General features: G+C 61.3%; 207 protein-coding genes, 1 other RNA gene and 6 pseudogenes (2 of these 214 running past the window's edge). 128 read left to right on the top strand and 86 right to left on the bottom strand.

Annotation, left to right across the window (positions count from 1 at the left end; all coding sequences use genetic code 11):
• The 3 genes from ACE4QZ_RS23235 to ggt form a co-directional block, all read left to right on the top strand.
• Positions 1-540 carry the 3' portion of an NAD(P)H-dependent oxidoreductase gene (locus ACE4QZ_RS23235; RefSeq protein WP_020193400.1) on the top strand. 51 nt of this gene lie to the left of the window's left edge, so the window shows 540 of its 591 coding nt (coding positions 52-591); the start codon falls outside the window, past its left edge; the stop codon is at positions 538-540.
• Between the two features lie 183 nt (positions 541-723).
• On the top strand, positions 724-1,620 hold the full coding sequence (locus ACE4QZ_RS23230) for a LysR family transcriptional regulator (protein WP_021784306.1): 897 nt from the start codon (positions 724-726) through the stop codon (positions 1,618-1,620).
• Positions 1,621-1,737: 117 nt separating this feature from the next.
• On the top strand, positions 1,738-3,405 hold the full coding sequence (gene ggt, locus ACE4QZ_RS23225; RefSeq protein WP_021784305.1) for a gamma-glutamyltransferase: 1,668 nt from the start codon (positions 1,738-1,740) through the stop codon (positions 3,403-3,405).
• A gap of 87 nt (positions 3,406-3,492) precedes the next feature.
• Here ggt and ACE4QZ_RS23220 read toward each other — a convergent pair whose 3' ends face one another.
• From ACE4QZ_RS23220 to ACE4QZ_RS23210, 3 genes and pseudogenes are all read right to left on the bottom strand, one after another.
• Positions 3,493-4,197, bottom strand: coding sequence for a methyl-accepting chemotaxis protein (locus ACE4QZ_RS23220; RefSeq protein ID WP_410480465.1), 705 nt, complete (start codon positions 4,195-4,197; stop codon positions 3,493-3,495).
• Positions 4,198-4,395: 198 nt separating this feature from the next.
• A pseudogene (locus tag ACE4QZ_RS23215) lies at positions 4,396-5,277 on the bottom strand (methyl-accepting chemotaxis protein); the annotation flags it as partial.
• Between the two features lie 307 nt (positions 5,278-5,584).
• Positions 5,585-6,475, bottom strand: coding sequence for a neutral zinc metallopeptidase (locus tag ACE4QZ_RS23210; RefSeq protein WP_021784303.1), 891 nt, complete (start codon positions 6,473-6,475; stop codon positions 5,585-5,587).
• A 200-nt stretch (positions 6,476-6,675) separates the two neighbouring features.
• Here ACE4QZ_RS23210 and pcaH point away from each other — a divergent pair, with 200 nt between their 5' ends.
• Positions 6,676-7,395, top strand: a complete 720-nt coding sequence (gene pcaH / locus ACE4QZ_RS23205) for a protocatechuate 3,4-dioxygenase subunit beta (RefSeq protein ID WP_009682255.1) — start codon at positions 6,676-6,678, stop codon at positions 7,393-7,395.
• Positions 7,396-7,405: 10 nt separating this feature from the next.
• Complete coding sequence (pcaG, locus tag ACE4QZ_RS23200; RefSeq protein WP_103443768.1) at positions 7,406-8,011, top strand: protocatechuate 3,4-dioxygenase subunit alpha; 606 nt, start codon at positions 7,406-7,408, stop codon at positions 8,009-8,011.
• Between the two features lie 137 nt (positions 8,012-8,148).
• On the opposite strand, the gene trmA is transcribed toward pcaG, so the two are convergent.
• From trmA to ACE4QZ_RS23185, 3 genes are all read right to left on the bottom strand, one after another.
• Positions 8,149-9,234 carry a tRNA (uridine(54)-C5)-methyltransferase TrmA gene (gene trmA / locus ACE4QZ_RS23195; RefSeq protein WP_410480197.1) on the bottom strand — a complete coding sequence of 362 codons (1,086 nt, stop codon included), beginning with the start codon at positions 9,232-9,234 and terminating at the stop codon, positions 8,149-8,151.
• Positions 9,231-10,526, bottom strand: coding sequence for an NCS2 family permease (locus ACE4QZ_RS23190; RefSeq protein WP_003251606.1), 1,296 nt, complete (start codon positions 10,524-10,526; stop codon positions 9,231-9,233). The genes trmA and ACE4QZ_RS23190 overlap by 4 nt, the downstream gene beginning before the upstream one ends.
• 227 nt (positions 10,527-10,753) lie before the next feature.
• Complete coding sequence (locus tag ACE4QZ_RS23185) at positions 10,754-11,974, bottom strand: MFS transporter (RefSeq protein WP_275966985.1); 1,221 nt, start codon at positions 11,972-11,974, stop codon at positions 10,754-10,756.
• Positions 11,975-12,318: 344 nt separating this feature from the next.
• On the opposite strand from ACE4QZ_RS23185, the gene ACE4QZ_RS23180 reads away from it, so the two are divergent.
• The 3 genes from ACE4QZ_RS23180 to ACE4QZ_RS23170 are packed head-to-tail and all read left to right on the top strand — an operon-like array spanning position 12,319 to position 14,931.
• A complete protein-coding gene (locus ACE4QZ_RS23180; RefSeq protein WP_021784299.1) occupies positions 12,319-13,755 on the top strand; it encodes a cytochrome ubiquinol oxidase subunit I in 1,437 nt (478 codons plus the stop codon).
• A 3-nt stretch (positions 13,756-13,758) separates the two neighbouring features.
• Positions 13,759-14,766 carry a cytochrome d ubiquinol oxidase subunit II gene (cydB, locus tag ACE4QZ_RS23175; RefSeq protein ID WP_003251612.1) on the top strand — a complete coding sequence of 336 codons (1,008 nt, stop codon included), beginning with the start codon at positions 13,759-13,761 and terminating at the stop codon, positions 14,764-14,766.
• Positions 14,767-14,775: 9 nt separating this feature from the next.
• Positions 14,776-14,931: a DUF2474 domain-containing protein gene (locus ACE4QZ_RS23170; protein WP_016713451.1), complete on the top strand. Its 156-nt coding sequence runs from the start codon at positions 14,776-14,778 to the stop codon at positions 14,929-14,931.
• An 85-nt stretch (positions 14,932-15,016) separates the two neighbouring features.
• Here ACE4QZ_RS23170 and ACE4QZ_RS23165 read toward each other — a convergent pair whose 3' ends face one another.
• Positions 15,017-16,141, bottom strand: a complete 1,125-nt coding sequence (locus tag ACE4QZ_RS23165) for a methyltransferase (RefSeq protein WP_021784297.1) — start codon at positions 16,139-16,141, stop codon at positions 15,017-15,019.
• A gap of 96 nt (positions 16,142-16,237) precedes the next feature.
• Positions 16,238-16,945, bottom strand: coding sequence for an autoinducer binding domain-containing protein (locus tag ACE4QZ_RS23160; RefSeq protein WP_021784296.1), 708 nt, complete (start codon positions 16,943-16,945; stop codon positions 16,238-16,240).
• A 215-nt stretch (positions 16,946-17,160) separates the two neighbouring features.
• Here ACE4QZ_RS23160 and ACE4QZ_RS23155 point away from each other — a divergent pair, with 215 nt between their 5' ends.
• Positions 17,161-17,937 carry a ferredoxin--NADP reductase gene (locus tag ACE4QZ_RS23155; protein WP_028698125.1) on the top strand — a complete coding sequence of 259 codons (777 nt, stop codon included), beginning with the start codon at positions 17,161-17,163 and terminating at the stop codon, positions 17,935-17,937.
• Between the two features lie 58 nt (positions 17,938-17,995).
• Here ACE4QZ_RS23155 and mscL read toward each other — a convergent pair whose 3' ends face one another.
• Positions 17,996-18,415 carry a large-conductance mechanosensitive channel protein MscL gene (gene mscL / locus ACE4QZ_RS23150; RefSeq protein ID WP_021784294.1) on the bottom strand — a complete coding sequence of 140 codons (420 nt, stop codon included), beginning with the start codon at positions 18,413-18,415 and terminating at the stop codon, positions 17,996-17,998.
• A gap of 176 nt (positions 18,416-18,591) precedes the next feature.
• On the opposite strand from mscL, the gene radA reads away from it, so the two are divergent.
• Positions 18,592-19,962: a DNA repair protein RadA gene (gene radA / locus ACE4QZ_RS23145; RefSeq protein ID WP_003251626.1), complete on the top strand. Its 1,371-nt coding sequence runs from the start codon at positions 18,592-18,594 to the stop codon at positions 19,960-19,962.
• A 35-nt stretch (positions 19,963-19,997) separates the two neighbouring features.
• On the opposite strand, the gene ACE4QZ_RS23140 is transcribed toward radA, so the two are convergent.
• Both ACE4QZ_RS23140 and ACE4QZ_RS23135 read right to left on the bottom strand, forming a co-directional pair.
• Positions 19,998-21,515, bottom strand: coding sequence for a nucleobase:cation symporter-2 family protein (locus ACE4QZ_RS23140; RefSeq protein WP_021784293.1), 1,518 nt, complete (start codon positions 21,513-21,515; stop codon positions 19,998-20,000).
• 263 nt (positions 21,516-21,778) lie between these two features.
• Positions 21,779-22,141: a PilZ domain-containing protein gene (locus ACE4QZ_RS23135; RefSeq protein WP_021784292.1), complete on the bottom strand. Its 363-nt coding sequence runs from the start codon at positions 22,139-22,141 to the stop codon at positions 21,779-21,781.
• A 177-nt stretch (positions 22,142-22,318) separates the two neighbouring features.
• Here ACE4QZ_RS23135 and ACE4QZ_RS23130 point away from each other — a divergent pair, with 177 nt between their 5' ends.
• From ACE4QZ_RS23130 to yjiA, 3 genes are all read left to right on the top strand, one after another.
• Positions 22,319-24,385 carry a carbon starvation CstA family protein gene (locus ACE4QZ_RS23130; protein ID WP_021784291.1) on the top strand — a complete coding sequence of 689 codons (2,067 nt, stop codon included), beginning with the start codon at positions 22,319-22,321 and terminating at the stop codon, positions 24,383-24,385.
• A 17-nt stretch (positions 24,386-24,402) separates the two neighbouring features.
• Positions 24,403-24,600, top strand: coding sequence for a YbdD/YjiX family protein (locus tag ACE4QZ_RS23125; protein ID WP_003251633.1), 198 nt, complete (start codon positions 24,403-24,405; stop codon positions 24,598-24,600).
• A 77-nt stretch (positions 24,601-24,677) separates the two neighbouring features.
• Positions 24,678-25,655, top strand: a complete 978-nt coding sequence (gene yjiA, locus ACE4QZ_RS23120; protein WP_410480196.1) for a GTPase — start codon at positions 24,678-24,680, stop codon at positions 25,653-25,655.
• Here the strand turns inward: yjiA and ACE4QZ_RS23115 are convergent.
• Entirely contained in the window at positions 25,615-27,102 is a 1,488-nt protein-coding gene (locus ACE4QZ_RS23115; RefSeq protein WP_021784289.1) for a methylenetetrahydrofolate reductase C-terminal domain-containing protein, read from the bottom strand. The two genes, yjiA and ACE4QZ_RS23115, sit on opposite strands and share 41 nt — an antisense overlap.
• 230 nt (positions 27,103-27,332) lie before the next feature.
• Here ACE4QZ_RS23115 and ACE4QZ_RS23110 point away from each other — a divergent pair, with 230 nt between their 5' ends.
• Positions 27,333-28,157, top strand: a complete 825-nt coding sequence (locus ACE4QZ_RS23110) for a 5-methyltetrahydropteroyltriglutamate--homocysteine methyltransferase (protein WP_028698126.1) — start codon at positions 27,333-27,335, stop codon at positions 28,155-28,157.
• A 585-nt stretch (positions 28,158-28,742) separates the two neighbouring features.
• Here ACE4QZ_RS23110 and ACE4QZ_RS23105 read toward each other — a convergent pair.
• Positions 28,743-29,921: an acetyl-CoA C-acetyltransferase gene (locus ACE4QZ_RS23105; protein ID WP_021784287.1), complete on the bottom strand. Its 1,179-nt coding sequence runs from the start codon at positions 29,919-29,921 to the stop codon at positions 28,743-28,745.
• 301 nt (positions 29,922-30,222) lie between these two features.
• On the opposite strand from ACE4QZ_RS23105, the gene fabV reads away from it, so the two are divergent.
• Both fabV and ACE4QZ_RS23095 read left to right on the top strand, forming a co-directional pair.
• On the top strand, positions 30,223-31,434 hold the full coding sequence (fabV, locus tag ACE4QZ_RS23100; RefSeq protein WP_410480195.1) for an enoyl-ACP reductase FabV: 1,212 nt from the start codon (positions 30,223-30,225) through the stop codon (positions 31,432-31,434).
• A gap of 143 nt (positions 31,435-31,577) precedes the next feature.
• Positions 31,578-32,486 carry an alpha/beta fold hydrolase gene (locus tag ACE4QZ_RS23095; RefSeq protein ID WP_021784286.1) on the top strand — a complete coding sequence of 303 codons (909 nt, stop codon included), beginning with the start codon at positions 31,578-31,580 and terminating at the stop codon, positions 32,484-32,486.
• Between the two features lie 44 nt (positions 32,487-32,530).
• Here the strand turns inward: ACE4QZ_RS23095 and ACE4QZ_RS23090 are convergent, their stop codons facing one another.
• Genes ACE4QZ_RS23090 through ACE4QZ_RS23075 form a run of 4 tightly spaced genes read right to left on the bottom strand, consistent with a single transcriptional unit; the run spans position 32,531 to position 34,503 of the window.
• Entirely contained in the window at positions 32,531-32,872 is a 342-nt protein-coding gene (locus ACE4QZ_RS23090; protein WP_021784285.1) for a HopJ type III effector protein, read from the bottom strand.
• Entirely contained in the window at positions 32,869-33,162 is a 294-nt protein-coding gene (locus ACE4QZ_RS23085; RefSeq protein ID WP_003251648.1) for a DUF1244 domain-containing protein, read from the bottom strand. Before ACE4QZ_RS23085 ends, ACE4QZ_RS23090 begins: the two co-directional genes overlap by 4 nt.
• A 9-nt stretch (positions 33,163-33,171) precedes the next feature.
• A complete protein-coding gene (gene folM, locus ACE4QZ_RS23080) occupies positions 33,172-33,909 on the bottom strand; it encodes a dihydromonapterin reductase (protein ID WP_021784284.1) in 738 nt (245 codons plus the stop codon).
• A 33-nt stretch (positions 33,910-33,942) separates the two neighbouring features.
• Positions 33,943-34,503: an antibiotic biosynthesis monooxygenase gene (locus ACE4QZ_RS23075; RefSeq protein WP_410480194.1), complete on the bottom strand. Its 561-nt coding sequence runs from the start codon at positions 34,501-34,503 to the stop codon at positions 33,943-33,945.
• Between the two features lie 220 nt (positions 34,504-34,723).
• Between ACE4QZ_RS23075 and ACE4QZ_RS23070 the strand changes: the two genes are divergently transcribed.
• Entirely contained in the window at positions 34,724-35,659 is a 936-nt protein-coding gene (locus tag ACE4QZ_RS23070; RefSeq protein WP_021784282.1) for a MerR family transcriptional regulator, read from the top strand.
• Here ACE4QZ_RS23070 and ACE4QZ_RS23065 read toward each other — a convergent pair.
• Positions 35,644-36,261 (bottom strand): hypothetical protein, encoded by a 618-nt coding sequence (locus ACE4QZ_RS23065; protein ID WP_021784281.1) that lies wholly within the window; start codon positions 36,259-36,261, stop codon positions 35,644-35,646. The two genes, ACE4QZ_RS23070 and ACE4QZ_RS23065, sit on opposite strands and share 16 nt — an antisense overlap.
• A 59-nt stretch (positions 36,262-36,320) precedes the next feature.
• Positions 36,321-36,749 (bottom strand): PAS domain-containing protein, encoded by a 429-nt coding sequence (locus ACE4QZ_RS23060; RefSeq protein ID WP_021784280.1) that lies wholly within the window; start codon positions 36,747-36,749, stop codon positions 36,321-36,323.
• Positions 36,750-36,864: 115 nt separating this feature from the next.
• Here ACE4QZ_RS23060 and ACE4QZ_RS23055 point away from each other — a divergent pair, with 115 nt between their 5' ends.
• Positions 36,865-37,320, top strand: coding sequence for a flavodoxin (locus tag ACE4QZ_RS23055; RefSeq protein WP_021784279.1), 456 nt, complete (start codon positions 36,865-36,867; stop codon positions 37,318-37,320).
• A 21-nt stretch (positions 37,321-37,341) separates the two neighbouring features.
• Here the strand turns inward: ACE4QZ_RS23055 and ACE4QZ_RS23050 are convergent, their stop codons facing one another.
• Entirely contained in the window at positions 37,342-38,223 is an 882-nt protein-coding gene (locus ACE4QZ_RS23050; RefSeq protein ID WP_021784278.1) for a LysR family transcriptional regulator, read from the bottom strand.
• Positions 38,224-38,320: 97 nt separating this feature from the next.
• Here ACE4QZ_RS23050 and ACE4QZ_RS23045 point away from each other — a divergent pair, with 97 nt between their 5' ends.
• The 4 genes and pseudogenes from ACE4QZ_RS23045 to ACE4QZ_RS23030 all read left to right on the top strand — a co-directional run.
• A complete protein-coding gene (locus ACE4QZ_RS23045) occupies positions 38,321-38,707 on the top strand; it encodes a CidA/LrgA family protein (protein WP_021784277.1) in 387 nt (128 codons plus the stop codon).
• Positions 38,697-39,383 (top strand): LrgB family protein, encoded by a 687-nt coding sequence (locus ACE4QZ_RS23040; RefSeq protein WP_021784276.1) that lies wholly within the window; start codon positions 38,697-38,699, stop codon positions 39,381-39,383. The genes ACE4QZ_RS23045 and ACE4QZ_RS23040 overlap by 11 nt, the downstream gene beginning before the upstream one ends.
• A 176-nt stretch (positions 39,384-39,559) precedes the next feature.
• Entirely contained in the window at positions 39,560-40,465 is a 906-nt protein-coding gene (locus ACE4QZ_RS23035) for an alpha/beta fold hydrolase (protein WP_021784275.1), read from the top strand.
• 518 nt (positions 40,466-40,983) lie between these two features.
• Positions 40,984-41,400: pseudogene (locus tag ACE4QZ_RS23030) on the top strand (hypothetical protein); the annotation flags it as partial.
• On the opposite strand, the gene ACE4QZ_RS23025 reads toward ACE4QZ_RS23030, so the two are convergent.
• Complete coding sequence (locus ACE4QZ_RS23025) at positions 41,331-42,164, bottom strand: IclR family transcriptional regulator (RefSeq protein ID WP_021784273.1); 834 nt, start codon at positions 42,162-42,164, stop codon at positions 41,331-41,333. The pseudogene ACE4QZ_RS23030 and the gene ACE4QZ_RS23025 overlap by 70 nt on opposite strands.
• 112 nt (positions 42,165-42,276) lie before the next feature.
• On the opposite strand from ACE4QZ_RS23025, the gene hmgA reads away from it, so the two are divergent.
• From hmgA to maiA, 3 genes are read left to right on the top strand one after another with little or no spacing between them, the layout of a single operon-like run.
• The gene (gene hmgA, locus ACE4QZ_RS23020) at positions 42,277-43,578 is read left to right on the top strand and encodes a homogentisate 1,2-dioxygenase (RefSeq protein WP_021784272.1); all 1,302 of its coding nucleotides are present in this window, start codon (positions 42,277-42,279) and stop codon (positions 43,576-43,578) included.
• A 3-nt stretch (positions 43,579-43,581) separates the two neighbouring features.
• On the top strand, positions 43,582-44,874 hold the full coding sequence (fahA, locus tag ACE4QZ_RS23015; protein ID WP_021784271.1) for a fumarylacetoacetase: 1,293 nt from the start codon (positions 43,582-43,584) through the stop codon (positions 44,872-44,874).
• Between the two features lie 12 nt (positions 44,875-44,886).
• Positions 44,887-45,519, top strand: coding sequence for a maleylacetoacetate isomerase (gene maiA, locus ACE4QZ_RS23010; protein WP_103463059.1), 633 nt, complete (start codon positions 44,887-44,889; stop codon positions 45,517-45,519).
• On the opposite strand, the gene ACE4QZ_RS23005 is transcribed toward maiA, so the two are convergent.
• Positions 45,513-46,319, bottom strand: a complete 807-nt coding sequence (locus ACE4QZ_RS23005) for a SirB1 family protein (protein WP_021784269.1) — start codon at positions 46,317-46,319, stop codon at positions 45,513-45,515. The two genes, maiA and ACE4QZ_RS23005, sit on opposite strands and share 7 nt — an antisense overlap.
• A gap of 124 nt (positions 46,320-46,443) precedes the next feature.
• Here ACE4QZ_RS23005 and ACE4QZ_RS23000 point away from each other — a divergent pair, with 124 nt between their 5' ends.
• Complete coding sequence (locus tag ACE4QZ_RS23000) at positions 46,444-47,463, top strand: Leu/Phe/Val dehydrogenase (protein WP_021784268.1); 1,020 nt, start codon at positions 46,444-46,446, stop codon at positions 47,461-47,463.
• A 57-nt stretch (positions 47,464-47,520) separates the two neighbouring features.
• On the opposite strand, the gene ACE4QZ_RS22995 is transcribed toward ACE4QZ_RS23000, so the two are convergent.
• The 3 genes and pseudogenes from ACE4QZ_RS22995 to ACE4QZ_RS22985 all read right to left on the bottom strand — a co-directional run bounded on the left by ACE4QZ_RS22995 (position 47,521) and on the right by ACE4QZ_RS22985 (position 49,104).
• Positions 47,521-47,784: a YebG family protein gene (locus tag ACE4QZ_RS22995; protein WP_021784267.1), complete on the bottom strand. Its 264-nt coding sequence runs from the start codon at positions 47,782-47,784 to the stop codon at positions 47,521-47,523.
• Positions 47,785-48,441: 657 nt separating this feature from the next.
• Positions 48,442-48,705, bottom strand: a complete 264-nt coding sequence (locus tag ACE4QZ_RS22990) for a DUF3077 domain-containing protein (protein WP_021784266.1) — start codon at positions 48,703-48,705, stop codon at positions 48,442-48,444.
• Positions 48,706-48,862: 157 nt separating this feature from the next.
• Positions 48,863-49,104 (bottom strand): annotated as a pseudogene (locus tag ACE4QZ_RS22985) (hypothetical protein).
• A gap of 449 nt (positions 49,105-49,553) precedes the next feature.
• Between ACE4QZ_RS22985 and ACE4QZ_RS22980 the strand changes: the two are divergent.
• The 13 genes and pseudogenes from ACE4QZ_RS22980 (at position 49,554) to ACE4QZ_RS22920 (ending at position 57,790) form a co-directional block, all read left to right on the top strand.
• Complete coding sequence (locus tag ACE4QZ_RS22980; protein ID WP_003251685.1) at positions 49,554-50,024, top strand: phosphate-starvation-inducible protein PsiE; 471 nt, start codon at positions 49,554-49,556, stop codon at positions 50,022-50,024.
• 563 nt (positions 50,025-50,587) lie between these two features.
• Positions 50,588-50,847: pseudogene (locus tag ACE4QZ_RS22975) on the top strand (hypothetical protein); the annotation flags it as partial.
• 60 nt (positions 50,848-50,907) lie between these two features.
• Positions 50,908-51,543 (top strand): hypothetical protein, encoded by a 636-nt coding sequence (locus ACE4QZ_RS22970; protein ID WP_028697470.1) that lies wholly within the window; start codon positions 50,908-50,910, stop codon positions 51,541-51,543.
• A 268-nt stretch (positions 51,544-51,811) separates the two neighbouring features.
• Positions 51,812-52,015 carry a hypothetical protein gene (locus ACE4QZ_RS22965; protein WP_135192689.1) on the top strand — a complete coding sequence of 68 codons (204 nt, stop codon included), beginning with the start codon at positions 51,812-51,814 and terminating at the stop codon, positions 52,013-52,015.
• A complete protein-coding gene (locus tag ACE4QZ_RS22960) occupies positions 52,000-52,785 on the top strand; it encodes a hypothetical protein (RefSeq protein ID WP_101196266.1) in 786 nt (261 codons plus the stop codon). Before ACE4QZ_RS22965 ends, ACE4QZ_RS22960 begins: the two co-directional genes overlap by 16 nt.
• A 351-nt stretch (positions 52,786-53,136) precedes the next feature.
• Complete coding sequence (locus tag ACE4QZ_RS22955) at positions 53,137-53,505, top strand: hypothetical protein (protein ID WP_135192690.1); 369 nt, start codon at positions 53,137-53,139, stop codon at positions 53,503-53,505.
• Between the two features lie 60 nt (positions 53,506-53,565).
• Positions 53,566-54,180 (top strand): hypothetical protein, encoded by a 615-nt coding sequence (locus tag ACE4QZ_RS22950; RefSeq protein ID WP_410480193.1) that lies wholly within the window; start codon positions 53,566-53,568, stop codon positions 54,178-54,180.
• An 84-nt stretch (positions 54,181-54,264) separates the two neighbouring features.
• Positions 54,265-54,639 carry a hypothetical protein gene (locus ACE4QZ_RS22945; protein WP_021784081.1) on the top strand — a complete coding sequence of 125 codons (375 nt, stop codon included), beginning with the start codon at positions 54,265-54,267 and terminating at the stop codon, positions 54,637-54,639.
• Between the two features lie 136 nt (positions 54,640-54,775).
• A pseudogene (locus ACE4QZ_RS22940) lies at positions 54,776-54,886 on the top strand (RHS domain-containing protein); the annotation flags it as partial.
• Positions 54,850-55,449: a hypothetical protein gene (locus ACE4QZ_RS22935; RefSeq protein WP_021784082.1), complete on the top strand. Its 600-nt coding sequence runs from the start codon at positions 54,850-54,852 to the stop codon at positions 55,447-55,449. The pseudogene ACE4QZ_RS22940 and the gene ACE4QZ_RS22935, both read left to right, overlap by 37 nt.
• Positions 55,450-55,831: 382 nt before the next feature.
• Positions 55,832-56,350: an SMI1/KNR4 family protein gene (locus tag ACE4QZ_RS22930; protein WP_101196246.1), complete on the top strand. Its 519-nt coding sequence runs from the start codon at positions 55,832-55,834 to the stop codon at positions 56,348-56,350.
• A 252-nt stretch (positions 56,351-56,602) separates the two neighbouring features.
• Positions 56,603-56,818 (top strand): hypothetical protein, encoded by a 216-nt coding sequence (locus ACE4QZ_RS22925; protein ID WP_410480192.1) that lies wholly within the window; start codon positions 56,603-56,605, stop codon positions 56,816-56,818.
• A 522-nt stretch (positions 56,819-57,340) separates the two neighbouring features.
• The gene (locus ACE4QZ_RS22920; RefSeq protein ID WP_101196244.1) at positions 57,341-57,790 is read left to right on the top strand and encodes a DUF6386 family protein; all 450 of its coding nucleotides are present in this window, start codon (positions 57,341-57,343) and stop codon (positions 57,788-57,790) included.
• A 269-nt stretch (positions 57,791-58,059) separates the two neighbouring features.
• Here ACE4QZ_RS22920 and ACE4QZ_RS22915 read toward each other — a convergent pair whose 3' ends face one another.
• Complete coding sequence (locus tag ACE4QZ_RS22915; protein ID WP_101196243.1) at positions 58,060-58,350, bottom strand: DUF3509 domain-containing protein; 291 nt, start codon at positions 58,348-58,350, stop codon at positions 58,060-58,062.
• 121 nt (positions 58,351-58,471) lie between these two features.
• The gene (locus tag ACE4QZ_RS22910) at positions 58,472-58,819 is read right to left on the bottom strand and encodes an HPF/RaiA family ribosome-associated protein (RefSeq protein WP_014592331.1); all 348 of its coding nucleotides are present in this window, start codon (positions 58,817-58,819) and stop codon (positions 58,472-58,474) included.
• A 256-nt stretch (positions 58,820-59,075) separates the two neighbouring features.
• Between ACE4QZ_RS22910 and ACE4QZ_RS22905 the strand changes: the two genes are divergently transcribed.
• The 6 genes from ACE4QZ_RS22905 to ACE4QZ_RS22880 all read left to right on the top strand — a co-directional run bounded on the left by ACE4QZ_RS22905 (position 59,076) and on the right by ACE4QZ_RS22880 (position 65,426).
• The gene (locus ACE4QZ_RS22905; RefSeq protein ID WP_021784088.1) at positions 59,076-59,381 is read left to right on the top strand and encodes a DUF3649 domain-containing protein; all 306 of its coding nucleotides are present in this window, start codon (positions 59,076-59,078) and stop codon (positions 59,379-59,381) included.
• Entirely contained in the window at positions 59,378-60,955 is a 1,578-nt protein-coding gene (locus ACE4QZ_RS22900) for a PepSY-associated TM helix domain-containing protein (protein ID WP_135192745.1), read from the top strand. Before ACE4QZ_RS22905 ends, ACE4QZ_RS22900 begins: the two co-directional genes overlap by 4 nt.
• Positions 60,955-61,281, top strand: coding sequence for a DUF3325 domain-containing protein (locus ACE4QZ_RS22895; RefSeq protein ID WP_021784090.1), 327 nt, complete (start codon positions 60,955-60,957; stop codon positions 61,279-61,281). Before ACE4QZ_RS22900 ends, ACE4QZ_RS22895 begins: the two co-directional genes overlap by 1 nt.
• Before the next feature lie 5 nt (positions 61,282-61,286).
• Positions 61,287-61,862, top strand: a complete 576-nt coding sequence (locus ACE4QZ_RS22890; protein ID WP_031322503.1) for an RNA polymerase sigma factor — start codon at positions 61,287-61,289, stop codon at positions 61,860-61,862.
• Positions 61,859-62,839, top strand: coding sequence for a FecR family protein (locus tag ACE4QZ_RS22885; protein ID WP_101196241.1), 981 nt, complete (start codon positions 61,859-61,861; stop codon positions 62,837-62,839). Before ACE4QZ_RS22890 ends, ACE4QZ_RS22885 begins: the two co-directional genes overlap by 4 nt.
• Before the next feature lie 196 nt (positions 62,840-63,035).
• Positions 63,036-65,426, top strand: a complete 2,391-nt coding sequence (locus tag ACE4QZ_RS22880) for a TonB-dependent siderophore receptor (protein WP_103469451.1) — start codon at positions 63,036-63,038, stop codon at positions 65,424-65,426.
• Positions 65,427-65,456: 30 nt separating this feature from the next.
• On the opposite strand, the gene ACE4QZ_RS22875 is transcribed toward ACE4QZ_RS22880, so the two are convergent.
• Positions 65,457-66,332: a helix-turn-helix domain-containing protein gene (locus ACE4QZ_RS22875; protein WP_101196240.1), complete on the bottom strand. Its 876-nt coding sequence runs from the start codon at positions 66,330-66,332 to the stop codon at positions 65,457-65,459.
• 185 nt (positions 66,333-66,517) lie between these two features.
• Here ACE4QZ_RS22875 and ACE4QZ_RS22870 point away from each other — a divergent pair, with 185 nt between their 5' ends.
• Entirely contained in the window at positions 66,518-67,420 is a 903-nt protein-coding gene (locus ACE4QZ_RS22870) for a DMT family transporter (protein WP_021784095.1), read from the top strand.
• A 114-nt stretch (positions 67,421-67,534) separates the two neighbouring features.
• Here the strand turns inward: ACE4QZ_RS22870 and ACE4QZ_RS22865 are convergent, their stop codons facing one another.
• Both ACE4QZ_RS22865 and ACE4QZ_RS22860 read right to left on the bottom strand, forming a co-directional pair.
• Entirely contained in the window at positions 67,535-68,509 is a 975-nt protein-coding gene (locus ACE4QZ_RS22865) for a 2-hydroxyacid dehydrogenase (protein WP_103443776.1), read from the bottom strand.
• Positions 68,510-68,683: 174 nt separating this feature from the next.
• On the bottom strand, positions 68,684-69,631 hold the full coding sequence (locus ACE4QZ_RS22860; protein ID WP_003251712.1) for a LysR family transcriptional regulator: 948 nt from the start codon (positions 69,629-69,631) through the stop codon (positions 68,684-68,686).
• Between the two features lie 191 nt (positions 69,632-69,822).
• On the opposite strand from ACE4QZ_RS22860, the gene ACE4QZ_RS22855 reads away from it, so the two are divergent.
• From ACE4QZ_RS22855 to ACE4QZ_RS22840, 4 genes are read left to right on the top strand one after another with little or no spacing between them, the layout of a single operon-like run.
• Positions 69,823-71,352 carry an efflux transporter outer membrane subunit gene (locus ACE4QZ_RS22855; RefSeq protein WP_103469450.1) on the top strand — a complete coding sequence of 510 codons (1,530 nt, stop codon included), beginning with the start codon at positions 69,823-69,825 and terminating at the stop codon, positions 71,350-71,352.
• The gene (locus ACE4QZ_RS22850; protein ID WP_021784098.1) at positions 71,349-73,526 is read left to right on the top strand and encodes an FUSC family protein; all 2,178 of its coding nucleotides are present in this window, start codon (positions 71,349-71,351) and stop codon (positions 73,524-73,526) included. Before ACE4QZ_RS22855 ends, ACE4QZ_RS22850 begins: the two co-directional genes overlap by 4 nt.
• The gene (locus ACE4QZ_RS22845; protein WP_009685040.1) at positions 73,516-73,716 is read left to right on the top strand and encodes a DUF1656 domain-containing protein; all 201 of its coding nucleotides are present in this window, start codon (positions 73,516-73,518) and stop codon (positions 73,714-73,716) included. Before ACE4QZ_RS22850 ends, ACE4QZ_RS22845 begins: the two co-directional genes overlap by 11 nt.
• Before the next feature lie 10 nt (positions 73,717-73,726).
• On the top strand, positions 73,727-74,587 hold the full coding sequence (locus tag ACE4QZ_RS22840; RefSeq protein WP_021784099.1) for an HlyD family secretion protein: 861 nt from the start codon (positions 73,727-73,729) through the stop codon (positions 74,585-74,587).
• Positions 74,588-74,658: 71 nt separating this feature from the next.
• Here ACE4QZ_RS22840 and ACE4QZ_RS22835 read toward each other — a convergent pair whose 3' ends face one another.
• On the bottom strand, positions 74,659-75,111 hold the full coding sequence (locus tag ACE4QZ_RS22835) for a universal stress protein (RefSeq protein WP_101196239.1): 453 nt from the start codon (positions 75,109-75,111) through the stop codon (positions 74,659-74,661).
• 244 nt (positions 75,112-75,355) lie between these two features.
• Here ACE4QZ_RS22835 and ACE4QZ_RS22830 point away from each other — a divergent pair, with 244 nt between their 5' ends.
• The 4 genes from ACE4QZ_RS22830 (at position 75,356) to ACE4QZ_RS22815 (ending at position 80,479) form a co-directional block, all read left to right on the top strand.
• Positions 75,356-76,261 carry a LysR family transcriptional regulator gene (locus ACE4QZ_RS22830; protein WP_003251728.1) on the top strand — a complete coding sequence of 302 codons (906 nt, stop codon included), beginning with the start codon at positions 75,356-75,358 and terminating at the stop codon, positions 76,259-76,261.
• 135 nt (positions 76,262-76,396) lie between these two features.
• A complete protein-coding gene (locus ACE4QZ_RS22825; RefSeq protein WP_103463053.1) occupies positions 76,397-77,938 on the top strand; it encodes an MFS transporter in 1,542 nt (513 codons plus the stop codon).
• A 28-nt stretch (positions 77,939-77,966) separates the two neighbouring features.
• The gene (locus ACE4QZ_RS22820) at positions 77,967-79,028 is read left to right on the top strand and encodes an HlyD family secretion protein (protein ID WP_021784102.1); all 1,062 of its coding nucleotides are present in this window, start codon (positions 77,967-77,969) and stop codon (positions 79,026-79,028) included.
• Positions 79,025-80,479: an efflux transporter outer membrane subunit gene (locus ACE4QZ_RS22815; protein ID WP_103463052.1), complete on the top strand. Its 1,455-nt coding sequence runs from the start codon at positions 79,025-79,027 to the stop codon at positions 80,477-80,479. Before ACE4QZ_RS22820 ends, ACE4QZ_RS22815 begins: the two co-directional genes overlap by 4 nt.
• 41 nt (positions 80,480-80,520) lie before the next feature.
• Here ACE4QZ_RS22815 and ACE4QZ_RS22810 read toward each other — a convergent pair whose 3' ends face one another.
• On the bottom strand, positions 80,521-81,333 hold the full coding sequence (locus ACE4QZ_RS22810; RefSeq protein WP_084852073.1) for an SDR family oxidoreductase: 813 nt from the start codon (positions 81,331-81,333) through the stop codon (positions 80,521-80,523).
• A 31-nt stretch (positions 81,334-81,364) separates the two neighbouring features.
• Complete coding sequence (locus ACE4QZ_RS22805; protein WP_021784105.1) at positions 81,365-81,829, bottom strand: hypothetical protein; 465 nt, start codon at positions 81,827-81,829, stop codon at positions 81,365-81,367.
• Between the two features lie 169 nt (positions 81,830-81,998).
• Between ACE4QZ_RS22805 and ACE4QZ_RS22800 the strand changes: the two genes are divergently transcribed.
• Positions 81,999-82,451, top strand: coding sequence for a hypothetical protein (locus ACE4QZ_RS22800; protein WP_084852071.1), 453 nt, complete (start codon positions 81,999-82,001; stop codon positions 82,449-82,451).
• Positions 82,452-82,490: 39 nt separating this feature from the next.
• Here the strand turns inward: ACE4QZ_RS22800 and ACE4QZ_RS22795 are convergent, their stop codons facing one another.
• The 14 genes from ACE4QZ_RS22795 to yaaA form a co-directional block, all read right to left on the bottom strand.
• On the bottom strand, positions 82,491-83,945 hold the full coding sequence (locus ACE4QZ_RS22795) for a mannose-1-phosphate guanylyltransferase/mannose-6-phosphate isomerase (RefSeq protein WP_028697479.1): 1,455 nt from the start codon (positions 83,943-83,945) through the stop codon (positions 82,491-82,493).
• 35 nt (positions 83,946-83,980) lie between these two features.
• The gene (locus ACE4QZ_RS22790; RefSeq protein ID WP_021784108.1) at positions 83,981-84,628 is read right to left on the bottom strand and encodes an alginate O-acetyltransferase AlgF; all 648 of its coding nucleotides are present in this window, start codon (positions 84,626-84,628) and stop codon (positions 83,981-83,983) included.
• A gap of 20 nt (positions 84,629-84,648) precedes the next feature.
• Entirely contained in the window at positions 84,649-85,806 is a 1,158-nt protein-coding gene (locus ACE4QZ_RS22785) for an alginate O-acetyltransferase (RefSeq protein ID WP_021784109.1), read from the bottom strand.
• 11 nt (positions 85,807-85,817) lie between these two features.
• The gene (locus tag ACE4QZ_RS22780) at positions 85,818-87,275 is read right to left on the bottom strand and encodes an MBOAT family O-acyltransferase (RefSeq protein WP_084852069.1); all 1,458 of its coding nucleotides are present in this window, start codon (positions 87,273-87,275) and stop codon (positions 85,818-85,820) included.
• A 181-nt stretch (positions 87,276-87,456) separates the two neighbouring features.
• Complete coding sequence (locus ACE4QZ_RS22775; protein ID WP_021784111.1) at positions 87,457-88,560, bottom strand: mannuronate-specific alginate lyase; 1,104 nt, start codon at positions 88,558-88,560, stop codon at positions 87,457-87,459.
• Positions 88,561-88,568: 8 nt separating this feature from the next.
• Positions 88,569-90,008 (bottom strand): alginate O-acetyltransferase, encoded by a 1,440-nt coding sequence (locus tag ACE4QZ_RS22770; RefSeq protein WP_021784112.1) that lies wholly within the window; start codon positions 90,006-90,008, stop codon positions 88,569-88,571.
• 13 nt (positions 90,009-90,021) lie between these two features.
• On the bottom strand, positions 90,022-91,581 hold the full coding sequence (gene algG, locus ACE4QZ_RS22765) for a mannuronan 5-epimerase AlgG (RefSeq protein ID WP_021784113.1): 1,560 nt from the start codon (positions 91,579-91,581) through the stop codon (positions 90,022-90,024).
• 22 nt (positions 91,582-91,603) lie between these two features.
• On the bottom strand, positions 91,604-93,082 hold the full coding sequence (locus ACE4QZ_RS22760; protein ID WP_084852068.1) for an alginate export family protein: 1,479 nt from the start codon (positions 93,080-93,082) through the stop codon (positions 91,604-91,606).
• Positions 93,079-94,524: an alginate biosynthesis TPR repeat lipoprotein AlgK gene (algK, locus tag ACE4QZ_RS22755; RefSeq protein ID WP_103463051.1), complete on the bottom strand. Its 1,446-nt coding sequence runs from the start codon at positions 94,522-94,524 to the stop codon at positions 93,079-93,081. The genes ACE4QZ_RS22760 and algK overlap by 4 nt, the downstream gene beginning before the upstream one ends.
• 88 nt (positions 94,525-94,612) lie before the next feature.
• A complete protein-coding gene (locus ACE4QZ_RS22750) occupies positions 94,613-95,779 on the bottom strand; it encodes an alginate biosynthesis protein Alg44 (RefSeq protein WP_021784116.1) in 1,167 nt (388 codons plus the stop codon).
• Positions 95,780-95,816: 37 nt separating this feature from the next.
• Entirely contained in the window at positions 95,817-97,298 is a 1,482-nt protein-coding gene (locus tag ACE4QZ_RS22745) for a glycosyltransferase family 2 protein (RefSeq protein ID WP_033730431.1), read from the bottom strand.
• A gap of 84 nt (positions 97,299-97,382) precedes the next feature.
• Positions 97,383-98,699, bottom strand: coding sequence for a nucleotide sugar dehydrogenase (locus ACE4QZ_RS22740; RefSeq protein WP_021784118.1), 1,317 nt, complete (start codon positions 98,697-98,699; stop codon positions 97,383-97,385).
• A gap of 616 nt (positions 98,700-99,315) precedes the next feature.
• Complete coding sequence (locus ACE4QZ_RS22735; protein ID WP_258036540.1) at positions 99,316-99,450, bottom strand: hypothetical protein; 135 nt, start codon at positions 99,448-99,450, stop codon at positions 99,316-99,318.
• A gap of 48 nt (positions 99,451-99,498) precedes the next feature.
• The gene (yaaA, locus tag ACE4QZ_RS22730; RefSeq protein WP_103463050.1) at positions 99,499-100,278 is read right to left on the bottom strand and encodes a peroxide stress protein YaaA; all 780 of its coding nucleotides are present in this window, start codon (positions 100,276-100,278) and stop codon (positions 99,499-99,501) included.
• A gap of 137 nt (positions 100,279-100,415) precedes the next feature.
• Here yaaA and ACE4QZ_RS22725 point away from each other — a divergent pair, with 137 nt between their 5' ends.
• The 5 genes from ACE4QZ_RS22725 to moaE all read left to right on the top strand — a co-directional run bounded on the left by ACE4QZ_RS22725 (position 100,416) and on the right by moaE (position 104,579).
• Positions 100,416-101,543: a polysaccharide deacetylase family protein gene (locus ACE4QZ_RS22725; RefSeq protein WP_410480191.1), complete on the top strand. Its 1,128-nt coding sequence runs from the start codon at positions 100,416-100,418 to the stop codon at positions 101,541-101,543.
• 281 nt (positions 101,544-101,824) lie between these two features.
• The gene (locus ACE4QZ_RS22720; protein WP_021784121.1) at positions 101,825-103,219 is read left to right on the top strand and encodes a PhoH family protein; all 1,395 of its coding nucleotides are present in this window, start codon (positions 101,825-101,827) and stop codon (positions 103,217-103,219) included.
• A gap of 195 nt (positions 103,220-103,414) precedes the next feature.
• Entirely contained in the window at positions 103,415-103,885 is a 471-nt protein-coding gene (moaC, locus tag ACE4QZ_RS22715; protein ID WP_003251775.1) for a cyclic pyranopterin monophosphate synthase MoaC, read from the top strand.
• Positions 103,885-104,130, top strand: a complete 246-nt coding sequence (gene moaD / locus ACE4QZ_RS22710) for a molybdopterin converting factor subunit 1 (protein WP_084852058.1) — start codon at positions 103,885-103,887, stop codon at positions 104,128-104,130. Before moaC ends, moaD begins: the two co-directional genes overlap by 1 nt.
• A gap of 2 nt (positions 104,131-104,132) precedes the next feature.
• On the top strand, positions 104,133-104,579 hold the full coding sequence (gene moaE, locus ACE4QZ_RS22705) for a molybdopterin synthase catalytic subunit MoaE (protein WP_021784123.1): 447 nt from the start codon (positions 104,133-104,135) through the stop codon (positions 104,577-104,579).
• A gap of 261 nt (positions 104,580-104,840) precedes the next feature.
• Here moaE and rhlB read toward each other — a convergent pair whose 3' ends face one another.
• Both rhlB and ACE4QZ_RS22695 read right to left on the bottom strand, forming a co-directional pair.
• The gene (gene rhlB / locus ACE4QZ_RS22700; RefSeq protein ID WP_103463048.1) at positions 104,841-106,283 is read right to left on the bottom strand and encodes an ATP-dependent RNA helicase RhlB; all 1,443 of its coding nucleotides are present in this window, start codon (positions 106,281-106,283) and stop codon (positions 104,841-104,843) included.
• A 100-nt stretch (positions 106,284-106,383) separates the two neighbouring features.
• On the bottom strand, positions 106,384-107,040 hold the full coding sequence (locus ACE4QZ_RS22695) for an alpha/beta hydrolase (protein ID WP_021784125.1): 657 nt from the start codon (positions 107,038-107,040) through the stop codon (positions 106,384-106,386).
• Between the two features lie 332 nt (positions 107,041-107,372).
• On the opposite strand from ACE4QZ_RS22695, the gene ACE4QZ_RS22690 reads away from it, so the two are divergent.
• From ACE4QZ_RS22690 to ACE4QZ_RS22675, 4 genes are all read left to right on the top strand, one after another.
• Entirely contained in the window at positions 107,373-108,401 is a 1,029-nt protein-coding gene (locus ACE4QZ_RS22690) for an amino acid ABC transporter substrate-binding protein (RefSeq protein ID WP_021784126.1), read from the top strand.
• Between the two features lie 67 nt (positions 108,402-108,468).
• On the top strand, positions 108,469-109,647 hold the full coding sequence (locus ACE4QZ_RS22685) for an amino acid ABC transporter permease (RefSeq protein WP_103463046.1): 1,179 nt from the start codon (positions 108,469-108,471) through the stop codon (positions 109,645-109,647).
• A gap of 10 nt (positions 109,648-109,657) precedes the next feature.
• The gene (locus ACE4QZ_RS22680) at positions 109,658-110,755 is read left to right on the top strand and encodes an amino acid ABC transporter permease (RefSeq protein ID WP_021784128.1); all 1,098 of its coding nucleotides are present in this window, start codon (positions 109,658-109,660) and stop codon (positions 110,753-110,755) included.
• A gap of 10 nt (positions 110,756-110,765) precedes the next feature.
• Positions 110,766-111,530, top strand: coding sequence for an amino acid ABC transporter ATP-binding protein (locus tag ACE4QZ_RS22675; protein ID WP_003251792.1), 765 nt, complete (start codon positions 110,766-110,768; stop codon positions 111,528-111,530).
• 129 nt (positions 111,531-111,659) lie between these two features.
• Here ACE4QZ_RS22675 and algW read toward each other — a convergent pair whose 3' ends face one another.
• Complete coding sequence (gene algW / locus ACE4QZ_RS22670) at positions 111,660-112,820, bottom strand: Do family serine endopeptidase AlgW (protein WP_021784129.1); 1,161 nt, start codon at positions 112,818-112,820, stop codon at positions 111,660-111,662.
• 168 nt (positions 112,821-112,988) lie between these two features.
• Between algW and ACE4QZ_RS22665 the strand changes: the two genes are divergently transcribed.
• The 3 genes from ACE4QZ_RS22665 to cysN all read left to right on the top strand — a co-directional run bounded on the left by ACE4QZ_RS22665 (position 112,989) and on the right by cysN (position 116,801).
• Positions 112,989-113,747: a Nif3-like dinuclear metal center hexameric protein gene (locus ACE4QZ_RS22665; RefSeq protein WP_021784130.1), complete on the top strand. Its 759-nt coding sequence runs from the start codon at positions 112,989-112,991 to the stop codon at positions 113,745-113,747.
• Between the two features lie 219 nt (positions 113,748-113,966).
• Entirely contained in the window at positions 113,967-114,884 is a 918-nt protein-coding gene (gene cysD, locus ACE4QZ_RS22660; protein ID WP_003251799.1) for a sulfate adenylyltransferase subunit CysD, read from the top strand.
• A 15-nt stretch (positions 114,885-114,899) separates the two neighbouring features.
• Complete coding sequence (gene cysN, locus ACE4QZ_RS22655) at positions 114,900-116,801, top strand: sulfate adenylyltransferase subunit CysN (protein ID WP_084852049.1); 1,902 nt, start codon at positions 114,900-114,902, stop codon at positions 116,799-116,801.
• Between the two features lie 85 nt (positions 116,802-116,886).
• Here the strand turns inward: cysN and ACE4QZ_RS22650 are convergent, their stop codons facing one another.
• A complete protein-coding gene (locus ACE4QZ_RS22650; protein ID WP_003251803.1) occupies positions 116,887-117,366 on the bottom strand; it encodes an Lrp/AsnC family transcriptional regulator in 480 nt (159 codons plus the stop codon).
• Positions 117,367-117,493: 127 nt separating this feature from the next.
• Between ACE4QZ_RS22650 and ACE4QZ_RS22645 the strand changes: the two genes are divergently transcribed.
• Complete coding sequence (locus ACE4QZ_RS22645) at positions 117,494-118,690, top strand: methionine gamma-lyase (RefSeq protein WP_021784133.1); 1,197 nt, start codon at positions 117,494-117,496, stop codon at positions 118,688-118,690.
• A gap of 162 nt (positions 118,691-118,852) precedes the next feature.
• Here the strand turns inward: ACE4QZ_RS22645 and ACE4QZ_RS22640 are convergent, their stop codons facing one another.
• Positions 118,853-119,290, bottom strand: a complete 438-nt coding sequence (locus ACE4QZ_RS22640; protein ID WP_010952432.1) for a YhcB family protein — start codon at positions 119,288-119,290, stop codon at positions 118,853-118,855.
• A gap of 135 nt (positions 119,291-119,425) precedes the next feature.
• Between ACE4QZ_RS22640 and ACE4QZ_RS22635 the strand changes: the two genes are divergently transcribed.
• The 3 genes from ACE4QZ_RS22635 to zapE all read left to right on the top strand — a co-directional run bounded on the left by ACE4QZ_RS22635 (position 119,426) and on the right by zapE (position 122,696).
• Entirely contained in the window at positions 119,426-120,061 is a 636-nt protein-coding gene (locus tag ACE4QZ_RS22635) for an alpha/beta hydrolase (protein ID WP_021784135.1), read from the top strand.
• Positions 120,062-120,086: 25 nt separating this feature from the next.
• A complete protein-coding gene (locus ACE4QZ_RS22630; RefSeq protein ID WP_021784136.1) occupies positions 120,087-121,436 on the top strand; it encodes a tryptophan--tRNA ligase in 1,350 nt (449 codons plus the stop codon).
• 165 nt (positions 121,437-121,601) lie between these two features.
• On the top strand, positions 121,602-122,696 hold the full coding sequence (zapE, locus tag ACE4QZ_RS22625) for a cell division protein ZapE (RefSeq protein ID WP_014592295.1): 1,095 nt from the start codon (positions 121,602-121,604) through the stop codon (positions 122,694-122,696).
• A 104-nt stretch (positions 122,697-122,800) separates the two neighbouring features.
• Here the strand turns inward: zapE and ACE4QZ_RS22620 are convergent, their stop codons facing one another.
• Both ACE4QZ_RS22620 and ACE4QZ_RS22615 read right to left on the bottom strand, forming a co-directional pair.
• Entirely contained in the window at positions 122,801-123,721 is a 921-nt protein-coding gene (locus ACE4QZ_RS22620; protein ID WP_172402841.1) for a GlxA family transcriptional regulator, read from the bottom strand.
• A gap of 180 nt (positions 123,722-123,901) precedes the next feature.
• Complete coding sequence (locus tag ACE4QZ_RS22615) at positions 123,902-124,942, bottom strand: NADP(H)-dependent aldo-keto reductase (protein ID WP_021784138.1); 1,041 nt, start codon at positions 124,940-124,942, stop codon at positions 123,902-123,904.
• 258 nt (positions 124,943-125,200) lie between these two features.
• On the opposite strand from ACE4QZ_RS22615, the gene rplM reads away from it, so the two are divergent.
• The 7 genes from rplM (at position 125,201) to ACE4QZ_RS22580 (ending at position 130,064) form a co-directional block, all read left to right on the top strand.
• Complete coding sequence (gene rplM / locus ACE4QZ_RS22610; protein ID WP_003251819.1) at positions 125,201-125,629, top strand: 50S ribosomal protein L13; 429 nt, start codon at positions 125,201-125,203, stop codon at positions 125,627-125,629.
• A gap of 14 nt (positions 125,630-125,643) precedes the next feature.
• Positions 125,644-126,036 carry a 30S ribosomal protein S9 gene (gene rpsI / locus ACE4QZ_RS22605; protein ID WP_003251821.1) on the top strand — a complete coding sequence of 131 codons (393 nt, stop codon included), beginning with the start codon at positions 125,644-125,646 and terminating at the stop codon, positions 126,034-126,036.
• Between the two features lie 262 nt (positions 126,037-126,298).
• Complete coding sequence (petA, locus tag ACE4QZ_RS22600) at positions 126,299-126,892, top strand: ubiquinol-cytochrome c reductase iron-sulfur subunit (protein ID WP_028697484.1); 594 nt, start codon at positions 126,299-126,301, stop codon at positions 126,890-126,892.
• Positions 126,892-128,103: a cytochrome b gene (locus tag ACE4QZ_RS22595; RefSeq protein WP_028697485.1), complete on the top strand. Its 1,212-nt coding sequence runs from the start codon at positions 126,892-126,894 to the stop codon at positions 128,101-128,103. Before petA ends, ACE4QZ_RS22595 begins: the two co-directional genes overlap by 1 nt.
• Complete coding sequence (locus ACE4QZ_RS22590; RefSeq protein WP_021784141.1) at positions 128,103-128,882, top strand: cytochrome c1; 780 nt, start codon at positions 128,103-128,105, stop codon at positions 128,880-128,882. The genes ACE4QZ_RS22595 and ACE4QZ_RS22590 overlap by 1 nt, the downstream gene beginning before the upstream one ends.
• A gap of 116 nt (positions 128,883-128,998) precedes the next feature.
• Positions 128,999-129,622 carry a glutathione S-transferase N-terminal domain-containing protein gene (locus ACE4QZ_RS22585; protein ID WP_021784142.1) on the top strand — a complete coding sequence of 208 codons (624 nt, stop codon included), beginning with the start codon at positions 128,999-129,001 and terminating at the stop codon, positions 129,620-129,622.
• A gap of 10 nt (positions 129,623-129,632) precedes the next feature.
• Positions 129,633-130,064 carry a ClpXP protease specificity-enhancing factor gene (locus ACE4QZ_RS22580; protein WP_021784143.1) on the top strand — a complete coding sequence of 144 codons (432 nt, stop codon included), beginning with the start codon at positions 129,633-129,635 and terminating at the stop codon, positions 130,062-130,064.
• 263 nt (positions 130,065-130,327) lie between these two features.
• Here the strand turns inward: ACE4QZ_RS22580 and ACE4QZ_RS22575 are convergent, their stop codons facing one another.
• From ACE4QZ_RS22575 to ACE4QZ_RS22560, 4 genes are all read right to left on the bottom strand, one after another.
• Complete coding sequence (locus ACE4QZ_RS22575) at positions 130,328-130,906, bottom strand: BON domain-containing protein (protein WP_021784144.1); 579 nt, start codon at positions 130,904-130,906, stop codon at positions 130,328-130,330.
• A complete protein-coding gene (locus tag ACE4QZ_RS22570) occupies positions 130,903-131,496 on the bottom strand; it encodes a phosphoheptose isomerase (RefSeq protein WP_012053657.1) in 594 nt (197 codons plus the stop codon). The genes ACE4QZ_RS22575 and ACE4QZ_RS22570 overlap by 4 nt, the downstream gene beginning before the upstream one ends.
• Before the next feature lie 86 nt (positions 131,497-131,582).
• The gene (locus ACE4QZ_RS22565) at positions 131,583-131,954 is read right to left on the bottom strand and encodes a YraN family protein (protein WP_103443780.1); all 372 of its coding nucleotides are present in this window, start codon (positions 131,952-131,954) and stop codon (positions 131,583-131,585) included.
• Entirely contained in the window at positions 131,954-133,771 is a 1,818-nt protein-coding gene (locus ACE4QZ_RS22560) for a penicillin-binding protein activator (RefSeq protein WP_021784146.1), read from the bottom strand. Before ACE4QZ_RS22560 ends, ACE4QZ_RS22565 begins: the two co-directional genes overlap by 1 nt.
• Positions 133,772-134,038: 267 nt before the next feature.
• Here ACE4QZ_RS22560 and rsmI point away from each other — a divergent pair, with 267 nt between their 5' ends.
• The 19 genes from rsmI to ltrA (ACE4QZ_RS22465) all read left to right on the top strand — a co-directional run bounded on the left by rsmI (position 134,039) and on the right by ltrA (ACE4QZ_RS22465) (position 155,299).
• Positions 134,039-134,833, top strand: a complete 795-nt coding sequence (gene rsmI, locus ACE4QZ_RS22555; protein ID WP_230065380.1) for a 16S rRNA (cytidine(1402)-2'-O)-methyltransferase — start codon at positions 134,039-134,041, stop codon at positions 134,831-134,833.
• Positions 134,834-134,900: 67 nt separating this feature from the next.
• An RNA gene (gene rnpB, locus ACE4QZ_RS22550) (RNase P RNA component class A) lies at positions 134,901-135,276 on the top strand.
• Positions 135,277-135,584: 308 nt separating this feature from the next.
• Entirely contained in the window at positions 135,585-136,040 is a 456-nt protein-coding gene (gene mraZ, locus ACE4QZ_RS22545) for a division/cell wall cluster transcriptional repressor MraZ (protein WP_021784148.1), read from the top strand.
• Positions 136,037-136,984 carry a 16S rRNA (cytosine(1402)-N(4))-methyltransferase RsmH gene (gene rsmH / locus ACE4QZ_RS22540; RefSeq protein WP_021784149.1) on the top strand — a complete coding sequence of 316 codons (948 nt, stop codon included), beginning with the start codon at positions 136,037-136,039 and terminating at the stop codon, positions 136,982-136,984. Before mraZ ends, rsmH begins: the two co-directional genes overlap by 4 nt.
• Entirely contained in the window at positions 136,981-137,274 is a 294-nt protein-coding gene (gene ftsL, locus ACE4QZ_RS22535) for a cell division protein FtsL (RefSeq protein WP_021784150.1), read from the top strand. The genes rsmH and ftsL overlap by 4 nt, the downstream gene beginning before the upstream one ends.
• Positions 137,274-139,013, top strand: a complete 1,740-nt coding sequence (locus ACE4QZ_RS22530) for a peptidoglycan D,D-transpeptidase FtsI family protein (RefSeq protein ID WP_162149598.1) — start codon at positions 137,274-137,276, stop codon at positions 139,011-139,013. The genes ftsL and ACE4QZ_RS22530 overlap by 1 nt, the downstream gene beginning before the upstream one ends.
• The gene (locus tag ACE4QZ_RS22525; RefSeq protein ID WP_373939364.1) at positions 139,010-140,500 is read left to right on the top strand and encodes a UDP-N-acetylmuramoyl-L-alanyl-D-glutamate--2,6-diaminopimelate ligase; all 1,491 of its coding nucleotides are present in this window, start codon (positions 139,010-139,012) and stop codon (positions 140,498-140,500) included. Before ACE4QZ_RS22530 ends, ACE4QZ_RS22525 begins: the two co-directional genes overlap by 4 nt.
• Positions 140,493-141,860: a UDP-N-acetylmuramoyl-tripeptide--D-alanyl-D-alanine ligase gene (locus ACE4QZ_RS22520; RefSeq protein WP_021784153.1), complete on the top strand. Its 1,368-nt coding sequence runs from the start codon at positions 140,493-140,495 to the stop codon at positions 141,858-141,860. Before ACE4QZ_RS22525 ends, ACE4QZ_RS22520 begins: the two co-directional genes overlap by 8 nt.
• Positions 141,860-142,942: a phospho-N-acetylmuramoyl-pentapeptide-transferase gene (gene mraY / locus ACE4QZ_RS22515; protein WP_016498046.1), complete on the top strand. Its 1,083-nt coding sequence runs from the start codon at positions 141,860-141,862 to the stop codon at positions 142,940-142,942. Before ACE4QZ_RS22520 ends, mraY begins: the two co-directional genes overlap by 1 nt.
• A gap of 6 nt (positions 142,943-142,948) precedes the next feature.
• Positions 142,949-144,295, top strand: a complete 1,347-nt coding sequence (gene murD, locus ACE4QZ_RS22510) for a UDP-N-acetylmuramoyl-L-alanine--D-glutamate ligase (RefSeq protein ID WP_028697489.1) — start codon at positions 142,949-142,951, stop codon at positions 144,293-144,295.
• Positions 144,292-145,506: a putative lipid II flippase FtsW gene (gene ftsW / locus ACE4QZ_RS22505; RefSeq protein ID WP_021784155.1), complete on the top strand. Its 1,215-nt coding sequence runs from the start codon at positions 144,292-144,294 to the stop codon at positions 145,504-145,506. Before murD ends, ftsW begins: the two co-directional genes overlap by 4 nt.
• Positions 145,496-146,575: an undecaprenyldiphospho-muramoylpentapeptide beta-N-acetylglucosaminyltransferase gene (murG, locus tag ACE4QZ_RS22500; RefSeq protein ID WP_021784156.1), complete on the top strand. Its 1,080-nt coding sequence runs from the start codon at positions 145,496-145,498 to the stop codon at positions 146,573-146,575. The genes ftsW and murG overlap by 11 nt, the downstream gene beginning before the upstream one ends.
• A complete protein-coding gene (murC, locus tag ACE4QZ_RS22495) occupies positions 146,568-148,016 on the top strand; it encodes a UDP-N-acetylmuramate--L-alanine ligase (protein WP_016713564.1) in 1,449 nt (482 codons plus the stop codon). The genes murG and murC overlap by 8 nt, the downstream gene beginning before the upstream one ends.
• Positions 148,013-148,969 (top strand): D-alanine--D-alanine ligase, encoded by a 957-nt coding sequence (locus ACE4QZ_RS22490; protein ID WP_410480190.1) that lies wholly within the window; start codon positions 148,013-148,015, stop codon positions 148,967-148,969. The genes murC and ACE4QZ_RS22490 overlap by 4 nt, the downstream gene beginning before the upstream one ends.
• Before the next feature lie 5 nt (positions 148,970-148,974).
• A complete protein-coding gene (locus ACE4QZ_RS22485; protein WP_084850851.1) occupies positions 148,975-149,844 on the top strand; it encodes a cell division protein FtsQ/DivIB in 870 nt (289 codons plus the stop codon).
• A gap of 14 nt (positions 149,845-149,858) precedes the next feature.
• Positions 149,859-151,121 carry a cell division protein FtsA gene (gene ftsA, locus ACE4QZ_RS22480; protein ID WP_003251867.1) on the top strand — a complete coding sequence of 421 codons (1,263 nt, stop codon included), beginning with the start codon at positions 149,859-149,861 and terminating at the stop codon, positions 151,119-151,121.
• 55 nt (positions 151,122-151,176) lie between these two features.
• Entirely contained in the window at positions 151,177-152,373 is a 1,197-nt protein-coding gene (ftsZ, locus tag ACE4QZ_RS22475) for a cell division protein FtsZ (protein WP_003251871.1), read from the top strand.
• 112 nt (positions 152,374-152,485) lie between these two features.
• On the top strand, positions 152,486-153,397 hold the full coding sequence (gene lpxC, locus ACE4QZ_RS22470; protein ID WP_003251873.1) for a UDP-3-O-acyl-N-acetylglucosamine deacetylase: 912 nt from the start codon (positions 152,486-152,488) through the stop codon (positions 153,395-153,397).
• Between the two features lie 480 nt (positions 153,398-153,877).
• Complete coding sequence (ltrA, locus tag ACE4QZ_RS22465; protein ID WP_024718247.1) at positions 153,878-155,299, top strand: group II intron reverse transcriptase/maturase; 1,422 nt, start codon at positions 153,878-153,880, stop codon at positions 155,297-155,299.
• Positions 155,300-155,361: 62 nt separating this feature from the next.
• Here the strand turns inward: ltrA (ACE4QZ_RS22465) and ACE4QZ_RS22460 are convergent, their stop codons facing one another.
• A complete protein-coding gene (locus ACE4QZ_RS22460; protein ID WP_103463043.1) occupies positions 155,362-155,820 on the bottom strand; it encodes a DUF721 domain-containing protein in 459 nt (152 codons plus the stop codon).
• Between the two features lie 372 nt (positions 155,821-156,192).
• Between ACE4QZ_RS22460 and secA the strand changes: the two genes are divergently transcribed.
• The 4 genes from secA (at position 156,193) to ACE4QZ_RS22440 (ending at position 162,057) form a co-directional block, all read left to right on the top strand.
• On the top strand, positions 156,193-158,928 hold the full coding sequence (gene secA, locus ACE4QZ_RS22455; protein WP_021785813.1) for a preprotein translocase subunit SecA: 2,736 nt from the start codon (positions 156,193-156,195) through the stop codon (positions 158,926-158,928).
• Between the two features lie 182 nt (positions 158,929-159,110).
• Positions 159,111-160,328: a bifunctional glutamate N-acetyltransferase/amino-acid acetyltransferase ArgJ gene (gene argJ, locus ACE4QZ_RS22450; RefSeq protein ID WP_021785812.1), complete on the top strand. Its 1,218-nt coding sequence runs from the start codon at positions 159,111-159,113 to the stop codon at positions 160,326-160,328.
• Between the two features lie 155 nt (positions 160,329-160,483).
• Positions 160,484-161,116 carry a glutathione S-transferase family protein gene (locus tag ACE4QZ_RS22445; RefSeq protein WP_021785811.1) on the top strand — a complete coding sequence of 211 codons (633 nt, stop codon included), beginning with the start codon at positions 160,484-160,486 and terminating at the stop codon, positions 161,114-161,116.
• Complete coding sequence (locus ACE4QZ_RS22440; RefSeq protein ID WP_331245041.1) at positions 161,113-162,057, top strand: Nudix family hydrolase; 945 nt, start codon at positions 161,113-161,115, stop codon at positions 162,055-162,057. The genes ACE4QZ_RS22445 and ACE4QZ_RS22440 overlap by 4 nt, the downstream gene beginning before the upstream one ends.
• A 139-nt stretch (positions 162,058-162,196) precedes the next feature.
• On the opposite strand, the gene ACE4QZ_RS22435 is transcribed toward ACE4QZ_RS22440, so the two are convergent.
• The 3 genes from ACE4QZ_RS22435 to ACE4QZ_RS22425 are packed head-to-tail and all read right to left on the bottom strand — an operon-like array spanning position 162,197 to position 165,750.
• Entirely contained in the window at positions 162,197-162,763 is a 567-nt protein-coding gene (locus ACE4QZ_RS22435) for a cob(I)yrinic acid a,c-diamide adenosyltransferase (RefSeq protein WP_021785809.1), read from the bottom strand.
• A 1-nt stretch (position 162,764) separates the two neighbouring features.
• A complete protein-coding gene (locus tag ACE4QZ_RS22430) occupies positions 162,765-164,795 on the bottom strand; it encodes an ATP-binding protein (RefSeq protein WP_021785808.1) in 2,031 nt (676 codons plus the stop codon).
• A gap of 37 nt (positions 164,796-164,832) precedes the next feature.
• Positions 164,833-165,750 (bottom strand): putative 2-dehydropantoate 2-reductase, encoded by a 918-nt coding sequence (locus ACE4QZ_RS22425; RefSeq protein WP_021785807.1) that lies wholly within the window; start codon positions 165,748-165,750, stop codon positions 164,833-164,835.
• A gap of 100 nt (positions 165,751-165,850) precedes the next feature.
• On the opposite strand from ACE4QZ_RS22425, the gene ACE4QZ_RS22420 reads away from it, so the two are divergent.
• The 3 genes from ACE4QZ_RS22420 to ACE4QZ_RS22410 all read left to right on the top strand — a co-directional run bounded on the left by ACE4QZ_RS22420 (position 165,851) and on the right by ACE4QZ_RS22410 (position 168,668).
• Positions 165,851-166,336, top strand: coding sequence for a YajQ family cyclic di-GMP-binding protein (locus ACE4QZ_RS22420; RefSeq protein ID WP_003251890.1), 486 nt, complete (start codon positions 165,851-165,853; stop codon positions 166,334-166,336).
• Between the two features lie 115 nt (positions 166,337-166,451).
• On the top strand, positions 166,452-167,294 hold the full coding sequence (locus tag ACE4QZ_RS22415) for a mechanosensitive ion channel family protein (RefSeq protein ID WP_021785806.1): 843 nt from the start codon (positions 166,452-166,454) through the stop codon (positions 167,292-167,294).
• A 129-nt stretch (positions 167,295-167,423) separates the two neighbouring features.
• Positions 167,424-168,668, top strand: a complete 1,245-nt coding sequence (locus ACE4QZ_RS22410) for an MFS transporter (protein ID WP_410480189.1) — start codon at positions 167,424-167,426, stop codon at positions 168,666-168,668.
• 465 nt (positions 168,669-169,133) lie between these two features.
• Here the strand turns inward: ACE4QZ_RS22410 and ACE4QZ_RS22405 are convergent, their stop codons facing one another.
• Together ACE4QZ_RS22405 and ACE4QZ_RS22400 are read right to left on the bottom strand one after the other, a co-directional pair.
• Positions 169,134-170,681, bottom strand: a complete 1,548-nt coding sequence (locus tag ACE4QZ_RS22405) for an AmpG family muropeptide MFS transporter (RefSeq protein WP_021785804.1) — start codon at positions 170,679-170,681, stop codon at positions 169,134-169,136.
• Between the two features lie 43 nt (positions 170,682-170,724).
• Positions 170,725-171,078, bottom strand: a complete 354-nt coding sequence (locus ACE4QZ_RS22400; RefSeq protein WP_014592266.1) for an MGMT family protein — start codon at positions 171,076-171,078, stop codon at positions 170,725-170,727.
• Between the two features lie 162 nt (positions 171,079-171,240).
• Here ACE4QZ_RS22400 and ACE4QZ_RS22395 point away from each other — a divergent pair, with 162 nt between their 5' ends.
• The 7 genes from ACE4QZ_RS22395 (at position 171,241) to ltrA (ACE4QZ_RS22365) (ending at position 180,466) form a co-directional block, all read left to right on the top strand.
• Positions 171,241-172,251, top strand: coding sequence for a DUF481 domain-containing protein (locus tag ACE4QZ_RS22395; RefSeq protein WP_021785803.1), 1,011 nt, complete (start codon positions 171,241-171,243; stop codon positions 172,249-172,251).
• Positions 172,252-172,333: 82 nt separating this feature from the next.
• Positions 172,334-173,065: a HugZ family protein gene (locus tag ACE4QZ_RS22390; protein ID WP_028697492.1), complete on the top strand. Its 732-nt coding sequence runs from the start codon at positions 172,334-172,336 to the stop codon at positions 173,063-173,065.
• 65 nt (positions 173,066-173,130) lie between these two features.
• Positions 173,131-173,592, top strand: a complete 462-nt coding sequence (locus tag ACE4QZ_RS22385) for an FxsA family protein (protein WP_003251903.1) — start codon at positions 173,131-173,133, stop codon at positions 173,590-173,592.
• A gap of 467 nt (positions 173,593-174,059) precedes the next feature.
• Positions 174,060-175,481, top strand: a complete 1,422-nt coding sequence (ltrA, locus tag ACE4QZ_RS22380) for a group II intron reverse transcriptase/maturase (protein ID WP_024718247.1) — start codon at positions 174,060-174,062, stop codon at positions 175,479-175,481.
• A 274-nt stretch (positions 175,482-175,755) separates the two neighbouring features.
• Positions 175,756-176,049 (top strand): co-chaperone GroES, encoded by a 294-nt coding sequence (locus ACE4QZ_RS22375; RefSeq protein WP_003251905.1) that lies wholly within the window; start codon positions 175,756-175,758, stop codon positions 176,047-176,049.
• A 50-nt stretch (positions 176,050-176,099) separates the two neighbouring features.
• Positions 176,100-177,740, top strand: a complete 1,641-nt coding sequence (gene groL / locus ACE4QZ_RS22370) for a chaperonin GroEL (protein ID WP_021785801.1) — start codon at positions 176,100-176,102, stop codon at positions 177,738-177,740.
• A 1,034-nt stretch (positions 177,741-178,774) separates the two neighbouring features.
• Complete coding sequence (ltrA, locus tag ACE4QZ_RS22365; RefSeq protein ID WP_410480188.1) at positions 178,775-180,466, top strand: group II intron reverse transcriptase/maturase; 1,692 nt, start codon at positions 178,775-178,777, stop codon at positions 180,464-180,466.
• A 200-nt stretch (positions 180,467-180,666) separates the two neighbouring features.
• Here ltrA (ACE4QZ_RS22365) and pyk read toward each other — a convergent pair whose 3' ends face one another.
• Positions 180,667-182,121 (bottom strand): pyruvate kinase, encoded by a 1,455-nt coding sequence (gene pyk, locus ACE4QZ_RS22360; RefSeq protein ID WP_021785800.1) that lies wholly within the window; start codon positions 182,119-182,121, stop codon positions 180,667-180,669.
• Between the two features lie 180 nt (positions 182,122-182,301).
• Here pyk and ACE4QZ_RS22355 point away from each other — a divergent pair, with 180 nt between their 5' ends.
• The 3 genes from ACE4QZ_RS22355 (at position 182,302) to sbcB (ending at position 184,662) form a co-directional block, all read left to right on the top strand.
• Entirely contained in the window at positions 182,302-182,688 is a 387-nt protein-coding gene (locus tag ACE4QZ_RS22355; protein ID WP_410480187.1) for a tetratricopeptide repeat protein, read from the top strand.
• Positions 182,689-182,811: 123 nt separating this feature from the next.
• Entirely contained in the window at positions 182,812-183,171 is a 360-nt protein-coding gene (locus tag ACE4QZ_RS22350) for a PilZ domain-containing protein (protein WP_012053641.1), read from the top strand.
• Positions 183,172-183,228: 57 nt separating this feature from the next.
• Positions 183,229-184,662 carry an exodeoxyribonuclease I gene (gene sbcB, locus ACE4QZ_RS22345; RefSeq protein ID WP_028697493.1) on the top strand — a complete coding sequence of 478 codons (1,434 nt, stop codon included), beginning with the start codon at positions 183,229-183,231 and terminating at the stop codon, positions 184,660-184,662.
• A gap of 72 nt (positions 184,663-184,734) precedes the next feature.
• Here sbcB and mvaT read toward each other — a convergent pair whose 3' ends face one another.
• A complete protein-coding gene (mvaT, locus tag ACE4QZ_RS22340; protein WP_003251920.1) occupies positions 184,735-185,112 on the bottom strand; it encodes a histone-like nucleoid-structuring protein MvaT in 378 nt (125 codons plus the stop codon).
• A gap of 284 nt (positions 185,113-185,396) precedes the next feature.
• On the opposite strand from mvaT, the gene purU reads away from it, so the two are divergent.
• The gene (purU, locus tag ACE4QZ_RS22335; RefSeq protein ID WP_003251921.1) at positions 185,397-186,248 is read left to right on the top strand and encodes a formyltetrahydrofolate deformylase; all 852 of its coding nucleotides are present in this window, start codon (positions 185,397-185,399) and stop codon (positions 186,246-186,248) included.
• A 231-nt stretch (positions 186,249-186,479) separates the two neighbouring features.
• On the opposite strand, the gene ACE4QZ_RS22330 is transcribed toward purU, so the two are convergent.
• The 5 genes and pseudogenes from ACE4QZ_RS22330 to ACE4QZ_RS22310 form a co-directional block, all read right to left on the bottom strand.
• Positions 186,480-187,472, bottom strand: a complete 993-nt coding sequence (locus tag ACE4QZ_RS22330) for a lysylphosphatidylglycerol synthase transmembrane domain-containing protein (RefSeq protein WP_028697494.1) — start codon at positions 187,470-187,472, stop codon at positions 186,480-186,482.
• Complete coding sequence (locus ACE4QZ_RS22325) at positions 187,469-188,233, bottom strand: polysaccharide deacetylase family protein (protein ID WP_274101206.1); 765 nt, start codon at positions 188,231-188,233, stop codon at positions 187,469-187,471. The genes ACE4QZ_RS22330 and ACE4QZ_RS22325 overlap by 4 nt, the downstream gene beginning before the upstream one ends.
• Complete coding sequence (locus ACE4QZ_RS22320) at positions 188,226-189,347, bottom strand: glycosyltransferase family 4 protein (protein WP_021785795.1); 1,122 nt, start codon at positions 189,345-189,347, stop codon at positions 188,226-188,228. Before ACE4QZ_RS22320 ends, ACE4QZ_RS22325 begins: the two co-directional genes overlap by 8 nt.
• Before the next feature lie 162 nt (positions 189,348-189,509).
• A complete protein-coding gene (locus ACE4QZ_RS22315) occupies positions 189,510-190,274 on the bottom strand; it encodes a methyl-accepting chemotaxis protein (RefSeq protein WP_373604725.1) in 765 nt (254 codons plus the stop codon).
• Between the two features lie 141 nt (positions 190,275-190,415).
• Positions 190,416-191,240 (bottom strand): annotated as a pseudogene (locus ACE4QZ_RS22310) (cache domain-containing protein); the annotation flags it as partial.
• A 313-nt stretch (positions 191,241-191,553) separates the two neighbouring features.
• Here ACE4QZ_RS22310 and ACE4QZ_RS22305 point away from each other — a divergent pair.
• A complete protein-coding gene (locus ACE4QZ_RS22305) occupies positions 191,554-193,029 on the top strand; it encodes a helicase HerA-like domain-containing protein (protein WP_021785793.1) in 1,476 nt (491 codons plus the stop codon).
• A 121-nt stretch (positions 193,030-193,150) separates the two neighbouring features.
• Here ACE4QZ_RS22305 and ACE4QZ_RS22300 read toward each other — a convergent pair whose 3' ends face one another.
• Together ACE4QZ_RS22300 and ACE4QZ_RS22295 are read right to left on the bottom strand one after the other, a co-directional pair.
• Positions 193,151-194,623: an inorganic phosphate transporter gene (locus ACE4QZ_RS22300; RefSeq protein ID WP_028697497.1), complete on the bottom strand. Its 1,473-nt coding sequence runs from the start codon at positions 194,621-194,623 to the stop codon at positions 193,151-193,153.
• A gap of 313 nt (positions 194,624-194,936) precedes the next feature.
• Entirely contained in the window at positions 194,937-195,137 is a 201-nt protein-coding gene (locus tag ACE4QZ_RS22295; protein WP_021785791.1) for a hypothetical protein, read from the bottom strand.
• Positions 195,138-195,615: 478 nt separating this feature from the next.
• Between ACE4QZ_RS22295 and pcaR the strand changes: the two genes are divergently transcribed.
• The 7 genes from pcaR to pcaC all read left to right on the top strand — a co-directional run bounded on the left by pcaR (position 195,616) and on the right by pcaC (position 203,730).
• A complete protein-coding gene (gene pcaR, locus ACE4QZ_RS22290; protein WP_021785790.1) occupies positions 195,616-196,491 on the top strand; it encodes a pca regulon transcriptional regulator PcaR in 876 nt (291 codons plus the stop codon).
• A gap of 320 nt (positions 196,492-196,811) precedes the next feature.
• The gene (locus ACE4QZ_RS22285; protein ID WP_021785789.1) at positions 196,812-198,158 is read left to right on the top strand and encodes an MFS transporter; all 1,347 of its coding nucleotides are present in this window, start codon (positions 196,812-196,814) and stop codon (positions 198,156-198,158) included.
• Positions 198,159-198,479: 321 nt separating this feature from the next.
• On the top strand, positions 198,480-199,685 hold the full coding sequence (pcaF, locus tag ACE4QZ_RS22280; protein WP_173401673.1) for a 3-oxoadipyl-CoA thiolase: 1,206 nt from the start codon (positions 198,480-198,482) through the stop codon (positions 199,683-199,685).
• Positions 199,686-199,872: 187 nt separating this feature from the next.
• On the top strand, positions 199,873-201,162 hold the full coding sequence (locus tag ACE4QZ_RS22275; protein ID WP_084850837.1) for an MFS family transporter: 1,290 nt from the start codon (positions 199,873-199,875) through the stop codon (positions 201,160-201,162).
• A gap of 9 nt (positions 201,163-201,171) precedes the next feature.
• Positions 201,172-202,524 carry a 3-carboxy-cis,cis-muconate cycloisomerase gene (locus ACE4QZ_RS22270; RefSeq protein ID WP_135192505.1) on the top strand — a complete coding sequence of 451 codons (1,353 nt, stop codon included), beginning with the start codon at positions 201,172-201,174 and terminating at the stop codon, positions 202,522-202,524.
• Between the two features lie 11 nt (positions 202,525-202,535).
• Positions 202,536-203,327: a 3-oxoadipate enol-lactonase gene (gene pcaD, locus ACE4QZ_RS22265; RefSeq protein WP_021785785.1), complete on the top strand. Its 792-nt coding sequence runs from the start codon at positions 202,536-202,538 to the stop codon at positions 203,325-203,327.
• A gap of 10 nt (positions 203,328-203,337) precedes the next feature.
• A complete protein-coding gene (pcaC, locus tag ACE4QZ_RS22260) occupies positions 203,338-203,730 on the top strand; it encodes a 4-carboxymuconolactone decarboxylase (RefSeq protein WP_010952489.1) in 393 nt (130 codons plus the stop codon).
• Between the two features lie 82 nt (positions 203,731-203,812).
• Here the strand turns inward: pcaC and ACE4QZ_RS22255 are convergent, their stop codons facing one another.
• From ACE4QZ_RS22255 to ttgA, 5 genes are all read right to left on the bottom strand, one after another.
• Positions 203,813-204,337: a DUF962 domain-containing protein gene (locus tag ACE4QZ_RS22255; RefSeq protein WP_021785784.1), complete on the bottom strand. Its 525-nt coding sequence runs from the start codon at positions 204,335-204,337 to the stop codon at positions 203,813-203,815.
• A 242-nt stretch (positions 204,338-204,579) separates the two neighbouring features.
• Complete coding sequence (locus tag ACE4QZ_RS22250; protein WP_410480186.1) at positions 204,580-205,836, bottom strand: OprD family porin; 1,257 nt, start codon at positions 205,834-205,836, stop codon at positions 204,580-204,582.
• A gap of 405 nt (positions 205,837-206,241) precedes the next feature.
• Positions 206,242-207,696 (bottom strand): AdeC/AdeK/OprM family multidrug efflux complex outer membrane factor, encoded by a 1,455-nt coding sequence (locus ACE4QZ_RS22245; protein ID WP_021785782.1) that lies wholly within the window; start codon positions 207,694-207,696, stop codon positions 206,242-206,244.
• The gene (gene ttgB / locus ACE4QZ_RS22240) at positions 207,693-210,845 is read right to left on the bottom strand and encodes a multidrug efflux RND transporter permease subunit TtgB (RefSeq protein WP_021785781.1); all 3,153 of its coding nucleotides are present in this window, start codon (positions 210,843-210,845) and stop codon (positions 207,693-207,695) included. Before ttgB ends, ACE4QZ_RS22245 begins: the two co-directional genes overlap by 4 nt.
• Before the next feature lie 3 nt (positions 210,846-210,848).
• A complete protein-coding gene (ttgA, locus tag ACE4QZ_RS22235; protein WP_021785780.1) occupies positions 210,849-212,003 on the bottom strand; it encodes a toluene efflux RND transporter periplasmic adaptor subunit TtgA in 1,155 nt (384 codons plus the stop codon).
• 257 nt (positions 212,004-212,260) lie between these two features.
• On the opposite strand from ttgA, the gene ttgR reads away from it, so the two are divergent.
• A complete protein-coding gene (gene ttgR / locus ACE4QZ_RS22230; RefSeq protein ID WP_021785779.1) occupies positions 212,261-212,893 on the top strand; it encodes an efflux transport transcriptional regulator TtgR in 633 nt (210 codons plus the stop codon).
• Positions 212,894-213,010: 117 nt separating this feature from the next.
• Here the strand turns inward: ttgR and ACE4QZ_RS22225 are convergent, their stop codons facing one another.
• Positions 213,011-214,462, bottom strand: coding sequence for an MDR family MFS transporter (locus tag ACE4QZ_RS22225; protein WP_392526237.1), 1,452 nt, complete (start codon positions 214,460-214,462; stop codon positions 213,011-213,013).
• 383 nt (positions 214,463-214,845) lie between these two features.
• Between ACE4QZ_RS22225 and ACE4QZ_RS22220 the strand changes: the two genes are divergently transcribed.
• Positions 214,846-215,715 carry an oxaloacetate decarboxylase gene (locus ACE4QZ_RS22220; protein ID WP_021785777.1) on the top strand — a complete coding sequence of 290 codons (870 nt, stop codon included), beginning with the start codon at positions 214,846-214,848 and terminating at the stop codon, positions 215,713-215,715.
• 154 nt (positions 215,716-215,869) lie between these two features.
• Here ACE4QZ_RS22220 and ACE4QZ_RS22215 read toward each other — a convergent pair whose 3' ends face one another.
• Positions 215,870-216,745: a LysR substrate-binding domain-containing protein gene (locus ACE4QZ_RS22215; protein ID WP_021785776.1), complete on the bottom strand. Its 876-nt coding sequence runs from the start codon at positions 216,743-216,745 to the stop codon at positions 215,870-215,872.
• Positions 216,746-216,859: 114 nt separating this feature from the next.
• On the opposite strand from ACE4QZ_RS22215, the gene ACE4QZ_RS22210 reads away from it, so the two are divergent.
• Positions 216,860-218,497 carry a 5-guanidino-2-oxopentanoate decarboxylase gene (locus ACE4QZ_RS22210; protein WP_323600870.1) on the top strand — a complete coding sequence of 546 codons (1,638 nt, stop codon included), beginning with the start codon at positions 216,860-216,862 and terminating at the stop codon, positions 218,495-218,497.
• 123 nt (positions 218,498-218,620) lie between these two features.
• Here ACE4QZ_RS22210 and ACE4QZ_RS22205 read toward each other — a convergent pair whose 3' ends face one another.
• Positions 218,621-219,541, bottom strand: a complete 921-nt coding sequence (locus tag ACE4QZ_RS22205; protein WP_021785774.1) for an AraC family transcriptional regulator — start codon at positions 219,539-219,541, stop codon at positions 218,621-218,623.
• 202 nt (positions 219,542-219,743) lie between these two features.
• Between ACE4QZ_RS22205 and ACE4QZ_RS22200 the strand changes: the two genes are divergently transcribed.
• On the top strand, positions 219,744-220,037 hold the full coding sequence (locus tag ACE4QZ_RS22200; protein ID WP_021785773.1) for a putative quinol monooxygenase: 294 nt from the start codon (positions 219,744-219,746) through the stop codon (positions 220,035-220,037).
• A 16-nt stretch (positions 220,038-220,053) separates the two neighbouring features.
• Positions 220,054-220,320 carry a hypothetical protein gene (locus ACE4QZ_RS22195; protein ID WP_014859143.1) on the top strand — a complete coding sequence of 89 codons (267 nt, stop codon included), beginning with the start codon at positions 220,054-220,056 and terminating at the stop codon, positions 220,318-220,320.
• Here the strand turns inward: ACE4QZ_RS22195 and ACE4QZ_RS22190 are convergent, their stop codons facing one another.
• The 5 genes from ACE4QZ_RS22190 to ACE4QZ_RS22170 all read right to left on the bottom strand — a co-directional run.
• Entirely contained in the window at positions 220,321-220,926 is a 606-nt protein-coding gene (locus ACE4QZ_RS22190) for a flavin reductase family protein (protein ID WP_392526236.1), read from the bottom strand.
• A gap of 119 nt (positions 220,927-221,045) precedes the next feature.
• Positions 221,046-221,372, bottom strand: coding sequence for a hypothetical protein (locus ACE4QZ_RS22185; RefSeq protein ID WP_103469437.1), 327 nt, complete (start codon positions 221,370-221,372; stop codon positions 221,046-221,048).
• A gap of 300 nt (positions 221,373-221,672) precedes the next feature.
• Entirely contained in the window at positions 221,673-222,992 is a 1,320-nt protein-coding gene (locus ACE4QZ_RS22180; protein WP_028697504.1) for an MFS transporter, read from the bottom strand.
• A gap of 253 nt (positions 222,993-223,245) precedes the next feature.
• Positions 223,246-224,580, bottom strand: coding sequence for a sigma-54-dependent transcriptional regulator (locus ACE4QZ_RS22175; protein WP_103469436.1), 1,335 nt, complete (start codon positions 224,578-224,580; stop codon positions 223,246-223,248).
• Positions 224,574-224,610: the final stretch of an ATP-binding protein gene (locus ACE4QZ_RS22170; protein ID WP_021785769.1), read on the bottom strand. It continues 1,721 nt past the right edge of the window; the window shows 37 of its 1,758 coding nt (coding positions 1,722-1,758); the start codon falls outside the window, past its right edge; it ends in the stop codon at positions 224,574-224,576. Before ACE4QZ_RS22170 ends, ACE4QZ_RS22175 begins: the two co-directional genes overlap by 7 nt.

The raw sequence follows: 224,610 nt of genomic DNA, 5'->3' as shown, positions 1-224,610 counted from the left end.
GGCCGTCTCAACGCGACCTTGCACGAAGCGGCCATCGCTCATCTGGACCGCGCCGGTTTCGATGTGCGCCAGACGTTCATCGATGGCGGCTACGATGCCCAGGAAGAGGTGGAGAAATTCCTCTGGGCCGATGTGGTGATCTATCAGATGCCCGGCTGGTGGATGGGCGCGCCGTGGACCGTTAAGAAGTACATCGACGAGGTATTCACTGCCGGCCATGGCAGCCTGTATGCCAATGATGGCCGTACCCGTTCGGACCACTCGCAAAAATACGGCAGCGGTGGTTTGGTGCACGGCAAGCAATACATGTTGTCGCTGACCTGGAACGCGCCGCAGCAGGCGTTCGATGACCCGAGCGATTTCTTTGAAGGCAAAGGGGTGGATGCCGTGTACTTCCCGTTCCACAAGGCCAACCAGTTCTTGGGTATGACCGGCCTGCCGACCTTCCTGGCGGTGGATGTGATGAAGCGCCCGGATGTGCCGGCGGCGTTGGCAGCTTATGAGGCGCATCTGGACAAGGTGTTTGGCAAGGCACAGTAATTTTATGCCTGTACGGGCCTATTCGCGGGCTTGCCCGCTCTCACAGGTATTACACAGGTTTCAAGGACTTTGCAGTACTTGTGGGAGCGGGCAAGCCCGCGAATAGGCCCGTACAGGCGCCGCTGGACTTGGCCTCGACAAGCGGTTATCTAATCCTTGCACAGACCAACCACAGGCCTAGATGTGAAAACCCGATCCGAAGAACTCCAGGTATTCGTCGCCGTCATCGACTGCGGCTCGATTTCCGCTGCTGCCGAGCAGATGGGCCAGACCCCGTCTGCCGTCAGCCGCACCCTGTCGCGCCTGGAGGGCAAGCTGGGCACCACGCTGGTCAACCGCACCACCCGGCGCATGGACCTTACCGAAGAGGGTCGTTATTTTCTTGAGCGCTCGCGGCTGATCCTGCAGCAGATGGACGAGATGGAAGAGCGTCTGTCGATGAACCGCCAGACCCCGACCGGGCGATTGCGCATCAATGCTGCGGCGCCGTTCATGCTGCATGCCATCCTGCCGTGGATCGGCGAGTTCCGCCGCCAGTACCCGGGCATCGAACTGGAACTCAACACTGACGACCTGATCATCGACCTGCTGGAGCAGAGCACCGATGTGGCGATCCGCATCGGTGAACTGGCCGACTCCAGCCTGCATGCGCGCAGCCTGGGTTGCAGTCCGGTGCAGGTGCTGGCCAGTCCGGCCTACCTGGAGCAGCACGGCACGCCACGGGAGGTCGAGGAGCTGGCCGACCACTGTCTGCTCGGCTTCAGCCAACCTGAGTCGCTCAATCATTGGCCGCTACGCCACGCTCAGGGCGATCGTTGGAGCATCCGCCCGACGCTGGTCGCTTCCAGCGGCGAAACCCTGCGCCAGCTGGCGCTGGCCGGGGAGGGCATCGTCAGCCTGTCGCACTTCATGACCCACGAAGATATCCGTACAGGGCGCCTGCAGGTGCTGCTGAGCGAGGCCAATAATGGCTACCGTCAGCCGATCCACGCGGTGTATTACCGCAACACCCAGTTGGCGCTGCGCATCCAGTGCTTCCTGGATTTCATCCAGCGCAAGCTGGCCATGTACGCCTGCTGAGTTGCCTGAACGCGACAAATTCTGTCCACAGGCGGCGAAACTTCCGACGGTTGATTGCACAGTCGAAGCGCTTCGGCCTTACTGAGTGCTCGACAAAAACAACACCAAGGAAGTGTCATGCGCATTGTCCCTTTCCAGTACCTGGCTCTCGCAGCCGCGATCCTGAGCTGTTCCTCGGTTTACGCCGCCACGCTGGAGGGCGGCGCGGTGGCCGCCCCCGATCAATATGGTGCACAGGTGGCCGCCGATATTCTGAAAAAGGGCGGCAACGCAGTAGACGCGGCAGTGGCGACCGCCTTCACCCTGGCGGTGACTTACCCGGAGGCCGGTAACATCGGCGGTGGCGGCTTCATGACCCTGTTCGTCGATGGCAAGCCTTACTTCCTCGACTACCGCGAAGTCGCGCCCAAGGCCGCCACACGCAACATGTACCTGGACGACAAGGGCGAGGTCATCGAGAACCTCAGCCTGGTCGGGGCACGTGCCGCAGGTGTACCCGGTACGGTAATGGGCCTGTGGGAGGCGCACCAGAAGTTCGGCAAGCTGCCCTGGAGCGAGTTGCTGACCCCGGCCATCGGCTATGCGAAAAACGGCTTCAAGGTGGCAGAAAAGCAGTACCAGTACCGCAACGATGCCCAGGGTATGTTCAAGACCGCGACCAACTTCAACGATTACTTCGGCAACATGAAGGTCGGCGAGCTGTTCAAGCAGCCGGAAATGGCCCAGACCCTGGAGCGTATAGCCGACAAGGGCGTGAGCGAGTTCTATCAAGGCAAGACCGCCGATTTGCTGGTGGCGCAGATGCAGGCTGACAAAGGCCTGATTACCAAAGACGACCTTAAGGATTACAAGGCGGTATGGCGTGAACCGATGGCCGTGAGCTGGCGTGGCAATGTGGTGTATACCGCGCCGCCACCGAGCTCCGGCGGTGTGGCGCTGGCCCAGTTGCTGGGCATCAAGGAAGACCGCGCGGCCGACTTCAAAGGGGTGGCGCATAACTCGGCGCAGTACATCCACCTGTTGGCCGAGATCGAGAAGCGGGTGTTCGCCGACCGCGCCGACTACCTGGGCGACCCGGCCTTCACCAAGGTGCCGGTGGACCAGCTGGTGGCCAAGGATTACCTGGCCAAGCGCGCAGCCCAGGTCAACCCGAAGGCCATCTCCGAGACCGACAAGGTCAAGCCGGGCCTCGAACCGCACCAGACCACGCATTTCTCGATCATCGACAAGCAGGGCAACGCGGTCAGCAATACCTACACCCTCAACCTCGACTACGGCAGTGGTGTGGTGGTGAAGGGCGCCGGTTTCCTGCTCAACGACGAGATGGATGATTTCAGCGCCAAACCGGGGGCGGCGAACGCCTTTGGCGTGGTCGGCGGTGATGCCAACGCGATCGAACCGGGCAAGCGCATGCTGTCGTCGATGAGTCCCAGCCTGATGACCCGCGATGGCAAGGTCGAGCTGGTTATCGGTACCCCGGGTGGTTCACGGATCTTTACCTCGATCTTCCAGGTGATGAACAACCTGTACGACTACGGCATGCCGCTGGACAAGGCGGTGGCGGCGCAGCGCGTGCACCATCAGTTGCTGCCCAAGGACACCATCTACTTCGACAGCTATGCGCCGCTGACCGGTCCGGTAGCTGACGAGCTGAAGAAGATGGGCTATGTGCTGGAGGACCAGGGCTGGGAGATGGGTGACATCCAGGCGATTCGAGTCGATGGAGCGAAGCTTGAGACCGCTTCTGATCCACGTGGGCGTGGGGTGGGGATGATCGTCAAGTGATGCTGTGCAAGCCGTGCTGACGCATTCTCGGGTAAACCCCCTGCTACATCTGTAGGGGCGGGTTTACCCGCGAATCCAGGCGGTCGGTCAGACGCGGAACTGGCTGACCAATGTCTGCAACTGCCCACCCAACCGCGCCAGCTCCACACTCGACGCTGCCGTCTCGTCACTGGCTGCCGCGGTTTGCTCTGACACATCGCGCACATTCAGGATGCTTCGGCTGATCTCTTCAGCCACCGCACTCTGCTGCTCTGCCGCCGCAGCAATCTGCTGGTTCATCGACTGGATGCTCGATACCGTACTGGTAATGTTCTCCAGCGATGACCCGGCCTTGCGCGCCAGTTCGACGCTGCTGTCGGTCAGGGTACGGCTGCCCTCCATGGCACTCGCCACTTGCTGGGTACCGTGCTGCAGGCCGGCAATCAGCTCTTCGATCTCTTCGGTAGACTTTTGCGTGCGCTGGGCCAAGCCGCGCACTTCGTCGGCAACCACGGCAAAGCCACGGCCTGCCTCGCCGGCGCGTGCCGCCTCGATCGCCGCGTTGAGCGCCAGCAGGTTGGTCTGTTCGGCCACCGACTTGATCACGTCCATCACGCTACCAATCTTCTGGCTTTCCTGCTGCAGCAGGTTCATCGCCTCGGTAGAGCGGTGCATGTCTTCGGCCAGGCGTTCGATCTGGCCAATCGCTTCGCCTACCACGCGGTCGCCGGCCCGAGCTTCGTCATCTGCACCGGTGGCTGCATGTGAGGCCTGCTCGGCATTGCGCGCCACTTCCTGTACGGTGGCGGCCATTTCGTGCATGGCGGTGGCCACCTGGTCGGTCTCGACCTTCTGACTGTTGGCGCCCGCGCTGGTCTGTTCGGTGACTGCCGACAGCTCTTCGGCGGCGCTGGCGATCTGGGTGACGCCATCGCGGATGCCGCTGATCAGCTCGCGCAGGGTGGTGCCCATGCGCGCGATGCCTTGCTGCAGCACACCCAGTTCGTCGCGGCGGGTGACGCGCATGTGCTGGGTAAGGTCGCCGCTGGCGATCTTTTCCACGGCCGCCAGGGTGTCTTGCAAGGGGCGAGTGATCTGGCGGGTGATCAGTACCGCCGCCAGCACGCCGACCAGCAGCGCCAGCAGTGTGGCAATGGCCTGCAGGCTACGGGCCTGGGTACTCTCGATGTCACGGCGCTCTAGCTGGATCTGGTACAGCGCGTCGCTGCGCTTGACGATGTCGGCGCCCTGCACGGTCATTTCGGCGCGCGAGGTGGTGATGTTGGCAACCGCGTCGCGGAACTGGCGTACCGCGTCACGATAGGCCAGTACCGCGTTTTCGAACTGCTGCAGGCGCGCGTCTTCGCTGGGCAGCTGGCGCTTGAGGTTGTCGGTATCGGCCAGTGCTGCATCCAGCTGGCGCAGCGCGGCCTGTTCGTTGGCGCTGCTGTTTTCGGCGATGTAACCACGCACATCAATACGCACCTGCAGCAGTTGCTGGCGGGCCTTGCTGATCAGTTGGTACTGGGCCAGGCGCACGCTGTCAGCCTCGGGGCGAGCCATCACTTCCTGGCTGAGCGCATCCATGGCCTGGTCGGCGAGGATGGCCGATTTGTCCATGGAAACGCGCGCCGCGCGGGTGGCGTCGTAGCCCTGGCGCATCTTGTTCAGCGACAGCTTGTAGGCGCTGATGGTTTCGCCCAGCTCACCCAGCAGCTTGACATTCTCCGGGCTTTTGAAAGTGGTGGCCAGGTAGGCCTGCTGCTTGCTGAATGCGTCCAGCTTGGCCAGGGTGTTGGCGGCGGCGGTATCGTCGCCGTTGGCAATCATGTACTGCAGGCGCGCAATGCGCAGATTGGTGAGGTCCTTGTTCAACTGGCCGATGTCGCCCATCCAGTTGCTGCGGTCGATCAGGCTGCCCAGGCTGGTCCAGCCGGTGAGGGCCAGCAGGCCGGTGAGGACCAGCACCAGGCCAAAGCCCAGGCCGAGTTTAAGATTGACGCTGATGTTGGCGAACCAGCTGTTCATGCACGCTCTCCAGAAGTTGATTTCGCTCTCTTGATCTTCGATCGCCAGGCGTTATTGTTCTGGATGCCCGCTGATTCGTGCAGGTGTTATCGGCAATGATTGAGGAAGCTGAAACGCTTTTTCAGCAAAAACATCAGCACGCGCTTTCACTCGTTCGCTGTTGGACCGGGTATCAGAGGGTGCGCGCGCTGAAGGTATCGCAGCGGTTCACTTCACCTTCGGCAAACCCGGTCTTGAACCAGCGCACCCGCTGCGCCGAGGTGCCGTGGGTGAACGAGTCCGGCACCACGCGCCCGCGGCTTTGCTGCTGCAGGCGGTCGTCGCCAATGGCATTGGCCGCATTCAGCGCTTCCTCGACATCGCCTGGCTCCAGCCAGTTCAGGCGTTTCTGCGCCTGATAGGCCCATACGCCGGCCAGGCAGTCGGCCTGCAACTCCTGGCGCACCAACAGGCCGTTGTCGCCCTCCATGCGCTGGCCGGCGCGTCGTGCGGCATCGACCTTGGCCGAAACCCCCAGCAGTGTCTGCACATGGTGGCCGATTTCGTGGGCGATCACGTAGGCCTGGGCGAAGTCGCCAGCTGCAGCGAAGCGGGTTTCCATTTCGCGGAAGAACGACATGTCCAGATACACCCGCTGGTCCGCGGGGCAATAGAACGGCCCGACCGCTGCCGAGGCAAAACCACAGGCCGAGTTGACCTGGCCGCTGAACAGCACCAGTTTGGGGTCGCGGTATTGCTTGCCGGCTTCGGCAAAGAGCGCTTTCCAGGTGTCCTCAGTGTCGCCCAGCACAGAGGCAACGAACTCGGCTTGCTGGTCGTTTGCCGGTGGCGCCTTGCCGCCCGCACCACTGGGCGCCGACTGCTGTTGTTGCTGCTCCATCTGGCCGGCAAGCTGGCCAAGAATCTGCAACGGGTCCTGCCCGGTGAGCCAGCCGATACCGACGATCAGCAGGATCGCCCCGAGGCCCAGCCCCTTGCCGCCGCCGAAACGCATGCCGCCGCCACCACCTTCGCCTCGGGCATCGACCACGTTGTCGCTGCGTCGGCCTTTTCGCCATTCCATGAATGCTCTCCCGAGCGTGAAACAAGAAGACAAAGATTAGTTCACGAAGGCGGTACGTGTCAGGCTGAGGTGTTGATACATAACCATTTGGTTATGGATCAGGTGGTCGATTTCAGTATTCATCACGTACCGCCTGCCGGAAACTGCAAGTCCGCCTGCCACGCCCAGGCGTTCTCACAATTCCAAGAGAGGAAACCGGCATGCCCGCCCAGGACAACAGCCGCTTCGTGATCCGTGATCGCAACTGGCACCCTAAAGCCCTTACGCCTGACTACAAGACGTCCGTTGCCCGCTCGCCGCGCCAGGCACTGGTCAGCATTCCGCAGTCGATCAGCGAAACCACTGGTCCAGACTTTTCCCACCTGGGCTTCGGCGCCCACGACCATGATCTGCTGCTGAATTTCAATAACGGCGGCCTGCCAATCGGCGAGCGCATCATCGTCGCCGGCCGTGTCGTCGACCAGTACGGCAAGCCTGTGCCGAACACCTTGGTGGAGATGTGGCAAGCCAACGCCGGCGGCCGCTATCGCCACAAGAACGACCGCTACCTGGCGCCACTGGACCCGAACTTCGGTGGTGTTGGCCGATGCCTGACCGACCGCGACGGCTACTACAGCTTCCGCACCATCAAGCCGGGCCCGTACCCATGGCGCAACGGCCCGAACGATTGGCGCCCGGCGCATATCCACTTCGCCATCAGTGGCCCGTCGATCGCTACCAAGCTGATTACTCAGTTGTATTTCGAGGGTGACCCGCTGATCCCGATGTGCCCGATCGTCAAGTCGATCGCCAACCCGCAAGCCGTGCAGCAGTTGATCGCCAAGCTCGACATGAGCAACGCCAACCCGATGGACTGCCTGGCCTACCGCTTCGACATCGTGCTGCGCGGCCAGCGCAAGACCCACTTCGAAAACTGCTGAGGACCCCGCCATGCCAATCGAACTGCTGCCGGAAACCCCTTCGCAGACTGCCGGCCCTTACGTGCACATCGGCCTGGCCCTGGAAGCCGCCGGCAATCCGACCCGCGACCAGGAAATCTGGAACTGCCTGGCCAAGCCGGACGCCCCGGGCGAGCACATTCTGCTGATCGGCCACGTATATGACGGGAACGGCCACCTTGTGCGCGATTCGTTCCTGGAAGTGTGGCAGGCCGACGCCAACGGTGAGTACCAGGATGCCTACAACCTGGAAAACGCCTTCAACAGTTTTGGCCGCACGGCTACCACTTTCGATGCCGGTGAGTGGACGCTGTACACGGTCAAGCCGGGTGTGGTGAACAACGCTGCTGGCGTGCCGATGGCACCGCACATCAACATCAGCCTGTTTGCCCGTGGCATCAACATCCACCTGCACACGCGCCTGTATTTCGATGATGAGGCCCAGGCCAACGCCAAGTGCCCGGTGCTCAACCTGATCGAGCAGCCGCAGCGGCGAGAAACCTTGATTGCCAAGCGTTGTGAAGTGGATGGGAAGACGGCATATCGCTTCGATATCCGCATTCAGGGGGAAGGGGAGACAGTCTTCTTCGACTTCTGAGGTGAAGCTTGGGGCCGCTCTGCGGCCCATTCGCGGGCAAGCCCGCTCCTACAACGATCTGCGTACACCGACGCCGATCAATGTGGGAGCGGGCTTGCCCGCGAATGGGCTGCAAAGCAGCCCCGGCAATACAACGATCAGCGCCGAACCAGCAGAACCCCGCTTTCCATATGGTGGGTATACGGGAACTGGTCAAACAAAGCACAGCGCTCGATACGGTGGGTGTCCTGCAACTGGGCAATGTTCGCTGCCAGTGTTTCCGGGTTGCACGAGATGTACAGGATGCGTTCGAAACGACGGGTCAGCTCGCAGGTATCTGGGTCCATCCCCGCACGCGGAGGGTCGACGAACACTGTACCGAACTGATAACTCTTCAGGTCGATGCCTTCCAGGCGCCGGAACGGCCGCACCTCATTCAGTGCCTGGGTCAGTTCCTCTGCCGACAAACGTACCAGCCGCACGTTATCCACAGCGTTCTCGTCGAGGTTGCTCAGTGCGGCATTGACCGATGTCTTGCTGATTTCGGTGGCCAGCACCTGGCGTACACGCGTGGCCAGCGGCAGGGTGAAGTTGCCGTTGCCGCAATACAGCTCCAGCAAGTCATCCTCACGCTCGCCAATGGCCTCGAAGGCCCAGCTGAGCATCTTCTGGTTCACTGCGCCGTTGGGCTGGGTGAACGCACCCTCCGGCTGGCGGTAACTGAACACGCGGCCAGCCACATCGAGTTTTTCCACCGCGTAGTCACGGCCGATTACCAGGCGCTTGCCCTTGGAACGGCCAATGACGCTCACGCCCAGCGCGTCAGCCAGTTGCCGGGCTTCCACTTCCCAGGCCTCGTCCAGCGGGCGGTGATAGCACATCGTGATCATTGCATCGCCAGCCAGGGTGGTGAGGAACTCTACCTGGAACAGGCGATTGCCCAGTTCTTCGCTGGCCTGCCAGGCGGCTTTCAGGCGTGGCATCAATGCATTGATGCGCTGGCTGGCAATGGGGAAATCGTCGATCAGGATTGCCTTGTGCTTCTCGCCCGGGGCGAACATGGCGTAATGGCGCTGGCCATCCTCGCGCCACAGGCGGAACTCGGCGCGCAGGCGGTAATGCTCGCGCGGTGAGTCGAAAACAGTCGGCTCCGGCGCGCCGAACGGCGCCAGCAGCTCGCGCAGCCGGGCCACTTTGGCATCCAGCTGGGGCGCGTAGGAGGAGGGGTCGAAAGCAGCACTCATGCGTTGAACCAGCCTAGCTTGATGACGAACAGGATGGAAAGGATCACCAGGGCCGGGTTCAGGTCGCGACGGCGGCCGGAAATCAGTTTGACGGCGGTCCAGGCGATGAAGCCGAAGGCGATACCATTGGCGATCGAGTAGGTCAGCGGCATGGCCAGGGCGGTCACGACAACCGGCGCGGCTTCGGTCACGTCGTCCCAGTTTATTTCTGCCAGGCCCGAGGCCATCAGCACGGCGACGAACAGCAGCGCCGGGGCCGTGGCGAAGGCCGGTACGCTACCGGCCAGCGGGGCGAAGAACAGCGCCAGCAGGAACAGCACGGCAACCACGATGGCAGTCAGGCCGGTACGGCCACCGGCGCTCACACCCGCAGCAGATTCGATGTAGCTGGTGGTGGTCGAGGTGCCCAGCAGGGAGCCGGCCATGGCGGCGGTGCTGTCGGCGATCAGGGCGCGGCCCATCTTCGGCATGTGGCCGTCCTTGCCCATCAGGCCGGCGCGCTTGGCCACGGCGATCAGGGTGCCGGAGTTGTCGAACAGGTCGACGAACAGGAACGCGAAGATCACGCTGATCAGGCCCACATCGAGGGCACCGGCGATGTCCAGCTGCAGGAAGGTGGGTGCCAGCGAAGGTGGCATCGACACGATCCCGCCGAACGGCGTGACGCCCATGGCGATCGACGCGACGGTGACGGCCAGGATGCCGATCAATACCGCGCCGCGCACCTTCAGCGACTCAAGGCCGACGATCAGGAAGAAGCCCAGCGTGGCGAGAATCACCGAGGGCTGCTTGAGGTCGCCCATGCCCACCAAAGTGGCTGGGTTATCGACGACGATGCCAGCGTTATGCAGGGCGATCAGTGCCAGGAACAGGCCGATACCGGCGGCAATCGCCGAACGCAGCGGCAGCGGAATGCTGTTCACGATCCACTCGCGAATGCGGAAGATCGACAGCAGGAAGAACATCACCGCAGACAGGAACACGGCACCCAGCGCCACCTGCCAGGTGTGGCCCATGTGCAGCACCACGGTGTAGGTGAAGAACGCGTTCAGGCCCATGCCCGGTGCCAGGGCGATCGGGTAGTTGGCAATCAGGCCCATGGTGGCGGAGCCGATGGCCGCTGCCAGGCAGGTGGCGACGAAGATCGCGCCCTTGTCCATGCCGGTCTCGCCGAGGATGCTCGGGTTGACGAACAGGATGTAGGCCATGGCCAGGAAGGTGGTGACGCCCGCGAGAATCTCGGTGCGCACGTTGGTGTTGTGTGCTCTTAGTTGAAACAGCCTTTCCAGCATGCCCGCTCCCCAAGGCGCCCCCGGCGCCATGAATGTATCGACCCCATCAGCAAAGCACAGACCGTACCGGATGCCGTGGTTTTGTGTGGGGAGGAAAAAAGCCGCGCATCATACCAGCATGCATGGCGGGGGCCTATGGCCGTTGGGGAATGGGTTTTTCTTGCTCTTCGCGGGTAAGGTCCCCTGTAGGCGGGGCATGCCCGCGAAAAGGCTGGCACAGGTAACGATCACCCGCTATGCAACCGATCCCGCTTGGCCAGGGTAGGGAACAGTTTTATCCACACCCCGGTCACCACCAAGGTGCCCACCCCGCCCAGCACCACCGCCGGCACTGTACCAAACCAGTGCGCGGTCACCCCCGATTCGAACTCGCCGAGCTGGTTCGAGGCACCGATGAACAAGCCGTTCACTGCGCTCACCCGCCCACGCATTTCATCCGGTGTCTCCAGCTGTACGAACGAACTGCGAATGACCATGCTGATCATGTCTGCCGCACCCAGTACCACCAGTACTGCCAGCGAGAACCAGAAGGAGGTCGACAGGCCGAAGGCGATGGTCGCCACGCCGAACACGCCGACCGCAGTGAACATCGTCCGCCCGACGTTGCGCTGGAACGGGAAGCGCGCCAGCCAGAGTGACATCAGCAACGCACCCACCGCTGGCGCCGAGCGCAACAGGCCAAGGCCCATCGGGCCGGTCAGCAGGATGTCCTTGGCAAATACCGGCAGCAACGCGGTGGCCCCACCCAGCAATACTGCGAACAGGTCGAGCGAGATGGCGCCGAGGATGTCGGGCCGGCTGCGAATGAAGCGGATGCCAGCCAGCAGCGATTCGATGCTGGCGCGCCCGCGCTGGGCGACCTGGCCACGCGCCTGCAGGCTCAGGGTCAGCACGCAGGCAATGGCGTACAGGGCCACCGTCGGGCCATACACCCACATGCTGCCAAAGGCATACAGGAAACCGCCCACCGCCGGCGCCACGATGGTCGCCGACTGGGTGGCCGAGGCCGACGCCGCCACTGCCCGCGGGAACAGCCCGGCCGGTACCACATTGGGCAACAGCGCCTGGGTTGCCGGCATTTCGAATGAGCGGCTGGCGCCGAGCAGGAAGGCCAGGGCAAAGATCAGTTCGCGGGTGACGTTGTCGGTGGCACTGCCCAGCGCCAGCGCCAGGGCAATCAGGCCCTGAAGGCTCTGGCACACGGCGGCGACCTTGCGCCTGTCATAGCGGTCGGCGACATGGCCGGTGTGCAACATGAACAGCACCCGTGGGGCGAACTCGACCAGGCCGACAAGGCCCAGGTCCAGTACGTTGCCGGTCAATTGGTAGAGGTGCCAGCCGATGGCCACGGTGAGCATCTGGAAGCCGCTGGCGGTGAACACGCGGGCCAGCCAGAAGGCCAGAAAAGGACGATGGTGACGCAACAACTGCGGTGCGGAATCGGACATCGGAAACCAGGGGCCTCGGCGCAGTAGAGGGGGGGCGCAGCGTATCATCTGTTTGTAACAAACAGTTACTGTTTGCACGGCGCGGCACTTTTCTATTGTTAATCAAAGAGGGTGAGGCAACAGGTCACGCGGCAATCCACCACACGGCCCACCGGGCCATTCGGGACTATGCTTCCTAGCATTCATTGATCTGGGTCAATCGTTCCAGATCAATGAAATGGCCGTCTGGCCGGAATCCCTGCGATCGAACAGAACAATTCCAACACGCCGTACTCGACCCAGTGGGGGCAGTGGGCGACTGGGGCCACAAGCCCGGACGCCGGATTATCTGAAGAGGAAGCACCATGTTCGGAATAGAGGCCTTAGAGCTCGCCCGAATGCAGTTTGCCTTTACCGTATCGTTCCACATCCTGTTCCCGGCCATCACCATTGGCCTGGCGAGCTACCTGGCAGTCCTTGAAGGCCTCTGGCTGCGGACCCACAACCAGGTCTACCGTGACCTCTATCACTTCTGGTCGAAGATCTTCGCCGTCAACTTCGGCATGGGCGTCGTCTCCGGCCTGGTCATGGCTTACCAGTTCGGCACCAACTGGAGCCGCTTCTCCGACTTTGCCGGCGCCGTCACCGGCCCGCTGCTCACCTATGAAGTACTGACTGCGTTCTTCCTCGAGGCCGGCTTCCTGGGCGTCATGCTGTTTGGCTGGAATCGCGTCGGCCGTGGCCTGCACTTCTTCTCCACAGTCATGGTTGCGCTCGGTACATTGGTATCGACCTTCTGGATTCTTGCCTCGAACAGCTGGATGCAAACCCCGCAAGGTCACGAGATCATCGATGGTCGGGTGGTGCCGGTGGACTGGTTTGCGGTGGTGTTCAACCCCTCCTTCCCCTACCGCCTGATGCACATGGCCACTGCTGCGTTCGTTTCCACCGCGTTCTTCGTCGGTGCCTCGGCGGCCTGGCACCTGCTGCGCGGGCGTGACAACCCGGCCGTTCGCAAGATGCTGTCGATGGCCATGTGGATGGCACTGATCGTCGCCCCGATTCAGGCAGTGATCGGCGATTTCCACGGCCTCAATACACTCAAGCACCAGCCGGTAAAAATTGCCGCGATCGAAGGCCATTGGGAGAACGTGCCCGGTGAGCCGACTCCACTGATCCTGTTCGGCATTCCCGATATGAAGGCTGAGACTACCCGGTTCAAGATCGAGATCCCGGCGCTCGGCAGCCTGATCCTGACCCACAGCCTGGACAAGCAGGTGCCGGCGATGAAGGAGTTTCCGCCCGAGGACCGGCCTAACTCGACCATCGTATTCTGGTCGTTCCGGATCATGGTCGGGCTTGGTTTCCTGATGATCTTCGTCGGCCTGTGGAGCCTGTGGTTGCGCAAACGCGGCACGCTGTACAGTTCGCGACCGTTCTTGTATGTGGCGCTGTGGATGGGCCCATCCGGGCTGGTCGCGCTACTGGCCGGTTGGTTCACCACCGAAATTGGCCGCCAGCCCTGGGTGGTGTACGGCCTGATGCGCACGGCGGACGGTGTTTCCAACCACAGTTACGCCCAGCTCGGCTTCACCCTTGTGGCGTTCGTGGTGGTGTACTTCGCCCTGTTTGGCACCGGCCTTGGCTACATGATGCGCCTGGTGCGCAAAGGGCCGCAGACCGGCGAGGGTGACGAGCACACACCGGGAGGCCCAGGCCAGAAACGCACGCCGGCACGGCCTTTGTCCGCCGCCGATGATGGCCGCGAGGCCACCTCTGCCAGCCTGAACGAGGGGAACTGAACCATGGGTATCGACCTTCCACTGATCTGGGCCGTGATCATCATCTTCGGCGTCATGATGTACGTGGTGATGGACGGATTCGACCTGGGGATCGGCATGCTCTTCCCCTTCGTCAAGGGCGAGCAGGACCGTGATGTCATGATGAACACTGTCGCGCCGGTATGGGATGGCAACGAAACCTGGTTGATCCTGGGCGGTGCCGGACTGTTCGGGGCCTTCCCGATGGCCTATGCCGTGGTCCTTGAGGCCCTGTACCTGCCCCTGATCCTGATGCTGATCGGCCTGATTTTCCGAGGCGTGGCCTTCGAGTTCCGCTTCAAGGCCAAGGCCGACAAGCGGCACATCTGGGACAAGGCTTTCATCTGGGGTTCGCTGATCGCCACCTTCTTCCAGGGCGTGGCGCTTGGCGCGTTCCTGGAGGGCTTCAAGGTGGTCGACCGGCATTTTGCCGGTGGCACCCTGGACTGGCTGACACCGTTCAGCCTGTTCTGCGGGCTGGGGTTGATCGTGGCCTACACCCTGCTGGGTTGTACCTGGCTGATCATGAAGACCGAAGGGCCGCTGCAACAGAAGATGCACGATATGGCCCGGCCGCTGGCGCTGGTGCTGCTGGTGGTGATCGGTATCGTCAGTCTGTGGACGCCAATCGCCTACCCGCAGATTGCCGACCGCTGGTTCAGCATGCCCAATCTGATCTGGTTCATGCCGGTACCGCTGCTGGTGCTGGTGACGTTCTACGGGTTGCTCAAAGCGGTGGCGCGCAACGCGCACTACACGCCGTTCCTGCTCACTCTGGTATTGATCTTCCTTGGCTACAGCGGCTTGGGAATCAGCCTGTGGCCTAACATCATCCCGCCGTCGATCTCGATCTGGGATGCCGCAGCGCCACCGCAAAGCCAGGGCTTCATGCTGGTGGGTACCCTGTTCATCCTGCCGTTTATCCTCATGTATACCTTCTGGAGCTACTACGTGTTCCGCGGCAAGGTGACCCACGAAGACGGCTATCACTAGGAGGGCCGCATGATGACTGGCAAGCATGGCTTGGAAGAAAAGAAACCGCTGTGGCAGCGACTGGGTTGGCTGTTGCTGATCTGGGCGATGAGCGTGGCAGCGCTGGGTGTGGCGGCCTGGGTGATGCGGCTGTTCATGGGGGCGGCGGGATTGACCACACATTGATAAAGAGCGGCAGCGGGCTTGCCCGCGAAGCAGGCAACGCGCTAGATGGCACCGGCGTTGCCGGTGTTCGCGGGCAAGCCCGCTCCTACTTGCGGGCTTTCAGGATTACGAACTTGGGCGTAGCCGCCACCTGCTCAACGCCGCGGAACAACCGCGCCAGCTTGCTGTGATAGCCCAGGTGCCGGTTACCCACGATATACAGCGCCCCGCCTACCACCAGCGCTTCACGCGCCTGCTGGAACATGCGCCAGGCCAGGAAATCACCGACCACCTGCTGTTGGTGGAACGGCGGGTTGCACAGCACCACGTCCAGCGACTGTTTCTCCAGCCCGGCCAGGCCATCGGCCGCGACGAAGGTCGCCGGGCGCTCGCCCAACGCGGACTGCCAGTTCTCCTGTGCTGATTGCACCGCCATGTACGACTCGTCGACCAGGGTGTACTCGGCGTCCGGGTTGGCCAGGGCGCTGGCAATCGCGAGTACGCCATTGCCGCAGCCCAGGTCAGCCACCCGTGCACGGCCAAGGTCGCGTGGCAGATGAGGGAGGAATGCCCGGGTACCAATATCCAGGCCTTCACGGCAGAACACGTTGGCGTGGTTGACCAATTCCAGTGCCGGCACGTCGAGGCGGTAGCGGCTAGGGTAGGGGGACTTGGCGTGCGGCCGCTCGGCAACCGTTGCTGTCAGCAAGCGGGCCTTTTTCAGCGCCAGCGAAGCCTGTACGGGGCCGATGTACTTCTCCATCAGGTCGCCGGCCGCCCGTGGCAGGTGCTTGATCATCGCCCCGGCAATCACCTGCGCACCGGGGGCCAGCTGGCCTTGCAGGCGGATCAGTTGTTCTTCGAGCAGGGCCAGGGTCTTGGGTACACGCACCAGCACCCGGTCGAACGGGCCTTGCCAGTGTTGGCTGGCTGGTACGAACGGGACACTGTCGAATGGCAGGCCATTGCGCGCCAGGTTTTTTTCCAGGGCCAGGTGCCCCAGGTGCGAGTCACCGCTGCTGACCACCTGCAGCTGGCCCGCAAGGCTTGCGGCCAGGGCACCGAAGCTGTCATTGAGCACCAGTACCCGGCAATTGGCGTCAGGTGCCTGATCGTGTAACTGCGCAAGCAGGTACTCGTCGGCGGCATCGAAAGCCTGCAGCGGGTCGTTGGCCTGCTCCGGCTGGCGGATCAGGTCGAGTTCGGCGTAGGGGGTGGTCAACAGGGGCATGGCGTCTGGCTCGGGTACGAAACTGCCCGCTGCGGTTCGCGCCGGGCTTTGCCGGACGATTCTACAGGGCTTTGCCCAAGGTCGCAGGTTTGAAGGTCAGATCCAGCCACGCAAGGCGGCAATGGCGATGGCTCCGGCTTTGTTGGCTGCATTGGTCTTGGTGATCACGCTGCGGATATGGAAGTTGACCGTGCTTTGCGACAGCGAGAGGATGCAGGCAACATCGGCAGCGGTCTTGCCGGCGGCAGACCATTTCAGCACTTCCAGTTCACGCTCGCTCATTTTCGGTTGCGGTGGGCACAGCGCGTTCAGGTGGTGCTCGCCCAGTACCGCGTGAAGGGTGTGGCACAGCCACTGCACACTACCGGCTTTGTCGTACAGCTCGAACGCATCGATGTGGCCGTTTGGCCGAGCGACACTGATCTGGCTTTCGTTGTGCTGCTGATCGTGAAGCGACTGTGTCCAGCCGTGGCGCAGGCCATGCTGGCAGGCCATTTCGCGAAATTGCGGGGCTTCCTTGTACAGTTCATCGGTCCAGAGCACCGGTGTCGTGGAGCTGTGGCTCAGGTTCGCTGCCGGGTCCTGCTTGTAGAAGTCGTCGCGCTGGTAGCGCTCGATCCACTCACTTGGGTAGTTGCTGTAGAGGTACAGCTTTGGCGTTTGCGTAGCGATCTGAATGCGGATGTTCAGCCCAAGGTAATCCATGTCCAGGTCCCGAGCCAGATGGACTGCGATGTCGAATAGCTTTTGTGGGCTGCGTTCGCTGACGAATGCATGAAGATGTTCAGGTTTCCAGTGATACATCTGAAGCACTCCTTGATGCGCGCAGAATCCAATCCGTTTGAGTACCCGGAAGATTGTAGGAAAAGACCTACCATCCTGTTGGGAATTTTTTGTTATAGCGATCAGGAATTTCTGCGACTTTGGCCCGATTGCACTTCATGAGGCCCTACAAAGCGGTGGTTTTTATCCTGGCCACTTTAGGCGACACTGTGCACACGCCAACCCTGGAGCCCGATATGACCGCTAGCGCCGAAAAGTTCACCCGCCAGACACTGCTCGATGTTCAGCCACTGACGCCGAACCTCTTCAGCCTGCGGGTCACGCGCGATGCGGGGTTCCGCTTCCGTTCCGGCCAATTCGCCCGGCTAGGTGTGACCAAGGCCGATGGTAGCGTGGTGTGGCGCGCCTATTCCATGGTCAGCGCGCCTCATGATGAGTATCTGGATTTCTTTTCCATCGTGGTGCCAGGTGGTGAGTTCACCAGTGAGTTGAGCCGTTTGGGGGCAGGCGATACGTTGCTGATCGACCGCCAGGCGTTCGGTTTCCTCACCCTCGACCGCTTCGTCGGTGGTCGTGACCTGTGGTTGCTGGCTACCGGTACCGGCATCGCGCCCTTTATGTCGATCCTGCAGGACTTCGAAGCCTGGGAGCGCTTCGACAGCATCAAGCTGGTGTATTCAGTGCGCGAAGCCAAGGAACTGGCCTATGTGGATGAAATTGCCGGGCTGGAACAGCGCGATTATCTGGCTGAGTACGCGGGCAAGTTGCAGTTCATTCCCGTGGTGACCCGTGAACAGCACCCGGGTGCGTTGAATCAGCGCATTACCACGTTGATCGAGAATGGCGAGCTGGAGAAGGCGGCGGGGCTTGAACTGTCACCAGAGCATTCGCGGGTGATGCTCTGCGGTAACCCGGAAATGATCGACGAAACCCGCAAGGTCCTCAAGGCGCGAGACCTGCAACTGAGCCTGAGCAAGCGGCCCGGGCAGGTAGCAGTCGAGAACTACTGGTAAGACTACTGGGGCCGTTGTGGGGGCGGGCATGCCCGCCCCCACAACGGCCCCGGCAACTTCAAGGCAAGCGGTTCTGGTTCTGCGTCTTGAGCAAATCGCGGATCTCGGTCAGCAGCGTCTCTTCAGCCGAAGGCACAGGCGGCGTAGTCGGCGCCACGGCTTCTTCACGCTTGAGCTTGTTGATTGCTTTCACGCCCATGAAGATGGCAAAGGCCACGATCACGAAGTCGATCACGGTCTGGATGAACTTGCCATACGCCAGCATCACCGCTGGCACGTCACCTTCGGCAGCCTTCAGGGTAATGGCCAGGTCGCTGAAGTCCACGCCACCGATCAGCAGGCCCAGTGGCGGCATGATCACGTCGCCGACGAAGGACGAGACGATCTTGCCGAAGGCCGCGCCGATGATGATACCGACCGCCATGTCGACGACATTGCCTTTGACTGCGAAAGCCTTGAACTCGTTGAGCATGCCCATGTTTGGTTCCTTGTAACAAAAGGTAAGGTTAAGGCAGTGTAAGCCACTAAAACGCTTCATGCGTTGTGTTCAGGGCTACTGACTGCAGTTAGAACGAATAGTTTTGTCGCATCCCGAGGCGTTCGAGACACGTCCTGCTCGGCTATCATGGCGAATTTTTCCAGGAGACCCCACCCATGGCCAAGGCCAAGCGCTTGTATGGCTGCACTGAATGCGGCGCGACTTTCCCCAAATGGGCCGGCCAGTGCGGCGAATGCGGGGCCTGGAATACCCTGGTCGAAACCATGATCGAAAGCGGCGGCGCAGCTGCACCCAGCAGTGGCCGCGCTGGCTGGACGGGACAGCAGGCGCAGATCAAGACCCTGGCCGAAGTCAGTGTTGAGGAAATCCCGCGATTCACGACCAGCAGCACCGAACTGGACCGCGTGCTGGGCGGCGGCCTGGTGGATGGCTCGGTGGTGCTGATCGGCGGTGACCCCGGCATCGGCAAATCGACCATTTTGCTACAGACCTTGTGCAACATCGCCGTGGGCATGCCGGCACTGTATGTCACAGGGGAGGAGTCGCAGCAGCAGGTGGCCATGCGCTCCCGGCGGCTGGGGCTACCTCAGGACCAGCTCAAGGTGATGACCGAAACCTGCATCGAGACGATCATTGCCACGGCGCGGGTCGAGAAGCCGAGGGTAATGGTGATCGACTCGATCCAGACCATTTTCACCGAGCAGTTGCAATCGGCCCCGGGCGGCGTGGCTCAGGTGCGCGAAAGCACAGCGTTGCTGGTGCGCTACGCCAAGCAAAGCGGTACGGCAATCTTTCTGGTCGGCCACGTGACCAAGGAAGGCTCGCTGGCTGGCCCGAGGGTGCTGGAGCACATGGTCGACACTGTGCTGTATTTCGAAGGTGAGTCCGATGGCCGTCTGCGCTTGCTGCGGGCGGTCAAGAACCGCTTTGGCGCGGTCAACGAACTGGGCGTGTTCGGCATGACCGATCGTGGCCTCAAGGAGGTATCGAACCCGTCGGCGATCTTCCTCAACCGTACTCAGGAAGAGGTGCCGGGTAGCGTGGTGATGGCAACCTGGGAGGGGACCCGGCCAATGCTGGTCGAGGTGCAGGCGCTGGTCGACGATAGCCATCTGGCCAACCCGCGGCGGGTGACCTTGGGCCTGGATCAGAACCGCCTGGCCATGTTGTTGGCGGTACTCCACCGTCATGGCGGCATCCCGACCCATGACCAGGATGTGTTTCTCAACGTGGTCGGCGGGGTGAAGGTGCTGGAAACGGCTTCGGACCTGGCGCTGCTGGCGGCGGTGATGTCCAGCCTGCGTAACCGGCCACTGGCCCATGGTTTGCTGGTGTTTGGCGAGATTGGCTTGTCGGGCGAGGTACGGCCGGTGCCCAGTGGCCAGGAGCGCTTGAAGGAAGCGGCCAAGCACGGCTTCAAGCGTGCCATCGTACCCAAGGGCAATGCGCCGAAAGAAGCGCCGGCGGGGTTGCAGGTGATTGCCGTTACCCGCCTGGAACAGGCGCTGGATGCATTGTTCGAATAGTGTGCAGGAGCGAGCAAGCTCGCTCCTGCAATCAGTCAGTGCTCGGCAACGGCCGTGCGCCTGACCGTTTCATTGCCATGCTCGTCCAGTTCCAGCATCGGCACTTCGTTACCCTCGGCATCGAACAGCTTGCCATCCTTGAAGTAGTCCCCATCACGCAGCGCGGAAATGTCCGAATACTGGATGGTCCGCTCGTAGGCTGCAGCGAACACTGACTGGTTTTCCGAGTTGCCGGTGGTGAAGTGGTTGAAGATCAGGTTCAGCAGGATGGCCATGATCGCCGCCGAGCTGATGCCGGAGTGGAAGATGGTCTCGAACCAGTTCGGGAAGTGGTGGTAGAAGGTCGGCGCGGCAATCGGGATCATGCCGAAGCCCAGCGAGGCAGCAACAATGATCAGGTTGACGTTGTTCTTGTAGCTGACCTTGGACAGGGTGCGGATACCGCTGGCCGCCACGGTGCCGAACAGCACGATACCGGCGCCGCCCAATACCGGGGTAGGCACGGCAGCAATCACCCGGCCCATGACTGGCAGCAGGCCGAGTACCACCAGAATCACGCCGCCGGTAGCCACCACGTAGCGGCTCTTGACCCCGGTCACCGCCACAAGGCCAACGTTCTGGGCGAACGCGCTCTGGGTGAACGAACCGAAAATCGGCGCCAGGATGCTAGATGCCATGTCGGCGCGCAGGCCGTTGCCCAGGCGCTTGGAGTCCACCTTGGTGTCGATGATCTCACCCACGGCGAGGATATCGGCCGACGTTTCCACCAGGGTCACCATGATCACGATGCACATCGAAAGGATCGCGGCGATGTGGAACTCTGGCATGCCAAAGTGGAACGGCGAGGGGAAGGCGAACATCGGGCCTTCGCTGACCTTGCTGAAATCGGTCATGCCCAATGCCCAGGCGATCAGCGTGCCGACCACCATGGCCAGCAGGATAGACAGCCGTGAGATGGTTGCGTTGCCAAGCTTGCTGAGCAGCAGCACGATGGCGAAGGTCAGCCCGGCCAGGCCGATGTTGGCCATGCTACCGAACTCCGGCGAGGCGCTGTTGCCACCCATCACCCAGCGTGCGGCAACCGGCATCAGAGTCAGGCCGATGGTGGTGATGACGATGCCGGTCACCAGCGGCGGGAAGAACTTGGTGATGCGCGAGAACACCGGCGTGATCAGAAAGCCGATCAGCGACGCTGCCATGACCGCCCCGAGCACCCCAGGCAGGCCACCGCCACCCTCGCTGCTCAGAATCGCCCCCATGGTCGCCACACCGGCGAACGACACGCCTTGTACCAGTGGCAACTGGCAACCGAAGAACGGCAGGCCAAGGGTCTGCAGCAGGGTGGCCAGGCCACCGGCAAACAGCGAGGCGGCGATCAGCATGCCGATTTCGGCACCATTCAGGCCCGCGGCCTGCCCCAGGATCAGGGGTACTGCGACGATTCCACCATACATGGTCAGCACATGCTGCAGACCATAGGCCAGGTTGGCACCAAGGCCGAGGTTTTCATCCTCGGGTCGCTTGGCGGGAGACGTGCTAGGGGACGTAGTCATGGAGCAGGCTCTCTGTTTATTGTTGTGCCGCTACTGTAGACACTTCCTACAAATGATTGCTACAAGAATTGTATACAATATTTTGATCGGAGCGCGAACAGATCCGGCCGCAGGGCGTGCTAGAACCCAATGCAGAAGGCGTACCAACTTGGCAGAAGCTGTATTAGAGGGGTGTGTACAAAGCAACGCTACCCAGGCTTAAAGCTGTCTGGGTAGACAAGAAACACCAGGCGGGAAGGCTATTAGCTAGCTAAGAGATTCCATTATTCGATGAGTTCGCGCAGCTCACGCATCATTTCGGTGCTGTCAGCCACGTTCAATTCCACAAGACGGTGCAAATGGCTCATCGAGTCGAGGTCTATGTACAGGCAGATGAAGCCCAGACGGTCCGGTTCTTCATGGCGCAGTTCGACCTGCATCTGCACGCGGGCATCGTCGCCCAGGTGAATGATGGCGTCGAAGTCCTGCGTCAGGTCGGCATCCCAATCTGCCGGGCGTTCAATGAGCAAGCCTTTGAGTGAAAGGTCCAGCAGTTTTGCAGGCCAGCAGTTCAGCCCCTGGCGCAGCTCGGTGGGGGCATCGAAGTCGATGCGTTGAAAGCGGCGGCGTTCGTCGTGATCGCTCATGGCATGGATCCTCGAATAGATCATCAGGTGTCGTCCTGACTATAGTTAGAGTTGCACGTGCATCAGGTGCTGCAATGTGGCCGCAGAGGCTCTAGAACAAAGCAAGTGTGGCAATGCCGCTTGACTGGCCCTAGACTCGGTGGGCGGTCTTTCCAATCCACCAGCTGGAAGCTAACCATGAACAACAATAATAGCCTGCTACGCCATATTCCGTGGCTGGCGCTGGCAGTCATAGGTGCCTGCGCACTGGGTGTGGTTGCCCTGCGTCGCGGCGAGGCGATCAACGCCTTGTGGATCGTGGTCGCGGCAGTGGCCATCTACCTGGTCGCCTATCGTTACTACAGCCTGTTCATCGCCACCAAGGTGATGCAACTCGACCCGCGCCGTGCCACCCCGGCGGTGCTCAACAATGATGGCCTGGACTACGTCCCGACCAACAAACACATTCTTTTCGGTCACCACTTCGCTGCCATCGCCGGCGCAGGCCCCTTGGTCGGGCCGGTACTCGCCGCGCAAATGGGCTACCTGCCCGGCACGCTGTGGCTGATTGCCGGCGTGGTGCTGGCCGGTGCGGTGCAGGACTTCATGGTCCTGTTCATGTCTACCCGCCGCAATGGCCGCTCACTGGGCGACATGGTGCGCGAGGAGATGGGCAGAATCCCCGGTACCATCGCCCTGTTCGGCTGCTTCCTGATCATGATCATCATCCTTGCGGTGCTGGCGCTGATCGTGGTCAAGGCACTGGCCGAAAGCCCATGGGGCATGTTCACGGTGATGGCGACCATCCCGATCGCGATGTTCATGGGCATCTACATGCGCTACATCCGTCCGGGCCGTATTGGCGAAATCTCGGTCGTTGGCGTGGTACTGCTGCTGGCCTCCATCTGGCTGGGAGGCGTGATCGCTGCGGATCCGGTGTGGGGCCCGGCGTTCACGTTCACTGGCGTGCAGATCACCTGGATGCTGGTGGGCTACGGTTTTGTCGCCGCCGTGCTGCCGGTATGGCTGGTGCTGGCGCCGCGTGACTACCTGTCGACCTTCCTCAAGATCGGCACGATCCTTGGCCTGGCCATCGGTATCCTGATCATCGCGCCCGAGTTGAAAATGCCGGCGCTGACCCAGTTCACCGACGGCACGGGGCCGGTGTGGAAGGGGGCCCTGTTCCCGTTCCTGTTCATCACCATTGCCTGTGGTGCGGTGTCCGGCTTCCACGCGCTGATTTCCTCGGGGACCACGCCAAAGCTGCTGGATAACGAAACCAACGCCCGCTACATCGGCTACGGCGGCATGCTGATGGAATCGTTCGTCGCCATCATGGCCATGGTTGCGGCCTCGGTGATCGAGCCGGGCGTGTACTTTGCCATGAACAGCCCGGCTGCCGTGGTCGGTTCCGATGTTGTGTCGGTAGCGCAGACGGTCAGCAGTTGGGGCTTCCTGATTACACCTGAGCAGCTCGAAGCGGTCGCCCGTGACATTGGCGAGCACACCGTCTTGGCCCGTGCCGGCGGTGCGCCAACCCTGGCGGTCGGTATCGCGCAGATCCTTCACCAGGTGTTGCCAGGTGAAAACACCATGGCCTTCTGGTACCACTTCGCGATCCTGTTCGAGGCGCTGTTCATCCTTACCGCGGTGGACGCCGGCACCCGTGCCGGGCGCTTCATGTTGCAAGACCTGCTGGGCAGCTTCGTGCCGGCGCTCAAACGCACCGATTCGTGGGGGGCCAACCTGCTCGCCACCGCTGGCTGCGTGGCACTCTGGGGCTATCTGCTGTACCAAGGGGTAATCGACCCGCTGGGTGGCATCAACACCCTGTGGCCGCTGTTTGGTATCTCCAACCAGATGCTGGCCGGTATCGCCTTGATGCTCGGTACTGTGGTGTTGATCAAGATGAAGCGTCAGCAATACATCTGGGTCACCCTGCTGCCGGCTGTGTGGCTGTTGATCTGCACCACGGCTGCAGGCCTGATCAAGCTGTTTGACCCGAACCCGGCTGTGGGCTTCCTGGCCCTGGCCAAGAAGTACAGCACTGCGCTGGACGCCGGCCAGGTACTGGCCCCGGCCAAGGACATCGGGCAGATGCAGCACGTGATCTTCAACGCATACACCAACGCGGGCCTGACGATCTTGTTCCTGCTGGTGGTCTTCAGCATCCTGTTCTTCGCCATCAAGGTCGGCTACGTCGCCTTGGGCCGCAAGGAGCGCAGCGACAAGGAAACCCCGTTCCAGGCGCTGCCTGACGCGTAATCGAGAGGACTGCAATCATGTTCAACGACTTGGGTCGACTGGGAAAATACCTGGGGCAGGCAGCCCGCCTGATGGTCGGCATGCCCGACTACGACAACTATGTCGAACACATGCAGAAAACGCATCCGGACAAGCCGGTGATGAGCTACGAGGCGTTCTTCCGCGAACGCCAGGAAGCACGTTACGGTGGCAAATCCGGGCCCAAGTGCTGTTGAGCCTGCGGTACGTGTAAACCTGTGGGAGCCTGGGTAACCGGCTCCCACAGTCATTTCAGATTCAGGAGTATTTTTGCGTGCAGACGCCCATTCCCGTAACCGTCCTCACTGGCTTCCTCGGTGCCGGCAAGACCACCTTGCTCAGGCACATGCTAAAGGCCGAGCATGGCCTGAAGCTCGCTGTGATTGAAAACGAATTCAGCGAGGCGGGCATCGACAGCCAACTGCTGGGTGATCAGCCGGTACAGGTAATGACCTTGGCCAACGGTTGTGTATGCTGCAGCATCCATGGCGACCTGACCCGCGCTCTTTACCTGCTGCTTGAACGCCTGGATGCCGGGGAGATTGCCTTCGATCGCCTGGTGATCGAATGCACCGGCCTTGCCGACCCTGCGCCGGTAGCGCAAACGTTCTTCATCGACGAGGAGCTGCGTGAGCGCTACATCCTCGATGGCATCATCACCCTCGTCGATGCCGCGCATGCCGAACTGCACTTGACCCAGACCATTGCTCAGGCCCAGGTCGGCTTTGCCGATCGTCTGCTGCTGAGCAAGACCGACCTGGTCGAGCCAGCTGCGGTTGAAGCCCTGCGCGAACGCCTGGCCCGCATCAATAGCAGGGCTGCGATCCGAGTGGTCGAACACGGCTGCATCGACCTGGCTGAACTACTGGATGTACGCGGTTTCAACCTCAACCCTGACCTTGGGGTAATCCTGAAACCGATGTTGCGACCCGTGCTCAAGCCTGCCACCCCGGACCGCATTTCCACGATGGTGCTGCGTACCGAAGCCCCGCTGGATATCGACCGCCTTAGCAGCTTCATGAACGAGCTGCTGGAAACCCACGGCAAACAGCTGCTGCGCTACAAGGGCGTGCTGAACATTGCCGGCGAGGAGCGCAAGCTGGTGTTCCAGGGCGTGCTCAAGCTTTATGGCTTCGACTGGGACGCCGAGTGGGCCGCAGGCGAAGCGCGCGAGAGCGTGATGGTGTTCATTGCCGATGAACTGCCCGAGGCTACGATTCGGGCTGGCTTCGAGGCAATGGCTGCGGGCTGAGCCGCTGCGGTGCCTGCCCTGCGAACCACTGCGGCCATGAGCTGCGGTGGCGGGTTTCGACCTCGATGCACGGGATCAGGCGCTCGGTCAGCACAGCGGTTTGCCGCACGGCTTTGGCGGTGCGGTATTTGATGCTGTGGATGCACTCGCGGTCGCCGAACTCGCAGCGGTTCAGGGCGGTTCCGCCGCAAGGGCCATTGGCCAGGCCTTTAGGGCAGGTTTCCGGGCAGGTGTACAAGGTGTCTTCCAGGCGGCAACGGCCGCAGGTGTCGCAACCCACCAGCGGGCGCTTCACACTGCGCTCCAGCGTGTGCAGCACTTGTGCGCCAGCGCGTGTTGCCCACAGAGGCTGGCGCACTGCCCAACCGAAGGCTTTGCTCAGGCCGTTGCGCCGGCTGAACAGCAGTGAATGCATGCCATGCATCAGGTGATAGCGGGCTTTTTCCTTGAAAGAGGCATCGACCCGTGACTCGCCCAGGCGCCAGCCCGCCTGTGGCGGATGGAAGGTTACCGCTGGCAGGCCGGGCATCTGCCAGCTGGCGTGCCAGGCCGGTGTCCATTGCTCCAGGGACTGAAGCTGGGTTTGCCAGTGCTCGATACGGGCCTCCAGGGCCAGCAGCTGTTCGAGTGTGTGAACCCCTGACAGGTGCACTCCGGCGTAACCCATCAGCTTTGTACCGATAATCTGCAGGGCCAGGCGGTCAACACTGCGTGCCTGGGCAAAGGCCTTGGACTGCGCCGTCTCCGCTTCAAGCATGTCGCGCATGGAGGGCGTGACAGTGACGCCGGCCACGTGGTCGAGCATCGTCGCGCGCCCGTGGGTGAGGCTCATGAGGCAGGCCAGCATGGGCTTGGGTGAGGCCTGGCGGTACATCCAGTGTATGGCTTCCTGGTGCTTGGCGGCATCGAAGCCCAGCTGCAAGGTGAAGAAGTCAGCCCCCGCTGCCAGCTTTTTCTCGGCCTTGAAATACTGGGCGCCGCCTTCTTCCTCGTGGTACTTGAACGGGTTCAGCGCCGCGCCCAGCAGCCAGTGCGGGCAGGCCTGGCGGGCAATCTGCAGGGCGGCGACCGATTCCAGATAACGCACCGGGCGCTGGCCAGGTTCATGGCCGGGCAGGCGGTCGCCAGTCAGCAGTAACAGCTGGTCGAGGCCGGCGGCGTCCATGCGCTGCAGTTGGGCGAGCAGGTGGTGGCGTTCGCGATCCTTGCCTGAAAAATGCGGCAGGGCAGGCACCGGGTTGCTGAACGAGGCGAGGGCGTCCAGCGGTGACATGTCCAGCGGGCTGCCGACACGATCACCGATGGCCACGGTCATAGGCCAGCCGCACAGGTGCGCACGGGCCATGATCGCTTCCATGGCGGCAAAGCGTTCTGCGGAAGGTTTGGGGACGAACTCCATGACGCAGACGAAGTTCTTTTCGCGCAGGGCGGTTTTCAGCAGGCTCATGTTGGCCGGGCACCTGGTGTGGTCAGGGTGGCATTGTGCGACAGAAGGCGAGTCGGGTCATGTCCGGATGCGCAAGGTGGTGATCTGAATGAGACATGGGAGCGCGAAGTTCATGACAGCATGATCATGAAGATTTCTTGGGTTCATCTCAAATTTAATGAGTTTGTCTCAATACCCCCACCAGCTGGAGAATCCCCCTCATTCATTCAAGCATGCTGAAGGGACAAGACATGGCACTGGCACATAACCTGGGCTTTCCACACATCGGCCGTGACCGCGAGCTGCGTGCCCGCCATTGGCAGGTGCAGAAAGACGCCGGCATCGAGCTGTTGCCGGTCGGCGACTTCGCCTGGGACAGCCACGTGCTTAGTGCTGGCGATCAGCCGTTCGTGCTGAACTGGGAACCACTGTTCGAAGAAGTGGAGCACGCCAAGGCTCTGGGTCATGCAGTCAAGCCGGTAGTGATCGGCCCCTTGACCTACCTGTGGCAGGGTCAGTCCTTGGACGGTGACTTCGACAAACTGGAGCTGCTTGACCGCCTGCTGCCCGTGTATGACCAACTCCTCAACCGCCTGGCCGCCCTGGGCGTTGAATGGGTGCAGATCGATGAGCCAATCCTCGCCCAGGACCTGCCTCAGGACTGGAAGAATGCCTATGAACGCGTCTACAACATCCTTCAACGCGCACCGTTGAAGAAGCTGATCGCCACGTACTTCGGTGGCCTCGAAGGCAACCTCGGCCTGGCCGCCAACCTGCCGGTCGATGGCCTGCACGTCGACCTGGTTCAGGCGCCCGAGCAGTACCAGACCATTCTCGACCGCCTGCCTGCCTACAAGGTACTGTCGCTGGGCCTGGTCGACGGTCGCAACGCTTCGCCTTGCGATCTGGGCAAAACCTTGGGGCTGCTGCACGAGGCCCATGAGCGCCTGGGTGAGCGGCTGTGGTTGGCGCCGGCCTGTTCGTTGCTGGAAAGCCCAGTGGACCTGGCCGTGCAGAAGTGCCAGGAAGTGGCGGTGCTGGCCGCTTCGCTGGAGCAGGACCGAGTCGCGGCTTGATCAATTGCTGCCTGTGCCGTCCTCTTCGCGGGTAAACCCGCTCCTACAACGGCCTGCGCCCGATCACCGATGTGTGTCCACCACCGACCAGTGTAGGAGCGGGTTTACCCGCGAATACGGTGGCGGCTGCAACAGTGAACGGCTGGTGGAAATTGGCCAGCAGGTCCAGCCCTTTCGCGGGTAAACCCGCTCCTACAACGGCCTGCGTGCAATCACCGATGTGTGTCCACCACCGACCAGTGTAGGAGCGGGTTTACCCGCGAATACGGTGGCGGCTGCAACAGTGAACGGCTGGTGGAAATTGGCCAGCAGGTCCAGCCCTTTCGCGGGTAAACCCGCTCCTACAACGGCCTGCGTGCAATCACCGATGTGTGTCCGTCACCGATCAGTGTAGGAGCGGGTTTACCCGCGAATACGATGGCGGCTGCACCAGTGAACGGCTGGCGGAAATTGGCCAGCAGGCCCGGCCCTTTCGCGGGTAAACCCGCTCCTACAACGGCCTGCGCCCGATCGCCGATGTGTGTCCATCACCGATCAGTGTAGGAGCGGGTTTATCCGCGAAGAGGCCGGGCCTGCTTGAATCAATCAGCGCTCGATGGCCAACGCCACCCCTTGCCCACCGCCAATGCACAAGGTCGCCAGGCCTTTCCGGGCATCCCGTTTGATCATTTCGTGCAGCAGGGTCACCAGCACCCTGCACCCGGAAGCACCAATCGGGTGGCCCAGGGCAATCGCCCCTCCATTGACGTTAACCCGCTCGGCATCCCATGCCAGCGCATTGCCCACGGCCAGCGCCTGGGCGGCGAAGGCTTCGTTGGCTTCGATCAGGTCCAGTTCGGCCAGTTGCCAACCGGCCTTGTCCAGGCAACGTTGGGTCGCCGAAACCGGACCGATACCCATGATCGCGGGGTCTACCCCGGCACTGGCATAGGCGGCGATCTTCGCCAGCACCGGCAGGCCCAACGCCTCGGCCTTCGCTGCGCTCATCAAAAGCACGGCGGCGGCGCCGTCGTTCAGGCTGGAGGCATTGCCTGCGGTAACGCTGCCGTCCTTCTTGAAGGCCGGGCGCAGTTTGCCCAGAGACTCGGCGGTGGTGTCCGGGCGTGGTTGCTCGTCACGGGCAAAAACCTTGGGCTCTCCCTTTTTCTGCGGCAGCACGATAGGGGTGATTTCAGCGTCGAAACGGCCGGCCTCCATCGCCGCCACTGCCTTGCGCTGCGACTCGGCAGCAAAGGCATCCTGCTGCTCACGGCTGAGGCCGTACTTGTCCACAAGATTTTCGGCAGTGATGCCCATGTGGTAGTCATTGAAGGCATCCCACAGGCCGTCCGTGATCATGCTGTCGATCAGTTGGCCATGGCCCATGCGTTGGCCGGTGCGGGCGGAGGGCATCACGTAGGGGGCAAGGCTCATGTTCTCCTGACCACCTGCAATCACCACCTCGGCATCGCCGCAGCGGATCGCCTGGGCGGCCAGGTGCAGGGCCTTGAGGCCCGAGCCGCAGACCTTGTTCAGGGTCAGGGCCGGTACGCTGAAGGGCAGGCCAGCCTTGATCGCCGCCTGGCGTGCCGGGTTCTGACCGGCACCAGCAGTGAGCACTTGGCCGAGGATGACTTCATCGACCTGCGCCGGGTCCAGCCCGGTTTGTTTCAGCAGTTGCTTGATCACGGCGGCGCCGAGGTCGACCGCAGGCACTGTGGCCAGGGCGCCCTGGAAGCTGCCGATGGCGGTACGGGTTGCGGCGACGATCACCACGTCGTTCATGTTGTTGTTCTCCGTGCAATGGGCGTAGTGCCGCCAGCATCGGCGGGTTCGGCTTATTTGTTAAGTTTGTTTTTCTTTCGGATTGATGTGAAAAACAAATCAATGGGTGGCGAAGGTTCTAACCAGCCAATCTGGATTCCGTGCAGCTGTGAGCCTCCTGCACATAAGAACTCTGGTTTTGCATCCCTCTGATCACCCCGTAATATGTGTCGGATAACCTGCGGGGGTAGTCTCACCCTCTGATCAATCGGAATCGCCCCAAGCGGCGCTTCCCCGGCATAAACCTGACGAGGTACAGACATTGGCCATCATTCATCCTAAGGTTCGCGGTTTCATCTGCACCACGACTCACCCGAAGGGCTGCGAGCTCAACGTCCGTGACCAGATCGAAGCCACCCGCAAGCTGGGCGTACGCGAGGATGGCCCGAAGAAGGTCCTGGTCATCGGTGCTTCCAGCGGCTACGGCCTGGCAGCCCGCATCACGGCGGCGTTCGGCTTCAAGGCCGACACCCTGGGCGTGTTCTTCGAAAAGCCAGGCACCGAGACCAAGGCCGGCACTGCTGGCTGGTACAACGCTGCTGCCTTCGACAAGTTCGCCAAGGCCGAGGGCCTGTACAGCAAGTCGATCAACGGTGACGCCTTCTCCGACGAAGCTCGCGCCAAGGTTATCGAGCTGATCAAGAACGAAATGGGTGGCAAGGTCGACCTGGTCATCTACTCGCTGGCGTCGCCCGTGCGCAAGCTGCCGCAGACCGGTGAAGTCATCCGCTCGGCACTCAAGCCGATCGGCCAGCCATACAAGTCGACCGCCATCGACACCAATAAGGACACCATCATCGAGGCCAGCATCGAGCCGGCCACCGAGCAGGAAATTGCCGACACCGTCACCGTCATGGGTGGCCAGGACTGGCAGCTGTGGATCGATGCGCTGGCTGGCGCCAATGTACTTGCCGAAGGCGCTCGCACCGTGGCCTTCAGCTATATCGGCAGCGATATCACCTGGCCGATCTACTGGCACGGTGCACTGGGCCAGGCCAAGCAGGACCTGGATGAAACCGCCCTGCGTCTGAACCAGAAGCTGGCCGGTGAAGTGAAAGGCGGCGCCAATGTGGCGGTGCTCAAGTCGGTGGTTACCCAGGCCAGCTCGGCCATCCCGGTGATGCCACTGTACCTGTCGATGGTCTTCAGGATCATGCAGGAGAAAGGTGTTCACGAAGGCACCCAGGACCAGCTCGACCGCATGTACCGCGACCGTATGTACCGCACCGACGGTGCGCCGGCAGAAGTCGACGAGAAGGGTCGCCTGCGTCTGGATGACTGGGAGCTGCGTGACGACGTGCAGAACGCCTGCAAGGCCCTGTGGCCACAGGTGACCACCGAGAACCTGTTCGAGCTGACCGACTACGCCGGTTACAAGAAGCAGTTCCTCAACCTGTTCGGCTTCGAGCGCGCTGACGTCAACTACGACGAAGACGTGGCCACCGATGTGAAGTTCGACTGCGTCGAGCTGTAATCGGGTAAGCCTGTACCGGCCTCTTCGCGGGCAAGCGCGCTCCCACAGGTTCTCCCCCTGCAGGAGCGGGTTCACCCGCAAAGAGGCCGGTACAGGCTACAAAATCTTTGCTAGTTTTGGCGCACAACGACAGGAAATGCGCCATGAGTAGCCTCATCCAACCCGCTACCCCATTTCGCCACCCTGCGGCCGACGGATACAGCCTCGGCGGCTTCTGCTGGCGTCACGCCCAACCTGACCCCAAGCGCCCGCTGGTGATCATCAACGCTGCCACTTCGGTACGCTGCCGCTATTACGCCCGCTTTGCCGACTACCTGTTCGCCCACGGCTGCGATGTGCTGACCTATGACTACCGTGGCATCGGCGAATCCCGGCCTGCGTCGCTGCGCGGGTTCCAGGCCTCCTGGAGCGACTGGGGCCGGCTGGATTTCGAAGCCATGCTGGCGCATGCGGCAGAGCATTTCCCAGGTCAGCCGGTGGACGTGGTAGGGCACAGTTTCGGCGGTTGTGCAGTAGGCCTGGCACCGTCGGCTGGCCAGATACGTCGGGTCGTGATGGTCGGCGCGCAGTTCGCTTACTGGCGCGACTACGCGGCCAGCCAACGCTGGCAACTGTTCGGTAAGTGGCATGTGGTCATGCCGCTGCTGACCCGGGTATTCGGCTACTTTCCCGGCAAGCGCCTGGGTTGGCTGGAGGACACGCCATCCGGCGTGGTGCTTGACTGGACCACACGTACCCCGCGTTATGAGCACCGCCCCAGCGGGCGGGCGTTGGCGGCGCTACCGTTCGCCCAGGTACGTGCGGCGACGCTGGCCATCAGTCTGACTGACGACCCTTTCGGGACCGTAGCGGCAACCGAGCGTTTATTGGGTTATCTGCAAAGTGCCGAGCGCCAGCACTTGCGCATTGCACCTGTGGATATCTCGGTCGAGGAAATTGGCCATTTCGCGTTCTTCCATGACCGGTTTCGCGAAAACCTGTGGCCGGTGGCCTTGCAGTGGTTGCGGCAGGGGAGGCTGGAAGGTGGGGGGCCTGGCACCATTATCGATTGATGGTGGGCGCTGGATCGTGGGGCCGCAAAGCGGCCCCGGTAATCTCAAGCCTTGCGCGCAAGCGGCTGCGCAGCAAACTTCACACCCGCCAGACCGTGTTTGATCAGCGCACGGATGTTGCCATGGTCGCTACCCTCAGGCGTGGCCACCACATCACGGTAGTGCTCGCCGAAGGCCAGCAGCGCTTCCTGGTCGCTCAGCCCTTCAAGCAAGGCCAGGCCCAGGGTTTTGCACGAACCTTCGTTCTGCCCTGCCGCATTCTCCACGCCGCCGTTATTGAAGGCCTGCGGCTGGTAGCTGTAATTGTCGGCAATGAACGCCAAGGTATCGGCAAATGCATGTTGGCCGCTGGCCAGGCTTGCGCGCAGGGTATTCAGATCAGTCACGAGGTTTTTCCTTTTTCGAACGCCGCTTGTTGTTCGGCGCTGGCTTCTTTCTGGTATTGGGCTTTCCACTCGGCGTAGGGCATGCCGTACACCGCTTCGCGGGCATCATCCAGGCTCAGGTCCAGCTGACGCTCGTCAGCGGCGGCCTTGTACCACTTGGACAGGCAGTTGCGGCAGAAACCGGACAGGTTCATCAGGTCGATGTTCTGTACATCGGTGCGCTTTTGCAGGTGTTCGACCAGGCGCCGGAATGCGGCGGCCTCGAGCTCAAGCTGTTGTTGTGGGGTCATGGTCTTCTCTCAAGTCATGCGGTTCTTCAGGTGGCGGCCACCGTTGATGACCACCTGGCTGCCGGTGCTGTACTGGCTGGCGAGCAGGTACTTGACGGTCTCGATCAGCGGGCCGGCGCCGGGTTCGAATTCCAGCAGGGCCTTTTTCAGGGTTTGCTGGCGGTAGGCTTCGTCCCCCCCTTCCTTGAGGATCAGCAGCCCGGGCAGGATACCGTTCACATGCACCTTGGGCGCATATTTTTCGGCGAATGACAGCACCATGTTCTGCAGTGCGGCTTTGGTGGCGGCATAGCCGATGTGGCTTTTACTGCCGCGCGAAGAGGTTTCGTCGCAGATGTGGATGATGTCGGCCTTTTCCACCTTGGCCAGCAGGTCACCCAAGGCCAGGTTGAGGTGGTAGGGCGCTTCGACGTGCAGGCGGAACATGGTCTCGAGGTTGTCGAGGCCGTCGTCGAGCCACAGCGAGGCGTTGTGGATGATGGCGCGCAGTCCGTCGTAACGGTCGTGCAGGTGATCGATCAGCGCCTGGCGGTCGCCCGCGTGGCACAGGTCGGCCTGAAACTGCACGATGTTGGGGTGGGCTGCCTGTGGCTGGATGCTGCGGCTGGCACTGACCACCGTATGGCCGGCCTGTGCCAGTTCGAGGGCCAGGGCCAGCCCGACACGCTGGCTGGCTCCGGTAACGAGAATGGGGCTGTTCATGTTCGGGGTGGTCAACTTGTCTGTCCGTTGGTTGCCACCCAGCATACCCGAACTGTTTCCCTGTTGTATGGCCTAGCCTCAGCGGCTGCGCAAGGCGCCGGCAGTGGCCGGGGAGGCCTGCAGCCAACTGGATAGCAGGCGGGTGGACAGCGGGATGAACAGGTACACCATCACCGGCGTCAGGGCCAGGGTGCTGAGCAGTACCCGGGGCACGAGGTCGAGTGCCGTCAACCAATGGCCGAACAACAGGTTGAAGGCCAGCGAGACTGGGAAAAACGCCAGCCAGATAGCCACGGCCTGCTTCCAGCGTGGCGGTTTTTGCACCTTGTTGGTGCCAAACCAGTCGTCGATACCGCTGACACGCGCCTCTTTGGGGCGTTCGAACAGGCCGTTGCTGCGTTGTAACCATGCGCGGCGAGAGGCGGAGTGCTCCCAGGCATGCAGGGTCGGCTCGTCGCTGAAGCGGAAGATGATCTGAAATTCGTCGCCATCCCTGGGCGGGGCAAGGATGCCCGAGCCGAGGTAGCCAGGGAAGTCGGTGGCCAGCTGTTCGCCTTCGTGCAGCCAGGCCAGCAGGTCCTGGTAGCGGCCATGGGCGGCGCGGCGCGACACCATGAGGGTAACGGGTGGGGTAGACATCGTGTATCTCCTGGCAACGGGGCTGGCGGGTAGCTGGCCCTTTGGCTGTGTGGCCCGGGGTGGTGGGCGACGCAGTCGTGCATGCAAGAATCGGGCGCACATTATCGCGCAGTTGCGATCTTCGGCAAACTATCTGCTGGCAAACGGTGGCATCAACAGAACAGCACAGTCGTAGTAAGCTATACGTTCGGTTTTTTCGCACTCAGGGTATTTTGTGCAGATGAGCGAACAGGGACGTAAACCGTTGATCGATGCAAGCTTCGAGCAGCAGGAGTTATTTCCGATTCGTGAAGTGTCACGCTTGACCGGTGTCAACGCCGTGACCCTTCGTGCCTGGGAACGCCGTTATGGACTGATTCAGCCCATCCGCACCGACAGTGGTCACCGCCTGTATTCCCAGGCTGATATCAATGAAATCCGCCGTATCCTTGGGTGGCTGGAGCGCGGCGTGGCGATCAGCAAGGTCGGCAGTATTCTGGCTCGCGGCGATGCCCTCTCCGGGCAGGCTGGCGGCGCGGTGGACGCCTGCCTGCGCTGGCAAAACCAGATTCGCCTGGCGGTACAGCACTTCGACGTGGCGGGCCTGAATCGCCTTTATGACGAGGTGTTCGCGGCCAGCACCCTGGACCAGGTGTTCGCCGATGTGTTCATGCCAGTGTGGCATGACATGGTAGTCCGGCAAGGCGGCTACGGGCAGGCCAGCGAATGGCTGTTCTATGACCAGTTCCTGCGCGGTCGGGTTTTCGCCCGCTTGCAGCTGGCCCGTGTACCGTGTAACCGCACCGTGCTATTGGCGCCATTGCCGGGGCAGTGCCATGAGCTTGAGTTGCTGGTAACCAGCCTGATCCTGGGTAACGATGAAACACGCGTGATCCCGTTGGCGAACGGGCAGCCGCTGCAAGAGCTTGCGCTGGTCTGCGAACGGCTGAAGCCGGACGCCCTGGTGCTGTTTTCCCATCAATCGCCCACAGCAGAACTCGCCCGGCACTTCAAGCGCCTGGCATCGATGCTGGAATGCCCATTGTTACTGGCCGGTGAAGCGGCGGAAGCGGTACAGGACAACCTGGCTGGCAGCCCTGTAGCCTGCCTGGGCGCGCAGGGCAGTGTGATGCGCCAGCGCTTGCGGCAGTTTCTGGCCCGTCAGCTCGATACCTGAGTGTGCAGCTCGGGGTGGGCGCGGCGGTGGGCCTGGAGGATGTAGTCGCGCAGGCGTTCGATTTCTTCGGCTGGGCTTTGGCCGAGGTCGTAGGCAGCCAGGTCCGTGCCGATGCGCCGGCCCAACACACCATGCAGTTCGATCGGGGTGATGCCGCCCGGGGCGAAGCGCAGCTCGAAGCGGGCGGGTGCTGTTGGCAAATCACGGACTTCCAGCAGTACACCTTTGAAGGAAATTTCGCGTACCCACAGGCCGCTTGCCTCGTCATGGGCATCAAGCAGTGCGCTCGGCTGGTCCATCGACAGACGCCATGGGCGCAGCATGGGGCCGTCTTCGTAGATTTCCGGTGAGCCCAGCTGAAGGTGCAGGGCGTGGAACTCGTCCTCTACCAGTTGCAGCGGGAAACTGATCTGCTGGTTGTTGAACTGGGCCTGTAAGGTCACCTGCTCATTAGCCACCAACCGGGTGAGCAAGCTTTGTATGCGGCGGTCGCCATTGACCAGCAGGCTCGACATGGTGTCAGCCAGGTTCAGTTGCGGCGAGTGCTGCATATTCTGTATGAAATCCAGCTCGTCCTGGGTCAGGAGCGCGTCTGCTTGCATGATCGAACTCGGTGGTGGCGATTTCTTCAACGGAATTGACCGTGCGTGGCGAACTTGGTTCAGGCGCGTTCGTCGGGTTTCGGACGAGCGCGCAGTGCTGCCAGCTCCCGTTCCAGTTCGACCTGGCGGCTGACGTCTTTCTGGATGCCGATGAAGTAAGTGCGCTGGTCGAAGTCGCTCCTCACCGGCGTGATCGACAGCTCGTTCCAGAAGGCGCTGCCATCCTTGCGATAGTTACGCAGCACTTCGCGGCATGGGCGGCCCTCGGCCATGGCCTTGCGGATACGTGCGCGGCCAAGCTGGTCACGGTCGTCAGCCTGCAGAAACCGGCAATCCTGATAGAGAATCTCGTCACGGCTGTAGCCAGTGAGGCATTCGAAAGCGGCGTTCACGTAGATTAGGATGGTGTCGTCGCCTTCCTGTTCGGCAACCACGATGCCGTCATTGGACGCATCGACCATCGATTGCAGCAATTGCGCGTTGATCATGTCCGGGCCATAGGTGAAGGAAAACGGAAGATGGCGACTTTGGTAAGGGCGGCCTTTTGCCAGCGTTGAATGCTAGTATCCTACTTTTTCACTCAGTTTCGGAATCCTCTACTCGATGAAAGTCGCCATTATTTCCGGCTCGGTCTATGGCACCGCCGAAGAAGTCGCCCGTCACGCTGAATCGCTGCTCAAGGCGGCGGGTTTCGAGGCTTGGCATGCTGCGCGTGCCACCCTTCAGGATCTTCAGGGTTTCGCCCCCGACGCCTTGCTGGCCGTGACCTCGACCACCGGTATGGGTGAGCTGCCGGACAACCTCATGCCGCTGTACAGCACCATTCGTGACACACTGCCCGCAGCCTGGCGTGGCTTGCCTGGCGCGGTGATCGCGCTGGGCGACTCCAGTTATGGCGATACCTATTGCGGTGGTGGCGAGCAGATGCGTGAGCTGTTCGCCGAACTGGGCGTGCGCGAAGTGCAGCCAATGCTGCGCCTGGATGCGAGCGAGACGGTGACCCCGGAAGCGGATGCCGAGCCTTGGCTGGCTGAGTTGGCGAGCGCACTGAAAGCCTGAACCGGCACCTGTGCAGGCGTGTTAGCTGTGCGGCTCGCGCAACAAGGCCAGCCACGCCTGCGCTGCCCGTGACAGGTAGGCGCCGCGTCGCCAGATAAACGCGATGTCCCAGCGCAAATCTTCCTGCGTATTCAACGGCACACGCACCACCCCGGGGCGCTCCAGCGCTTTTGCCACTACCCGGGGCAGCATCACCACGCCCTGGCCCGCTGCAACCAGCGCTGCCAAAAAATCCGCCTGCCCGCTGCGTCCGCCTTCCTTGGGGGTGAAACCCTGCTGCTGGCACGCCTTCAGCAGCCGGTCGTTGAGCACAAAACTGCGCTGGTACAGCAGAAAAGGTGTATCGGCCAGTTGCTCCAGGGCCACAGCGTCCAGGCCCGCCAAGGCATGGCCAGCCGGCAGCAACGCATCCAGCCGTTCGTTGCAGAAAGGCTGGTAGTCGAATGCCTCGTCGGTAGGCGTCAAACAGCCGCCCAGTTCCAGTTCGCCACTTCTGACCGCCTGTTCGATGCTGCGGCTGCCGCCTTCCAGCAGCTGGATGGCGATGTTCGGATGACGCCGCCGGTACTCGGCGAACAAGCCGGCGAACAACGTGTCGCTGCCAAGCATCGGCAAGCCCAGGCGTAGTTCGCCACGCTCCATCTGGCTGAGATCGTCCAGCTCGTTGAGCAGCGCCTGGCGCTGACGCAGCAAGGCTTCGCCACGCTCCAGCACGATGCGGCCGGCAGCGGTCAAGTGCAGTTGCGAAGCCTGGCGCTCCAGCAGCGGCTGGCCCACATCTTGCTCAAGCTGGGCCACTTGCTTGCTCACGGCCGACTGGCTGATGTGCAGGGTCTGTGCCGCCTGGGTAAAACCGCCACGGTGGACCACTTCGATGAAGCTGCGCAGTTGTTTGAATTCCATGCTTAGGATTCCATTTTGGAATGGTGAGCAGTCTAACAATTCGCTTCTGGCCTAGGCAGCCAAATCTTAAAATGAGGGCCTGTCGAGGAACCCCGCCATGAAATCTGCATTATTGAAAAAAGCCCTGCGCCTGCTTGTCGAGCTGGCGGTTCTCTGTGCGCTGTTCCTGTTAGGTGGCCAGATTGCCAGTTGGCTGGGCTGGCCGATCCCCGGTGGTGTGATGGGCCTGGCACTGCTGTTGATACTGTTCGCTTCGGGTGTGCTCAAACCGGCCATGCTGCAATTGGGTGCTGGCTGGCTGATGGCTGAGATGCTGTTGTTCTTCATCCCAGCGCTGATGAGCCTGCTCGACTATGGCTCACTGATCCGTGATGAGGGCTGGCGCATCTTGCTGGTGATCGCCGTGAGCACGCTGATGGTGATGATAGTGACCGCCATGACCGTTGAGCTGGTGTGCCGCTGGAGGTTGCGCCATGAGCCTTGAACCCATGCCGCTGTTCTGGTTGGCCTTGACCTTGCTGGCTTACCTGGGCAGCCGCTGGTTGTACCGGCGTAGCAAACGCTACCTGCTGTCACCGTTGATCCTGGTGCCGGTGTTGCTGTTGGCTGTGGCCGTGCCACTGCATACAGCCTATGCCGAGTATGCGCGCAACACCCACTGGTTGATGAGCGTGCTCGGCCCGGTGACCGTAGCCTTCGCGGTGCCGATCTGGCAGCAGCGGGCCATGCTGGCGCGCCACTGGCCGGCCTTGATGGTGGGCATGGTCGCTGGCAGCAGTGCCTCGATCGCCAGCTCCTGGGGGCTGGCGCACCTGTTGGCGCTGGACAGCGCAACCAGCCTGTCGCTGGTGCCGCGCTCGATCACCACGCCATTTGCCATGCCCTTGGCCCACGACCTGGGTGGGGTGCCAGAACTGACCGCGGTGTTCGTGATGTTCACCGGCGTGCTCGGTGCCATGTTCGGCGGTGTGCTGTTGCGTTGGTTGCCGCTGCGTACGCCGCTGGCACGAGGTGCGCTGTTCGGTGTTGGCGCGCATGGTGCCGGGGTTAGCCGGGCGCAGGAAGTGGGCCGTGAGGAAGGCTCGGTGGCCGGTCTGGTGATGGTCCTGACCGGGCTACTCAACCTGTTCGCGGCCCCCTTGTTGGCCTTGCTCCTCTGACCGTTCGTGCCACTGACTCGCTCAGTCATCAAGCTGGCTGGCAACGCAAGTTCCAGCCAATGGGCTGCTGGCTAGACTTTGCCTCGACATAGAGAGCACATGTAAGTGCCGAGGTGACATGCAATGAACGCAGCCTTGCCCTATTCCGCCAACACCACAACACCGGGACCCTTCTGATGCCTATGGCCGAGATTCCATTGTGCGTCTGGCGTACCCGGGCACAGAGTTTCATCTTCCGGGGCCAGAGCATCCGCTACTGGACCGCAGGGCAAGGAGAGCCTCTGCTTCTGTTACACGGTTTCCCCACCGCCAGTTGGGACTGGCACTACCTGTGGGGCCCTCTGAGCCAACGTTTCCGGGTGATCGCTTGCGACATGCTTGGCTTTGGTGATTCGGACAAGCCCGTCGATCACACTTACAGCCTGATGGAGCAGGCAGACCTGCAGCAGGCATTGCTTGCCCATCTGCAGGTCGCGCAGCCAGTGCATCTGTTGGCCCACGACTACGGCGGCAGCGTGGCTCAGGAACTGCTGGCGCGACACCATGAGCAGCGTGCCGACATTGGCAGCTGTGTGTTCCTCAACAGCGGGCTGTTCCCCGAAAGCTGCCGCATGCTACTGATCCAGAAGTTGCTGCTCAGCCGGTTTGGCTGGCTGGTCGGGCGCTCGTTCGGGCGTGACGACCTGGTGCGCAATGTGATGCAGGTCTACGGCCCCTGCACCCATCCCAGTGAAAGCGCGCTGGATGACTTCTGGAGCCTGATCGCTGCCAACCGGGGCACGCGCATCCTGCACAAGCTGGTGGGCTACATGCCGGAGCGCAGGTTGCACCGCGAACGCTGGGTAGGGGCGATGCAACGTAAAGGCGTGCCGCTGCGCTTGATCAATGGCATTGTCGACCCGCTTTCCGGCGCGCACATGCTTGAGCGCTACCGGCAACTGGTGCCGGAGCCGGACACCGTGCAGTTACTGGGCATTGGCCATTACCCGCATACGGAAGCGCCAGTGCAGGTACTGCGCCACTACCTGGCCTTTCGTGAGCGGCCGCTGAGCTATTACCCGCCGAAAGTGGCGTGGTCATGACGAGGCCTTTGCGCTGATGAGAGTGACAGCCACCTGACGGGCAGGATGCATTTTCAGACATCAAAAAAAAGGCCGCTGCAAGCCGCAGCGGCCAATCGAGACGTCAGATCAAGGAGCTTCAAAATCTACGTCGGTGAACCTAGCAGGCTTGAAAGGCGGGGGGGAGAGCCCTTCAAGCCGGCCAGTGAGTTAAGAATAAGCGCTTGATCCGTCTGGAAAAATAGCTTCTGTCGACATTCACCTTTACGTTTCGGGCAACAGTGCCAAGTGCTGGGTAAGCTTCCCTGCGCTATTGCCTTTCTCATCCGTTCACTCGAACAGAACCCGGACGCACCTGCGGATTTTCTGATCTACAGCCTGGCCAGCGGTTGCTGGTTCGATACTGAACGCGCGCGCGCTGCCCGTGAACTCGTCCCTGCCTTTGCTGAAAGCAGACCATCATCAAAGGGCACCCCACGTATTACACCTTTTCCGGCTTTGCCCGCATTACTTCGGCTACCGGCCAGGATATCTCGCACCTGGTGGAGTGGGAGATCGTACTGGCCGGCATCCTCAGCGTGCCGTTTCCGCTGGCGGCCATGGCCGTCGGGCTGTTCTGTGCGGCCAGGTCCTGCGTTACCGGGGCCATCGCGTGGAGCGATGGCTACCGTTCGGCCGCCTTGCTGTCGTTCGCGGCGGGGGGGGCAGGAACGGTGGCTTCCACGGGGGGCTTGGTACGGCTCGGTGCCGCGCAGAAATACATCACCGTGCTTTCCCGGGCAGAGGTGTCGCAGCCCACGGCCTTCTCGCGTGTGATCGGGCGGCTATGCGATGACTACGGCGATTTGGTGAGCGAGGTGGCGCCCGCCCTTTATGACGGTTTCTCTCAGGAACTGCTCTGGCTGGTCGAGGAGGAAACGCTAGACGTCGAAGCGCAGTGTGGGTTGCCCGCGTAACCCATGCGCCAGCTCACGGTTCGTGCGGCCGTGAGCAGGCGCTGCGCCGCCGGCCCATGTTCATCGGCATGGAAGATCGACGTCGGCCCGACCACGGTCATCACCGCGGCGATCTGCCCCATGGCGTTGAATACCGGCGCCGACAGCGCATCCACCCCCGGCATCAGCAGGCCATGCACATGGTGCAGGCCCTGTTCGCGGATGCCGGCCAGCAGTGTGTGGTAGTCACTGGCGGTTTGTTGCAAAGCGGCCAGTTCCCTGTCGCGCAGTTCCTGGGTTTCTCGCTCGGGCAGGTAAGCGGCGAATACCAGCCCGGTGGACGAGCTGAGCAACGGCAGCACCGAACCGATCTGGGTCACCACGGTGACCGCGCGCACGGCAGGTTCAATGCTTACCACCGTGGCCCCCTGGTTGCCCCACACGGCGATGAAGCAACTTTCGTTGAGTTCATCTCGCAACTGCGACAACGGCATCCCCGCCACCTTGAGTACATCGATGCTGCCCAGCGCCGCCAGCCCCACCCGCAATGCTTCACGCCCCAGCCCGTAATGGTTGGTGGCCGCATCCTGTTCGGCAAAACCACTGGCAATCAGCGCCTGCAGGTAGCGATGCACTTTGCTCGCAGGCATCTGCACGTGTTCGGCCAGGCGCGATAGTGAAGTCGAGGGTGAGAGTTCGGCGAGGGCCTTGAGGATGTCGGTGCCGACTTCCGCCGAGCGGACCTTCTGCTTGCCGGTGTCGGTGGGGGAGTTGGCTTTGGCCATGGGAGGGGAGGTTCCGGATTTATCGTGTCGCCTTTATAGCTTGACGCCTTGAGCGGAGCAAATTACGTTATTCGTAATCTGATTACGATAAAAACAAAATCCGGAGGCATCGATGAACCGCGACACGTCGCCCGACCTTCACTACCTGAGCGGCTTCGGCAACGAATTCGCCAGCGAAGCATTGCCTGGGGCGCTGCCTGTCGGGCAGAACTCCCCGCAGAAGGCCCCGTATGGCCTGTATGCCGAGCTGCTGTCGGGCACGGCGTTCACCATGACCCGTAGCGAGCTGCGCCGTACCTGGCTATACCGCATTCGGCCTTCTGCCTTGCACCCACGCTTCGAGCGCCTGGCGCGCCAGCCGCTCGGCGGGCCCCTGGGTAGCATCAACCCCAACCGCCTGCGCTGGAGCCCGCAGCCGATTGCTGCTGAACCGACCGATTTCATCGAAGGTTGGCTGCCCATGGCTGCCAACGCCGCCGCGGAAAAACCGGCTGGCGTGAGCATCTACATCTACTGCGCCAACCGGTCCATGGAACGGGTGTTCTTCAACGCCGACGGTGAGCTGCTATTGGTGCCGGAACAGGGCCGCCTGCGCATCGCCACCGAACTGGGCCTGATGGAGGTCGAACCGCTGGAAATTGCGGTGATCCCACGTGGCATGAAGTTCCGCGTCGAACTGCTCGACGGCCAGGCACGTGGCTATATCGCGGAAAACCACGGTGCGCCGCTGCGCCTGCCGGACCTGGGCCCGATCGGCAGCAACGGCCTGGCCAACCCCCGCGACTTCCTCACGCCCGTGGCCCGCTACGAAGAAGCCGAAGGCCCGGTGCAACTGGTACAGAAGTTCCTGGGGGAACACTGGGCCTGCGAGCTGCAGCACTCGCCTCTGGACGTTGTGGCCTGGCATGGCAGCAACGTGCCGTACAAGTATGACCTGCGCCGCTTCAACACCATCGGCACGGTCAGCTTCGACCACCCGGATCCCTCGATCTTCACTGTGCTCACCTCGCCCACCAGCGTGCATGGCATGGCCAACATGGACTTCGTGATTTTCCCGCCACGCTGGATGGTGGCCGAGAACACCTTCCGTCCGCCATGGTTCCACCGCAACCTGATGAACGAGTTCATGGGCCTGATCAATGGCGCCTACGACGCCAAGGCCGAGGGCTTCCTGCCGGGTGGTGCCTCGTTGCACGGGGTGATGAGTGCCCATGGCCCCGACGCCGAAACCTGTGAAAAGGCCATTGCCGCCGATCTGGCGCCGCACAAGATCGACAACACCATGGCCTTCATGTTCGAGACCAGCCAGGTGTTGCGCCCGAGCCTGCAAGCCCTTGAGTGCCCGCAATTGCAGGCCGACTACGATAGTTGCTGGGCGACCTTGCCGAGCACCTTCAACCCGAACCGGAGATAACCCATGAACCACACTGCCAATGCCCGTAGTTGGGTCGAGCACGCCAACGGGCACAGCGACTTCCCGCTGCAGAACCTGCCATTGGGCATCTTCAGCCGGCCGGGTGAAGCCAGGCGCTGCGGCGTGGCGATCGGCGACGCGATCCTCGACCTGGAGGCGGTGCTGGCCGCTGGTCTGTTCGATGGGGCGGCCAAGGCCGCCGTTGAAGCCACCCGCGGCGGGTCTTTGAACGCATTCTTCGCTTTGGGCCGCAATGCCCGCGTAGCCCTGCGCGAGCGTTTGCAGGTGCTGCTTGGTGAGCACAGCGAACACCAGGCGGCCTTGAATCCGGCGTTGTTCCCGGCCAGCGACTGCCAGTTGCATGTGCCGGCGCAGATCGGTGACTACACCGATTTCTACGTTGGCATCGAGCATGCGAAGAACGTGGGTAAGCTGTTCCGCCCCGACAACCCACTGTTGCCCAACTACAAGTACGTGCCGATCGGTTATCACGGCCGCGCCTCCACCATCCGCCCGTCCGGCACCGACGTACGCCGGCCCAAGGGCCAGACCCTGCCGGCCGGGCACACCGAGCCGAGCTTCGGCCCTTGCGCTCGCCTGGACTACGAGCTGGAGCTGGGTATCTGGATTGGCCAGGGCAATGACATGGGCCAGGCAATTCCGATAGGCGATGCCGCCGAGCACGTAGCCGGCCTGTGCCTGCTCAACGACTGGTCGGCGCGCGATATCCAGGCTTGGGAATACCAGCCACTGGGGCCGTTCCTGTCCAAGAGCTTCATCACCACCATTTCGCCCTGGGTCGTCACCGCCGAAGCGTTGGAGCCGTTCCGCTGCGCCCAGCCGGCCCGCCCGGAAGGCGACCCCCAGCCACTGTCGTACCTGCTGGATAAGCGCGACCAGGCCAGCGGTGCATTCGATATCGAACTCGAAGTGCTGCTGCTGACCGAGCGCATGCGCGAGCAGGGCATTGCCCCGCACCGCCTGACCCTGAGCAATACCCGCAGCATGTACTGGACCGTGGCGCAGCTGGTGGCGCACCATAGCGTCAACGGCTGCCAGTTGCAGCCGGGTGACCTGTTCGGTTCGGGCACGCTGTCGGGCGCCACGCCGGGTTCGTTCGGTAGCCTGCTGGAGATCACCGAAGGCGGCAAACTGCCGGTCGAGCTGGCCAGCGGCGAGGTGCGTAAATTCCTCGAAGACGGCGACGAAATCATCCTGCGTGCCCGCTGCACACGTGACGGCGTGGCCAGCATCGGTTTCGGTGAATGCCGCGGCACGGTCATCGCAGCCAACTGAGGAGGCAGGGGTATGGAGCTGTACACCTATTACCGTTCCACCTCGTCCTACCGGGTGCGCATTGCCCTGGCACTGAAGGGGCTGGCTTACCAGTCCCTGCCGGTCAACCTGCTGCAGGGTGAGCAGCGCGGCGAGGGCTATGTAGCCGTCAACCCGCAGGGCCGCGTACCGGCCTTGCGCACCGACGGTGGTGAGGTGCTGGTGCAGTCGCCGGCGATCATCGAGTACCTGGAAGAGGTTTATCCACAGCCTGCGTTGCTGCCAGCCACAGCCGAGGCACGGGCCAAGGTACGGGGTGTGGCGGCCATCATTGGCTGCGACATTCATCCGCTGCACAACGTCAGCGTACTCAACCGGCTGCGCCAGGCCGGTCAGGACGAGGGGCAGGTCAACCAGTGGATCGGCCACTGGATCAGCCAAGGGCTCGCGGCAGTGGAGCAACTGATTGGCGATCACGGTTTCTGCTTTGGTGAAACACCTGGGTTGGCGGATGTGTATCTGATCCCGCAGTTGTACGCGGCCGAACGCTTCAACATCGACCTCGGCAGCTTTCCACGCATCCTGCGGGTTGCCGCACTGGCGGCCGCGCACCCGGCGTTCGCCAAGGCCCACCCCGCCCAGCAGCCGGACAGCCCGGCTCAGTGAAGTGAGCGGTTCGCCGCCGGAAGCTTGCCGATTCGCTCGGACAGCTTCAGGCGCTGGACCGGGTCTTCCGTCAGTAGCAACGCATGCTCCAGGTCGAAGCGTTCGGCCTGCGGGCAATCCAGATGATGGTAGAGCGAGGCGCGGGTCATGTAGTCGCTCACCTGCACCGGGCCCAACAGCATGATCCGCTCTGCATCGATCAACGCCGCCAAGTGGTTGTCGTTACTGATGTGCAGCTGGCGCAGGTTGCGTGACAGGCGTTGCAGCATTTGCAGCGGGCTGGCGCTGCGCAGGTGCTCTGCTGTCAGCGCCTGGTGCGGGCCGAACTGGCGCGCCAGCAACTCTCGGCAGTCGCTGGGGTATAGGCGCCGGCCGCCGCAGGGGTCGAGCAGGTGGTCTGCACCCGGCACGCGCAGCAGGAAATGGCCAGGGAAGCCCACACCCTCCAGCGGTATGGACAGGCGCCTGGCCAGTTCCAGAGCGAGGATGGCCAGTGTCAGGGGTTGGCCCCGGCGGCGCTGCAGTACCTTGTCCATCATTGCTGCATGCGGGCGCAAGGGGTGGTATTCATCTTGCTGAAAGCCCAGCGCATTGAGCTGGCGCAGCAGTGGCTGGGCCAGTTCGCATAGTGGAAGCATCGGCAGGTTGGCGCTTATCTCGCGCTGCAGGTCGTGCAGCGCAGCAAGGCTGGCCGCGGGCTCGACACCAGGGTCGTGCTCGGCGGCAATCCACAATGCGGCTTCCAGCAGGTCGACAGGCTCGCGTTCCAGGCAGGCCAGGCAGGCTTGACGTGGCTTCATGGGGCATCTCCACACACGCTTGAGTATTAGCCGTGGCGCGCGGTTTCGTCCAGTGGTCCGGCGGCGGCGTCAACGCCGAGGCCGTGCCTATACTGGAAGGAGCACCTCGTAGGGGAGCCGGTCGATGTTCGCGCTGATGCAAAGCACCCGTACCCAGTCACTGCACTTGTTCAATGACCCGCCTACGGGCCTGAAAGCCGTTGTGGCAATCCACAGTGAGCAGTTGGGCCCGGCCATGGGTGGGTGCCGTTACCTGCCTTACGCCGATGACGAAAGCGCCATGACCGACGCTATTCGCCTGGCTCAGGGCATGAGCTACAAGGCAGCACTGGCCGGCTTGCCGATGGGGGGTGGCAAAGCGGTGATCATGCGCAACCCCCATGTGGAAAACCGCGCCGCGCTGTTCGAAGCCTTTGGCCGCTTCATCGATACCTTGAATGGGCGCTTCATCATTGCCGTGGACAGTGGCACCTCCACCTTGGACATGGACTGCATTGCCCACAGCACTCCCTATGTGACCAGCACCACTGCCTCGGGCGACCCATCGCCGCATGCGGCGATGGGGGTATTCGCAGGCATACGTGCCACTACCTCGTTCCGGCTGGGCAGCGATGACCTAAGAGGCTTGCGGGTAGCGGTGCAGGGGTTGGGCAATGTCGGTTATGCACTGGCGGAGCAATTGCATGCGGTGGGCGCGGAACTGCTGGTCAGCGACCTGGACCCGGGGCGGGTGCGGCTGGCGATGGAGCAGTTCGATGCCAAACCGGTGACCAACGATGCGTTGATCAGTACCCCTTGCGATATTTTTGCACCCTGCGGCGTGGGCCCGGTACTGAACGGGCAGAGTGTGATGCAACTGCGTTGTGCGGCAGTGGCGGGGGCAGCCAACAACCAGCTGACTACCTTGCAGGTGGCAGACCAACTGGAGTCGCGCGGCATATTGTATGCACCTGACTACGTGATCAATGCCGGTGGGCTGATCTATGTGGCACTCACCCACCGTGGCGAAGACCAGCGCACAATTACTGCGCACCTGGCGCGGATCCCTTCACGGCTGACTGAAGTGTTTGGCCATGCGCAGGCGGAAAAGCGTTCGCCGGCAAGGGTGGCGCAGATGTTGGCGGAGCGGTTGTTATATGGCTGAAGTTGATGATGGTGTTGCTGACCACTTCGCGGGCAAACCCGCTCCCGCACCTTCAGATCACTCGGCAGCAGCATCCTCAAGCAACTCGGCCAACGCATCCGGCTGGCTTTTGAACGCCCGGGCGAACACGTCACGGTTCTTTGCCATGTAGATACCGGCTTCCTCGACCTGCTGCTCAGTCAGCGACGGCACCGCCTTGTGCAGTACTTCTGCCAGGCGCTCGGCCAGTTCGAGCATTTTGTCGTGACGGTCTGCTTCGGCCTTATCCATGAACAAGCGCTCCGGGTCGCGGCTGCTGCGGTACACCACTTCGACGGCCATTCATCACCTCTATGCCTTTTTGCTGGTTGTGTTGCGATTTACTGTATCTATATACAGTAATGGCAATGCTGGTTGGTGCGCAAGCAGAAATTGTAGCGTGGTATAGACCGGGCGAATGCGGTGGCGGCTGCGACGGTGAATGGCGGGGGGATATTGGCCGGCAGGTCCGGCCTATTCGCGGGTGAACCCGCTCCTACGGGGGCGTTAACGGCTGGATTTTGCGTCAGGCACGTGATCGCAAGGAAAGCAGTCTGGCTCAAGGCATGCGCTGTAGATGTAGATGCTTTGTTGGCGGTCAAGCTTTTCTGTGGGGGGCTACGGCCGATTGTGTCAGGGCGGCAAGGCGCCTGCCTTGGTTTTTGCGGTGTTGCGTAGATCGAGCGCCGCCCGCGCGGCGCATCGCGAGCAAGCTCGCTCCTACATTTGTTTCGGGCCAATTATTCCTGGCGCAGACGCGCACGTCCCCTTGGCGCTCACCTCGATATCGTGGGGGACAAACAGGGCGGTCGCGCGCGTAGGCACAGGCGATACTGGCCCGAAACAAATGTAGGAGCGAGCTTGCTCGCGATGCGCCGCGCGGGCGGCGCTCGATCTCACAGGCGCTGAAACTGCTGCGGCAAACACATAGAGGCCTTCACCAAACCTGAAGCGAAATCCTCACGGCTTCATACCCAACTCGGCATCATCCATCAGCGCCTTGGCCATGGCACTCAGATAATGGGCCGCCCAGATCATCATGGGCCTCTCCTCCATCAGGCCTGTGATGGTCAACTCCCGCACATAGCCCATCAATTCCGACGACTGCTCGCGGGCGTCCCTGCAGGGGATGCCGGGCTCGATGCGGAACAGTGGATGGGTGCTGTTTTCGCCTTGATAGAAAGTGGTCTTGCCGACGGTGAATTGGGTGTCTTCTGTTGTCATTGTTCAATCCCCTGAAGTTTCTCTAGTGCCTGGGCCGACCCTTTCGCGGGCATGCCCGCTCCCACAGGCTCCCACAGGTACTGTGCAAGTCTTCAAGACTGTGGTGATCCTGTGGGAGCCCGCGAAGAGGCCGGCCCTCCCGGCGCATTAACCAGCCTTAGTGCGAAGTCCTGTGCTCAGCGGGCATCTGCACCTGAACCAGTGCCGACTCAAGCAGAGCCCGCAGCGCCTCCAGTTCATGCATCGAGGTCATCATCAGGATCGAAACCGGTGACTTGGGCTGAAGCAGCAACGCCTGATGCACCACGGTAGCTGCGCACAACGCGTAGTCGGTGGCCTGGATCAGGGTGTCTTCGAGGGAATGGGGGTATGGGGTGGATCGGGAACTATTTTCAGCATGGTGAAGGCCTGTTCAAAGTTGGGGCCACCACCTCCTGCTGTCAAACAATGAGGCGGCAGCTGTACATGGGTTGACAGACCGGTGAACAGAACCAAAAGCCGGCGCACACGAGGTGCCCCATGACAGCTGCCATAAAGGCAAAGCCATGTGGTTAGTTCAGGGCGGCCTGTCAAAGCCGATCGCTGACTGGCAGCGACGACCCCAGACTAGTGCGCATGCCCGAACGCCACAATGGCAGGGAGTATCTTTGGGAAATGCCCTACAAGGAAGGGGCTAAATCTGATTTTTCCCCAAGCACGGCCGTGCATTTCTGCAATGCGCCATGCCTCAAGGTGCCTTGCGGCAATCGGTCGCCTTCCAAGACAGGGGCTTGGCCCTTTAACTGCATGGCACAAGCGTCACATCAGCGACGCATCATCCTTAAAGACGTATCGGGGAATGGAACATCGTGAACATCAAATGGGCAGAAAAACTGCGCAAGGGCCTGCACGGCTCGGCCGACTCGCTGGGCAACCTGTGCGTTGAGGCGTTCCATTACCTGGCGCTGTTCGGCATTGGCGCCATCACCGCCTACGCGGCAGTCGTGACGTTCCTGGACATGCTGGGCAAGGGCGGGATCAGTGTCGATGACATCCTGCTGTTGTTCATCTACCTGGAGCTGGGGGCGATGGTGGGGATCTACTTCAAGACCAACCACATGCCGATCCGCTTCCTGCTGTACGTGGCAATCACCGCGCTCACTCGCCTGCTGATCGGCGATGTTTCGCACCACAAGGCACCGGACGAAGGGCTGCTGTACCTGTGCGGCGGCATCCTGCTGCTGGCGTTCTCGATCCTGGTGGTGCGCTACGCTTCGTACCGCTACCCCTCGACCAAGGTGCTGGACGCCAATGGCAAGGCAGTGGAGGAGGGCAAGTAGCCCTCAGTTGGCCAGGTCCAGGGGCATGGAAATGCCACCAGGACGTGGGTAGCTTCGATTTCTATTACCGAGGCTTCTGAAAATCGACAGAGCGCGCGTCACCCCAAAGTGCCGCGCCCCGTTCCCAAAGCCCGGAGATTCTCTGGCTTGTGGCTTTTTAATATCGCGCCAGGTGGCGTGTAACCCACAAGGTCCAAGGCCTGCACACGGTTGACACCGTGACCCACAAGCCTATTTACTCGGCAGCTCTCAAGGATGGCAACCTAGCACGTGGATTGAAACCTGACGTGCGTTTTCAGGGAGATGCTGATGATCAGGGCAGGTCATGACGCTGTCGCGAGCCTGTCCGAACTTGGCGAACAGGGGTTATCCTTCATGTTCGAAGCGGCCAGGTTCGGCGACGAGATATCGCACACCAGCGCGCTGGGGGGGCGTCCTGATCGGGGCCGCCCTGGGGATTACGCTGGTGGCCACGGTGGCGATCGCCACGTTAAAGCCACTGACCAGGGCCGCGAAGTCCCGTTCGTGACCCTGCAACCGGGGTATCGCATCTACCAACCCTGTTCTTCTTCGGCGAAGTGTCAGACACCGACACCGAATTGCGCCGTAACGTATCGAGAACGTCCTCGGCCACTTTCTGCTCTTCAGCCGCATGCCCGACGGCACGCTGACCGACATCAGCGCTACCGGTGGCACCCGTGTGCACCTGCACTGCGACAACCCGCTGGGTCGCCTGACCAACCTCAAGCACGTGGTGAACAACGAAGCGGTGGAAACGCTCACCCAATACCGCTACGACGAACACGGCCAGCTATTCAGCGTTCCGCGAGAGAAAGCCTGAAAATAATACGTTTGTAGTGGATGCGATCACTGGGAGGCCTTTGTGAGTGGTTCCAATTATTACGTTTTGCGCTACAACCCACAGGAAAGTGGCTGTCCAATCGTGTTGTCAGGTTTTTTTAATTGTAATGAATTTGAATGGGATCCGTTTGAGTCAAATCCGCTGGAATTAAATATAGCGAAACAATATGTTTTGCAATTGTCCGGGCTAGAAATGGAGTTGTCGGATCTGGAGTTTGATTACTACAGCATCGGTGATACTTTTGTTTCCAGGGAATTTTTAGCGGTTTGCGATAAGGTTGGAGGGAAGTATAAGGCTATTCCCTTGCAAATAACCTATAAGGAGCAGTGTAGGCAAGGGGACTTTTTCATTTTTCTTCCTGGTGAAAGTTTAGCGGCTATGGATAAGGTTGAGTCGGTGTTCGAAACATCCAAGGATCTGGAAACCGGTCTCGAAATTGAAAGTAACATTTATACGGGGGGTATGAATATTGATGCTATAAGTAGGTTTGTGGTTTCCCCGGAGCTGCAGTCGGATATTTTTAGATGCCAAGAAACCTTGGAATTGTTTTGTAGTGAGAGGTTCAAGTCAGCGGCAACTGGCTTGAAGGGTGTTTCGTTTGAAAAAGTTGATGATAATTATTCGTATGATACATGGGCTGAATTGAGCGATATTTGAAGGTTGTAAGGGTCTTATGCAAGGGGCTAGGGGGACTCCGAACAATTACTCAGTAATCCGCAATAAACCACGTGCTGACCTGCTCGAATGACTTCCATAGGAGCTGACCTAGGGTAGTGCACTGGACTGTGAATACGACCCGCTCAACTACCTGACAGATCATGTGCGCCTACCGGATGGGCGCCTGAACTAACTGAACTTGGATGGCCGACGAGGTGTTTTAACTCAACGTCCAGATGTTATGGCTGCTGATGTTAACGGGAAGTTCATGATCGGACTTGTATCCAATGCAGGTATGGGCAAAGAGCTTCCTGCGCTTACATCGCGTAATGAAACGGCAATGAGTAACTTGCCTCTTGGTAAGCAAAACGAGATCTTGGTGTCAGAGCATCCATATAGTGCCTCTGATATGAAGGATATGTTTGATGATTTTATTACTGGAATATGGGTCATTTTATGTCCATTTCGTTAGCTTTGTACGGTATTGAGGGCGTCACCCCTAGACTGGCTCTGAAATTTGCCAAACACTATTTTGCTTGTCTGCATTTGTCGATAACGGGTGCGGCTTATCTTAAATACTTGAACGATGGGGATCATGTCGGTGACCATGATTTAGTAATGGTAGAAATAGCCGAGCTCGAAGAGAAAATAAACAACGGTATTGCTACGGCTTTTAGGGTATACAACGAGGCAGCAGGTGCTATCCCATGGTCTGCATCCTTCGGTTACACTACGAATGATTTTGGCGGCTTTTATCATTTTGATGGTCAGTGCTCTGGTGATCTTATTGAATTAAAGGGCATGATAAGTTTTATTAAAGACGTGTGTGCTGATATTGCTGTGCCGTATGGGATGATCTATAAGTGCGAAAAAGTAAGTAAAGCATTTAGTTATGCGGCTGGCAATAATATGGTCACGATGTATTCGTATGAAAATTCGTCGGCGTTCAAGAAGGAAGTTCCCGGCAGATTTCAGGGGCGAGAGCGCTATAAAGAGCATCTATTGCGAATGGTCTATCCCGTTAACGTAATAAGTAATAAGCATTTAGAGATCGACGTTGGGGGCGTGGTGCTGAAAGACTGGATTGGTGAGAGTGTGGGGCGAGGAAAACTCGAAGCTTTAACTTCTTCTACGTGGTTGTGGTATGTAGAGGCTGATCAGCTTGAAGACGTAAATAAGTCTCTGGGTGAGGCAGGTATTCTAATTTCGTGGAAAAAAATGGAAGGCAGAAAGCGGTTTTGAGTTATGTAGAGTAAAGTTTGGTGGCTGCTATTTCGGCGTGATGTCGTAGGTGCAGTTGCTCCTGCTTTCTGTAAAGGTATGTTTCAATAATGTGTCATGAGCGGGTGATCGTTAAAAATGGAAGGAGCGATTGCGGGGCTGTAGTCGCCCCAATTTACCGATATACCACATCGATGATTATCGAAGTGAACTTCAAATCCAAGTACTTATAGTGCAATGACGACGCACAGATCGAGCGTTTTTGATCGTTGTGACAGACGCGCTTGACCAGCCCGCGTCGCTGGAACGCAAGCCGGACGGTGAATTAGAAGCGTATTGAATGGTTCATGCGGATAAATATTGGAGAGTGCAATGAGTGATATTGAAATTGCGCTGAAAGAGCTGAGCGCCGTACATGCCAAGTATAATCTTTCTGGGCGGTTTTTTGCGTCGAATGATGTATCTGTTCGCTGGCCTGCAGAACTTCCACACTCTACTGAACTTGATGTTTTTTATAATGGGTACGAGCCGGACGGGGTTAAAATCGAGACTGGCCTTACGCCTCTGAAACTATTTGACATGGTAGCGCTAAGACAGGCACAGATTGGGGTAGTTATGCGCCGTTGGCGCGGATTGATCAAGTTGAATACCACGCAGCATCTTGGAAGTGGGACCGTTGAATCATATAGTGGTACGGTAGCTAAGTTGAAGCTTGATAATGAAAATGCTCGCGGTAAATAACTTGGTGACAAAGGAGCCCTGCACGATGCAATATTTTACGTCCTTAGGTATCGGTGAGTTATGAGTTCAGAGGATCGGTTGTATTTTGAAAGTGTTTTGCAAGAAGAGCTAAGGGGCGTTGCCTCAAAGTTTGATGGTGTGGTGGCGTCAAAGAATAAGCTGAAATTTAAATATAATAAAAAGAATGTGGCTGAGCTGTTCTTGGATTATCTCGCGCGCGTAGATTCTTATGTGCTTGCTGGGATAGTTTTTGGAGGGGAGCTCTTTGAGTACGCGTCAAAATTCACGCCTCCTTACAAAAGTAATTTATTAAGTGATGGCTGTTTTTCTTTCATCTCGTCAGGTGAGCAGAGTAAACGGTTCAGTGGTGAGTTTGGAGGAGCGATAAGGACGCCGGCTCCTGTTTTGGCGGGTGAAGTTTGTACTCATATCCGGCTTGTTCTGGAGGAGTTCTATGTCCCCCAAATGTTAGCCGCTATCGTGCCGACAGATAGGACTATAAGTGACGTTGTCTTGTCAGCAGGTGACTACTCGTATCCCGCTGTATTGATACATTGTGCTGCTAAGTTGGGTGGGTTGGCTGGGAATGAGGTTAAAATAAAAGAGGCGATGTCCTCAAAGAAGATTGTAAAGTGCAAGGCCTACGATGTCCCGTTGCTCGGCGGGCTTTTGTAATGCTTTTGTAGCGGCTTTTTGAGGATGACTGGCTGCGCATTTAGGTATTAATGCAGGAAATTGACTTAGAGAGGGTGGGCTTGGATGAGAATTGGCTCTTTGGATGATCTGAAGTGCAAGATTCAGCAAGATAGTTTTTTTGAAGATGTTGTATCAAGTGTGAATGATTGGAATGAAGCATTAGATAGGCGTGATGACGATGTCTTCGACTCCGTATGGAACGATGCATTTGAGGAATTAAAAAACCTTGAGTACTCATCTGAAAGCGATGAAAAGGCTGTAAGTGAGATTCGAGAGTATGTCTTTAAGAAAATATATGAGTTGGTTCGTAGTCCGGATGTCGCAGGATATATTTCGGATGACATAGGGTTGGTGGCTGAGTCGATATCTAAGTCATGCAGTATTGAATGGGTGGGAAAGTTATTTGATATTTATTGCGCTGGAGAATTTCCTAATTAACGAGTTTTTGAGGCTTTGCGCGTTTTTTTCGTTGAACATCGGAGTGTGGAGGAGCAGGCTAGCGTGATTCTGGTTAGATGATATTTTCGTGCTTTCCGAGTTGTTGCCTGCCTTTTATGGTGGGGCGTCGCCTGGGCAGAAGGCCTGCTACTTTCATACGGATCAGATTGGTACACCGTTGGAGCTGACGGACAGTGATGGTAAGTTCGTTTGGCAAGCGACTTATTGGCCATGGGGGGCATGTTAATGAAGCTGATTGAGCCTGTTGATAATTATCCTGAAAAATATTGGCTTTCCTATGATCATGTATTCAGCATAGATCACCTGAGTTTTCAAGAGTGTAAATTAATTTCGGGCTCTGATTTGCCGGTTCAGCTTTCACTCAAGAAAAAAGTCAGCTTGAGCGCATTTAGGAAGTATGACTATCTTTTCAGTGATGGGCCGGACATTATAACGTCTGACCTTGTCAATATTTTTCTTGGCATGGGGCTTGAAGATGAGATTCAGTTTGTCCCTGCACGTGTTGTGATCAATGGCGATGTGCATAATGATTATTATGCAGTGAATTATTTGGCATCAGAAAGCGCTTTTGATATGGAAGAGTGCATTTATAAGCCGTTAATAAAGTCATTGCCTGGCGGGCCTAAAAAATTCAGTAGGATCGTTCTGCAGGATATCGAACCAACTCATTCGATTTTTCGCGCGCTGGAAAGCATGTCACGCATTGTCGTGTCGAATCGGGTAGCTGAGTCACTTCAGGGTAAGTCTGTGATTGGTATTTGTTTTGTTGAAGGTCGGGATGATATGTGAGTTTGTGTTTTCTAAGGGCATTTTCGGATGTATTAAGGGGCTTGACGTATGGTGACTGTAGAGGATGTACGCGTTTGGGTGAATGATAGAGCATGCGGTGACTTGTTGAGTTTTGTGGCTAAAAAATGCCGTTAAATTTTTAATATGATTCGGTTTCTGATGTTGTTTTGCAGTTTGATGCTAATAAGCTGAATTTGGCGAAGCTGGAGTGGGCCTGCTTGGCCACTGTCGCTCGAGAGGCCAAGGCAAACTATTAGAGAAAATGCTTGGCATCATCAGGAAAATATGAAGACGATACCGGAAGCGCCTAGAAAAACACAATAGGCTTACGTTGTCGGGTGGTGTTAAAAATATGAAATGAAGCTGTTAATAGGATAGAAAAATGCCTGTAGTTTACAAAGCTGGTTTGACTGATGCTGAGATAAACTCACTTGAGGCAGCAGTTAATGTTGCCTTGCCTGTTGCGTATAGAAATATATTGGCACGCATGAATGGTTTTTATTTGACTGAGCCTGACTTTGGGCAGTTGCCGTTGAAGTCTGTTCAAGACGGGCGCGTGAGTTTTGATCGTCTGTTTGGGGTTATACCTGGAGAGGAATGTAATGATCTTATTAGCTTTAATCATGAGTTCATTTCTGAGCTGGCATTTGTTGATGGCGTTTTGGCGATTGGGGAAGATGGGGGAGGGAATCCTTACGTGATTGTTACTGAGTCCGGGCGAGAAGGGGTTTATTATTGGGATAGGACCCACTTTCATGACTCTGACTCTATTAATAAATATGATATAGCGGAGCAAGGTGATAGCGGTCACCTTTATAAAGTGGCACAAGGTATTGATGAGTTTTATTCTTTGATTTTAGCGTCGCTGCCCGATGAGGTTGAAATGGTGGAAGAAAATTGAGGCGGGTGGTGATGGAGTGGCACGTTGACCCACAATGTGACATTGATATAAATGATAAGCGTAATGGGATTTGGCTACCGGATACAACCGCTGCGGCTCACAAAGGTACGGGCGTGCTCGGCAAAGGATATAAGTAATATATATTTGATAAGCTTTCCGTAACCAATGGCCGAAAGGGGTTCCTGAACGCATTTTTCGAGCGTAAGCAGTCGCTGTTTGAGGGTGTTTCATTTAAAACGATTAGGTAGATCTATGCTGATAGAAGATTTGAAGCGTTTTAAAGATGAGGTTGTCAAGAAAGCTGAGGACGCTTCCTTTGTTTTGGCTTCTGATACGAATTGTGCCAATGCTTCGAGTGTTAAGTGGTCGAAAGGGGGCGGTATTTCTTTTATTCCTTATGAGTTGGAAATGTCGGGTATAAAACCCAGCAGGCTGTCCGCAAAGGAGCCTGTAAGTAAAAAAATATAAACAAATATTATTATGTGGAGGGGCAGTTAAATAAGGTAGATGTCTACAATGCAAAGGGTGAGATCCATGGGTTCGAATATTTTTTCTATGATGATAGGCGAGCGTATTCACTTAAAATTAATCGGCACGGCGAACGTTTGTGGCTCAAGGTAATTGATATAGAGCAAGGGGAGGTACGTAAAGCTTGCAGGATTGATTTTGACTCGGAATTTTGGACGCTAGGTTACGAGTGGAGTGAAGGGCGTCTCCAGGAGATTCTGACGTTTTCGTCTAACAGTTTGCCTGGCATCAAGATATATCCAGTTTTTGAGGAAAATAATCTTGTTGGCTTATTTACTTTGCGTGGTGAAGAGAGAATATATGTTTATGATGAGCGGTAAGTTCTAGGTCGCTAAATCGTGACGGCTAATGTTCGGTAATCACGGGTTCGGGATAAGTGTCGGGGTGTTTTTGTAATAATGATGCAGCCCGTTATTTGATCAGTTATGAGGTTGGGGTGACCTGATAATATGGGGGTGATTCATGAGTATCGAGTTTTCTGTGGTTGCAGATACGGCGACTTTAGCGATATTTGATTTGAAGGCAATTCGCCATAGAGTGAGTGATTCATTTGATTGGTGGAGTATTCAAAGTGATGAAATTTCTGAGATGAATGAGGGTAATATCGCTTTTTTAAATTTAGGTGAGGATGGTAGGTATAAAGTGAAAGTTGAAGACAGTCTATTAGATCCGAGCGGGGGGATTTACTTGAAGGTTCCTTCCGGGCGAGTGTTCGTAGGTGCAGGGGAAGATACTTCCGGAGGGGGGCTGGAGCCTGATGGCTCGAGTACAATACAAGGCGAGTTTCTTAGTCTCGAAGCAGGTAGCTATTATATGAGTTACAAGGTCGAGAGTGGAGTGATCTGCTTGGCTTTCTCGTCCAGTAGCAAGTTTAGTAATGATCTTGCAGATTCGATAAGGCTTGCTATTTAGTTCCTGAAGTGGTTTGAGGTTTTTGGGTTTTAGGAAAGTGCTCTTTAACAGCTGGGATATGAGTAGTTGACGAAAGACGTCAGCCTGGCTCAAAGGTTGGCGGGAGTTGCATAATTATTTGTTGAATTGGTTCATAAAACAAATTAAATCCGCATGAGCAGGTTTACCTGGTGTGCACCGAAGCGGTGGAAACGCTCACCCAGTACCGCTACCCCTCAACCAAGGTGCTGGACGCCAACGGCAAGGCAGTGGAGAAGGGCAAATAGCCCTCATTTGGCAACCAAATGGCGCGGTTCGTGGCGGGCGTCACGGGTCAGCGCGGCCAGCACTTGCAGGGGGTTCTGGCTGAGTTCGATCGCAAGGCCCAGGCGGATGCTGTCGATCACCCGCTGCAGGCGCACCGGGTCGTTGCGTTGGGCCTGGGTGATGAGGCGCTTGGCGACCACGCCGGCGTCGTCGGACAGGGTCAGCATGATGCTGCCGTCAAGGTTGGTAATGCTCAGGTTCACCCGGTATTCGGGGGCGAATGCAGCACTGATTCGTTCGAATGGGTTATTCATGGTCTTGCTTCTGCGTTGAGTGAATGCAGAGGTTGACCGGGACGTTCGCACGTTGGTTCAGCGCCATTGATCGGCACAAACGAAAACGCCCGGCTCCAGGCCGGGCGTTTTGCTATGCCGATCAGGCGTCTGGGTCACTCAGTTCCAAGGCGCCGCGCTTGCTGCGCAGCTTGCCGTAGAAGTGCTCCAGCGCGTGATTGAGCTTGGTGGCGGCACCGTCGACTGCCTGGTCCAGAGAACTGGCGGTGTGGGTCACGGAAATCGGTTGGTGGCCTTTCGGGCGAGCCTCCATCTGGCAGCGTTTGTCATGCGGTCCGGGCTTGACGCCGTTCTCGTCGCGCAGGTGAACCTCGATGCGGGTGAGGTCTTCTTCGTAACGTTCCAGCGAGTTCTGCAGTGTGCTGCGGACCCACTGGTCGAGCCGGGCGTTACCGTCGAAATCGTTGCTGCTGTTGACCTGGATTTGCATGATTCAATCCTTATTCAGCTTGCTCGCATGGAGACGCGCCTAGGCCCTTGAGACCCTTGGAATTTCTGCGCCTCTTGACTCTAAGGTCAGGCAAGCGCGAGACGAATTCAAGCCCTTTTGGAAAATAAATTTCTTGTTGCAGATTGGCGGACTGCGACGCGCCGCTATCGCGGTCAAGCAGGTAGATAGTCCTGAGCTTTGATTATGAGAATTGAAATCATTATTATTGTAATCTCGAAAACGCCCGGACCCCGTCATGACGCGCAAAATCGCCGGCCTCCCGCTCAGCTATCGCCTGGCCGTGACATCCCGTAGCTTCGCCGCGCTGCTGGGCGGTTATCTGCTGGCGTCCCTCGCGAGCGTCTGTATTGCCTTGCTGGCCCCACTGCCAAAGGTCGATGCCACGCTCATCGGCCTGCTGCTGTCGTTCGTCTTCTACCTGCTGGCGTTCATCTGGTGTTTTGCCTGCCGCAGCGCCTTTCGCGCCTGGTTGGGCGTATTGGCGCCAAGCCTGCTGCTGAGCGTGATCAGCGGCGTTGCCTACTGGATGAAAAACGCATGAAAGAAGGCTTCCGCCAGGCCATGGCCTGGCTGCACACCTGGACTGGCCTGATCTTCGGCTGGCTGTTGTTCGCCATCTTCCTTACCGGCACGCTGTCGTACTTCAAGGAAGAAATCACTCATTGGTCACAGCCTGAAGTACGCAGCCATGCTTTGGACCCGATCAATAGCCTGGCAGTCGCTCAACGTTACCTGCAGGACAATGCAGGGCATTCGAGTACCTGGTTCATTCGCATGCCGAACGAACGGGAGGCCGCCTTGAGTGTGGGCTACCGCGACCCCAGTGGCGGCCCGCGTGGCTTCGTCAGAAAAACCCTCGATACCCAGACCGGCCAGCCGGTGGAAGCACGTGACAGCCGCGGTGGTGAGTTCTTCTACCGCTTCCACTTCCAGCTTCAGATGCCTTACCCGGTTGGCCGTTGGCTATCGACGTTCTGCGCGTTCATCATGCTGCTGGGGTTGGTCACCGGCATCATTACCCACAAGAAGATCTTCAAGGAGTTCTTCACCTTCCGCCCTGGCAAGGGGCAGCGCTCCTGGCTGGACGGGCACAACGCCATCGGCGTGCTGGTGCTGCCGTTCCACCTGATGATCAGCTACAGCAGCCTGGTGCTGTTCATGTACATGGTGATGCCGGCGGGCATCATGGCCAGCTACGGCAGTGACACCGGCAAATACTTCAATGACCTGTTTGGCCGCAATGATGCGCCCAAGGCGGCCCAGGTGGCCACGCCGCTGGTAGCGCTGCCGAGCCTTTACGGCAAGGTGCAGGAGCTGCAGCCGGGGGCGCGTATCGGCAACATCCAGGTGCAGAACCCGGGCGACAGCAATGCCCGCGTCACCTTCACGCAATCGGCAGCCGACCACGTGGCTTATCGGCGTAGCGCCAACTGGACATTCGATGGGGCCAGTGGTGCGCTGTTGAGCCAGGGCAAGCCAGAGAGCGGGCTAATGATGACCGCCTTCAGTTTCGCCGGCCTGCACATGGGTAACTTCGCCGGGCCTTGGCTGCGCTGGCTGTATTTCTTCTTTGGCGTGGCCGGTACTGCGGTGATTGGTACCGGGTTGGTCATGTGGTTGGGCAAGCGCCAGCTTAAGCACGCCAAGAGCGGAGCTGTGCCAGGTGAGCTGCGCCTGGTCGAAGTGCTCAATATGGCCAGCATGAGCGGCTTGTTGCTGGCGGTGGCGAGCTTCTTCTGGGCCAACCGCCTGGTGCCCATGGCTGTCGAAGGTCGGGCCGACTGGGAGGTGAATGCTTTCTTCATCGCCTGGGGCCTGTCGCTGGTGCACGCCGTGCTGCGTAGCGGGCGCAAGGCCTGGGGCGAGCAACTGGCGCTGGGTGCGCTGGCCTTCGCCCTGCTGCCGTTGCTCAATGGCCTGACGACGGACCGGGGCTTGAACCATTCGGTACTGGAGGGCGACTGGGCCATGGCCGGCTTCGACCTGACAGCCCTGGGGACCGGCCTGTTTCTGGCTTGGCTGGCCCGCAAGATGCTGGCCAGCCCCACGCCTGTAGCCAAGCGCGCGGCGCGTACGACAAAAAAGCCGAGCATTGAAACGGTGGGGGTGAGCTGATGCTGGGTAACGCACTGATCGCCTTTGCAGGCTTCGTTGCGCTGTGCCTGGCGATGGAAAAGCACTTCAGCGACTTGCTCGGGCGCAAGCCGCACCCCCGCCACTTGCACCTGTTGCGTGTTGCAGGTTGGCTGCTGTTGATGCTGTCGCTGGTGTTCAGCGTGCACCAGCGTGGCTGGGCCCTCGGCTTGGTGGAGTGGACCGCGGTGATGATGGCCGGGGTAACTCTGTGGGTGTTCGGCCTGCCGTACCAGCCTCGTCTGCTGCTGGGCCTGGCCGCCGTCAGCGTGGTGCTGGGCCCGATGCTCGCCGTGCTTGCCGTGTGACCCCCGTGAGCGAGCCAAGGGATATCATCGAGCCTGACGCTGACAGCGCAGGCGGGCGTGCACGTTTCGTCCAGGTGTTCCAGGCCCAGCGTGCGCGTATGGAGGCGTTGGTAAGTCGTCGGGTCGGCTGCCGCGCCACCGCTTCGGACTTGGTCCAGGAGTTGTTCCTGCGTTTCTGGCGTCGCCCCGAGGTCAAGGTCGAGTCGCTGGACACTTACCTGCTGCGTTGCGCTGGCAACCTGGCCATAGACCACCTGCGCAGCGAGAGTAGCCGCGAACGCGTGGCCGAAGCGGCTGTGCCGGTGAGCGAGGCGAGCCTGGCCCAGGCCCCTGAGCAGGCCGTGGAGGTCGACCACGACTTGCAGCGTATCGAGGCCACCTTGCGTGCCTTGCCCGAGCGCACCCGGCAGATCTTCCTGCTCAACCGCATTCACGGCTGCAAGTACAGCGAGATCGCCAAAGCCATGCAGCTGTCACAGAGCGCCGTGGAAAAGCATATGATGCGCGCCCTTGAAGCGTGCAAGGCGAGTGTTGCCGAGCCCGCGTCCACCCCACGCCGGCCAGGGAGCGCCCGTCGATGAGCCGTTTACCGCCGATCACTGAGGCGCAGTTTCAGGCCGCCCTGCAATGGCTCAGCCGGATCAACGAGCAACCCGGGCAAGCCGAAGGGGCGGCATTCAAGCGCTGGTTGCTGGCCGACCCCGCGCACCGCGCAGCTTATGAACAGGCCCAGGTGCTGTGGCAGAAAAGCGCCGCCCCGGCGGCGCGGCTGGCGGACGAAGAACAGGACGCCCTGCAGCGCTACCTCGATGCCATGGCCAGACCACCGGCGCGTGGCGGCTGGCGGCGGGTGGCACGGCTGGCGTTGGCAGCCTGCCTGGTGCTGGCAGTGGGCGTCGCAGGTGGTTGGCACCCGGGGTACTGGTTGCAGGACCTGCAGGCGGACTACAGCAGTGCCGGGCAGATCCGCCAGGTGACCTTGGCCGATCAGTCGCAGGTGACGCTTGATGCAGGTAGCGCCATTGCGGTCGATTTCGCCCAGGGTGAGCGCCGTGTGCGGTTGCTGCATGGTGCGGCGTTCTTCGAGGTTACCCATACCGGTGAGCCGTTCCTGGTGGAAGCTGCCGGCGGTGAAGTGCGGGTGCTCGGCACCCAGTTCGAGGTGCGTGCGCAGGGCGAGGGTGCCCAGGTGACGGTGCGCAGTGGGCGTGTGGGCGTCAGCCCCGCGCAGGGCACTTTGGTGCGAGAACTGACAGCCAACCAGCAGGTGACCTACCGCGCAGGCAGGGTAGGCGACACCTTGGCGGTGGACAGTGACAACCGCCTGGCCTGGCGCCAGGGGTGGCTGAACTATTACCAGGTACCGCTGGCGCAGGTGATCGAAGACCTTGGGCGTTATTACCCAGGGCGCATCCTGTTGCTCGATGGTGACCTGGGGCAGCGCAAGGTCAGCGGCAGCTTCCCGGTGGCCGAGCCGCTGCTGGCGCTGGATTCGCTGGGCAAGGTGATGGGTTTCTCACGGCAGACCGTGTTGGGGCGTTTGACCCTGGTTCGGTAGTTGCCTGTGCCAGCCTCTTCACGGGTAAACCCGCCCCTACAGCGTTGCGCGCCCCCTGTAGGAGCGGGTTTACCCGCGAAGAGGCCGGCACAGCAAAAATATTTCCAGGCACAGGTGAGGTAACAGCACGTGGTATCCGTGTAATGAGTGAAAGTGCGATTGATTCGCAATAATCACCCCTCACAGGTCAGCGTCCATGAAGTTCTCCCCGCGTTGCGTCCCTCTCTGGTTCGGCCTTGCTGCGCTCCCGGCCTTCGCTGTCGCCCCCTTGGCAAGCGCGGCCGAGCAGCTGCAGGCCTATACCTTCGCCCAGCCGGCCCAACCCTTGGCCCAGGCTCTGAACGCCTTCAGCCGTACCGCTGGCCAGAGCGTGGTCTACACCCTCGAGCTGCCGGGCGTGCAAGCGCCGGCGCTGAATGGTCGGTTCAGCGCCGAGCAGGCGCTGCAACAACTGCTGGGCAATGCTGGGCTGGCCTGGCGCCGCGTCGACGCACGTACCTTGACGCTCGAACCTGCAGACACCTCCGGAGCCCTCAACCTGCAGGCCACCACCGTGACCTCGCAACTGGACGACTACAGCTATCAGCCACCGGCCAGCGCTTCGATCATGCGCGGGCAGGGACCGAGCCAGGACATCCCTCAGGCAATCAACGTGGTACCGGCCCAGGTCATCCGCGACCAGGCCCCGCGCAACCTCGATGACGCCCTGGCCAACGTCAGCGGCATTACCCAGGGCAACAACTTCGGCGGCACATCCGACACGGTGATGAAACGTGGCTTCGGCGACAACCGCGACGGCTCGATCATGCGCGATGGCATGCCCGTGGTGCAGGGTCGCAACCTCAATGCCAGCACCGAGCGGGTCGAAGTGCTCAAGGGGCCTGCCTCGCTGCTGTACGGTATCCAGGACCCGGGTGGGGTCATCAACGTGGTCAGCAAGCGTCCGCAGTTGCAGCAGTACAACGCCCTGACCGTGCGCGGCTCGACCTATGGCAGCGGCAAGAACGGCAGTGGTGGCGGGCTCGACAGCACGGGCGCACTGGGCGACAGCAACTTCGCCTACCGCCTGATCGTCGACCACGAAGACGAAGACTACTGGCGCAACTACGGCGTGCACCGCGAATCGCTGGTGGCGCCGTCGCTGGCCTGGCTGGGCGAAGACACCCAGGTGGTGCTGGCCTACGAGCACCGTGAATTTCTCTACCCCTTCGACCGTGGCACCGCGTTCGGCAACAACGGCCACCCGCTGAATATCCCCGCCACACGCCGACTGGACGAGCCGTTCAACGACATGGAAGGGCGCTCCGACCTGTATCGCCTGGAAGTCGACCATCAACTGGCCGATGACTGGAAGCTGCACTTCGGCTACAGCTTCAATCGTGAGACCTACGATGCCAGCCAGGTTCGCGTGACCGGCGTCAACGAAACCCAAGGCACGCTGACACGCAGCATCGACGGCACCCACAATGCCATGAGCCGTGACCAGTTCGTGACCCTGAGCCTCAATGGCAATGTCGAGCTGGCGGGGATGCAGCATGACCTGCTGTTCGGCATCGACCATGAAGACCGCAAGATCTTTCGCGGTGACCTGATCCGCCAGACACCGCAGTCCACGTTCAGTTATCTGGACCCGGTCTACGGACAGGAAGTGGAGGGTTCCAACGTACGCGCCAGCGACAGCGACCAGACCGACAAGCTGCGCACCGATGCGCTGTTCGTGCAGGACGCGCTGCACCTCGATGACCACTGGATCCTTGTAGCAGGAACCCGCTTCCAGCAGTACGACCAGTACGCTGGCCGCGGTCGCCCGTTCAAGGCCAATACCGACAGCAGTGGCCAGGCCTGGGTACCTCACGCCGGTATCGTTTACAAAGTCGACGACCAGCTCTCGTTCTATGGCAGCTACAGCGAGTCGTTCAAGCCCAACTCGACCATCGCGCCGCTGACCGGCAATGTTGTGCTCGACGCCTCGGTGGCACCTGAGGAGGGCAAGGCGTGGGAGCTGGGCGCCAAGCTCGACATGCCGGGCCGTATCACGGGCACCCTGGCGTTGTTCGATATCACCAAACGCAATGTGCTGGTTTCGAATATTGACGCCATTACCCGCGAGACGGTCTACAGCAATGCGGGTGAGGTCAGTTCACGCGGTGTGGAGCTCGACGTGACCGGCCAGCTCAGCGAGCGCTGGAGCCTGATCGGCAGCTATGCATTGACCGATGCCAAGGTAACCAAGGACCCTGATCTTCAGGGCAACCGCCTGCAGAACGTGGCCCGGCACAGTGGCTCGCTGTCGGCGGTGTATGACTTTGGCAGCCTGTTCGGGGGGGACCGGCTGCGCTTCGGTGCCGGGGCACGTTATGTAGGCGAGCGTTCGGGTAACTCGACCAACACCTTCGACCTGCCAAGCTATACCGTTGCCGATGCGTTTGCCACCTACGAGACCCAACTCGACGAACACAACGTGCGCCTGCAATTGAACGTGAAGAACCTGTTCGACAAGGTGTATTACAGCTCGGCGGTGAACCAGTACTTTGTGGCGGTCGGCGATGCGCGGCAGGTAAGTTTGTCGAGCACCTTCGAGTTCTAGGTCATCGGGGGCCGCAGAGCGGACCCGGTTTCAGATGACAAAGGCGCTGCGGTATTCGCCAGGTGTGGCACCCAGGGCCTGCCGAAACCGGTTGCTGAAATGGCTGGCACTGGCAAACCCGCACAACAAGGCAATCTCCCCCAGGGGTAACACGCCCAGCCGCAACAGCTGGCATGCCCGGTGCAGCCGCCGGGCCAGCAGATACTGGTGCGGCGGGAGCCCAAAGCTGGCGCGGAACATGCGCGCGAAGTGGTATTCGGACAAGTTGCAGCGCAGCGCCAGCTCGCCCAGGGTGATGGGCTGGTCCAGGTGTGCCTCGATGTAGTCTGCCAGTTGCCGGCGCAGGTTTGGCGCCAGCCCGCCTTTCAGGCGCAGGCCGTGGCGCAACCCGACCTGGCTGAGCAGCGCATGGTCAACGATCTCGTGCGCCAGGCTGCTGGCCAGCAGGCGCTCGCCGGGTTCGCCCCAATCCAGCTGGATCAATTGACGAAAGCGTGCAGCCTGCTGCGGGTCGTCCAGAAAGGTTGCTTCCTGCAATTGCAGTTCGCGCGGTTCCCGGTCGAGCAGACGCACACAGCCCAAGGCGAACTGCGCCTCGCTGACATACAGGTGCGCCAGGCGGATCGCGCCATTGACGACCCAGTTCGATTCCTGCCCGGCCGGCATCACGCACAGCTTGTCGGGTGCACCTTTGTCGGCCGGGCGCTGGCGGCGGAAAGTGCCGGTGCCGTCGGCGATGTAGCACGACAGGGTGTGATGGCTGGGTGCCTGGTAGTCGCGGGCATCGTCACGGTTGCTCCACAACGCCGCCGCCAGGCCGTCGCCCAGGTGTGCGCTCAGCTCCAGCCTGGCGTGGGGCGAGGCATGCATGGCGTTGAACACTTGCAACTGGTTGAGTGGCGTCATTGGCGGGTCCTCTTGCCAGCCATCCTACTGTGCACTGGAGCGAGTGACATCTACCGGTGCAAGAAAAGCGCAAGTTTATGCAAGCAGCCAGAGGCCGATCGAAAGAACACTGGTGATCCCTGTAGGAGCGGGTTTACCCGCGAAGCGCCGGGCACCGATCTCCAAAGGCCCAAGGAACTGCCGCCATGAACCTGTCACTCTATCTGCTCACCGTCCTGATCTGGGGCACCACCTGGATCGCCCTGAAACTCCAGCTAGGCGTGGTCGCGATCCCGGTGTCGATCGTCTACCGCTTCGCCCTGGCTGGCCTGATCCTGTTTGCTTTCCTGTTGTTGACCCGTCGGCTGCAACCCATGAACCGCCGGGGCCACCAGATCTGCCTGGCCCAGGGCCTGTGCCTGTTCTGCGTCAACTTCATCTGCTTCCTCAGCGCCAGCCAGTGGATCGCCAGCGGCCTGATCGCGGTGGTGTTCTCAACCGCCACACTGTGGAACGCGCTTAACGCCCGAATTTTCTTCGGCCAGAAAATCGCCACCAATGTACTTGCCGGTGGTGCCTTGGGCCTGCTTGGCCTGGGCCTGCTGTTCTGGCCGGAGCTCTCGCATCACGCAGCCAGCCGCGAAACCCTGTACGGCCTTGGCTTGGCCCTGTTGGGCACGCTGTGCTTCTCGGCCGGCAACATGCTGTCGAGCATGCAGCAGAAGGCCGGGCTCAAGCCGATGACTACCAATGCCTGGGGCATGGTCTATGGGGCGGTGATGCTGGCGGTGTTCTGTGTGGTCAGCGGCGTGCCGTTCAGCATGGAGTGGAATGCGCGCTACATCGGTTCGCTGCTGTACCTGGTGGTGCCGGGGTCGGTGATTGCCTTCACTGCCTACCTGACCCTAGTCGGGCGTATGGGGCCGGAGCGGGCAGCTTACTGCACGGTACTGTTCCCCTTGGTGGCGTTGAATGTGTCGGCGGTGGCAGAGGGTTACCAGTGGACGGCGCCGGCCTTGCTCGGCTTGGTGGCGGTGATGGCGGGGAATGTGCTGGTGTTTCGCAAGCCCCGGGCCAGGGGGGCTGAGGGTGTTGTGGTCGCCAAATAGGTGATGGGTTGCCTGGGCCGGCCCTTTCGCGGGTAAACCCGCTCCTACAGGGCAGTGCGCACCGTTTGGAGCGGGTTTACCCGCGAAGAGGCCAGCACAGGCACTCCAAAACGGTCAGCCCTTCCACACCTGCGGGTTCACCAGGTCCCGCGGCCGCTCGCCCAGCAGCGCCGCACGCAGGTTGTCGATCGCCCGGTTGGCCATGGCCTCACGGGTCTCGGCAGTGGCCGAGCCAATGTGCGGCAAGGTCAGCGCGTTGGGCAGCTTGAACAGCGGCGAATCGCTCAGTGGTTCTTTCTCGTACACGTCCAGGCCTGCGCCGCGAATGGTGCCGTCCTGTAGCGCCTCGATCAGCGCTGCTTCATCCACCACCGGCCCACGGGCAATGTTGATCAGGAACGCACTCGGCTTCATCAGCTTCAGCTCTCGGCTGCTGATCAGTTTGCGGGTGGCTTCGGACAATGGCACCACGATGACCACGAAGTCGGCTTCGGCCAGCAACTGATCCAGGCTGCGGAACTGCGCGCCCAGCTCCTGCTCCAGCGCGGTCTTGCGGCTGTTGCCGCTGTACAGGATCGGCATGTTGAAGCCGAAGCGGCCACGGCGTGCCACTGCTGCACCAATGTTGCCCATGCCGACAATACCCAGGGTCTTGCCATGCACATCACTGCCGAAGTGGGCCGGGCCTACGGTGGCCTGCCAGTTGCCGGCCTTGGTCCAGGCATCCAGCTCGGCGGTGCGGCGGGCGCAGCCCATGATCAGCGAGAAGCCCAGGTCGGCGGTGCTTTCGGTCAGCACGTCAGGCGTGTTGGTCAGTGCGATGCCGCGCTCGTTGAAGTAGTCGAGGTCGTAGTTGTCATAGCCGACCGACACGCTGGACACCACCTCCAGCCTGGCCGCACCCTCAAGCTGGACGCGGCCGAGCTTGCGGCCAACGCCAATCAGGCCATGGGCTTCGGGCAGGGCTTCGTTGAACTGGGCGCTGATGTCGCCGAGCTTGGGGTTGGGCAGGATCACGTTGAAGTCTTGCTGCAGGCGTTCGGCCATGGCCGGGGTGATTCGGCTGAAGGCCAGGACGGTCTTTTTCATCGGGCAACTTCTCTGCAAGGCGGGGTTGGGCTGTGCTGGCCCCTTCGCGGGCAAGCCCGCACCTGCAGGGGGCGCGGTGCCTTGCAGGAGCGGGCTTGCCCGCGAAAGGGGCGGAACAGGCGAAATCAATGGTTAGCAACCTACCATTGTCCGCCCCCGCAATGCAGCAGCTTTTTAGTTGGCGATCAGCACCTGATGGGTTTTCAGGTCTGCCTCATGCGCGGCAAGAATCTCTGGCAGCGAGTTGCGCAGGTACTCTACCCAGGTCTTGATCTTGGCATCCAGATACTGCCGCGATGGATAGATGGCATACAGGTTCAGCTCCTGCAGGCGATATTCGGGCAGCACCCTTACCAGGCTACCGTCCCGCAGGCCCTCGATAGCCGAATAGATCGGCAGCACGCCTACGCCCATGCCACTGCGGATCGCAGTCTTCATGGCATCGGCGGTGTTCACCATGAACGGCGAACTGGTGATGTTGACCATCTCTTGGCCTTCCGGGCCATCGAACAGCCATTTCTCCAGCGGTATGACCGGGCTGACCATGCGCAGGCAGGCGTGCTTGAGTAGGTCGGCAGGCTTGTGCGCCACGCCATGCTGGGCGATGTAGGCGGGCGAGGCACAGACAATGCTGTAGGTGATGCCCAGGCGCTGCGAAACGAACCCTGAGTCGGGCAGTTCGGTGGCCAGCACGATGGAGACGTCGTAACCCTCGTCGAGCAGGTCGGGCACGCGGTTGGCCATGGTCAGGTCGAAGGTCACGTCCGGGTGCGTTTCGCGGTAGCGGGCGATGGCATCGACCACAAAGTGCTGGCCGACCCCGGTCATCGAATGCACCTTCAACTGCCCGGCCGGGCGCGCATGGGCGTCGCTGGCTTCGGCCTCGGCTTCTTCGACGTAGGTAAGAATCTGTTCGCAACGCATCAGGTAGCGCTTGCCGGCTTCGGTCAGCGCAATGCGGCGGGTGGTACGGTTGAGCAGCCTTGTTTGCAGATGGGCTTCCAGGTTGGAGACCGCCCGCGACACGTTCGCGGTGGTCGTATCCAGTTGCGCCGCAGCGGCAGTGAAGCTGCCTAATTGGGCTACGCAACTGAAAGCACGCATGTTTTGCAGGGTGTCCATGGGTCACTCTCGAGGTAGAGGACAAAATTGTGTCACGAAGTAACCTAGAAAAGAGAAAAAGTTGCCTTCGACCAAAGGCGGATTATCGCCGTTTTGGTAACAAAGATTCGCAGGAATCTGCGCTTATCGCCAGTGCTGCCGCCCCCTAGAATTGCTCGGCCTCTTCACTTCTTCCTCGGGAAATCGCAGCTGTGCCGCGTCGCATCATCAGAACGCTCAAGGCGTTCAGTGCCTGTGCCCTTGCCCTCACCTTGAGTGGCTGTATCGGAACCTGGGGCATCGCCCCGCAAAGCAAGACGCTGCAAGCCAATACCTTGACCACCGACGCGGCCATTCGCGAAGCCGCGACCGACGCTCACTGGCCCGACCAGCAGTGGTGGCGCGCTTATGGTGACCCACAGCTGGACCGCTGGATTACCCTGGCCGTTGCCGGTAGCCCAAGCCTGGCCATGGCCGCAGCGCGGGTGCGCGAAGCCAAGGCCATGGCTGGCGTGGTCGAGTCGGCTGAAAAGCTCCAGGCCAACGGCCAAGCTACGCTCAAGCGCCACAACTGGCCGGAAGATCAGTTCTATGGCCCTGGCGCGCTGTCCGGTGCCAACACCTGGGACAACAACGCTGCCATCGGCTTTAGCTACGCCCTCGACTTGTGGGGCCGTGAACGCAATGCCAGCGAGCAGGCCGTGGACCAGGCGCACATGAGCGTGGCCGAAGCCCGCCAGGCGCAACTGGAGTTGCAGAACAATGTGGTGCGTGCCTACATCCAGCTCAGCCTGCATTTTGCCCAGCGCGATATCGTCAAGGCCGAACTGGAACAGCAGGAGCAGATCCTGGCCCTGGCCAAGCGTCGCCTGGATGCCGGTATCGGCACGCATTTCGAAGTCAGCCAGGCCGAAGCGCCGCTGCCGGAAACCCACCGCCAGCTCGACAGCCTCGACGAAGAAATTGCCCTGACCCGCAACCAACTCGCGGCGCTGGCCGGCAAGGGGCCGGGGGAAGGTGCGCAGTTGCAGCGCCCGGCCCTGGTCTTGGCTGCGCCGCTGAAACTGCCTTCGAGCCTGCCCGCCGAACTGGTCGGCCAGCGGCCTGATGTGGTTGCCAGCCGCTGGCAGGTGGCTGCCCAGGCGCGTGGCATCGACGTCGCTCACGCCGGTTTCTTCCCCAACGTCGACCTGGTCGGCAGCCTGGGCTTCATGGCCACCGGCGGTGGCCCGCTGGAATTCCTCACCGGGCGCAAGTTCAACTACAACGTCGGCCCGGCCATCAGCTTGCCGATCTTTGACGGTGGGCGCCTGCGCTCGCAGTTGGGGGTGGCCTCGGCCGGTTACGACGTAGCCGTGGCGCGCTACAACCAGACGGTGGTCGGCGCACTGAAGAACATCTCCGACCAGTTGATCCGTCGCGAGTCGATGAAAGAGCAGTCGCACTTCGCGGCAGAATCGGTCGCCGCCGCGCAGAAAACCTATGACATTGCCATGGTCGCGTTCCAGCGTGGCCTCACCGACTATCTGAACGTGCTCAACGCCCAGACCTTGCTGTTCCGCCAGCAGCAGGTGCAGCAGCAGGTGCAGGCCGCCCGCCTGATTGCCCATGCCGAGCTGGTCACCGCCCTGGGTGGTGGCCTGCAGGCCGGTCAGGATGCGCCGAAAGAGGAACGCCAGGCCGCACCGAAAACCCCGGCCACCCTGGCCATTTTCGACAAGAAGCCGGATAACGCCGAATGAGCACTTCCAGTTTGCCCGTGCGCTGGCTGCAAAGCCTGGAATGGCGCCGGGGCTTCTTTGCCTGGGCACGCACCGACGGTGTGACCTGGGTGTACATCTTCAAGGTGCTGGCCGCTGCGTTCATCACCTTGTGGCTGGCCATGCGCCTTGAGCTGCCGCAACCGCGTACAGCGATGATCACTGTTTTCATCGTCATGCAGCCGCAAAGCGGGCATGTGTTCGCGAAAAGCTTCTACCGGGTGCTCGGTACCTTGGCGGGTTCGGCGATGATGGTGGCGCTGATCGCCATCTTCCCGCAGAACACCGAGCTGTTTCTGCCCAGCCTGGCCCTGTGGGTGGGCCTGTGCTCGGCCGGTGCCATGCGCTACCGCACCTTCCGCGCCTATGGTTTCGTGCTGGCTGGCTACACCGCAGCGATGATCGGCCTGCCGGTGCTGCAACACCCCGACCAGGCGTTCATGGCAGCGGTATGGCGGGCGCTGGAAATCGCCCTGGGTATTCTGGTGTCGACCTTCGTCAGTGCCGCGATCCTGCCGCAGTCGGCCAGTGCCGCAATGCGTAACGCCCTGTACCAGCGCTTTGGCGTGTTTGCCGGGGTGGTGGTGGAGGCCCTGCGTGGTGATAGCCAAAAGGACCGCTTCGAGAGCAGCAACGTGCGCTTCGTGGCAGAAGCAGTAGGCCTTGAGAGCCTGCGCAACGTCACCGCTTTCGAAGACCCGCACATGCGCCGTCGCAGTGGTCGGCTGGTGCGCATGAACAGCGAGTTCATGGCCATCACCACGCGCTTCAATGCCTTGCACCGCTTGCTGGAGCGCCTGCGTGCCCGTGGCCCGCTGCAGATCGTCAGTGCCATCGAACCGGGCCTGAACACCTTGGTGGAGTTGCTGCAGCCCTATGTGGGCCGGGCGTTGACTGACGCCGATGCGCTGCGCCTGACCCTGGAGCTGGCCGCCTACAAGGAAGGCCTGCAGGCCCAGGTGCGGGGGCTGCGGGCTGAGTACCTGGCAACGGACCCCAGCGAGTCCGACCTGCTTGATTTCCATACCGCGTTCGAACTGCTGTACCGCTTCGTAGACGAGATGTTGAGCTACGCCGAAACCCATGCCTCGCTGGCCGCGCACAAGCACGAACGCGAGCAGTGGGATGAGCCCTACGTGGCGCAGACCAGCTGGCTAGTATCGCTGGCGGCCGGTGTGCGGGCCTCGGCAGTGCTGTTGCTGCTGGGCAGTTACTGGCTGCTCAGCGATTGGCCCAGCGGTGCCATGATGACCCTGATCGCCACGGTCACCGTATGCCTTTCGGCAGCGTCACCCAACCCTAAGCGCATGTCGTTCCAGATGGCTTGCGGCACGGCCATCGGCGCTTTTGTCGGCTTCTTCGAAACCTTCTTCGTGTTCCCCTGGATCGACGGTTTTCCGCTGCTGTGCATGGTACTGGCGCCCGTGTTCATGCTGGGCGCGTTTCTTTCGTCGCGCCCTGCCTATGCCGGTTATGGCATCGGCCTACTGGTGTTCTTCGCGATTGGCTCGGTTCCGAACAACCTCACCGTTTATGACCCGTACACCTTCATAAACGACTACATCGGCATGGTGATTGGCATGTTCGTCTGTGCCGCCGCCGGGGCGATCATCCTGCCGCCCAACAGCCGCTGGCTGTGGAGCCGCCTTGAGCAGGCGTTGCGCGAGCAGGTGCTGTTCGCCATCAGCGGCCGCCTGCGCGGCCTGGGCTCGGCCTTCGAAAGCCGCACCCGCGACCTGCTGCACCAGGCCTATGGCCTGGCGGCCGGCAAGCCGCAGGTGCAGAGCCAGCTGATGGGCTGGATGTTCACCGTGCTGGAGATCGGCCACGCCGTCATCGAGCTGCGCAAGGAGCAAGCACGCGCCCCGGTGCACCCGGCCTATGCCGAGTCGCAGCCGTGGCGCCAGGCAATCCGTGTCATGGGCCGTGCACTGACCCGGCTGTTCCTGCAGCCCAGCGCCAGCAACCACGAACGCGCACTGGTGGCAGTGGACCACGCCATCTCCCGCGTGCAGGCCACCGACGAGCCATTCGCCCGGCACTTCGACACCTCGGTGCTGCGCCGCGTGCAAAGCTACCTGCACTTCATCCGTACTTCCCTGCTGGACCCACAGTCGCCACTGGCACCGGCGAAAGGACTGCACCATGCCCCGTGAAATCGCCTTCCATGGTGTGTACATGCCCACCATGACCTTGATGTTCCTGTTTGCCCTGGGCCTGGCCTGGGGCCTGGACCGGTTCATTGCCAGCCATGATGGCTACCGCTTCTTCTGGCACCCGGCGCTACTGCGCCTGAGCCTGTTCGTCTGCTTGTTCGGCGCCATGGCGCTGACTGTCTACTGGTGAGAATCCTTCGATGAAAAAGTTCTTCAGCCTGATCGCCACCCTCCTGGTGCTGGTCGCTGCCGTGGCCATCGGTCGCCAGTTGTGGCTGCACTACATGACCACGCCCTGGACCCGTGATGGCCGTGTGCGTGCCGACATCATCAACGTCGCTGCCGACGTGCCCGGCTATGTGGTGGATGTACCGGTCAAGGACAACCAGCGGGTGAAGAAGGGCGACCTGCTGATCCAGATCGACCCTGAGCACTATCAGTTGGCGGTCGACCAGGCCAAGGCGCTGGTCGCTTCGCGCAAGGCCACCTGGGAAATGCGCAAGGTCAATGCCAAGCGCCGTGCCGACATGGACAACCTGGTGATCTCCAAGGAGAACCGCGACGACGCCAGCAACATCGCCAACTCCGCCCAGGCTGACTACCAGCAGGCCCTGGCCGAACTGGCTGCTGCCGAACTGAACCTCAAGCGCACCCACATCGTGGCCACGGTGGACGGCTACGTGACCAACCTGAATATCCACAAGGGCGACTATGCGCGTACCGGCGAAGCAGTGATGGCGGTGGTCGACGAGAATTCGTTCTGGGTTTACGGGTTCTTCGAGGAGACCAAGCTGCCGCATGTGAAGGTGGGGGACCAGGCCGAATTGCAGATGATGAGCGGCGAGCGCCTCAATGGGCATGTGGAGAGCATTGCCCGCGGCATCTACGACCGTGACAACCCACAGAGCCGCGAGCTGATCGCCGACGTGAACCCGACCTTCAACTGGGTGCGGCTGGCACAGCGGGTGCCGGTGCGCATTCACATCGATGACGTGCCGGAAGGGTTTTTGCTGGCGGCGGGGACGACCTGTACTGTGGTGGTGAAGCCGAGTTCGCCTTGAGATGCAGGTCGCCAGGCTGATCGAGCGCCGCCCGCGCGGTGCTCGATCCTACCGGCGACACATCCCTCAGTTCATGCACTCGCCGGTCCCACCAACACCGGCACTTTGACCCGATCAATCACCTTCGCGCTGATCGAGGGGTCGAGCAACCGCCCCAGCCGCGACAGGTGTCGGTGGCCCATGATGATCAGCTCGCAGCGCAGTTCCTGCGCTTTGGCGATAATCGCTTCAACCGGCAGCCCGGCCACCATGCAGCCCTGGCTGGCGAAGCCGGCTTGCTGCAGTTCGCGCACGGCCTCGGCTACGGCGTGGTCGGCATGTTGCTGTTCCACGCAGGCGGCGGGGTATTCTTCCAGTTCCTCGGCGGTGTAGGGCGCGGGTTGCTCGTGCACCGCGAAGGTGGAATCGATGGCCAGCAGCACGTGCAGTTCGTGCTCGCCCGGGCGGCAGTAGCGGCGGGCGAGGGTAAGCAGGGCGGCGGATGCGGGGGAGGCGTCGATGGCGATCAGGACGGGGCTGGGCATGCGGGATCCTTGATGTATTTGGGGGCTTGGGCGGCCTTTTCGCGGGTAAACCCGCTCCTACAGGCCAACGCAACACCTGAACCAAGGAGCCGGTTTACCTGCGAAAGGACCGAACCTGCCATGCAGCATTTTTGACCTAATCCTTCCCTGAATAAATGGTGCACCACGCACAAGCGCATTGCGTCCGGTGCAATCCATCAACCTGATACCATCGCATTCCCCACAGCTGTAACGGAAAACGGCCATGCAACTTCCGGACATGAACCTGCTTGTCGCCCTCGATGCCTTGCTCGACGAGGGCAGCGTGGTTGGCGCGGCGCAACGCATGAACCTGAGCCCGGCAGCCATGAGTCGGACCTTGGGGCGTATCCGTGAAGCACTGGGTGACCCGATCCTGGTGCGGGCCGGCCGTGGCCTGGTGCCGACGCCGCGTGCACTGGCCCTGCGCGAGCAGGTGCATGGCCTGGTGGAGCAGGCCGGGCAGGTATTTCGCAGTCGCGACGATGTCGACCTGGTGAACCTGGACCGTGCCTTCAACATCCGCACCAATGACCTGTTCATCGCCCTTTATGGGGCTCAGTTGTTGCGCATGATGCTGGCCCAGGCACCGCATACGGTGCTGCGTTTTGTGCCGGAGGGCAGCGGCGACGATGATGCGGTGCTGCGCAATGGGCAAATCGACTTGATCATCAGCTCAGCCATTGAACTGGGCCCCGAAATCAAGGTTCAGAGCCTGTTCAACACCTACTTCGTGGGCTTGGCGCGGGAAGGGCACCCGGTTTTCGATGACGAGATAACCCCTGAGCGCTTCGCCGCCTACCCGCACATCAGCGTGTCACGCCGTGGCCGCGCCAATGGGCCTATCGACGTGGCGCTGGCCAATTACAAGGTGGAGCGCCGGGTGGCCCTGATCACGACGAGTTTTCACTCCGCGATGTTTTCGCTGCCGGACTCAGACCTGATCTTGCCGATACCCGCCAATATCCTGAACAGTGTGAACCGGCTGAAACTGCCATTGCGGTCTTTCGAGATCCCCGTGCCACTGGAAAAGGTCAACGTCATGCAGGCGTGGCACCCGCGGTTCGATAATGACCCGGCCCATCGCTGGCTGCGGCAGACGTTGAAAGCGTGCGGCAGGATGGACCCTTAAGGCGTGTGGCACGTGCGCATCCGCTACCCGATTGCGTTTGACGCAATATAAAACTGCCGACAAGTCAGTTTTCGTAAGCATTCGACCTTCTTAGACTTGCTCCAGTCGCAAATTTGTTGCCGGAGATGTCTGTCCATGAGTTCCCTGTCCGTCCCGTCTGCCGCCACTGCCGCCGCCCTCGCGCCGGCTGCCCCCGCGCAGGCTGCGTTCGGCCTGCAGGTCGTGGTCGGGTTGTTCGGTGTGTTGCTGGCTGTGCTTTGCGCCGGCCTCAACGAGTCGGTAACCAAGATTTCCCTGGCCGATATCCGCGGCGCCATGGGCATCGGAGCCGACGAAGGGGCCTGGCTGCTGGCGGCATACAGCGCCGCTTCGGTATCGGCCATGGCTTTCGCGCCGTGGCTGGCCACGACCTTCTCGCTGCGGCGCTTCACCATGAGCGCTGTCGGCCTGTTCGCCGTGCTTGGCTTGCTGCAACCTTTCGCCCCCAACCTGCACAGCTTGATGTTGCTGCGCATACTGCAGGGCTTTGCCGCTGGCGCGTTACCGCCGATGCTGATGAGCGTGGCCCTGCGCTTTTTGCCGCCAGGCATCAAGGTCTATGGCTTGGCCTGCTACGCCCTGACCGCCACCTTTGGCCCCAACCTCGGCACGCCACTGGCGGGGCTATGGACCGAATACGTCGGTTGGCAATGGGCGTTCTGGCAGATCATCCTGCCCTCGCTGCTGGCCATTTTCTGCGTAGGCTGGGGGCTGCCGCAGGACCCGCTGCGCCTGGAGCGTTTCAAACAGTTCGACTGGCGGGGCGTACTGCTGGGCCTGCCCGCCATCAGTTGCACTGTGCTGGGCCTGTCGCTGGGCGACCGCTGGGGTTGGTTCGATTCGCCGCTGATCTGCTGGCTGCTGGGCGGTGGCCTGCTGTTGCTGGTGTTGTTCATGTACAACGAGTGGTCCGAGCCGTTGCCATTCTTCCAGTTGCGCTTGTTGCCGCGGCGCAACTTGAGTTTCGCCCTGGTGACCCTGGCCGGTGTACTGGTCGTGCTCTCGGGTGTGGGCAGCATCCCGTCGGCCTACCTTGCGCAGATCCAGGGCTACCGCCCGGCGCAGACCAGCCCGTTGATGATGCTGGTGGCCATGCCGCAACTGATCGCCCTGCCGCTGACAGCGGCACTGTGCAACATCCGCGCAGTGGACTGCCGCTGGGTGCTGGGCATTGGCCTGGCGATGCTGGCGGCGTCCTGTGTTGGCAGCAGCCTGCTGACCAGCGAGTGGATCCGTGGCGACTTCTACCCGTTCTACCTGCTGCAGGTGTTCGGCCAGCCGATGGCAGTGCTGCCGTTGCTGATGCTGTCCACCAATGGCATGACCCCGCAGGAAGGCCCGTTCGCCTCCAGCTGGTTCAACACCGTCAAGGGCCTGGCCGCCGTGATCGCCGGTGGCCTGCTGGAGGTTCTTGGCACCCTGCGCCGGCATTTTCATTCCAATCACCTGGTAGACAGCTTGGGCAACGCCCCGTTGATCGACGGTAACGCTGCTGGCTTGGCCAAGCGTATTCACGACCAGGCGCAGGTATTGACCTCGGCCGACCTCTATCTGGTGCTGGCCTGTATCGCCGTGGCCCTGATCTGCCTGATTCCTTTCGTGCCTACCCGGGTCTATCCGCCGCGTGCGGTGGCTTGAACCCTGGATGATGTCGAGAACTATTGAAATGACCAACAACCGCAAAACCCTTTTTATCGGCTCGGTGCTGGCCGTTGCCGTCCTGGCCGGCATCGTCGGCCCCTGGATCTTTGGCAGCGACCACCGCCAGAGCACCAATGACGCCTATGTGACCGCTGACTACACCGTGGTCGCGCCCAAAGTCACCGGTTTCATCAAGCAAGTGCTGGTGGAAGACAATCAGCAGGTCACGGCTGGCCAGTTGCTGGCGACCATCGACGCCCGTGACTACCAGGCCGCGCTGGATGCTGCGCAGGCGCAGTTGCTGGTAGCCCAGGCACAAAGCGCCGATGCCCGCGCCACGCTTGAACGCCAGGATGCGCTGATTGCCCAGGCCGAAGCGGCAGTGAAGGCGGCCCAGGCTGAGGTGGCGTTCGCCGACCATGAAGTCAAGCGCTACAGCCGCCTTGCCGAGCAGGGCGCGGGTACCGTGCAGAACGCCCAGCAGGCGCGCAGCGCTGTCGATCAAGCCCGAGCTCGCCTGGCCAACGCTCAAGCTGCGCGGGTCGCGGCGCGCAAGCAGGTAGACATCCTCACGGCTCAAGTGGCCAGCGCCGATGGCCAGCTCAAGCGTGCCGAAGCAGGCCTGGAAAAGGCCCAGCTCGATCTGTCCTACACCCGCATCACAGCGCCGGTGGACGGTATGGTCGGCGAACGCGCCCTGCGCGTGGGGGCCTACGTCAACCCGGGTGCCCGCCTGCTGTCGGTGGTGCCGTTGCAGCAGGCCTATGTGGTCGGCAACTTCCAGGAAACCCAGCTGACCCACGTTCAGCCGGGTCAGCCGGTGAGCATCAGCGTCGACACCTTCTCCGGCGAAACGCTGCACGGCCATGTGCAGAGCATTGCCCCGGCTACCGGCGTAACCTTCGCCGCAGTCAAGCCAGACAACGCCACCGGCAACTTCACCAAGGTGGTGCAACGCATTCCGGTCAAGATCGTTCTCGATGATGGCCAGCCACTGCTCACCCGCTTGCGTGTGGGCATGTCGGTAGAAGCAACCATCGACACCCGTGGCGACAAGCTGGACGGCAAAGAGGTGAGCGCGCGATGAAGCCGGGATTACGCTTGAGCCCGTTGCTGCTGGCCGTGCTGCTGGCCGGCTGCACCATGGGCCCGGACTTCCTGCGCCCAGATAGCCAGGCCCCGCAGCAGTGGGCGCCATTGCAAGGCGAGGCGGCAGCCAGCCAGCCGCAGGCCGAACCGCTGGAGCTGCGCTGGTGGGAAACCTTCCACGATGCAAAGCTTAGTGCCTTGATCCAGCGCGTTGCCGAGCGCAACCTCGACTTGCAGATGGCCAGCGCGCGCCTGCTGCAAAGCCGTGCGCTGCGCAGTACCTTGGCTGCCGACGAAGTACCGTCGGTGGACGTGAACGCCGGTTACAGCCGCGCTCGTAACAGCGCCGATGGCTTGAGCGATCCGTCCGGCAGGGCCGGGAAAGAAGCCTTCAACCTCTGGCAGGGTGACCTGGTGGCCGGTTGGGAACTGGACCTGTGGGGCCGTGTGCGGCGTCAGGTCGAGGCTGCCGATGCCACGGTCGAAGTGGCCGAGAATGACCGCCGCGGTGTGCTGGTGGCACTGCTTTCGGAAACCGCCGGCAATTACATCCAGCTGCGTGCCGTGCAACACACCCTCGATGTGACGCAGGACAACCTCAGGGTCGCCCGGCACAGCCTGAAGCTGTCCCAGGACCGCCAGGCCGAAGGTGTTGCCACGCGCCTGGATGTGGCCCAGGCCAGCGCCCAGGTCGCGTCTATCGAGTCGCGCCTGCCAAGCCTGGAAGCGCGGCGTGATGACCTGATCAATGCCCTCAGCCTGCTTGCTGCCGAGCCGCCGCGCAACCTCCAGGCCGAATTGCTGCAAGGCGGCGAGCTGCCCGCGCCGCAGCAGAAGTTTGCCATCGGCTTGCCGTCCGAACTGGCCGAGCGCCGCCCGGACATCCGCCAGGCCGAGGCCCGCCTGCATGCCGCCACCGCCAGCATTGGCGTGGCCAAGGCGGATTTCTACCCGAGCATCCGCCTGTCGGGCAGTGTCGGCTTCCAGGCCATGCAGCTGTCGGATTTCGGTGGCTGGGATTCGCGCCGGTTTGCCTTCGGTCCGCAGTTGTCGCTGCCAGTCTTCGAAGGCGGCCGGCTCAAGGGCACCCTGCAACTGCGCGAGGCGCAACAGCAGGAAGCCGCGCTGAACTATCGAAAGGTAGTGCTGGGGGCCTGGCATGAAATTGACGATGTGCTGCGCCTGTACAACGCCAGTCAGTTGCGCCGTGATCACCTTGCCGAGGCCGTGCGGCAAAACCGTATCGCCCTGGAAACCGCCCAGCGCCAGTATGTGGAAGGGGCGGTGGACTTTCTCAATGTGCTGACGGTACAAGGCGCGCTGCTGGCCAGCGAGGAGCAATGGATCGACAGCTCGGCAGCGGTGTCGCAGGCGCTGGTGGGGCTGTACAAGGCGCTGGGTGGAGGCTGGCAGGCGTTTGATGGGCCGCCGCAGAATGCTCACGGTTAGAGAGGAGGCATGGATTCTGCGGGGGACAGGCAGCCGAACACTCAGAGCGGGCGCAGCAGGCCAAAGCGCTTGCGCAGTGCCCAGTCCAGCAACCGCCGCGGCAGCAACCGGGCCATCAGCGGCAAGGCGGTACTGCCATTCCCCAGCCGCACCCGTGCTGGCGCCGGCGACTTGCCGACGGCTGCCAGCACGCCTTGGGCAAATACCGCCGCTGAAGTTGGCTTGTCCTGCGATGCCCGCGCCCGCGCCTGCACATGCTCACGCAAAGGCCACCACGGCGAGTCCATCGCCAGCACTAGCTCGGCCTGGCGCTGGGCATTGCTGGCGAACTGCGAGGCTATTGCGCCCGGCTGTACTTCCATCACCTGCACACCGAACGGTGCCAGTTCCAGGCGCAAGGCATCGCTCAGGGCATGCACAGCCGCTTTCGAGGCGCAGTAAGCGCCGGCGAATGGCGTGACCAGCACGCCCGATACACTGCCGATATTCACCACCAGGCCGCGTGAGCGGCGTAGCAGCGGGAACAGTGCCCGGGTAACGCCGACCACGGCGAAAACGTTGGTTTCGAACTGCTGGCGCAGGGCGTCGACGCCACCATCGAGCAGTGGCCCCATGGCGCCGTAGCCGGCGTTGTTGATCAGGATATCGAGGGTTTCCAGTTCCTCTGCCAGGCGGGCCAGCGCCTCGCCGTCGTTTACATCCAGCTGCCGGGCCGTGTAGCCGGCGGCACTCAGTTGCTCGACATCCTCAGGCTTGCGGGCGGTGGCCCAGACATGGTGGCCGGCATCGCGGAAAGCGTCGGCCAGGGCGCGGCCGATGCCGCTGGAACAACCGGTGATCAGGACGGTGGGCATGGTTGGGGCCTGTTGTCATGGAGGAAACACATCAATTGGCAAACGTACCTTGCAGGTGCTCTGCCCGGAACTCCAGGGTCTGCGGCCGATAGCCGGAACGCAGCGGCGGCAATGGCAGGCAGTCTTGCCACTCGGCCCCCGGCTGCAATTCACCTGGCCCTCGGTATCGCGGTGCATTGTAGGTGTTCTCGGCCAGGTTCACGGTATCGCCCGGTGCGTACGCTGCCACGCGCCAGCGCAGTTCGGTCAGCGGCACGTCGTTGCCGTTCTTCATGCGTACCAGCAGGGCACGGTCGGCGGGACAGTGTTCGGGGGCGTAGGTCAGGCGCAGGGCCAGGTGTGCCAGTCGGCTGCTTTCGCGGCTGTCTTGCCAGACGACGAACGAAGCCACCAGGCCCAGGCCACACACGGCCGCCAGGGAGATGGGGAGAGCCTTGGCTGGGTAACGCAACAACAACACCAGCCAGGTGAGGACCAGCAGGGCACCGATCAGCATCGCGTAATCGCCTCATTCGCGCGCAGGGAGGGCTACAGCCTATCTAAAACCCAGCGGTCAGGTAACCGGTGAGCACCTATGCCAGAAGCCAGACCTGGCATTGCTGCGAGTAGTGGAAAGGGTACATCCATTCTAGATTCCGCCATGCCTATTCAGAAGGAGCAAGGCCATGAGTCAGACAGCGATTGAGCAAAAGCCTGTGCAAGAAATGAAAAAAGCGCCTGCCAAGGGCAAAGTGACGGCAGTCATCAGCCTGGCGGGTCAAAGGGAGGATTTCGTTTCAGAGGGCGTGGACTACGGGAACGCTGAACAATCAGCGTGGTTGTATGCGTACAAGGGGCAGGCCGACGATGCGGACGTCTACATCGACTTCGACCTGGCATTGCAAGAGGGCGTGCGGGATGTCGTTATCGATGATGAGGCGAACCGGGCTCTTGTCCACAAGCGCGGCACAACCTATGGCGGCTATGCGAAATCCGGGCATATCCGGAAACTTGAGATGACCGCCACAAGCATCAGGGCAGAATCCTTCGAATTTGAAGGGGAGGATGATTTGCAGCGACCTTTCAGGGTGGTGGGTGGCCCGTTCGACATCTACGTCATAGCTCCGACCCTTGAATGAGCAGGCTCGCCCCTGGTCAACCCAGGGGCGAGTCAGCATTTACTGCGCGATGGTCTTCACCGAAACGCCGCGCTCGATGGGGGTGGAGGTGCGCCCGTACACATCCTCGAAGCGTTCGATGTCATCTTCGCCCAGGTAGCTGCCGGACTGCACTTCGATGATCTCCAGCGGGATCTTGCCCGGGTTACGCAAACGGTGCACCGAAGCGATCGGGATATAGGTCGACTGGTTTTCGGTCAGCAGGAACACATTCTCGTCGCAGGTCACCTCGGCGGTACCGGACACCACGATCCAGTGCTCGGCGCGGTGATGGTGCATCTGCAGCGACAGGCTGGCGCCCGGCTTGACGGTGATGTGCTTGACCTGGAAGCGGCCGCCCATGTCCACCGAGTCGTACGAGCCCCACGGGCGATACACTTCCAGGTGGTTCTGGGTTTCCGTGCGGCCCTGTTCGTCGAGGGTCTTGACCATCTGCTTGACGCCTTGGACCTTGTCCTTGTGGGCAATCATCATGGCATCCTTGGTCTCGACCACCACGATGTTCTCCAGGCCGATCACCGACACCAGTTTGCCGTTGCCGTGGATCATGCAGTTGTGGCTGTCTTGCACCACCACGTCGCCTTTGGTGACGTTGCCGTTGTCGTCTTTCTCGTGCACTTCCCACAGCGACGACCAGCAGCCGACGTCGCTCCAGCCGGCCGACATCGGCACCACGCAGGCACGCTGGGTCTTTTCCATTACCGCGTAGTCGATGGAGTTGTCCGGGCAGCAGGCGAAGGTGGCTTCGTCGATGCTCAGCACATCGCCGTCTTCCTCGCTACGCTCCAGGGCCAGCACGCAAGTGTCGTAGATGTCGACATCGTGCTTTTTCAGTTCCTCAAGGAAGCGGCTGGCGCGGAACAGGAACATGCCGCTGTTCCAGAAATAGCCACCGGCCTGGACGAACTCGGCGGCGCGTTTTTCATCGGGCTTCTCGACGAACTGCGCAACCCGCGCCACGCCCTCGGGCAGCAGCGCGTCCTGGCTGGAGCGGATGTAGCCATAGCCGGTTTCCGGCTTGGTCGCCGGCACGCCGAACAGCACCATCTCGCCACGCTCGGCGGCCACGGTGGCCAAGGCCAGTGCACGTTGCAGGGCCTTCTGGTCATCGATCACATGATCGGCAGGCAGCACCAGCATCAGCTCGTCGCGGCCTTCGTTGACCAGCTTCATGGCAGCCATGGCCACGGCCGGCGCGGTGTTGCGGCCGAACGGTTCCATGAGGATGCCCTGGGTTTCCAGCTTCAGTGCGGCCAGCTGCTCCTGGACGATGAACTTGTGGTCCTTGTTACAGACCACGATCGGGGTGTCCATGCCCTCGAATACAAGGCGCTCGATGGTTTGCTGGAACAGCGTGTGTTCACCGGTCAGGGCCAGGAACTGTTTGGGGAACTGTTTGCGCGACAGAGGCCACAGACGGGAACCGCTACCACCAGAAAGAATTACCGGGATCATCATGTTTCTCCAATAGTCGTTGAGAGGCAGGGGAATCAGTTGCTAGCCACGGGGCGAGTTACCCACACCGGCGACAAGGCGTTGCCGGAACCCGTTACGTACAGCACTGCGGCTTCGCCGCGCTCCAGGGCGACGGGTTTTACGTCACCCACTTTCTTGTCTCCTTGGTACAGCGCCAGGTTGACTTTGACCGGGTTGATTTCACGTTCGCCACGGCCGTTGGCGGCCACTGGTTTGACCACTTCGGTCTTGCCGTCTGCGGTTTTCAGGGTCAGTTGCTGGTCGCTCAGGTTCTGTACGCGCACCAGAGCTTTCTGCTTGTTCTTGAACGGTGGTTCTTCGATCAGTTTCGGGTTGCCGTTGTTGCTGTTGACCAGCGTGTAGTACTTGTCCGAGGCCAGCTTGACCGGCACGCTCTTGCCGCCGACCTGGGCGGTGTAGTCGCCACCTGGCAGGAAGCTGAAGTCGCTGCTGGCCTGGGCACCAACCTGTTTGATCTGGGTGTTGCCGACCGATGCTGCGGCCGGTGCACTGGTGGCGTTGTACAGGCGTACGAAGGTCGAGCCTTTCGGCGCGCTAGGGCCATAAAGCGCGGCGTCGGCACCGGCAAAGGCCTGCATCGAGGCAAGGGAAAGGCCGGCCGCGAGGGTGAGGGCTTTGGCAATGGAAGTCTTGGTAGTCATGTGCGTTTCCTCTCTATCAGTCAGTGGTCTGTCCGGGTGGACGACAAGGCCAGGTTTTGTTCGGATTTACGGGAGTTTTTCAGCTGCGCGATCCACTGCGGATCGAAGCTGCTGAGGTCGTTTTTCATTGGCAGATAACGTTCGGGGAATTCCCACACCACCACTTGTGGTGCGGCGTTTTTGAAGGCATCGCTTTGCAGGTACTTGAGCATCGGCAGCAGTGGGCCATGGCCGTCTTCGGCGTAGTTGGCGACGTCACTGCGCAGGGCCTGCTGCAGCGCGCCGAGGAAGTTCCAGTGCGGGTTGGCGCTGTAGCTGGTGCCTACCAGTGCAACCGGGATCTGCTTGTCGGCGAACAACGCGTCGCCGGCGTCACCCTCGGTGTCGACTGGGCGAGTGGTGCGTTGCTGCAGGTTGTCCGGGGTCGGCAGCAGGTTGCTGAACAACGGGTCCAGTGGCAGGAAGTTGGTCAGGTCGCCTTTGTAGGGGGCGGTGTTGCCGGCTTCGGTGATGAAGGCTTGTGGGGCGCCGTTGAGCAGGCTCTGGCGGCTGACCGCTTCGGCCAGTGTTTGCGCCGCCACTTCGGCACCCATAGGCGTCCAGTGGGTATCGGTACGCAGGAACACCTGGCCACGGGCCTTGGCCTGCTCCATCGGTGCCATCAGGTCCGGTGCGAACACGTTGGCCTGGCGTGCCTGGGCATGGAACTGGTTATACAGGTCGTCATGCAGGCTGGCAGGCTGCTCTTTGCCCAGGTACTCGGCGTAGACCCGCGCCTTGGCCGGCACGATCGCCAGCACCAGCTGGCTACCGTGTTGCTGCAGGGTGTCGCGTACGCCACGGATCAGGGCCAGGTTTTCCTGCATCAATTGCTCGGCACCGGCGGTGGGCTTGAACTCTTCGTCGCTGAACAACCACTGGTCGCGGCCCAGTACCACACCCGGGCGGCCTTCGTTGAACAGCTTGAAGTCCATTGCCGCCCACAGGTTGGTGCCCAGGCGCTTGATCGGGAATTCGGCGTCGTAGTGGGTCTCGGCGGCTTTGGCCAGCTTGCCGTTGAGCAGGGTCATCTGCTCGGTGCGCTGGAAATTCTGCAGGCCACCGGTGGACCAGGCGCCCATGCCGACCAGCAGGCCGAGGAACGACAGGGAGTAGGTGATGCGTAATGTCCGGGTCATGGTCATCAACCTCAGAACTGGAAGTAAAGGAACGGCGAGTAGCTTTGTGCCGAAAGCTTGAGGATCGAGGCGACGAACAGCAGCAGGATCAGTGCGCGGGTCATCACCCGGGTCCAGTCCAGGCCTATCGAGCCGTCAGCGTTGACCTGCACCGGGGTCGCCGTGGGCGTCGGTCTGGCATTGCGGTAGAAGTCACGCAGGCCGAAGAACGCCAGGGTGAGGTAGGCGATGACCAGGGTGGCCACCTGCAGACCGGTGAGCTGGGCACGGTTGAGCTCCGACAGCTGCCAGTCGCCGAAGCTGAACATGGCGCCGTACATGCGGGCGGCCACATGCAGGTTTTCGGCGCGGAAGATCACCCAGCCGACCACCACCAACAGGAAGGTGAAGGCCCACTTCACTGGGTTGAAGCGCTGCGGGTTGGTGTCGATGCCCAGCGCGCGCTCGATGGCCAGCCACATGCCGTGCCACGCGCCCCAGATGATGTAGGTGAAGTTCGCACCGTGCCACAGGCCGCCCAGCAGCATGGTCAGGAACAGGTTTCGGTAGGTATTGAAGGTGCCTTTGCGGTTGCCGCCCAAGGTGATGTACAGGTAGTCGCGCAGCCAGGTCGACAGGCTGATATGCCAGCGCCGCCAGAACTCGGTGATCGACTGGCTGATATAGGGCTGCTTGAAGTTTTCCATGAAACGGAAGCCCATCATCAGGCCCAGGCCGATAGCCATGTCGCTGTAGCCGCTGAAGTCGAAGTACAGCTGCGCGGTGTAGGCCAGGGCGCCGAGCCAGGCATCACCGGTGGTGGGGTTTTGCAGGGCGAAGCAGTGATCGGCGACCACGGCCAGGGTGTCGGCGATGAACACTTTCTTGATGAAGCCCTGCATGAAACGGGTGCAGCCTTCGGAAAACTTGTCCAGGGTGTGGGTACGGTTGTTGAACTGGTCGACCAGGTCCTTGAAACGCAGCACGGGGCCTGCGATCAGGTGCGGGAAGATCGCCACGAAGGCTGCGAAGTCGATCAGGTTGCGGGTAGCTGGGGTGTCGCCGCGGTATACGTCGATGATGTAGCTGATCGACTCGAAGATGTAGAACGAGATACCGATCGGCAGCAGCACGTGGGTCAGAATGAATGGCTCCAGGCCAAACGAGGTCATGATCGCGTTCAGGCTGTCGACGCCGAAGTTGGCGTACTTGAAGTAGCCGAGGATCGCCAGGTCGACACCCACGCCGAGCAGCAGCCAGCGCTGTGCCGGCTTGGTGCGCACACCGGCGGCACCGACTTTCAGGCCGATCCAGTAGTTCCACAGGGTGACCCCGGCAAACAGTGCCAGGAAATCCACCCGCCACCAGGCATAGAAGATGTAGCTGGCGATCAGCAGCAGCAGGTTGCGATAACGTTGCCCGCTCAAGTAGTACAGGCCGAGGAAGATCGGCAAGAACAGGAACAGGAACACGTTGGACGAGAAGACCATCCCGGTTCTCCTAATTTGTTCACAGCATCCAGGGCAAAGCGCCCCCCAAACCCCCCACAAAAAGGTGGGAGATACCTAGTCCCCTGTAGGAGCGGGTTCACCCGCGAAAGGGCCGGGCCTGCCATCTGCGGTGCCCTGTGCCGGCCTCTTCGCGGGTAAACCCGCTCCTACAGGGATGGTGTTACTTTTTACGCTCTGCACTCGGGTCGTAGACCCGGGTCAGGTCGCCGCCCAGCCGGAAGCTGTTGAACGGCTGCATGTCGTGCTTGCGCTCAAGTGTGTCGCCAACGCAGTGGTACAGCGCACACCAGGGCTCGAGCCAGGAATACTTGCTGTCGACCTTGAGGTCGGTCATGTCCTGTTTCTTGCCCGCACGCGCCTTGAAGTGGCTGGGATCGCGGGCGCCGGCCAGCACGCCTTCACCCAGGCGCTGCAAGGCGAAGTTGTTCTCGGCGCGCAGGTCGACGCCATTGGCCTGGGCGAAGCTGGCAATCATCGCCAGCGGCGGCAAGGCGTAGTTGTGATAGGCCAGCGCGCGCTGCTTGCGCTTGATTTCGTTGGGCAGGAAGCCCTGGTCATCCACCTGGTTGGCGCCCACCTTGTATTCCTTCACGGCCCAGTCGAACAGGTCGCGCCGGTCGGTGGCGACGGCGGTAGCCATGACCGACCAGGCCGCCCAGTAGCTGTGGTTGTTGATCTTCTCCAGCGGCAGGTTGCTCCAGTCACGCACAGTCTGCTCGGCCAGGCGGGTAAGCCATTTTTCGATCAGGTCGGCCTCGGCCTGGTGTGCGGCCAGCGGCTGCGAGTTGGAGAATTTCAGGCGCAGCCACGAACCGCTCATGCTGCCCAGCGCCCATTTGCGCATCGACTTGCCGGTATGGTTGTAGTCGGTGGACAGCAATGCACCGGCGCGTGCCCAGGTGCCCAGCCACGTCAGGGTGCAGTCGAGTTGCGCCGGGCGGCCGTCGCGCATGTACTGGCCGACCATCTTGCTCACGCCTTTCTCAAGCGTGGTGATGTCTTCGGTCGACTTGCGGAAGGCTTTTTCCGAGGCCACGTTGAGCGTTGCCCGTGCCTTGTCCGAGCCTTCGTACTTGCTGCGAAACTGCAGCGCACCGGTGTATGGCTTGGGCGCCGCTTCGCAGCGGAAATTGCCATCGCCGGTCTTGAGTTTTTCGATCCCCTCGTAGTAACCCTGCGGCGGTACCAGCGCGGCGTGCGCGGCACCGCCAAACAAGGCCAACGCGAGCAGGGCGGGGCTGGAAATACGCTTGATGATGGTCATGGGTCGCCTCACTGGCCGGCCTGCGCGGTTTGCGCAGGCACGGCGAAGTTGTTGCGTTTGCAGAGCTTGGCCTCGACCTTCTGGGTGCCGCTTTCCGGCCCCTGTACCTCGAACGCCAGCAGGCGCTGACTGGCCCAGTCCTCGTCTTCGCGCATCTGGAAGACGAAGCGGCCGTCGGTGTCGGAGGTTTCAGGCTTTTCCAGCTTGATGTCCTCGTGACGGCCGTTGAGGTACCACAGGGTGGCCTGCAACACCTTCACCGAGGGGTCTTCGAACTTGACGTCCATCTGCAGGTCGCGGTTGATCAGGTCTTTGATCACGCCGCCCTTGCCGTTGACCATCAGCTCGTTCTTGCCCGGCTTGAGGGTGGTGCTGGCGCTCATCAGGGCTGGGCGGTCGTCGCAGCCGTCGTCGAGCAGGCCAAGGATTTGCCGCCAGATGGTTTCCTGGTTCAGGCGGTACAGCGGGGAGAATTCCCAGATGAGGATCTTCGGCGGGTTCTTCTGGAATTCCTCGCTGCCCAGGTACTCGATCATCGAGCCTTCCAGGCCACCGCCTGGGAAGGCGACGTTGAGCACGTCGGCGCCAATGTATTGCTCGAGGAAACCCGAGAAGTTGTAGTTCTTGCCACTGTGGCTGGTACCGACCAGGGTGATCTGCGCGTTGCCGCTGTCACCGAACAGGTCGTCGCCGCCGCTCGAGCCTTTCGGCTCGGTGGCGAACTGGTCCATGTACTGGACGGCGTAGCTGGTACCGCACAGTTGGCCGGCAACGTTGTGCAGGGTGCCGGTCTTGCCCATGCGCCCGGACTTCTTCGTCTCGAATTCCTTGCGCGGGATGCCTTCGAAGGCTGGCATCTTGTGCACGGTGTCGGCCACGATCTTCGCCGCGCGCTCGGCACCGTACGGCGTCCAGTGCTGGTCGCCACGGAAGTAGAAATCCTTGCCCTGGTCGGCGGCGGCCAGTTGCTCGTTGGTCAGTGGTGACAGGTCGGGCACGTTGTAGCCCATGCTGGCAAAGCGCTTGAGCATGGCCTGGTAGTTACCCAGGGCCTTCTGATAGTCGAAGGCAGCTTTTTCGGCCGGGTTGAGCATGTTGCGGTTCACCAGGCCACGGGTCGGCTGGTACACCACCACCAGTTCCACACCACGCTTCTTGAACGCGTCGTGCACTTGTTGCAGGCGTTTGTAGCCGGCCGGGGTGGTATTGAACTCGGTGCGCAGGTCTTCGCGAGTCCGGAACAGCCAGTCGCCCTGTGCCTGCACCAGCGTGGTGAAATTTTGCTGATAGCGGGTGGTGTAGCGGCTGGCATCGTGCGCTTCAGGGCACAACTGGCAGCAGGGCTCGGCTTTGAAGGTCGGGGCCTTGACGTCTTCGGCGCGTACGCCTTGGCTGATTGCCAGAAGGGCGGCGGACAGGCCCAGCAGTTTCATCAGGTGTGGAGTCATGGTCTGGGCTTCCTTAATCGATCATTTCGGTCTGGCGTTCGACCGGGTCGATCAGCACAGCCTTCTGCTGGCGTACCAGCAAGTCGAGGATTTCGTCCTGGCGCTCGCCCAGCACACCATTGAGGCTGATGCCGCTGGCCTTGCGCGGGGCGAGCATGGACACCTTGTACAGCTCGACCGACAGCGGCGAGTCGATCGACAGCGGGCCGGAGCCGTTGGCCGACAGCTCGCCACCCACCACGATCAGCGACACCTTGGTGTCGAACGGGTCGAGGGCGATGTCGCGGTCGGTGTCGGACAGGTCCTTGATGTGGCCGTATACGCCAACCAGGCCGTTGGCCATGGCGATGTTTTCGTACAGGCGGATGTTCACGCTGTTACGCACGCGGATGCCGTGGCGGCGGTTGTTGACCAGCTTGTTGCCCCAGATCAGATTGTCGCCGCTTTCGTACAGGGTGATGCCGTCGGTGTGGTTGCGGTAGATCTCGTTGTAGGCCACCAGGTTGTTGACGCTGTTACGGTCGATCACCACGCCCGAGAGCTTGTTGTCGTAGCTCTTGTTGTTGATGATCCAGCTGTCGTTGACCTCACGCGAGACGATGATGCCGTGCTTCTTCTTGGTGCCGTACACGGTGTTGCCGGCGATGATCAGGCGGTGCGAACGGTCGTGTGGGTCGATGCCATAGACGATGTTGTCGCGGTAGGTGCTGTCCTTGACCACGAAGTCCTGCGTTTCGTAGCAGTAGAAGCCGTACCACATGTCGCTGAACTCAGAACCGATGATCCAGCCGGTGGGTTCCGGGCGGCCCATGCGCTTGGCCATGTTCGGCGTGTACTGCGAGATGCTAACGCCATACGACTTGGACTTGGCGTAGCCGAAGCTGGCCATCTTCGTGTTGACGATGTAGGTCTCGGTACCGCCCCACGACAGCAGGAACGGGCGGAACTCCTTGGGCGAGCGGAAGGTCGCCGGGCCATTGTCCTTTTCCCGCCAGCCGGTCACCTGGGTGTCGGTTACGAACAGCTTGCCGTCATTGACCAGAAATGCGCCGCCCTCCTGGGACAGGCGCAGCTGTTTGACCTTGCCGTCGATCTCGAGGATGCCCTTTTGCCCGACCACGATCGGCAGGCGAGCCAGGTAAACCCCAGGCTCGACTTCGCTGAAGTACTGTTTGGGCACCTTCTTGCTCAACTCGGTCAGGTCGACATGGCCGTCATCGATGAAGATGGCCTGCGGGATGCCGTGCTGGCGCTGCACCCACTCGGCGGCCTTGTTGTCGCCGCCGACGAACTCCTTGAGGGTGTCCTCCTGGAACATACGGCGCAGGCTGACCCTGCCCTTGTGGCGGCGGTCGATTTTCTTCTGCACCGCCTCGGCCGTGAAACCGGTAAGGTCGGGCAGCTTTGGCGGGTCCATCTGCAGTGGCTCGATCGGTGCGCTGGCCACCGTGTAGGTCTTGGCCTGCTGCAGCTCCTTGGCGATCACCTGGGGCTCTGCGGCAGTGGCCAGGCCGCTTGCCAGCAGCAAGGCACTGGCCAACAGGCTGTGACGTAAGTGCGGGTGAAGGTTCATCACGGTCAGTCCCCTACCGGCCTCAGAAGCGCCAGATGACGTCGACGAAGGCGCGGTGCATGTAAGAGTCCGCTTCCTTGCCGTAGGCGTCGCCCGGCTTGAATACACCGGCACGCAGGCGCACCAGGGCTGACGGCTCGTCGATTGCCTGGCTCATCGAAGCCGGTAGCAGGCCTTGCTTGAAGTACTTGGTCACGACCACGTCCATTTCCTGGCCAAGGTCCTTCTCGCCGTCGACCAGCTGACGGTTCACGCCGTTGTCGTCGACCACCGCGTTGATGCCGCTGGAGCCGATGTTCTGGTTACCGTCGACCCGCCAGAACTTGTGGTAGATCAGGCTCGCGTCGTAGTCGTCGCGCAGCTGCCACGAAGCGAACAGGGTGGCTGCCTGCAGGTTGCCCAGTTCGCCGCGGAACGCTTCGCCGAAGCGGTGCACGCGCGAGCGGGTGCCGGTGAAATTGGAGCGGTTGCTCTCCAGGCCGGTCTGCTCGAAGTTGTTCGAGCCGTCATCGCCACCACCACCGCTACCACGGGCATAGGCCGCGCCGACCTGCCATTGCGGGTCCAGGCGCAGGCGGATACCGAGGTCGGTTGCCCAGGCGTTGACGTCACCGCTCTGCTTGCCGGTGGCGACCTGGTCGTCACCCACCTGCTGGGTGCTCAGCTTGTCGCGGTCACCGGTCAGCCAGGTGACGCTGCCCCAGTAATTCACGGTGTGGTCGTTGCGCCAGTTGTAGGCGTCGCTGTTTGCCTCAAGGCCCAGCCAGGTGAGGTCGCCGGTACGGGTCTTGTCCAGGGCGTCGACGGTTTCGCCGGGGTTCTTCAGGCTGCCGTTGTCGTGCGTATGGTGTGCCCGCACGCCGACCCAGTGGCCAGGCGTCCACTGAGTGGCGACGTTGCCGTAGAGGTGGGTGCGGTCCTTGTCTTCCGGGGCCAGCTCGGTGAGGTCGGTGCGGTATTCGCTGAAGCGCTGGGCCACGCCCAGGTCGGCCTTGAGCAGGGTGGTGTCGAAGGTCCAGTTCAGCGCTTCGATGTTGGTATCGCGCCACATGCCATCGTCGCTGCGCAGGCGCTGGCGACCGAAGCGCAGTTGCTCGCCGGGGTAGGCGGTGAGACCGCTGTAGCCGATCCAGAACTCGCGCATGGCCAGGTAGCTTTTGTCTGGTTGACGGCTGTCGTCGCCGGTTTCAGTGCTGGTGCCGTCGCCGTTCTGGCGCAAGGTGTCGGTTTCGATGGTGTCGGTCGCAGCGACCGCCTGGCCCATGGCGTAGGCGCTCCAGTTTCCGCGCTCACCGTACACCCACGGGCGCAGATCCAGGCCCAGGCCGTTGACATCGCCGCCAGAGCGGGTGCCCAGGTCTCGATCGTCTTCCGATTGCCCGGTGATTTTCACGTCCAGGCCGAAGTTTTTCTCGGCGGTCATTTCCGCCAGGGTCGGGCAGGACCACAGCAGGGCGAAGCTCAGGCCGATGCCGGCTTTCACGAAGGGATTGAGCGTCATAGCGAGTCCTCACCGTCTACTTCTTTTTCGTCGTCTTGCAGGGCTTCGAGGGCCAGGGTGCTATTCGCGCCCTGCGCCATGCTGCCGCGTGCACGCTTTTCCTGGTCCAGCAGTTGCTGGGCCTGGTTGCGCTCGTCAGGTGTCAGTTGCTGGTCAAGCTTCTGCAGCAGTTCCGCTGATTGCGGCGTCGGGTTGGCCTGCGACAGCTGGGCAAACACCCAGGCGTTGCCTGGTTGCGGGCGAATGCCATGGCCCTCGCTGAATAGCTGGGCCAGGGCATAATCGGCGCTGTTCTGCCCGCCACGGGCGGAGGCCAGCAGGTGGTCGACGGCCTTCTGCGGCTCGACGTTGCCCAGGTAGCCGCGGCGGTAAAGCTGGCCCAGGTAGTAATGGGCGCTGATCTCACCGGCTTCGGCAGCGGCTTGCAGGTGCTGCTCGGCTTTGTGAGCGTCGGCAGGCAGGGTTTTGCCTTCGTAGTACAGACGGCCCAGCAGCAGTTCGGCGCGTGGCTGTTCAGCTGCGCGGCCTTTGTCGATGTAGGCCATCAACTGGTCGGTGTCGCCCAGTTCGGGGAAGTCGTATACCAGCTGTGCCAGGCTGACCCAGGACACCGGGTTGGCCGGGGCTACTTGCTCGAGCAGGTCCTTGGCGGTTTTTTCGTCGGTCTGGCCGAGGCTGCGATCAGCCAACACCCGGGCCACGCTGTCGACCCGGGTGGCCGGTACGGCGCCACGGGCATAGGCGGATTTCAGCTGGCCGAGCAGGGCGGCTTGCTGGTCGGCCTGGCCACGCATCTGGTACACAGTGGCCAGTTCGACGTAGCAGATGTCGGTGGTGTTCAGCGCGGCCTTGCAGATTTTCTCCACCTCGCCCAGGTGCTGGTCGTAGGTGCCCTGGGTACGGTACAGCAACACCTGGGCCAGGCCTGCTTCCGGGTTGCCGGCGGCGCGCCACTGGTCGATCTGCTGCTGCGCGTTGACCTTGGGGAAACTCTGCGGGTAGCTGAGGTAGAGCATTGCCAGCGGAATCAGGGTATTGCTTTGGCCCTGTTTCGCGGCCTGCTTGAGCAGGGTTTCAGCTTCCTCACGTTCGGCCTGGGTGCTGTCAGGCTTGGCCACCAGCAAGCGGCCAAGGCGCGCCTGGGCGCGTGGCGACGTGGCGGCCGCAGCGCGATAGGTGGCCTCGGCTTCCTTGATTTGCGATGGGTCGCGGGTGGCCACCTTGATGTCCGCAAGGCCGACTTGCGCTTCGCTGTAGCCCAGGTCGGCCAGCGCCTTGTAGTTGCGCTCTGCCAATGCCGTGTCACCGCGCTTCAGGGCCTCGTTGGCCAGGCGCTGGTCGGGCAGGCCGGCACAGCCGGCCAAAGTGATGGCGGCGGCCAGTGCACACAATCCCAGGTTCACGCGGACCCTGTGGGAGCGGGCAAGCCCGCGAATTGGCATGGCCGACGATGCTGTCCCTGCTGGCCTCTTCGCGGGTATGCCCGCTCCCACAGGATAGGTGTTGGTATCAGAGATCATCGTCCGTCCCTCACAGGCCACGGGCCACGGCTTTGTCGATCAGCCAGTTCAGCGACGGGCCACGGTCGCTGTTGACCGACGCCGGGCGGCCTGCCAGTTCGGCGGGCAGGCTGCTGTCCGGCTTGATCTGCACGCGGATGTCGGAGGACAGGTCTTCGCTGTTGAGGCTGGTGCTGCTGACGATCTGACCGGTGCGCACTTCGTCTTCGCCGGCCACCTGGAAGTTGACCCGGGTGCCCGGCTTGACCTCGTCGAACTGGCGGTAGCTGAAGCGCGCCTCGATCATCGGGTTGGTGGTGCGTGGGATCAGCTGGAAGATCGGCTGGCCCTTGGCTGCGTACTGGCCGTCGTCTACCAACTGGCGCGCGACCACGCAGTCGCAGGGGCTGGTGAGGGTGCCGGACAGCTGCTTGCCGAACAGCTCCTCGATCTTTGCCGGCTCCAGCTGTGCGTCTTCAAGGTTGCCCTTGAGCATGTCCAGCATGCTGGTGGTGAAGCTGGCCAGTGGCGCGCCCTTGACGATCTGCCCACCGCTTTCGACCAGGCTGCTCACGGTACCGTCGCGCGGCATGGTGACGTTGGTGGTCGGCACTGCGACCACACCGGCTTCGGCGTGGCTGACGAAGTACATGCCGTACAACGATTTGGCGACGAAGCCGAAGGCCGCAACGCCGACCACGAACACGCCCAGTGTGACGGTGACTGCCTTGAGGCGGCCGAAGGCGCTCAGGCCTGACCCACCATCCTTCTGCTTGCGCGCCTTGGTGAAGTTGTCGCGCTGCAGGGTGCTGAGTACGTCGCCGATGCTGATCAGCTCACCCGACAGGTGGCTGGTGATGATGTGCCGCAACGTGGCGATGTCACGTGGCTCAAGGTTCTGGAACTGCGCACCGATACGGCCATTGTCCGGGTTGTACGAGCGCACCTGGAACTCGATGTCGATGGACAGGCCCAGGTTGTCGACCACGAACTGCAGGCGCCCGCGCAGCACATCGCCCACCGACTGCGGTTGCTTGGCGTGGAAGCTCAGGCCGCCGGCAGATAGGTCTTCGACCTTGACTTCGTGGACCTGGCGCTGGGCGTCCAGGAACCGCAGCTTGGCGGGAATGCGTACCCGGGCGTGTTGGCGCTGGGCTTCGGACTCATGCACGACATTGACGTTCACGGCGGTATTCATGGTGGTTTGTTCCTGTTAGATCCGATCCGGGTTGGGCTCACACGACCATGAACAGCACAGCAACGAAGATGCTGGCAGCCGAGAAGGTCATGGTCCGCGAGGACCAGGTGTTGAACCATTGTTGAAAGCTGGCGAGGTCACGCTTGAGGGCAGTGGGCTGACGCGTCCACGACTGCTTGTCGAGGCGGAAGAACACATAGATCTTCATCAGCGCGCCGATGATCTGGTTGTAATAGAGAATCAGCGGGTAGGCCGGGCCTACGCTGTGGCCGGAGCACAGCAGCATGATGGTGAGGATCAGGCGGGTAATGCCGATCCACAGCAGGTACACCAGCAGGAAGGCCATACCGAACTTGAGGCTGGCGATCACCGCCACGGTCAGGCCCAGCAGGCTGGTCCACATCGACACGCGCTGGTCGAACAGCACGATGCTGGTGAACAGGCCCAGGCGACGCAGGCCAAGGCCCAGTGCCCGTGAGTTCTGCCGCAGGTTGTTGCCGTACCAGCGGTACATCAGCTTGCGGCTGGCCTTGAGGAAACTTTTTTCCGGCGGGTGCTCGACCGTGTTGATGGCGGCGTCCGGCACGTAGAAGGTGTCGTAGCCCAGGCGCATCAGGCTGAACCAGCTGGATTTGTCGTCCCCGGTAAGGAACTTGAAGCGGCCCAGGCGCCAGTGCATCAGCGAATCGCTTTCGACGTCGGCGATGAACTCGGGGTTGGTCACCACGCTGGCGCGGAACATCGACATGCGCCCGGTCATGGTCAGTACGCGCTTGGACAGGGCCATCGAGCACATGTTGATGTGGCGCTGGGCGAAGCGCAGCTTGTGCCACTCGCTCATGATGTAGCCGCCGCGCACTTCGCAGAATTCATTGGTGGTCAGGCCGCCCACATTGGGGAACAACTTGAACCAGGGTACGGTCTTGCGCACCACACCGTCGGCCAGCACGGTGTCACCGTCGATCACCGCCACTACGGCGTTCTCGTCCGGCAGCATGCGCGAGATGGCGCGGAAACCGTAGGCCAGGCCATCGCGCTTGCCGGTGCCGGCGATTCGCACGATGTCCAGCTTCACATGGGCCGGCGGGTTGTACTTGGCCCACAGGCTCTTCACCAGCAGTTCATCGGACATTTCCACCAGCGAGCAGACCACGGTGGTGGGGAAGCCACAGTTGATCGCCTCGCGAATCACCGAGCTGTACACCTGGGCGGTGGTCAGCGCTTCGATACGGAAGCTGGTGACCATCAGGTAGACATGCGACGGGTCGGTGGCATTGCCCATTTTCTGCACCTTGCGGCGCAGGTACGGGTACACGCCGTAGAGGAAGATCATGCCGCGGATGAAATGGGTGGCGCCCATGGAGTAGCGCCAGATGCCGACTGCGCCGACCAGGAAGATGAAGTGCTTCGACTGCGAGTCGAAGATATCAGCTGGCAGGGCCAGGGCGATCAGCATGAGCAGGCTCATGTAGAGCAGCCACCCGGCGCACTGCAACAGCACTGTCTGGAGCCTTTGCATGTTCAGCATCCGTCGAGAATTCGGGAAAGGGGGCAGCGAGGGGGCGGCTCTTGTCGAGTGCCTCATCGCTGCCCGGCCGGGCACTTACCAGCAGATGCCTTCGGTACGGTTGGTGGTGCAGGTCGGTTTGTTCATGAACCCGACCAGGTCGATCACCTGCTTGCCGGCTGGCGCTTGCAGGGCCAGCGCACGGAACTGCTCGTCACGGTTGCCGAGGACGATGATGTCGGCGTTGTCGATCACCTGCTGCAAGTTGGCGTTGAGCAGCGACGACACATGGGGGATCTTCGACTCGATGTAGTCCTTGTTGGCGCCGTGGACGCGGGCGTACTGGACGTTCTCGTCGTAGATGTCCAGCTGGTAGCCCTTGCCGATCAAGCGTTCGGCCAGTTCCACCAGCGGGCTTTCGCGCAGGTCGTCGGTGCCGGCCTTGAAGCTCAGGCCCAGCAGGGCGACCTTGCGCTTGTCGTGGGCTTCGATCAGCTCGAAGGCGTTCTGCACCTGCGATTCGTTGCTGCGCATCAGCGAGTCGAGCAGCGGTGCTCGGACATCGAGGCTGGCGGCGCGATAGGTGAGGGCGCGTACGTCCTTGGGCAGGCACGAGCCACCGAAGGCGAAGCCTGGGCGCATGTAGTACTGGGACAGGTTGAGGACCTTGTCCTGGCAGACCACGTCCATCACTTCACGGCCATCGACGCCCACGGCCTTGGCGATGTTGCCGATTTCGTTGGCGAAGGTGACCTTGGTGGCGTGCCATACGTTGCAGGTGTACTTGATCATCTCGGCCACCTCGATCGGCTTGCGGATCACCGGGGCATCGAGTTCTTCGTACAGGGCCTGGAGGATGTCACCGCTGGCGCTGTCCAGTTCGCCGATGACCGTCATCGGTGGCTGGTCGTAGTCCTTGATCGCGGTGCTTTCACGCAGGAATTCCGGGTTGACCGCCACACCGAAGTCGACGCCAGCCTTCTTGCCCGAGCAATCTTCGAGGATCGGGATGACCACGTTCTTGACGGTGCCAGGCAGCACGGTGCTGCGCACCACGATGGTGTGACGGCGGGTGGTGTCACGCAGCACGTAGCCGATTTCGCGGCACACCGACTCGATGTACTCCAGGCCCAGGTCGCCGTTTTTCTTGCTGGGGGTACCCACGCAGATCATCGACACGTCGCTGGCGCGGATGGCTTCGGCGAAGTCGGTAGTGCCGCGCAGGCGGCCATTGGCGATGCCCTGTTGCAGCAGTGCTTCCAGGCCAGGTTCGACGATGGGCGACTTGCCCTGGTTGATCAGGTCGATCTTGGTGCTGGACACGTCCACACCGATCACTTCATGGCCACGCGCCGTCAGGCAGCCTGCACAGACTGCACCCACATAACCCAAACCAAAGATGCTGATACGCATCGCTATCACCTCATGTGTTTATCACGCCGACACCTCCGAAGAGAGCCGGGCTGGGTTGATTAACAACAGTTTTCGGGCGCACGGATCCATGGCGAATGCACACTTCGCCGAGCGCAGGCAAAATAAATCCGGAGCGCAAAAAGTTATGCACTCAAAGTTGGCACTCGATAGCCATTAATTAAAAAACGTGCCCTGAAATGCAGCCGTCTTTATTGCAATGCGCTACTTGGCGCGTTGCTGTGCTTGTTTTTTCAAGTGGATAAATCCTTTGAAATCAACCACTAGGACGATTTTTAAGGGGCGCGTCTCTCCTGCATGGACAAGGTCTTCGGGGGTTTCCGTAATACCTGTCGAATTTCTCATGGCGGGCAGTGGATACCCGCCGCTGTCATCTGTAAGTCATCTCTCACAGCCCGTAGGCAGGAAAATCGTTACGGCACTATGAGCGATTGGCTTCGGCAGAAGTTCCTGAGCCAGTTTCACTCGAATGAAAGATTTCTAAATATTTATTCAGTTGCGGACAATTTCAAATTGATAGCACGCGGGTGTTTCACCCCCGTGTATCAAGGACGTAACTGTTGCGAGATATTTTTATGCCAGCATCTGAAATTTTTTTTCAGAATTCGTCAAAAAAGGTATGAACGGTCTTATGGCGTTTGGCGATAAAGGGATGCGCGTCGAATTTTTGGCGTCGAATTCGTGGCGTGATGGCGGTTTGCAGCGTGCCCTGTTGCAGGGCAGAGGGGATCACGGCAACTGACCTCTTCGCAGCTTTAGCCGCGAAGAGGGCGTGGCAGGCTCACTCCGCGGGGTGATCGCGCAGGAACACCAAATGGTCCGGCTTGGACTGCTCGGCACTGTAGTAGTAACCCTGAGCATCGAACTGCTTGAGCTGTTCCGGGGTGCTGATGCGCTGCTGGATGACGAAGCGGCTCATCATGCCGCGGGCTTTCTTGGCGTAGAAGCTGATGATCTTGTACTGGCCGTTTTTCTGGTCCTTGAAGTCGACGTTGATCACCCGGGCCTTCAGTGCACTGCGTTTCACTGCACTGAAATACTCGTTACTGGCCAGGTTCAACAGCACGTCATCGCCTTGGTCGGCCAGGGCCTGGTTCAGCCATTCGCTGATGCGCGTGCCCCAGAAGGCGTACAGGTCCTTGCCGCGGGCGTTGGCCAGCTTGGTGCCCATCTCCAGGCGGTAGGGCTGCATCAGGTCGAGCGGGCGCAGCAGGCCATAAAGGCCCGAGAGCATGCGCAGGTGGCCCTGAGCGTAGCTGAAATCGTCTTCAGTCAGGCTCTCGGCATCGAGGCCGGTGTACACGTCACCCTTGAACGCCAGCAGCGCCTGCTTGGCGTTGGCCGGGGTGAAGTCTGGGGTCCAGCTGCCAAAGCGCGCAGCATTCAGGCCGGCGAGCTTGTCGGACAGGTGCATCAGCTCGCTGATCTGCGCCGGCGACAGTTCGCGCAACTGCTGGATCAGGGCCTGGGATTCATCCAGGTACTGGGGCAGGGTGAAACGCTCGGTCACTGGCGGGGTGTCGTAGTCGAGGGTCTTGGCGGGGGAAATCACCGTCAGCATCGGGTCGGCTCCTGGCATCGTTGGCCGAGGATTCTACGGGGTGGGCGGTACAAGTCCAAACTATGGCGACGATAGTCACAGACCATGGTCGGTGCAGGCGCTATAGTTCGCGTTTTGCCGTTGCGGAGCCTTCCACTGTGCGCATTGCTTCTGCTTTGCTGGCCTGCCTGCTGAGCCTGGCCGTGCAAGCCGCCCCTTCACCCCAGGTCAGCCTGGACCGCAGCCTGTGGCCCGAACAGCTGGACAGCCCGGCGCTGTTCGATGTGGCCTCTCGGGCAGAAATCCTTTCGTTCGCCCAAGTACTGCACGAAAGTGAGTTGCTGGATGACGCGACCCTGGCGGCCCGGCTGGGGCTGCGGCAGATCAACCTGCAGAAGGTGCGCCAGGTTCGGGCGCGCATGTGGCTGCGGTTGTGGGAGGGTTATCAACAGGCTCAGCGCAGTTGTGAGCAGGATGCCTCAATTTGCTACCCGGTTACGTCCATGGCGGAGTTACGCACACAAGCGGCAACGTTCGCCACCGATGTCGGTGCGTTCTATACCGGTTGGGTCGAGCCTAGCCACCAGTTCCATGTACGTTACCTGGACGAGCAACTGCGCAAGGCGGCGTTGCTGCCGCAGACCAGCAGTGAAATTGAGCGGTTGTCTTCGCGCGAGCGCAAGGGTGACGAACTGAACGACCGCATGTTCCTGCTGACCTTTGTCGGCGGGCCCGGCCCCGAGGGGGGCAGTACGGATCTACTCACCGACTACCTGCGCCGGCAAAAGCTCGAAGGCACGTTCTTCACGCTCGGTAACCGTTTGCAGCAACGTCGTGATGGCGCCTCGGTACACGCCTTGCGCCAGCTCTATGGCGGGCAGTGCGTGGGCATCCAGGGGTGGGAATACCGCTCCCATGCGCAGTGGATCGACTGGCAGGATTCGCTGCGGCGCAGCCAGGCGCGGGTGCAGGCTGATCTGCCCGAGCAGTATGTACCGCTGTTCAGCCCACCTTATGGCCAGCGCCGGGCTGACGGCGAGGCGTTCATGGCCCGCCAGCAGTTGCGGGTATCGTTGTGGGACATCGATGCCCAGGATGACGGTGTATTGAGCGCAGAGGCGTCCGCGCAGCGCGTATTGACCCTGATGCTGTTGTGGCGCAAGGGTGTGATCCAGTTTCATGACAGCCTTCCCAAGGCGCAGCCGGCGGTGGAATGGCTGCTGCGCAATACCGCGCAAAGCGGTATCGGCTGGGAGGATTGCCGCGAATACGGATACCGCGAATAGAGGGTATGACTTTTGAGCGTAGTCCCCTCTGACGCTGGCGCCAAGGCCTCTTCGTCAATCGGAAAAATAAACTTCAAAAATACGTAAAAGTGCTTTTTTCGGTCATGGTTTTTGCGGTATGAAGAAACCAGACAGCCGATTCCTGCAGCACAGGTGGCGTCATCCGGGCTCACCTGGCCAGGTTCGCTTCCCGCCCGTAACAACGCGGATACGGGGACAGCGGCAGTCACTCTGCGGCGTAACAGACCACGCCGTGTGGCTTCGACATAAGGTGACCGAGTATGGATGACCAAGGACGCAACCCTTCCTCCAGCAAGCCAATCCTGTATGTGCTCGATACCAACGTCCTGATTCACGACCCTAACGCGTTACTGAACTTCGAGGAGCACCATGTCGCCATCCCGATGACGGTGCTGGAGGAACTCGACAAGCTCAAGACCGGCAAACAGAGCATCGCCGCCGAATGCCGCCAGGCCATCCGCCTGATAGACCAGACCCTCGGTGACGCTTCGCCCAGCGATGTCGAGCAGGGCGTGCCGATCCAGCGCAACAAGAGTGGCCCCAAGGGGTTCCTGTCCATCCTGATGACCCCGCGCAACGAGCCGAACAAGCTGCTGCCGGAAAACCTCAACGACAACATCATCATCAACCAGTTGCTCGAAGTTCGGGCCCGGCGCACCGACCTGGATGTCGTGCTGGTCACCAAAGACATCAACATGCGCCTGAAGGCGCGCGCTTGCGGTATAGCGGCTGAGGACTACAGCACCGACCAACTGGTCGATGACGTGTCCCTTTTGTCCAAGGGCTACCATTCGGTCACCGGCTCGTTCTGGGACCGCGTGAGCAAGGTCGATACCCGTCAGGAGCGTGGCCGCACCTGGCATCGGGTGCAGATGATCGACAACCTGCCAGCCGTGCACGTCAACGAGTTCATCATCGATGAGCAGGGCTTCGTCGGATGGATCAAGGGCATCCGTGACGACGAACTGCTACTGCTCGACCTGCACCAGGAACCGTTGCTGCATCAGGAAGCCTGGGGCCTGAAACCACGCGACATTCACCAAAGCCTGGCACTGTTCGCCCTGCTGGACCCGGATATCCACCTGGTGAACCTGACCGGCGCCGCCGGCTCCGGTAAAACCATCCTGGCGCTGGCTGCGGCCATCGAGCAAACCATGGTCAGCAAGCGCTACCGGCGCATCATCGCCACCCGCAGCGTGCAGGGGCTGGACCAGGAGATTGGCTTCCTGCCGGGCACCGAAGCAGAGAAGATGGAGCCGTGGCTGGGCGCCATCACCGACAACCTCGAAGCTTTGCACATGGATGACGAAAGCACCCATGGCAGCGTCGAATACATCCTCGAGCGCGTGCCGCTGCAGTTCAAATCGCTGAACTACATCCGTGGCCGTAGCTTCCAGCAGAGCCTGATCCTGATTGACGAGTGCCAGAACCTGACGCCGCACCAGATGAAAACCATCATCACCCGTGCCGGCTCCGGGTCCAAGGTGGTCTGCCTGGGCAACCTCGCGCAGATCGACACCCCCTACCTGTCCGCGACCAGCTCGGGGCTGACCTACCTGACCGAGCGCTTCAAGGACTTCCCAAATGGCGTGCACATCACCCTGCAGGGCGTGCCTCGCTCGGTGCTGGCCGAGTACGCTGAGTCGCATTTGTAAACCATGTAGCCGGGCAGATTACTGCCCGGCCTCTTCACGGGCACGCCCGCTCACAGGATGTCCACTTGAATCGAGATCGTGGAGCGCCTGTAGGAGCGGGCGTGCCCGTGAAGAGGCCAAACCTGGCGACACATATCTCTGCTCAAACCTGACCCACAGGTTTACACTGCGAACTCCCTTCACAGGAGCAGAGCAGTGCTGACACATCTTGATTCCCAGGGGCGGGCCAACATGGTCGACGTCACTGAAAAGGCCGTGACCGAGCGCGAGGCTACCGCCGAGGCGCGGGTGCGCATGTTGCCGCAGACCTTGCAGATGATCGTCGACGGTGAACACCCCAAGGGTGACGTGTTCGCCGTGGCGCGCATTGCCGGGATACAGGCGGCGAAAAAAACCAGCGACCTGATTCCGCTGTGCCACCCGCTGATGCTCACCAGCGTCAAGGTCGAGCTCAGCGCCGAGGGACAGGATGCCGTGCGCATCGTCGCCCGCTGCAAGCTGGCCGGGCAGACCGGCGTGGAGATGGAGGCGCTGACCGCCGCCAGTGTGGCCGCGCTGACGATCTATGACATGTGCAAGGCTGTGGATAAAGGTATGGTCATCGAGCAGGTGCGCCTGCTGGAAAAACTCGGTGGCAAGAGTGGCCATTACAAGGTGGAGGCGTGATGAAGGTCAAGGTGATGTACTTCGCCCGTTACCGCGAACTGTTGGGCGTGGATGCCGAGCGGGTGGAGGGGGCGTTCAAGGTGCTTGATGATGTGCGCCAGGTCTTGGTAGCCAAGGGCGGGCAGTACGAAGTGCTGGCCGAGCAGAACCTGATGTGCGCGCGCAACGAAGAGCTGTGCAAGCTCGATGAACCGCTGGAAGAGGGCGATGAAGTGGCGTTCTTCCCGCCGGTGACCGGAGGCTGAATATGGCTGTGCGAGTACAGGAAGGCGCGTTCGACCCCGGGGCCGAGACCAATGCCATGCATGCGGCCAATGTGGGCGTGGGCGCGGTGGTCGGTTTTGTCGGCTATGTGCGGGATTTCAACGATGGCCGCGAAGTGGCGGGGATGTTCCTCGAGCACTATCCGGGCATGACCGAAAAGGCCCTGGCCAAGATCGTGGTCGAGGCCGAGCAGCGTTGGCCGCTGTTGAAGGTAGAGGTGCTGCACCGCATCGGTGCGCTGGAGCCGGGCGAACCGATTGTGTTCGTGGGGGTAGCCAGTGCCCATCGACAGGCGGCGTTCGATGCCTGCAACTTCATCATGGACTACCTGAAAACCCGGGCGCCGTTCTGGAAGAAGGAGAATACCCAGGAAGGGCCAAGGTGGGTGGAGGGGAAACAGAGTGACCAGGATGCGGCGCAGCGCTGGTAATCAAGGCGCCACCGATCGCCTGTAGGAGCGGGTTTACCCGCGAAGGGGCCGGGCCTGCTGGCCAATCTCCACCCGCCGTTCACCGTTGCCGCCACTACCGTATTCGCGGGTAAACCCGCTCCTACAGGGGGCCTTGTGTCGCGAAAGGGCCGCGTAGCGGCCCCCGACAATCTGCGCATCAAAGCCGAAATCCCGGGGCCGCTGTGCGGCCCAATCGCGACACAAGGCCGCTCCCACAGGGGGCGTGTAGCCCGCTGAAGGTCAGTGATGCTTGCGCGGCACCGGCTTGAGCAGTTCATCCGGCGGCATCTCGCACTTGATCTTGCGCCCCAGCAGCGCTTCGATCGCCGGCAGCTGATACGAGTCATCCTCACCGGCAAAGCTGATCGATACACCACTGGTGCCGGCACGGCCGGTACGGCCAATGCGGTGCACGTAGTCGTCAGGGTCTTCCGGCAGTGTGAAGTTGATCACGTGGCTGATGCCATCGATATGGATCCCGCGCCCGGCCACGTCGGTGGCCACCAGCACGGTGATGCGCCCTTCGCGGAAGCTCTCCAGCGTGCGGATGCGCTTGTGCTGCGGCACGTCGCCCGACAGCTGGGCGGCATTGATGCCGTCGCGTACCAGCTTCTCCTCGATGCGCCGCACTTCGTCCTTGCGGTTGGCGAACACCATCACCCGTTCCCACTTGTTCTGGGTCACCAGGTTGTACAGCAGTTTGTACTTGTCGCTGCCGGCCACCGCATACACGTGTTGCTCGACCGTTTCGCTGGCCACGTTCTCCGGCTCGATCTCGACGATGGCCGGGTTGGTGGTCCACTGCTTGGCCAGGTTCATCACATCGTCGGTGAAGGTGGCGGAGAACAGCAGGGTCTGGCGCTCGCTTTTCGGCGGTGTCTGACGAATGATTTGGCGGACCTGGGGGATGAAACCCATGTCGAGCATGCGGTCGGCTTCGTCAAGCACCATCACCTCGACCATGTCCAGGTGCACTTCGCCGCGCTGGTTGAAGTCCAGCAGGCGGCCCGGGGTAGCCACCAGGATATCGCAGTGGCGCGCTTCCAGGGCTTTGAGCTGCTTGTCGAAGTCCATGCCACCGACGAAGCTCATCACGTTCAGGCCGGTGTACTTGGTCAGGGCAGCGGCGTCCTTGGCGATCTGCACCACCAGCTCGCGGGTGGGCGCGATGATCAGCGCGCGCGGTTCGCCCATGTAGCGCTCTTTAGGCGGTGGCGTCTGCTGCAACTGGGAAATGATCGAGATCAGGAAGGCGGCCGTCTTGCCGGTACCCGTCTGGGCCCGGCCGATGGCGTCCTGGCCACGCAGGGTGTAACCCAGGACCTGCGCCTGGATCGGCGTGCAGTACGGGAAGCCCAGGTCGTGGATGGCGTGCATCAGCTCGTTGGACAGCTTGAAGTCGTGGAAGCGGGTTTTGCCTTCCTGTGGCTCGACCACAAAGTCTTCGGGCTTCCACAGGCTGGCCTGTGGCTTGGGCTTGCGTTCGCGGCGCGGTTTGTCCTTGGCCGGTTGTTCGGCAGGTAGCGTAGCGGCGGCAGGTGGCTCAGCCTTGGGGGCGGGGTTGGCATGTGTTGCGGCCGGTATTGCCGCGGGCCGGGCTTCCGGCGTCACGCTGGCAGCAGGAGCGGCGGCTTGCGGCGCGGCCTCTCCCTTGCCGAATATTTTTCTGAGTGCTTTGAGCACGGTCGTCTCATCAACTGATTAAGGAATGTACGCCGGGCAGTGTAATGCAAGATCCGGGCGCGGCGTAGCGGAATACGCCCACAACTACAAGCGAGGCAACCTATTGCAGCTGCTTGCTCAGCCAGTCGTGGATATCGTTCAGCTCTTCGACCACCACTTCGTGTTCCATCGGGTATTCGTACCAGCGGGCAGCGACGCCCCAGATGTTCAGGTACTCGAATGCGGTGCGGCCCATGGACGGGATTACCACTGGGTCATGCACGCCATGCAGGCACAGGGCCGGGGTTCGTTGCTGGCAGGCACTCAACTGGTGCTGGTCATTGAAAGTGGGGGCATAGGTGGACAGGGCGATCACTCCGCCCAGTGCCTCCTGCCACTTTATATAGGCAGTGTGCAGCACCACCGCGCCGCCCTGGGAGAAGCCGGCCAGGAAGATCCGCGACAGGTTGATGCCTTTGGCCTGCTCGGCCTTGATCAGTGCGACCACCTGCTCGGCAGACTCTTCCAGCTGCGCTTCGTCGATGGCGCGGGCCGGGGTCATGGCCTTTATGTCATACCAGCTGGGCATGGCATAGCCGCCGTTGATGGTCACGGGGCGGGTGGGTGCCTGGGGCATGATGAAGCGTGTGCTGAGCAAGCGCTCCTGCATGAATTCGGCCACAGGTAGGAAGTCGTAACGGTCGGCCCCCAGACCGTGCAACCAGATCACACAGGCGTCAGCGGTTTTCTGTGGTTCGAGAATCAGCGGGTTGGTCATGACTGCTCCGAAAGTGTGCGGGTCTTGTTATGGCGTGCGTGAAAAGTAGGCACCGGGAATGATTGTCGGAAAAAGAATGTCGCAACGATACAACTTTTCCTACTTGACGAGCGCTTAAACGCTACAGCGCGACAATCTGGTACGCGCTTTGCAGTTCAACCTGTGATGCAAAGGGCAGGCCGTGACGGTAACACCCTCTGCACGCGAAGGCTGTCACAGAACAGTCCATTGCGCCAATTGACCCAATAACAAGCCAATACGGGTCGGATACGCCTCAAAAGGGTGCGGTGCAATTCCGGCTCGATACAACAAGAGCGATTTGGAGGTTGTGAATGAAGATGTTGAAAACCACCCTGGCAGTCCTGACCGCTGCCGCCGCGCTGGGCGCCGTGAGCAATGCCCAGGCCGGCGCCACCTATGATGCGGTCAAGAAGAAGGGCTTCGTCCAGTGTGGCGTGAGCGACGGTCTTCCAGGCTTCTCGGTACCTGATGCGAAGGGCAAGATCGTCGGCATCGACGCCGATGTCTGCCGCGCCGTGGCCGCCGCCGTATTCGGCGATGCCACCAAGGTCAAGTTCAGCCAGCTCAACGCCAAGGAACGCTTCACTGCCCTGCAATCGGGCGAGGTCGATGTGCTGTCGCGTAACACCACCTGGACCAGCTCGCGCGATGCCGGCATGGGTCTGGTATTCACGGGTGTCACCTACTATGACGGCGTTGGCTTCCTGGTCAACAAGAAGCTCGGCGTTTCCAGCGCCAAAGAGCTCGATGGCGCGACCATCTGCATCCAGGCCGGTACCACCACCGAGCTGAACGTCTCGGACTTCTTCCGCGCCAATGGCCTGAAGTACACCCCGATTACCTTCGACACCTCTGACGAGAGCGCCAAATCGCTGGAGTCTGGCCGTTGCGACGTGCTGACTTCGGACAAATCGCAGCTGTTCGCCCAGCGCTCCAAACTGGCCGCGCCGACCGAATACGTGGTGTTGCCGGAAACCATCTCCAAGGAACCGCTGGGCCCGGTAGTGCGCAAAGGCGACGAGGATTGGTTCAGCATCGTCAAGTGGACCTTGTTCGCCATGCTCAACGCCGAAGAGGCGGGCATCACCTCCAAGAACGTCGAGGCCGAAGCCAAGTCCACCAAGAACCCGGATGTCGCCCGACTGCTGGGTGCGGATGGCGAGTACGGCAAGGACCTCAAGCTGCCCAAAGACTGGGTAGTGCAGATCGTCAAGCAAGTGGGTAACTATGGCGAAGTGTTCGAGAAGAACCTGGGCCAGAGCACTAACCTGAAGATCGACCGTGGCATGAACGCCCTGTGGAACAACGGCGGCATCCAGTACGCGCCTCCAGTGCGCTGATGGCTGCACCCTGCGGCGGCATTCGGCCGCCGCAGGTTGTTCGGAACCCTACTTTCCGGGGCATTTCATGCAAAATCGAATCGGCGCACAAAAGGGGCTATCCCTGAATGATCCGCGTGTGCGCGCGTGGCTGTTCCAGATTCTCACGATCGTCTTCGTGGTCGGTCTGGGCTGGTACCTGTTCCACAACACGCAGACCAACCTTCAACACCGGGGCATCACCTCGGGCTTCGAGTTCCTCGACCGCAGTGCCGGCTTCGGTATCGCCCAGCACCTGATCCCCTATGTGGAATCCGACAGTTATGCGCGGGTGTTCGTCATCGGCCTGCTCAATACGCTGTTGGTGACCTTCATCGGCATCATTCTGGCGACGATACTGGGCTTCATCATCGGTGTGGCTCGCCTGTCACCGAACTGGATGATCAACAAACTGGCGACCGTGTATGTGGAAACCTTCCGCAACATTCCGCCGTTGTTGCAGATCCTGTTCTGGTACTTCGCCGTGTTCCTGACTCTGCCGGGACCGCGGGGCAGCATCAACTTCGATGACAAGTTCTTCATCAGCAACCGTGGCTTGAACATGCCTGGCGCGACCATGGCTGATGGCTTCTGGCCATTTGTGGTGGCCTTGGCAATAGCCATTGCCGCTATAGCCGTGATGGTGCGCTACGCCAACAAGCGCTTCAACGAAACTGGTGTGCCGTTCCACAAGTTCTGGGCAGGGCTGTTGCTGTTCATCGCCATCCCGAGCCTGAGCGTGCTGTTGTTCGGCAGCCCGGTAACCTGGGATATGCCGCAGCTCAAGGGCTTCAACTTCGTCGGGGGCTGGGTGCTGATCCCAGAGCTGCTGGCGCTGACCTTGGCGCTGACTATCTATACGGCAGCCTTCATCGCCGAAATCGTGCGTTCCGGCATCCGTTCGGTCAGCCATGGCCAGACCGAAGCGGCTCGCTCGTTGGGCCTGCGCGAGGGCCCGACCCTGCGCAAGGTGATTATCCCCCAGGCACTGCGGGTGATCATTCCGCCGCTGACCAGCCAGTACCTGAACCTGGCGAAGAACTCGTCGCTGGCGGCCGGTATCGGCTATCCGGAGATGGTCTCGCTGTTCGCCGGTACCGTGCTCAACCAGACCGGACAAGCCATCGAGGTGATCGCCATCACCATGAGCGTCTATCTCGCCATCAGCATCAGCATTTCGCTGCTGATGAACTGGTACAACAAGCGCATTGCGCTGATCGAGCGATGAGGATACGCCCGTGAATGCCCATGTTTTCAAACCTGACATGCCGCCACCGGTGAAAACCGTCGGCGTGCTCGCATGGATGCGCACCAATCTGTTCTCCAACTGGCTCAACACGCTGCTGACCTTGTTCGCGATCTACCTGATATGGCTGATTGTGCCGCCATTGCTACAGTGGGCGTTGCTCGACGCCAACTGGGTCGGCACCACCCGTGCCGATTGCACCAAGGAGGGCGCCTGCTGGGTGTTCGTGCAGCAGCGCTTCGGCCAGTTCATGTACGGCTACTACCCCACCGAGCTGCGCTGGCGCGTGGACCTGACCGTGTGGCTTGCAGTCATCGGCGCCGCGCCATTGTTCATCAAGCGTTTCCCGCGCAAGGCCATCTACGGCCTGGCCTTCCTGGTGCTGTACCCGGTGTTGGCCTACACCCTGCTGCATGGGGGGTATCTGGGCCTGCAAAACGTACCCACCAGCCAGTGGGGCGGGCTGATGCTGACCCTGGTGATCGCTACCGTGGGCATTGTCGGCGCCTTGCCTTTGGGCATCCTGCTGGCCCTGGGCCGGCGTTCGAGGATGCCGGCCGTGAAGGTGGTGTGTGTGACCTTCATCGAGTTCTGGCGCGGCGTACCGCTGATCACCGTGTTGTTCATGTCGTCGGTGATGTTGCCGCTGTTCCTGCCCGAAGGCATGAGCTTCGACAAGCTGCTGCGGGCGATGATCGGTGTAATCCTGTTCCAGTCGGCGTACATCGCCGAGGTGGTGCGTGGCGGCCTGCAGGCCATCCCCAAGGGTCAGTACGAAGCCGCCGCGGCCATGGGCCTTGGCTACTGGCGCTCGATGGGGCTGGTGATCCTGCCGCAGGCGCTGAAGCTTGTGATTCCCGGCATCGTCAACACCTTCATTGCCCTGTTCAAGGACACCAGCCTGGTGATCATCATCGGCCTGTTCGACCTGCTGAACAGCGTCAAGCAAGCAGCCGCAGACCCGGCCTGGCTGGGCATGGCCACCGAGGGCTACGTGTTCGCCGCCCTGGTGTTCTGGATTTTCTGTTTCGGTATGTCCCGCTACTCCATGCATCTGGAGCGCAAGCTGGACACTGGCCACAAGCGTTAGGAGTTTCGAAATGAGTGAAGCGATCAAGCAGCCTGCTGGCCCCGAAGGCATCATCCAGATGCAGGGTGTGAACAAGTGGTATGGCCAGTTCCATGTGCTCAAGGACATCAACCTGAACGTGCGCCAGGGCGAACGCATCGTGCTGTGCGGGCCATCCGGCTCGGGCAAGTCCACCACCATCCGCTGCCTTAACCGTCTGGAAGAGCACCAGCAAGGGCGTATCGTGGTCGATGGCGTGGAGCTGACCAACGACCTCAAGCAGATCGAGGCCATCCGCCGCGAGGTGGGCATGGTGTTCCAGCACTTCAACCTGTTCCCGCACCTGAGCATTCTGGAGAACTGCACCCTGGCGCCAATGTGGGTGCGCAAGATGCCACGGCGCAAGGCCGAGGAAATTGCCATGCACTACCTGGAGCGTGTGCGGATTCCGGAGCAGGCACACAAGTACCCCGGGCAGTTGTCCGGCGGCCAGCAGCAGCGTGTGGCCATCGCCCGCGCGTTGTGCATGAAGCCCAAGATCATGCTGTTCGACGAGCCGACGTCGGCACTGGACCCGGAAATGGTCAAGGAAGTACTCGATACCATGGTGGGCCTGGCCGAGGATGGCATGACCATGCTCTGTGTGACCCACGAAATGGGCTTTGCCCGTACCGTGGCGAACCGGGTTATCTTCATGGACAAGGGCGAGATTGTGGAGCAGGCCGCGCCGGATGATTTCTTCGACCGGCCGCGCAGTGACCGGACCAAGTTGTTCCTCAGCCAGATCCTCCACTGATGCTGTTTGGGCTGCGCGGCAGCCCTTCGCGGGCGTGCCCGCTCCCACATGTTTAGCGTTGGCTTTGGAGCCTACTTAAATCCTGTGGGAGCGGGCGTGCCCGCGAAGGGCCGCAACGCAGCCCCGGCTTTATTTATTTTCCTGGCTGGCAGCCGGCGCCGGCGGCGGCCGCAGCCCCACCTCGGCGATCAGTTTCAACGGCTGCCCGTTGCGCATCACCTCAATGGTGATCTTCTCGTTGGGCTTGATCCGCGCTACCTGGTTCATCGACTTGCGCCCGTCTCCGGCCGGCTCGCCATTGATGCTCAGGATCACGTCACCCAGTTGCAGCCCGGCCTTGGCGGCTGGCCCTTCGCGGAAGATGCCCGCCACCACGATGCCTGGGCGGTCCTTCATGCCGAACGACTCTGCCAGCTCCTGGCTCAGTGGCTGTACTTCGATGCCCAGCCAGCCACGTATCACCTGGCCATGTTCGACGATCGACTTCATCACCTCCAGTGCCAGCTTTACCGGGATGGCGAAGCCGATGCCCTGCGAGCCGCCGGACTTGGAGAAGATCGCGGTATTGATGCCGATCAGGTTGCCATTGGCATCCACCAGCGCACCACCGGAGTTGCCTGGGTTGATCGCCGCGTCGGTCTGGATGAAGTCTTCGTAGTTGTTAAGCCCCAGCTGATTGCGGCCAGTGGCGCTGATGATGCCCATGGTCACAGTCTGGCCGACGCCGAACGGGTTGCCGATGGCCAGCGACACGTCGCCGATGCGAATGTTGTCGGAACGGCCGATGGTGATTGCCGGCAGGTTCTTCAAGTCGATCTTCAGCACCGCAAGGTCGGTTTCCGGGTCGCTGCCGATCACGCGGGCCAAAGTCTCGCGGCCATCCTTCAGGGCGACGACGATCTGGTCGGCGCCGCTGGTGACATGGTTGTTGGTCAGCAGGTAGCCCTCAGGGCTCATGATTACCGCCGAGCCCAGGCTTGATTCCCAGCGGCGCTGTTTGGGCAGGTTGTCACCGAAGAAGCGGCGGAACTGCGGGTCCTCGAACAGCGGGTGGGCGCTTTTGTTCACCACCTTGGTGGTGTACAGGTTGGCCACCGCCGGGGCGGCCAGGGTCACGGCGTCGGCGTACGACACCGGACCTTGCATGATCCGCGTGGTCTGTGGCGCTTGCTGCAGGTTGACGTCCTGGCTGGGCAGCCCGACCCATTGCGGAAAACGCTGGATGATCAGCATGGCGATCAGTATGCCGGTAAGCAGGGGCCAGCCGAAGTAACGCAAAGCCTTGAACATGAACGAATCCTGGAAAGAGCAGGGGCCAGCGGCCTGGCAGTGGGGCATGAGCGCGCGCGATCATACACCGGTTCCCCCAGTGACGGCGACGGCCCATAATGGCCGGCATTATACGGGCGTTCGTCAGGCGTTGCGCCCGAGAAAAGCGCAGTTTTCGAGGAGATTTTCATGGCCGTTGCTCTAAGTACCCTGGTCGAGGAAGCCGAGCGTTATCTGGGCAGTGCGAAGATCCAGGATTATTGCCCAAATGGCCTGCAGGTCGAAGGCCGGCCGCAGGTTAGCCGTATTGTCAGTGGTGTTACCGCCAGCCAGGCATTGCTGGATGCCGCGGTCGAGGCCGAGGCCGATCTGGTGCTGGTGCACCATGGTTATTTCTGGAAGGGCGAGAACCCGTGCATCACCGGCATTCGCCAGCGTCGCCTGAAGACCTTGCTGAATAACGATATCAGTCTGCTGGCGTTTCACCTGCCCTTGGACGTGCACCCGGAAGTCGGCAACAACGTGCAACTGGCGCGGCAACTGGAGATCACTGTCGAAGGGCCACTTGACCCGGAAAACCCCAAAGTGGTCGGGCTGATCGGTTCGCTGGCCGAATCCATGACCGCGCGCGATTTTGCCCGTCGGGTTCAAGGCGTGCTGGGGCGTGAGCCGTTGCTGGTCGAAGGCAACGACATGATCCGCCGGGTGGGCTGGTGCACCGGCGGCGGGCAGGGCTATATCGACACGGCGATTGCCGCCGGGGTGGACCTGTACCTGACCGGTGAGGCGTCCGAGCAGACCTACCACAGTGCGCGCGAGAATGGCGTCAGCTTCATTGCCGCCGGGCACCATGCCACCGAGCGCTATGGCGTGCAGGCGCTGGGCGATTACCTGGCACGACGGTTCGCGGTGGAGCACCTGTTCATCGATTGCCCTAATCCCATCTGATAGCGGTGTCGCCCTCTTCGCGGCAAACCCGTTCCTACACGGGCCTGTAGGAGCGGATTCACCCGCGAAGAGGCCGGCCCTGCCAGCCCAAACCCCCAGTCATATCGTTAGATTTTTTCGATCTAGCCAGCCTCCTAAATAGAAGCAGCCGCTGTGATAAAGTGGCTCGCTCGAACACGGCCCGCAGGCCGTCCATAAGATCGTTTTTCGTGAGTAGCCATGGTCGACAAACTGACGCACTTGAAACAGCTGGAGGCGGAGAGCATCCACATCATCCGCGAGGTGGCCGCCGAGTTCGACAACCCGGTGATGCTGTACTCGATCGGCAAGGACTCCGCCGTGATGCTGCACCTGGCGCGCAAGGCCTTCTTCCCGGGCAAGCTGCCGTTCCCGGTGATGCACGTCGACACCCAGTGGAAATTCCAGGAGATGTACAGCTTCCGCGACAAGATGGTCGAGGAAATGGGCCTGGAGCTGATCACCCACGTCAACCCCGAGGGTGTGGCGCAGGGTATCAACCCGTTCACCCATGGCAGCTCCAAGCATACCGACATCATGAAGACCCAGGGCCTGAAGCAGGCGTTGGACAAGCATGGTTTCGACGCTGCCTTCGGTGGCGCGCGCCGCGACGAAGAGAAGTCGCGGGCCAAGGAGCGTGTGTATTCGTTCCGTGACAGCAAGCACCGCTGGGACCCGAAGAACCAGCGCCCCGAGCTGTGGAACGTGTACAACGGCAAGGTCAACAAGGGTGAGTCGATCCGTGTCTTCCCGTTGTCGAACTGGACCGAACTGGACATCTGGCAGTACATCTACCTTGAAGGCATCCCGATCGTGCCGCTGTACTTCGCTGCCGAGCGTGAAGTCATCGAGAAGAACGGCACCCTGATCATGATCGACGACGAGCGCATCCTCGAGCACCTCTCCGAGGAAGAAAAAGCCCGCATCGTCAAGAAGAAGGTGCGTTTCCGTACCCTCGGCTGCTACCCGCTGACGGGCGCTGTCGAATCGGAAGCCGAGACCCTGACGGACATCATTCAGGAAATGCTCCTGACCCGTACGTCCGAACGCCAGGGCCGTGTCATCGATCACGATGGCGCCGGCTCCATGGAAGACAAGAAACGCCAAGGCTACTTCTAATTTCAGGGTTACTCCATGTCGCACCAATCTGATCTGATCAGCGAGGACATCCTCGCCTACCTGGCCCAGCATGAGCGCAAGGAACTGCTGCGCTTTCTGACTTGCGGCAACGTTGACGACGGCAAGAGCACCCTGATCGGGCGCCTGCTGCACGATTCGAAGATGATCTACGAGGACCACCTCGAGGCCATCACCCGTGATTCGAAGAAAGTCGGCACCACCGGCGAAGAAGTCGACCTGGCGCTGCTGGTAGATGGCCTGCAGGCCGAGCGCGAGCAGGGCATCACCATCGATGTCGCCTACCGCTACTTCTCCACCGCCAAGCGCAAGTTCATCATCGCCGACACCCCGGGCCACGAGCAGTACACCCGCAACATGGCTACCGGTGCGTCCACCTGCGACCTGGCGATCATCTTGGTCGATGCCCGCTACGGTGTGCAGACCCAGACCCGTCGCCACAGCTACATCGCGTCGTTGCTGGGCATCAAGCACATCGTGGTCGCGGTCAACAAGATGGACCTGAAGGGCTTCGATGAAGGCGTCTTCGAGTCGATCAAGGCCGACTACCTGAAGTTTGCCGAAGCCATCAACCTGACCCCGAGCAGCCTGCACTTCGTGCCGATGTCGGCGCTCAAGGGTGACAACGTGGTCAACCACAGCGAGCAATCGCCGTGGTACGCCGGCCCGACGCTGATGGAAATCCTCGAAACCGTCGAGGTTTCGGCCGACCGCAACTTCACCGACCTGCGTTTCCCGGTGCAGTACGTCAACCGTCCCAACCTGAACTTCCGCGGCTTCGCTGGCACCATTGCCAGCGGCGTGGTGCACAAAGGTGACGAGATTGTCGTGCTGCCGTCGGGCAAGAGCAGCCGGGTCAAGTCCATCGTCACCTACGAAGGTGAACTGGAAAACGCCGGCCCAGGCCAGGCCGTGACCCTGACCATGGAAGACGAGATCGACATCTCCCGTGGCGACCTGCTGGTACATGCCGACAACGTCCCGCCGGTAACTGACCACTTCGACGCCATGCTGGTGTGGATGGCCGAGGAGCCGATGCTCCCGGGCAAGAAATACGACATCAAGCGTGCCACCAGCTACGTACCAGGCTCGATTGCCAGCATCACCCACAAGGTCGATGTGAACACCCTGGAGCAGGGCGCTGCCAGCGCGCTGCAGCTGAACGAGATCGGCCGCGTCAAGGTTGCCCTGGACACCTCGATTGCCCTGGACGGTTACGACAGCAACCGCACCACCGGTGCGTTCATCGTCATCGACCGCCTGACCAATGGCACCGTTGGCGCCGGCATGATCATCGCCCCGCCCGTGTTGCCACACGGCAGCACCGGCCATCATGGCAAGCAGGCCCACGTGTCCACCGAAGAGCGCGCCCTGCGCTTCGGCCAGCAGCCAGCCACCGTGCTGTTCAGCGGCCTGTCGGGTGCTGGCAAGAGCACCTTGGCTTATGCCGTGGAGCGCAAGCTGTTCGACATGGGCCGCGCGGTGTACGTGCTCGACGGCCAGAACCTGCGTCACGACCTGAACAAGGGCCTGCCACAGGACCGCGCCGGCCGCACCGAGAACTGGCGCCGCGCCGCCCACGTGGCGCGCCAGTTCAACGAAGCCGGCATGCTGACCCTGGCTGCGTTCGTGGCCCCGGATGCCGAAGGCCGCGAACAGGCCAAGGCGCTGATCGGCAAGGAGCGCCTGGTGACCGTTTACGTCCAGGCCTCGCCGCTGGTCTGCCGCGAGCGTGACCCGCAAGGCCTGTACGCTGCCGGTGGCGACAACATCCCGGGCGAGAGCTTCCCGTTCGATGTGCCGCTGGATGCTGATCTTGTGATCGACACCCAGGCCACCAGCGTGGACGAAGGCGTGAAACAGGTGCTGGACGTGCTGCGTCAGCGTGGCGCGATCTAAGCGCTAGCCTGCAAGGAGAACCCCGCTTCGGCGGGGTTTTTTGTCTCGCGTTCAGGATCCTTCCCACTGTTCGGAAAGATCTGTCCTATATATGTTTCTCCGACACCGGTATCACCCGCCTTTCCTTGACTGCTTTGTACGAAAAACTCGAATAGATCTCCTTCACCCCCGGCAACCGCTGCAGCACCTCCCGGGTAAATTCCCCAAACGACTCCAGGTCCCGTGCCAGGATCTCCAGCAGAAAGTCATAGCGCCCGGAGATGTTGTGGCAGGCGACGATTTCGGGAATTTCCATCAGCCGCTGTTCGAACGCCAGCGCCATGTCCTTGGTGTGCGAGTCCATCATGATGCTGACGAATGCGGTCACGCCAAACCCCAGCGACTTGGGCGAGAGGATGGCCTGGTAGCCGGTGATGTAGCCGTTTTCTTCCAGCAGCTTGACCCGTCGCCAGCAGGGCGAGGTGGTCAGTGCCACCTGATCGGCGAGTTCGGCAACGGTGAGGCGGGCGTTGTCCTGCAAGGCGGCGAGCAGGGCACGGTCGGTGCGGTCGAGGCTTGAAGGCATATTTTGCCCTCCTGGTCCGGTGATTATTGTTTTTGTTCCAGAAAGCACGCCTATGTGTAGGCTATTTTGGAAAATATTGGGCGGCTCGGTGGCATAAGCTTACAACAAACCACAAGAGGCCGTTGCCATGCGCGACTCCCACGACAACACCGGTTTTTCCACGCGGGCCATTCACCATGGCTACGACCCGCTGTCCCACGGTGGCGCCTTGGTGCCGCCGGTGTACCAGACGGCCACCTATGCCTTCCCCACTGTTGAGTACGGCGCTGCCTGCTTCGCCGGAGAGGAGGCGGGGCACTTCTACAGCCGCATCTCCAACCCCACGCTGGCCTTGCTGGAGCAGCGCATGGCTTCGCTTGAGGGCGGTGAGGCGGGCTTGGCGTTGGCATCAGGGATGGGTGCGATTACCTCAACCATCTGGACCCTGCTACGGCCTGGCGATGAGCTGATTGTGGGGCGCACCTTGTATGGCTGCACCTTCGCTTTTCTGCACCACGGTATTGGTGAGTTCGGCGTCAAAGTACGCCATGTCGATCTCAACGATGCCAAGGCTCTGAAGGCGGCGATAAACAGCAAAACGCGGATGATCTACTTCGAAACACCGGCCAACCCCAATATGCAGCTTGTGGACATTGAGGCGGTTGTCGAGGCGGTGCGGGGGCATGATGTGCATGTTGTGGTCGATAACACCTACTGTACGCCGTACCTGCAGCGGCCACTGGAGCTGGGGGCGGACCTGGTGGTGCACTCGGCAACCAAGTACCTCAGTGGCCACGGTGATATCACTGCGGGTTTGGTGGTGGGGCGCAAGGCGTTGGTCGATCGCATTCGCCTGGAAGGGCTGAAGGATATGACCGGGGCGGTGCTGTCACCGCATGACGCGGCGTTGCTGATGCGCGGTATCAAGACCCTGGCCCTGCGAATGGACCGGCATTGCGCCAATGCTCAGAAGGTGGCCGAATTTCTGGCTCGGCAGCCGCAGGTGGAATTGATTCATTACCCGGGGCTACCGTCTTTTGCCCAGTACGCGTTGGCCCAGCGACAGATGCGTTTGCCTGGGGGGATGATTGCGTTTGAGCTCAAGGGTGGCATTGAGGCGGGGCGGCGCTTCATGAATGCGCTGCAGCTCTTTGCCCGGGCGGTGAGCCTGGGAGATGCCGAGTCGCTGGCGCAGCATCCGGCGAGTATGACGCATTCTAGCTACACGCCGCAGGAGCGGGCGCATCATGGGATATCGGAGGGGTTGGTGCGTCTGTCGGTGGGGCTGGAGGATGTGGAGGACCTGCTGGCAGATGTCGAACAGGCATTGCAGGCCTGCTGTTAGGTTGCCTGCACTGGCCCCTTCGCGGGCACGCCCGCTCCCACAGGTATTCCACAAGTTTCACATGCTGTGGTGTACCTGTGGGAGCGGGCGTGCCCGCGAAGGGGCCAGTGAATCCAGCCCACAAAAAAGGCCTCTTGCGAGGCCTTTTGCATGTTCAGCAGATCAACGCTTGAGCCCGTAGCTCTCATCCAGCATGCCCGGCGAGTTGGGCGCTTTCGGCGCATAGTCGCGCGGCACTTCGGCGGTGTCTTTAGGCGGGGTCAGGCGGTCACGTGGGCCTTGCGGCGCATCGGAGTGCAGTGCAGCCAGCAGGCGTTGGCGAGTGACGTCATCGAGGGCCAGGCTGTTGGCGCCTTCAGCCAGGTGATCCTGTACGTCCTGATAGCTCTGGGTCAGTTTCTTGACCAGCATGGCGGTGCTGTTGAAGTGGGTGACCACTTCGTTCTGGTAGCTGTCGAAGCGCTTCTGGATGTCATCCAGTTGACGCTGGGTGTTGCTCGGCGCCGCGTTGGGCAGCAGGCGGGCAACAATGAAACCGACTGCCACACCGATGACCAAGGCCAGGGTTGGCAACAACCAAACAAGGAGCGAGAGTTCCACGAGTCCTTCCTCTATAAACGGCTTTGCTTTACGTTAACGGCTCAGACCTGCGCTGTATACCGCGAGCGATCGCAAATCAGAACAGAATTTCACACCTAGACGAATCGACCCTTCCCGAGGTCACGGAGTAGTGCCTTGCTTGTCCGCGAAACCCCCTTGTTCATCGATGGCCCTTGCGGCCAGCTTGAAGCTTTGTACCTCGACGTGGCGCAAGCCCGTGGCGCGGTGCTGATCTGCCATCCTAACCCGGTCCAGGGCGGCACCATGCTCAACAAGGTTGTCTCGACCCTGCAGCGCACCGCACGTGATGCCGGTTATGTGACCCTGCGTTTCAACTACCGTGGCGTCGGCCAGAGTGCTGGCAGCCATGACATGGGCGCTGGCGAAGTGGCCGATGCCGAGGCCGCTGCAGCATGGCTGCGTGCCAGGCACCCCGGGCTACCGCTGGTGCTGATGGGCTTTTCGTTCGGTGGTTTCGTTGCCACCAGCCTGGCCGGGCGCCTTGAAACAGCAGGTGTCGAGTTGCAGCACCTGTTCATGATCGCCCCGGCGGTCATGCGCCTGACCGCCGAATTCCCGCTGCCGCAGCGCTGCCCGATCACCGTGGTGCAGCCGGACGCCGACGAAGTCGTCGCGCCGCAGCTGGTTTACGAATGGTCCGACAGCCTGTCGCGTCCCCATGGGCTGCTGAAAGTGGCAGAATGCGGACACTTCTTCCATGGCAAGCTGACCGATCTGAAGGATCTGCTGCTGCCGCGCCTTTCGAACTGAGCCAAGCCTGAATAAGCGAACACCCATGACCACGCGCATTCTTACCGGTATCACCACCACCGGCACTCCGCACCTGGGCAACTACGCCGGCGCCATCCGCCCGGCGATCCGTGCCAGCCAGCAGCCCGGTGTCGACTCGTTCTACTTCCTGGCCGACTACCATGCCCTGATCAAGTGCGACGACCCGCTGCGCATCCAGCGTTCGCGCCTGGAAATCGCCGCCACCTGGCTGGCCGGTGGCCTGGACCCGGACAAGGTGACCTTCTATCGCCAGTCCGATATCCCGGAAATTCCCGAACTGACCTGGCTGCTGACCTGCGTTGCTGCCAAAGGCCTGCTGAACCGTGCGCATGCCTACAAGGCCTCGGTGGACAAGAACGTCGAGAACGGCGAAGACCCGGACGCCGGCGTGACCATGGGCCTGTTCAGCTACCCGGTGCTGATGGCCGCCGATATCCTGATGTTCAACGCCAACAAGGTGCCGGTCGGTCGTGACCAGATCCAGCACGTGGAAATGGCCCGCGACATCGGCCAGCGCTTCAACCACCTGTTCGGCCAGGGCAAGGACTTCTTCGCCTTGCCGGAGGCGGTGATCGAGGAAAGCGTGGCGACCCTGCCGGGCCTGGACGGGCGCAAGATGTCCAAGAGCTATGACAACACCATCCCGTTGTTCACCAGCGCCAAGGACATGAAAGACGCCATCTCGCGCATCGTCACCGATTCGCGCGCGCCCGGTGAGGCGAAAGACCCGGACAACGCGCACCTGTTCACCCTCTACCAGGCCTTCTCGACGCCTGAGCAATGCGCCGGGTTCCGCGAAGAACTGCTGCAGGGCCTGGGCTGGGGCGATGCCAAGCAGCGCCTGTTCCAGCTGCTGGACGGCCAGCTGGCCGAGAAGCGCGAGTACTATCACCAACTGATCGCCCGGCCGGCGGACCTGGAAGACATCCTGCTGGCCGGCGCCGCCAAGGCCCGCAAGATCGCCACGCCGTTCCTCGAGCAGCTGCGCGAGGCCGTTGGCTTGCGTTCGTTCCGCAGCAGCGTGCAGGCCAGCACCGAGGTGAAGAAGAAGGCTGCCAAGAGCGCACGCTTCGTCAGCTTCCGTGACGAAGACGGCAGCTTCCGTTTCCGCCTGCTGGCCGCCGACGGTGAGCAACTGCTGCTGTCGCGCAGCTTCGCCGACGGCAAAAGTGCTGGCGCCGTGAGCAAGCAGTTGCAGCAGGGTGGCGAGGCCGATGTCCGCGTCGAAGGCCTGAGCTTCGGCCTGTGGCTCGATGGCGAGCAGGTCGCCGAAGGGCCGCAGTTCGAAAGCGCCGAAGCTCGTGATGCCGCCATTCAGAGCCTGAACGAAGCTTTGGCGCCACAGCAGGACTGAGGCTGGCAAACGGTGGGAGCGGGCGTGCCCGCGAAACAGGTGCCGCGTTGCATGGCACCGGCTTTGCCGGTGTTCGCGGGCACGCCCGCTCCCACAGACTGATTGCCATTAAGCGGGCCTGTCGCTACAGTGACGGCCCGTTTTTTGTTGCCTCGCTAACGAATCATGACTCCCTTAGAACGCTATCAAGCAGATCTGAAACGTCCCGACTTCTTCCATGACGCGGCGCAGGAAACTGCGGTGCGTCACCTCCAGCGCCTGTACGACGACCTGGTGCACGCGCAGAACAACAAGCCGGGCGTGTTCGGCAAGCTGTTCGGCAAGAAGGAGCAGACCCCGGTCAAGGGCCTGTACTTCTGGGGTGGGGTAGGGCGAGGCAAGACCTACCTGGTTGATACCTTCTACGAAGCGCTACCGTTCAAGCAGAAGATGCGTACGCACTTCCACCGCTTCATGAAGCGTGTGCACGAGGAAATGAAAACCCTCAAGGGCGAGAAGAACCCGCTGACCATCATCGCCAAGCGCTTCAGCGAAGAAGCCAAGGTGATCTGCTTCGACGAATTCTTCGTGTCGGACATTACCGACGCCATGATCCTCGGCACCTTGATGGAAGAGCTGTTCAAGAATGGCGTGTCGCTGGTGGCCACCTCCAACATCGTGCCGGACGGCCTGTACAAGGATGGCCTGCAGCGTGCGCGCTTCCTGCCGGCCATCGCCATGATCAAGCAGTACACCGACGTGGTGAACGTCGATAGCGGGGTCGACTACCGTCTGCGTCACCTGGAGCAGGCTGAACTGTTCCACTTCCCGCTCGATGACGCGGCGCACCAGAGCATGCGCGCCAGCTTCAAGGCGCTCACCCCTGAGTGCACCCAGGCGATCGAAAACGACGTGCTGATGATCGAGAACCGCCCGATCAATGCCCTGCGTACTTGCGACGACGTCGCCTGGTTCGATTTCCGCGCCCTGTGCGACGGGCCGCGTAGCCAGAACGACTACATTGAGCTGGGCAAGATCTTCCACGCCGTATTGCTGAGCAACGTAGAGCAGATGGGTGTCACCACCGACGACATCGCCCGTCGTTTCATCAACATGGTGGACGAGTTCTACGATCGCAACGTCAAGCTGATCATCTCGGCCGAGGTGGAGTTGAAGGACCTGTATACCGGTGGGCGTCTGAGCTTCGAGTTCCAGCGTACCCTGAGCCGGTTGCTGGAGATGCAGTCGCACGAATTCCTGGCGCGCGCGCACAAGCCTTAACGGCAGCGGCAAGCTTCAGGCGGCAAGGAACATTCAGGGCAACGCGCCTCCGCCCTGGTTTTCCTTGTCGCTTCAAGCGCGAAACCTGCCGCTCTGGAGGCCTCTCAGGCTTCCTGCATGAACTGCTGCCGATACTGGTTCGGCGACAACTCGGTGTGCTGGCGGAACAGTCGCGCAAAGAAACTGGCATCGTCATACCCCACCTCGTAACTGATGGTCTTGATGCTTTTGCGCGTACTCGACAACAACCCCTTGGCTGTTTCGATGCGTAGCCGTTGCAGGTAGTGCAGGGGCTTGTCACCTGTTGCGCCCTGGAAGCGGCGCATGAAGTTGCGGATGCTCATGCCGTGGTTGCGGGCCACATCCTCGAAGCGGAACTTGTCGGCGAAGTGTTCCTCCAGCCAGTGCTGGATCTGCAGGATGATCAGGTCCTGGTGCAGCTTCTGCCCGCCAAAGCCCATGCGCCCCGGGGTGTAGTTGCGTTGTACTTCGTAGAGGATATCGCGGGACACCGCACGGGCCACGTTGGCGCCGCAGAAGCGTTCGATCAGGTAGATGTACAGGTCGCAAGCTGAAGTTGCACCGCCGGCGCAATAGATATTGTCGGCATCGGTCAGGTGCTTGTCCTGGTTCAGGCGGATCTGCGGGAAGCGTTCGGCAAAGCTGTTGAAGAAGCGCCAGTAGGTGGTCGCCTCCTTGCCATCGAGCAGGCCGGATTCGGCCAGCCAGAACACACCACTGGCCTCGGCGCACAGCACCGCGCCACGCGCATGCTGTTCACGCAGCCACGGCAGCACCTGGGGATAACGTTGCAGCAGGTTGTCGAAGTCATCCCAGTAGGCCGGGAGGATGATCACATCGGCGTCGTCCAGGCCGCCGTCAACCGGTAACTGCACATTGCTGAAGCTGTCCACGGGCTGGCTGTCGGGGCTCACCAGGCGGATTTCGAACATGGGCTGCAAGCCCAGGCCCAGCTGCTTGCTGTAGCGCAGACTGGCGAGGTGGAAGAAGTCCTTGGCCTGCATCAAGGTCGAAGCGAACACCTTGTCAATGGCCAGGATGCTGACGCGCCGCAGCGACGCTGAGGGTTGGGTAAACATCATTGTCATTGTTCTTATAGGGTAGAGTGGTCAATCACCGGCTGGATCGTCTTATTTTTTGGCGATTGTGTCTACCCCATGGAACAGCGGCGCGCAGTGTTTGGCTCAAGGCGCCGGGTTGGGTTGTTCCTGATGAATGGCTTCGATCGCTGTCAGCAGATCGGCGCTCAGGTTCAGTTCAAGGCTGGCCAGGTTGCTGTCCAACTGCTCCAGGCTGGTGGCGCCAATGATGTTGCTGGTCACGAACGGCTGTCGGGTGACGAACGCCAGGGCCATTTGCGCCGGGTCCAGGCCGTGCTCGCGGGCCAGCTGCACGTAGCGGCTGCAGGCCGCCACGGTCTGTGGGTTGGAGTAACGGGCAAAGCGGCTGAACAGGGTCAGGCGTGCATTGTCCGGCCGTGCGCCGTTCTCGTACTTGCCAGAAAGCATGCCGAATGCCAGCGGCGAATAGGCCAGCAAGCCACATTGCTCGCGTATGGCCACTTCTGCCAGGCCCACCTCGAAGCTGCGGTTGAGCAGGTTGTACGGGTTCTGGATCGATACCGCCCGCGGCCAGCCATGGCTCTCGGCCAGTTGCAGGAATTTCATGGTGCCCCACGGCGTTTCGTTGGACAGGCCGATATGACGGATCTTGCCCGCACGTACCTGCTCGTCGAGCACCTGGAGGGTTTCTTCCAGTGGGGTGAAGTGATCCTGCGGCAGGTGCTGGTAGCCCAGCTTGCCGAAGAAGTTGGTGCTGCGCTCTGGCCAGTGCAACTGGTACAGGTCGATCCGGTCGGTCTGCAGGCGCTTCAGGCTTTCGTCCAGCGCCGCGACGATGTGCTGACGGTTGTGCTTGAGCTGCCCGTCGCGGATATGGCTGATGCCGTTGCCCGGGCCTGCAACCTTGCTGGCCAGGATCCACGCGTCGCGGTCGCCATGTTCACGGAACCAGTTGCCGATGATGCGCTCGGTGGCTGCGTAGGTTTCCGGGCGTGGAGGGACCGGGTACATCTCGGCGGTGTCGATGAAGTTGACCCCGGCGGCCTTGGCCCGGGCAATTTGTGCGAAGGCCTCGGCCTGGATGTTCTGCTCGCCCCAGGTCATGGTGCCCAGGCACAGGGCGCTGACGTTGAGATCGGTACGGCCGAGCTGGCGGTATTCCATCGGTTAGTCACTCCTTGGCAATAGATGCTCATCAAAGCAGGTTGAAATTTTTCGCGCAATCTGGATAATTCAGCCCCTCTCCGCGTGGCGGAAGTGATGCACCATCACGCAGGAAGAACCCCGTCGAACATTGGCGTGCCCGACCCGAGCCCCCAAAAGCGTCTGTGTTCGGCTGCGCGCTTGCCCTTGGCAAGCTGTGCACTATCCAGTAAGATTCGCCGTCTATTTTTCGCTGGGCGGCCTCTGAGGCTTTAGAGAATGAAAACTTTTACTGCTAAACCGGAAACAGTAAAGCGCGAGTGGTTCGTAGTCGACGCCGCTGGCCAGACCCTGGGTCGTCTGGCTACCGAAATCGCTACCCGTCTGCGTGGCAAACACAAACCAGAATACACCCCTCACGTTGACACCGGCGACTACATCGTCGTTATCAACGCCGAGCAGGTTCGTGTGACTGGTGCCAAGTCTTCCGACAAAATGTACTACTCCCACTCCGGTTTCCCAGGCGGTATCAAGGAAATCAACTTCGAGAAGTTGATCGCCAAGGCCCCTGAGCGTGTTATCGAAACTGCGGTCAAGGGCATGCTGCCTAAGAACCCGCTGGGTCGCGACATGTACCGCAAGCTGAAAGTGTACGCGGGTGCTGCTCACCCACACACTGCTCAGCAGCCTCAAGAACTGAAGATCTAACGGGATAGTTCATTATGTCGGCGACTCAAAATTACGGCACTGGCCGTCGCAAGACCGCAACCGCTCGCGTATTCCTGCGTCCGGGTACTGGTAACATTTCCATCAACAACCGTTCTCTGGACGTGTTCTTCGGTCGCGAAACCGCTCGCATGGTTGTTCGCCAGCCGCTCGAGCTGACTGAATCCGTTGAGAAATTCGACATCTACGTCACCGTTTCCGGTGGTGGTGTCAGCGGTCAAGCCGGTGCGATCCGTCACGGTATCACCCGCGCTCTGATGGAATACGACGAAACCCTGCGTGGCGCTCTGCGTCGTGCTGGCTACGTCACCCGCGACGCTCGTGAAGTTGAGCGTAAGAAAGTGGGTCTGCGTAAAGCGCGTAAGCGTCCTCAGTACTCCAAGCGTTAATACCGCTTCGGCAGTCGAAAAAAGCCCGGTTCCTTGGAACCGGGCTTTTTTTTTAGGCTTGAACTAACCTGTCAGCAGTCAGTGGCCGCTTGTCGCATAGACGCAGATCAAGCAAAGCGCGGGTTGTCGCCCTTGCCGGGGTAATCACCTTGTCAGTGTGTGGATTTGTTTCTTACCATGGCGGCCAATTTTTAGTGCCATTGACACAACCTAAGTACAGGCCAGGTCCAACTGGCCAAGCAAGCTGATGGGAGAGGACTGAATGAGCAATGACGGCGTCAACGCAGGCCGGCGCCGCTTCCTCGTAGCCGCGACATCCGTGGTCGGGGCAGCGGGGGCAGTGGGGGCTGCGGTACCGTTCGTGGGGTCATGGTTTCCCAGTGCCAAGGCGAAAGCCGCAGGTGCACCGGTGAAGGTCAACGTCGCCAAGGTCGAGGCAGGGCAGCAGATGGTGGCCGAGTGGCGTGGCCAGCCCGTATTCATCGTGCGGCGAACTGAGGAAATCCTTGGCAATCTGAAAAAAATCACGGCTGACCTGTCCGATCCCGAGTCCAAGGCCTCGGTACAGCCGGCGTACGTCGACCCTGAGGTTCGCTCGATCAAGCCGGAAATTCTCATTCTCGTCGGCCTGTGCACGCACCTGGGCTGTTCGCCCCTCTTTCGGCCGGAAGTGGCACCCGCTGACCTCGGGCCGAAATGGGTAGGTGGTTATTTCTGCCCGTGCCACGGCTCCCGCTATGACCTGGCTGGTCGTGTCTACAAGTCCCAGCCGGCGCCTCTCAACCTGCCCGTGCCACCGCACTCTTATGAGTCGGACGAGATCATCGTCATTGGCGTCGACCAGGAGAAAGCATGATGAGCAAGTTCATGGACTGGATTGATGCTCGCTTCCCCGCCACCAAGATGTGGGAAGACCACCTGAGCAAGTATTACGCACCCAAGAACTTCAACTTCCTGTACTTCTTTGGCTCGCTGGCATTGCTGGTGCTGGTCAACCAGATCGTGACCGGCGTGTGGCTGACCATGAGCTTCACGCCCTCGGCGGAAGAGGCGTTTGCCTCGGTCGAGTACATCATGCGTGACGTGGAATACGGCTGGATCCTGCGCTACCTGCACTCCACGGGTGCGTCAGCGTTCTTCATCGTGGTCTACCTGCACATGTTCCGCGGCCTGCTCTACGGCTCTTATCAGAAGCCGCGCGAGCTGGTCTGGCTGTTCGGTATGCTGATCTATCTGGCGCTGATGGCTGAAGCGTTCATGGGCTACCTGCTGCCATGGGGGCAAATGTCGTACTGGGGCGCCCAGGTGATCATTTCGCTGTTCGGTGCCATTCCGGTGATCGGTGGTGACCTTACTCAGTGGATCCGCGGTGACTACCTGATCTCGGGTATCACCCTGAACCGCTTCTTCGCCCTGCACGTGGTTGCCCTGCCAATCGTGATTCTTGGCCTGGTGGTGCTGCACATCCTCGCCCTGCACGAAGTGGGTTCGAACAACCCTGATGGTGTCGACATCAAGAAGAAAAAGGACGAAAACGGTATTCCGCTGGATGGCATTCCGTTCCACCCGTACTACACCGTCAAGGACATTGTCGGCGTGGTGGTTTTCCTCTTCGTGTTCTGCGCCGTGGTGTTCTTCTTCCCTGAAATGGGCGGTTACTTCCTGGAGAAACCGAACTTCGAGCAGGCCAACGCTTTCAAGACGCCAGCGCACATCGCGCCGGTGTGGTACTTCACACCGTTCTACGCAATCCTGCGCGCGGTGCCTGACAAGTTGATGGGCGTCATTGCCATGGGTGCGGCCATCGCCGTGCTGTTCGTGCTGCCCTGGCTCGACCGCAGCCCGGTACGTTCCATGCGTTACAAGGGTTGGATCAGCAAGGCCTTCCTGCTGGTGTTCTGCGTGGCCTTCGTCATCCTCGGTGTGCTGGGCGTACTGGCACCGACACCTGGGCGTACCTTGTTGTCGCAGGTGTGCACGGTGCTGTACTTCGCCTACTTCCTGCTGATGCCGTTCTACACAAGGCTCGAGAAGACCAAACCGGTTCCGGAAAGGGTGACTGGCTGATGAAAAAGTTGATTGCAGTATTGTTGCTGGCAGTGATGCCTGCCTTTTCCTTCGCTGCCGAAGAGGGCATGGAGCTGGACAAGGTCGATATCGACCTGACTGACAAAGCCGCCATGCAGGACGGTGCGCGCACCTTCGCCAACTATTGCATGGGTTGCCACAGTGCCAAGTTCCAGCGTTACGAGCGGGTGGCTGATGACCTGGGCATCCCGCATGAACTGATGCTCGAGAAGCTGGTGTTCACGGGTGCCAAGATTGGTGACCACATGCAGATCGGCATGAAGCCCAGCGATGCCAAGACCTGGTTCGGTGCCGCGCCGCCCGACCTGACCCTGGTGGCCCGCGTACGCGGTACCGACTGGCTTTACACCTACCTGCGCAGCTTCTATGAGGATCCATCGCGCCCTTACGGGGTGAACAACAAGGTGTTCCCGAACGTCGGCATGCCTAACGTGCTGGTTGGTCTGCAAGGCAATCAGGTGGTAGGTTGCAAGCAGGTGCAGACTGTGGTCGATGGCAAGAAGCAATTCGACCCGTTGACCGGCAGCCCGTTGACCCATGAAGCTTGCGATCAGCTGACCATTACGCCGAATTCCGGTACCCTGACGACCGAGCAGTTCGACGAGAAGGTCAAGAACCTTGTGACCTTCCTGGCCTATTCGGCCAACCCAGTCAAGCTGGAAAGCCAGCGCATCGGTACCTATGTGCTGCTGTACCTGGCTTTCTTCTTCGTATTCGCCTACTTGCTCAAGCGTGAATACTGGAAGGACGTGCACTGATCACGCAGTAGTTTCTGGTTGTTGAACGCGCCCGGGGTGGCCTAGCAGTATTGCCAGGCCACCCCGGGCGCGTTTTCATTTAAAGTTGCACAAGCATCCGTGCGAGGAGCCGCTACATGGGCGCAACCAACAGGTTAGCCTGCTATTCCGATCCCGCTGATCACTATTCTCATCGGGTGCGCCTGGTTCTGGCCGAGAAGGGCGTCAGCGTGCAGTTTATCGATGTCGATCCCGCCCGCCTGCCGCCGAAGCTGGCCGAGGTCAATCCTTACGGCAGCGTGCCGACCTTGGTCGACCGTGACCTGGCGTTGTATGAATCGACCGTGGTAATGGAATACCTTGAGGAACGTTACCCGCACCCGCCGCTGATGCCGGTATACCCGGTTGCGCGTGGCAACAGCCGTCTGCTGATGCACCGCATCCAGCGCGACTGGTGTGCCTTGGCTGATACCGTGCTTGACCCGCGTAGCAGTGAAGCTGCCCGAACCGAGGCGCGCAAGGCCTTGCGCGAAAGCCTGACCGGGGTCTCGCCGTTGTTCAGCGAGTTCGCCTGCTTCATGAGTGATGAGCAAAGCCTGGTCGATTGCTGTCTATTACCCATACTCTGGCGTTTGCCGGTGTTGGGTATCGAGTTGCCGCGGCAAGCCAAGCCGCTGCTGGATTACATGGAGCGCCAGTTCGCCCGCGAGCCTTTCCAGGCGAGCCTGTCCTCCGTAGAACGTGAAATGCGCAAGCTTTAAGGAGCCGTTGATGAACTCCAGTCGCCCCTATCTGGTTCGAGCACTGTACGAGTGGATCGTCGACAACGATTGCACGCCCCATATGCTGGTCAATGCCGAATTCCCGAGAGTTCAGGTGCCGGATGGTTTCGCCAGTGATGGCCAGATCGTCTTGAATATCTCGCCAAGTGCCGTGCGCAGCCTGCACATGGACAATGACGCGGTCAGCTTTGAGGGGCGCTTCAGTGGCGTGGCTCACTCGCTGTTCGTGCCGGTTGGTGCCATCCTGGGTATCTACGCCCGCGAAAATGGCCAGGGTATGGTCTTCGAGCTGGAGCCGTCTTTGATGGATGGCGACGAGCTGGAAGACGATGATGTGCAGCCGGATGACGATGGCCCGCCAGACGATGGAGGGCAGCCGCCGCGTCCGAGTGGTCGGCCAAGCCTGAAAGTGGTCAAGTAACAAAAAAGGCGATCCAGAAGGATCGCCTTTTTGCTGGCAGTGAGTTTTCTGGCGCCTGTGAGCCCGGGCGTCGCCCGCGTGGCGCATCGCGCGCAGCCGCCTTGGTAGCAGGACGCAATATCGAGTCATGCGCCAAGGCGTTCGCGTGCAGATCCCACAGGGTTAATTGGCCCGAAACAAACGTAGGAGCGAGCGCCAGCTCGCGATGCGCCGCGCGGGCGGCGCCCGCTCTCACAGGCGCTATAAATCTCAACGCAGACCAATCAGTCGATGTACTCAAACAGCTTGACGATCTTCTGCACCCCCGACACGCCCTGCACTACGGCAGTGGCCGAGTTGGCTTCTTGGCGGGTGACCAGGCCAAGCAGGTAGACGATGCCGTTTTCGGTAATCACCTTGATGCGCGAGCTGGGCACGGCACTGTCAGTCAGCATCTGGGTCTTGATCTTGGTAGTCAGCCAGGCGTCGTTGTTGCGCGCCAGAATGGAGGAAGGCTGCATCACTTGCAGCTCGTTGTGCACTCTCTTGACTCGCTGTACCTGGCTGGCGGTTTGCTCAGCGAGGCTCTTGAGGTCGGCGCGCGGGGTCTGGCCGGCCAGCAGGACGATGCCGTTGTAGCTGCTGACAACGATGTGCGAGCCCTTGTCCAGGTCTGGGCTGGCCTTGGAAATGTTCACGGCGGCCTTGGTTTCGATCAGCGAGTCGTCGATCTTGCTGCCAATGGTGCGCGTGCCGCGATCGTCCTCGATCGGCGAATTGCGGGTAGAGGTGAGTACCGAGCTGCAACCAGTGACGCTCAGGCACAGGGTCAGGGCCATCAGGCCGAGGCGCATAGGGGTCATTCTTCACTCCCGAACAGTTGGCTGTCGATCAGATCGCAAAGGCAGTGGATCGCCAGCAGGTGGACTTCCTGGATGCGCGCAGTAACTGTCGAAGGCACGCGGATTTCCACGTCCTCGGGCAGCAGCAGCGAAGCCATGCCGCCGCCGTCGCGACCAGTCAATGCTACGACAATCATTTCACGGTCATGCGCGGCCTGGATCGCCTGGATCACGTTGGCCGAATTGCCGCTGGTGGAGATCGCCAGCAGAACGTCACCGGGCTGGCCCAGGGCGCGGATCTGCTTGGAAAAGACTTCGTTGTAGCTGTAGTCGTTGGCGATCGAGGTCAGGGTCGAGCTGTCAGTGGTCAGCGCGATGGCTGGCAGGCTGGGACGCTCGCGCTCGAAGCGGTTGAGCAGCTCCGATGAAAAGTGCTGGGCATCGCCGGCCGAGCCGCCGTTGCCGCAGGCGAGCATCTTGCCCTCGTTGAGCAGCGCATTGACCATGACCAGGCTGGCCTGCTCGATGTGCGGTGCCAGGATGTCCATTGCCTGTTGCTTGGTTTCGATGCTGGCCTCGAACAGCCGGCGAATTCGGGATTGCATGTCCATCTGGTGACCTTAAATGGGGCGGTGGCCTTTGCTACGCGCAACTACGACCAGCCCGCGATACATAGAGCAAAAAAAACGAAGTGGGTTCAGCATTCGAAGGCGTTTTTCAGCCATTGAAGCGGTCTGCCTGCATGGTGGCTGCCCTGCAGGGCGACTACGTCGAAGCGGCAGGGGTGGTTGCCCCAGTGGGGCTCCTTCTGCAGGAACAGGCTGGCGGCGAGCACCAACCGTTTCTGCTTGCGCCAGTCGATACTGTCGAGGGCGCCTCCGAAGCCCGCGTGCAACCGGTAGCGGACTTCGACGAATACTACTGTATCGGCGTCGAGCATGACCAGATCAAGCTCGCCGCCTTTGCATCGCCAGTTACGCACCAGCAACTGCAACCCTTGCCCCTGAAGGTACTCAAGGGCTTGGGTTTCTGCCGCTTGCCCGGCACGGGTAGGCGATGCTGCGACCATCAACGCACGGTGTCAGGCAGGCGCTTGACCTGGCCGCCGGTAAACTCGGCCCATGGCAACTGGCGCTCGACGCGCTGGTTGGCATTGATGCTCAGGCTGCCCGAAAGCCCTAGGATGCGGTTGTCCGGAAGCGCTTTCAGTTGGCCCAGGCGCGGCGCCAGGCTGTAGGCATCGACGCCCATGGCGTACAGGCGGCCGAGGCTGCCAGCGGCTTGCGGCCACTGCTGTACAACCTGTTGACGCAGACTGTTGCTGGTGTCGAGCAGCCACGGTGTTTCGCAGAAGCGGATGCCGTTCATGTCATTGTACTGGTTGACGTCACCGCTGGCGCTGTACAGGTTCGAGGTGGCATAGACCGGCACGTCACCGGCGTACTGGAAGTTCAGGGTCGGCTTGATCTGCTGCGCCTGTTGCGGGGTCGAGGCGAGGAAGATGAAGTCGATGTCCTGGCGGCGCGACGGTTGTGCCGCGATGCTGCCGCCCACCGTGCTTTGCAGGCTCTTGGCGCGGCCTTCGCTTTGGCGCAACTGGAACAGGTCGGCAATCTGTTGGGCCAGGGCGACCGGCTGAGCGATACGCTCGGCGGCGAGCAGGGTTCCGCCATTGCCTTCCCAGTCCTGGCGGAAGGCGGCCAGGACACGGTCACCCCATTCGCCGCTCGGTACCAGGGCTACGGCGCGGACCATGCCGTCGGCGCGGGCGCGGCGGGAGACTTCACGGGCTTCGTCTTCGGCAGCCAGGCCGAACTGGAACAGTTGCGGCGGGGCCTTCTGGCCGGCGTCGGCGTAGTTCAGGGCCAGTGTGGTGATCGGCAGTTGCGGTTTGGCGGCCAGCTGCTTGACCAGCGGCTTTTCCAGCGGGCCAATGACCAGTTGCACGCCGGCGGCCTGCGCTTGGCGATAGAACTCGTCCAGCGAGCCGATGCGCGAGCTGTCGAATACCTGCACGGCAGGTGCCGGCTGGCCGGTCTGCTGAGCTTGGAAGTGGGCGGCCATGAAGCCATCGCGCAGGGCGCGGGCAACGCCGGCCAGTGGGCCTTCCTGAGGCAGCAGCAGGGCGATCTTGGTCAGCGGCTGGCTGGCCAGTTCCTTGAGCTTGATCAGGGCCTGCGGCAGTTGCTGAGCGGCAGGGTGGTCCGGATGCTGTTTGACCCAGGTCTCGATGGCCGCTTGCTGCTGCTCCAGGGTGCCGGCGCTTTTCACGGCGAACGCCAGGCTGGTCCAGCCTGCCAGGGCCTGATCGTTGGTCGGTTGCTGCAGTTGCTCTGCAGGCAGCGAGGCGATCAGGGCCCAGATGGCGTCATTGTTGGCGCTGGCGGCCTGGCCGCTGAGCAGTGGCGCCAGCAGTATGCGCTGTTGTGCGGCAGCCAGGGCCTGGCCATCGGCTTCGAGCGCGGCGGCGTGCACGGTGTAGGTACGCGCTTGCAGCTCTGGCGGCAGCTCGGCAAGGCGCTGCAGGCTGGGGTGGGCCAGGGCGGTCAGCGCTGCTTTGGGCTGGTTGCGGCTCATGGCCAGTTCAGCCGCTAGGGTGCTGGCGAACACTTGCTGGGCCGGCTTGAGCGTGTCCAGCGGGACCTGCTCGAGAATGCGTGCGGCGCGTGGGAAGTCCTTCTGCTTGAAGGCCAGGTCGGCCGCGCTCAGGCGCAGCAGGGCGGCGTCTTCTGCAGACTTGCTGGAGGCGGCCTTTTCAAGCAGTTGCTCGATGCTGGCGTCCGGGGTGCGTGGCAGTTCGCCCAGGCTGGATGAGGGCGAGCTGGCGCAGGCTGCCAGCAGGGCGGCGAGGCAGAGGGCTGTGAGCAGCCGCAGGCAAGCGATCATGTAAAGGTCCTGTTACTCGATCAAGTTGGCCGACAATTGTACCCAAGCACTGGCCGGGGCGCGATGTTGCTGTGTCGATCCTTCACTATAGGTGGCTTGTTCCTGATCGCCGGCGAAGTTCTTTACGCCCTGTTGCAGGCGCTCGGGCTACAATGGCGCCTTTGATCCGAATGACAGGTGTGCGCAGTGACTGATGTGGCAGGGGCTTCGAAATCCACGGTGGGGACGCTGTATGTGGTGGCAACCCCCATCGGCAACCTCGACGACATGAGCGCCCGGGCGCTGAAAGTGCTGGCGGACGTGGCCCTGATCGCCGCCGAAGACACCCGTCATTCGATCCGCCTGCTGCAACACTTTGGCATCGACACGCCGTTGGCCGCTTGTCATGAGCACAACGAGCGCGACGAAGGCGGGCGTTTTCTCTCCAAACTGCTGGCGGGTGAAAATGTGGCATTGGTCTCCGATGCCGGCACACCTCTGATTTCCGACCCAGGCTACCACCTGGTGCGTCAGGCGCGTGCCGCAGGGGTGAGCGTGGTGCCGGTGCCTGGCGCCTGTGCCTTGATCGCCGCACTATCGGCGGCAGGCCTGCCGTCGGACCGCTTCATCTTCGAAGGCTTCCTGCCGGCCAAGCAGGCAGGGCGCCGGGCGCGCCTGGAGCAAGTGAGGGAAGAGCCGCGCACGTTGATCTTCTATGAAGCCCCGCATCGAATCCTGGAGTGTCTTGAAGACATGGAGGCGGTATTTGGTGGCGATCGCCCGGCGTTGCTGGCGCGCGAACTGACCAAGACCTTCGAGACCCTCAAGGGCTTGCCGCTGGCTGAGTTGCGGGCTTTCGTAGCTGGCGACAGCAACCAGCAGCGCGGTGAATGCGTGGTGCTGGTCGGCGGTTGGAGCGCGCCGGAGGGCGAGCAGGCCATCAGTGCCGAAGCTCAGCGAGTGCTCGACCTGCTATTGGCGGAGTTGCCACTGAAGCGGGCCGCGGCGCTTGCAGCGGAAATTACCGGGGTGCGCAAGAACCTGTTGTATCAACTTGCCCTGGAAAAGCAGAAAGCTGAGTAGTGGCAGTTTGACATAGATGTCGGTATCGCTTGTTCTTGCGCGCGCGTGCCGGTAACCTTGGCGGCGGAGAGTCGATCGGACAGTCGCTGCCTGTTTTTGTTCCGCAACTTTTTGTTGTGTGAGCAGCAGGGGGAGGAAAGTCCGGGCTCCATAGGGCAGAGTGCCAGGTAACGCCTGGGAGGCGTGAGCCTACGGAAAGTGCCACAGAAAATAACCGCCTAAGCACTTCGGTGCCGGTAAGGGTGAAAAGGTGCGGTAAGAGCGCACCGCACGGCTGGCAACAGTTCGTGGCTAGGTAAACCCCACTCGGAGCAAGACCAAATAGGGTTCCATCAGGCGTGGCCCGCGTCGGAACCGGGTAGGTTGCTAGAGGCGTCCAGTGATGGCCGTCGTAGAGGAATGACTGTCCTCGACAAAACCCGGCTTACAGATCGACTCTCCACCTTTCTTCCCCTGCTTGAATCGATAGCAGAACCCCTCTGGTAATACCGAAAAAATCTTACTCTTAATAAATTACTTTAACTTCGAACTCCATTTGCTTGCGTGGGTTTGATTTTTCTCGTGTTTTTTTCTCTCTGGCAGTCCTTCCACATTCTGTTGTTGCGCTAAATCTCGGTCCTGTAAGGCTTTTCCTTATGAACGTGCCTTGACGGTGCTGCGGGCGGATTCCTATAGTGTGCGCAAGTGGCAGAAAGTGGGATGAAGTGGGTTTTCTGGCACAAAAAAGCTAACATTGTGGGGAATCACAGCCGTGTTCCGCGGAGCCAACGCCGTCAGCCTCGATGCCAAGGGCCGTCTCGCCATGCCGAGCCGGTACCGTGACGAGCTCGACTCACGTTGCAATGGCCAACTGATCGTGACCATTGACGCCGTAGACCCCTGCTTGTGTGTTTATCCCCTCGATGAGTGGGAACAGATAGAAGCCAAGTTGCGTGCCTTGCCATCGTTGCGTGAGGAAAACCGCCGCCTGCAGCGTTTGCTGATCGGTAATGCGGTTGACCTGGAGCTCGATGGCAGCGGGCGTTTCCTGGTGCCGCCCCGCCTGCGTGAGTACGCCAAGCTCGACAAGAAGGCGATGCTGGTGGGGCAACTGAACAAATTCCAGCTGTGGGATGAAGATGCCTGGAACGTGGTTTCGGCAGCCGACCTTGCAGCTATTCAACAACCGGGCGCCATGCCCGACGAATTGCGTGACCTGATCCTGTGACCATAGATAGCGGCTTCAACCACATTACCGTCCTGCTCGACGAAGCTGTCGAGGCATTGGCCCTGCGCCCCGACGGTTGCTATCTGGACGGCACTTTCGGCCGTGGCGGACACAGTCGTCTGATCCTCAGCAAGCTCGGGCCGCAAGGGCGGCTCTTGGGCTTCGACAAAGATCCACAGGCGATTGCCACGGGGCAAGCGCTGGCGGCCGAAGACGGCCGCTTTGTCATTGTGCAGCGCAGTTTTGCCGAACTGGGCACGGAAGTGGCAGCGCGCGGCCTGCACGGCAAGGTCAGTGGTGTATTGCTGGACCTGGGCGTGTCCTCCCCGCAGCTGGATGACCCAGAGCGTGGCTTCAGCTTCCTCAATGATGGCCCGCTGGACATGCGCATGAACCCGGACCAAGGCATCAGTGCCGCCGAGTTCATCGCCACTGCGCCTGTGGAAGAAATCGCCCGGGTCTTCAAGGAGTACGGTGAGGAACGCTTTGCCGGGCGCATGGCGCGTGCAGTGGTCGAGCGCCGCGAAAAACAGCCCTTCACCCGTACCGCCGACCTGGCGGAGGTGCTCAAAGTGGCCAACCCGGCCTGGGAAAAGGGCAAGAATCCGGCTACCCGTGCCTTCCAGGGCCTTCGTATTCACGTCAACAACGAGCTGGGTGATCTGGAGGCTGGCCTTGAGGCTGCGCTGGATGCGCTCGAAGTCGGTGGTCGCTTGGCGGTCATCAGTTTCCACTCGCTGGAAGATCGTATCGTCAAGCTGTTCATGCGCAAGCTGGTGAAGGGGGAGGCCGACAACCTGCCGCGGAACCTGCCGGTTCAGCACAAGGTCTTCGAGCCGAAAATCAAGCTCATCGGCAAGGCCCAGTTCGCTTCCGAGGCCGAGCTCAAGGCCAACCCACGCTCGCGTAGCGCCGTAATGCGCGTGGCGGAGAAGCTGCGGTGAGCAGGCTATTTGCCAAACCCTTGCCAGGCGGAAGCTTCCTGATGCTTCTGCTGTTCATCAGCGTACTGGTTTCGGCCATTGCCGTGTCCTACAGTGCGCACTGGAACCGTCAGCTGCTCAACACCCTGTACGGTGAATTGAACGAGCGCGACAAGGCTCAGGCCGAATGGGGCCGGTTGATTCTTGAGCAGAGTACCTGGACCGCTGCCAGTCGCATCGAGAGCCTGGCCTCCGAGCAATTGAACATGCGCGTGCCGTCAGCTGACGAAGTCCGGATGGTGGCGCCATGATGAAGCTCGAAGGCGCACTCTACCCGTGGCGCTTCCGTGTAGTGATCGGCTTGCTGGCGATCATGGTCGGTGCCATTTGCTGGCGCATCATCGACCTGCAGGTAGTTGACCGTGACTTCCTCAAGGGCCAGGGCGATGCGCGCAGCCTGCGTCACATCCCCATCCCGGCGCACCGCGGTTTGATTACTGACCGCAACGGTGAGCCATTGGCCGTGAGCACCCCGGTCACCACCTTGTGGGCCAACCCCAAAGAGATGCAGGCCTCCAAGGAGCGTTGGCCGCAATTGGCCGCAGCGCTGGGGCAAAACCCGCAGCAGTTGACCGAGCGCCTGACCCAGCAGGCCAACAAAGAGTTCATCTACCTGGTCCGGGGTCTGACCCCCGAGCAAGGCCAGCACGTGCTCGACCTCAAAGTGCCGGGTGTGTATGGCCTGGAAGAATTCCGCCGCTTCTATCCGGCCGGTGATGTGACTGCGCATATGGTCGGCTTTACCGACCTCGATGACCACGGTCGCGAAGGGGTGGAGCTGGCCTATGACGAGTGGCTGGCCGGTGTGCCCGGCAAGCGCCAGGTAATCAAGGACCGGCGCGGCCGGCTGATCAAGGACATTCAGGTAACCAAGAACGCCAAGGCCGGGAAGACCTTGGCGTTGTCCATAGACCTGCGCCTGCAGTACCTGGCTACCCGCGAGCTGCGCAACGCCATTGCCGAGCAGGACGCCAAGGCCGGCAGCCTGGTGATCATGGACGTCAAGACCGGTGAGGTCCTGGCCATGGTCAACCAGCCGACCTACAACCCCAACAACCGCCGTAGCATGTTCCCGTCGGCCATGCGTAACCGGGCGATCATCGACGTGTTCGAGCCGGGCTCCACGGTCAAGCCGATCTCCATGAGTGCAGCGCTGCAGAGCGGCCGCTGGAAGCCGAGCGACAAGGTCGAGGTTTACCCTGGCAGCCTTCAGATCGGTCGTTACACCATCAGGGATGTGTCGCGCAGCGAGGGTCCGATTCTTGATTTGACCGGCATCCTGATCAACTCCAGTAACGTTGGCATGAGCAAGATCGCCTTCGACATCGGCGGCGAGGCCATCTACCGGGTCATGTCCCAGGTCGGCCTGGGCCAGTACACCGGCCTTGGCTTCCCGGGCGAGCGTGTCGGCAACCTGCCCAACCACCGTGAGTGGCGCAAGGCCGAGACCGCGACCCTGTCCTATGGCTACGGCGTATCGGTCACCGCCCTGCAGCTGGTGCATGCCTACGCGGCGCTGGCCAACGACGGCAAGATGGTGCCGCTGTCGATCATCAAGCTAGACAAGACACCAGAAGCGGTGCAGGCCATCCCGAAAGAAGTCGCCGAAACCGTTCAGGGCATGCTGCAGCAGGTGATCGAAGCCCCGCGCGGCGTCTTCCGTGCCCAGGTGCCGTTCTATCACGTGGCCGGCAAGTCCGGCACCGCGCGTAAGGCCACCGTGGGTGCCAAGGGGTACACCGAAAACGCCTACCGCTCGCTGTTCGCCGGCTTCGGGCCAATGAGTGACCCGCGCTACGCCATCGTCGTGGTCATCGACGAGCCGAGAAAGGGGGGGTACTTCGGTGGCCTGGTTTCGGCACCTGTATTCAGCAAGGTCATGTCCGGCACCCTGCGCCTGATGAACGTGCCGCCAGACAACCTGCCGCCACCTGCACCCGCGGTGCAATCGCAAGTCAATGCAGCAGCCGCCAAGGGAGGGCGTGGATGATGACAATGCCATTAAGCAAACTTTTCGCCCACGCCAGCCGTGATCCGTTGATTCGTGAGCTGACCCTGGACAGCCGCAGTGTGCGCCCGGGTGACTTGTTCCTGGCCGTACCGGGCGCCAAGGTCGATGGTCGCGAGCATATTGCCGACGCCCTGGCCCGTGGCGCTGCCGCCGTGGCCTATGAAGAGCAGGGTGCCAACGTGCTGCCGCTGACCGATGTGCCGCTGATTCCGGTCAAAGGGCTGATCGCTCAGTTGTCAGATATCGCCGGGCGCTTCTATGGTGAACCGAGCCGCCAGTTGAATCTGGTCGGCGTGACCGGCACCAACGGCAAGACAAGCGTTACCCAGCTGGTAGCCCAGGCGCTCGACCTGCTTGGCCAGCGCTGCGGCCTGATTGGCACCCTGGGTACTGGCTTCTTCGGCGAGTTGCAGAGCGGTCGCCTGACCACGCCCGACCCGATTGCCGTGCAATCAACCCTCAACGACCTCAAGAAAGGCGGCGCCAAGGCCGTGGCCATGGAAGTGTCTTCCCATGCCCTGGAGCAAGGCCGTGTTGCCGCACTGGAATTCGACATCGCGGTAATGACCAACCTGTCCCGCGACCACCTCGACTATCACGGCAGCATGGAAGCCTATGAGGCCGCCAAGGCCAAGCTGTTCGCCTGGCCGAGCCTGCGTTGCCAGGTGGTCAACCTGGATGACGCCTTTGGTCGTCGTCTGGCCGCCGACTTTGCGCGCCGCCCGAGTGTCGACCATATCGAAACCCGACTGCTGAGCTACAGCCTGGAACGCCCTGAGGCCTCGCTGTTCTGTCGCGAAGCCGTGTTCAGTGACGATGGCGTGCGCGCCACAATCGTCACTGCCCAAGGTGAGCGTATCTTGCGCAGTCAACTACTGGGCCGCTTCAACCTGAGCAACATGCTTGCCGCTGTGGCGACCCTGCTGGCGCTGGACTATGCGCTGGACGAGATCCTCAAGGTCACGCCGCAACTGCAGGGCCCGGTAGGTCGTATGCAGCGCCTGGGTGGCGGCGACAAACCGCTGGTGGTGGTCGACTACGCGCACACACCGGATGCACTTGAAAAAGTACTCGAGGCGCTGCGCCCGCACGCTCGTGGCAAGCTGTTGTGCCTGTTCGGCTGCGGCGGTGACCGTGATCGCGGCAAGCGCCCGCTGATGGCCGAAGTGGCCGAGCGCCTGGCTGACCGCGTACTGGTCACCGACGACAACCCGCGTACTGAAGACCCGTTGCGCATCTTCGATGATATCCGCCCCGGTTTCGCCAGGCCTGACGACGTCGAGTTCGTCGCCGGCCGTGGCGAAGCCATTGCGCACCTGATCGCCACTGCCGCTGCCAACGATGTGATCGTGCTGGCTGGTAAGGGGCACGAGGATTATCAGGAGATCAATGGCGAGCGCCATGATTTCTCCGATTTGACCGAAGCCGAAAAGGCACTTGCAGCCTGGGAGGCTCCACATGCTTAAGCCGCTGTCACTCAGCCAGCTGACCACTGCCCTGAATGGTCAACACATCGGTGCCGACGCCACGTTTACCGGTGTCAGCATCGATAGCCGCAGTGTCAGCGCCGGGCAACTGTTCGTCGCCCTGGCCGGCCCGCGTTTCGATGGCCATGACTACTTGGCAGACGTGAAAGCCAAAGGCGCAGTAGCTGCCCTGGTCGAGCGTGAAGTGGCCGGTGTCGACCTGCCGCAGTTGCTGGTCAAGGATTGCCGGGCAGCACTGGGTCAGCTCGGCGCCCTGAACCGCGCCGCTTTCGACAAGCCTGTAGTGGCCATTACCGGTTCCAGCGGCAAGACCACGGTCAAGGAAATGCTCGCCAGTATCCTGCGCACCCGTGGCCTGGTTCACGCCACCCGCGGCAACTTGAACAATGACCTCGGGGCGCCGCTGACACTGCTGGAGATCGCCCCGGAGCACAGCGCGGCAGTGATCGAGCTGGGCGCCTCGCGCATTGGCGAAATCCGCTACACCGTAGGCCTGACACAACCGCAGGTGGTCATCATCAATAACGCCGGTACTGCCCACGTTGGCGAGTTCGGCGGCCCGGACAAGATCGTCGAAGCCAAGGGCGAAATTCTCGAAGGCCTGGGCGAGGGCGGTATTGCCATCCTCAACCTGGACGACAAAGCTTTTGACATCTGGAAGGCGCGTGCCGGTACGCACAAAGTCGTCAGTTTCGCACGCAGCAACCCGAAGGCCGATTTCCACGCTTCAGACATTGGTCGCGATGCCCGCGGCTGCCCGTCGTTCACCCTGCATGGCGCCACGGAAACGGTGGCCGTGCAACTCAATGTGCTGGGTGAACACAACGTCAGCAACGCCCTGGCCGCCGCCGCCGCTGCACATGCCGTTGGTCTGAGCCTGAGCGGCATTGCCGCAGGCCTGGCGGCCGTGCAACCGGTCAAGGGACGTACCGTGGCGCAGATCGCGCCGAACGGGGTACGGGTAATCGACGACAGTTACAACGCAAATCCCACCTCTATGTGCGCAGCCATTGATATACTCGCCGGCTTTTCCGGGCGCACCGTTCTGGTGCTTGGGGATATCGGCGAATTGGGGCAATGGGCGGAAGAAGGCCACCGTCAGGTGGGTGACTACGCGCGTGGCAAGGTCGACGCCCTGTACGCAGTGGGTTCCAACATGACACATGCGGTCAAGGCGTTCGGCGCCAATGGCCGCCATTTCGCTACTCAAGCTGAGCTGATCGATGCGGTTAGCGCCGAGAATGCCAGTGACACCACTATCTTGATCAAGGGCTCGCGCAGCGCTGCGATGGAAAACGTCGTGGCGGCATTGTGCGGTGCCAGCGGGGAGAAACATTAATGCTGCTGCTGTTGGCCGAGTATCTGCAACAGTTCCACAAAGGCTTCGCGGTCTTTCAGTACCTGTCCCTGCGCGGGATTCTTGGTGTACTGACCGCGTTGTCCCTGGCGCTGTGGCTGGGCCCCTGGATGATCCGTACCCTGCAAATTCGCCAGATCGGCCAGGCCGTGCGTAACGACGGCCCGCAATCGCACCTGTCCAAGTCCGGTACCCCGACCATGGGCGGTGCGCTGATTCTGTCGGCCATTGCCATCAGCACCTTGCTGTGGGCCGACCTGAGCAACCGCTATGTATGGGTTGTGCTGATCGTCACCCTGGCGTTCGGTGCCATTGGCTGGGTCGATGACTACCGCAAGGTGATCGAAAAGAACTCCCGTGGCCTTCCGAGCCGCTGGAAGTACTTCTGGCAGTCGGTGTTCGGCCTGGCGGCGGCGGTGTTCCTGTACAAGACCGCGCCAACCAGCGTCGAGACCACGCTGATCCTGCCGTTCATCAAGGATGTCACCATTCCGCTGGGCGTTGGCTTCGTCGTACTGACCTACTTCGTCATTGTCGGTTCGAGCAACGCGGTCAACCTCACTGATGGCCTCGACGGCCTGGCAATCATGCCGACGGTGATGGTCGGCGGCGCGCTGGGCATCTTCTGCTACCTGTCGGGTAACGTGAAGTTCGCCGAGTACCTGCTGATCCCCTACGTGCCGGGCTCGGGCGAGCTGATCGTGTTCTGCGGCGCGCTGATCGGTGCCGGCCTGGGCTTCCTGTGGTTCAACACTTACCCGGCGCAAGTGTTCATGGGTGACGTCGGCGCGCTGGCGCTGGGCGCCGCGCTGGGCACCATTGCCGTCATCGTGCGCCAAGAAATCGTGCTGTTCATCATGGGCGGCATCTTCGTGGTGGAAACCCTGTCGGTGGTGATACAGGTCGCCTCCTTCAAGCTGACCGGCAAGCGCGTGTTCCGCATGGCGCCGATCCACCACCACTTTGAACTCAAGGGCTGGCCAGAGCCTCGGGTGATCGTCCGATTCTGGATCATCACTGTAATCCTGGTGTTGATTGGCCTTGCAACCCTGAAATTGAGGTAGATGAGCGTGTCTTTGATCGCTTCCGACCAATTCCGCATCGTTGTCGGCCTCGGCAAGAGCGGCATGTCCCTGGTTCGCTTCCTGGCGAGCCGGGGCATTGCCTTTGCGGTCGCCGATACCCGCGAGCAACCGCCGGAACTGGAAACCCTGCGCCGTGATTACCCGCAGGTGGAAGTGCGCTGTGGTGAGCTGGACGTGGACTTCCTGTGCCGCGCCAACGAGTTGTATGTGAGCCCCGGTCTGGCCTTGGCCACGCCGGCCTTGCAGCAGGCGGCCGCGCGAGGGGTGAAGCTGTCTGGCGACATCGAGCTGTTTGCTCGCCATGCCAAGGCGCCGATCATTGCCATCAGCGGTTCCAACGCCAAGAGCACCGTCACAACGCTGGTCGGTGAAATGGCCGCCAAGGCCGGTAAACGTGTGGCCGTGGGCGGTAACCTCGGTACTCCGGCGCTCGACCTGCTGGCCGATGACATCGAGCTGTACGTGCTGGAGCTTTCCAGCTTCCAGCTGGAAACCACTGACCAGCTCAACGCCGAAGTGGCGACCGTTCTGAACATCAGCGAAGACCACATGGACCGCTATAGCGGCCTTCCGGCCTACCACCTGGCCAAGCACCGGATCTTCCGCGGGGCCAGGCAGGTGGTGGTGAACCGTCAGGATGCCCTCAGCCGGCCATTGCCTGTGGAAGGCCGCCCATGCTGGACCTTTGGCCTCAGCCAGCCGGACTTCAAGGCCTTCGGCCTGCGCGAAGTGGGCGGTGAAAAATACCTGGCGTTCGAGTTCCAGGCACTGATGCCGGCGCGTGAACTGAAGGTTCGTGGCGCCCACAACCAGAGCAACGCCCTGGCGGCACTGGCCTTGGGCCATGCTGCCGGTCTGCCGTTCGAGCCGATGCTCGAGGCCCTGCGCGAGTTTGGTGGCCTGGCCCACCGTTGCCAGTGGGTGCGCGAGCGTAACGGCGTCAACTGGTACGACGACTCCAAGGCCACCAACGTCGGTGCTGCCCTGGCCGCCATTGAAGGCTTGGGCGCCGATATCGAAGGCAAGCTGGTGCTAATCGCGGGTGGTGATGGCAAAGGTGCCGAGTTCACTGCGTTGCGCGAACCGGTCAAGCGTTACTGCCGCGCCGTGGTGTTGCTTGGCCGTGATGCCGAGCGCCTGGCCGAGGCCTTGGGCGATGCCGTGCCGCTGGTTCGGGTCAAGACCCTTGACGATGCCGTGCAGCGATGCGCCGAGCTGGCCCAGGACGGCGATGCCGTGCTGCTGTCGCCTGCATGCGCCAGCCTCGACATGTTCAAGAACTTCGAGGAGCGTGGACGCCTGTTCGCCCAGGCAGCGGGAGGTCTTGCATGATCTTCGGCATCTTCAAACCCTATCCGTCGCCGCTGATCAGCGGCCGTGGCGTCGACCTGGACTTCCCGATGCTCGCCGGTTGCCTGGCCTTGCTGGGCCTGGGCCTGGTGATGATCACTTCGGCATCCTCGGAAGTGGCTGCTGTACAGTCGGGCAACCCGCTGTATCACATGTTCCGCCACCTGGTGTACGTGTTCCTTGGCCTGGTGGCCTGTGGTGCGACCCTGCTGGTGCCGATCGCCACTTGGCAGCGCATGGGTTTCATGATGCTGATTGGTGCCTTCGGCCTGCTGGTACTGGTACTGGTGCCGGGCATCGGCCGTGAAGTCAACGGCTCCATGCGCTGGATCGGTTTCAGCTTCTTCAACGTGCAGCCTTCAGAAATCGCCAAGGTGTTCGTGGTCATCTACCTGGCCGGCTACCTGGTACGCCGACAGACTGAGGTGCGCGAAACCTGGATGGGCTTCTTCAAGCCGTTCATCGTGCTGCTGCCCATGGCCGCCTTGCTGCTGATGGAGCCGGACTTTGGCGCCACCGTGGTGATGATGGGCGCGGCGGCGGCCATGTTGTTTCTGGGTGGGGTGGGGCTGTTCCGCTTCAGCCTGATGGTGGCGCTGGCGGTGCTGGCGGTATTTGTCCTGGTACAGGCGCAGCCGTACCGGATGGCGCGCCTTATTACGTTCACCGACCCCTGGGCCGACCAGTTCGGTTCGGGCTACCAGCTGACCCAGGCACTGATTGCCTTCGGCCGTGGCGAGTGGCTGGGTGTTGGTCTGGGCAACAGCGTGCAGAAGCAGTTCTACCTGCCTGAAGCGCACACCGACTTCGTGTTCTCGGTACTGGCGGAAGAACTGGGCGTGGTCGGCTCGCTGGTGACCGTAGCACTGTTCGTGTTCGTTACCGTGCGCGCCCTGTACATCGGCCTGTGGGCCGAGAAAGCCAAACAGTTCTTTGCCGCCTACATGGCGTTCGGCCTGGCTTTCCTGTGGATTGGCCAGTTCCTGATCAACATCGGTGTGAACGTCGGCCTGCTGCCGACCAAGGGCCTGACCCTGCCGTTTCTCAGTTACGGGGGGAGTTCGCTGGTGATCTGTTGCGCCTGCGTAGGGCTGTTGCTGCGCATCGAGTGGGAGAGCCGCACGCACCTGGGCAGTGAGGAGCACGAATTTAGCGAAAGCGATTTTGCCGAGGAGACCAGTCATGGCCGCTGAAGGCAAAAATGTACTGATCATGGCCGGCGGTACCGGGGGGCACGTATTCCCGGCGCTGGCCTGCGCCCGTGAGTTCCAGAAGCGCGGTTACAGCGTGCACTGGCTGGGTACCCCGCGTGGCATTGAGAACGAGCTGGTGCCACAGGCGGGTTTGCCACTGCATCTGATCCAGGTCAGCGGTTTGCGCGGCAAAGGCAAGCTGTCGTTGCTCAAGGCACCGTTCACGTTGGTCAAGGCCGTGCTGCAGGCACGGCGCATCATTCGCCAGCTCAAGCCCGTATGTGTCCTGGGCTTTGGCGGCTATGTGACCGGCCCCGGCGGCGTGGCCGCGCGGCTGTGCGGCGTGCCACTGGTGATCCATGAGCAGAACGCCAGGGCCGGTACCGCCAATCGGTTGCTGGTGCCACTCTCGGCGCGGGTCTGCGAAGCTTTCCCGAACACCTTCGAGGCCAGCGACAAACGTCGCACCACCGGTAACCCGGTGCGCCCGGAGCTCTTCATGGAGGAGCAACGCGCGCCCTTGGGCGAGCGCCGTGCACGCCTGTTGGTACTGGGTGGCAGCCTGGGTGCGGAACCATTGAACAAATTGTTGCCTAAGGCCCTGTCCGAAGTGCCCGCCGCGCTGCGGCCAGAGGTATTCCACCAGGCCGGCAAGCAACACGCGCCGATCACCGCCGAGCGTTATCACGAGGCGGGCGTCGCGGCTCAGGTAGAGCCTTTCATCAAAGACATGGCCCAGGCTTATGGCTGGGCCGACCTGGTGGTGTGCCGGGCCGGTGCCCTGACTGTCAGCGAACTGGCGGCAGCAGGCCTGCCTTCGATGCTGGTGCCTTTGCCCCATGCGATCGACGATCACCAGACCCACAACGCCCAATATCTGGCCCGCGAAGGCGCTGCCTTCCTGATGCCACAAGCGACAACTGGCGCAGCGCAACTCGCTGAACGCCTGAACGAGGTGCTGATGCAACCCGAGAAACTCAACGTCATGGCAGGCACCGCACGGCGCCTGGCCAAACCTGCTGCAACCAGCACCGTGGTCGATATCTGCCTGGAGGTGGCCCATGGTTGAGAGCCAGAAAGCCATGCCCCAGCCGAAGATGGGCCGTATTCGCCGCATTCACTTCGTCGGCATCGGCGGCGTGGGTATGTGCGGTATTGCCGAAGTGTTGCTGAACCTGGGCTATGAAGTGTCCGGTTCGGACCTTAAAGCCTCGCCAGTTACCGAGCGCCTGGAGTCCTTCGGCGCTGAGATCTTCGTCGGCCACCGCGCCGAGAACGCCGCCACCGCCGATGTGCTGGTGGTATCCAGCGCCATCAACCCGGCCAACCCGGAAGTTGCCACCGCCCTCGAGCGACGCATTCCGGTGGTGCCGCGTGCCGAGATGCTCGCCGAGCTGATGCGTTACCGCCATGGCGTGGCCGTTGCCGGTACTCACGGCAAGACCACCACGACCAGCCTGCTGGCTTCGGTGTTCGCCGCCGGTGGCCTGGACCCGACCTTCGTCATCGGTGGCCGCCTTACCGCTGCCGGTACCAATGCGCAGCTGGGCACCAGCCGCTACCTGATCGCCGAAGCAGACGAAAGCGATGCCAGCTTCCTGCACCTGCAGCCGATGGTGGCGGTGGTCACCAACATCGATGCCGACCACATGGCGACCTACGAAGGTGACTTCAACAAGCTGAAGAAAACCTTCGTCGAGTTCCTGCACAACCTGCCGTTCTATGGCCTGGCGGTGATGTGCCTGGACGACCCGGTGGTTCGCGAGATCCTGCCGCAGGTGAAGCGCCCGACCGTGACCTATGGCTTCAGCGAAGAGGCCGACATCCGCGCCATCAATGTGCGTCAGCAGGGCATGCAGACCCACTTCACCGTGCTGCGCCGTGATCGCGAGCCGTTGGAGGTTTCGGTGAACATGCCCGGCAACCACAACGTGCTCAACGCCCTGGCCACCATTGCCATCGCCACTGACGAAGGCATTACTGACGAGGCCATCATCCAGGGCCTGTCCGGCTTCCAGGGTGTCGGCCGTCGCTTCCAGGTGTACGGCGAGCTGCCGGTCGAAGGCGGCAGTGTGATGCTGGTCGACGACTATGGCCATCACCCGACCGAAGTGGCGGCGGTAATCAAGGCTGTGCGCGGTGGCTGGCCAAGCCGCCGCCTGGTGATCGTCTACCAGCCGCACCGCTACAGCCGCACCCGCGACCTGTACGACGATTTCGTCCAGGTGCTGGGTGATGCCAACGTGCTGCTGCTGATGGAGGTCTACCCGGCCGGCGAAGAGCCGATCCCCGGTGCCGACAGCCGTCAGCTGTGCCACAGCATCCGCCAGCGCGGCAAGCTGGACCCGATCTACATCGAGCGCGGCGCCGAGCTGGCACCGCTGGTCAAGCCACTGCTGCGCGCTGGCGACATCCTGATCTGCCAGGGTGCCGGTGATGTCGGCGGCCTGGCCCCGCAGTTGATGAAAAGCCCGCTGTTCGCAGGCGCCAAGCAGGAGAAGTCGAAATGACCAGCGCCTACGACAAGCTGCACTCGACCCTGAACGTCAAGGCGTTCGGACGCGTCGCCGTGCTGTACGGTGGCAAGAGCGCCGAGCGTGAAGTGTCGCTGAAATCCGGCGCCGCAGTGATCGATGCGCTGAGCACTGCCGGCGTCGACGTGGTCGCCATCGACGTCGGTGATGACCTGCTCGCACGCCTGCAAAGCGAGAAGATCGACCGCGCCTTCATCATTCTTCACGGCCGTGGCGGTGAAGACGGGAGCATGCAAGGCTTGCTGGAGTGCCTGGGCATCCCTTACACCGGCAGCGGCATCCTGGCTTCGGCGCTGGCGATGGACAAGCTGCGCACCAAGCAGGTGTGGCAGAGCCTGGGCATTCCCACACCACGCCACGCGGTGCTGGCGAGCGAAAGCGATTGTTTGCAGGCCAGTACGGAACTGGGCTTCCCGCTTATCGTCAAACCCGCCCATGAAGGCTCTAGCATCGGCATGGCCAAGGTGAACAGCGCCCAGGAACTGGTCGCCGCCTGGCAGGACGCCGCCAAATACGATTCCCAGGTACTGGTGGAGCAGTGGATCCACGGCCCGGAGTTCACCATCGCGGTACTGCGCGGCCAGGTGCTGCCGCCGATCGCCTTGGGTACGCCGCATGTGTTCTACGACTACGACGCCAAGTACATCGCCAACGACACCCAGTACCGCATTCCCTGCGGGCTGGATAGCGTCAAGGAACAAGAGCTGATCGACCTGACCGCGCGCGCCTGCAATGCCATTGGCATTGAGGGCTGGGGGCGGCTGGACGTGATGCAGGACGAGCAGGGCCGGTTCTGGCTGCTCGAAGTCAACACTGCACCGGGCATGACAGATCACAGCCTGGTGCCCATGGCGGCCCGCGCGGCTGGCCTGGACTTCCAGCAACTGGTGCTGGCAATCCTGGCCGAAAGCGTGGCGACGCGAGGCTAATAATCATGCAAGGCGCGATGATACGTCAGCAGCAACCCGTTACCGGCCGTAGCAAGCCGGTGCCGCGTGGTGCCAGCCGGCTGGTGGCCGACGAGCCCGTATCGGCGCGCCTGCCCAGGCCAAGCCTGGGCGGCCTCAAGCGCTTGCTGTGGCCGGTGTTGCTGGTGGCGGCCGGCTTTGGTGCCTACGAGGGCGCCGTTCGCCTGATGCCTTACGCCGACCGCCCGATCACCAAGATCGATGTGCAGGGCGACCTCAGCTACATCAGTCAGCAGTCGGTGCAGCAGCGTATCGCGCCCTATGTGGCGGCGAGCTTCTTCAGCGTCGACCTTCCGGCGATGCGGGCCGAGCTGGAGCAGATGCCGTGGATCGCCCACGCCGAAGTGCGCCGGGTATGGCCCGACGAGGTGGTAATCCGCCTTGAAGAACAGCTGCCGGTGGCACGCTGGGGTGATGCAGCCCTGCTCAACAACCAGGGTCAGGCTTTCGCCCCGCGCGAGCTGGCCAACTATGAGCATTTGCCGCAGCTGGCCGGGCCGCAGCGTGCTCAGCAACAAGTCATGCAGCAGTATCAGGTATTGAGCCAGATGCTGCGCCCCCTGGGCTTTTCCATCGCTCGCCTGGAGCTGCGCGAGCGAGGCAGCTGGTTCCTGACCACCGGTGCGAGCAGTGCCGGGCCAGGCATCGAGTTGCTGCTGGGGCGCGATCATCTGGTGGAGAAGATGCGCCGTTTCATTGCCATTTACGACAAGACACTCAAAGACCAGATCACCACTATCGCCCGCATTGATCTGCGTTATTCCAACGGACTTGCCGTTGGTTGGCGGGAACCGATTGCACCGACGACGGCCCAACCCGCCGTTGCGAAGAATTAGAGAGAGACAGGACCATGGCAAACGCGCATAGCGGCAAAATGATCGTCGGGCTGGACATTGGCACCTCCAAGGTGGTGGCGCTGGTGGGCGAAGTGGGCGAAGACGGCACCCTGGAAATCGTCGGGATCGGCACTCATCCGTCCCGTGGCCTGAAAAAAGGCGTGGTGGTGAACATCGAGTCTACCGTGCAGTCGATCCAGCGCGCAGTGGAAGAGGCGCAACTGATGGCCGGCTGCCGTATCCACTCGGCGTTCGTCGGTGTGGCCGGTAATCACATCCGCAGCCTGAACTCCCACGGCATCGTCGCCATTCGTGACCGCGAGGTCAGCCTGGCCGACCTGGAGCGCGTACTCGACGCCGCCCAGGCCGTGGCGATTCCGGCCGACCAGCGCGTGCTGCACACCTTGCCGCAGGACTACGTGATCGACAACCAGGAAGGCGTGCGCGAGCCGCTGGGCATGTCTGGCGTGCGCCTGGAAGCCAAGGTTCACGTGGTCACTTGCGCAGTCAACGCCGCCCAGAACATCGAGAAGTGTGTGCGCCGCTGCGGCCTGGAAATCGACGACATCATCCTCGAACAGCTGGCTTCGGCCTACTCGGTACTGACCGATGATGAAAAAGAGCTGGGCGTGTGCCTGGTGGACATCGGTGGTGGCACCACCGACATCGCCATCTTCACCGAGGGCGCCATCCGCCACACGGCGGTCATCCCGATTGCTGGCGACCAGGTGACCAACGACATCGCCATGGCCCTGCGTACCCCGACCCAGTACGCCGAGGAGATCAAGATCCGCTACGCCTGTGCCCTGGCCAAACTGGCTGGCGCGGGCGAGACCATCAAGGTGCCGAGCGTGGGCGATCGCCCACCGCGCGAGCTGTCGCGCCAGGCCCTGGCCGAGGTGGTGGAGCCACGTTACGACGAGCTCTTCACCCTGATCCAGGCCGAACTGCGCCGCAGCGGCTACGAAGACCTGGTGCCCGCCGGCATCGTCCTCACCGGTGGCACCGCGAAGATGGAAGGTGCCGTGGAACTGGCCGAGGAAATCTTCCACATGCCGGTACGCCTGGGCGTGCCGCACAGCGTTCGGGGGCTGAGCGACGTGGTGCGCAACCCGATCTATTCCACTGGTGTGGGCTTGCTCACCTACGGCCTGCTCAAGCAGTCCGAGGACTTGGCCCTGACCGGTAACAGCAACAGCAGCAGCAACAGCTATGGCGATGAACCGAAGGCCCCAGTGCTTGAACGCTTCAAGAAGTGGGTCCAGGGCAACTTCTAAGTTTCAAAGCAGTAGTGGTAGGCGCAACAACTAGAGAACTGTAAGGAGAGGGAAAATGTTCGAGCTCGTAGACAACGTCCCGCAAAGCCCGGTCATCAAGGTGATCGGCGTTGGTGGTGGTGGCGGCAACGCCGTCAATCACATGGTCAAGAGCAGCATCGAAGGCGTGGAATTCATCTGCGCCAACACCGATGCCCAGGCGCTGAAAAACATTGGCGCGCGCACCATCCTGCAATTGGGCACTGGCGTGACCAAGGGCCTGGGTGCCGGTGCCAATCCGGAGGTCGGCCGTCAGGCCGCGCTGGAAGACCGTGAGCGCATCGCTGAAGTGCTGCAGGGCACCAACATGGTGTTCATCACCACCGGCATGGGTGGCGGTACCGGTACCGGTGCTGCGCCAATCATTGCCGAAGTGGCCAAGGAAATGGGTATCCTCACCGTTGCAGTGGTGACTCGTCCGTTCCCGTTCGAAGGCCGCAAGCGCATGCAGATCGCCGATGAAGGCATCCGCATGCTGGCTGAAAGCGTCGACTCGTTGATCACCATCCCCAACGAGAAGCTGCTGACCATCCTGGGCAAGGATGCCAGCCTGCTGTCCGCCTTCGCCAAGGCTGACGATGTACTGGCTGGTGCCGTACGCGGTATCTCCGACATCATCAAGCGCCCCGGCATGATCAACGTCGACTTCGCCGACGTGCGTACCGTGATGGGTGAAATGGGCATGGCCATGATGGGTACTGGCTGCGCCAGCGGCCCGAACCGTGCGCGCGAAGCCACCGAGGCAGCTATCCGTAACCCGCTGCTGGAAGACGTCAACCTGCAGGGCGCCCGCGGTATCCTGGTGAACATCACCGCAGGCCCGGACCTGTCGCTGGGTGAGTACTCCGACGTGGGTAGCATCATCGAAGCCTTCGCCTCCGACCACGCGATGGTCAAGGTCGGCACCGTGATCGACCCGGACATGCGCGACGAATTGCACGTGACCGTGGTGGCCACTGGTCTGGGCGCACGCATCGAGAAGCCTGTGAAGGTGGTCGACAATACCCTGCAGACTGCCCAGCAGGCATACGAGGCGTCCAATCCTGCGCCGGTGCGCCAGGAGCAGCCAGCGGTCAACTACCGTGACCTGGAGCGCCCGACCGTCATGCGCAACCAGGCGCATGCAGGTGCTGCCGCAGCCGCTAAACTGAACCCTCAGGATGACCTGGACTACCTCGATATCCCGGCATTCCTGCGTCGTCAGGCTGATTAATGGAATTTATCAGGGGTATAAAGGTGATTGGTATTCATCAAAGGTTGGGTCTGTTATCATCCCCAGCCTTTGTTGATACCTGTTCGCAATTTGCGCTGAAGCGGCCAATGCCATGATTAAACAACGCACCCTGAAGAATACCATCCGTGCCACAGGTGTCGGTCTGCACTCCGGGGAGAAGGTTTACCTGACCCTCAAGCCTGCACCTGTTGACACCGGCATCGTCTTCCGCCGCGCCGACCTCGACCCTGTGGTCGAAATCCCTGCGCGTGCGGCCAACGTCGGCGAGACAACCATGTCGACGACGTTGGTCAACGGTGACGTCAAGGTCGATACGGTCGAGCACCTGCTCTCCGCCATGGCGGGCCTGGGCATCGATAACGCCTACGTCGAGCTCTCCGCCTCGGAAGTGCCGATCATGGATGGCAGCGCCGGTCCTTTTGTATTCCTGATTCAGTCTGCCGGCCTGGAAGAACAGGACGCAGCCAAGAAGTTCATCCGCATCCTGCGTGAGGTAACCGTGGAAGAGGGCGACAAGCGCGCCACGTTCCTGCCTTTCGAAGGTTTCAAGGTGAGCTTCGAGATCGATTTCGATCACCCGGTGCTTCGCAACCGGACCCAGAGCGCCAGCGTCGACTTTTCCAGCACCTCGTTCGTGAAGGAAGTCAGCCGCGCGCGTACTTTTGGCTTCATGCGTGACATCGAGTACCTGCGCAAGCACAACCTTGCGTTGGGTGGCAGTGTCGAGAACGCCATCGTGGTCGATGAGGACGGCGTGCTCAACGAAGACGGCCTTCGTTACGAAGACGAATTCGTCAAGCACAAGATCCTCGACGCCATCGGCGATCTGTACCTGCTGGGCAACAGCTTGATCGGCGAGTTCAAGGGCTTCAAGTCCGGCCACGCGCTGAACAACCAGCTGTTGCGCAAGCTGATTGCTGAAACCGATGCCTGGGAAGTGGTCACTTTCGAAGATGCCAGTACGGCACCGATCTCGTACATGCGCCCTGTTGCGGCCGTGTAAGTTCGAACACTCTCTAGTTCATTAAGGCCACCTTCGGGTGGCCTTTTTTATGGGTGCGCCAGGCATGGCGCGTTGCGCGTAGCGCAACCCGCTTGGTTGTGGTGGCCAAAGCGGGTGACTTGGAGGTGAAAGTCCTCTACACACCCGGCAAGGGGAAGTGTTAGCCAGAGGCAAGGGTGTCGTGGGCGACCGCGAATCTGAAGGAAGCCCGAGGCAAACTGCTGGCCTGACGAACAGGAAGCGGATAGAGGCGGCACAGCGGGGTGAGGCGGCCCAAATCGTCAAAGCCCAGTACTTGCACGGGACGCTGTGACGTAAATCCGACAGGCATAAGCAGGAAGGTCACGCGAATTACCCTGGGAGATCTGCACGTTTGCCACTGTGCTACCGAGCGTCGAGAGGCGACGGGACGAGCGTGCAGAAGTCAGCCGAGGCCGTAGTAAGTGGCGGTTAACCGCGCCACCAAGGGCCGAACAGGTTATGCCGCCAGTAGGCGTCACTGTCTCGTTGGTAGCCGTAATGCAGAAATTTCCTACAACGGAATCTGTCACTCCGAATCCCGGCCAGAAGCCGAGGGTGATGCCTGACAGTGCAAAGGTGCCGGCGGCGTCAGCGACGTGGACGAACGCGGAGCCGGACACGCTGATGGAGCGGGTGCTTGCACCGGCCAACCTCAGGCGTGCGTATCAACGCGTGGTTAGCAACAAGGGGGCTCCGGGTGCCGATGGCATGACGGTCGCTGACTTGGCGGGCTACGTGAAACAGTATTGGCCAACCCTCAAGGCCAGGTTGCTGGCCGGTGAATACCATCCCCAAGCAGTGCGAGCGGTTGAAATTCCCAAGCCGCAGGGCGGCACACGGCAACTGGGAATCCCCACCGTCGTGGATCGCCTGATCCAGCAAGCATTACAGCAACAACTCACGCTACTCTTCGATCCGCTGTTTTCGGACTACAGCTACGGTTTTCGTCCGGGCAAAAGCGCTCACCAAGCCGTTGAACTGGCCCGCTCCCATGTGGCGGCGGGGCATCGCTGGTGCGTGGAGCTTGATCTGGAAAAGTTCTTTGATCGGGTCAACCACGACATCCTGATGGCCTGCTTGCAGCGTCGCGTCGAAGACAAGCGAGTGCTTAGGCTCATCCGCCGCTACCTTGAAGCTGGGGCCATGTCGGGCGGTATCGTCAGCCAACGGCAAGAGGGGACACCGCAAGGCGGCCCACTCTCGCCGTTGCTGTCGAATATCCTTCTGGATGAGCTCGACCGCGAATTGGAACGGCGGGGTCATCGCTTCGTGCGCTACGCCGATGATGCGAACATTTATGTGCGCAGTCCTCGGGCGGGCGAGCGGGTGTTGGCCAGTATCGAGCGCTTCCTGTGCCATCGTTTGAAACTGACGGTGAACCGGAAGAAGAGCCAAGTAGCAGGGGCTTGGAAGTGTGACTACTTGGGTTACGGGATGAGCAGGCACCAGCAACCAAGGCTGCGTGTGGCAACGATGAGCCTGGGGCGCTTACGCGACCGACTCAGAATATTGCTACGCAGTGTAAGGGCCCGCAAAGTGGCGACTGTCATTGAGCGAATCAACCCTGTCCTGCGAGGCTGGGCTGGCTACTTCAAGCTCAGCCAGAGCAAACGCCCACTTGAGAAATTGGATGGTTGGGTCAGGCATAAACTTCGCTGCGTCATCTGGCGTCAATGGAAACGGCCCTCAACGAGGGCGCGCAACCTGATGCGCCTGGGCCTGAGCGAAGAACGTGCCTGTAAATCGGCCTTTAATGGCCGAGGCCCGTGGTGGAACTCGGGAGCATCTCATGTGAATCAGGCGCTACCGAAGAGGCTATGGGATAGGTTCGGACTGGTCTCGATACTGGATACGATAAACCGGCTTAGCCGTATAACCTGAACCGCCGTGTACGGAACCGTACGCACGGTGGTGTGAGAGGACGGCGGCTGTGAAGCCGCCTCCTACTCGATCTTGTCCTGAGCGTGGGCGGCCAAGCGTTCCAGTGCTGCGCGCAGTTTGGGGTCGGTAATGCCCTCGGCGGTGTCGCGCAGGCTCTCGGCCGCGCTGTTCGAAAGCTCGGCAGCATGCCCACCACGCTTGGCCGGCACCAGCGGCGGCTGCACTTTGTACAGGATGCGCCTGAGGTTGCCGAATGCTTCCATGGCCTGCAGTGCCGCCAGCAAACGCTTCTGCTGGTAGCGCAGGCGGGTTGCCCAATGGCCGTCGGTTACCACCAGCAACAAAGTGCCATCGCGCCAGGACGCCACATGGCAGTGCTCGCGGGCGGCCGGTTGCAACTGGCTTTCCAGCAGGCGCTGCAAATGCTCCAGGCGCTCGGCCTGGTTCAGCAGCAGGCGCAGCGGGCGCACCTGGCGCAACAGGGCGGAGGGCGGCTGGGCGGGGGAAGGTTTATAGGCCATGGGGGTACGCGTGAGGTGACGTGGGCACAGTCTAACATCTCCGTTGCCTGTGCCGGCCTCTTCGCGGGTGAACCCGCTCCTACCAGGGTTATCGATATCTTGTAGGAGCGGGTTCACCCGCGAAGAGGCCGGCACAGGCAGCCAAAGACAAGACTGGTTCTCGATAGCTTTCATGTTGCCAAGCCTTGAACTCAGTGAAAATGCCCCTATCTAAAACAGGCCCCTGCCAAAACGCTGTATCAGCATCGTGGAAAACCACCACTTTCCTCACCATCGTTTCCGGGTAGAATGCTCGTTCGCATGCGGCCTATGGGCTGCACGGGCGACTCATGGGGCCGCCCTCCATCCCTACGTGTGGAAGATCCTGCCGATATGTTTGCGCCTTTGTTAAAAAAACTTTTTGGAAGCAAGAACGAGCGTGAAGTCAAACGCATGCTCAAGACGGTGAGTATCGTCAATGCCTTCGAAGAGAAGATGGTGGCCCTCTCCGACGAGCAACTGCGGGGCAAGACCGTAGAGTTCAAGGAGCGCCTGGCCAAAGGCGAGACACTGGACCAATTGCTGCCCGAAGCCTTCGCCGTGGCCCGAGAGGCCGGTAAGCGCGTAATGGGCATGCGCCATTTCGATGTGCAGTTGATCGGCGGCATGACCCTGCACGAGGGTATGATCGCAGAAATGCGCACCGGTGAAGGCAAGACCTTGGTCGGTACCCTGGCCGTTTACCTCAATGCATTGTCCGGCAAGGGCGTGCACGTGGTCACCGTCAACGACTATCTGGCGCGCCGTGACGCCAACTGGATGCGCCCGCTGTACGAATTCCTCGGTCTGTCGGTCGGTATCGTCTCGGCCTTCCAGCCGCCGGAAGAAAAGCGCGCTGCCTATGCCGCCGACATCACCTACGGCACCAACAACGAATTCGGTTTCGACTACCTGCGCGACAACATGGCGTTCAGCCAGGACGAGAAGTTCCAGCGTGAACTGAACTTCGCCGTGATCGACGAAGTCGACTCCATCCTCATCGACGAAGCGCGTACCCCGCTGATCATTTCCGGTCAGGCCGAGGACAGCTCCAAGCTGTACATCGAGATCAACCGCCTGATCCCGCGCCTCACCCAGCACATCGAAGAGGTCGAAGGCCAGGTCACCCAGGAAGGCCACTTCACCATCGACGAGAAGAGTCGCCAGGTGGAATTGAACGAAGCCGGCCACCAGTTCATCGAAGAGATGCTGGCCCAGGCGGGCCTGCTCGCCGAAGGCGAGAGCCTGTACTCCGCGCACAACCTGGGCTTGCTGACACATGTCTACGCCGGTCTTCGTGCACACAAGTTGTTCCACCGCAACGTCGAGTACATCGTTCAGGACGGCCAGGTCCTGCTGATTGACGAACACACCGGCCGTACCATGCCAGGTCGTCGTCTCTCCGAGGGCCTGCACCAGGCCATCGAAGCAAAAGAGAACCTGAACATCCAGGCCGAGAGCCAGACCCTGGCTTCGACCACGTTCCAGAACTATTTCCGCCTGTACACCAAGCTGTCCGGCATGACCGGTACCGCCGACACCGAAGCGTTCGAGTTCCAGTCGATCTACGGCCTGAACGTGATGGTCATTCCGCCGAACAAGCCACTGGCGCGTAAGGACTACAACGACCTGGTGTACCTGACCGCTGACGAGAAATACGCCGCGATCATCGCCGACATCAAGGAAAGCATGAAGCTGGGCCGCCCGGTGCTGGTGGGTACCGCGACCATTGAAACTTCCGAGCACATGTCCAACCTCCTGAAAAAGGAAGGTATCGACCACAAGGTGCTCAACGCCAAGTATCACGAGAAGGAAGCCGAGATTATTGCGCAGGCAGGCGCGCCCGGTGCACTGACCATCGCCACCAACATGGCTGGCCGTGGTACCGATATCCTGCTGGGCGGTAACTGGGAAGCCGAAGTGGCTGCCCTGGAAAACCCGACCGCCGAGCAGATCGCCCAGATCAAGGCCGACTGGCAGAAGCGTCACCAGCAAGTGATCGAAACGGGTGGCCTGCATGTAATCGCTTCCGAGCGCCACGAATCGCGCCGTATCGACAACCAGCTGCGTGGCCGCTCCGGTCGTCAGGGCGACCCGGGCTCCAGCCGCTTCTACCTGTCGCTGGAAGACAGCCTGATGCGCATCTTCGCCTCTGACCGGGTGAAGAACTTCATGAAGGCACTGGGCATGCAGTCGGGCGAGGCCATCGAGCACCGCATGGTCACCAACGCTATCGAGAAAGCCCAACGCAAGGTCGAAGGCCGCAACTTCGACATTCGTAAGCAATTGCTCGAATATGACGACGTCGCCAACGAACAGCGCAAGGTGATCTACCACATGCGCAACAGCTTGCTGGCCGCCGAGAACATTGGTGACACCATCGTCGAATTCCGCAAGGAAGTACTGGACGCTACCATCAGCCAGCACATTCCGCCGCAGTCGCTGCCAGAGCAGTGGGACGTTGCCGGCCTGGAGGCTTCGCTGGCCAGCGATTTCGCCATCAAGTTGCCAATCCAGCAATGGCTCGACGAGGACGATCACCTCTACGAAGAGACCTTGCGCGAGAAGCTGCTGAGCGAGATCACCGCTGCCTACACCGAGAAGGAAGACCAGGCTGGTCTCGAAGCCCTGCGAACCTTCGAGAAGCAGATTCTGCTGCGCGTGCTGGACGACCTGTGGAAAGACCACCTGTCGACCATGGACCACCTGCGTCACGGTATTCACCTGCGTGGTTATGCGCAGAAGAACCCGAAGCAGGAGTACAAGCGCGAGTCGTTCAGCCTGTTCCAGGAACTGCTGGAGTCGATCAAGCGCGACACCATCCGTGTGCTGTCGCACGTACAGGTTCGCCGCGAAGACCCAGCCGAAGAAGAAGCCCGCCTGCGCCGCGAGGCCGAAGAGCTGGCTAGCCGCATGCAATTCCAGCACGCCGCTGTATCGGGCCTGGAAAGTGAGCAACTGAGCGAGGAGGGGGCCGAAGTAGCGGTAGCCTCGGCGCCAGTACGCAATGACCAGAAGCTGGGCCGCAACGAGCCGTGCTGGTGCGGCTCGGGCAAGAAGTTCAAGCATTGCCATGGTCAGATCGAGTGATCTGAACCGTACGTTGTACAAGCCTGGGGCCGCTTTGCGGCCCTTTCGCGACACAAGGCCGCTCCCACAGGTACCGCGCTCGTCCATCAACGGGCGCGATCCTTGTGGGAGCGGCCTTGTGTCGCGATGGGGCGCGAAGCGGCCCCTTTTTCGAAATCATCGTTTTTTCTAGGAGCGCTCTAATGGCTGTTGGTCTTGGTCCTTTGCCCACCCTGCACCCGGTTCCGGGTTTTGAACTCGGTATCGCTTCTGCCGGTATCAAGCGCCCGGGGCGCAAGGATGTGGTGGTCATGCGCTGTGCCGAAGGCTCCAGCGTGGCGGGTGTGTTCACCCTCAACGCCTTCTGCGCCGCGCCGGTGATCCTGTCCAAGCAGCGTGTACAGGGCACCGTGCGCTACCTGCTGACCAACACAGGTAACGCCAACGCCGGCACCGGCGCGCCGGGCCTGGCCGCCGCCGAGCGTACCTGCGCCAAGCTGGCCGAACTGGCTGGCGTACCGGCCGAGTCGGTACTGCCGTTTTCCACCGGCGTGATCGGTGAGCCGCTGCCGGTCGAGAAGATCGAAGGCGCGCTGCAGGCGGCGCTCGACAACCTGTCGGAAAACAACTGGGCTGAGGCCGCTACCGGCATCATGACCACCGACACCCTGCCCAAGGGGGCCAGCCGCCAGTTCCAGCACGATGGCGTGACCGTTACCGTCACGGGCATCAGCAAGGGGGCAGGCATGATCCGCCCGAACATGGCGACCATGCTGGGTTACATCGCCACCGACGCCAAGGTGGCGCCAAAGGTACTCAAGGACCTGATGCTCGACGGCGCCAACAAGTCGTTCAATCGCATCACTATCGATGGTGACACCTCGACCAACGATTGCTGCATGCTGATCGCTACCGGCAAGGCCGACCTGCCGGAAGTGACCGAAGCCAGCGGCGCGCTCTTCGAAGCGCTGAAAAAGGCCGTGTTCGAGGTGTGCATGGAAGTGGCCCAGGCCATCGTCCGTGACGGCGAAGGCGCGACCAAGTTCGTGACCGTGCAGGTCAACGGTGGTGGCAACCACCAGGAGTGCCTGGACGTCGGTTACGCCGTGGCCCACTCGCCGCTGATCAAGACCGCGCTGTTCGCCTCCGACCCGAATTGGGGCCGCATCCTCGCCGCGGTTGGCCGTGCCGGTGTGCCGGAACTGGATGTGAGCCTGATCGACGTTTACCTGGACAACGTTTGCATTGCGAGCCAAGGCGGCCGCAGCCCGAGCTATACCGAGGCGCAGGGTTCGGCAGTGATGGCCCAGGAAGAGATCACCATCCGTATCGAGCTGGGCCGTGGCCAGTGCAGCGAAACCATCTGGACGACCGACCTGTCCCACGAGTACGTGAAGATCAACGCCGAGTACCGTACCTGATCTACTGATCCGAAAGCCTCTTCGCGGGCACGCCCGCTCCCACAGGTGTTGCAATGCCTGCAGGAGCGGTGCGGTCCCTGTAGGAGCGGGCTTGCCCGCGAAAGGCCGCGCAGCGGCCTGCGGGTTTTGCAATACAAACCTGATGGAGCCGAACCATGAGCTATCACCTGATCATCGGCGACAAGCTGTACTCCTCCTGGTCGCTGCGTGGCGCCTTGGCCCTCGAGCTGGCTGGCATGCCCTACGAAGAAACCCTGATCAAGCTGAACCAGCCTGATACCCGCCAGCGCATCCTCGCTTTCTCCTCCACCGGCAAGGTACCGCTGCTCAAGACCGAGCACGGTGTGATCGCGGACTCGCTGGCCATTGCCGAATACCTCAACGAACGCCACCCCGAAGCCCAGATGTGGCCTGCCGATGTGGCGGCGCGAGCCCAGGCCCGTTCGGCCTGTGCGCAGATGCATAGCGGCTTTTTTGCCCTGCGCGGCGCCATGCCGTTCGACTTGTCGCGCGACCAGGCGCTGGACAACGTGCCGCTGGACGTGCAAATCGACATCGACCGTATCGTTGCGCTGTGGTCCGAATGCCGTCTGGTGGCCAAGGACAGCGGCCCGTTCCTGTTCGGCAAGGCAAGCCTGGCCGATGCCTTCTTTGCCCCGGTGGCCGTGCGCCTGCGCACCTACCGCGTAGAAGTCCCCGCTGAGGCGGCAGCCTACATCGAGACCATTTATCAGTGGCCAGCCTTCCAGGCATGGCAACAGGCAGGCCTGGAGGAGCGTGAAGCGTGAAACGGATTCATGTAGTAGCGGCCGTCATTCGCGGTGCTGATGGCCGTATTCTGATCGCACGTCGTGCCGATACCCAGCACCAGGGCGGCTTGTGGGAGTTTCCCGGTGGCAAGGTGGAGGAAGGCGAGAGCGTCGAAGCGGCGCTTGCCCGCGAGTTGCGCGAGGAGCTGGGCATTGAGGTAACCCGGTCGCGTGCGCTGATCAAGGTCAGCCATGACTACCCGGACAAGCAGGTGCTGCTGGATGTGCGCGAGGTCGAAGCGTTCACTGGCGAACCCCATGGTGCCGAAGGCCAGCCGCTGGAGTGGGTTGCCCCGCGCGATTTGCCGCAGTACGAATTCCCCGAGGCCAACAAGCCGATCGTCGCCGCTGCGCGCCTGCCGGACCAGTACCTGATCACCCCGGATGGCCTGGAGGTGCCGCAGCTGCTCAAGGGCATCCAGAAGGCGGTGGCCAACGGCATTCGCCTTATCCAGTTGCGTGCTCCGGACATGTACGACCCCAAGTACCGCGACGTGGCGGTGGATGCGGTCGGGCTGTGTGCGGGCAAGGCGCAGTTGATGCTTAAAGGGCCACTGGAATGGCTGGGTGATTTCCCAGCGGCAGGTTGGCACCTGACGGCCGCGCAACTGCGCAAGTACGCTGCCAGGGGCCGGCCGTTCCCCAAGGAACGCTGGTTGGCCGCGTCCTGCCACAGTGCCGAGGAGCTGGCGCTGGCTGAGCAGATGGGCGTGGACTTTGTCACCCTGTCGCCAGTGCAGGCAACCCAGACTCATCCGGATGCGGCGCCGCTGGGCTGGGATGAGGCGCAGCGCGTGATTGCCGGGTTCAACAAACCGGTGTATCTGCTGGGTGGGGTAGGTCCGAGTGAGCGCGAGCAGGCTTGGGAAGCGGGTGCACAGGGTGTGGCAGGCATCCGGGCGTTCTGGCCCGAGGTTTGAGTCCCCTGTAACAGGGGCCGCTGCGGGGCCCATTCGCGGGCTTGCCCGCTCCCACAGGAAACTCACAAGCTCCAAGCCTGCTCGAAACCTGTGGGAGCGGGCAAGCCCGCGAATGGGCTGCAAAGCAGCCCCAGAAGTATCAGCCTTGGGGTTTCTCGGCGGGCTGCCACAAAACCTCAGCCACCCCTTGGCGCCGCCCGATGATCCGCGCCGCCACGAACAATAGATCGGAAAGCCGGTTGATATATGTCATCCCAACGCCTTCCAGCGGCTCCATGGCATTCAACTGCTGGCACCGGCGCTCTGCACTGCGCGCCAGGCTGCGGCACACATGCGCCTGCGCCACCAGCGCCGAACCACTGGGCAGAATGAAGTTCTTCAGCGGCCCCAGCTCTTCGTTCCACACATCGATGGCCGCCTCCAGGCGTTCCACTTCCGCCAGGTTCAACGCCTGGTAACTGGGCATCGCCAGCTCGCCACCCAGGTCGAACAAGCGGTGCTGACACGGCGCCAGCACCTCGGTCACTTCATTCAGCCCGTGCTCGGCAAGCCCCGCCAGCAGCAACCCCAACTGGCTGTTCAGGCTGTCCACCTCGCCAATCGCTTCGATCCGCGGGTGGTCCTTGGGCACCCGACGGCCGTCGCCGAGGCCGGTTTCGCCTTTGTCGCCGGTGCGGGTATAGATCTTCGAAAGGCGGTAGCCCATGTCATTGCTCCGTTCTGGCCGGCACCGCCGCTGCCGGCTGGCTGAGGGGCAGGCGCAGGGTAAAGCAGGTGCCTTGGCCTGGCGTGGATTGCACTTCCATCTGCCCCTTGTGGTTGTTGGTGATGATGAAGTACGAGACTGACAGGCCCAGCCCGGTGCCCTGGCCGATTTCCTTGGTGGTGAAGAACGGCTCGAAGGTGCGCTTGCGCACTGCCTCGGGCATGCCGACGCCATTGTCCTCGACCTGGATTTCCGCCCACGGCGGGTTCAGCCGGGTGCGCAGTGTGATGCGCCCGGGCTCGCTGGGTTGCGGGCGCTGGTGGATGGCTTGGGCCGCATTCTTCAGCAAGTTGAGCAGTACTTGTTCCAGCTCGTTGGCGGTGCAGGGCACCGGCCCCAGGTTGGGGTCGAACTGGCGCACGATGGCTTGACCCTTGAAGTCGAAGCCGATGGCCAGGTCGAAGTCATTGCCGGCAATTTCAAGGGCCTGATCGATCAGTGCCGGCAGCTCACATGGCACCAGTTGGCGGTCGCTGCGGCGGCTGAAGCTGAGCATGTGGGTGACGATCTTCGCCGCCCGGGCTCCGGCCTGCTGAATGCCGTCGAGCAGTTGCGGCACCTCGCGGCTGTCCAGATAGCGGTTGATCGTGGCCAGGTCGATGCCCAGCTCTTCGGCCTGTTCCTGGTTGCGCGGCAGGTCGGACGACAGGCGCCGGCGAATGTTCTGCACGTTGTGCAGGATAGCGCCCAGCGGGTTGTTGATTTCATGCGCCATGCCGGCAGCCAGGCCACCGACCGAGAGCATTTTTTCCGACTGCACCATCATCTCTTCCAATGACAGACGCTGGGTGATGTCGTCGATACGAATGACCACGCCGCGCCCACCGCCGCCGGTCAGTGGGTAGAAGGTCAGGGCGTAGTGGCGTAGGTCGTCGCCCTTGGGCCAGGTTACCCGCTCGATCTTCGCCACTCGATGTTTTTCCACGGTCTCCTTCAGCTGCGGGAGGAACGGCTTCAGCGGTTCGAAAGCAATGAACACGGGCTGGTTAAGTGCCTCGTCCAGTGGCGTGCCGGAAAGCACCGTGGCTTCGTGGTTCCATTGGGTCACGTAAAGCTGTTCGTCGAGGGCAATCAGCGCCGAGGGCATCGAGTCGATGATGCTGTTGAGGTAGTTCTGGAAACCGGTGAGTTTTTTCTCGATCTTGCTGCGTACCTGCACTTCCAGTTCCAGCTTGCGGTTGGTGTGGCGGGTTTCCTCAGCAAGGCCCTGAGCCTGGTCGTAGGCGCTCTGGAATTCATCGCGGGCGCTCTTGAGCTGCTGCTCGCGGGCCTCGATGCGCGACAGCATGGTGTTGAAGGCCTCGGCCAGGCTGCCGATTTCATCGTCGTTGCCGCGCTGGGCGCGCAAGGCGTAGCTCTCTTCACGGGTAACCTGGCGGCTGAGTTCCTCAAGCTGGTTGATCGGTTGTGTGATCAGGCGCTTGATCTGCCGGGCGATGACGATCCATAGCAGGACACTGAATACCAGGATACCCAGGCTGGCGCTGAGTGTGCCGGTGTAGAAGGCCATGGGCAGTTCGCTGCTGGCTACCAGCAGCAAGTGTGCCGGTGGGTTGGCATCGCGGGGGATGCGGATCAACTGAGTGCTGCGAAACTCCATCAGGCGCCAGCCGTCGATGTTTCGAAAACGCTTGGGCAGGGCCAGCGGCTCACCATGCTGCAACTGCGCCAGCATCTGCCCATCGCCACCGTAGACGGCGGCGGCACGCAGCGGTGTGTAATTGTCCAGTTCCTTGAGCAGGGCACGGGCGGTGTCCGGGGTGTCGCCGGCGCGGGCTGCAAGCTGTGGATTGGCCACCAGCCGGCCGATGGTCTGCAACGCCTGCGGCGCCATGCTTTCCTGGGTAATCCAGTAGGCGGCGCTGATGAAGGTGAGGTTGGCCACCAGCAAGATGGTCACCAGCAGTACCAGCAGGGCCGCCAGTAGCTTCTGCCCGACCGGGAGGTTTTCCAGGCGTTGGCGCAAGGTCATGGGCAAGGCAATGTCCGTATCCGGTTGAAGGGCCGCGTCAGTCGCAGGGCAAACCACGCACGCGCAGGTTTTCGACCAAGCGCTGCAGCAGGTGTTCCAGCTGCGGCAGCTGCAGGCCATGACGTGTGGCCGCGCGGCAAGCATGGCCGAGCAGGTAGTGCAACTCGGTGCGCCGTCCTGCATGCACGTCCTGGTACATGGAAGAATAGTTGCCTGCGGTGGCGAGGATTACCCGCTGCACTTCTTCGTCCAGCCCCTCGGCTGCTTGCGGCTGGCCGCAACGGTGCAGCAGCCGGGCCAGCTCGACGCACAGGGCCTGAACTTCACCCAGGTGCCCCAGCAGCCCGCCATTCTGGCAATCGTGAAGCACGGTCAGCGGGTTGATGGCGCAATTGAGCGCCAGCTTGCGCCACAGGCGGGTGAGTATGTCCACTGTCCATTCAGCAGGGATACCGGCTTCGTGCAGGTCATCGAACCAGGCGGGGATCATGGGGTTACGTGGGTCGCCCAGCCAGTTGAAGCCATGGCCGGCAAAACGCACCTGCCAGTCCCCCTCGCGGAAGGCGCCTTCGGTGCTGGAGACGAAGATGCAGCGAGCGTGCGGCACAACGTCGGCGACTTCATCCTGGCTGCCCAGGCCATTCTGCAACAGCAGCACTTCCGCGCTCTCGGCCAGCCGCGGCGCTACACCGGCAATCGCCGGGGCTGCGTCATAGGCTTTGCAGGCCACCAGCAGGCGGTGGATCGGGCCTTGCGCCTGGGCGGTTTCGGCAGGTATGGCGTAGTGCCGTGTTTGCTCTTGCTCGACCAAGGTCAGGCCGCCAGCCTGCTGATAAGCCTGCAACCGTTGCCCGTCACGCAGGATCAGGCGCACAGCCTTGCCTGCGCGTGCCAGGCGGCAGGCCCACAGACTGCCCAGGCTACCGGCGCCGAGAATATGCCAGGTGCTGCTCATATGCGTTTCGCAACCCGTTATAATGAGCCCGCATTTTAACCTTCAAACCCAGCGCGCTCCATCTTCAGCCTGAGCGCGCTTTTATTTTGGGAGAACAACCATGCCTTCGTTCGACGTGGTATCGGAACTGGACAAGCACGAAGTGCAGAACGCGGTCGACAACGCCATCAAGGAACTGGACCGCCGCTACGACCTCAAGGGCAAAGGCACCTTCGAGTTCAAGGACAAAGAGCAGACCGTGATGCTCACCGCCGAGGAAGAGTTCCAGCTCGAGGCGATGCTGGAGATCCTGCGCCTGGCGCTGGTCAAGCGCAAGATCGACGTGAAGTGCCTGGAAACCAAGGACCCGTACGCCTCCGGCAAGGAAAAGAAACAGGAAGCCAAGTTCCGCGAAGGCATCGACAAGGACCTGGCGAAAAAGATCGTTGCCACCATCAAGGATGGCAAGTTGAAAGTACAGGCCGCCATCCAGGGTGAGCAGGTACGGGTAACCGGCAAGAAGCGTGACGACCTGCAGGAAGCCATTGCCCTGCTGCGCACCAAGGAATTCGACATGCCGCTGCAGTTCAACAACTTCCGCGACTGATGTGGGGTCGCCCGGAACCCCGATGGCCAAATGATGTCCATGGGGGCCGGGGTTGCGTAATAACACGCGCGGCCTGTTCTACCGTGTACTTGCCGCTCGGCATCAGGAGATGAATATGGATTTGAACGCTGAGGTCGATCAGCTCGTCCGCCAATCCCAGACGTGGATCCCTTTGATCATGGAATACGGCAGCCGTGTGCTGCTGGCACTGCTGACCCTGGCGGTTGGCTGGTGGATCATCAACAAGGTCAGCGCCCGCCTCGGCAAGCTGGTTGGCCTGCGCAACGCCGACCTGGCGCTGCAGGGCTTCATCAGCTCTCTGGCGAACATCGTGCTGAAGGTGCTGCTATTGGTCAGCGTGGCCTCGATGATCGGCATCGAGACCACCTCGTTCGTCGCAGCCATCGGTGCCGCAGGCCTGGCCATCGGCCTGGCCTTGCAGGGCAGCCTGGCGAACTTCGCCGGTGGTGTGCTGATTCTGATGTTCCGCCCGTTCCGTATCGGTGACTGGATCGAGGCGCAGGGCGTTGCCGGCACCGTCGACAGTATCCAGATCTTCCACACCGTGCTCCGCACCGCTGACAACAAGACAGTCATCATGCCCAATGGCAGCCTGTCCAACGGCATCATTACCAACACCAACCGCCAGCCGACGCGCAAGGTGGTGTTCGATGTGGGCGTTGACTACGAGGCCGACCTGCAGACTGCCCGCAATGTGTTGCTGGAGCTGGCGAAGGACCCACGTGTTCTGCAAGACCCGGCACCGCAGGCGGTCGTGTCGACGCTGGGCGACAGCTCGATCACCGTATCGCTGCGCTTGTGGACCAAGACCTCCGATTACTGGGACGTGATGTTCATGCTCAACGAGTATGCGCGTGACCGGTTGAAGGCCGAAGGGATCGACATTCCGTTTCCGCAGCGGGTTATTCGCGTGGTGCAGGAGACTGCAACGCAGTAATACCGCGTCAAAGCCGGGGCCGCAAAGCGGCCCCGACTTTTTTCCTGCCCTGATTACACTTGTTCACAGCAATTTCCGACCATTTCTGGCATATAGCCTGACCCCGCCTGCCACACCCGATACGCCATCATGAAACCACTGCTGTATATCACCCCTCTGCGCGCCTTGCTGTTCGGCCTGACGCTGGCCCTGTTCGAGCTACTGACCTACCTGGCCAGCGACGCGGTCATGCCGGCCATGCCGATTGTGGTCGGCGACCTCGACGCCAGCCCTGAGTACATTCCCCATGCCCTCAACCTTTACCTGCTGGGGGGCGTGGTACTGCAATGGCTGATCGGCCCGCTGGCCGACCGCTATGGACGGCGCCCGCTGCTGCTGGTCGGCTGCGCGTTCTTTGGCTTGGCGTGCCTGGCGACTTTCTGGGGCCAGGACATCGGCCTGTTCAACCTGTTGCGCCTGTTGCAGGGCATTGGCCTGGGTTTTGTGGTCACTGTCAGCTACCCGGCCCTGAACGAGGCTTTCAGCGAGGCTGATGCCGTACGCATGATGGCCCTGCTGGCCAACATCGCCTTGCTGTCGCCCCTGCTCGGGCCGCTGGTGGGCACCTTGCTGCTGCAATGGCTGGACTGGCGCTGGCTGTTCGTGGCGTTCGCCATCGGCGCAGTGCTGGCCTGGCTGCTGTTGTATCGCCTGATGCCGGAAACCCTGGGTGTGGAACGCCGTGACGGCTCGCGGCTGGCGTTCACGCCGATTCACCTGCTGCCACTGTTGGCGGGCTATGGCCAGTTGCTGGCCAACCGCCGCTTCGTTGCAGGGAGCGCCGCCCTTGGGTTGGTCGGTTTACCGCTGATTGGCTGGATCGGTCTGTCGCCGGTGCTGCTGATTCATGATGAGGGGTTGAGTACCCTGGAGTATGCGTTGTGGCAGTTGCCTGTGTTTGGCGGGTTGATCCTCGGTAACCTGATCATCAACCGTATTGCTGATCGCTACCCGCTGCCAGCCTTGGTGCGTGGTGCGCTCTGGCCATACCTGGCCGGCCTGTGCCTGATGGTGCTGGCGACCTGGTACTGGCCCAGCGTGACCAGTGTGGTGGCCGGCATGTCGCTGTACGCGCTGGGGTTAGGCGTGGCCAATGCGGTGCTGTACCGCATGACGCTGTTCTCCAGTGAACAGAGCAAGGGGCTGGTTTCGGCCATGCTGGGGATGATCACCATTGCCTTGCTTGGGCTCGGCGGGGCGCTGCTGGCGATGATTGGCGCTGGTGCCAGCTTGCTGCATTTTGCCCTGGCGGCGGGCGTAGCAGGGGCGTTGGCGCTGTGGCCGCTGTGGTTTGTGGTGGGTGGGCGGCCCGGGGAAGGGGCTGTAGCTCGATAATCGGTATTGCCTGTGCCGGCCTCTTCGCGGGTAAACCCGCTCCTACAAGGCGACGCGGCCCGGCCTCTGCGCGGGTAAACCCGCTCCTACAAGGCGACACGGCCCGGCCTCTGCGCGGGTAAACCCGCTCCTACAAGACGACGCGGCCCGGCCTCTTTGCGGGTAAACCCGCTCCTACAAGGCGACGCGGCCCGGCCTCTGCGCGGGTAAACCCGCTCCTACAAGGCGACGCGGCCCGGCCTCTTCGCGGGTAAACCCGCTCCTACAAGGCGACGCGGCCCGGCCTCTTCGCGGGCGAACCCGTTCCTACAAGGCGACGCGGCCCGGCCTCTTCGCGGGTAAACCCGCTCTTACAAGGCAACGCGGCCCGGCCTCTTCGCGGGTAAACCCGTTCCTACAAGGCGACGCGGCCCGGTGTAGGAGCGGGTTCACCCGCGAAGAGGCCTGCACAGGCAACACAAACCTTCAGGGCCGCTCAGCTGCGGAGTGTTCCTCCGCCACCGGGGTTCCCCGCCCGGCTTCCTGATGCCACTGCAGGGCGATCAGGATCAGCGTAGGCACACCCAGCAAAGCAGTGATCAGGAAGAAGTCGTGGTAGCCGAACTTCTCCACAATAACGCCCGAATACCCGCCGATCAGCCGCGGCAACAGCAGCATGATCGAACTGAGCAGTGCGTACTGGGTCGCCGAGAACTTCAGATTGGTCAGGCTTGACAGGTAGGCCACAAAGGCCGAAGTAGCCATGCCGGAGCTGAAGTTGTCCAGTGAGATGGTCACCACCAGCATTTCCAGGTTCGGACCCATGTCAGCCAGCATCAGGAACAGGATGTTGGTGCCGGCAGAGGCTACGCCGCCGATGAACAGGATGGGCATGATGCCGAAACGTACGATCAGCAGGCCCCCAACTCCGGCGCCGACCAGGGTCATGATCAGACCGAAGATCTTGCTGACGCTGGCAATCTGGTCCTTGGTGAAGCCCATGTCGATATAGAACACGTTGGCCATCACCCCCATCACCGTGTCCGACATGCGATAGGTGGCGATCAGGCCTAGCAGCAGCAGAGCCTGCCAGCGGTAGCGGGTGATGAAGTCGTTGATCGGGGTCAGCACGGGGGCCAGGCCGCGACGACCGAGGCTCGACAGGCAGGCCCAGGACAGCAGCACGTACAGGATCAGGCGCAGGAAGGCGCGGTCTTCCAGCAGCAGGTCGAGCGGCGTGGCATCACCGGAGATCACGCTGGACCAGCCGGTGTTGAACATCTGGGTGAAGCTGGCCGGTACCGAGACCAGCAGGATGATCAGCACGAACACCGAGGCCATCTGGTGCACCAGCCCGTAGCGCGCTGCCGACAACTGGGTGCGCATGGGCACTGGCGGTTCGCGCATGACCAAAGTGGTGAACAGGGCGGGCAGCATCATCACCCCGAACATCACATACGTGCCGGCCCACGCCTTGTGCAGGTAGCTGAAGCCGGTAGAGCCGAACCACTCGGCGAAGAACAGGGCACCGGCCGTGGCAAGCAAGGCAGCCACCCGGTAGCCGGCCATGTAGCTGGCAGCGAGCGCGGCCTGGCGCTGGTCGTCAGCGATTTCCAGGCGGTAGGCGTCGACAGCGATGTCCTGGGTAGCCGAGGCGAAGGCCACCAGTACGGCCATGGCAATCAGCCAGGAGAGGTGTTGTTGCGGGTCGCACAGGCTCATGCCGACCAGCCCGATCACCACCAGCGCTTGCGACAACAGCAGCCACGAGCGCCGGCGCCCGAGGCCGCCAAGCAACGGCAGGCGCCATTGGTCGAGCAGCGGTGACCAGACCCACTTGAAGGCGTAGGCCAAGCCAATCAGGCTGGCATAACCGATGGTTTCACGGGCAACGCCGGCTTCGCGCAACCATACCGACAGGGTCGAGAACACCAGCATGTACGGCAGGCCGGCGGCGAAACCGAGTAGCAAAAGTACCAAGGTTGACGGGCTGGCATAGGCAGCAAGCGCAGCGCGCCAGGTTTTACGGGGCATGGGCCAACATCTGCCTCAAGTTTTCGAAAACAAAGCGCGCACTCTAACCGCTGTGCTCCATTGGGCGCCAGCCATGGCGCGTCATATCCACACGATTGTTGCTTACATTCACACCTTCCCCGCGTAACCGCGCCCTTTGCTCATCGCCTGACGGGGTACCCAGCGCCAGGCTCAGCCGGCCACCCGCGCCGAGCACCCGATGCCAAGGCAGACGAGTGTCTGCAGGCAACTGCCCCAGAGTGCGCCCAACCCAGCGCGCCGCACGGCCAAGCCCAGCCAGCTCGGCCAGTTGGCCATAGCTCACCACCTTGCCAGGTGGTACTTGGCCAAGTACGGAATACAGCGCCGTTCGTCGGCCCTCGGCCGAATCAAGGGCGTGCTCATATCCATCAGACATCTCGCCCGCCTTGGGCTGCAGATGAAACCGGACCGGTGGTCCGGCAAATGAGAGTTGAACTCAACGGCATGCTCCCGGTCTGTCCTTGCTCTGGTCGTGGGTATCTGGATAATGCCCGGCTTTTCGTCAAATCGAACCTTAGTCCGCAAACAAAGCCTGTTTATGAATTCTAGATCCTTGTTGTGCCTTCTTGCTGTTTCCCTGTGCGCCTCTCCGGTGTTCGCCGACACTGTGTGGATGAAGAACGGTGACCGGCTGAGTGGCAAGATCAAGGTCTTCGACGGCGGCAAGCTGCTGCTGGAAACCCCTTATGGCGGGTCAATCGCCCTGGACTGGAAACAGGTCCAGACGCTGGAAAGCGATCAGGAGATGCTGGTCAAGCAGGACGCCTACAGCGGAGAGAAAGCCAAGTCGCTCAAGGCCGCCGAGCCAGGCAAGGTGACCTTGGCCAATGGCGATTCACCGAAGACGGTGGAGCTGGCCAGCATCGAGCAGATCATGAAGCCCAAGCCGTTGGTCGAGGATTTCGTGTGGAAAGGCAATGTCGACGTGGCGCTGGACTACAAGCGCGCCGAGAACGACACCGACGATTACGACGTGGGCTTCAAGACCACTGCCCGCCATGGCCGCTGGCGTCACAACGCCGAGGGTGAGTACAACCGCGAGACCAAGGACGACGTTACCACCACCGACAACTGGAGCGCCGAGTACGCTCTGGACCGCTTCATGACCGAGAAGTGGTTCTGGCAGGGGCGTGCGGAATACAAGCGCGATCACATCGAAGACCTGGCCCGCCAGCGCACCGTGGGTACCGGCCCGGGTTACCAGTTCTGGGACGATGAACTGGGCGCGTTCTCGCTGGGCTCACTGATCAACCGTACTGACTTCGAGTATCAGGACGGCGGCAAGGATAATTTCTATTCTGCGGCCGTGAAGTGGGATTACACCCGATACCTGATCGGCAAGAACGTGCAGCTGTTCACCAACGGCGAGTTCGCCAAGCCGCTGGGTGGCGTGGCCGACTACTCGCTGGATGCCGAGGTTGGCCTGCGCTACAAGGTCACCGAGTGGGCCTCGCTCAACCTCAAGGCGGAGAAGGATATCATCACCGGCACGCGTGAAAGTGACCTGGACAAGACACGCTATACCGCGGGCTTTGGCGTTACCTGGTAAGGCATCAGGATGCAGGTCAGTGGCACAGGCAGCTGATAATGCTTATCTTGTCCCCAACCCGTCCGCCAGGAGCTGCCTTCAAGTGAGTACCAACGCCATCCGCCCCGCCCGGGAACTGCTGCTCAAGGAATATCGAGGCGTGCTTTCGACCCATTCCAGGTCGATGCCTGGCTACCCCTTTGGTTCGGTCGTGCCGTACTGCCTGGACGCCCAGGGCAACCCGCTGATCCTGATCAGCCGCATTGCCCAGCACACCCACAACCTGCTGAAGGACCCCAAGTGTTCGCTGTTGGTGGGTGAGCGCGAGGCTGAGGATGTGCAGGCGGTAGGGCGCCTGACGGTGATGGCCGAAGCGCACAAGCTGGTCGACGAGGCCGTCATCGAGGCCGCCGCCGAACGCTATTACCGCTATTTCCCGGACGCGGCCAACTACCACAAGGCCCACGACTTCGATTTCTGGGTGCTGCAACCGGTGCGCCACCGCTACATCGGCGGCTTCGGTGCGATCCACTGGCTGGACCATGTGACCTTGGCCAACCCGTTCGCCGGCAAGGCCGAGGGGAGCATGATCGAACACATGAACAGCGATCACGCCAGTGCCATTGCCCACTACGTCGAATTGACCGGGTTGCCACGGCACGTACCGGCGCAGTTGGTCGGGGTAGACAGCGAAGGCATGCACCTGCGCATCGGCCAGGCCGTGCACTGGTTGCCTTTCCCCACTACTTGCAACACGCCGACACAAGTCCGCGAGGCCTTGGTTTTGCTGGCTCGCGCTGACAAATGGCCGGTTGTGATGCAAACCGAGGGTTGAAATCCGGAGCGCAGGCATCCATCTGAGGTCTTATTGGAAGGTTATCTTCCGTCGAGGAACCCTTGATGCGTGCTTTTCTACTGCTGTTTCTGATTTTTCCTGTGCTGGAGCTGTTCGTCTTCGTGAAGGTCAGCGCGGCAATCGGTTTCTTTCCGGCGTTGCTGCTGATCATCGCCGGCTCCGCCTTGGGCGTACTGGTCATGCGGGTGGCCGGCCTGGCGACTGCATTGCGCGCCCGTGAAAGCCTGCAGCGCGGTGAATTGCCCGCCGAGGACATGTTCCAGGGCATGATGCTGGCCGTGGGTGGTGGCCTGTTGCTGCTGCCCGGCTTCATCAGCGACGTGTTGGGGGTGCTGTGCCTGCTGCCGTTCACCCGTCGCCTGGCTGCGCGCAAGATGCGCGAGCGTGCCGAGGCCCAGGCCATGCGCCAGCGTGCATTCCAGGACGACCCCTTCCAGGCGCAGCCGCGTGATGGCGGCCACCGCCCGAACGTGATCGAAGGCGAGTACGAGCGCCGCGACAAGTAAAAAGGACCGGGGCCGCGCAAGCGGCCCCGGTTTTTTTTGGGTGCGCCAGGCATGGCGCGTTGCGCGTAGCGCAACCCGCTTGGTTGTGGTGGCCAAAGCGGGTGACTTGGAGGTGAAAGTCCTCTACACACCCGGCAAGGGGAAGTGTTAGCCAGAGGCAAGGGTGTCGTGGGCGACCGCGAATCTGAAGGAAGCCCGAGGCAAACTGCTGGCCTGACGAACAGGAAGCGGATAGAGGCGGCACAGCGGGGTGAGGCGGCCCAAATCGTCAAAGCCCAGTACTTGCACGGGACGCTGTGACGTAAATCCGACAGGCATAAGCAGGAAGGTCACGCGAATTACCCTGGGAGATCTGCACGTTTGCCACTGTGCTACCGAGCGTCGAGAGGCGACGGGACGAGCGTGCAGAAGTCAGCCGAGGCCGTAGTAAGTGGCGGTTAACCGCGCCACCAAGGGCCGAACAGGTTATGCCGCCAGTAGGCGTCACTGTCTCGTTGGTAGCCGTAATGCAGAAATTTCCTACAACGGAATCTGTCACTCCGAATCCCGGCCAGAAGCCGAGGGTGATGCCTGACAGTGCAAAGGTGCCGGCGGCGTCAGCGACGTGGACGAACGCGGAGCCGGACACGCTGATGGAGCGGGTGCTTGCACCGGCCAACCTCAGGCGTGCGTATCAACGCGTGGTTAGCAACAAGGGGGCTCCGGGTGCCGATGGCATGACGGTCGCTGACTTGGCGGGCTACGTGAAACAGTATTGGCCAACCCTCAAGGCCAGGTTGCTGGCCGGTGAATACCATCCCCAAGCAGTGCGAGCGGTTGAAATTCCCAAGCCGCAGGGCGGCACACGGCAACTGGGAATCCCCACCGTCGTGGATCGCCTGATCCAGCAAGCATTACAGCAACAACTCACGCTACTCTTCGATCCGCTGTTTTCGGACTACAGCTACGGTTTTCGTCCGGGCAAAAGCGCTCACCAAGCCGTTGAACTGGCCCGCTCCCATGTGGCAGCGGGGCATCGCTGGTGCGTGGAGCTTGATCTGGAAAAGTTCTTTGATCGGGTCAACCACGACATCCTGATGGCCTGCTTGCAGCGTCGCGTCGAAGACAAGCGAGTGCTTAGGCTCATCCGCCGCTACCTTGAAGCTGGGGCCATGTCGGGCGGTATCGTCAGCCAACGGCAAGAGGGGACACCGCAAGGCGGCCCACTCTCGCCGTTGCTGTCGAATATCCTTCTGGATGAGCTCGACCGCGAATTGGAACGGCGGGGTCATCGCTTCGTGCGCTACGCCGATGATGCGAACATTTATGTGCGCAGTCCTCGGGCGGGCGAGCGGGTGTTGGCCAGTATCGAGCGCTTCCTGTGCCATCGTTTGAAACTGACGGTGAACCGGAAGAAGAGCCAAGTAGCAGGGGCTTGGAAGTGTGACTACTTGGGTTACGGGATGAGCAGGCACCAGCAACCAAGGCTGCGTGTGGCAACGATGAGCCTGGGGCGCTTACGCGACCGACTCAGAATATTGCTACGCAGTGTAAGGGCCCGCAAAGTGGCGACTGTCATTGAGCGAATCAACCCTGTCCTGCGAGGCTGGGCTGGCTACTTCAAGCTCAGCCAGAGCAAACGCCCACTTGAGAAATTGGATGGTTGGGTCAGGCATAAACTTCGCTGCGTCATCTGGCGTCAATGGAAACGGCCCTCAACGAGGGCGCGCAACCTGATGCGCCTGGGCCTGAGCGAAGAACGTGCCTGTAAATCGGCCTTTAATGGCCGAGGCCCGTGGTGGAACTCGGGAGCATCTCATGTGAATCAGGCGCTACCGAAGAGGCTATGGGATAGGTTCGGACTGGTCTCGATACTGGATACGATAAACCGGCTTAGCCGTATAACCTGAACCGCCGTGTACGGAACCGTACGCACGGTGGTGTGAGAGGACGGCGGCTGTGAAGCCGCCTCCTACTCGATCCTGATGAAAATTTTTCTATCTCGAGCCTTGTAATTGGATGTGGCGGCCTCATGTATGTGGTCACCGCAAGGTTTCTGGTGGCAACACCAGACATTACACAGGTGGTTCGCTCACAGCGGGCCACCCCCGGCAACGCCGGACAGCATCAAAACCGCCGGTGTCGAACCGGCCGATGAAAACCACAATTTGGGAGAGATCGACAATGAAACTTCGTCCTCTGCATGACCGCGTAGTCATCCGTCGCAGCGAAGAAGAATCGAAAACCGCTGGCGGTATCGTCCTGCCGGGTTCGGCCGCTGAAAAACCAAACCGCGGCGAAGTTGTAGCCGTCGGCACCGGTCGCGTTCTGGACAACGGCGAAGTTCGCGCGCTGGCCGTGAAAGTGGGTGACAAAGTGGTTTTCGGCCCGTACTCGGGCAGCAACACCGTGAAAGTCGATGGCGAAGACCTGCTGGTCATGGCCGAGAACGAAATCCTCGCCGTTGTCGAAGGCTGATTTCCCCCCGACTTCCCGTTACTCCAAAGTTTTTCAAGGATTAAACGATCATGGCTGCTAAAGACGTAAAATTTGGTGATTCCGCTCGTAAGAAAATGCTGGTTGGTGTCAACGTTCTGGCTGACGCGGTAAAAGCGACCCTCGGCCCGAAAGGCCGTAACGTGGTACTGGCCAAGAGCTTCGGCGCGCCGACCATCACCAAGGACGGCGTTTCCGTCGCCAAAGAAATCGAGCTGAAAGACGCTTTCGAAAACATGGGCGCCCAGCTGGTCAAGGAAGTTGCTTCCAAGGCCAACGACGCTGCCGGTGACGGCACCACCACCGCTACCGTTCTGGCTCAGGCCATCGTCAACGAAGGCCTGAAAGCCGTCGCTGCCGGCATGAACCCGATGGACCTGAAGCGCGGTATCGACAAGGCCACTGCTGCCGTTGTTGCCGAGCTGAAGAACCTGTCCAAGCCATGCGCCGACTCCAAGGCCATCGCCCAGGTTGGTACCATCTCTGCCAACTCCGACAACTCCATCGGTGAAATCATCGCCGAAGCCATGGAAAAAGTCGGTAAAGAAGGCGTGATCACCGTTGAAGAAGGCTCGGGCCTGGAAAACGAACTGTCCGTCGTAGAAGGCATGCAGTTCGACCGTGGCTACCTGTCGCCGTACTTCGTCAACAAGCCGGACACCATGGTTGCCGAGCTGGAAAGCCCGCTGCTGCTGCTGGTCGACAAGAAAATCTCCAACATCCGTGAGCTGCTGCCAGTTCTGGAAGCCGTTGCCAAGGCCGGCCGCCCACTGCTGATCGTTGCCGAGGACGTTGAAGGTGAAGCGCTGGCTACCCTGGTAGTCAACAACATGCGCGGCATCGTCAAGGTTGCTGCAGTCAAGGCTCCGGGCTTCGGCGATCGCCGCAAGGCCATGCTGCAGGACATCGCCGTCCTGACTGGCGGCCAGGTCATCTCCGAAGAAATCGGCCTGTCCCTGGAAACCGCTACCCTGGAGCACCTGGGTAACGCCAAGCGCGTCATCCTGTCCAAGGAAAACACCACCATCATCGACGGTGCTGGTGCTGACACCGAGATCGAAGCACGCGTCAAGCAGATCCGTGCCCAGATCGAAGAAACTTCCTCGGACTACGACCGTGAGAAGCTGCAAGAGCGTCTGGCCAAGCTGGCTGGCGGTGTTGCCGTAATCAAGGTGGGTGCCGGCACTGAAGTTGAAATGAAAGAGAAGAAAGCCCGCGTTGAAGACGCCCTGCACGCTACCCGTGCAGCCGTTGAAGAAGGCGTGGTGCCTGGCGGTGGTGTTGCCCTGGTTCGCGCCCTGGCAGCCATCGTCGACCTGAAAGGCGACAACGAAGACCAGAACGTCGGTATCGCGCTGCTGCGTCGCGCTGTTGAATCCCCGCTGCGCCAGATCACAGCCAACGCCGGTGATGAGCCAAGCGTGGTTGCTGACAAGGTCAAGCAAGGTTCGGGCAACTACGGCTACAACGCTGCTACCGGTGAATACGGCGACATGATCGAGATGGGCATCCTGGACCCAGCCAAGGTTACTCGCTCGGCGCTGCAAGCTGCTGCTTCGATCGGCGGTCTGATGATCACCACCGAAGCCATGGTTGCCGACCTGCCGGAAGACAAGCCAGCTGCTGGCATGCCTGATATGGGCGGTATGGGTGGCATGGGCGGCATGATGTAGTGCGACGAGAGTCGCTATAGGTAGAAGCACCTAGCGGGCTACATCTTAGGTGATCACCGGTTGAACCGGTGATCACTTTCCCGCAGAAACAGCTTAAAAAACCCGAAGTCCGGGCGTCAAAACCCGGATTTCCGGCACTCACAAGGTGCTTAGAATTCGGCGTAATGTCGCCTATATATCGTGATTTTCTCTCTGGAAATCATCAGAACGATATGCGTACTGAGCTTGCAGATTTTGAATCACTGCGAGGGAGGTATGGGAAATCGTGTCCAAAGAGCTGGCCTGCTCCTATCTATAGGGCGCAAGCCATAGCTGTCATTGTCTCACCCGGAAACCGCAAGGTAGAGGGGCGCGAGACCTTTTGTTCAGCCAAAAGTAGCCTAGGGATAGTGCGTCGCTGGTAACGGCGGGGTGCGAAGCTTCCTGACAATGTAGTCCCATGATTCTGTGGTGTGTGGTCGCCGCGAGGCACCATGCAGACCCTGCGAGCAACACGCGGGTGAGACGCTAGGCTGGTTGGTATGGCCAACGTAAGTGAACTGCTGATAAACACCGTCAACCGCATGGAGCCAAAGTTGCTGATAGGCTTTGACCAAAATGGTGCATGACTGGTTGTCCCTTTTACATCTGGGGGCACGCTGACATTGAGTCATCGGTGAATAGGCAGGGCCTAACCCATCCTTGTGACGGTTATGGAACTCGGTAAGCCCGTATTTTCGCCATTGGCCTGTATGGCAAGGCAGGTCGACCGTGAGGAAGACTGTTGAAAATGCGGGTAGAGGATGTCGGATAAAGCGAATGCCTCCCTGTAATGGGGTTGGATAAGGGCTCTGCCCTGACTGGAAACGGTGCTGACTTCCGACTGGTCTTTGATCGCGAGAAGGCCTGTAAAGCCATCAAGAACAGACGTTTGTCGGTTTGACCGGCTGCGTCTAACTCATAGAAATCCCTTGCGGGGCAGTGTACTCACTCCCCCACAAGGGCGACGTGCGTCTACTGCCCTCTGGGGAAATCTTCTCTGGAGGAAAAGCAAGATGAGTGCGTCTGAAATAGAAGTACCTGCGTCCTCCCATCTGGCCATCAGTTGGCATTCGATAGACTGGGAAACAGGTCATCGACAGGTGCGAGGGCTACAGGTACGGATCGCGAAGGCAGCCAAGAATCAGCAATGGCGGCAGGTGAAAACCTTGCAGCGTATGCTGGTTCGCTCGTTTGCCGCCAAGGTATTGGCGGTTAAACGGGTCACTGAAAACCGGGGTCGCAGGACTCCCGGCGTCGATGGGGAAACCTGGAGCACGCCTGAAAGCAAATGGAAGGCAGTTTTTCGGTTAGAGCGCAGGGGCTACAAGCCCCGGCCACTGCGGCGGATTTACATTCCCAAAGCAAATGGCCAGCGTAGACCGCTGGGGATTCCGACGATGCTGGATCGAGCGATGCAGGCGTTATACCTGCTGGCACTTGAACCGGTGTCTGAGACCACAGCCGACCGAAATTCCTATGGCTTTCGCCCTCACCGTTCCACGGCAGATGCAATCGAGCAATTGTTCGTCAATCTCGGTCGCAAGCATTCTGCGCAGTGGGTCATGGAGAGCGATATAAAGGGATGTTTCGACAACATCAGTCACGACTGGCTGATCACTAACGTCCCGATGGACAAAGTGGTTCTAAGGAAATGGCTGAAAGCGGGATATTTGGAATCCGGTCGATTGAATCCGACAGGGGCGGGAACTCCGCAAGGAGGGATCATCTCGCCCGTATTGGCCAACCTGGCCCTTGATGGACTGGAAAAGGAGCTCGAATCTCGGTTCGGGCAGCGTAATACCAAAGCCAGCTACAAGACCAAGGTCAACTATGTGCGATACGCAGATGATTTCGTCATCACCGGCATCTCGAAAGAGCTGCTGGAAAACGAGGTGAAGCCACTCGTCGAAGCCTTCATGGCCGAGCGGGGGTTGAGCCTTGCGGTGGAGAAAACGTTGTTCACGCATGTATCGGATGGGTTCGATTTCCTCGGTCAGAATATTCGCAAGTACGGTGACAAGCTGCTGATAAAGCCAGCCCACAAGAACGTGAAAGCATTTCTGGCCAAGGTTAAGGCGTTGGTTGAAGCGAACAAAGCGGCACCGGCCAGCCTGTTGATCAAGCAGCTCAATCCAGTTATTCGGGGTTGGGCCAATTATCATCGGCCGATTGTCGCCAAGCAGACCTTCAACTACGTGGATTACAGGATCTGGAAATTGCTATGGCGATGGTGCAGGCGGCGACATCTGAATCGCTGCAAACGTTGGATCAAGGAAAAATACTTCAAGCGCGTGGGAACACGTAGTTGGGTATTCTCCGGGCTACACCCCAGCGGCAAACTGCTCCACTTGTTGTACGCCAGCGATACGCCGATCAAGCGGCACACCAAGATCAAGGCGGAGGCTAACCCATACGCCCCAGAGGACGAGATGTACTTCGAGCAACGGCTGGAATATGCGTGGCGAAGCTCGGACGAGGGGAAGCGGAAGACGCTGACGCTGTGGCTTGGCCAGAGCAAGCGCTGCCCGATGTGCAAGCAGTTGATTACGTTCGAAAGCGGGTGGAACATTCACCATGTTATCGAGCGGCACAAGGGCGGATGCGACGAGCTGGGCAATCTGGTGTTGTTGCATCCCAACTGTCATCGACAGTTACACAGTGCGGCACCGGCTCTTTCAACTGAGAAAGGGCTTACAAAGGCTTGAGCTGTATGCGGGGAAACTCGCACGTACAGTTCTTAGGGGAGGGACGGTCAGTAATGGCCGTTTCTTACCCGACAGCCAGCCTTACCCCCTGCACCATCAAAAAGCCCCGGTTCGCGAGAACCGGGGCTTTTTGTTGTTCCTGTCGGGGCCTCTTCACAGCACAAGGCTGCTCTTGAGCCTTGTGCTGTGAAAAGAGTGGATCAACCGACCAGCGGATCACCGACGTGCAGGATCTTCATGCCGTTGGTGCCACCGATGGTGTGGTAGCTGTCACCCTTGGTCAGGATCACCCAGTCACCTTGCTCCACCAGGCCACGTTTGAGCAGCTCGTCGACCGCTGCCTGGCTCACCTTGTCGGCCGGCAGCGCGGCCGGGTCGAAGGCAATCGGGTACACACCACGGAACATCGAGGCGCGCGCCTGGGTAGCGCGACGCGGCGACAGGGCGAAGATCGGTACATGCGAACGCAGGCGCGACATGATCAGCGGGGTGTAGCCGCTTTCGGTCAGGGCGATGATCGCCTTTACGCCCGGGAAGTGATTGGCAGTGTACATGGCCGCCAAGGCGATGCTTTCGTCGCAGCGCTCGAAGGTGGTGTGCAGGCGATGGCTGGACTTCTGGCTGGTCGGGTGCTTTTCGGCACCCAGGCAGATGCGTGCCATGGCCTGGACCGCTTCGATCGGGTAGGAACCGGCGGCGCTTTCGGCCGACAGCATCACCGCATCGGTGTTGTCCAGCACGGCGTTGGCCACGTCGGACACCTCAGCGCGGGTCGGCATCGGGTTCTGGATCATCGACTCCATCATCTGGGTCGCCACGATCACTGCCTTGTTGTTGCGGCGGGCGTGCTGGATGATCTTCTTCTGGATGGCGATCAGCTCGGCGTCGCCGATTTCCACGCCGAGGTCACCACGGGCAACCATCACCGCGTCGGAGGCGGCGATCAGCTTGTCGAGGGTCTCGTCATCGGCAACTGCTTCGGCGCGTTCGATCTTGGCCACCAGCCAGGCGCTGCCGCCGGCTTCGTCACGCAGCTTGCGCGCGTATTCCATGTCGCTGGCGTCACGCGGGAAGGACACGGCCAGGTAGTCCAGGTCCATTTCCGCAGCCAGCTTGATGTCGGCCTTGTCCTTTTCGGTCAGGGCCGGTGCGGTCAGGCCACCCCCTTTACGGTTGATGCCTTTGTGGTCCGACAGCGGGCCGCCGATGATCACCACGCAGTGCAGGGCGTCTGCAGTGGCGGTTTCGACGCGCATGACCACGCGGCCATCGTCGAGCAGCAGTTCGTCACCAACGCCGCAGTCCTTGACCAGGTCGGGGTAGTCGATACCGACGATGTCCTGGTTGCCTTCGGTCAGCGGGTGGGCGGTGGAGAAGGTGAACTTGTCACCGATCTTCAGTTCGATGCGCTTGTTGGCGAACTTGGCGATGCGGATCTTCGGACCCTGCAGGTCGCCCAGCAGTGCAACATGGCGGCCGTTCTTGGCGGCGATGTCACGAATCAGGCGCGCGCGGGCCTTGTGCTCGTCCGGCGTGCCGTGGGAGAAGTTCAGACGTGCCACGTCCAGGCCGGCGAGGATCAGTTGTTCGATCACTTCCGGCGAGTTGCTGGCGGGGCCAAGGGTGGCGACGATTTTGGTGCGGCGGATGCTCATGCACAGACTCCTATAGTGAAGCGCAGCGAAAGGCTACTCCTGAATCTCGCTGTAGTCATTGTTCCGTTGCACTACCTACGCCCAGGGCAGGGTGGCATTTGAACGGGGCAGGGTATCCTTGCAAAAGGGTGTGAAGATTTGCAGGCAAACGCCGATACACTGGCATCAAAGGAGATCCCCATGCGAGCCCTGATCGTTTTAGCCCTGGCCGCCAGCACCGTCGGCTGCACCCGCTGGTCCATGGACCACCACCTGAACAATGCCTACCGCGCCTACGACCGCGGCGATTGCGCGCGGGTCATGCTCGAACTGTCGCAGGTTGATCGCACCAGCCGTGCCCGGCCGTTCATCCACCCCGAAGTGTCATTGCTGCGCGGCCAGTGCCTGGAGCGCCAGGCGTTGTACGTGGATGCGGCGCAGACCTATCAGTACCTGATCCAGCAGTACCCGGGCAACGAGTATGCCTATCGCGCCAAGGCGCGCCTGCAGACCCTGGAAAAACTCGGCCATTTGCGCGGTGCGGGAACAGCCGTGGCCAACCCGGTGACGAGCGTACCTTGGCGCTAACACAAAGGTGTGGTTAATTTCACGAGATTTGCTGCGCGTGCTGCGCTAATCTGTAACTCAGTTGTTACAACAACCGCCAGTACTTTGTATTCCTGGCATCAGGTACGGAATACACTCGCGATCATGTTCAACAAGCGCCACATCGAACGTCATCAGCTACCTTGTGTCCTCAAGGTATTCAACCGCTTTACCGGTCAGGAGATCGGTCAGCTAGGCAATGCCTCTGAAAATGGGCTGATGGTCATCAGCCAGCTACCTGTGTTGGTCGGGCCCGATTACGAGCTGCAACTGCGTATGCCCCTGCCTGGCGGCGGGCACCAGTTCGTCAACCTCACTGCCAGTTGCCTGTGGTGCCGTGAGGACCAGACACCTGGGCATTACGATTCGGGCTTCATGCTGCTGCAGTCTCCGCGCGAGTACGATGATTTCGTTCGTTCATTGCGCGACTATTTCAGTTTCCGCCCCGCCAACGCGCCCGTCTGAACGTTCATTTTTCAGAATCGCGCTAGAATCGGGTCGACCTCGATACAGGACGACCCCGTGACCTCCAGCATTTTCTGGCACGACTATGAAACCACCGGCATCAACCCGCGCTGCGATCGGCCGCTGCAGGTGGCCGGCGTGCGCACTGACTTCGACCTCAACGAGATCGACGAGCCGATCAGTCTCTATTGCCGGCCGTCGGACGATATCCTGCCGCACCCGGCGGCCTGCCTGGTGACTGGCATCACGCCGCAACTGCTGGCGGAGCAGGGCTTGTGCGAAGCCGAGTTCATGACCCGTGTGCATGCCCAACTGGCGCAACCGGGCACCTGTGGTGCCGGCTACAACACCCTGCGCTTCGACGATGAAGTGACCCGCTACAGCCTTTACCGCAACTTTTTCGATCCGTACGCCCGTGAATGGCAGGGAGGCAATAGCCGCTGGGACCTTATCGATATTGTGCGTACCGCCTATGCCCTGCGCCCGGAGGGTATTCAATGGCCACAACAGGACGGGCGCACCAGTCTGCGTCTTGAACTGCTGAGCAAGGCCAATGGCATTGACCATGGGCATGCCCACGAAGCGCTTTCCGACGTGCGGGCAACCATTGCCTTGGCCCGCCTGATTCGGCAGAAACAACCCAAGTTGTATGACTGGCTGTTTCAGCTGCGCAGCAAGCATAAAGTGATGGAGCAGATCCGTTTGTTGCAGCCACTGGTGCATATATCCGGACGTTTTTCGGCGGCGCGCAATTACCTGGGTGTCGTATTGCCACTGGCCTGGCACCCGCGTAATCGCAATGCACTGATTGTCTGCGACCTGCATCAGGAAACCCTACCGTTACTACGGGAAAGTGCTGAAGTTTTGCGTCAGCGTTTGTACACCCGGCATGATGAATTGGCTGAAGGTGAATTGCCGGTACCGCTCAAATTGGTGCAGATCAATCGTTGCCCGGTAGTGGCGCCGCTGTCGGTATTGCGCCCGGTCGATCAACAACGATTGGGCCTGGACTTGACGTTGTTACAATCGCGCGGCGAACAATTGGCCAATCAACAGGCGCAATGGCAAGAAAAGCTGGAGCACATCTATGGCAAGGACGAGTTCGCCCCGAGTGAGGACCCGGAACAGCAGTTGTATGAGGGTTTTATAGGTGACCGCGACCGGCGCTTATGCGAGCAAGTTCGTGCGCTGGAACCGGCGCAGTTGAGCCATGGCCACTGGATGTTCGATGATCCGCGTTTGCCGGAGCTGTTGTTCCGCTACCGGGCACGTAACTTCCCTGAAACCTTGACCGGCGAAGAGCGGCAACGTTGGTATGGCTTCTGCCAGCAACGCCTGAGCGACCCGCACTGGGGCGCGCCGAATACCTTGGGCGACTTCGAACAGGCTCGCCAGCAAGCCTGGGAGGGCGCCGACGAGGCGGGCAGGCGGGTGTTGGAGGCCTGGCAAATGCATGCTCGACAATTGCAGGAAAACTATTCAATCGGCTGATGGCAGGTAAACAAAAACGCCGGCAGTGTGCCGGCGTTTTTGTTGTGCGAAGCAAGAGGCGTATGCGGATAATCAGTCCAGCAGGGTTGCCCAGCTTTCAACCACATCGCCGCCCCAAGTGGCTTTCCACTCTTTCAGGGTCTTGTGGTTGCCGCCTTTGGTTTCGATCACTTCACCGTTGTGCGGGTTCTTGTATTGCTTGACCTTGCGTGCGCGCTTGGTGGCGGTAGTCTTGACCGAACCACGAGGTGCCTTGCTCAGTTTCGACTCTGGGTCGAGCAGGGCAATCACGTCGCGCAGCGACTTGGAGTATTCGCCCATCAGTGTGCGCAGTTTGCCTTCGAACTCCAGTTCTTTCTTCAGCTTGTCATCCTGCGACAGATTGGCCAGGCGGGCCTGAAGTTCCTTGATGGCTTCTTCGGTAGCGCGGTACTCGTTGATCAGGGACATGGAGTGTTCCTTAATGCGTGTTCAGAAATGTGTGGGCCAATAATAGACAGGCAATACTCGCAAGTAAACATAAGAATGGGCAATTAACTGTTAATTAAGCTGTGACAGCATTTCTCTACGTGAACAAAATTTTACATACGGCCCAGACGATTCGTCATGTCTGTCAGACAGAGCCCCTGCTGCGTTTTCGCGCCTGCATATGCCATCGTGGCAGCGATCAATACTGCGTTTTTTCTGGCGGGCCGCTAGAATAGGCGCCTTTGCGAAGTTCTGGAGTCTCATTCATGCGCACCTATCGTCTGGTGATCGCCTGCCCCGACCGTGTAGGCATCGTGGCGAAAGTCAGTAATTTCCTGGCCTTGTACAATGGCTGGATCAACGAAGCCAGCCACCACTCCGATGAGCAGAGCGGTTGGTTCTTCATGCGTCATGAAATCCGCGCTGAATCGCTGCCGTTCGGTATCGAAGCTTTCCGTGAAGCGTTTGCGCCGATCGCCGAAGAGTTCTCCATGACCTGGCGCATTACCGACTCGGCTCAGAAAAAACGCGTGGTATTGATGGCCAGCCGTGAGTCGCACTGCCTGGCAGACTTGCTGCACCGCTGGCACACCGATGAGCTGGACTGCGAGATCCCTTGCGTGATTTCCAACCACAACGACCTGCGCAGCATGGTCGAGTGGCACGGTATTCCGTTCTTCCATGTTCCGGTCGACCCCAAGGACAAGGCCCCGGCCTTTGCCGAAGTGTCGCGCCTGGTGCAGGAGCATGCCGCCGACGTCGTGGTACTGGCCCGCTACATGCAGATCCTGCCGCCACAACTGTGCCGGGACTATGCCGAGAAGGTGATCAACATCCATCACAGCTTCCTGCCGTCGTTCGTCGGCGCCAAGCCTTACCATCAGGCCGCCCTGCGGGGCGTGAAGCTGATTGGCGCGACTTGCCACTACGTCACCGAAGAGCTGGACGCCGGCCCGATCATCGAACAGGATGTGGTACGTGTCAGCCATGCTGACAGCATCGAGGACATGGTCCGCTTTGGCCGTGATGTGGAGAAGATGGTGCTGGCCCGTGGCCTGCGTTATCACCTGGAAGACCGCGTGCTGGTGCATGGTAACAAGACTGTGGTGTTCGACTGACACCACTTGGTTTGCTGTGAGATTCTGGGCTGCGGTGCAGCCCTGTCGCGACAGGGGTGCACAGCGCCCCGGCAATCTTGGGTGAAACGCCAATGGCCAGGCAACGCAACAACCCCGCCGCCTCACCTCCACCGACCCTTGGCGAAGGCTGCCTGGCCCGCTACGACCCTGAAGCCCTGGATGACACGGATGGCACCGAATTCCCCGGCGCCGCCGAGCTCTGGCAACAGCTCAACCCGCCTGACGCCGCCAGCGCTCCAGCAGCGGACGCCCAAGCAGGCACACAAACACCGGCCCCCCAGCCAGCAGATAAAAGTAGTAAGTAACCGCCCGCCATATCAGGATTGCCGCAGCCGCGGTCGAACTGCCCACCAATGGCGTCAACAGGCTGGCCGACGTCAGCTCGGCGGCCCCGGCTCCGCCAGGCAGCAGGCTGAATTGGCCGGCGCTGAGCGACAGCATCTGCACCAGGAAGCTGGGAATCCACTGCAGGTCCACCCCCAAGCCCCGCAGCACCAGGTACAACACGCTGTAGCGCAGCCCCCAGTGGGCGCAAGTCAGGGTGAATACCAGGCTCAACGTGCGCTTGGGCAGGCGCCAGGTCTGCGCCAGTGCTGCGACGAAGTGCAGCAGTTTGCGCGCCCAGCGGCGTTTGCGCGGCTGACCCATCCCCATGCGCTGCAGCAACCTGCCGTTCATGCGCATTATCGGACGCCGATAGCGCGACAGCCCGATCACCCCGGCCAACGCTGTGCACAGCAGTAACGCACTGCCCAGCAACATGCTTTCCTGGCTGTGGCCCAGGCTGTGGAACAGCGCGTAGCCGGCAATCGCCAGCATTGCGCAGAAGAAGAACACCAGGTCGTTCAACTGGTCCATGGCAAAAACGGCGCCGCTGCGTGCCGGGCTGATGCGGTCTCGCGCCAGCAGTGCCATCAGGGTCAGCGGCCCACCACTGCCGCCAGGGGTGGTGCAGATGGCAAATTCAGTGGCCATCACCACGCCCAGGCTGCGAGCATGGCTCAACTGTTTTGCCTGCTCACCCAGCAACAGGCGCAGGCGCAGCGCATTGATGACCCAGCACAACAGAATCATGCCTAGCAGCATGAGCAGCAAGTGCGGGTCGAACCGGCTCAGTCGCGGCAGCAGCTCGCTACCACCCAGCAACGCTGGCACCAGCGCTGCACCCAGCAATGCCAGCGCCAACCAGGCCCAACGCTTCATGCTGCCCCCTGGCGCTCCAGCCAGGCAGATTTGGTCAATGGTTCGCGACCATCCTTCAACAGTTTCTCCAGTGTTCGCAGCCAATAATCACGGGATGAGCGATGGCGCATGTCTACAGGGTGCAACCCCATGCGTATTGTGCTTGCGTCCCGCCAGCGCTGGCATTGCCAGTCGCACAGCGTGCGGGACAGTTTGCGACGCCATGCGCTTCGGGCGCTCCAGACCAGGCCTGGCGCATCAATGGCCGTAAAGTCCGGCAAACGGTACAAATGCTGCGGTGTGCTGGTGTATTTCAGTGGCAGGCTGCACAGCGCTTGCCGCGTGCCTTGGCTCATGAGCCAGGCAGGTGCGACAAACCCTGCCACAGGCCACCCTTGGCCCTCGAACAGTGCCAGGCCCTCCTGTAGGCGGGTAAGTGCTTCGCTCTCATCAAGGCTGTAGAACTCGCCTTCATGTGTATAGATGCGCCGCATGAAGTAGTCGACGGGGTTGCGCGGTGCGGGTCCTTCGTCTGCATGGGCATAGCCGTGAAGCGCCAGTTCGTCGCCTTTGGCCAGGCGTGCGTCCAGAAGGCGGCAGAACGTAGGTGCCCGGTGCAGCGGATTACGCCGATGGAAGTCCGGGACAACCAGCCATGTCATTGGCACGTTGCCCAGCGCGTCCACGGCCTCTACGAACGGTTCATAGTCCGGCCAGGTTTCCGGGGCAACATCATGCAGCACCAGCATGAGGCTGCGCTGGCTCGCGGAGGGCTCAAGCATGGGCGCGCACCTGTGGCTGGTGGCCGAGCACGGCCTGGTAGTGCTGCAGCAGGCCAGCCACCACGTTATCCCACGAATAATGATGCTCTACATGGTGACGGGCCTGCACACCGAGCTCGCGTATACCTGCCTCGAACGCCTCGCGCACGGCCGACGCCATCGCCCGACCATCGTTGGGCGCGCACAGGCGGCCACACTGTTCGTTGATGATTTCAGGGAAGGCACCGGCGCGCACGGCCACCACGGGCGTGGCGCTGGCCATCGCTTCGAGAATGACCAGGCCGAATGTTTCCTGGTCGCCAGCATGTACCAACAAGTCGGCGCTGGCCATCAGCCGGGCCACCTCTGCAGCCGGGCAGAAGTGATCGATGACGCTGACGTTGTGCGGCACGTTGGCCGGCATGCTCGAGCCTACCAGTAACAGGTGGTAGGGGTCGCCGAGTTGCCGCATGCAGTCAAGCAGTACCGGTAGGTTCTTTTCCCGCGAGCCTCGGCCGGCATAGATCAACAGGCGGCTGGTATCGGCAATGCCCAGTTCGGCACGTACATGTGGGTCGCGCCGGGCGGGGTGGAAAGTGGCAAGGTCAACGCCCAGCGGCTGCACATGGACATCGCGCACGCCCAAACGGCGTAATTTTTCGGCCATCACCTGGCTGGGGGCCAGTACCCGGTCAAAATTGCCGTATAACTTGCTGACGTAGGCCTCGACATTGGGGGCGAACCAGTTGCCCATGCGGTTGCTGACCAGTAACGGCAGGTCGGAATGGTAGAAGCCGATCACTGGCACGTCGAGCTGGCGCCGTGCTTCCAGCGCCGCCCAGGCGGTCAGGTAGGGGTCGCCAACTTCGATCAGGTCGGGCTTGAGCATGCGCAGTGTGTTGCACCAGGGGGCCAGGCGTACCGGAAAGCGGTAGCCTTTGCCAAACGGCAAGGGCGGCGCAGGTACCTGATAGATACCATCGGCGTGTTGGGCACTGGCCCCAGGAATCAACAGGCTATGGCGTACGCCGTGAATGGCGTCGAGACGGTGATGTTTGGCATCAAGATAGGTACGTACGCCACCGCTGGCCGGGGCGTAGAACATGGTGATGTCGGCGATGTGCACGATCAGCATCCCTCCGGGATCGTCTTCGGGTCTGTCATCCGGCGTTGAATTGCCGGCGATGACACGCCTAAAGGTGGACCTATCAGAAGGATAGTTTGTTCGATCAGTTTGAGAGGGGGCGCAATGCCTGGAGCAGCACAAAGGCTGCGCCAGGCGAAGGTGTAGCAGCTATCAGATACGGAAGCTGCCCACCAGATGCTTCAGGCGGCCAGCCTGTTGCTCGAGGTCGGAGCACGCGCGCAGGGTCGCTTGCAGGTTCTCCACGCCTTCCTGGTTGAGCATGTTGATCTCGCTGATGTCCATGTTGATCGCCTCGACCACGGCGGTCTGCTCTTCGGTGGCAGTGGCCACTGACTGGTTCATGCCGTCAATTTCGCCAATGCGCACGGTTACGCTGTCCAGTCGCTCGCCCGCCTGGTTGGCGATCTGCATGCTGTCCTGGCTGTGGCGCTGGCTCTGGTCCATGGTATCGACCGACTCGCGGGCCCCGACCTGCAGCTCTTCGATCATGGTCTGCACTTGCTGCGCCGATTCCTGGGTGCGGTGCGCCAGGTTGCGCACCTCGTCGGCGACCACGGCAAAGCCACGCCCGGCCTCACCGGCGCGGGCCGCTTCGATGGCGGCGTTTAGTGCCAGCAGGTTGGTCTGCTGGGAAATGCTGGTGATCACTTCCAGGATCTGGCCGATATTCACGGTCTTGCTGTTCAGTGTTTCGATGTGCGCGCTGGACGTGACGATCAGGTCGGACAGGCGGTTCATTGCGGCAATGTTGCGCTCGACCACTTGCTGGCCTTCTTCGGCCAGCAGGCGCGCGGAGCTTGCGTGCTGCGAAGCCTGGGCGGCGTTGCCGGCAATTTCCTGGGCAGCTGCTCCCAGTTCGTTGATGGCGGCTGCGACACTGTTGGTGCGGTTGGACTGCTCATCGGAGTTGGTCATCGACGAGTTCGAAGCACTGATCACCCGCAGGGCCACTTCGTTGACCTGCTCGGTGGCCGAGGACACTTCGCGAATGCTGCTGTGAATACGTTCGACGAAGCGGTTGAAGGCGTTGCCGAGGACACCGAATTCGTCGTGGTTGTGGATATGCAGGCGCTTGGTCAGGTCGCCTTCACCTTCGGCAATGTCTTCCATGGCGCGGGTCATGGTGTGCAGCGGCTGCATCAACACGCGGATCAGCAGGCCGAGCAGGCCGATGATGATCACCACCGCCACTAGCGTGGCGATCACCGCAGAGGTGCGGAAGGTGCTGAGCATCGAGAAGGCCTTGTCCTTGTCCACCGACAGGCCGATGTACCAGTTTGCCGACGGCAGGCCGGTAATCGGGCTGAAGGTCAGCAGGCGAGTCTGGCCATCGCTTTGCACTTCGGTCAGCTCACCGGTCAGTTTCGGCGTGTGCTGCGGGAACAGGTCCGACAGCGACTTCATGACCAGGTCTTTATCCGGGTGCACCAGGATCTTGCCCTGGTCGTTGACCAGGAAGGCGTATCCCATGCCGCCGAAGTTCAGCGAGTTGATGATCTGCACCAGGCCGTCCAGGGCCAGGTCGCCGCCGACCACGCCAACGCTGCTGGAGACCTTGTTGAGGATGCCTATGACCATCTTGTTGGTGGTCATGTCGATGTACGGTTCGGTCAGGGTCGCGCCGCTGGCGTTCATGCCGTCCTTGTACCAAGGGCGGGTGCGCGGGTCGTAGCCGTCGGGCATCTTCGCGTCCGGGCGCACGCTGAAACTGCCGTCGACCTTGCCCAGGTAGACCGTGAGGAAGCTGGAGGTCAGCGCATTCTGACCCATCAGGGTTTCGGCGCTGGCTGGGTTCTGGGCAATGTTCTGCGCCAGGTTTTCCACCAGTTTTATCCGGCCCTCGAACAGGTTGCGAATGTTGGTCGACGTGGAGGCGCCCATTTCAGCCAGGTAGTTTTCCAGGTCCTCGCGGATCGCATTACGCTGGAGGTAATCGTTGTAGAGGGTGAAAAGGCTGAAGGCGAGTATCACGATCAGTGATGCCGCCAAAAGAATCTTGTGGCTGAAACGAAGGCTTTTGTTCATGGGCGTAATCGGTTCCGCTAAGGTTCTATATCAGGCGTTCGCACGAGTGGAGCCGTAGGTTGTGCAACATCCCGAGAAGTCCCTTTTCGGTTGTTCCTCTCTATTAAGGCGAATATCACCCACAGGTATCGGCCGAATTAAGCTAAAGCTTGAGCAGAGGATTAAAAAGATGTCGGAATTTTCGACCATCGTTGTAGGTGCGGGCCCGGATGGCCAGCCAGTCGGTCAAGCAATGCGCCTGGCCAACCGGCACGGTCTGGTGGCTGGCGCAACGGGTACTGGCAAGACCGTCACTCTGCAGCATCTGGCGGAGGTGTTCAGCGACGCGGGGGTGGCGGTGTTCGCCGCCGATGTCAAAGGCGACCTTTGTGGTTTGGGCGCTGCCGGTGCGCCGCAAGGCAAGGTGGCTGAGCGCATCGCTGGCATGCCGTGGCTGGGGCATACGCCCCGGGCCTATCCGGTGAGCCTATGGGATATCGCCGGGCAGTCTGGCCACCCGCTGCGCACCACCCTCAGTGAAATGGGGCCGCTGCTGCTGGGCAATTTGCTGGAACTGACCGACAGTCAGCAGGCGGCGTTGTACGCAGCATTCAAGGTGGCCGACCGCGAAGGCCTGCTGCTGCTGGACCTCAAAGACCTCAAGGCCCTGCTGGCGCATCTGAAGGATAACCCGCAGCTGCTCGGCGAAGACAGCGCGCTAATGACCACGGCTTCTACCCAGGCCTTGCTGCGCCGGCTCGCTACCTTGGAGCAGCAGGGCGCCGAGGCACTGTTCGGCGAGCCGGCATTGCAGCTGGAGGACCTGCTGCGCCCTGATCCGGATGGCCGTGGGCGTATCCACCTGCTCGATGCCAGCCGATTGGTGCACGAGGCTCCCAAGGTGTACGCGACGTTCCTGTTGTGGCTGCTGGCCGAATTGTTCGAGCAGTTGCCCGAGCGCGGTGATGCTGACAAGCCGGTGCTGGCGCTGTTCTTCGATGAAGCACACTTGTTGTTCAACGGCACGCCCAAGGCGTTGCAGGAGCGGCTTGAGCAAGTGGTCCGGCTGATCCGCTCCAAGGGGGTGGGTGTCTATTTCGTTACCCAGTCGCCGGGGGACTTGCCCGACGCGGTGCTGGCCCAGTTGGGCTTGCGCATTCAGCACGGCTTGCGGGCGTTCACGGCCAAGGAGCAGAAGTCGCTGCGGGCGGTAGCCGATGGTTTCCGCCCCAACCCGGCGTTCGATACCCTGGCAGTGCTGACCGAACTGGGTATTGGCGAAGCGCTGGTGGGTACGTTGGAAGAAAAGGGCACGCCGGCCATCGTGCAGAGGGTGCTGGTTGCACCGCCGCAGTCGCGTATTGGGCCACTGAGTGCGGTTGAGCGCAGTGCGCTGATTGCCGCTTCGCCATTGGCTGGGCGCTATGACAAGCCGGTGGACCGTGAATCTGCCTATGAAATGCTGACCCAGCGCAAGGGCGAACCGGTAGAACCGGCGCCACAACCGAAGGCGGATGAAGAGAGCTTTGCCGACAAGGCTGGCGAGTTCTTGCAGAGTGCAGCGGGGCAGGCGATCAAGTCGGCAGTGCGCCAGGCAGCTAACCAGTTGGGGCGGCAGTTGGTGCGCGGGTTGATGGGGTCGTTGTTAGGGAGCAAGAAAAGGTAGTCTTCCTGCGCAGGCCCATACCCTCGGTAGCACAAGGCTGCCCCGGCAAAGAACAGGGCAGCACAGGAATGACGGCTATGAAAAAGGCGCCCGGGGGCGCCTTCATTCATTGCGGTGTCACTCAGCCAATGGCTTTGGACGCCAGCCAGAACAGGCCGGCCGCCAGGCCCATCGAGGCAGGCAGGGTCAGGACCCATGCCAGCAGGATGGTCTTCACAGTGCCGCCTTGCAGGCCACTTTTGTTGGCGACCATGGTGCCGGCCACGCCGGATGACAGCACATGGGTGGTCGACACCGGCAGGGCGAATACGTTGGCCATGCCGATGGCGCAGGCTGCAGTGATCTGTGCCGACATGCCTTGGGCATAGGTCATGCCTTGTTTGCCGATCTTCTCGCCTACGGTCAACACTACGCGCTTCCAGCCAACCATGGTGCCCAGGCCAAGGGCCAGGGCGACGGCCACGATCACCCAGAACGGGGCGTATTCGGTAGTGGCGGTGAGGTCTTTGCGCAGCTTTTCAAGGTCGGATTTTTCACGGGCATCCAGGCCTGGCAGCTTGCCAACCTTCTTCGCGGTGTCATCCAGGCACAACAGGTAGCGGCGTACTTCAACGCGCTTATCGGCGTCGAGGCTGTGGTAGTCCGTCACGCCTTTCAGCGAGGTCTGCAGCGCAGCAATGGTCGGTTCGGTCTGCTGAGGGTTGCAGCTGAACTGCTCCGGCAGGTCGCTGGCCTTGGCCTTGCCCAGTGCCAGGAACTCGCCCAGGGTGGCGGCGTTACGCTGGTAGAACTGGCTCATGTGCAGGGTAGCGTCGCGCGTACGCTCGATCTGGTAGGTGGTGCTGTTCAGGTCGAGTACGAATTTGGCCGGCACAATACCGATCAGCACCAGCATGATCAGGCCGATGCCTTTCTGGCCGTCGTTGGAGCCGTGCACGAAGCTCACACCCATGGCGGAAACCACCAGGACCAGACGGTTCCAGAAGGGCGGGTGCTTTTTGTCGTCGAGCTTGCGGCGTTGTTCCGGCGTTTTGTGCATCTTCGACAGCGGGCGCCACCATTTCAGGCCGATCAGCACCAGCGCAGCAACGGCGAAGCCGGCCATTGGCGAGACCACCAGTGACATGGCGATATCGATCGCTTTCTGCCAGTTGACACCGTCGCCCAGCGGAATGTCGTTGATCAGGGCGTTGGCCAGGCCGACACCGAGAATGGAGCCGATCAGCGTATGCGAACTGGAGGCGGGAATGCCAAAGTACCAAGTGCCCAGGTTCCAGGTGATGGCCGCGGCCAGCAACGAGAAGACCATGGCCAGGCCATGTCCGGTGTTCACATTGATCAGCAGCTCTACCGGCAACAGGTGCACGATGGCATAGGCCACCCCTACACCGCCGAGCAGAACGCCAAGGAAGTTGAACACGCCGGAGAAGAACACGGCGAGGTGCGGTGGCATGGCTTTGGTATAGATGACGGTAGCTACCGCGTTGGCGGTGTCATGAAAGCCATTGATGAACTCGAAGGCGAGTACGAAGGTCAAGGCGAGCAGTAGGCTCACCAATACCCAGGCATCCAGTCCGCTGAATAAATCGATCATGAAGGTTGTCTGGCGGGTCATAGGGGGGCGGGATTATGCCAGAAAACCTTGGCAATCGATGCACCTGCAACAGACAGATGACAGTCTTCATGGTGCAAGCGTGTCGTGCAGAGGGGGGCGTTCAGTGGGGTAAATTGCGGCTAAAAGTCGAAAATAATGGCGAAAAATGGCCTAAATGTTGAGAAGTGTCCATTTCGCAAAATTTCAAACGGCCGTATGAAATTTGTGTAATTCCATTTCATCATCGGCCAGACAGTAAAGATCGACCTCGCCCGGGTTGACCGGGCGACGACGCGCAGAGGACCCCCGAGGCTCAGGGATTGTCGCTGCGCAGTTCTTTTTCGATGCGTTCCAGTTCCTGGCTGAAGGCCTGGTCGCGAACGCTGGCACGCTTGCGCCAAGGTTTGCGTTCCGGATCCGGTTGTGCGGCGTAGGTGGTGACTTCGCCACCATAAACTTCCTTGTAACGTTCAGCCTGGCGCTCGAGTTCCGCGCGCAGTTCATCTTTCGTCACATGCAGTACCTGAAATAAGTGTAATGACTGTTGTCATGCATTGTGCCACATGCATATTGCCTTGCTGGCCGCAACGGCTTGTTAAAGCGGAAGGTTCCATCACCACGGTAAGCGGAGGGCCTGCGCAGTCGATTATAGCAACCGATAATTCGCCGAACATCGTTATTTACTCAGCACTGACATCAGCTGGCGCAAGTAGCAGGATCTGTTCACCAACAGTTTGGACCTTTCGTACAAGTTTGAAAGGAATGAAGGATAGAAGTTCGCTGCAATGTCAGGGCGGGCCGTAACGAAAAACGGCCTCGCCGAAAGGCGAGGCCGTTGCCTGGGGACTTCTTACGGTGGGTACCTGACCAGTCTCTCCAAAGAAGCCACAAGTGGCAGAGGAAAGGTATAAGCAAACGTGTCGGCGGTCAATTGCGATTATCGGCCGTTTGTTCGATAATCGCACGAACCGGTGTTTTTTTTGAGGTGTGCGATGAGTGACGAAACCCTGGACAACGATTCCGGCAATGCGGAGGTGGCGCGACCTGCTTCGGCTGCCATGGCGCCGCCGATCGTGGCTTCCCCGGCCAAGCGCATCCAGGCCTTTACCGGTGACCCTGACTTCATGACCTCTCTGGCACGTGGCCTGGCCGTGATCCAGGCCTTCCAGGAGCGCAAGCGGCACCTGACCATCGCCCAGATCAGCCACCGTACCGAAATCCCTCGCGCAGCGGTGCGCCGCTGCCTGCACACGCTGATCAAGCTGGGTTACGCCACCACTGACGGGCGTACCTATTCGCTGCTGCCCAAAGTGTTGACGCTGGGGCATGCTTACCTGTCGTCCACGCCACTGGCAATTTCTGCCCAGCCGTACCTGGATCGCATCAGCGACCAGTTACATGAGGCGGCCAACATGGCCACCCTTGAAGGTGACGACATTCTTTATATAGCCCGGTCGGCCACGGTCGAGCGGCTGATCTCGGTCGATCTGTCAGTGGGCGGGCGCCTGCCGGCCTATTGCACGTCGATGGGCCGCATTCTGCTGGCGGCCATGGACGACACCAGCCTGCGTGAGTACCTGGAACGTGCCGACCTCAAGGCGCGCACCAGCCGTACCCTGAATGACCCTGAATCGTTGTTCGCCTGCATCCAGCAGGTGCGCGCCCAGGGCTGGTGCGTGGTCGACCAGGAATTGGAACAGGGGCTGCGATCGATTGCGGTGCCGGTGTATGACGCTTCGGGGCAGGTATTGGCTGCGTTGAATGTAAGTACCCATGTCGGGCGGGTGACCCGCAGTGAGCTGGAGCAGCGGTTCTTGCCGATTTTGCTGGCGGCCAGCCGGGACCTTTGCCATCAGTTGTTCGGTTGAGTCCGCAGGGAGCACTTTGCGGCCCCGGATCGGAACAGGCAAAACCGTTTCTTGTGCGATAAACGCACAGTGTCGTGCCGAGTGAATTGCTTCACCTCGGCACGCTGATTAATGTCTCTCGCAACGGTCGGCTAGCCGACCGAACAAGAAAAACATAAGAGGCACTTACTCATGAATACTGTCACCTCGCTGCTGCGGCCGCACCCGCATGCAGTAACGTTATATCCAGGCTGACCCAGGCCATTTACCCCAATCATCGCCCTTGTACCGGTTACCCGTGTGCAACGGCCTGACTGTGCCCTACATTCTGGATAACAATAATGAACCAAGCGCAAACCAACGTCGGCAAAAGCCTCGACGTTCAATCTTTCATCAATCAGCAGCCGCTATCCCGGTATCAGTGGCGGGTTGTGCTGCTGTGCTTCCTGATCGTCTTCCTCGATGGCCTGGACACCGCTGCCATGGGTTTCATCGCCCCGGCACTGTCGCAAGAGTGGGGGATCGACCGCGCGAGCCTTGGGCCGGTCATGAGTGCTGCATTGATCGGCATGGTATTCGGCGCGCTGGGGTCCGGGCCGCTGGCTGACCGTTTCGGCCGCAAAGGCGTGCTGGTGGGGGCGGTGCTGGTGTTCGGTGGCTTCAGTCTGGCCTCGGCCTATGCCTCCAACGTCGACCAGTTGCTGGTGCTGCGCTTTCTGACTGGTCTGGGGCTGGGGGCTGGCATGCCCAACGCCACCACGCTGTTGTCCGAATACACCCCGGAGCGCCTCAAGTCGCTGCTGGTGACCAGCATGTTCTGTGGCTTCAACCTGGGCATGGCCGGTGGTGGCTTCATTTCCGCCAAGATGATCCCGGCCTACGGCTGGCACAGCCTGCTGGTCATCGGTGGCGTGCTGCCGTTGCTGCTGGCGCTGGTACTGATGGTCTGGCTGCCGGAGTCGGCGCGGTTCCTGGTGGTGCGCAACCGCGGCACCGACAAGGTGCGCAAGACCTTGTCGCCAATCGCGCCGCAAGTGGTGGCCGAGGCCGGTAGTTTCAGTGTGCCGGAGCAAAAGGCGGTGGCTGCACGCAACGTGTTTGCGGTGATCTTTTCTGGCACCTACGGCCTGGGCACCGTGCTGCTGTGGCTGACCTATTTCATGGGCCTGGTGATCGTCTACCTCCTGACCAGCTGGCTGCCAACCCTGATGCGTGACAGCGGCGCGAGCATGGAGCAGGCCGCGTTCATCGGCGCGCTGTTCCAGTTTGGTGGAGTGCTAAGCGCAGTCGGCGTGGGTTGGGCCATGGACCGTTTCAATCCGCACAAGGTGATCGGCATTTTCTATCTTCTGGCCGGGGTGTTCGCCTACGCAGTGGGGCAGAGCCTGGGTAACATCACTGTGCTAGCCACGCTGGTACTCGTCGCCGGTATGTGTGTGAACGGTGCGCAGTCGGCAATGCCATCGCTGGCGGCCCGCTTCTATCCCACCCAGGGCCGGGCCACAGGTGTATCGTGGATGCTGGGTATTGGCCGCTTTGGTGCGATTCTAGGGGCCTGGAGTGGCGCAACGCTGTTGGGCCTGGGCTGGAACTTCGAGCAGGTGCTGACGGCCTTGCTCGTACCGGCGGCGCTGGCGACCGTGGGTGTGGTCGTCAAGGGGCTGGTCAGCCACTCCGACGCAACCTGAGGGCGAGGGCCGCGTCGCGGCCCATTCGCAGCACAAGGCTGCTCCGGCAGGAGCGGTGTTGTGCTGCGATCAGGGCGCACAACTGCCTGGTGGTGGGGGAATAGTTGTAGAACAAATGGTTCGATAATCGCACGAATAGTCGATTATCGGATTGTAAGGTACCCACCAGTCTCCTTAATCTGGGTTTATCGAAGCACCCTGACCAGGAGCCTCCAAATGCCACGCGCAGACCATTTCCGAATCCACCCAAATCGAGCTGTCCACCATGTGTGACCTCGACGCCCGTACCGCCGCGGCCCATGGCCAGCTGGCAGGAGAAGCCTGATGCACGACGTATTCATCTGTGACGCCATCCGTACCCCCATCGGCCGCTTCGGCGGCGCCCTGGCCAGCGTGCGGGCCGACGACCTGGCAGCGGTGCCGCTGAAGGCGCTGGTAGAGCGCAACCCAGGCGTGCAGTGGGACCAGGTAGACGAAGTGTTCTTCGGCTGCGCCAACCAGGCCGGTGAAGACAACCGCAACGTGGCCCGCATGGCACTGCTGCTGGCCGGCCTGCCGGAAAGCATCCCGGGTGTCACCCTGAACCGCCTGTGTGCGTCGGGCATGGATGCCATCGGCACTGCTTTCCGCGCCATCGCCAGCGGCGAGATGGAACTGGTGATTGCCGGTGGCGTCGAGTCGATGTCGCGCGCCCCGTTCGTCATGGGCAAGGCTGAAAGCGCCTATTCGCGCAACATGAAGCTGGAAGACACCACCATTGGCTGGCGTTTCATCAACCCGCTGATGAAGAGCCAGTATGGTGTGGATTCCATGCCGGAAACCGCCGACAACGTGGCTGATGACTATCAGGTTTCGCGTGCTGACCAGGACGCGTTCGCCCTGCGCAGTCAGCAAAAGGCTGCTGCTGCGCAGGCTGCCGGCTTCTTCGCCGAAGAAATTGTGCCGGTGCGTATCGCTCACAAGAAGGGCGAAATCATCGTCGAACGTGACGAACACCTGCGCCCGGAAACCACTCTGGAGGCGCTGACCAAGCTCAAACCGGTCAACGGTCCGGACAAGACGGTCACCGCCGGCAACGCCTCGGGCGTGAACGACGGTGCCGCGGCGATGATCCTGGCCTCGGCCGCTGCGGTGAAGAAGCACGGCCTGACCCCGCGCGCCCGCGTTTTGGGCATGGCCAGCGGCGGCGTTGCTCCACGTGTCATGGGCATTGGCCCGGTGCCGGCGGTGCGCAAGCTGACTGAGCGTCTGGGGGTGGCGGTAAGTGATTTCGACGTGATCGAGCTTAACGAGGCGTTTGCCAGCCAAGGCCTGGCAGTGCTGCGTGAGCTGGGTGTCGCTGACGATGCGCCACAGGTAAACCCTAATGGCGGCGCCATTGCCCTGGGCCACCCGCTGGGCATGAGCGGTGCGCGCCTGGTGCTGACTGCGCTGCACCAGCTGGAGAAGAGTGGTGGGCGTAAAGGCCTGGCGACCATGTGTGTGGGCGTTGGCCAAGGTCTGGCACTGGCCATCGAGCGGGTTTGACCTGTACCGGCCTCTTCGCGGGCAAGCCAGCTCCCACAGGGATCCACGCAATCACCTGTGGGAGCGGGCTCGCCCGCGAAGAGGCCTGTCCTGTGAGACATAAGGCCAATTGCCAGCCAGATAGCGGAACGAGTGTGTTACCAGGTATGTCTAGATTTACCTAGTACCCTCCAGGAGTAAAACCGTCATGACTTCAACCTATTACACTGGCGAAGAACGCAGCAAGCGCATCTTCGCTATCGTCGGTGCCTCGTCAGGCAACCTGGTGGAATGGTTCGACTTCTACGTCTACGCCTTCTGTGCGATCTACTTCGCCCCGGCCTTCTTCCCCTCGGACGATCCCACCGTGCAGTTGTTGAACACGGCTGGTGTATTCGCCGCAGGTTTCCTGATGCGCCCAATCGGTGGCTGGATCTTCGGCCGCCTCGCCGACCGCCATGGTCGCAAGAATTCCCTGATGATCTCGGTGCTGATGATGTGCTTCGGCTCCCTGATGATCGCTTGCCTGCCCACCTATGCCAGCATCGGCACCTGGGCACCGGCGCTGCTATTGCTGGCTCGCCTGATCCAGGGCCTGTCGGTTGGGGGCGAATACGGCACCACGGCCACCTACATGAGTGAAGTGGCCCTGCGTGGGCAGCGCGGCTTCTTTGCTTCGTTCCAGTACGTCACCCTGATTGGCGGCCAGTTGCTGGCGGTACTGGTCGTGGTGATCCTGCAACAGCTGCTGACTGAAGATGAACTGCGGGCCTGGGGCTGGCGCATTCCTTTCGTGGTGGGGGCCATCGCCGCCCTGATCTCGTTGATGCTGCGCCGTTCGCTGCACGAGACCAGTAGCGCCGAAGCCCGCAATGACAAGGATGCAGGTTCGATCGGTGGCCTGTTCCGCAATCACGCAGCGGCGTTCATCACAGTATTGGGTTACACCGCTGGTGGCTCGCTGATTTTCTATACTTTCACCACTTATATGCAGAAATACCTGGTCAACACTGCGGGCATGACAGCCAAGAACGCCAGCTACGTGATGACCGGAGCATTGTTCCTGTTCATGGTGGTACAGCCGTTCTTCGGCATGCTGTCCGACCGTATCGGTCGGCGCAATTCGATGCTGCTGTTCGGCGCGCTCGGTACCTTGTTCACCGTGCCGCTGCTGATGGCACTGAAAACCGTGACCAGCCCGCTCATGGCCTTCGTGCTGATCAGCCTGGCCCTGTGTATCGTCAGTTTCTACACCTCGATCAGCGGCCTGGTGAAAGCCGAAATGTTCCCGCCACAGGTGCGTGCACTGGGGGTGGGCCTGGCCTATGCGGTGGCCAACGCAGCATTCGGCGGTTCGGCCGAATATGTGGCCCTGGGTCTGAAAACCCTGGGGATGGAAAACACTTTCTACTGGTACGTGACGGCGATGATGGCGATTGCTTTCCTGTTCAGCCTGCGCCTGCCGAAGCAGGCGGTGTATCTGCACCATGATGATTAAGGACGCTGCATGAGCAACCAACTGTTCGACGCCTATTTCACCGCGCCGGCCATGCGCGAGATTTTCTCCGACCGTGGCCGCCTGCAGGGCATGCTGGATTTCGAAGCAGCGCTTGCCCGTGCCGAAGCCTCTACCGGTTTGGTCCCGCACGCCGCGGTGGCGGCCATCGAGGCGGCATGCCAGGCCGAGCGCTATGACGTCGGCGCACTGGCCAATGCCATTGCGATCGCTGGCAACTCGGCAATTCCGTTGGTGAAAGCGTTGGGCAAAGTGATCGCCACTGGCGTACCTGAAGCTGAGCGCTATGTGCACCTTGGGGCGACCAGCCAGGATGCGATGGACACCGGTCTGGTTCTGCAGTTGCGCGATGCCCTGGACTTGATCGAGGCTGACCTTGGCAAGCTGGCTGATACCCTGTCGCAGCAGGCGTTGAAGCATGCCGATACGCCATTGGTGGGGCGTACCTGGTTGCAGCATGCTACCCCGGTGACCCTGGGCATGAAGCTGGCCGGTGTACTGGGTGCTTTGACCCGCCACCGTCAGCGCCTGCATGAACTGCGCCCGCGCCTGCTGGTCCTGCAGTTCGGCGGAGCCTCGGGCAGCCTGGCGGCCTTGGGCAGCAAGGCGATGCCGGTGGCCGAAGCGCTGGCCGAACAGCTCAAACTGTCCCTGCCCGAACAGCCCTGGCACACCCAGCGTGACCGCCTGGTGGAGTTTGCCTCGGTACTGGGCCTGGTTGCCGGCAGCCTGGGCAAGTTCGGCCGCGATATCAGCTTGCTGATGCAAACCGAGGCGGGGGAGGTGTTTGAGCCTTCTGCGCCGGGCAAGGGTGGGTCTTCGACCATGCCACACAAGCGCAACCCGGTGGGTGCTGCCGTGTTGATCGGTGCCGCAACCCGCGTGCCGGGCCTGCTGTCGACGCTGTTCGCGGCCATGCCCCAGGAGCACGAACGCAGCCTGGGCCTATGGCATGCCGAGTGGGAAACCTTGCCGGATATCTGCTGCCTGGTCTCTGGCGCCCTGCGCCAGGCTCAAATGATTGCCGAGGGTATGGAGGTGGATGCCGCGCGCATGCGCCATAACCTCGACCTGACACAAGGCCTGGTGCTGGCCGAAGCGGTGAGCATTGTCCTTGCCCAGCGCCTGGGGCGCGACCGTGCCCACCACCTGCTGGAACAATGCTGCCAGCGCGCGGTAGCCGAACAACGGCACCTGCGTGCCGTGCTGGGTGACGAACCGCAGGTCAGCGCCGAGCTGTCTGGCGAAGAACTCGATCGCCTGCTCGACCCTGCCCATTACCTGGGCCAGGCCCGCGTCTGGGTGGCGCGCGCCGTGTCCGAACATCAACGTTTCACTGCCTGAAGGAGACCGCTGTGGCGCACTTGCAACTGGCCGATGGCGTTTTGAATTATCAGATCGATGGCCCGGAAGACGCCCCGGTGCTGGTCCTGTCCAACTCGCTGGGTACCGACCTGGGCATGTGGGACACCCAGATTCCGTTGTGGAGCCAGCACTTCAGGGTGCTGCGTTACGACACCCGCGGTCACGGTGCATCGCTGGTCACTGAAGGCCCTTACAGCATCGAACAGCTGGGCCGCGACGTGCTGGCCCTGCTCGACGGGCTGGACATCCAGAAGGCTCACTTCGTCGGCCTGTCGATGGGCGGGCTGATCGGCCAGTGGCTGGGCATCAATGCAGGTGAGCGCCTGCGCAGCCTGACCCTGTGCAACACGGCCGCTAAGATCGCCAACGACGAGGTATGGAACACCCGTATCGACACTGTGCTCAAAGGTGGCCAGCAGGCCATGGTCGACCTGCGCGATGCCTCCATCGCCCGCTGGTTCACCCCAGGTTTTGCCCAGGCACAGCCGGAGCAGGCTCAGCGTATCTGTCAGATGCTGGCGCAAACCAGCCCGCAAGGCTATGCCGGCAACTGCGCAGCGGTACGTGACGCTGATTATCGTGAGCAACTGGGCCGCATCCAGGTGCCTGCGCTGATCGTTGCCGGTACTGAAGACGTAGTGACCACCCCTGAGCATGGCCGCTTCATGCAGGCCGGTATCCAAGGTGCCGAGTACGTCGACTTCCCGGCTGCGCACCTGTCCAATGTCGAGATTGGCGAGGCCTTCAGCCGCCGCGTGCTCGATTTCCTGCTGGCTCACTGAGGACAATGCCATGGACGAGAAACAACGTTACGACGCTGGCATGCAAGTGCGCCGCGCAGTGCTGGGCGATGCCCACGTGGACCGCAGCCTGGAGAAACTCAACGACTTCAATGGCGAGTTTCAGGAAATGATCACCCGCCACGCCTGGGGTGACATCTGGACCCGCCCGGGGCTGCCGCGCCATACCCGCAGCCTGATCACCATCGCCATGCTGATCGGCATGAACCGCAACGACGAACTGAAGCTTCACCTGCGCGCCGCAGCCAACAACGGCGTGACCCGCGACGAGATCAAGGAAGTGCTGATGCAGAGCGCGATCTACTGCGGCATTCCGGCGGCCAATGCCACGTTCCACTTGGCTGAGTCGGTGTGGGATGAGCTTGGCGTAGAGTCGCGCCAGTAAATCGTGTTCGCGGGCAAGCTCCCTGCCACAGGTCCTGCATAACCCTGCAGACCTGTGGCCGGGACCTTGCCCGCGATGGCCCTTAAACCGATGCCTTTTTCTCCCGCATGGCAACCGGGCCGGCGTTGGTTTCTACGGCATGCTTCAGCGTCGGGCACAGGCCCAACATGAACGCAGCTTCGGCCACCACGAACAGTGGCCCGATGATCAGGCCACTCAGGTCGTCGACAAATGCCGGCTTGCGGCCTTCGTAGTAATGGCCGATGAACTGGATGACCCAGCCCACCACGAACGCCCCCAGCCCGGCGCCGAGCCATAGTGTTGTCGACTGCACTGCCAGCACCTCACCGACCCACAGGCACAGCCCCAGCAACAGCCCCATCACCAGCCCGAAGCGCAGGTCCAGGCGCAGGTAGAACCACACCGACGCCGCCGCTGCCACCAGGGCAGGGGACAGCCACATGCCAGCCATCTCCCAGCCTGGGCGTGAAAGCAGGATGGTGACTGCCAGTACGATCATGGGAATACCGACGAAGTGGGTGGCGATGTTGCGCGGGTCGCGGTGGTAGTTGGCGTATTGGCTCAGGTGGTCGACGAGGGTTTTCATTGTTGTGCCTCCCTGTTCTGCTTGGTTTCACCTGTACCCGATAGTGATCAGGATAGTCCGCCGTCACCACCATCATCAGCTCAGCGAATGGTGGCAGTTCGCACTGGCAAATTCATGGCAGGGTTTTATTCAGCTGCAGCAAATCATGCCCCCGAAGAAGGTGCATGAATGTTTATAGCGTTAGGTCACTTGAGGGGGAGACTGGCCTCTTCGCGAGTTTATCCGCGAAGAGGCCATCTGATTCACAGAAGATTCAGCGGATAACTCACAATCAAGCGGTTCTCATCGAACGCGTTGGTGCTGAAGTCGCGACGCATTGTCGAGTTGCGCCATTTCACCGACAGGTCCTTGAAACTGCCCGACTGCACCACATAGGCCAGCTCTGTTTCCCGCGCCCATTCCTTGCCATCGTCCACGCTGCCCACGGTGAAGTTTTCACCCTTGATATAGCGGTTCATCAGGGTCAGGCCGGGTACGCCGACGGTGGCGAAGTTGAAGTCATGGCGAACCTGCCAGGAACGCTCCTTGGCATTGTCGAAGCTTGAATTGTAGCTGTCGTTGGCCAGGGTACCGCCACTGGTGCCATTGACCCGCATCCAGGCATCGTCGCCGCTGACCTTCTGCAGGCCAACGTAAAAGGTGTGGCCTTGGTAGCGCGCCGAAAGCAAGGCGGAGGCGGTGCGGTTGTCCAGCTTGCCGGCCCGTTCGGCACCATCTTCCTTGCCGATGAAGTAGCCCAGGTTGGCGCCCAGCGTCCAGTCGCCCAGCGGCTGGCTGTGCGTCAGGTTGAGGTACTGCTGGCGGTAGATGTCCTTGAGCTGGGCATCCCACAGGCCGATCATGGTGCGCTTGTCGTTGAAGCTGTACTCACCGCCGCCGAAATTGAAACGGTCGGAGGTGAAGGCAGCTTTGCCGTTGAGCGACATGTCTTCCATGCTGGCATCGTTGCGCGGGCTGTTGCCGCGGAACTGGCCGGCATACAGGGTCAGGCCGGCGATTTCCCTGGAGGTCAGTTGACCACCGCGGAATGTTTGCGGCAACGAGCGACCATCGTCTGAACGCAGGATTGGCAGTACCGGCATCCATTCACCGACTTTCAGCTCGGTTTCGGACAGCTTGGCTTTCAGCGCCACACCCAGCCTGCCGAAGTCATCGGCCGGGCGCCCGTCGTCATGCACAGGTAGCAAGTGAGTGTTGGTGGTGCCTCTGCCGCCGTCGAGCTTGACCGAGTAGAGCCCCAGTACGTCCACGCCGAAGCCGACCGTGCCCTGGGTGAAACCGGAACGGGCATCGAGGATGAAACTTTGCGTCCATTCCTCGGCCTTGCCCTGTGGGTGGGCCGGGTCAACGAAGTTGCGGTTGATGTAGAAGTTGCGCAGGTTGAGGGTGGCCTTGGCGTCCTCGATGAAACCGCCTTCGTTGGCGGCGAACACGGGGAGGGCGCAGGACATGGCCAACAGGCCGGGCAGCAGCTGGCGTGCGGGTAGCGAAATGCTCATCTGTCGTGGATCTCTTGTTTTTATGGTCGAGCTGTTGCACTGCAGGATCAGGCCTGCAGGTGCGGGTCTTTTTGATGAACTTGGGCAACGTTGCGTGGAGGGGATGGTGCGGGGTTGTGCGGGGGTGAGGCAATTCGCCGCAAACGGAACGGGGCGATAATCGAACGGAATGTTCTGGTTGGTTAATAAGTCTCCTGTGCTGGCCTCTTCGCGGATAAACCCGCTCCTACAACGGCTTGCGCCCAACCACCGATATGTGTCCACCACACGATCTGTGTAGGAGCGGGTTCACCCGCGAATACGGTGGTGGCTGCGACGGTGAATCACCGGGGGATATTGGCCGGCACAGGCAGTAAAAAAGCAAAGCCCACCGCTAAGGGTGGGCTTGTGCTGTAACAAGGCCGATCAGCCTTTCGGTGTTTCCACCGAAGCCTGCTGGTTTTCCTGACCGGTCTGCTCGTACCAGCCACCGCCGAGCGCCTTGTACAGGTTGACTTCGCTGGTCAGCTGCGACAGGCGGTCTCCGATCAGAGCTTGCTGGGCACTGAACAGGTTGCGTTGGGCATCGAGGAAGGTCAGGTTGCTGTCAATCCCGATGCGGTAACGGCGTTCGGCCAGGCGGTAGTAGTCCTGGTTTGCCTGCACCAGGTCACGCTGGGCCTGCAACTGCTCGTCGAAGGTCTTGCGCGCCGCCAAGCCATCGGAGACTTCCTGGAAGGCGGTCTGGATGGTTTTTTCGTACTTGGCGACGTTGATGTCCTTCTGGATCTTCGAGTAGTCCAGGCTGGCTTTCAAGCTGCCGGCGTTGAAGATCGGCAGGTTGATCTGCGGCTGGAACAGCCAGGTGCCCTGGCCGCCCGAGAACAGGTGGCCCATGTCGGGGCTCAGGCTGCCGGCGTTGGCGGTCAGGCTGATGCTTGGGAAGAACGCTGCGCGGGCTGCGCCAATGTTGGCGTTGGCGGCCTTGAGCAGGTGCTCGGCTTCCTGGATGTCCGGGCGACGCTGGAGGATATCCGATGGCAGCCCGGCGGGTACTTCGGCCAGTTGGTCGTCATCGAGCGCCAGCGGCTTGGCCAGGTCGGCAGGAATGCCGGTACCCAGCAGCACAGTCAGGCTGTTGACGTCCTGGGCGACCAAGCGCTGGTACTGCGAGTACTTGACCCGGGCGCCTTCCACGGCGGTGCGCGCCTGGCTGACGTCCAGGGCCGAGGCCACGCCGACTTCATTACTGCGACGGGTGAGGTTGTAGCTTTCCTCGTAGGTCTTCAGCGTTTCTTCGGTCAGCTTGAACAGGGCCTGGTCGGCCTGCCAGGTGTAGTAGGCGTTTGCCACGCTGGCTACCAGGGCGATTTGCGTGGAACGACGCGCCTGCTCGCTGGAGAGGTAGGTTTCCAGGGCCTGCTCGGTCAGGCTGCGCACACGGCCGAACAGGTCCAGCTCGTAGGCGCTGACACCCAAAGTGGCCGAGTACTGGCTGGTGATGCCAGATTCGCCTGTTTGCGACATGTTCGCCGGGACACGCTGGCGGCTGCCGCTGCCGGTGGCCGAAACCGCCGGGAACAGGTCGGCGCGCTGAATGCGGTATTGCGCACGATAGGCGTCGAGGTTCAGCGCCGCGACCCGCAGGTCGCGGTTATTGACCAGCGAGGTCTGGATCAGCTGTTGCAGCGCCGGGTCGTGGAAGAACTGGCGCCAGCCCTGTTCAGCAGCGGCAACATCCGCCGATTGCGTCGGCGAATAGGCAGGGCCTTGCGGCCACTGCGCAGCCACCGGCGCCTCCGGGGTCTGGTAATCAGGGATCAGCGAGCAGCCGCCAAGAATGAAAGCGGTTACCGCCAGGGACAACAAAGACTTGGTCATTGCCCAGCCTCATAACGTGGATTTTCAGGGGTGACGTCTTTTTCCGGCTCTTTGCTGCCGAACAGTGACGACACTGCGACGAAGAACAGTGGTACCCAGAAGATAGCCAGCACGGTCGCACTGATCATGCCGCCGATCACGCCAGTACCGATGGCGTGCTGGCTGCCGGCGCCAGCGCCGCTGGCGATCGTCAACGGTACCACGCCCAGGATGAACGCCAGCGAGGTCATGATGATCGGGCGAAGACGCATGCGGCACGCCTCGATCGCTGAGTCGTACAGGCTACGGCCTTGTTCGTGCAGCTCCTTGGCGAACTCGACGATCAGAATGGCGTTTTTCGCCGCAAGACCGATGGTGGTCAACAGGCCAACAAGGAAGTACACGTCGTTGGACAGGCCGCGCAGGCTGGTGGCGATCAGTGCACCGATGATACCCAGCGGTACTACCAGCACCACAGCGATCGGGATCGACCAGCTTTCGTACAGGGCTGCCAGGCACAGGAACACGAACAGTACCGAGAGGGCGAACAGCGCCGGCATCTGCGAGCCGGAGAGTTTTTCCTCGTAGGACATGCCGGTCCAGGAGAAGCCGATACCGCTTGGCAGCTCGCCAGCAATGCGCTCGACCTCGGCCATGGCTTCACCGGTACTGTAGCCAGGCGCCGGTGCACCGAGGATTTCCATCGCTTCGACACCGTTGTAACGCGACAGCTTTGGCGAGCCGTAGGTCCATTCGCCTTTGGCGAAGGAGGAGAACGGCACCATCTCGCCTGCGCCGTTGCGCACGTACCATTTTTGCAGGTCTTCCGGGCTCATCCGCGCGCTTGGTTCGCCCTGGATGTACACCTTCTTGACCCGGCCACGGTCGATGAAGTCGTTGACGTAGCTGGCGCCCAGCGCAATCGACAGGGTGTTGTTGATGTCGGCAATGGTCACGCCCAAGGCGCTGGCACGTTCGTCATCAATGGTCAGCTGGTACTGCGGTTCATCGTTCAGGCCGTTCGGTCGCACGGCGCTGAGGATCTTGCTCTGCGCGGCTTTGGCCAGGAACTGGTTGCGCGCCTCCATCAACTTCTCGTGGCCGACACCGCCGCGGTCCTGAAGGAACACGTCGAAGCCGGTGGCGTTACCCAGTTCAAGCACCGCTGGCGGGGCGAAGGCGAACACCATTGCATCACGGAAGGTGAAGAAGTGCTGCTGGGCACGCTGTGCCAGCGCGAACACGCTGTTCTCCTTCGAGCGCTCATCCCATGGTTTGAGCATGATGAATGCCATGCCCGAGCTCTGGCCGCGGCCTGCGAAGTTGAAACCGTTGACGGTGAATACCGACGATACGGTATCGGCTTCGTCCTTGAGCAGGTATTCGCGCATCTGGTCGACCACGGCCTGCGTGCGTTCGGCACTGGAGCCGGCCGGGGTCTGCACCTGGGCGAACAGTACGCCTTGGTCTTCTTCCGGCAGGAACGCGGTAGGGATGCGGGCGAACAGCCAGATCATGCCGACCACGATCAGTGCATAGGCCAGCAGGAATGGCACCTTGTTGCGCAGGATGGTGCCGACACTGCGCTCGTAGCCATTGACGCTGCGGTCGAAGTTGCGGTTGAACCAGCCGAAGAACCCGCCTTTGGCGGTGTGGTGCTCGCCCTTCTTCAGCGGCTTGAGCATGGTTGCGCAAAGCGCCGGGGTGAAGATAAGCGCAACCAGCACCGACAGACCCATGGCCGAGACGATGGTGATGGAGAACTGCCGGTAGATGACACCCGTGGAACCGCCGAAGAACGCCATGGGCAGCAGTACCGCCGAGAGCACCAGGGCGATACCCACCAGGGCGCCCTGGATCTGTTCCATCGAGCGCTTGGTCGCTTCCTTGGGTGGCAAGCCTTCCTCGGACATTACCCGCTCGACGTTCTCCACCACGACGATGGCGTCGTCCACCAGCAAGCCGATGGCCAATACCATGGCGAACATGGTCAGTGTGTTGATGCTGAAGCCTGCAGCGGCAAGGATGCCGAAGGTACCCAGCAATACGACCGGTACGGTCATGGTGGTGATGATGGTGGCGCGGAAGTTCTGCAGGAACAGGTACATCACCAGGAACACCAGAACCACGGCTTCGATCAGGGTGTGGATCACGCCGCTGATCGATTCGGTGACCACTGGGGTGGTGTCATACGGGAATACCGCCTTGACCCCCGGCGGGAAGAACGGTTCCAGGCTTTTGATGGTCTCGCGCAGTGCCTTGGCGGTGTCCAGGGCGTTGGCGCCGGTTGCCAGTTTTACCGCCAGGCCGGAGGCCGGCTTGCCGTTGAACTGGGCGCTGACTGCGTAGTTTTCACCCCCCAGGCCCACTTGGGCGACGTCACCCAGACGCACCTGTGAACCGTCTTTATTGACCTTGAGCAGAATGTTCTCGAACTGCTCGGCGGTTTGCAGGCGGGTCTTGCCGATGATGGTGGCGTTAAGCTGGGTGCCCGGCAGGGCTGGCAGGCCGCCGAGCTGGCCGGAAGACACCTGCACGTTCTGGGCGGCGACAGCTGTCTTGACGTCGACCGGGGTCAGCTGGAACTTGTTCAGCTTGGCCGGATCGAGCCAGATACGCATGGCGTACTGCGCACCGAACACCTGGAAGTCACCCACACCCGCAGTACGCGAGATCGGGTCCTGCATGTTCGAGACGATGTAGTTGGCCAGGTCGTCCTTGGTCATGCTGCCGTCTTCGGAGACCAGGCCGATCACCAGCAGGAAGTTCTTCACTGCTTTGGTGACCCGGATACCTTGTTGCTGCACTTCCTGCGGCAGCAGCGGGGTAGCCAGGTTCAGCTTGTTCTGTACCTGTACCTGCGCGGTGTCGGGGTTGGTACCCTGTTCGAAGGTGGCGGTAATGGTCATGCTGCCGTCGGAGTTACTTTCCGACGACACATAACGCAGGTTGTCGATACCGTTGAGCTGCTGCTCGATCACCTGCACCACGGTGTCCTGCACGGTTTGCGCCGAGGCGCCCGGGTAGGTCACGGCGATGGCGATGGCCGGCGGCGCGATACTGGGGTACTGGTTGATCGGCAGCTTCAGGATCGACAAGGCCCCGACCAGCATGATCACCAAGGCGATCACCCAGGCGAAGATCGGGCGATCGATAAAGAACTTCGACATGGTTTACTCCGCTTTGGCGTCTGCTTTTGCCGCGCTGGCCTGATCAGGGCCGGCCGGCTTCTTGACGTTGGTGGCTTCGCTGACCTTCACCTCAACGCCTGGGCGCACGTACTGCAGCCCTTCGGTGATCAGGCGGTCACCCGGGTTGAGGCCTTCCTCGATCAGCCAGTCGCTACCCAAGGTGCGGCTGGCCTTGAGCTGGCGCAGTTCGACCTTGTTCTCCTGGTTGACCACCAGGGCGGTTGGTGCGCCCTTGAGGTCGCGGGTCACGCCTTGTTGCGGTGCCAGGATGGCGTTGGCGTTGACACCGGCCTTGAGCCGCGCATGCACGAACATGCCTGGCAGCAGGGTGTGATCGGGGTTGGGGAACAGGGCGCGCAGGGTCACTGAGCCTGTGGTCTCGTCCACCGCGACTTCGGAGAACTCCAGGCGGCCTTCCTGTTTGAACAGGCTGCCGTCTTCCAATACCAGCTGAACCGAGGCGGCGTTGTCGCCGGCCTTCTTCAACTGGCCGCTTTCCAGGTCACGGCGCAGCTTGAGCAGCTCGGCGGTGGACTGGGTAACGTCGACATAAATAGGGTCGAGCTGCTGGATGGTGGCCATGGCATCGGTCTGACCATTGCTCACCAGTGCACCTTCGGTGAACGAAGAACGGCCGATACGGCCGCTGATCGGCGCCAGAACCTTGGTGTAGCGCAGGTCGATCTGTGCGCTCTTGAGCGCAGCCTCGGCCTGCAATCGTTTGGCATTGGCGTCGTCATATTCCTGTTTGGAGACGGCCTGCTCGTCAATCAGTTGCTTGTAGCGTTCGGCCAGCGAGCGTGTAGCCAGCAGGTTGGCCTTGGCATTGGCCAGGGTGGCTTCGTATACGGCAGGGTCGATCTGATACAGCTGCTGGCCTTCCTTGACCTCACTGCCTTCCTTGAACAGGCGTTTGAGGATGATGCCGTTGACCTGCGGGCGCACTTCGGCGACGCGGTAGGCACTGGTACGCCCCGGCAATTCCGAGGTGAGGGTGAAGGCTTGCGGCTGGATGGTCACGACGCCGACCTGAGGAGCCTGCGCCGCTGGCGCTGCTTCTTCTTTCTTACAGCCACTGAGCAAGGTTGCCAGGGCGACGGCGGAAACCAGAGCGGTAACGGCTGGCTTGAATTGCATGAGGATCCTCGGGTCGCTGGAGCAGGGAGACGCTCAAGAGTAATGGAAGAGATCTTGATCTGGAAAAAATGCTATCCGGTGGATAAATAGCTTGCTAAGGAATATACTTACATTCATGGTTGTTTGTAAATACTGCTGAGCTGTACTCAGGTACTGCCTCAGCGCTTGATTAGTTCATCCGAGAGGCCCCCAGCAGAGGTTCCCCGGAGCGTTCCCCGCACGCGCTGCGCGTTCGGGCCAGATGAGGTTGTACTGCCATGGTCCGTCGAACCAAAGAAGAAGCCCAGGAAACCCGCGCCCAGATCATCGAGGCGGCGGAAAAGGCCTTCTACAAGCGCGGGGTTGCGCGAACCACCCTGGCCGACATCGCCGAACTGGCGGGTGTGACGCGGGGGGCGATCTACTGGCACTTCAACAACAAGGCCGAGCTGGTGCAGGCGTTGCTCGACAGCCTGCACGAGACCCATGACCATTTGGCGCGCGCGAGCGAAAGCGAGGATGAAGTCGACCCGCTTGGCTGCATGCGCAAGCTGCTGTTGCAGGTGTTCAACGAGCTGGTGCTCGATGCCCGAACCCGCCGTATCAATGAAATCCTGCATCACAAGTGCGAGTTCACCGATGACATGTGTGAAATTCGCCAGCAGCGCCAGGGTGCGGTGCTGGATTGCCACAAGGGCATCACCCTGGCGCTGGCCAATGCCGTGCGCCGGGGCCAGTTGCCTGGCGAGCTGGATGTCGAGCGCGCGGCGGTGGCCATGTTTGCCTATGTCGATGGCCTGATCGGGCGCTGGCTCTTGCTGCCTGACAGTGTCGATCTGTTGGGTGATGTCGAAAAATGGGTCGACACCGGGCTGGATATGCTGCGCTTGAGCCCGGCTCTGCGCAAATAACACTTTGTTAAGGATTGTGAGGGAGTGTTTCCCCTTTGTGTTAAGGGGGGATTAAGGGCGCGGCTGCCTTGCGGCTGTGCGCAGCACAAGGCGGCTCTTGCAGCGACTGCGTAGCCTTCAGCGGCCGCGCAATTGCCGGTCGGGCAAAGCCAATGCCGCAAACAGCCCCAGCACCGCGACAAGTGCACTCCCCATCAGCAACTGCCTGAACGTGTCCAGCAACCGCCCCTGAGTCACCAGGTCCACCTCCGCGGCCTTCAAGCTCCCCAGCAACGGATTACCCGACAGTTCGAAACCACCCTGATGCAGCAGGGCCAGCAACAGGCTGGACATGCACGCCACGCCCATGGCTCCGCCCAGCGAGCGGAACAGGTTGGTGGTGCTGGTGGCCACGCCGATGTCCTTGCTGGCCACCGCGCTTTGTGTGCCCACCAGCGAGGTCGGAAATTGCAGCCCACAGGCAATACCGGTAAGCAGCATGAACAGCGCACCGAGCAACGCTGATTGCGGCGGAGTCAGTGCCATCGCGAAAATGGCCACTGGCATCAGCAGTGCACCGGCCAGGATCTGCGGCTTGTAGCGCCCGGTCCGGCTGGTCATGCGGCCACCTGTGAAGGCACCCAAGGGCAGCCCCATGGCCAGCGGCAGCAGGTGCAGGGCGGCGCTGTCGGCACCTGCGCCGGTGATGCCTTGGTAGCGCAAGGGCATGAGCATGGTCAGGGAAATGGACTGGAAACTGGCGAAGAAGATCACTGCCCAGCACAGCACCGCCACCCGGTTGCTGAACAGGCTGAGCGGCAGCAGCGGCTCCGGGCAGCGGCGTTCGTGGGCGATGAAAAGCGTCAGGCCCAGCAGGGCGCAGCCGAACAGCGCCAGCACGGCCGGGTCGGCCCAGGCGTGGCCCTGGCCCACCAAGGTGATGCCCAGTAGCAGGCTGCCAAGGCCAAGGATCAACAGCACGGCGCCAAGGTAGTCTACCCGTGCCTCGCGACGCTGCAGCGGCATGCCACTGAGGGCTCGGTGTATGAACCACAAGGCGACCAGCCCCAGCGGCAGGTTGATCCAGAACACCCAGCGCCACGACAGGTACTCGGTCAACCAGCCGCCCAGCACTGGCCCGGCCACGCTGGCCGCGGCGTACATGCTGCTGAAGTAGCCCTGGTAGCGGCCGCGTTCGCGTGGGGGTACGAAGTCGCCAATGATTGCCTGGCTCACCGAGACCATGCCGCCTGCGCCAATACCCTGCAGTACCCGGGCCAGCAACAGTTGCTGCATGTCCTGGGCCATTGCACAGGCAATGGAAGCCAGGGTGAACAGGCTGATGCCGGTGAGGATCATCCGGCGCCGGCCGTAAAGGTCGCCCAGTTTGCCGTAGATCGGCACAGCCACGGTCATTGCCACCATGTACCCGGAAATGACCCAGGCCAGCATGCCGACATCGCTGAACTGTGCCGAGATGGCGGGCAGCGAGACGGCGACGATGGTCTGGTCCAGAGCGCCAAGGAAGATGGCCAGCATGAGGGCGGTGAGCACGTTGCGCAGGGAGGTAGGGGGCAGTGCGGCGGTCACGGGAATACCTTGTTTTGTCTACGGCAGCCCCTTCGCGGGCAAGCCTGCTCTCAGAGAAGCCCCCGAATTGTACCCTGAGTTAGGTAGCTTCCTATGTACTATCTGCATCCCCTATGCAAGATCGGCATTGGCGCATTCATCCAGTGCGACATGGCTGCGTGATATCGTTGGTATGCCACAGAGGCTGAAATTCGGGGTTTGCACCAGCTTGGTGCAACATTTTGCCGCAGGTTTTTCAGTACGCTGTCTCCCACACCTTTTATTCCTCTGCCTGCATGTCGAGCATGACCGCCCAGATGGCGACGGTTGGAACAGGTCAGGTAGACCCGATTACAGGGGTCGGTAGTTACCGTTCAAATTTCAACTTTTTTTGCGGAGTGATCATGCCCAAGGCTTCCCACCAAGATCTGCGTTTTGCCTTCCGCGAGCTGCTCGCTTCAGGTTCCTGTTTCCACACTGCCTCGGTGTTCGACCCGATGTCGGCACGCATTGCCGCAGACCTGGGCTTCGAAGTCGGTATCCTCGGCGGTTCGGTCGCTTCGTTACAGGTGCTGGCTGCTCCGGACTTCGCTCTGATCACCCTCAGCGAGTTCGTCGAGCAGGCCACCCGCATTGGTCGGGTCGCGCAACTGCCGGTACTGGCGGACGCCGACCACGGCTATGGCAACGCACTGAACGTGATGCGTACGGTGATCGAACTGGAGCGCGCCGGTGTGGCCGCACTGACCATCGAGGACACCCTTCTGCCCGCCCAGTTCGGGCGCAAGTCCACCGACCTGATTCCGGTCGATGAGGGTGTTGGCAAGATCCGTGCGGCGCTGGAGGCACGGGTCGACTCGTCCCTGTCGATCATTGCCCGAACCAACGCGGGCGTACTCAGCACCGAAGAAATCATCGTGCGTACGCAGAGCTACCAGAAAGCGGGCGCTGATGGCATTTGCATGGTCGGGGTCAAAGACTTCGAGCAGCTCGAGCAGATTGCCGAGCACCTGACGGTGCCGCTGATGCTGGTCACCTATGGCAACCCGAACCTGCGCGATGACGAACGCCTGGCGCGTCTGGGCGTGCGCATCGTAGTCGATGGCCATGCGGCTTACTTTGCCGCAATCAAGGCCACTTACGACTGCCTGCGGCTGCAGCGTGGTCGGCAGAACAAGTCGGAAAACCTCAGTGCCACCGAGCTGTCGCACACCTACACCCAGCCTGAAGACTACATTCGCTGGGCCAAGGAATACATGAGCGTCGAGGAGTGATCGGCAGAGCGCCGTCCATTCAACGGACGGCGCTCAAGTTTGCACTCCACAGTCGGCCATTGAGTCGCCTGCTTCGCGGGCATGCCCGCTCCCACTGGGACCGCGCAGATCCCAAGGCATGTGCATACCTGTGGGCGACCCCGAGAAAGGGCTGTCACAGGCTGGCCTGGCCTTCCAGCCAGTCCAGTAATTCGAGCAACCCCGGCGGCAAGCTTCTGGCCTGGCTCACCAGGTAATACCCCTTGCCCGTCAGCACCTTCAGCGCAAACGGCATGCACAACCGCCCACCGCGCAGGTCATCGCCAATCAGCGACCAGTCACCGATCGCCACCCCTGTGCCCTGCGAAGCCATGGCCATCGCCATGTCCAGTGTCTCGAAATGCTGTTTGGGTCCATGTGTGGCCAGCGTCACTCCAGCCGCCTGCAACCACAACCGCCAGTCGTGTTCATCTCGCGAGGGGTGCAGCAGCATGTGCCTGGCCAGGTCTTCCACCTGCTGCAACGGCACTGGCCCTTCACGCAGTGATGGAGCGCACACTGGGGTCAGTTGCTCATCGAACAGTTTGCGCACATGTAGCCCGTGGTTTGGTGCATTGCCATAGACCACCGCTGCATCGAAGCCCTCGCGACGCAAATCCACCCCGTGCTGCACGGTCGTGGTCAGCTCCACCGGTACGTCCGGGCGCAGTGCCTGCCATTCCATCAGGCGCGGTAGCAGCCAACGCATCACGCAGGTGGGTGCCTTGAGCTGCAAGGTAGTGCTGTGCTCACCCACTTCGCGCACCCCCTGTTCGATCAGCGCGAACACCTGCTGCACCCGCGGCAGCCAGTCCAGGCCTTCACGGGTCAGGCTCAACCCGCGGGCCTCGCGCTTGAACAGGGCATAACCCAGGTGTTCTTCGAGAGCTGCAATCTGGCGGCTGACAGCGCCTTGGGTGATGTGCAACTGCTGCCCTGCGCGGGTGAAGTTGCAGTGCTGGGCGGTGACCAGAAATGTGTGCAGGGCAGGCAGGGGTGGGAGGCGTTTCATTGCAGTAAGCCATGATCACAGGACATGGCTAGTATGTGTTTTTTTACATTGTGGCGATAGCCGTGGCTTGGGTCCAATAAGGGCATACCCCAACAAGATTCATGGTGATCCCTGATGGCAACCTGCGGCGAAGTACTGGTCAAACTCCTTGAAGGCTATGGCGTCGATCATGTCTTCGGCATTCCCGGTGTACATACCGTGGAGCTCTATCGTGGCCTGGCGGGCTCTTCCATTCGCCACATCACCCCACGTCATGAGCAAGGTGCCGGGTTCATGGCTGACGGCTATGCGCGCACCCGCGGCAAACCCGGGGTGTGCTTCATTATTACCGGCCCGGGCATGACCAATATCACCACTGCCATGGGCCAGGCCTATGCCGACTCGATCCCGATGCTGGTGATTTCCAGCGTGCAGTCCCGTGACCAGTTGGGCGGTGGCCGTGGCAAGCTGCACGAGCTGCCCAACCAAGCGGCGCTGGTATCGGGTGTGGCAGCGTTTTCCCACACTTTGATGAGTGCAGCCGACTTGCCGCAGGTGCTGGCCCGGGCATTTGCCGTGTTCGACAGTGCCCGGCCACGCCCGGTGCATATCGAAATCCCGCTCGATGTGCTGGTTGAACCGGCCGACTTCCTGCTGCCGGGACGCCCTGTACGGGGTAGTCGGGCAGGGGCTGCACCTCAGGCCGTGGCGCAGATGGCTGAGCGACTGGCCAGTGCACGTCGGCCGCTGATTCTGGCCGGTGGCGGGGCGTTGGCTGCGGGCGCTGCGCTGGCACGCCTGGCCGAACACCTTCAGGCCCCGGTGGCGCTGACCATCAATGCCAAAGGCTTGCTGCCTGCCAGCCACCCATTGCAGATCGGCTCGACCCAGTCGTTACCGGCCACACGGGCGCTGGTGGCCGAGGCTGACGTGGTGCTGGCGATCGGCACCGAACTGGCCGAAACCGATTATGACGTGACCTTCAAGGGAGGCTTCGAGATCCCGGGCAGTCTGCTGCGCATTGACATCGACCCGGACCAGACCGTGCGCAATTATCTGCCGGAGCTGGCGCTGGTAGCCGATGCCGAGCTGGCTGCCGAAGCGCTGCTCGGTGCCCTGCAAGCCCAGCCGCAGCCAGTGCACGAAAGCACTTGGGGCGTGGCCCGCGTGGCCAATCTGCGCAAGGTCCTGGCGGCAGACTGGGACCAGCCCACCCTGAGCCAGACGCGTTTGCTGAGCGCCATACTGGAGCGCCTGCCGAATGCGATTCTGGTGGGCGACTCGACCCAACCTGTGTACACCGGCAACCTGACACTCGACATGGAGCAGCCACGCCGCTGGTTCAACGCCTCGACCGGCTACGGTACCTTGGGTTACGCGTTGCCAGCAGCCATGGGCGCTTGGTTGGGCAGTGCCGAGCAGGCCGTCGAACGCGCCCCGGCGGTGTGCCTGATTGGTGATGGTGGTTTGCAGTTCACCCTGCCGGAACTGGCCAGTGCAGTGGAGGCGCAGGTCCCGCTGATCGTACTGCTGTGGAATAACCAGGGGTACGAGGAAATCAAGAAATACATGGTCAATCGGGCGATCGAGCCGGTCGGGGTGGATATCCATACCCCGGATTTCATCGGCGTGGCGCGGGCGTTGGGCGCGGCAGCAGAGAACGTGGCCGATATCGCCCAATTGCAGGCCGTGCTCGGGCAAGCGGCGGAGCGCAAGGGGCCGACCTTGATTCAGGTGGACCAGAATCAGTGGCAGGCCGCGGTGTTGGGGTGAAGCATTGCGATTGCCTGTATCGGCCTCTCGCGCCTGCAGGCAGCGCGCAATTTTCGCATCTGTGCAAAAACCTGTAGGAGCGGGTTTACCCGCGAAAGCGCCGCTGCAGGCGAATGTCGAGCTTCAGACCGCAGTAGCCCGCAACCGAGCCACATCGCGAATTGGCGGCGCGCCGTAAAGCCGGCTGTATTCACGGCTGAATTGCGACGGGCTTTCATAACCCACCCGATAAGCCGCCACCGCCGCCTCCAGCCCGTCGTTCAACATCAGCCGCCGCGCCTCTTGCAGGCGCAGTTGCTTCTGGTACTGAAGCGGGCTCATCGAGGTCACGGCCTTGAAGCGGTGGTGCAAGGTCGAGGTACTGAGGTTGACTTCACGGGCCAGGTCCTCGATCCGCAGCGGCTGTTGGTAGTTGTTGTTGAGCCAGGTGATGGCCTGGCACACCCGGTGGGTCTGGCTGTTGGCCAAGGCAATTTCATACAGCCGGTAACCCTGCGGACCACGCAGCAGGCGGTAGAGAATCTCGCGGCGGAACAGCGGCGCCAGCATTGCGATGTCGCGGGGGGTGTCCAGCAGGCGCAGTAGCCGCAGCAGGGCATCGAGTAATGCGGCATCTGTCCTTTCCACATACAAACCACGGCCGGAAGGTCGATTGGGTACCAGCATCGGCCCGCTCTCGGCGATCAGCTGGCTGATCTCGGCCGGGTCCAGGTCCATGCGCAGGCCCAGGCTTGGGTTCTCGGGGCTGGCATCCAGCCTCACGGCACTGAGTGGCAAGGTTACCGAAACGACCATGTAATGCAGTGGGTCGTAGGCGTACTGCTCGTCACCCAGGAACAGGCTTTTGCTGCCCTGGGCAAGGATGCACAGGGCAGGCTGCGCCAGGGTGGGTACAGAGCGCACATTTTCGGTGTGACGCACCAGGTAGAGGTCATCGATGGCCGATGCTGGGCCATAGGGCTCGCCCGCGTGGCGGTTGATCAGCTCGGCCAGCTCCAGGCGCTGCAGTTCCAGGGTCGGTTCGGTGGACGTGGCGGTGGTCATGATGGCTTTCCTCTGCTGACCGACGCAGCATAGGTTTGGGCAAAGACGGGCGCTAGTCGAAAGCTGCACGCCGATTGCCTGATCCTGCCGCGCTGCAGGATCAGGCAATCGGCGTGCAGTAATGGCCTAACGCGCCGCGCGGGTGAGCGCCTAACCTTGGCAGCCTGGCTTTTCCGTCCGCCTGCTTCAAGGAGATTGTGCAATGACCCTTAAACAACCGGTCACCCACCTTGCTTTCATCCGTGCCAGCAGCGGGCGCTCGGCAGAGCTGGGCGCGCGCCTGCGTGACATGCTTGAGCCTTCGCTGCGTACACCGGGTTGCCTGAGTTTTACCGTGCAGCGTTCGCAGGCTGATGCTGACCTGTGGTTGCTCAGCGGAAGCTGGCAGGACCAGCAGGCGATGAGTGGTTACTTTGCTTCGCCGACACTGGAGGTGTTTGGTGAGCTGGTGCAGGCCCAGGTGGTCAGCAGCCTGGACTTGCATACCTTCGATTGAGTGTTGATGAGGTAAAGTGACGCCTTTGTTCAATCACGCGGACAGCAATATGGCACGTAGGGAATTCACTCATTTCGAAGCGGTATCGGCGATGGTGCCGGTGGAAGGTGGCGGCTACAACGCCGCCATCGCGGTCAAAGCCTTGGGCATGGGCGGCGCGCCGCGCTTTCACAAGGTTCTCGACGGGCAGGTGTTCAAGGGCGCCGTGGCCGCCGACGAAGCGGCCACCGCTGAGCTGCAACGCCTGCAGGGCGTCAGCGAAGAGGGTGAGCTGGTCTGGTGATCAGGCCGGCGGCCGGGCCATCTTGAACAGGTTGCCCAGCTCGAAATAGTCCGCCGGGCCACCCCCCCGCAGGATAGGCTCGGCGGCAGCGGTATCGTAGATGCCGTTGTTCAGCAGGTGCTCGGCAATGTGCACCGCCACCACTTCCCCAAGGATCAGCCAGCTGGGCACCTGTTCCTGGTCGGCCCGCTTGAGCTGGACGATCTGGCTGACCTTGCACTCGAAGGCTACCGGCGTTTCACCCACGCGCGGCACCTTGACGATGCTCGAGGGTGCGGCAGTGAGGCCGCTCAATTCGAATTCGTTTACTTCGGCAGCAACCGGTGCGCAGCTCAGGTTCATTTGCTCGGCCAGAGGGCGGGTGGCCAGGTTCCAGACGAACTCACCGGTCTGCTCGATGTTGTTCAGGCTGTCTTTGCGCCCGACGCTGCAGAAACCGATGATCGGCGGGATGTAGTTGAACGCATTGAAGAAGCTGTAAGGCGCCAGGTTCAGGCGGCCTTCGCGGTTCTGAGAGGAGATCCAGCCGATAGGGCGGGGACCGACGATGGCATTGAACGGGTCGTGCGGCAGGCCGTGGCCTTTGGCGGGTTCGTAGTAATACATCTGTGCTGGGCTTGTTGGCCCTACCTCCTGGTGGACAAGGTGCCTAGTGTGCCAAGCCTGAGCTCGCCTGCAAATGATCAAGCCCGGCCGAAGCCGGGCTGGGTGCTCGCAATCAGGTATCAGCTGATGCGGTGCGCGTTGGTGCGGTTGAAGCCATCTTCGGCAAAGTGCTGGCCGCCGGTGCGGTCGAAACCGTCTTCGGCGAAGCGTTGGCCGTTGGTGCGATCGAAGCCGTCTTCGGCGAAGCGCTGGCCGTTGGTGCGATCGAAGCCGTCTTCGGCGAAGCGTTGGCCGTTGGTGCGATCGAAGCCGTCTTCAGCGTAGCTGGCGGGCTGGGTTTGAGCCGCGGCAAAGGTGTGAGCGTCGGTCCGGTCGAAGCCATCTTCGGCGAAGGCGCCAGCTGCGAAAACCGAGAGGGCCAGGGTCAGGATCAGTTTATTTTTCATGGTCGTTGCTCCAGGGGTTTGTGAGTTGTTTGTTTCTATGGGTTTAATCCTACGCCGAATAATTTGATTAAAAAGCGCAAAAAACAGCGCTTAATAATCTATTTGTTCGATGTTTTTAGCCGAGTATGTCGTGCTTCAGGCCTCAAGCCTGGCTTGGGAGCGTTCGCGCGGGCGCCAACGTTCTGCCAGCCATTGCAGCTTGATAAGGTGGAATTAATAGGGCGTTAAGAAGGAAAGGTCTGAATAGAAAAGGGGCGCTCCATGCAATGGAGCGCCCCTTTCAGTATTGCCAGGCCAGCGTTACTCAGTGGTAATCCGCGAGTGCTGCTTGGTGTCCTTCATGGTCGCGTAAACCAGCAGCGAGCAGGCGATACAGGCGGTGACGTACCAGTAAAAGCCGCTCTCCATCCCAGCGCTCTTGAACCACAGGGCCACGTATTCGGCGGTGCCACCGAAGATCGACACGGTCAGGGCATACGGCAGGCCCACGCCCAGGGCGCGAATCTCGGTAGGGAACAGCTCGGCTTTGACCACGGCGTTGATCGAGGTATAGCCGCTTACGATGATCAGCGCTGCCATGATCAGGAAGAACGCCCCCCACCAGCTCTGGATGGTGTGCAGGGTGCTGAGGATTGGGACGGTGAACAGGGTGCCGAGCACACCGAAGGCGATCAGGATCGGACGGCGGCCGATCTTGTCGGACAGACCACCGATCACCGGCTGCAGGCACATGAACAGGAACAGCGTGGCGGCCGAGATGGTGGTCGAGTCACTGATGCTCATACCTACGGAGTTGACCAGGTACTTCTGCATGTAGGTGGTGTAGGTGTAGAAGGCCAGGGTACCGCCCATGGTCAGACCGACGACGGTCATCAGCTCCTTGGGGTGACGCAGCAGCGTGCGCATCAGGCTTTCCTTGGCCTTTTCCTTCTTGGTGAACGAGGCGGTTTCTTCCATGCCGCGACGCAGGTACAGGGCCACCACGGCGCACAGCGCACCGATCACGAACGGCACGCGCCAGCCCCAGGCGTACAATTGCTCGGTGGTCAGGGTCTGTTGCAGGACGATCAGCACCGCCAGGGCGATGAGCTGGCCGGAGATCAGGGTCACGTACTGGAAGCTGGAGAAGAAACCACGGCGCTCCTTGCTGGCCATTTCGCTGAGGTAGGTGGCCGAGGTGCCGTATTCACCACCCACCGACAGGCCTTGCAGCAGGCGTGCGATGACCAGCAGGACTGGCGCGGCGACGCCGATGGTTTCATAACCGGGGGTCAGGGCGATGACCAGCGAGCCCGCGCACATGAGCAGTACCGACGCCATCAGCGCGGCCTTGCGGCCCTTGCGGTCGGCGTACAGGCCCATCAGCCAGCCACCGATCGGGCGCATGAGGAAGCCCACGGCGAAGATCGCGGCGGTATTGAGCAGTTGTGCGGTGGAGTCGCCGGCCGGGAAGAAAGCCTTGGCGAAGTACAGCGAGAATGCGGCGTAGACGTACCAGTCGTACCATTCGACCATGTTGCCGATGGACCCGCTGAAAATCGACTTCAAGCGGCTGGCGGTGGTTTTTTCTGCGGCAGGCGCGGTGGCCGCCCCGGCGGGCAGGGAGGTGGCGTTATCCATCAGGGATACCTTCTCGTTGTTTTTGTGGAGCGCGCCGTGGCGCAGCTTGCCAAGGCAATTGCAGAAGGTGTGCCAAACGGGTGCAGGCTGATTCATTTGAGGGCGTCAAATATCCCAAGCCGGCACAGTAGTGGGGGTTGCGCCGCCCTTTGCAGGTGCGGGCCTGACCGCGAAGGGCTGCAAAGCAGTCTGAAATCTCGACGAGATGAGCGGTTTTTCGCCTACCCGGTCCTGGTCATGAGCGGATTTCCGCTTATGCCTGCCCAATAAAATCCTCGCGCACCAGCCCATGCCGTTGCATCTTCTCGTTAAGCGTGCGCCGCGGTAGTTGCAAAGCCTCCATCACCGACTTGATCTCGCCCCCATGCTGACGCAAGGCCGCACGCAGGCATTGCGCCTCGAATGCTTCCATCTGCTCGCCCAGCGACTGCCCGGCAGGTGCCACCTCGATGTTTGGCGAACCCAGCCCCAGCGCATGCCGCTCCGCCGCATTGGCCAGCTCACGCACGTTGCCAGGCCAGTCATGTGACAGCAGCTGCGCCAGCTGTGCACCCGATAGCGGAGGGGCCGCGCGACCAAGCTTTTCACCGGCAGCGCGGGCAAAGTGTTCGAACAGCAGCGGAATGTCCTCTCGCCGCTCGCGCAGCGGTGCCAGGCGCAATTCGGCGACGTTCAGGCGGTAGGCCAGGTCTTCTCGGAAGCGCCCGGCACGCGCCTCCTCGAGCAGGTCGGGCTTGGTCGCAGCAATGATGCGCAGGTCGACGCTGATGCTCTGGTTGGCCCCCAGGCGCTCCAACTTCTGCTCCTGAATCACCCGCAACAGCTTGGCCTGTTGGGCCAGTGGCATGCTCTCGATTTCGTCGAGGAACACGGTGCCACCGTTGGCATACTCCAGCTTGCCGATCCGTTTACCCTGGGCGCCCGTGAAGGCGCCGCTCTCATGGCCGAACAGTTCGGCCTCGAACAACGACTCGGGGATGGCCGCGCAGTTAAGGGCTACAAAGGGCTTGGCGGCACGGGGGCCAAAGTCGTGCAGACAGCGGGCCACCCGCTCCTTGCCACTGCCGGTTTCACCGCGGATCAGCACGTTTACCGGCAGGCTGGCCAGGTCCAGGACTTGCCGGCGCAGCTGTTGCAGGCCCTGGGACATGCCCAGCAGCGTGACTTCCAAGCGTGACTTGAGGTCGGCCTGCTCGTGGAGCCGGCGGTTCTCCAGCACCAGCTGGCGCTTTTCCAGGGCGCGACGCAGGCTGCCCAGCAAGTCTTGCGGCGTGAAGGGTTTTTCCAGGAAGTCATAGGCCCCGCTGCGCATGGCTTCTACCGCCATCGGTACATCACCGTGACCGGTCAGCAAAATCACGGGCAGGTCGGGGTCGTTCGCTTGCAGGCGTTCGAGCAATTGCAGGCCATCCATACCCGGCATGCGTACATCGCTGATGATCACCCCAGGGAAGTGCTGCGGCAGGTGCGCCAGGCACTCTTCGGCGCGAGCGAACAACTGCACGCTGAAGCCGGACAGGCTCAGCCATTGCTCTACAGCAGTGCGGATACTGGCTTCATCATCGACGACGATCACCGAATTCAACATACAGGCTCCAGGTCACGGGGCAGGGTAAGG

This window comes from Pseudomonas sp. DCA-1 (assembly GCF_046523955.1).
Lineage (GTDB): Bacteria > Pseudomonadota > Gammaproteobacteria > Pseudomonadales > Pseudomonadaceae > Aquipseudomonas > Aquipseudomonas putida_Y.
This window is presented reverse-complemented; position numbering and strand designations above follow the sequence as displayed.

What these genes read in the sequence shown, in the direction of transcription:
- ACE4QZ_RS23070 (WP_021784282.1), top strand. Translation starts at nt 34,724, where the DNA reads ATGAGCGAACAGGGACGTAAACCGTTGATCGATGCAAGCTTCGAGCAG.
- ACE4QZ_RS22485 (WP_084850851.1), top strand. Translation starts at nt 148,975, where the DNA reads ATGCAAGGCGCGATGATACGTCAGCAGCAACCCGTTACCGGCCGTAGC.
- ACE4QZ_RS22520 (WP_021784153.1), top strand. Translation starts at nt 140,493, where the DNA reads ATGCTTAAGCCGCTGTCACTCAGCCAGCTGACCACTGCCCTGAATGGT.
- ACE4QZ_RS23055 (WP_021784279.1), top strand. Translation starts at nt 36,865, where the DNA reads ATGAAAGTCGCCATTATTTCCGGCTCGGTCTATGGCACCGCCGAAGAA.
- ACE4QZ_RS22255 (WP_021785784.1), bottom strand. Translation starts at nt 204,337, where the DNA reads ATGAAAACCCTCGTCGACCACCTGAGCCAATACGCCAACTACCACCGC.
- ACE4QZ_RS22565 (WP_103443780.1), bottom strand. Translation starts at nt 131,954, where the DNA reads ATGGTCGCAGCATCGCCTACCCGTGCCGGGCAAGCGGCAGAAACCCAA.
- rsmI (WP_230065380.1), top strand. Translation starts at nt 134,039, where the DNA reads ATGAGCGCCCGGGCGCTGAAAGTGCTGGCGGACGTGGCCCTGATCGCC.
- ACE4QZ_RS22175 (WP_103469436.1), bottom strand. Translation starts at nt 224,580, where the DNA reads ATGTTGAATTCGGTGATCGTCGTCGATGATGAAGCCAGTATCCGCACT.
- ACE4QZ_RS22210 (WP_323600870.1), top strand. Translation starts at nt 216,860, where the DNA reads ATGGCAACCTGCGGCGAAGTACTGGTCAAACTCCTTGAAGGCTATGGC.
- ACE4QZ_RS22490 (WP_410480190.1), top strand. Translation starts at nt 148,013, where the DNA reads ATGACCAGCGCCTACGACAAGCTGCACTCGACCCTGAACGTCAAGGCG.
- ACE4QZ_RS22435 (WP_021785809.1), bottom strand. Translation starts at nt 162,763, where the DNA reads ATGGGCTACCGCCTTTCGAAGATCTATACCCGCACCGGCGACAAAGGC.
- ACE4QZ_RS22965 (WP_135192689.1), top strand. Translation starts at nt 51,812, where the DNA reads ATGATCGGACTTGTATCCAATGCAGGTATGGGCAAAGAGCTTCCTGCG.
- ACE4QZ_RS22865 (WP_103443776.1), bottom strand. Translation starts at nt 68,509, where the DNA reads ATGAAAAAGACCGTCCTGGCCTTCAGCCGAATCACCCCGGCCATGGCC.
- ACE4QZ_RS22685 (WP_103463046.1), top strand. Translation starts at nt 108,469, where the DNA reads ATGCAAAATCGAATCGGCGCACAAAAGGGGCTATCCCTGAATGATCCG.
- ttgA (WP_021785780.1), bottom strand. Translation starts at nt 212,003, where the DNA reads ATGCAATTCAAGCCAGCCGTTACCGCTCTGGTTTCCGCCGTCGCCCTG.
- ACE4QZ_RS22330 (WP_028697494.1), bottom strand. Translation starts at nt 187,472, where the DNA reads ATGAAGCGTTGGGCCTGGTTGGCGCTGGCATTGCTGGGTGCAGCGCTG.
- ACE4QZ_RS22835 (WP_101196239.1), bottom strand. Translation starts at nt 75,111, where the DNA reads ATGCCCAGCCCCGTCCTGATCGCCATCGACGCCTCCCCCGCATCCGCC.
- ACE4QZ_RS22395 (WP_021785803.1), top strand. Translation starts at nt 171,241, where the DNA reads ATGAATTCTAGATCCTTGTTGTGCCTTCTTGCTGTTTCCCTGTGCGCC.
- ACE4QZ_RS23025 (WP_021784273.1), bottom strand. Translation starts at nt 42,164, where the DNA reads ATGGCCAAAGCCAACTCCCCCACCGACACCGGCAAGCAGAAGGTCCGC.
- ACE4QZ_RS22675 (WP_003251792.1), top strand. Translation starts at nt 110,766, where the DNA reads ATGAGTGAAGCGATCAAGCAGCCTGCTGGCCCCGAAGGCATCATCCAG.
- ACE4QZ_RS22795 (WP_028697479.1), bottom strand. Translation starts at nt 83,945, where the DNA reads ATGATCCCGGTAATTCTTTCTGGTGGTAGCGGTTCCCGTCTGTGGCCT.
- ACE4QZ_RS22205 (WP_021785774.1), bottom strand. Translation starts at nt 219,541, where the DNA reads ATGACCACCGCCACGTCCACCGAACCGACCCTGGAACTGCAGCGCCTG.
- ACE4QZ_RS22400 (WP_014592266.1), bottom strand. Translation starts at nt 171,078, where the DNA reads ATGTCTGATGGATATGAGCACGCCCTTGATTCGGCCGAGGGCCGACGA.
- ACE4QZ_RS22525 (WP_373939364.1), top strand. Translation starts at nt 139,010, where the DNA reads ATGATGACAATGCCATTAAGCAAACTTTTCGCCCACGCCAGCCGTGAT.
- ACE4QZ_RS23115 (WP_021784289.1), bottom strand. Translation starts at nt 27,102, where the DNA reads ATGAGCCTGCTGAAAACCGCCCTGCGCGAAAAGAACTTCGTCTGCGTC.
- ACE4QZ_RS22910 (WP_014592331.1), bottom strand. Translation starts at nt 58,819, where the DNA reads ATGCAAATCCAGGTCAACAGCAGCAACGATTTCGACGGTAACGCCCGG.
- ACE4QZ_RS22760 (WP_084852068.1), bottom strand. Translation starts at nt 93,082, where the DNA reads ATGACGCTCAATCCCTTCGTGAAAGCCGGCATCGGCCTGAGCTTCGCC.
- ACE4QZ_RS22180 (WP_028697504.1), bottom strand. Translation starts at nt 222,992, where the DNA reads ATGGATAACGCCACCTCCCTGCCCGCCGGGGCGGCCACCGCGCCTGCC.
- ACE4QZ_RS22920 (WP_101196244.1), top strand. Translation starts at nt 57,341, where the DNA reads ATGAGTATCGAGTTTTCTGTGGTTGCAGATACGGCGACTTTAGCGATA.
- ACE4QZ_RS22220 (WP_021785777.1), top strand. Translation starts at nt 214,846, where the DNA reads ATGCCCAAGGCTTCCCACCAAGATCTGCGTTTTGCCTTCCGCGAGCTG.
- ACE4QZ_RS22875 (WP_101196240.1), bottom strand. Translation starts at nt 66,332, where the DNA reads ATGACGCCACTCAACCAGTTGCAAGTGTTCAACGCCATGCATGCCTCG.
- pcaG (WP_103443768.1), top strand. Translation starts at nt 7,406, where the DNA reads ATGCCAATCGAACTGCTGCCGGAAACCCCTTCGCAGACTGCCGGCCCT.
- ACE4QZ_RS23220 (WP_410480465.1), bottom strand. Translation starts at nt 4,197, where the DNA reads ATGGCCGCCACCGTACAGGAAGTGGCGCGCAATGCCGAGCAGGCCTCA.
- ACE4QZ_RS23155 (WP_028698125.1), top strand. Translation starts at nt 17,161, where the DNA reads ATGACCGCTAGCGCCGAAAAGTTCACCCGCCAGACACTGCTCGATGTT.
- ACE4QZ_RS23140 (WP_021784293.1), bottom strand. Translation starts at nt 21,515, where the DNA reads ATGACTACGTCCCCTAGCACGTCTCCCGCCAAGCGACCCGAGGATGAA.
- ACE4QZ_RS22800 (WP_084852071.1), top strand. Translation starts at nt 81,999, where the DNA reads ATGAGTCAGACAGCGATTGAGCAAAAGCCTGTGCAAGAAATGAAAAAA.
- moaD (WP_084852058.1), top strand. Translation starts at nt 103,885, where the DNA reads ATGAAGGTCAAGGTGATGTACTTCGCCCGTTACCGCGAACTGTTGGGC.
- ACE4QZ_RS22575 (WP_021784144.1), bottom strand. Translation starts at nt 130,906, where the DNA reads ATGACCCCTATGCGCCTCGGCCTGATGGCCCTGACCCTGTGCCTGAGC.
- ACE4QZ_RS23130 (WP_021784291.1), top strand. Translation starts at nt 22,319, where the DNA reads ATGAACAACAATAATAGCCTGCTACGCCATATTCCGTGGCTGGCGCTG.
- groL (WP_021785801.1), top strand. Translation starts at nt 176,100, where the DNA reads ATGGCTGCTAAAGACGTAAAATTTGGTGATTCCGCTCGTAAGAAAATG.
- ACE4QZ_RS22775 (WP_021784111.1), bottom strand. Translation starts at nt 88,560, where the DNA reads ATGACCATCATCAAGCGTATTTCCAGCCCCGCCCTGCTCGCGTTGGCC.
- ACE4QZ_RS23125 (WP_003251633.1), top strand. Translation starts at nt 24,403, where the DNA reads ATGTTCAACGACTTGGGTCGACTGGGAAAATACCTGGGGCAGGCAGCC.
- ltrA (WP_410480188.1), top strand. Translation starts at nt 178,775, where the DNA reads ATGAGTGCGTCTGAAATAGAAGTACCTGCGTCCTCCCATCTGGCCATC.
- ACE4QZ_RS22630 (WP_021784136.1), top strand. Translation starts at nt 120,087, where the DNA reads ATGACCACGCGCATTCTTACCGGTATCACCACCACCGGCACTCCGCAC.
- ACE4QZ_RS22945 (WP_021784081.1), top strand. Translation starts at nt 54,265, where the DNA reads ATGAGAATTGGCTCTTTGGATGATCTGAAGTGCAAGATTCAGCAAGAT.
- ACE4QZ_RS22425 (WP_021785807.1), bottom strand. Translation starts at nt 165,750, where the DNA reads ATGAGCAGCACCTGGCATATTCTCGGCGCCGGTAGCCTGGGCAGTCTG.
- cysN (WP_084852049.1), top strand. Translation starts at nt 114,900, where the DNA reads ATGTCGCACCAATCTGATCTGATCAGCGAGGACATCCTCGCCTACCTG.
- ACE4QZ_RS22885 (WP_101196241.1), top strand. Translation starts at nt 61,859, where the DNA reads ATGAGCCGTTTACCGCCGATCACTGAGGCGCAGTTTCAGGCCGCCCTG.
- ACE4QZ_RS22950 (WP_410480193.1), top strand. Translation starts at nt 53,566, where the DNA reads ATGAGTTCAGAGGATCGGTTGTATTTTGAAAGTGTTTTGCAAGAAGAG.
- ACE4QZ_RS23105 (WP_021784287.1), bottom strand. Translation starts at nt 29,921, where the DNA reads ATGAACGACGTGGTGATCGTCGCCGCAACCCGTACCGCCATCGGCAGC.
- ACE4QZ_RS23180 (WP_021784299.1), top strand. Translation starts at nt 12,319, where the DNA reads ATGTTCGGAATAGAGGCCTTAGAGCTCGCCCGAATGCAGTTTGCCTTT.
- pcaR (WP_021785790.1), top strand. Translation starts at nt 195,616, where the DNA reads ATGAGTGACGAAACCCTGGACAACGATTCCGGCAATGCGGAGGTGGCG.
- ACE4QZ_RS22405 (WP_021785804.1), bottom strand. Translation starts at nt 170,681, where the DNA reads ATGCCCCGTAAAACCTGGCGCGCTGCGCTTGCTGCCTATGCCAGCCCG.
- ACE4QZ_RS23190 (WP_003251606.1), bottom strand. Translation starts at nt 10,526, where the DNA reads ATGCTGGAAAGGCTGTTTCAACTAAGAGCACACAACACCAACGTGCGC.
- ftsW (WP_021784155.1), top strand. Translation starts at nt 144,292, where the DNA reads ATGATCTTCGGCATCTTCAAACCCTATCCGTCGCCGCTGATCAGCGGC.
- ACE4QZ_RS22805 (WP_021784105.1), bottom strand. Translation starts at nt 81,829, where the DNA reads ATGCTGATCGGTGCCCTGCTGGTCCTCACCTGGCTGGTGTTGTTGTTG.
- ACE4QZ_RS22315 (WP_373604725.1), bottom strand. Translation starts at nt 190,274, where the DNA reads ATGACCAACTCCGATGAGCAGTCCAACCGCACCAACAGTGTCGCAGCC.
- ltrA (WP_024718247.1), top strand. Translation starts at nt 153,878, where the DNA reads ATGCCGCCAGTAGGCGTCACTGTCTCGTTGGTAGCCGTAATGCAGAAA.
- purU (WP_003251921.1), top strand. Translation starts at nt 185,397, where the DNA reads ATGCGCACCTATCGTCTGGTGATCGCCTGCCCCGACCGTGTAGGCATC.
- petA (WP_028697484.1), top strand. Translation starts at nt 126,299, where the DNA reads ATGAGCAATGACGGCGTCAACGCAGGCCGGCGCCGCTTCCTCGTAGCC.
- ACE4QZ_RS22900 (WP_135192745.1), top strand. Translation starts at nt 59,378, where the DNA reads ATGAAAGAAGGCTTCCGCCAGGCCATGGCCTGGCTGCACACCTGGACT.
- ACE4QZ_RS23065 (WP_021784281.1), bottom strand. Translation starts at nt 36,261, where the DNA reads ATGCAAGCAGACGCGCTCCTGACCCAGGACGAGCTGGATTTCATACAG.
- ACE4QZ_RS23170 (WP_016713451.1), top strand. Translation starts at nt 14,776, where the DNA reads ATGATGACTGGCAAGCATGGCTTGGAAGAAAAGAAACCGCTGTGGCAG.
- murG (WP_021784156.1), top strand. Translation starts at nt 145,496, where the DNA reads ATGGCCGCTGAAGGCAAAAATGTACTGATCATGGCCGGCGGTACCGGG.
- ACE4QZ_RS22690 (WP_021784126.1), top strand. Translation starts at nt 107,373, where the DNA reads ATGAAGATGTTGAAAACCACCCTGGCAGTCCTGACCGCTGCCGCCGCG.
- ACE4QZ_RS22385 (WP_003251903.1), top strand. Translation starts at nt 173,131, where the DNA reads ATGCGTGCTTTTCTACTGCTGTTTCTGATTTTTCCTGTGCTGGAGCTG.
- ACE4QZ_RS22785 (WP_021784109.1), bottom strand. Translation starts at nt 85,806, where the DNA reads ATGACCCGGACATTACGCATCACCTACTCCCTGTCGTTCCTCGGCCTG.
- ACE4QZ_RS22570 (WP_012053657.1), bottom strand. Translation starts at nt 131,496, where the DNA reads ATGGACATGCAATCCCGAATTCGCCGGCTGTTCGAGGCCAGCATCGAA.
- ACE4QZ_RS23185 (WP_275966985.1), bottom strand. Translation starts at nt 11,974, where the DNA reads ATGTCCGATTCCGCACCGCAGTTGTTGCGTCACCATCGTCCTTTTCTG.
- cysD (WP_003251799.1), top strand. Translation starts at nt 113,967, where the DNA reads ATGGTCGACAAACTGACGCACTTGAAACAGCTGGAGGCGGAGAGCATC.
- ACE4QZ_RS22870 (WP_021784095.1), top strand. Translation starts at nt 66,518, where the DNA reads ATGAACCTGTCACTCTATCTGCTCACCGTCCTGATCTGGGGCACCACC.
- mscL (WP_021784294.1), bottom strand. Translation starts at nt 18,415, where the DNA reads ATGGGCATGCTCAACGAGTTCAAGGCTTTCGCAGTCAAAGGCAATGTC.
- ACE4QZ_RS22960 (WP_101196266.1), top strand. Translation starts at nt 52,000, where the DNA reads ATGTCCATTTCGTTAGCTTTGTACGGTATTGAGGGCGTCACCCCTAGA.
- ftsA (WP_003251867.1), top strand. Translation starts at nt 149,859, where the DNA reads ATGGCAAACGCGCATAGCGGCAAAATGATCGTCGGGCTGGACATTGGC.
- ACE4QZ_RS22820 (WP_021784102.1), top strand. Translation starts at nt 77,967, where the DNA reads ATGACCAACAACCGCAAAACCCTTTTTATCGGCTCGGTGCTGGCCGTT.
- ACE4QZ_RS22415 (WP_021785806.1), top strand. Translation starts at nt 166,452, where the DNA reads ATGGATTTGAACGCTGAGGTCGATCAGCTCGTCCGCCAATCCCAGACG.
- moaE (WP_021784123.1), top strand. Translation starts at nt 104,133, where the DNA reads ATGGCTGTGCGAGTACAGGAAGGCGCGTTCGACCCCGGGGCCGAGACC.
- ACE4QZ_RS22915 (WP_101196243.1), bottom strand. Translation starts at nt 58,350, where the DNA reads ATGAATAACCCATTCGAACGAATCAGTGCTGCATTCGCCCCCGAATAC.
- pcaH (WP_009682255.1), top strand. Translation starts at nt 6,676, where the DNA reads ATGCCCGCCCAGGACAACAGCCGCTTCGTGATCCGTGATCGCAACTGG.
- ACE4QZ_RS23040 (WP_021784276.1), top strand. Translation starts at nt 38,697, where the DNA reads ATGAGCCTTGAACCCATGCCGCTGTTCTGGTTGGCCTTGACCTTGCTG.
- ACE4QZ_RS23085 (WP_003251648.1), bottom strand. Translation starts at nt 33,162, where the DNA reads ATGACCCCACAACAACAGCTTGAGCTCGAGGCCGCCGCATTCCGGCGC.
- ftsZ (WP_003251871.1), top strand. Translation starts at nt 151,177, where the DNA reads ATGTTCGAGCTCGTAGACAACGTCCCGCAAAGCCCGGTCATCAAGGTG.
- algK (WP_103463051.1), bottom strand. Translation starts at nt 94,524, where the DNA reads ATGCCAATTCGCGGGCTTGCCCGCTCCCACAGGGTCCGCGTGAACCTG.
- ACE4QZ_RS23075 (WP_410480194.1), bottom strand. Translation starts at nt 34,503, where the DNA reads ATGTCTACCCCACCCGTTACCCTCATGGTGTCGCGCCGCGCCGCCCAT.
- ACE4QZ_RS22595 (WP_028697485.1), top strand. Translation starts at nt 126,892, where the DNA reads ATGAGCAAGTTCATGGACTGGATTGATGCTCGCTTCCCCGCCACCAAG.
- ACE4QZ_RS22995 (WP_021784267.1), bottom strand. Translation starts at nt 47,784, where the DNA reads ATGGCCGTCGAAGTGGTGTACCGCAGCAGCCGCGACCCGGAGCGCTTG.
- ACE4QZ_RS22720 (WP_021784121.1), top strand. Translation starts at nt 101,825, where the DNA reads ATGGATGACCAAGGACGCAACCCTTCCTCCAGCAAGCCAATCCTGTAT.
- zapE (WP_014592295.1), top strand. Translation starts at nt 121,602, where the DNA reads ATGACTCCCTTAGAACGCTATCAAGCAGATCTGAAACGTCCCGACTTC.
- ACE4QZ_RS22665 (WP_021784130.1), top strand. Translation starts at nt 112,989, where the DNA reads ATGGCCGTTGCTCTAAGTACCCTGGTCGAGGAAGCCGAGCGTTATCTG.
- ACE4QZ_RS23165 (WP_021784297.1), bottom strand. Translation starts at nt 16,141, where the DNA reads ATGCCCCTGTTGACCACCCCCTACGCCGAACTCGACCTGATCCGCCAG.
- ACE4QZ_RS22285 (WP_021785789.1), top strand. Translation starts at nt 196,812, where the DNA reads ATGAACCAAGCGCAAACCAACGTCGGCAAAAGCCTCGACGTTCAATCT.
- maiA (WP_103463059.1), top strand. Translation starts at nt 44,887, where the DNA reads ATGGAGCTGTACACCTATTACCGTTCCACCTCGTCCTACCGGGTGCGC.
- ACE4QZ_RS22850 (WP_021784098.1), top strand. Translation starts at nt 71,349, where the DNA reads ATGAGCACTTCCAGTTTGCCCGTGCGCTGGCTGCAAAGCCTGGAATGG.
- ACE4QZ_RS22190 (WP_392526236.1), bottom strand. Translation starts at nt 220,926, where the DNA reads ATGTATTACTACGAACCCGCCAAAGGCCACGGCCTGCCGCACGACCCG.
- ACE4QZ_RS22305 (WP_021785793.1), top strand. Translation starts at nt 191,554, where the DNA reads ATGTCGGAATTTTCGACCATCGTTGTAGGTGCGGGCCCGGATGGCCAG.
- fahA (WP_021784271.1), top strand. Translation starts at nt 43,582, where the DNA reads ATGAACCACACTGCCAATGCCCGTAGTTGGGTCGAGCACGCCAACGGG.
- radA (WP_003251626.1), top strand. Translation starts at nt 18,592, where the DNA reads ATGGCCAAGGCCAAGCGCTTGTATGGCTGCACTGAATGCGGCGCGACT.
- ACE4QZ_RS23000 (WP_021784268.1), top strand. Translation starts at nt 46,444, where the DNA reads ATGTTCGCGCTGATGCAAAGCACCCGTACCCAGTCACTGCACTTGTTC.
- ACE4QZ_RS22580 (WP_021784143.1), top strand. Translation starts at nt 129,633, where the DNA reads ATGAACTCCAGTCGCCCCTATCTGGTTCGAGCACTGTACGAGTGGATC.
- ACE4QZ_RS23110 (WP_028698126.1), top strand. Translation starts at nt 27,333, where the DNA reads ATGGCACTGGCACATAACCTGGGCTTTCCACACATCGGCCGTGACCGC.
- ACE4QZ_RS22825 (WP_103463053.1), top strand. Translation starts at nt 76,397, where the DNA reads ATGAGTTCCCTGTCCGTCCCGTCTGCCGCCACTGCCGCCGCCCTCGCG.
- ACE4QZ_RS22895 (WP_021784090.1), top strand. Translation starts at nt 60,955, where the DNA reads ATGCTGGGTAACGCACTGATCGCCTTTGCAGGCTTCGTTGCGCTGTGC.
- secA (WP_021785813.1), top strand. Translation starts at nt 156,193, where the DNA reads ATGTTTGCGCCTTTGTTAAAAAAACTTTTTGGAAGCAAGAACGAGCGT.
- ACE4QZ_RS22770 (WP_021784112.1), bottom strand. Translation starts at nt 90,008, where the DNA reads ATGACTCCACACCTGATGAAACTGCTGGGCCTGTCCGCCGCCCTTCTG.
- ACE4QZ_RS22200 (WP_021785773.1), top strand. Translation starts at nt 219,744, where the DNA reads ATGACCCTTAAACAACCGGTCACCCACCTTGCTTTCATCCGTGCCAGC.
- ACE4QZ_RS23135 (WP_021784292.1), bottom strand. Translation starts at nt 22,141, where the DNA reads ATGAGCGATCACGACGAACGCCGCCGCTTTCAACGCATCGACTTCGAT.
- ACE4QZ_RS23060 (WP_021784280.1), bottom strand. Translation starts at nt 36,749, where the DNA reads ATGATCAACGCGCAATTGCTGCAATCGATGGTCGATGCGTCCAATGAC.
- murC (WP_016713564.1), top strand. Translation starts at nt 146,568, where the DNA reads ATGGTTGAGAGCCAGAAAGCCATGCCCCAGCCGAAGATGGGCCGTATT.
- ACE4QZ_RS22530 (WP_162149598.1), top strand. Translation starts at nt 137,274, where the DNA reads ATGAAGCTCGAAGGCGCACTCTACCCGTGGCGCTTCCGTGTAGTGATC.
- ACE4QZ_RS23050 (WP_021784278.1), bottom strand. Translation starts at nt 38,223, where the DNA reads ATGGAATTCAAACAACTGCGCAGCTTCATCGAAGTGGTCCACCGTGGC.
- ACE4QZ_RS22410 (WP_410480189.1), top strand. Translation starts at nt 167,424, where the DNA reads ATGAAACCACTGCTGTATATCACCCCTCTGCGCGCCTTGCTGTTCGGC.
- pyk (WP_021785800.1), bottom strand. Translation starts at nt 182,121, where the DNA reads ATGAGCATCCGCCGCACCAAAATCGTCGCCACCCTTGGCCCCGCCAGC.
- ACE4QZ_RS22905 (WP_021784088.1), top strand. Translation starts at nt 59,076, where the DNA reads ATGACGCGCAAAATCGCCGGCCTCCCGCTCAGCTATCGCCTGGCCGTG.
- ACE4QZ_RS23045 (WP_021784277.1), top strand. Translation starts at nt 38,321, where the DNA reads ATGAAATCTGCATTATTGAAAAAAGCCCTGCGCCTGCTTGTCGAGCTG.
- trmA (WP_410480197.1), bottom strand. Translation starts at nt 9,234, where the DNA reads ATGAGTGCTGCTTTCGACCCCTCCTCCTACGCGCCCCAGCTGGATGCC.
- ACE4QZ_RS22585 (WP_021784142.1), top strand. Translation starts at nt 128,999, where the DNA reads ATGGGCGCAACCAACAGGTTAGCCTGCTATTCCGATCCCGCTGATCAC.
- ACE4QZ_RS22830 (WP_003251728.1), top strand. Translation starts at nt 75,356, where the DNA reads ATGCAACTTCCGGACATGAACCTGCTTGTCGCCCTCGATGCCTTGCTC.
- ttgB (WP_021785781.1), bottom strand. Translation starts at nt 210,845, where the DNA reads ATGTCGAAGTTCTTTATCGATCGCCCGATCTTCGCCTGGGTGATCGCC.
- ACE4QZ_RS23005 (WP_021784269.1), bottom strand. Translation starts at nt 46,319, where the DNA reads ATGAAGCCACGTCAAGCCTGCCTGGCCTGCCTGGAACGCGAGCCTGTC.
- ACE4QZ_RS22620 (WP_172402841.1), bottom strand. Translation starts at nt 123,721, where the DNA reads ATGCAGGCCAAGGACTTCTTCCACCTCGCCAGTCTGCGCTACAGCAAG.
- ACE4QZ_RS22815 (WP_103463052.1), top strand. Translation starts at nt 79,025, where the DNA reads ATGAAGCCGGGATTACGCTTGAGCCCGTTGCTGCTGGCCGTGCTGCTG.
- ACE4QZ_RS22275 (WP_084850837.1), top strand. Translation starts at nt 199,873, where the DNA reads ATGACTTCAACCTATTACACTGGCGAAGAACGCAGCAAGCGCATCTTC.
- ACE4QZ_RS22420 (WP_003251890.1), top strand. Translation starts at nt 165,851, where the DNA reads ATGCCTTCGTTCGACGTGGTATCGGAACTGGACAAGCACGAAGTGCAG.
- ltrA (WP_024718247.1), top strand. Translation starts at nt 174,060, where the DNA reads ATGCCGCCAGTAGGCGTCACTGTCTCGTTGGTAGCCGTAATGCAGAAA.
- ACE4QZ_RS22930 (WP_101196246.1), top strand. Translation starts at nt 55,832, where the DNA reads ATGCCTGTAGTTTACAAAGCTGGTTTGACTGATGCTGAGATAAACTCA.
- ACE4QZ_RS22445 (WP_021785811.1), top strand. Translation starts at nt 160,484, where the DNA reads ATGAGCTATCACCTGATCATCGGCGACAAGCTGTACTCCTCCTGGTCG.
- ACE4QZ_RS22860 (WP_003251712.1), bottom strand. Translation starts at nt 69,631, where the DNA reads ATGGACACCCTGCAAAACATGCGTGCTTTCAGTTGCGTAGCCCAATTA.
- ACE4QZ_RS22615 (WP_021784138.1), bottom strand. Translation starts at nt 124,942, where the DNA reads ATGGAATACCGCCAGCTCGGCCGTACCGATCTCAACGTCAGCGCCCTG.
- algG (WP_021784113.1), bottom strand. Translation starts at nt 91,581, where the DNA reads ATGAACCTTCACCCGCACTTACGTCACAGCCTGTTGGCCAGTGCCTTG.
- ACE4QZ_RS22215 (WP_021785776.1), bottom strand. Translation starts at nt 216,745, where the DNA reads ATGAAACGCCTCCCACCCCTGCCTGCCCTGCACACATTTCTGGTCACC.
- lpxC (WP_003251873.1), top strand. Translation starts at nt 152,486, where the DNA reads ATGATTAAACAACGCACCCTGAAGAATACCATCCGTGCCACAGGTGTC.
- ACE4QZ_RS22325 (WP_274101206.1), bottom strand. Translation starts at nt 188,233, where the DNA reads ATGCTTGAGCCCTCCGCGAGCCAGCGCAGCCTCATGCTGGTGCTGCAT.
- argJ (WP_021785812.1), top strand. Translation starts at nt 159,111, where the DNA reads ATGGCTGTTGGTCTTGGTCCTTTGCCCACCCTGCACCCGGTTCCGGGT.
- ACE4QZ_RS22925 (WP_410480192.1), top strand. Translation starts at nt 56,603, where the DNA reads ATGCTGATAGAAGATTTGAAGCGTTTTAAAGATGAGGTTGTCAAGAAA.
- ACE4QZ_RS23095 (WP_021784286.1), top strand. Translation starts at nt 31,578, where the DNA reads ATGAGTAGCCTCATCCAACCCGCTACCCCATTTCGCCACCCTGCGGCC.
- ACE4QZ_RS22645 (WP_021784133.1), top strand. Translation starts at nt 117,494, where the DNA reads ATGCGCGACTCCCACGACAACACCGGTTTTTCCACGCGGGCCATTCAC.
- ACE4QZ_RS22880 (WP_103469451.1), top strand. Translation starts at nt 63,036, where the DNA reads ATGAAGTTCTCCCCGCGTTGCGTCCCTCTCTGGTTCGGCCTTGCTGCG.
- ACE4QZ_RS22840 (WP_021784099.1), top strand. Translation starts at nt 73,727, where the DNA reads ATGAAAAAGTTCTTCAGCCTGATCGCCACCCTCCTGGTGCTGGTCGCT.
- folM (WP_021784284.1), bottom strand. Translation starts at nt 33,909, where the DNA reads ATGCTGGGTGGCAACCAACGGACAGACAAGTTGACCACCCCGAACATG.
- ACE4QZ_RS22955 (WP_135192690.1), top strand. Translation starts at nt 53,137, where the DNA reads ATGAGTGATATTGAAATTGCGCTGAAAGAGCTGAGCGCCGTACATGCC.
- mraY (WP_016498046.1), top strand. Translation starts at nt 141,860, where the DNA reads ATGCTGCTGCTGTTGGCCGAGTATCTGCAACAGTTCCACAAAGGCTTC.
- ACE4QZ_RS22740 (WP_021784118.1), bottom strand. Translation starts at nt 98,699, where the DNA reads ATGCGTATCAGCATCTTTGGTTTGGGTTATGTGGGTGCAGTCTGTGCA.
- pcaC (WP_010952489.1), top strand. Translation starts at nt 203,338, where the DNA reads ATGGACGAGAAACAACGTTACGACGCTGGCATGCAAGTGCGCCGCGCA.
- ACE4QZ_RS22750 (WP_021784116.1), bottom strand. Translation starts at nt 95,779, where the DNA reads ATGAATACCGCCGTGAACGTCAATGTCGTGCATGAGTCCGAAGCCCAG.
- ACE4QZ_RS22990 (WP_021784266.1), bottom strand. Translation starts at nt 48,705, where the DNA reads ATGACAACAGAAGACACCCAATTCACCGTCGGCAAGACCACTTTCTAT.
- algW (WP_021784129.1), bottom strand. Translation starts at nt 112,820, where the DNA reads ATGTTCAAGGCTTTGCGTTACTTCGGCTGGCCCCTGCTTACCGGCATA.
- ACE4QZ_RS22270 (WP_135192505.1), top strand. Translation starts at nt 201,172, where the DNA reads ATGAGCAACCAACTGTTCGACGCCTATTTCACCGCGCCGGCCATGCGC.
- ACE4QZ_RS22300 (WP_028697497.1), bottom strand. Translation starts at nt 194,623, where the DNA reads ATGATCGATTTATTCAGCGGACTGGATGCCTGGGTATTGGTGAGCCTA.
- ACE4QZ_RS22790 (WP_021784108.1), bottom strand. Translation starts at nt 84,628, where the DNA reads ATGACTACCAAGACTTCCATTGCCAAAGCCCTCACCCTCGCGGCCGGC.
- ACE4QZ_RS22185 (WP_103469437.1), bottom strand. Translation starts at nt 221,372, where the DNA reads ATGAAAAATAAACTGATCCTGACCCTGGCCCTCTCGGTTTTCGCAGCT.
- ACE4QZ_RS22560 (WP_021784146.1), bottom strand. Translation starts at nt 133,771, where the DNA reads ATGATCGCTTGCCTGCGGCTGCTCACAGCCCTCTGCCTCGCCGCCCTG.
- ACE4QZ_RS23210 (WP_021784303.1), bottom strand. Translation starts at nt 6,475, where the DNA reads ATGGAATGGCGAAAAGGCCGACGCAGCGACAACGTGGTCGATGCCCGA.
- ACE4QZ_RS22250 (WP_410480186.1), bottom strand. Translation starts at nt 205,836, where the DNA reads ATGAGCATTTCGCTACCCGCACGCCAGCTGCTGCCCGGCCTGTTGGCC.
- cydB (WP_003251612.1), top strand. Translation starts at nt 13,759, where the DNA reads ATGGGTATCGACCTTCCACTGATCTGGGCCGTGATCATCATCTTCGGC.
- ggt (WP_021784305.1), top strand. Translation starts at nt 1,738, where the DNA reads ATGCGCATTGTCCCTTTCCAGTACCTGGCTCTCGCAGCCGCGATCCTG.
- ACE4QZ_RS23035 (WP_021784275.1), top strand. Translation starts at nt 39,560, where the DNA reads ATGCCTATGGCCGAGATTCCATTGTGCGTCTGGCGTACCCGGGCACAG.
- mvaT (WP_003251920.1), bottom strand. Translation starts at nt 185,112, where the DNA reads ATGTCCCTGATCAACGAGTACCGCGCTACCGAAGAAGCCATCAAGGAA.
- rpsI (WP_003251821.1), top strand. Translation starts at nt 125,644, where the DNA reads ATGTCGGCGACTCAAAATTACGGCACTGGCCGTCGCAAGACCGCAACC.
- ACE4QZ_RS22460 (WP_103463043.1), bottom strand. Translation starts at nt 155,820, where the DNA reads ATGGCCTATAAACCTTCCCCCGCCCAGCCGCCCTCCGCCCTGTTGCGC.
- ACE4QZ_RS22845 (WP_009685040.1), top strand. Translation starts at nt 73,516, where the DNA reads ATGCCCCGTGAAATCGCCTTCCATGGTGTGTACATGCCCACCATGACC.
- ACE4QZ_RS22320 (WP_021785795.1), bottom strand. Translation starts at nt 189,347, where the DNA reads ATGCTGATCGTGCACATCGCCGACATCACCATGTTCTACGCCCCGGCC.
- ACE4QZ_RS22590 (WP_021784141.1), top strand. Translation starts at nt 128,103, where the DNA reads ATGAAAAAGTTGATTGCAGTATTGTTGCTGGCAGTGATGCCTGCCTTT.
- ACE4QZ_RS22780 (WP_084852069.1), bottom strand. Translation starts at nt 87,275, where the DNA reads ATGGTCTTCTCGTCCAACGTGTTCCTGTTCCTGTTCTTGCCGATCTTC.
- ACE4QZ_RS22245 (WP_021785782.1), bottom strand. Translation starts at nt 207,696, where the DNA reads ATGACCAAGTCTTTGTTGTCCCTGGCGGTAACCGCTTTCATTCTTGGC.
- ACE4QZ_RS22355 (WP_410480187.1), top strand. Translation starts at nt 182,302, where the DNA reads ATGCGAGCCCTGATCGTTTTAGCCCTGGCCGCCAGCACCGTCGGCTGC.
- ACE4QZ_RS22430 (WP_021785808.1), bottom strand. Translation starts at nt 164,795, where the DNA reads ATGACCTTGCGCCAACGCCTGGAAAACCTCCCGGTCGGGCAGAAGCTA.
- rplM (WP_003251819.1), top strand. Translation starts at nt 125,201, where the DNA reads ATGAAAACTTTTACTGCTAAACCGGAAACAGTAAAGCGCGAGTGGTTC.
- ACE4QZ_RS22375 (WP_003251905.1), top strand. Translation starts at nt 175,756, where the DNA reads ATGAAACTTCGTCCTCTGCATGACCGCGTAGTCATCCGTCGCAGCGAA.
- ACE4QZ_RS23160 (WP_021784296.1), bottom strand. Translation starts at nt 16,945, where the DNA reads ATGTATCACTGGAAACCTGAACATCTTCATGCATTCGTCAGCGAACGC.
- hmgA (WP_021784272.1), top strand. Translation starts at nt 42,277, where the DNA reads ATGAACCGCGACACGTCGCCCGACCTTCACTACCTGAGCGGCTTCGGC.
- ACE4QZ_RS22695 (WP_021784125.1), bottom strand. Translation starts at nt 107,040, where the DNA reads ATGACCAACCCGCTGATTCTCGAACCACAGAAAACCGCTGACGCCTGT.
- ttgR (WP_021785779.1), top strand. Translation starts at nt 212,261, where the DNA reads ATGGTCCGTCGAACCAAAGAAGAAGCCCAGGAAACCCGCGCCCAGATC.
- ACE4QZ_RS22650 (WP_003251803.1), bottom strand. Translation starts at nt 117,366, where the DNA reads ATGCCTTCAAGCCTCGACCGCACCGACCGTGCCCTGCTCGCCGCCTTG.
- ACE4QZ_RS22350 (WP_012053641.1), top strand. Translation starts at nt 182,812, where the DNA reads ATGTTCAACAAGCGCCACATCGAACGTCATCAGCTACCTTGTGTCCTC.
- yaaA (WP_103463050.1), bottom strand. Translation starts at nt 100,278, where the DNA reads ATGCTGACGGTGATTTCCCCCGCCAAGACCCTCGACTACGACACCCCG.
- ACE4QZ_RS22810 (WP_084852073.1), bottom strand. Translation starts at nt 81,333, where the DNA reads ATGCCCACCGTCCTGATCACCGGTTGTTCCAGCGGCATCGGCCGCGCC.
- ACE4QZ_RS22745 (WP_033730431.1), bottom strand. Translation starts at nt 97,298, where the DNA reads ATGCAAAGGCTCCAGACAGTGCTGTTGCAGTGCGCCGGGTGGCTGCTC.